The organism is Paenibacillus sp. FSL k6-2145, from assembly GCF_037976585.1.
Lineage (GTDB): Bacteria > Bacillota > Bacilli > Paenibacillales > Paenibacillaceae > Paenibacillus.
This window is the reverse complement of sequence record NZ_CP150267.1, coordinates 1,153,202-1,383,887: the sequence shown is the minus strand read 5'-3', so window position 1 is coordinate 1,383,887 and position 230,686 is coordinate 1,153,202. Positions and strand designations below refer to the sequence as shown.

The 230,686-nt window shown below is 47.9% G+C and carries 168 protein-coding genes, 14 tRNA genes, 7 rRNA genes, 2 pseudogenes, 1 riboswitch and 1 other annotated feature (2 of these 193 cut by a window edge); of the genes and pseudogenes, 164 read left to right on the top strand and 27 right to left on the bottom strand.

Translation table 11 applies throughout. The features are described from left to right. The 4 genes from fliD to NZ043_RS06170 form a co-directional block, all read left to right on the top strand. Positions 1 to 82 carry the 3' portion of a flagellar filament capping protein FliD gene (fliD, locus tag NZ043_RS06185; protein WP_339311030.1) on the top strand. 1,799 nt of this gene lie to the left of the window's left edge, so 82 of the gene's 1,881 nt are visible here — the last part of the coding sequence; its start codon lies beyond the left edge, outside the window; its stop codon occupies positions 80 to 82. Positions 83 to 99: 17 nt separating this feature from the next. After that, entirely contained in the window at positions 100 to 510 is a 411-nt protein-coding gene (gene fliS / locus NZ043_RS06180) for a flagellar export chaperone FliS (RefSeq protein WP_074096610.1), read from the top strand. After that, positions 503 to 844 (top strand): flagellar protein FliT, encoded by a 342-nt coding sequence (locus NZ043_RS06175; protein ID WP_339311028.1) that lies wholly within the window; start codon positions 503 to 505, stop codon positions 842 to 844. Before fliS ends, NZ043_RS06175 begins: the two co-directional genes overlap by 8 nt. A gap of 168 nt (positions 845 to 1,012) precedes the next feature. Further along, on the top strand, positions 1,013 to 2,134 hold the full coding sequence (locus NZ043_RS06170; RefSeq protein ID WP_339311024.1) for a hypothetical protein: 1,122 nt from the start codon (positions 1,013 to 1,015) through the stop codon (positions 2,132 to 2,134). Positions 2,135 to 2,359: 225 nt separating this feature from the next. On the opposite strand, the gene NZ043_RS06165 is transcribed toward NZ043_RS06170, so the two are convergent. Then, the gene (locus NZ043_RS06165; RefSeq protein ID WP_339311022.1) at positions 2,360 to 3,514 is read right to left on the bottom strand and encodes a hypothetical protein; all 1,155 of its coding nucleotides are present in this window, start codon (positions 3,512 to 3,514) and stop codon (positions 2,360 to 2,362) included. Between the two features lie 368 nt (positions 3,515 to 3,882). Between NZ043_RS06165 and NZ043_RS06160 the strand changes: the two genes are divergently transcribed. The 5 genes from NZ043_RS06160 (at position 3,883) to NZ043_RS06140 (ending at position 10,947) form a co-directional block, all read left to right on the top strand. After that, on the top strand, positions 3,883 to 4,080 hold the full coding sequence (locus tag NZ043_RS06160; protein ID WP_024631599.1) for a cold shock domain-containing protein: 198 nt from the start codon (positions 3,883 to 3,885) through the stop codon (positions 4,078 to 4,080). Positions 4,081 to 4,501: 421 nt separating this feature from the next. Continuing rightward, positions 4,502 to 5,065 (top strand): ribosome-associated translation inhibitor RaiA, encoded by a 564-nt coding sequence (gene raiA / locus NZ043_RS06155; protein WP_047840659.1) that lies wholly within the window; start codon positions 4,502 to 4,504, stop codon positions 5,063 to 5,065. A 785-nt stretch (positions 5,066 to 5,850) separates the two neighbouring features. Next, positions 5,851 to 8,355: a preprotein translocase subunit SecA gene (gene secA, locus NZ043_RS06150; protein ID WP_339312668.1), complete on the top strand. Its 2,505-nt coding sequence runs from the start codon at positions 5,851 to 5,853 to the stop codon at positions 8,353 to 8,355. Positions 8,356 to 8,790: 435 nt separating this feature from the next. Next, positions 8,791 to 9,904 (top strand): peptide chain release factor 2 gene (gene prfB / locus NZ043_RS06145; RefSeq protein WP_124116498.1). Its coding sequence is split into 2 segments (ribosomal slippage): positions 8,791 to 8,862 and positions 8,864 to 9,904, totalling 1,113 coding nucleotides; the frame shifts between segments, so codons are not numbered across the junction. Positions 9,905 to 10,038: 134 nt separating this feature from the next. Continuing rightward, complete coding sequence (locus NZ043_RS06140) at positions 10,039 to 10,947, top strand: YitT family protein (RefSeq protein WP_339312666.1); 909 nt, start codon at positions 10,039 to 10,041, stop codon at positions 10,945 to 10,947. A 245-nt stretch (positions 10,948 to 11,192) separates the two neighbouring features. On the opposite strand, the gene cls is transcribed toward NZ043_RS06140, so the two are convergent. Beyond that, positions 11,193 to 12,641, bottom strand: a complete 1,449-nt coding sequence (gene cls, locus NZ043_RS06135; RefSeq protein WP_289390479.1) for a cardiolipin synthase — start codon at positions 12,639 to 12,641, stop codon at positions 11,193 to 11,195. 331 nt (positions 12,642 to 12,972) lie between these two features. On the opposite strand from cls, the gene argC reads away from it, so the two are divergent. The 8 genes from argC (at position 12,973) to argH (ending at position 22,349) form a co-directional block, all read left to right on the top strand. Further along, the gene (gene argC / locus NZ043_RS06130) at positions 12,973 to 14,022 is read left to right on the top strand and encodes an N-acetyl-gamma-glutamyl-phosphate reductase (protein ID WP_339311019.1); all 1,050 of its coding nucleotides are present in this window, start codon (positions 12,973 to 12,975) and stop codon (positions 14,020 to 14,022) included. Positions 14,023 to 14,153: 131 nt separating this feature from the next. Further along, positions 14,154 to 15,392 carry a bifunctional glutamate N-acetyltransferase/amino-acid acetyltransferase ArgJ gene (gene argJ, locus NZ043_RS06125; RefSeq protein ID WP_339311017.1) on the top strand — a complete coding sequence of 413 codons (1,239 nt, stop codon included), beginning with the start codon at positions 14,154 to 14,156 and terminating at the stop codon, positions 15,390 to 15,392. Between the two features lie 93 nt (positions 15,393 to 15,485). Continuing rightward, on the top strand, positions 15,486 to 15,668 hold the full coding sequence (locus tag NZ043_RS06120; protein ID WP_339311015.1) for a hypothetical protein: 183 nt from the start codon (positions 15,486 to 15,488) through the stop codon (positions 15,666 to 15,668). Positions 15,669 to 15,712: 44 nt separating this feature from the next. Then, entirely contained in the window at positions 15,713 to 16,552 is an 840-nt protein-coding gene (argB, locus tag NZ043_RS06115; protein ID WP_289390477.1) for an acetylglutamate kinase, read from the top strand. A gap of 359 nt (positions 16,553 to 16,911) precedes the next feature. After that, on the top strand, positions 16,912 to 18,165 hold the full coding sequence (locus tag NZ043_RS06110; protein WP_339311012.1) for an aspartate aminotransferase family protein: 1,254 nt from the start codon (positions 16,912 to 16,914) through the stop codon (positions 18,163 to 18,165). 186 nt (positions 18,166 to 18,351) lie between these two features. After that, the gene (gene argF, locus NZ043_RS06105) at positions 18,352 to 19,317 is read left to right on the top strand and encodes an ornithine carbamoyltransferase (protein ID WP_339311010.1); all 966 of its coding nucleotides are present in this window, start codon (positions 18,352 to 18,354) and stop codon (positions 19,315 to 19,317) included. A gap of 286 nt (positions 19,318 to 19,603) precedes the next feature. Beyond that, on the top strand, positions 19,604 to 20,839 hold the full coding sequence (locus NZ043_RS06100) for an argininosuccinate synthase (RefSeq protein ID WP_017692004.1): 1,236 nt from the start codon (positions 19,604 to 19,606) through the stop codon (positions 20,837 to 20,839). Positions 20,840 to 20,945: 106 nt separating this feature from the next. Then, positions 20,946 to 22,349 (top strand): argininosuccinate lyase, encoded by a 1,404-nt coding sequence (gene argH, locus NZ043_RS06095; RefSeq protein ID WP_133386414.1) that lies wholly within the window; start codon positions 20,946 to 20,948, stop codon positions 22,347 to 22,349. Positions 22,350 to 22,546: 197 nt separating this feature from the next. Here the strand turns inward: argH and NZ043_RS06090 are convergent, their stop codons facing one another. Continuing rightward, the gene (locus NZ043_RS06090; protein WP_339311008.1) at positions 22,547 to 23,335 is read right to left on the bottom strand and encodes an alpha/beta hydrolase family protein; all 789 of its coding nucleotides are present in this window, start codon (positions 23,333 to 23,335) and stop codon (positions 22,547 to 22,549) included. A gap of 273 nt (positions 23,336 to 23,608) precedes the next feature. Between NZ043_RS06090 and NZ043_RS06085 the strand changes: the two genes are divergently transcribed. The 4 genes from NZ043_RS06085 (at position 23,609) to NZ043_RS06070 (ending at position 27,319) form a co-directional block, all read left to right on the top strand. After that, entirely contained in the window at positions 23,609 to 24,232 is a 624-nt protein-coding gene (locus NZ043_RS06085; protein WP_339311006.1) for a YhbD family protein, read from the top strand. A gap of 14 nt (positions 24,233 to 24,246) precedes the next feature. Further along, positions 24,247 to 24,975 carry a polymer-forming cytoskeletal protein gene (locus NZ043_RS06080; RefSeq protein ID WP_091036410.1) on the top strand — a complete coding sequence of 243 codons (729 nt, stop codon included), beginning with the start codon at positions 24,247 to 24,249 and terminating at the stop codon, positions 24,973 to 24,975. Between the two features lie 34 nt (positions 24,976 to 25,009). Beyond that, positions 25,010 to 25,693: a hypothetical protein gene (locus tag NZ043_RS06075; RefSeq protein WP_091036413.1), complete on the top strand. Its 684-nt coding sequence runs from the start codon at positions 25,010 to 25,012 to the stop codon at positions 25,691 to 25,693. 72 nt (positions 25,694 to 25,765) lie between these two features. Continuing rightward, the gene (locus NZ043_RS06070) at positions 25,766 to 27,319 is read left to right on the top strand and encodes an MDR family MFS transporter (protein WP_338588675.1); all 1,554 of its coding nucleotides are present in this window, start codon (positions 25,766 to 25,768) and stop codon (positions 27,317 to 27,319) included. Between the two features lie 149 nt (positions 27,320 to 27,468). Here the strand turns inward: NZ043_RS06070 and NZ043_RS06065 are convergent, their stop codons facing one another. Further along, positions 27,469 to 28,902: a VanW family protein gene (locus tag NZ043_RS06065; protein WP_339311003.1), complete on the bottom strand. Its 1,434-nt coding sequence runs from the start codon at positions 28,900 to 28,902 to the stop codon at positions 27,469 to 27,471. A gap of 253 nt (positions 28,903 to 29,155) precedes the next feature. Between NZ043_RS06065 and ftsE the strand changes: the two genes are divergently transcribed. The 5 genes from ftsE to NZ043_RS06040 all read left to right on the top strand — a co-directional run bounded on the left by ftsE (position 29,156) and on the right by NZ043_RS06040 (position 35,218). Next, positions 29,156 to 29,842 carry a cell division ATP-binding protein FtsE gene (ftsE, locus tag NZ043_RS06060; RefSeq protein WP_024631580.1) on the top strand — a complete coding sequence of 229 codons (687 nt, stop codon included), beginning with the start codon at positions 29,156 to 29,158 and terminating at the stop codon, positions 29,840 to 29,842. Then, the gene (ftsX, locus tag NZ043_RS06055; RefSeq protein WP_091036421.1) at positions 29,832 to 30,749 is read left to right on the top strand and encodes a permease-like cell division protein FtsX; all 918 of its coding nucleotides are present in this window, start codon (positions 29,832 to 29,834) and stop codon (positions 30,747 to 30,749) included. Before ftsE ends, ftsX begins: the two co-directional genes overlap by 11 nt. Before the next feature lie 187 nt (positions 30,750 to 30,936). Further along, on the top strand, positions 30,937 to 32,217 hold the full coding sequence (locus NZ043_RS06050) for a M23 family metallopeptidase (RefSeq protein ID WP_091036424.1): 1,281 nt from the start codon (positions 30,937 to 30,939) through the stop codon (positions 32,215 to 32,217). 135 nt (positions 32,218 to 32,352) lie between these two features. Beyond that, a complete protein-coding gene (locus tag NZ043_RS06045; RefSeq protein WP_074096593.1) occupies positions 32,353 to 33,825 on the top strand; it encodes a S41 family peptidase in 1,473 nt (490 codons plus the stop codon). A gap of 64 nt (positions 33,826 to 33,889) precedes the next feature. Continuing rightward, on the top strand, positions 33,890 to 35,218 hold the full coding sequence (locus NZ043_RS06040; protein ID WP_339311000.1) for a PDZ domain-containing protein: 1,329 nt from the start codon (positions 33,890 to 33,892) through the stop codon (positions 35,216 to 35,218). A 94-nt stretch (positions 35,219 to 35,312) separates the two neighbouring features. On the opposite strand, the gene NZ043_RS06035 is transcribed toward NZ043_RS06040, so the two are convergent. Then, entirely contained in the window at positions 35,313 to 36,002 is a 690-nt protein-coding gene (locus NZ043_RS06035) for a response regulator transcription factor (protein ID WP_339310999.1), read from the bottom strand. Positions 36,003 to 36,023: 21 nt separating this feature from the next. Next, the gene (locus NZ043_RS06030; RefSeq protein ID WP_339310997.1) at positions 36,024 to 37,235 is read right to left on the bottom strand and encodes a sensor histidine kinase; all 1,212 of its coding nucleotides are present in this window, start codon (positions 37,233 to 37,235) and stop codon (positions 36,024 to 36,026) included. A gap of 211 nt (positions 37,236 to 37,446) precedes the next feature. On the opposite strand from NZ043_RS06030, the gene NZ043_RS06025 reads away from it, so the two are divergent. From NZ043_RS06025 to NZ043_RS06015, 3 genes are read left to right on the top strand one after another with little or no spacing between them, the layout of a single operon-like run. Then, positions 37,447 to 38,382, top strand: coding sequence for an ABC transporter ATP-binding protein (locus NZ043_RS06025; RefSeq protein ID WP_339310995.1), 936 nt, complete (start codon positions 37,447 to 37,449; stop codon positions 38,380 to 38,382). A 12-nt stretch (positions 38,383 to 38,394) separates the two neighbouring features. After that, positions 38,395 to 39,591, top strand: a complete 1,197-nt coding sequence (locus NZ043_RS06020; protein WP_339310994.1) for an ABC transporter permease — start codon at positions 38,395 to 38,397, stop codon at positions 39,589 to 39,591. Then, a complete protein-coding gene (locus NZ043_RS06015) occupies positions 39,584 to 40,762 on the top strand; it encodes an ABC transporter permease (RefSeq protein ID WP_091036438.1) in 1,179 nt (392 codons plus the stop codon). Before NZ043_RS06020 ends, NZ043_RS06015 begins: the two co-directional genes overlap by 8 nt. Positions 40,763 to 40,862: 100 nt before the next feature. Here NZ043_RS06015 and NZ043_RS06010 read toward each other — a convergent pair whose 3' ends face one another. Together NZ043_RS06010 and NZ043_RS06005 are read right to left on the bottom strand one after the other, a co-directional pair. Beyond that, the gene (locus NZ043_RS06010) at positions 40,863 to 41,705 is read right to left on the bottom strand and encodes a flagellar motor protein MotB (RefSeq protein ID WP_339310992.1); all 843 of its coding nucleotides are present in this window, start codon (positions 41,703 to 41,705) and stop codon (positions 40,863 to 40,865) included. Continuing rightward, complete coding sequence (locus tag NZ043_RS06005; protein ID WP_339310990.1) at positions 41,689 to 42,486, bottom strand: flagellar motor protein; 798 nt, start codon at positions 42,484 to 42,486, stop codon at positions 41,689 to 41,691. The genes NZ043_RS06010 and NZ043_RS06005 overlap by 17 nt, the downstream gene beginning before the upstream one ends. 169 nt (positions 42,487 to 42,655) lie before the next feature. On the opposite strand from NZ043_RS06005, the gene uvrB reads away from it, so the two are divergent. The 15 genes from uvrB (at position 42,656) to ligA (ending at position 69,883) form a co-directional block, all read left to right on the top strand. Continuing rightward, positions 42,656 to 44,647, top strand: coding sequence for an excinuclease ABC subunit UvrB (gene uvrB / locus NZ043_RS06000; protein WP_091013102.1), 1,992 nt, complete (start codon positions 42,656 to 42,658; stop codon positions 44,645 to 44,647). An 884-nt stretch (positions 44,648 to 45,531) separates the two neighbouring features. Next, positions 45,532 to 48,390: an excinuclease ABC subunit UvrA gene (gene uvrA / locus NZ043_RS05995; RefSeq protein WP_091036448.1), complete on the top strand. Its 2,859-nt coding sequence runs from the start codon at positions 45,532 to 45,534 to the stop codon at positions 48,388 to 48,390. A 483-nt stretch (positions 48,391 to 48,873) separates the two neighbouring features. Continuing rightward, entirely contained in the window at positions 48,874 to 49,086 is a 213-nt protein-coding gene (locus NZ043_RS05990) for a hypothetical protein (RefSeq protein ID WP_017692026.1), read from the top strand. 276 nt (positions 49,087 to 49,362) lie between these two features. After that, entirely contained in the window at positions 49,363 to 50,532 is a 1,170-nt protein-coding gene (locus tag NZ043_RS05985; RefSeq protein ID WP_339310987.1) for a trypsin-like peptidase domain-containing protein, read from the top strand. A 43-nt stretch (positions 50,533 to 50,575) separates the two neighbouring features. Next, the gene (locus NZ043_RS05980; RefSeq protein WP_339310985.1) at positions 50,576 to 52,471 is read left to right on the top strand and encodes a stalk domain-containing protein; all 1,896 of its coding nucleotides are present in this window, start codon (positions 50,576 to 50,578) and stop codon (positions 52,469 to 52,471) included. Between the two features lie 389 nt (positions 52,472 to 52,860). Continuing rightward, positions 52,861 to 55,374, top strand: coding sequence for a U32 family peptidase (locus tag NZ043_RS05975; protein ID WP_017692029.1), 2,514 nt, complete (start codon positions 52,861 to 52,863; stop codon positions 55,372 to 55,374). Between the two features lie 107 nt (positions 55,375 to 55,481). Continuing rightward, positions 55,482 to 59,126 (top strand): DEAD/DEAH box helicase, encoded by a 3,645-nt coding sequence (locus NZ043_RS05970; RefSeq protein WP_133386051.1) that lies wholly within the window; start codon positions 55,482 to 55,484, stop codon positions 59,124 to 59,126. 295 nt (positions 59,127 to 59,421) lie between these two features. After that, positions 59,422 to 60,300: a UTP--glucose-1-phosphate uridylyltransferase GalU gene (gene galU, locus NZ043_RS05965; protein ID WP_133386050.1), complete on the top strand. Its 879-nt coding sequence runs from the start codon at positions 59,422 to 59,424 to the stop codon at positions 60,298 to 60,300. Positions 60,301 to 60,481: 181 nt separating this feature from the next. Next, complete coding sequence (rfbC, locus tag NZ043_RS05960) at positions 60,482 to 61,030, top strand: dTDP-4-dehydrorhamnose 3,5-epimerase (RefSeq protein WP_091036460.1); 549 nt, start codon at positions 60,482 to 60,484, stop codon at positions 61,028 to 61,030. A 54-nt stretch (positions 61,031 to 61,084) separates the two neighbouring features. After that, complete coding sequence (rfbB, locus tag NZ043_RS05955) at positions 61,085 to 62,110, top strand: dTDP-glucose 4,6-dehydratase (protein ID WP_091036462.1); 1,026 nt, start codon at positions 61,085 to 61,087, stop codon at positions 62,108 to 62,110. Further along, on the top strand, positions 62,107 to 62,988 hold the full coding sequence (rfbD, locus tag NZ043_RS05950) for a dTDP-4-dehydrorhamnose reductase (protein WP_133386049.1): 882 nt from the start codon (positions 62,107 to 62,109) through the stop codon (positions 62,986 to 62,988). The genes rfbB and rfbD overlap by 4 nt, the downstream gene beginning before the upstream one ends. A 134-nt stretch (positions 62,989 to 63,122) precedes the next feature. Continuing rightward, positions 63,123 to 63,998, top strand: a complete 876-nt coding sequence (locus tag NZ043_RS05945; RefSeq protein WP_249912618.1) for a phosphatidylinositol-specific phospholipase C/glycerophosphodiester phosphodiesterase family protein — start codon at positions 63,123 to 63,125, stop codon at positions 63,996 to 63,998. Between the two features lie 115 nt (positions 63,999 to 64,113). Next, entirely contained in the window at positions 64,114 to 64,809 is a 696-nt protein-coding gene (locus NZ043_RS05940) for a heptaprenylglyceryl phosphate synthase (RefSeq protein WP_339310981.1), read from the top strand. Positions 64,810 to 65,296: 487 nt separating this feature from the next. Then, on the top strand, positions 65,297 to 67,651 hold the full coding sequence (gene pcrA, locus NZ043_RS05935) for a DNA helicase PcrA (RefSeq protein ID WP_062837066.1): 2,355 nt from the start codon (positions 65,297 to 65,299) through the stop codon (positions 67,649 to 67,651). A 210-nt stretch (positions 67,652 to 67,861) separates the two neighbouring features. After that, the gene (gene ligA / locus NZ043_RS05930) at positions 67,862 to 69,883 is read left to right on the top strand and encodes an NAD-dependent DNA ligase LigA (protein ID WP_047840609.1); all 2,022 of its coding nucleotides are present in this window, start codon (positions 67,862 to 67,864) and stop codon (positions 69,881 to 69,883) included. 127 nt (positions 69,884 to 70,010) lie between these two features. Here ligA and NZ043_RS05925 read toward each other — a convergent pair whose 3' ends face one another. Further along, positions 70,011 to 71,384 (bottom strand): molybdopterin-dependent oxidoreductase, encoded by a 1,374-nt coding sequence (locus NZ043_RS05925; protein ID WP_339310978.1) that lies wholly within the window; start codon positions 71,382 to 71,384, stop codon positions 70,011 to 70,013. Positions 71,385 to 72,095: 711 nt separating this feature from the next. On the opposite strand from NZ043_RS05925, the gene NZ043_RS05920 reads away from it, so the two are divergent. From NZ043_RS05920 to pssA, 12 genes are all read left to right on the top strand, one after another. Further along, a 16S ribosomal RNA gene (locus NZ043_RS05920) occupies positions 72,096 to 73,648 on the top strand. A gap of 108 nt (positions 73,649 to 73,756) precedes the next feature. After that, positions 73,757 to 73,832, top strand: a tRNA-Ala gene (locus NZ043_RS05915). A gap of 213 nt (positions 73,833 to 74,045) precedes the next feature. Continuing rightward, a 23S ribosomal RNA gene (locus tag NZ043_RS05910) occupies positions 74,046 to 76,973 on the top strand. Positions 76,974 to 77,047: 74 nt separating this feature from the next. Further along, a 5S ribosomal RNA gene (gene rrf, locus NZ043_RS05905) occupies positions 77,048 to 77,164 on the top strand. Together the 16S, 23S and 5S rRNA genes with 1 tRNA gene alongside form the textbook arrangement of a ribosomal RNA operon. Positions 77,165 to 77,343: 179 nt before the next feature. After that, a complete protein-coding gene (locus NZ043_RS05900) occupies positions 77,344 to 78,519 on the top strand; it encodes a GNAT family N-acetyltransferase (RefSeq protein WP_339310976.1) in 1,176 nt (391 codons plus the stop codon). Positions 78,520 to 78,982: 463 nt separating this feature from the next. Further along, positions 78,983 to 79,444, top strand: coding sequence for a CtsR family transcriptional regulator (locus NZ043_RS05895; RefSeq protein WP_036607135.1), 462 nt, complete (start codon positions 78,983 to 78,985; stop codon positions 79,442 to 79,444). 31 nt (positions 79,445 to 79,475) lie between these two features. Beyond that, complete coding sequence (locus NZ043_RS05890; protein WP_091039155.1) at positions 79,476 to 80,000, top strand: UvrB/UvrC motif-containing protein; 525 nt, start codon at positions 79,476 to 79,478, stop codon at positions 79,998 to 80,000. Between the two features lie 28 nt (positions 80,001 to 80,028). Beyond that, positions 80,029 to 81,099 carry a protein arginine kinase gene (locus tag NZ043_RS05885; protein WP_036607140.1) on the top strand — a complete coding sequence of 357 codons (1,071 nt, stop codon included), beginning with the start codon at positions 80,029 to 80,031 and terminating at the stop codon, positions 81,097 to 81,099. Positions 81,100 to 81,284: 185 nt separating this feature from the next. Continuing rightward, positions 81,285 to 83,747: an ATP-dependent Clp protease ATP-binding subunit gene (locus tag NZ043_RS05880; protein WP_062836200.1), complete on the top strand. Its 2,463-nt coding sequence runs from the start codon at positions 81,285 to 81,287 to the stop codon at positions 83,745 to 83,747. 260 nt (positions 83,748 to 84,007) lie between these two features. Beyond that, positions 84,008 to 85,375 (top strand): DNA repair protein RadA, encoded by a 1,368-nt coding sequence (gene radA, locus NZ043_RS05875; RefSeq protein WP_036671578.1) that lies wholly within the window; start codon positions 84,008 to 84,010, stop codon positions 85,373 to 85,375. Positions 85,376 to 85,388: 13 nt separating this feature from the next. Continuing rightward, a complete protein-coding gene (disA, locus tag NZ043_RS05870; protein WP_062836168.1) occupies positions 85,389 to 86,465 on the top strand; it encodes a DNA integrity scanning diadenylate cyclase DisA in 1,077 nt (358 codons plus the stop codon). 45 nt (positions 86,466 to 86,510) lie between these two features. Further along, entirely contained in the window at positions 86,511 to 87,242 is a 732-nt protein-coding gene (pssA, locus tag NZ043_RS05865; protein ID WP_017692048.1) for a CDP-diacylglycerol--serine O-phosphatidyltransferase, read from the top strand. A gap of 126 nt (positions 87,243 to 87,368) precedes the next feature. Here the strand turns inward: pssA and NZ043_RS05860 are convergent, their stop codons facing one another. Continuing rightward, on the bottom strand, positions 87,369 to 87,764 hold the full coding sequence (locus NZ043_RS05860; protein WP_017692049.1) for a hypothetical protein: 396 nt from the start codon (positions 87,762 to 87,764) through the stop codon (positions 87,369 to 87,371). A 173-nt stretch (positions 87,765 to 87,937) separates the two neighbouring features. On the opposite strand from NZ043_RS05860, the gene NZ043_RS05855 reads away from it, so the two are divergent. From NZ043_RS05855 to NZ043_RS05545, 63 genes and pseudogenes are all read left to right on the top strand, one after another. Beyond that, positions 87,938 to 89,023: a PIN/TRAM domain-containing protein gene (locus NZ043_RS05855; protein ID WP_339310974.1), complete on the top strand. Its 1,086-nt coding sequence runs from the start codon at positions 87,938 to 87,940 to the stop codon at positions 89,021 to 89,023. Between the two features lie 82 nt (positions 89,024 to 89,105). Further along, positions 89,106 to 89,801, top strand: a complete 696-nt coding sequence (ispD, locus tag NZ043_RS05850; protein ID WP_091039159.1) for a 2-C-methyl-D-erythritol 4-phosphate cytidylyltransferase — start codon at positions 89,106 to 89,108, stop codon at positions 89,799 to 89,801. Next, a complete protein-coding gene (gene ispF, locus NZ043_RS05845; protein ID WP_017692052.1) occupies positions 89,798 to 90,274 on the top strand; it encodes a 2-C-methyl-D-erythritol 2,4-cyclodiphosphate synthase in 477 nt (158 codons plus the stop codon). The genes ispD and ispF overlap by 4 nt, the downstream gene beginning before the upstream one ends. Before the next feature lie 33 nt (positions 90,275 to 90,307). Continuing rightward, complete coding sequence (gene gltX / locus NZ043_RS05840; RefSeq protein ID WP_339310971.1) at positions 90,308 to 91,765, top strand: glutamate--tRNA ligase; 1,458 nt, start codon at positions 90,308 to 90,310, stop codon at positions 91,763 to 91,765. Positions 91,766 to 92,307: 542 nt separating this feature from the next. Further along, positions 92,308 to 92,967, top strand: a complete 660-nt coding sequence (gene cysE, locus NZ043_RS05835; RefSeq protein WP_091039161.1) for a serine O-acetyltransferase — start codon at positions 92,308 to 92,310, stop codon at positions 92,965 to 92,967. A 42-nt stretch (positions 92,968 to 93,009) separates the two neighbouring features. Further along, positions 93,010 to 94,410, top strand: coding sequence for a cysteine--tRNA ligase (cysS, locus tag NZ043_RS05830; RefSeq protein WP_091020524.1), 1,401 nt, complete (start codon positions 93,010 to 93,012; stop codon positions 94,408 to 94,410). Then, positions 94,407 to 94,886: a ribonuclease III domain-containing protein gene (locus tag NZ043_RS05825; protein WP_076334124.1), complete on the top strand. Its 480-nt coding sequence runs from the start codon at positions 94,407 to 94,409 to the stop codon at positions 94,884 to 94,886. The genes cysS and NZ043_RS05825 overlap by 4 nt, the downstream gene beginning before the upstream one ends. Positions 94,887 to 94,929: 43 nt before the next feature. Further along, positions 94,930 to 95,676 carry a 23S rRNA (guanosine(2251)-2'-O)-methyltransferase RlmB gene (gene rlmB / locus NZ043_RS05820; RefSeq protein WP_017692057.1) on the top strand — a complete coding sequence of 249 codons (747 nt, stop codon included), beginning with the start codon at positions 94,930 to 94,932 and terminating at the stop codon, positions 95,674 to 95,676. Positions 95,677 to 95,681: 5 nt separating this feature from the next. Then, complete coding sequence (locus NZ043_RS05815; RefSeq protein ID WP_036607162.1) at positions 95,682 to 96,203, top strand: NYN domain-containing protein; 522 nt, start codon at positions 95,682 to 95,684, stop codon at positions 96,201 to 96,203. Between the two features lie 171 nt (positions 96,204 to 96,374). Then, positions 96,375 to 97,019 (top strand): RNA polymerase sporulation sigma factor SigH, encoded by a 645-nt coding sequence (sigH, locus tag NZ043_RS05810; protein ID WP_017692059.1) that lies wholly within the window; start codon positions 96,375 to 96,377, stop codon positions 97,017 to 97,019. A gap of 304 nt (positions 97,020 to 97,323) precedes the next feature. Beyond that, positions 97,324 to 97,473, top strand: a complete 150-nt coding sequence (gene rpmG / locus NZ043_RS05805) for a 50S ribosomal protein L33 (RefSeq protein ID WP_072735843.1) — start codon at positions 97,324 to 97,326, stop codon at positions 97,471 to 97,473. A gap of 17 nt (positions 97,474 to 97,490) precedes the next feature. Continuing rightward, entirely contained in the window at positions 97,491 to 97,682 is a 192-nt protein-coding gene (gene secE, locus NZ043_RS05800) for a preprotein translocase subunit SecE (RefSeq protein WP_017692060.1), read from the top strand. Between the two features lie 21 nt (positions 97,683 to 97,703). Continuing rightward, positions 97,704 to 98,237: a transcription termination/antitermination protein NusG gene (gene nusG, locus NZ043_RS05795; protein WP_024633599.1), complete on the top strand. Its 534-nt coding sequence runs from the start codon at positions 97,704 to 97,706 to the stop codon at positions 98,235 to 98,237. 68 nt (positions 98,238 to 98,305) lie between these two features. Beyond that, on the top strand, positions 98,306 to 98,731 hold the full coding sequence (rplK, locus tag NZ043_RS05790; protein ID WP_017692062.1) for a 50S ribosomal protein L11: 426 nt from the start codon (positions 98,306 to 98,308) through the stop codon (positions 98,729 to 98,731). Between the two features lie 94 nt (positions 98,732 to 98,825). Beyond that, positions 98,826 to 99,518 carry a 50S ribosomal protein L1 gene (gene rplA / locus NZ043_RS05785; RefSeq protein WP_017692063.1) on the top strand — a complete coding sequence of 231 codons (693 nt, stop codon included), beginning with the start codon at positions 98,826 to 98,828 and terminating at the stop codon, positions 99,516 to 99,518. A 68-nt stretch (positions 99,519 to 99,586) separates the two neighbouring features. Further along, positions 99,587 to 99,734 (top strand) — a sequence feature (ribosomal protein L10 leader region). Positions 99,735 to 99,757: 23 nt separating this feature from the next. After that, positions 99,758 to 100,261, top strand: a complete 504-nt coding sequence (rplJ, locus tag NZ043_RS05780; RefSeq protein WP_062836175.1) for a 50S ribosomal protein L10 — start codon at positions 99,758 to 99,760, stop codon at positions 100,259 to 100,261. Between the two features lie 72 nt (positions 100,262 to 100,333). Then, entirely contained in the window at positions 100,334 to 100,693 is a 360-nt protein-coding gene (gene rplL / locus NZ043_RS05775) for a 50S ribosomal protein L7/L12 (protein WP_062836176.1), read from the top strand. 96 nt (positions 100,694 to 100,789) lie between these two features. After that, positions 100,790 to 101,410: a class I SAM-dependent methyltransferase gene (locus NZ043_RS05770; protein WP_036607169.1), complete on the top strand. Its 621-nt coding sequence runs from the start codon at positions 100,790 to 100,792 to the stop codon at positions 101,408 to 101,410. Between the two features lie 395 nt (positions 101,411 to 101,805). Further along, complete coding sequence (rpoB, locus tag NZ043_RS05765; protein ID WP_091039164.1) at positions 101,806 to 105,351, top strand: DNA-directed RNA polymerase subunit beta; 3,546 nt, start codon at positions 101,806 to 101,808, stop codon at positions 105,349 to 105,351. 113 nt (positions 105,352 to 105,464) lie between these two features. Further along, positions 105,465 to 109,079: a DNA-directed RNA polymerase subunit beta' gene (gene rpoC, locus NZ043_RS05760; protein WP_091039166.1), complete on the top strand. Its 3,615-nt coding sequence runs from the start codon at positions 105,465 to 105,467 to the stop codon at positions 109,077 to 109,079. A gap of 205 nt (positions 109,080 to 109,284) precedes the next feature. Then, positions 109,285 to 109,533: a ribosomal L7Ae/L30e/S12e/Gadd45 family protein gene (locus tag NZ043_RS05755; RefSeq protein ID WP_047841123.1), complete on the top strand. Its 249-nt coding sequence runs from the start codon at positions 109,285 to 109,287 to the stop codon at positions 109,531 to 109,533. A 153-nt stretch (positions 109,534 to 109,686) separates the two neighbouring features. Beyond that, positions 109,687 to 110,109, top strand: a complete 423-nt coding sequence (gene rpsL / locus NZ043_RS05750; protein ID WP_017692070.1) for a 30S ribosomal protein S12 — start codon at positions 109,687 to 109,689, stop codon at positions 110,107 to 110,109. Positions 110,110 to 110,196: 87 nt separating this feature from the next. Further along, a complete protein-coding gene (gene rpsG, locus NZ043_RS05745; protein ID WP_018753997.1) occupies positions 110,197 to 110,667 on the top strand; it encodes a 30S ribosomal protein S7 in 471 nt (156 codons plus the stop codon). Between the two features lie 49 nt (positions 110,668 to 110,716). Continuing rightward, complete coding sequence (fusA, locus tag NZ043_RS05740; protein ID WP_091039168.1) at positions 110,717 to 112,795, top strand: elongation factor G; 2,079 nt, start codon at positions 110,717 to 110,719, stop codon at positions 112,793 to 112,795. Between the two features lie 95 nt (positions 112,796 to 112,890). Beyond that, positions 112,891 to 114,081 carry an elongation factor Tu gene (tuf, locus tag NZ043_RS05735; protein WP_062836181.1) on the top strand — a complete coding sequence of 397 codons (1,191 nt, stop codon included), beginning with the start codon at positions 112,891 to 112,893 and terminating at the stop codon, positions 114,079 to 114,081. A 437-nt stretch (positions 114,082 to 114,518) separates the two neighbouring features. Further along, positions 114,519 to 114,827, top strand: a complete 309-nt coding sequence (gene rpsJ, locus NZ043_RS05730) for a 30S ribosomal protein S10 (protein ID WP_017692074.1) — start codon at positions 114,519 to 114,521, stop codon at positions 114,825 to 114,827. A gap of 45 nt (positions 114,828 to 114,872) precedes the next feature. After that, positions 114,873 to 115,496 carry a 50S ribosomal protein L3 gene (rplC, locus tag NZ043_RS05725; protein WP_053779208.1) on the top strand — a complete coding sequence of 208 codons (624 nt, stop codon included), beginning with the start codon at positions 114,873 to 114,875 and terminating at the stop codon, positions 115,494 to 115,496. Between the two features lie 25 nt (positions 115,497 to 115,521). Continuing rightward, on the top strand, positions 115,522 to 116,145 hold the full coding sequence (gene rplD, locus NZ043_RS05720; protein ID WP_017692076.1) for a 50S ribosomal protein L4: 624 nt from the start codon (positions 115,522 to 115,524) through the stop codon (positions 116,143 to 116,145). Next, the gene (rplW, locus tag NZ043_RS05715) at positions 116,145 to 116,435 is read left to right on the top strand and encodes a 50S ribosomal protein L23 (protein WP_017692077.1); all 291 of its coding nucleotides are present in this window, start codon (positions 116,145 to 116,147) and stop codon (positions 116,433 to 116,435) included. The genes rplD and rplW overlap by 1 nt, the downstream gene beginning before the upstream one ends. 30 nt (positions 116,436 to 116,465) lie before the next feature. After that, the gene (gene rplB / locus NZ043_RS05710) at positions 116,466 to 117,296 is read left to right on the top strand and encodes a 50S ribosomal protein L2 (protein WP_017692078.1); all 831 of its coding nucleotides are present in this window, start codon (positions 116,466 to 116,468) and stop codon (positions 117,294 to 117,296) included. Positions 117,297 to 117,367: 71 nt separating this feature from the next. Further along, positions 117,368 to 117,646 carry a 30S ribosomal protein S19 gene (rpsS, locus tag NZ043_RS05705; RefSeq protein WP_062836183.1) on the top strand — a complete coding sequence of 93 codons (279 nt, stop codon included), beginning with the start codon at positions 117,368 to 117,370 and terminating at the stop codon, positions 117,644 to 117,646. Positions 117,647 to 117,681: 35 nt separating this feature from the next. After that, complete coding sequence (gene rplV, locus NZ043_RS05700) at positions 117,682 to 118,014, top strand: 50S ribosomal protein L22 (protein ID WP_024633583.1); 333 nt, start codon at positions 117,682 to 117,684, stop codon at positions 118,012 to 118,014. A 15-nt stretch (positions 118,015 to 118,029) separates the two neighbouring features. Next, positions 118,030 to 118,695, top strand: a complete 666-nt coding sequence (gene rpsC / locus NZ043_RS05695; protein ID WP_076216858.1) for a 30S ribosomal protein S3 — start codon at positions 118,030 to 118,032, stop codon at positions 118,693 to 118,695. A 2-nt stretch (positions 118,696 to 118,697) separates the two neighbouring features. Beyond that, entirely contained in the window at positions 118,698 to 119,132 is a 435-nt protein-coding gene (rplP, locus tag NZ043_RS05690) for a 50S ribosomal protein L16 (RefSeq protein WP_017692082.1), read from the top strand. Beyond that, positions 119,122 to 119,319, top strand: coding sequence for a 50S ribosomal protein L29 (gene rpmC, locus NZ043_RS05685; RefSeq protein ID WP_017692083.1), 198 nt, complete (start codon positions 119,122 to 119,124; stop codon positions 119,317 to 119,319). Before rplP ends, rpmC begins: the two co-directional genes overlap by 11 nt. 48 nt (positions 119,320 to 119,367) lie before the next feature. Next, positions 119,368 to 119,634, top strand: a complete 267-nt coding sequence (gene rpsQ, locus NZ043_RS05680; protein ID WP_017692084.1) for a 30S ribosomal protein S17 — start codon at positions 119,368 to 119,370, stop codon at positions 119,632 to 119,634. Positions 119,635 to 119,668: 34 nt separating this feature from the next. After that, positions 119,669 to 120,037 (top strand): 50S ribosomal protein L14, encoded by a 369-nt coding sequence (gene rplN, locus NZ043_RS05675; protein ID WP_017692085.1) that lies wholly within the window; start codon positions 119,669 to 119,671, stop codon positions 120,035 to 120,037. A 39-nt stretch (positions 120,038 to 120,076) separates the two neighbouring features. Next, on the top strand, positions 120,077 to 120,430 hold the full coding sequence (rplX, locus tag NZ043_RS05670) for a 50S ribosomal protein L24 (protein ID WP_017692086.1): 354 nt from the start codon (positions 120,077 to 120,079) through the stop codon (positions 120,428 to 120,430). Between the two features lie 32 nt (positions 120,431 to 120,462). Then, the gene (rplE, locus tag NZ043_RS05665) at positions 120,463 to 121,005 is read left to right on the top strand and encodes a 50S ribosomal protein L5 (protein WP_062836185.1); all 543 of its coding nucleotides are present in this window, start codon (positions 120,463 to 120,465) and stop codon (positions 121,003 to 121,005) included. A 73-nt stretch (positions 121,006 to 121,078) separates the two neighbouring features. Further along, positions 121,079 to 121,264 (top strand): type Z 30S ribosomal protein S14, encoded by a 186-nt coding sequence (locus NZ043_RS05660; protein ID WP_013312154.1) that lies wholly within the window; start codon positions 121,079 to 121,081, stop codon positions 121,262 to 121,264. A 32-nt stretch (positions 121,265 to 121,296) separates the two neighbouring features. Continuing rightward, positions 121,297 to 121,695 carry a 30S ribosomal protein S8 gene (rpsH, locus tag NZ043_RS05655; protein ID WP_017692088.1) on the top strand — a complete coding sequence of 133 codons (399 nt, stop codon included), beginning with the start codon at positions 121,297 to 121,299 and terminating at the stop codon, positions 121,693 to 121,695. A 30-nt stretch (positions 121,696 to 121,725) separates the two neighbouring features. Beyond that, entirely contained in the window at positions 121,726 to 122,268 is a 543-nt protein-coding gene (gene rplF, locus NZ043_RS05650) for a 50S ribosomal protein L6 (RefSeq protein ID WP_017692089.1), read from the top strand. A gap of 117 nt (positions 122,269 to 122,385) precedes the next feature. Beyond that, complete coding sequence (rplR, locus tag NZ043_RS05645; protein WP_017692090.1) at positions 122,386 to 122,754, top strand: 50S ribosomal protein L18; 369 nt, start codon at positions 122,386 to 122,388, stop codon at positions 122,752 to 122,754. 27 nt (positions 122,755 to 122,781) lie between these two features. After that, positions 122,782 to 123,279 carry a 30S ribosomal protein S5 gene (rpsE, locus tag NZ043_RS05640; protein ID WP_017692091.1) on the top strand — a complete coding sequence of 166 codons (498 nt, stop codon included), beginning with the start codon at positions 122,782 to 122,784 and terminating at the stop codon, positions 123,277 to 123,279. Positions 123,280 to 123,292: 13 nt separating this feature from the next. Then, on the top strand, positions 123,293 to 123,478 hold the full coding sequence (rpmD, locus tag NZ043_RS05635; RefSeq protein ID WP_017692092.1) for a 50S ribosomal protein L30: 186 nt from the start codon (positions 123,293 to 123,295) through the stop codon (positions 123,476 to 123,478). Between the two features lie 43 nt (positions 123,479 to 123,521). After that, positions 123,522 to 123,962 (top strand): 50S ribosomal protein L15, encoded by a 441-nt coding sequence (gene rplO / locus NZ043_RS05630; RefSeq protein WP_017692093.1) that lies wholly within the window; start codon positions 123,522 to 123,524, stop codon positions 123,960 to 123,962. Next, on the top strand, positions 123,962 to 125,260 hold the full coding sequence (secY, locus tag NZ043_RS05625) for a preprotein translocase subunit SecY (protein ID WP_047841120.1): 1,299 nt from the start codon (positions 123,962 to 123,964) through the stop codon (positions 125,258 to 125,260). The genes rplO and secY overlap by 1 nt, the downstream gene beginning before the upstream one ends. 90 nt (positions 125,261 to 125,350) lie before the next feature. Further along, the gene (locus NZ043_RS05620) at positions 125,351 to 125,995 is read left to right on the top strand and encodes an adenylate kinase (protein ID WP_036607188.1); all 645 of its coding nucleotides are present in this window, start codon (positions 125,351 to 125,353) and stop codon (positions 125,993 to 125,995) included. A gap of 3 nt (positions 125,996 to 125,998) precedes the next feature. After that, entirely contained in the window at positions 125,999 to 126,751 is a 753-nt protein-coding gene (gene map / locus NZ043_RS05615) for a type I methionyl aminopeptidase (protein WP_036607191.1), read from the top strand. 10 nt (positions 126,752 to 126,761) lie between these two features. Beyond that, complete coding sequence (locus NZ043_RS05610) at positions 126,762 to 127,070, top strand: KOW domain-containing RNA-binding protein (RefSeq protein WP_091039171.1); 309 nt, start codon at positions 126,762 to 126,764, stop codon at positions 127,068 to 127,070. 3 nt (positions 127,071 to 127,073) lie between these two features. After that, a complete protein-coding gene (gene infA, locus NZ043_RS05605; RefSeq protein ID WP_017692098.1) occupies positions 127,074 to 127,289 on the top strand; it encodes a translation initiation factor IF-1 in 216 nt (71 codons plus the stop codon). A 152-nt stretch (positions 127,290 to 127,441) separates the two neighbouring features. After that, a complete protein-coding gene (gene rpmJ, locus NZ043_RS05600) occupies positions 127,442 to 127,555 on the top strand; it encodes a 50S ribosomal protein L36 (protein WP_003333770.1) in 114 nt (37 codons plus the stop codon). 20 nt (positions 127,556 to 127,575) lie between these two features. Next, positions 127,576 to 127,944, top strand: a complete 369-nt coding sequence (gene rpsM, locus NZ043_RS05595; RefSeq protein ID WP_062329455.1) for a 30S ribosomal protein S13 — start codon at positions 127,576 to 127,578, stop codon at positions 127,942 to 127,944. 19 nt (positions 127,945 to 127,963) lie between these two features. Continuing rightward, complete coding sequence (rpsK, locus tag NZ043_RS05590; RefSeq protein WP_017692100.1) at positions 127,964 to 128,359, top strand: 30S ribosomal protein S11; 396 nt, start codon at positions 127,964 to 127,966, stop codon at positions 128,357 to 128,359. A gap of 136 nt (positions 128,360 to 128,495) precedes the next feature. Further along, positions 128,496 to 129,440 (top strand): DNA-directed RNA polymerase subunit alpha, encoded by a 945-nt coding sequence (locus NZ043_RS05585; protein ID WP_017692101.1) that lies wholly within the window; start codon positions 128,496 to 128,498, stop codon positions 129,438 to 129,440. A 34-nt stretch (positions 129,441 to 129,474) separates the two neighbouring features. Continuing rightward, entirely contained in the window at positions 129,475 to 129,840 is a 366-nt protein-coding gene (gene rplQ, locus NZ043_RS05580) for a 50S ribosomal protein L17 (RefSeq protein ID WP_017692102.1), read from the top strand. A gap of 159 nt (positions 129,841 to 129,999) precedes the next feature. Next, positions 130,000 to 130,773, top strand: a complete 774-nt coding sequence (gene truA / locus NZ043_RS05575) for a tRNA pseudouridine(38-40) synthase TruA (protein ID WP_076216861.1) — start codon at positions 130,000 to 130,002, stop codon at positions 130,771 to 130,773. 205 nt (positions 130,774 to 130,978) lie between these two features. Continuing rightward, entirely contained in the window at positions 130,979 to 131,416 is a 438-nt protein-coding gene (gene rplM / locus NZ043_RS05570) for a 50S ribosomal protein L13 (protein ID WP_024633564.1), read from the top strand. A gap of 19 nt (positions 131,417 to 131,435) precedes the next feature. After that, on the top strand, positions 131,436 to 131,828 hold the full coding sequence (gene rpsI, locus NZ043_RS05565) for a 30S ribosomal protein S9 (protein WP_017692105.1): 393 nt from the start codon (positions 131,436 to 131,438) through the stop codon (positions 131,826 to 131,828). Positions 131,829 to 132,614: 786 nt separating this feature from the next. Continuing rightward, the gene (locus tag NZ043_RS05560) at positions 132,615 to 133,307 is read left to right on the top strand and encodes a phosphoadenylyl-sulfate reductase (RefSeq protein ID WP_091039173.1); all 693 of its coding nucleotides are present in this window, start codon (positions 132,615 to 132,617) and stop codon (positions 133,305 to 133,307) included. A 23-nt stretch (positions 133,308 to 133,330) separates the two neighbouring features. Beyond that, a pseudogene (gene sat, locus NZ043_RS05555) lies at positions 133,331 to 134,499 on the top strand (sulfate adenylyltransferase). 68 nt (positions 134,500 to 134,567) lie between these two features. Further along, on the top strand, positions 134,568 to 135,323 hold the full coding sequence (gene cwlD, locus NZ043_RS05550; protein ID WP_133387520.1) for an N-acetylmuramoyl-L-alanine amidase CwlD: 756 nt from the start codon (positions 134,568 to 134,570) through the stop codon (positions 135,321 to 135,323). A 79-nt stretch (positions 135,324 to 135,402) separates the two neighbouring features. Continuing rightward, positions 135,403 to 136,503, top strand: coding sequence for an Mrp/NBP35 family ATP-binding protein (locus NZ043_RS05545; RefSeq protein ID WP_091039175.1), 1,101 nt, complete (start codon positions 135,403 to 135,405; stop codon positions 136,501 to 136,503). A gap of 89 nt (positions 136,504 to 136,592) precedes the next feature. Here the strand turns inward: NZ043_RS05545 and gerD are convergent, their stop codons facing one another. Further along, a complete protein-coding gene (gene gerD / locus NZ043_RS05540) occupies positions 136,593 to 137,345 on the bottom strand; it encodes a spore germination lipoprotein GerD (protein ID WP_133387519.1) in 753 nt (250 codons plus the stop codon). A 125-nt stretch (positions 137,346 to 137,470) separates the two neighbouring features. On the opposite strand from gerD, the gene NZ043_RS05535 reads away from it, so the two are divergent. Next, positions 137,471 to 138,103 carry a KinB-signaling pathway activation protein gene (locus NZ043_RS05535; RefSeq protein ID WP_133387518.1) on the top strand — a complete coding sequence of 211 codons (633 nt, stop codon included), beginning with the start codon at positions 137,471 to 137,473 and terminating at the stop codon, positions 138,101 to 138,103. A 99-nt stretch (positions 138,104 to 138,202) separates the two neighbouring features. Here the strand turns inward: NZ043_RS05535 and pdaB are convergent, their stop codons facing one another. After that, a complete protein-coding gene (pdaB, locus tag NZ043_RS05530) occupies positions 138,203 to 138,979 on the bottom strand; it encodes a polysaccharide deacetylase family sporulation protein PdaB (RefSeq protein ID WP_124118831.1) in 777 nt (258 codons plus the stop codon). Between the two features lie 122 nt (positions 138,980 to 139,101). Here pdaB and NZ043_RS05525 point away from each other — a divergent pair, with 122 nt between their 5' ends. The 19 genes from NZ043_RS05525 (at position 139,102) to NZ043_RS05435 (ending at position 146,891) form a co-directional block, all read left to right on the top strand. Continuing rightward, positions 139,102 to 139,719, top strand: coding sequence for a stage II sporulation protein M (locus NZ043_RS05525; protein ID WP_133387517.1), 618 nt, complete (start codon positions 139,102 to 139,104; stop codon positions 139,717 to 139,719). A 153-nt stretch (positions 139,720 to 139,872) separates the two neighbouring features. After that, on the top strand, positions 139,873 to 140,103 hold the full coding sequence (locus NZ043_RS05520) for a hypothetical protein (protein WP_017692114.1): 231 nt from the start codon (positions 139,873 to 139,875) through the stop codon (positions 140,101 to 140,103). A 478-nt stretch (positions 140,104 to 140,581) separates the two neighbouring features. Then, positions 140,582 to 142,134, top strand: a 16S ribosomal RNA gene (locus tag NZ043_RS05515). Between the two features lie 106 nt (positions 142,135 to 142,240). Continuing rightward, positions 142,241 to 142,357: ribosomal RNA gene (rrf, locus tag NZ043_RS05510) — 5S ribosomal RNA — on the top strand. A 36-nt stretch (positions 142,358 to 142,393) separates the two neighbouring features. Next, positions 142,394 to 142,470 (top strand) — tRNA-Ile (locus NZ043_RS05505). Positions 142,471 to 142,492: 22 nt separating this feature from the next. After that, positions 142,493 to 142,568, top strand: a tRNA-Ala gene (locus NZ043_RS05500). Positions 142,569 to 142,771: 203 nt separating this feature from the next. Then, positions 142,772 to 145,699 (top strand): 23S ribosomal RNA (locus NZ043_RS05495). A 76-nt stretch (positions 145,700 to 145,775) separates the two neighbouring features. Further along, positions 145,776 to 145,892, top strand: a 5S ribosomal RNA gene (gene rrf / locus NZ043_RS05490). Between the two features lie 84 nt (positions 145,893 to 145,976). After that, positions 145,977 to 146,052: transfer RNA gene (locus NZ043_RS05485), tRNA-Asn, on the top strand. Positions 146,053 to 146,055: 3 nt separating this feature from the next. Then, a tRNA-Thr gene (locus tag NZ043_RS05480) sits at positions 146,056 to 146,128 on the top strand. 10 nt (positions 146,129 to 146,138) lie between these two features. Then, positions 146,139 to 146,210 (top strand) — tRNA-Glu (locus tag NZ043_RS05475). 7 nt (positions 146,211 to 146,217) lie between these two features. Then, positions 146,218 to 146,293, top strand: a tRNA-Val gene (locus NZ043_RS05470). 9 nt (positions 146,294 to 146,302) lie between these two features. Then, a tRNA-Gln gene (locus NZ043_RS05465) sits at positions 146,303 to 146,377 on the top strand. A 9-nt stretch (positions 146,378 to 146,386) separates the two neighbouring features. Beyond that, positions 146,387 to 146,462: transfer RNA gene (locus NZ043_RS05460), tRNA-Lys, on the top strand. Positions 146,463 to 146,468: 6 nt separating this feature from the next. Then, positions 146,469 to 146,549, top strand: a tRNA-Leu gene (locus tag NZ043_RS05455). Positions 146,550 to 146,559: 10 nt separating this feature from the next. Further along, positions 146,560 to 146,634, top strand: a tRNA-Gly gene (locus NZ043_RS05450). A 7-nt stretch (positions 146,635 to 146,641) separates the two neighbouring features. Further along, positions 146,642 to 146,718: transfer RNA gene (locus tag NZ043_RS05445), tRNA-Arg, on the top strand. A 15-nt stretch (positions 146,719 to 146,733) separates the two neighbouring features. Beyond that, a tRNA-Pro gene (locus NZ043_RS05440) sits at positions 146,734 to 146,807 on the top strand. A 13-nt stretch (positions 146,808 to 146,820) separates the two neighbouring features. Next, positions 146,821 to 146,891: transfer RNA gene (locus NZ043_RS05435), tRNA-Gly, on the top strand. A gap of 233 nt (positions 146,892 to 147,124) precedes the next feature. Here NZ043_RS05435 and NZ043_RS05430 read toward each other — a convergent pair. Continuing rightward, the gene (locus NZ043_RS05430; protein ID WP_091038383.1) at positions 147,125 to 147,466 is read right to left on the bottom strand and encodes a WGxxGxxG family protein; all 342 of its coding nucleotides are present in this window, start codon (positions 147,464 to 147,466) and stop codon (positions 147,125 to 147,127) included. A gap of 578 nt (positions 147,467 to 148,044) precedes the next feature. Between NZ043_RS05430 and ppc the strand changes: the two genes are divergently transcribed. From ppc to NZ043_RS05360, 14 genes are all read left to right on the top strand, one after another. Further along, complete coding sequence (gene ppc / locus NZ043_RS05425; RefSeq protein WP_339310960.1) at positions 148,045 to 150,837, top strand: phosphoenolpyruvate carboxylase; 2,793 nt, start codon at positions 148,045 to 148,047, stop codon at positions 150,835 to 150,837. A gap of 262 nt (positions 150,838 to 151,099) precedes the next feature. Beyond that, positions 151,100 to 151,666 (top strand): RNA polymerase sigma factor SigW, encoded by a 567-nt coding sequence (gene sigW / locus NZ043_RS05420; RefSeq protein ID WP_017692117.1) that lies wholly within the window; start codon positions 151,100 to 151,102, stop codon positions 151,664 to 151,666. Between the two features lie 136 nt (positions 151,667 to 151,802). Then, positions 151,803 to 152,417, top strand: a complete 615-nt coding sequence (locus tag NZ043_RS05415) for a zf-HC2 domain-containing protein (protein WP_036614042.1) — start codon at positions 151,803 to 151,805, stop codon at positions 152,415 to 152,417. A 314-nt stretch (positions 152,418 to 152,731) separates the two neighbouring features. Next, a complete protein-coding gene (gene cdaA, locus NZ043_RS05410) occupies positions 152,732 to 153,568 on the top strand; it encodes a diadenylate cyclase CdaA (RefSeq protein ID WP_047841664.1) in 837 nt (278 codons plus the stop codon). Then, a complete protein-coding gene (locus tag NZ043_RS05405; RefSeq protein ID WP_165980422.1) occupies positions 153,561 to 155,054 on the top strand; it encodes a CdaR family protein in 1,494 nt (497 codons plus the stop codon). The genes cdaA and NZ043_RS05405 overlap by 8 nt, the downstream gene beginning before the upstream one ends. Positions 155,055 to 155,126: 72 nt before the next feature. Further along, positions 155,127 to 156,467, top strand: coding sequence for a phosphoglucosamine mutase (gene glmM / locus NZ043_RS05400; protein WP_133387215.1), 1,341 nt, complete (start codon positions 155,127 to 155,129; stop codon positions 156,465 to 156,467). A 921-nt stretch (positions 156,468 to 157,388) separates the two neighbouring features. Next, complete coding sequence (gene glmS / locus NZ043_RS05395; RefSeq protein WP_339310957.1) at positions 157,389 to 159,221, top strand: glutamine--fructose-6-phosphate transaminase (isomerizing); 1,833 nt, start codon at positions 157,389 to 157,391, stop codon at positions 159,219 to 159,221. A 1,257-nt stretch (positions 159,222 to 160,478) separates the two neighbouring features. Continuing rightward, the gene (ectB, locus tag NZ043_RS05390; protein WP_339310955.1) at positions 160,479 to 161,762 is read left to right on the top strand and encodes a diaminobutyrate--2-oxoglutarate transaminase; all 1,284 of its coding nucleotides are present in this window, start codon (positions 160,479 to 160,481) and stop codon (positions 161,760 to 161,762) included. Between the two features lie 440 nt (positions 161,763 to 162,202). Then, on the top strand, positions 162,203 to 162,325 hold the full coding sequence (locus tag NZ043_RS05385; protein WP_256332438.1) for a hypothetical protein: 123 nt from the start codon (positions 162,203 to 162,205) through the stop codon (positions 162,323 to 162,325). Positions 162,326 to 162,454: 129 nt separating this feature from the next. After that, positions 162,455 to 177,502 carry an amino acid adenylation domain-containing protein gene (locus NZ043_RS05380; RefSeq protein ID WP_339310952.1) on the top strand — a complete coding sequence of 5,016 codons (15,048 nt, stop codon included), beginning with the start codon at positions 162,455 to 162,457 and terminating at the stop codon, positions 177,500 to 177,502. Positions 177,503 to 177,668: 166 nt separating this feature from the next. Further along, on the top strand, positions 177,669 to 180,977 hold the full coding sequence (locus NZ043_RS05375; protein ID WP_339310950.1) for an amino acid adenylation domain-containing protein: 3,309 nt from the start codon (positions 177,669 to 177,671) through the stop codon (positions 180,975 to 180,977). Next, positions 180,967 to 182,793: an ABC transporter ATP-binding protein gene (locus NZ043_RS05370; protein ID WP_339310948.1), complete on the top strand. Its 1,827-nt coding sequence runs from the start codon at positions 180,967 to 180,969 to the stop codon at positions 182,791 to 182,793. Before NZ043_RS05375 ends, NZ043_RS05370 begins: the two co-directional genes overlap by 11 nt. Continuing rightward, positions 182,790 to 184,523, top strand: coding sequence for an ABC transporter ATP-binding protein (locus NZ043_RS05365; protein WP_339310946.1), 1,734 nt, complete (start codon positions 182,790 to 182,792; stop codon positions 184,521 to 184,523). Before NZ043_RS05370 ends, NZ043_RS05365 begins: the two co-directional genes overlap by 4 nt. An 85-nt stretch (positions 184,524 to 184,608) precedes the next feature. Beyond that, the gene (locus tag NZ043_RS05360) at positions 184,609 to 203,625 is read left to right on the top strand and encodes a non-ribosomal peptide synthase/polyketide synthase (RefSeq protein ID WP_339310944.1); all 19,017 of its coding nucleotides are present in this window, start codon (positions 184,609 to 184,611) and stop codon (positions 203,623 to 203,625) included. Between the two features lie 366 nt (positions 203,626 to 203,991). Here the strand turns inward: NZ043_RS05360 and NZ043_RS05355 are convergent, their stop codons facing one another. Then, the gene (locus NZ043_RS05355; RefSeq protein WP_091038400.1) at positions 203,992 to 204,642 is read right to left on the bottom strand and encodes a nitroreductase family protein; all 651 of its coding nucleotides are present in this window, start codon (positions 204,640 to 204,642) and stop codon (positions 203,992 to 203,994) included. A gap of 129 nt (positions 204,643 to 204,771) precedes the next feature. Between NZ043_RS05355 and NZ043_RS05350 the strand changes: the two genes are divergently transcribed. After that, a complete protein-coding gene (locus tag NZ043_RS05350) occupies positions 204,772 to 205,137 on the top strand; it encodes a MerR family transcriptional regulator (protein WP_165980421.1) in 366 nt (121 codons plus the stop codon). A 43-nt stretch (positions 205,138 to 205,180) separates the two neighbouring features. Here NZ043_RS05350 and NZ043_RS05345 read toward each other — a convergent pair whose 3' ends face one another. Both NZ043_RS05345 and NZ043_RS05340 read right to left on the bottom strand, forming a co-directional pair. Continuing rightward, positions 205,181 to 205,855: a VOC family protein gene (locus tag NZ043_RS05345; protein WP_339310941.1), complete on the bottom strand. Its 675-nt coding sequence runs from the start codon at positions 205,853 to 205,855 to the stop codon at positions 205,181 to 205,183. Positions 205,856 to 205,876: 21 nt separating this feature from the next. Continuing rightward, positions 205,877 to 206,758: a LysR family transcriptional regulator gene (locus NZ043_RS05340; protein WP_339310939.1), complete on the bottom strand. Its 882-nt coding sequence runs from the start codon at positions 206,756 to 206,758 to the stop codon at positions 205,877 to 205,879. Positions 206,759 to 206,926: 168 nt separating this feature from the next. On the opposite strand from NZ043_RS05340, the gene NZ043_RS05335 reads away from it, so the two are divergent. Next, complete coding sequence (locus NZ043_RS05335; RefSeq protein ID WP_339310937.1) at positions 206,927 to 208,123, top strand: MFS transporter; 1,197 nt, start codon at positions 206,927 to 206,929, stop codon at positions 208,121 to 208,123. A 27-nt stretch (positions 208,124 to 208,150) separates the two neighbouring features. Here NZ043_RS05335 and NZ043_RS05330 read toward each other — a convergent pair whose 3' ends face one another. Further along, entirely contained in the window at positions 208,151 to 209,119 is a 969-nt protein-coding gene (locus tag NZ043_RS05330; protein ID WP_339310935.1) for a YafY family protein, read from the bottom strand. An 87-nt stretch (positions 209,120 to 209,206) separates the two neighbouring features. On the opposite strand from NZ043_RS05330, the gene NZ043_RS05325 reads away from it, so the two are divergent. After that, positions 209,207 to 209,650 carry a VOC family protein gene (locus tag NZ043_RS05325; RefSeq protein ID WP_091038410.1) on the top strand — a complete coding sequence of 148 codons (444 nt, stop codon included), beginning with the start codon at positions 209,207 to 209,209 and terminating at the stop codon, positions 209,648 to 209,650. A gap of 190 nt (positions 209,651 to 209,840) precedes the next feature. Here NZ043_RS05325 and NZ043_RS05320 read toward each other — a convergent pair whose 3' ends face one another. Both NZ043_RS05320 and NZ043_RS05315 read right to left on the bottom strand, forming a co-directional pair. Further along, positions 209,841 to 210,317: a DMT family transporter gene (locus NZ043_RS05320; protein WP_339310933.1), complete on the bottom strand. Its 477-nt coding sequence runs from the start codon at positions 210,315 to 210,317 to the stop codon at positions 209,841 to 209,843. Between the two features lie 12 nt (positions 210,318 to 210,329). After that, on the bottom strand, positions 210,330 to 210,743 hold the full coding sequence (locus tag NZ043_RS05315; RefSeq protein ID WP_339312664.1) for a DMT family transporter: 414 nt from the start codon (positions 210,741 to 210,743) through the stop codon (positions 210,330 to 210,332). 207 nt (positions 210,744 to 210,950) lie between these two features. On the opposite strand from NZ043_RS05315, the gene NZ043_RS05310 reads away from it, so the two are divergent. Next, the gene (locus NZ043_RS05310; protein WP_339310931.1) at positions 210,951 to 211,790 is read left to right on the top strand and encodes an AraC family transcriptional regulator; all 840 of its coding nucleotides are present in this window, start codon (positions 210,951 to 210,953) and stop codon (positions 211,788 to 211,790) included. 135 nt (positions 211,791 to 211,925) lie between these two features. Here the strand turns inward: NZ043_RS05310 and NZ043_RS05305 are convergent, their stop codons facing one another. Genes NZ043_RS05305 through NZ043_RS05290 form a run of 4 tightly spaced genes read right to left on the bottom strand, consistent with a single transcriptional unit; the run spans position 211,926 to position 216,357 of the window. Beyond that, the gene (locus NZ043_RS05305) at positions 211,926 to 212,705 is read right to left on the bottom strand and encodes a PHP-associated domain-containing protein (RefSeq protein WP_339310929.1); all 780 of its coding nucleotides are present in this window, start codon (positions 212,703 to 212,705) and stop codon (positions 211,926 to 211,928) included. Between the two features lie 41 nt (positions 212,706 to 212,746). Further along, positions 212,747 to 213,574, bottom strand: coding sequence for an energy-coupling factor transporter transmembrane component T (locus NZ043_RS05300; RefSeq protein WP_339310927.1), 828 nt, complete (start codon positions 213,572 to 213,574; stop codon positions 212,747 to 212,749). Continuing rightward, a complete protein-coding gene (locus tag NZ043_RS05295; protein ID WP_339310925.1) occupies positions 213,549 to 215,477 on the bottom strand; it encodes an ATP-binding cassette domain-containing protein in 1,929 nt (642 codons plus the stop codon). Before NZ043_RS05295 ends, NZ043_RS05300 begins: the two co-directional genes overlap by 26 nt. Next, a complete protein-coding gene (locus tag NZ043_RS05290; protein ID WP_339310923.1) occupies positions 215,470 to 216,357 on the bottom strand; it encodes a cell division protein FtsQ in 888 nt (295 codons plus the stop codon). The genes NZ043_RS05295 and NZ043_RS05290 overlap by 8 nt, the downstream gene beginning before the upstream one ends. Before the next feature lie 203 nt (positions 216,358 to 216,560). On the opposite strand from NZ043_RS05290, the gene NZ043_RS05285 reads away from it, so the two are divergent. From NZ043_RS05285 to mmuM, 7 genes and pseudogenes are all read left to right on the top strand, one after another. Then, entirely contained in the window at positions 216,561 to 217,394 is an 834-nt protein-coding gene (locus tag NZ043_RS05285; protein WP_339310921.1) for a MurR/RpiR family transcriptional regulator, read from the top strand. Positions 217,395 to 217,912: 518 nt separating this feature from the next. Next, a complete protein-coding gene (locus tag NZ043_RS05280) occupies positions 217,913 to 218,833 on the top strand; it encodes a PAS domain-containing methyl-accepting chemotaxis protein (RefSeq protein ID WP_240768315.1) in 921 nt (306 codons plus the stop codon). A gap of 149 nt (positions 218,834 to 218,982) precedes the next feature. Beyond that, positions 218,983 to 220,695 carry a spore germination protein gene (locus NZ043_RS05275; RefSeq protein ID WP_091038413.1) on the top strand — a complete coding sequence of 571 codons (1,713 nt, stop codon included), beginning with the start codon at positions 218,983 to 218,985 and terminating at the stop codon, positions 220,693 to 220,695. A 39-nt stretch (positions 220,696 to 220,734) separates the two neighbouring features. Beyond that, positions 220,735 to 221,835: a spore germination protein gene (locus NZ043_RS05270; RefSeq protein ID WP_133387205.1), complete on the top strand. Its 1,101-nt coding sequence runs from the start codon at positions 220,735 to 220,737 to the stop codon at positions 221,833 to 221,835. Then, on the top strand, positions 221,832 to 223,034 hold the full coding sequence (locus NZ043_RS05265; RefSeq protein WP_091038415.1) for a Ger(x)C family spore germination protein: 1,203 nt from the start codon (positions 221,832 to 221,834) through the stop codon (positions 223,032 to 223,034). Before NZ043_RS05270 ends, NZ043_RS05265 begins: the two co-directional genes overlap by 4 nt. Before the next feature lie 70 nt (positions 223,035 to 223,104). Then, a riboswitch (SAM riboswitch) is annotated at positions 223,105 to 223,206 on the top strand. Between the two features lie 92 nt (positions 223,207 to 223,298). Next, positions 223,299 to 224,711: an S-methylmethionine permease gene (mmuP, locus tag NZ043_RS05260; protein ID WP_091038417.1), complete on the top strand. Its 1,413-nt coding sequence runs from the start codon at positions 223,299 to 223,301 to the stop codon at positions 224,709 to 224,711. After that, positions 224,710 to 225,756, top strand: a pseudogene (mmuM, locus tag NZ043_RS05255) (homocysteine S-methyltransferase); the annotation flags it as partial. The gene mmuP and the pseudogene mmuM, both read left to right, overlap by 2 nt. An 83-nt stretch (positions 225,757 to 225,839) precedes the next feature. Here the strand turns inward: mmuM and NZ043_RS05250 are convergent. From NZ043_RS05250 to NZ043_RS05235, 4 genes are all read right to left on the bottom strand, one after another. After that, positions 225,840 to 228,242: an FtsX-like permease family protein gene (locus NZ043_RS05250; protein ID WP_339310916.1), complete on the bottom strand. Its 2,403-nt coding sequence runs from the start codon at positions 228,240 to 228,242 to the stop codon at positions 225,840 to 225,842. Between the two features lie 2 nt (positions 228,243 to 228,244). After that, positions 228,245 to 229,003, bottom strand: a complete 759-nt coding sequence (locus NZ043_RS05245) for an ABC transporter ATP-binding protein (RefSeq protein ID WP_249913235.1) — start codon at positions 229,001 to 229,003, stop codon at positions 228,245 to 228,247. Between the two features lie 101 nt (positions 229,004 to 229,104). Continuing rightward, a complete protein-coding gene (locus NZ043_RS05240) occupies positions 229,105 to 230,553 on the bottom strand; it encodes a HAMP domain-containing sensor histidine kinase (RefSeq protein ID WP_339310913.1) in 1,449 nt (482 codons plus the stop codon). Between the two features lie 20 nt (positions 230,554 to 230,573). Next, positions 230,574 to 230,686 carry the 3' portion of a response regulator transcription factor gene (locus NZ043_RS05235; protein WP_339310911.1) on the bottom strand. It continues 589 nt past the right edge of the window, so only the last 113 of its 702 coding nucleotides appear in the window; its start codon lies off the right edge, out of view; its stop codon occupies positions 230,574 to 230,576.

The following is a 230,686-nucleotide window of genomic DNA, read 5'->3' as shown; positions in this document are numbered from 1 at the left end:
ACAATTTGCTGCAATGGAAGCGGCAATGAACAAGATGCAAACACAGTCGTCCAGTCTCTTTTCCAGTTTAGGACAATCTTAATATAAAGGGTGAGACTTTTGATTACATCTCCTTATGATAAATACCGTCAATCCTCAGTTCAGACTTCGAATCCGGCGCAATTGGTCATTATGTTGTATGATGGAGCAATTCGTTTTGTTAAGACAGCTATTGATGGGTTGACCCAGAAGGATAATGAGAAGACAAGTCTGAATTTAGGGAAAGCTCAGACCATCATTAGTGAATTGATGAGCACCTTGGACCGTTCTTATGATATTTCCAAGAGTCTGCATTCATTATATGAATACACGAATTATCTTCTTGTGGAGGCAAACATTCGCAAAGATGTGACCAAAGCTGAAGAAGCAGTAGGATATTTAACGGATCTTCGTGAAACGTGGTTACAAGCTTCTAAGATTGCTGCAGGTCAGGAAGCGCCACCTGTCACTACTGAAAGTGCTCATGGATAAAACGTCATATCTGACTCAGTTACAGCAGCTGACTAGTAATATCATGGACGTGTTATATGAAGCTGAGTATGAGCAACTCGAAGCTTTTGTTGAAGAGCGCCAAGTGATTATTAATGGACTTGTGGAGCAGTTTTCTCTCCAGCCCGCAAGTGTAACTGAGAAGATAGAGATCGAACAGCTCTTGGGCAACGACAACGAAATTGTAGCACGTATGAATGTTCTGAGATTAGAAGCCCAGGATTGGTTGCATAAACGAGGACAAGCGAAAACACAACGAAATGCTTATGAGTCAGGTTATACGCCAGATAGTTTTTTGATGGACAAAAAGAAATGATTTTTTACTAAACCTGTATGCATCGCTTGACTTAATTAGTCAAGCGATGCATACAGGTTTTCTTTTATTTGTTTTTATTTGTAATAAAAAGAAGGGGATGTATCTGATTTTGTCGAATATATAGTCGAATATATAATTGTTATAAAAATACATAAAAGGAGAATTGCTATGAAAAAAGTATTATTAGTAGTTTCTAAATGTTTACTAGGCTTCACATTAATAAGCGGATCATGGAGTGGAACAGCATGGGCAGAATCTGCTGAAACCAATGAAGGGAGTCTCAAGCCTGTCCAGCTTGAACTGCCTAACAATGTCTCCAAGCTAGAACTTCCTGAGGGAAGTTTTTCAACTAAGGGGTTTGCTAGAGGTAAAAAGATTGAGGTTGATCGTCCTGAGATTTCTATTCTGTCCAATTTTAACGTGACGGGCGATCGAATAAGTTTTAGTGACAGTTTGACTGCAGCTGACCCAGCAGATTTTTGGTTTTTTAGTGTGCCAACTGATCGCACAATCCTGACACAGTTAAGATCTGCTAATGCTAATTACAGAGTTGATTTGTATTCAATTGATTGGAATACGGGAACTGCAACTCCAACACCATTTTGGGGCAAGGCAGGCGAGATCAGATTTGCAACGGATTTAGCTGCAGGTGACTGGGGCCTCCGAGTTACGTCTACAGGCAGTGTAGGGGACTCGTACAGCATCCATGCCAATATGGCGAATCCTTCTGTGGTTCCTGATCCGAGTAATCCTGCCAATACGGCGAAGCTTACTTCGTACTCTGAAAACCTAATCTCGGCAGTGATGGAGTATCCTAATGGGGATATTACTGTAAATGGTGAAAAGATTGGGAATACCTCGGCTGTGAGTAATATCAATGCTCATCTCGCATGGGCAAGAGAATATACCTTTACAAGCGGTGGAGCTCATTCGTCCATAAATCATGATATTGATGATGTACGGATTAAAGGTGTCACCATTCCACTTAAGTATACATCTCAATATGCGCAGTCTGATAATGCTGTTTTCATAACTCTAGATAAAGGAACTTTATTTACCTCATTCCGTTCTAATTTCGTTTCTGGGGTACCTACTTCCAGCTGGAGTACATTTGAAGATGTTCAAGGCAGAACAACACCTCGCAGACTTGATGAAATTGATATGCTTGGTGATCCCGACCTCTTGGTTTATGACTTGGATAAGAAAAAGGTTATTGATTTCGCGAGTAGCTTGAACTATTGGTATGCCAAGGGGATAGAGTCATTCCCCTCTGTAATGTATTATAAATAATTTAAGACGTTTCAAATTGGATTCGAATATTGGAAAAGTTGACTCAAATAATAAAAGCTCATCGTAAATTTTTACGATGAGCTTTTATTAATTTTTGCTGTAGTAAAGTTACATGTTATTAGCGTTAGATTTCACTGACTCTATGTCGGCATCTACAATCAGTTTCCTACAACTTCGAATTCGTGAAGTTTGATTGAGTTTGTAATCCAAAGCTGCCGGCTTTAACTAGTAGATGGAAATCAGATGAACTTGTTCATCTTCTTCGAGATAATGAAAGGATAGTGTGCGGGAACCATATTTATAGATCATGTCATATCCGCCTTCTGCTTCATTTAAATATTCTTTCTGAGGTTTACCTAACCATAACTTAACCATTTCGGGATAGAGATTACGTTGCTCTGAGAACAGGTTGAAGACTTTGACTTTTGAATCATTGTTCAGTTCATGTAAGTAAGAATTAAAACCGATCGCGTATTGCGAATAAACGTAATATGCTCCCCATTCGCCGTTCTCTCTGAGTTTAGCTTTTTTTAATGTATTAAGCAGAGATTTGTGGGTCATGCCCAGCTTGATATTGGGCTGATTCAGCAGAGTTCCTTTCATTGCAGATGTCTTCAGGTTTTCGAGATAGGCACGATCTCCGATTCCTGAATTAGGCCAGTTAGGTTGATTAAAATTAACATAGCGAGTGTCACTTAAACGCAACTCCAATTTACTAATATTTAGTTTGAAGGTTTCTATCTCATATTTAAATACAGTGTTATTATAGAATTTGAATTGCACTCGGGAACCAGATAACATACGTATGCCGTCATCTCTGCCAGCAGGGTAGAAATCAAAATCAGTTAACTTTTTACCTTTGTTATCTACGAATTTTAAGGATTGCAATATGCCTGAACGTATGATGAATGGTTTAGCCAGATTGAAGTTGGACGATCCCCACTCTGTGATGATTAGCATATCGGGTGTACCCGTATCCTTGCTCTTAATGGTGTAATGCCAGGTTTGAGGTAAGGTAATAGAATGAAGATCAAGGTCCGCGGATTGTACTGTACCGTAAGAGTCTCCTTTTTTCAACAAAGCTGCGCGATAAGTGCCTGTATATGTAATGTCACCGGGTTTGTTATTGGTCCAGAAATCTTCCTCCTTTAGAGTTGATTTTTTTTCATCTTGAGCAAAAATATAGACTGTATATTGCGTTTGGTATGCATCACGAAGTGTGAAGGATAAGCGACTGATTTTTTTTAGTTCTTCTGCAGATATTTTATTCTCCTGAGCATCTGCATGATCGGATGTGGCTATTACGAATAGGCCGGAAAAAAGAATAAATAGTAGGGTCATAGCCCCCCATTTTTGTTTCCGTAGTAGTAAGTGAATCATTAATTTGATCTCCCCTTGTTAAATGAATTATGATTGTTGATGAGTATATTCTAAATTTTAACATGCAATTTAATCCTTCACCATCAAATCCTACTTTTTGCAATTGGTAGCTAAGGAGTTGTGTTAATGAAATCTATTAATGATCAATAATAGATAGCTGGAAATAGACTTATCAACCCGCCAATTACCTGATATATTCAAGTTATCCCACCTTTCAACACAATCCCCAATTAATCTACAAAAAATTCCAAGAAAACATTTACTTTTCCAATTGACAATGGATAACTTTGGATGGTATTATCTGAATTGTGGGCAGAGGTTAAGGCCGAAAGCTTCACTTCATTTGATGACGAAGGGAATGTTAGTGCATGCAAGGTAAAGTAAAATGGTTCAACGCAGAAAAAGGTTACGGTTTCATTGAGACTGAAGATGGCGGCGACGTATTCGTACATTTCTCCGCAATTCAATCCGAAGGATTCAAAACTTTGGAAGAAGGTCAATCCGTAGAATTCGACATCGTCGAAGGCGCGCGTGGACCGCAAGCAGCTAACGTAATCAAATTATAATCATCCGGACAATCCGACCTACATATATGGTTAGATGGTTACCAAATTGAATTATCGCTAGCATCAGACTCCGGTACTTTCCGGGGTCTTTTTTTGATTAAATAGATTAGAGATTTGAGAATCATCCGAGGAACTTTATTCTAATGAATTTAATAGATTCAAGAGATAGATTGAAGTTCATTTTACATATTAGATTGAGCTGGCCCAAAAACGGTTAAATACATCATCAAGCGCCTAATAACTCATACCAAGTAAATATTCGATTATGGCTGAATATGATGAAATATCGCGAAATATGGCGTTATTCCTACGTTGGCAGATGTGACTTGAACAGATGTCATTATTCGGTCACCGGGAGTTTTTACATGGCGCTTACATTCGTGTTATAATGAAGTGGCAAAGGAAAAAGGAGGAGTGCCCTATGAATTTAAGTATTCGAGGTCAACAAATCGAGGTTACTGATGCTTTGAAGGATTATGTCGACAAAAAGTTGAGTAGACTCGAGAAGTATTTCGATGCACCCCTTAACTCTGACGGTGCTGTTACATTGAGCACGACGAGAGGTTTGCATACGGTAGAGGTGACGATCCCATTGAAAGGCATTGTGCTCCGCGCTGAGGATGAGAGCGATGATATGTATGCATCCATTGACTCCGTGGTGGACAAGCTGGAACGTCAGATCCGCAAACACAAAACAAAAATTAACCGTAAGTTCCGCCAGGAAGGTAGCCTGAAAACACTCTTCGTTGAAGATCCAACAGGTACTGTAGCTACAGCTGAACTGGATGCGGACACGGATGACGATGATCTGGAAGTTGTACGGACGAAACGCTTTATGTTGAAACCAATGGACGTGGAAGAGGCCATCCTCCAAATGAACATGGTTGGTCACAATTTCTTCGTATTCTCCAACATTGACAGTGAAGAAGTTAGCGTTGTGTACAAACGAAACGATGGTAAGTACGGATTGATCGAACAAGGTTAATTTAACTTACAGGATCATCGGATTGAACATGTATATGAATATTTAATAATAATGAACACAGGAACTGTAGTTTCCTGGATTAGATTTATCAAGAGCTTCCATCCCTTAGGGGATGGGGCTCTTTTGTGCGTAGAGGTGCTGGGAAATGACCTTTGGAAATAAAATGGTGAAACTATTCCCTATGCTGCTGCGTCTAATAGATAGTATGAAGAATCACAATCGGTACAACTTTACCACCAGATTCCGATGGTTACGAAAATATTCGTACACCTACATTCGAGAACTGGATATTGAGATTTCCATCCAAATTTACCATCAAAATTCGTTGACAGGGCTGTCTATCCTGCAAAACGAAACATGACAATCGAACGCTTCCGCTAACGACTATGATTTTTTGCACTTAAACTCCATTTGATATGTCTTAGAAGTTCAAAGAAGTGTGCCGTGGCGTGTTGCGGCGGCCCTTACAAACTGTTACAATTTATGCAAAGAGAATCATTGTCCTGATGAGGAATTGTCAACGAATGATCGCTAATCATAATCAATGACAGGCACAGCACCATGAACATGATTCGCAAGGCTCGGGCTTCGGCTAGTTTTTAATAACCGAATCCGTTTGAATACCGAATCAGCTTCATGAGGAACCCTTGGCAAGCCTGGAGTTGATTCATCATATTACTTTTATATTGTTTGTCACCCCCGGGCAAGTGGATGCAACATCCATCCGATGGTGTCGCGAGGCGGCAACAGGGGGTCTATTCTGTTTTGCACGAAAGGGGTATACCATGCTAGGACTTGTCAAAAAGATCTTCGGCGACATGAATGAACGTGATGTTAAACGTCTGATGAAGACGGTCGATGTGATCAATAAACTGGAACCACAATTTCAGGCGTTGTCTGATGAACAACTGAAAGGTAAAACGGACGAATACCGTGCTCGTATTGAAAAGGGAGAAACAACAGATGAGCTTCTTCCAGAGGCATTTGCAACCGTACGTGAGGCATCACGCCGTGTACTGGGCAAACGTCACTACGATGTACAGATGCTGGGCGGTATCGCTCTGCATGAAGGCCGTATTTCCGAGATGAAAACGGGTGAAGGTAAAACGCTGGTAGGAACACTTCCGGTATATCTGAACGCATTGATGTCCAAAGGTGTACACGTGGTCACGGTCAATGACTATTTGGCACAGCGGGATAGCCAGGAAATGGGACAAATCTATGAATTCATGGGCATGACGGTAGGGGTTAACCTGAGCGGTATGGACCATGCTTTGAAACAACATGCATATGCATGTGATATTACGTACGGAACGAACAACGAATTTGGTTTTGACTATCTGCGTGACAACATGGTGCTCTACAAGGAGCAAATGGTACAACGTCCATTGTTCTTCTGTATCATTGATGAAGTAGACTCCATCCTGGTCGATGAGGCGCGTACGCCACTCATTATCTCTGGACAAGCTCAGAAGTCGACGGATATGTACTATGCAGCAGATCGTTTTGTGAAACGTTTGGTGCCGGAAGAAGACTTTACGGTAGACATTAAGGTGAAATCCGTAGCGTTGACTGAGGCGGGCGTGGCAAAAGCAGAGAAAGCATTTGGTATCGAGAACTTGTATGATCATGCCAACGTTACTCTCAACCATCACATCGTACAGGGCCTGAAAGCCAACGTAATCATGCGTCGTGACGTGGATTATGTGGTCAGTGATGAAGAGGTTATGATCGTTGATGAATTCACAGGTCGTCTGATGTCTGGACGTCGTTACAGTGATGGATTGCATCAGGCTATTGAAGCCAAAGAAGGCATTGAAGTACAAAACGAGAGCATGACGCTTGCTACGATTACCTTCCAAAACTATTTCCGGATGTACCGTAAACTTGCGGGTATGACGGGTACAGCGAAAACCGAGGAAGAAGAGTTCAAAAAAATCTACGGTCTCGAAGTACTGCAGATTCCAACGAACCGTCCGAACAAACGGGATGACATGGCAGATGTCGTGTACAAGAGCATCGATGGCAAGTTCAAAGCGGTTGTGGAAGAGATCGTGGAACGCCACAGCAAGAATCAGCCGGTTCTGGTAGGTACAGTATCCATCGAGAACTCTGAACGCCTGTCTGATATGCTTAAGCGTCGTGGTGTGAAACACCAGGTACTGAACGCCAAGTACCATGCGGAAGAAGCAGAGATCATCTCAGGAGCTGGTCAAGCGGGTGCAGTAACGATTGCAACCAACATGGCTGGACGGGGTACGGATATTATCTTGGGTGAAGGTGTAGCTGAAGTAGGCGGCCTTCATATCATCGGTACAGAGCGTCACGAATCACGCCGGATTGATAATCAGCTGCGTGGTCGTGCGGGACGTCAAGGTGACCCGGGTTCAACACAATTCTACCTGTCACTGGGTGATGAATTGATGAGACGTTTCGGTGCAGACAATGTACTGAACATGATGGAGCGCCTTGGTTTTGAAGAAGACCAACCGATCGAGAGCCGGATGATTACCCGTGCAGTAGAATCGGCGCAGAAACGTGTTGAAGGTAACAACTTTGACGTGCGTAAAGTCGTTCTCCAATATGATGATGTTATGAACCAACAACGTGAAATTATATATAAACAGCGCCGCGAGGTACTGGAGTCCGAAAACATCAAACAGATCGTTATGGATATGATCAAACCTTCCATCGAACGTATCGTTGAAGCTCACTGTGGTGACGATATTCCAGAAAACTGGGAGCTGCAGGAAGTTGCCGATTACATGAACAGCAAACTGCTGGACGATGGTTCGGTAACAAAAGATGATCTGTGGGGCAAGGAAGCAGAGGAGATTATCGAGTACCTGTTTACGAAAGTTCAGAACAAGTACAATGCACGTGAAGAGCGAATTGGCGAAGATATGGTTCGTGAGTTCGAGAAAGTGGTTGTGCTTCGTGCAGTAGACAGCAAGTGGATGGATCATATTGATGCTATGGATCAATTGCGTCAAGGTATCCACCTTCGCGCTTACGGCGGTACAGATCCACTGCGTGAGTACCAGTTCGAAGGCTTCGAGATGTTCCATCAGATGATCGCTTCGATTCAGGAAGAAGTAGCGACTTATGTGATGAGAGCACAGATCGAGAGCAATCAGGAGCGTCAAGCGGTTGTTGAGGAAAGTCAGATCTCGACAAGCGGTGAACCTGCTGAGAAACGTCCTGTGAAGGTTTCTGACCAAATCGGACGTAACGATCCATGCCCATGCGGTAGTGGCAAGAAGTTCAAACACTGCCACGGTCAAGAGTAGTACAATGGTTTATACACTTTAGTGTAATAAGTTGAACCTTGATTTTACACCATAACGGAGAGTGCAGAAGCAATCTGAAGAAGCGGAGCGTTCGCCTTTATCCTCGGATTTTCCCCTTGTAAGAGGGGATCAAGAAAATCTGGGGATAAGAGCGATCGGAAGATGCTACTGTAATCGGAGTGCAGGTGTAACAGTTACTAGGGCAACTTATATAGCATGACATGAACGGCTCCTTGCAGCCGGGTATTCCATAGGATGAAGTGAAGGATGCAAAACCGGTTAATGGTGCATAGTTATAATAATATGACCATGATCATGGAGAAGAGATATACTGATACAACAGTTGTCTCAACAACAGGGTGACGCATCGCATACTTGATCTGGAGGAATACCCTGGATGCGGGGAGCTTATCTTAATGAAAAGAGGAATTGCACATGATCGATCCAAACGTGAAGCATGACCTGCGTGAAATAGGCAAGAAACTAACAAACCTTAGGGGGTCTCTTTGACTTAGATCTGAAGCAAGAGATGATCGGCAACTTCGAAGTGAAGATGTCCGCCCCGGATTTCTGGGATGATAGTGACAAGGCGCAATCCGTAATCGCTGAGCTAAACGCGGTGAAGGGATCTGTGGATCAATACACCAAACTCCAACAGGATTATGATGATGCAGTGATGATGATAGAGCTGGCGGATGAAGAAGGCGATGAAGACCTCGCTACCGAGATTGGTAACAGTATTACAGCGATTGTGAACAAAGTCGCAGAGTTCGAACTTCAGCTTCTGCTGAATCAACCATATGACAAGATGAATGCGATTCTGGAGCTTCACCCGGGTGCGGGTGGCACCGAGTCCCAAGATTGGGGACAGATGCTACTCCGGATGTACACACGTTGGTCCGAGAAGCGTGGCTTCAAGGTTGAGGTACTGGATTATCTGCCAGGTGATGAGGCTGGGATCAAGAGTGTTACGTTGTCGATCAAGGGACATAACGCTTATGGTTATCTGAAAGCCGAGAAGGGTGTACACCGACTGGTGCGGATCTCTCCTTTTGACTCATCGGGCCGTAGACATACGTCATTCGTATCCTGTGATGTGGTACCGGAGATTGATGATACGATTGAACTGGACATCCGTACAGAGGACCTCAAGATCGATACGTACCGGGCAAGTGGCGCGGGTGGACAACATATCAATACCACCGACTCGGCCGTACGGATTACTCACCTTCCAACAGGTGTAGTTGTAACGTGTCAGAATGAACGTTCACAGATCAAGAACCGTGAGCGAGCGATGACGATGCTCCGTTCGAAATTGTATGAGCGTAAAATTGAAGAGCAAAAACAACAGCTGGATGAAATCCGAGGGGATCAGTCGGATATTTCATGGGGTAGCCAGATTCGCTCCTATGTGTTCCATCCCTATAGTATGGTAAAGGATCACCGTACAAGCGTAGAGACTGGAAATACAGGGGCAGTAATGGACGGCGACCTCGATGCATTCATCGATGGTTATTTGCGTAGCCAGATTAAAGTAGAAACCGATTAATATAAGTTCCTGTATGGACCCATGCGTGTAGGCGTATGCTGGTGTATACAGGGGCTTTTTTTTGAATAATTTTATAGGATATAGAAAAAATGAGCGAACAATTGATCAGTCACAACAAAGGAGAGCACGAGAACATGCAACAACGATCACAATTTCATAATAACCGCAAAAAGAGGTTAACCAGCCTCATCCCCCTAAACGGGCCTTGGAGAAACGTCGTGGATACGTTATCCATCATTGTAGGTTCATTTTTAATCGCAGTGGCCTTTAATTTATTCCTATTACCGAATCAGATCGCTTCGGGTGGGGTGTCCGGGTTATCGATCTTGGGCAAAGAGTGGCTCAATCTGGAGCCTGCATACACCCAATGGGCAATTAACATTCCACTCCTGATCGCCGGTTTCCTGCTCATTGGCAAACAGTACGGGGTTCGCTCCGTATTGGGCAGTATTGTCCTGCCATTGTTAGTCTATCTGACGAAGGATTGGGCCATTCCAACAACGAATCCGCTTCTGGGTTCACTGTATGGTGGAATTGGAGTGGGTCTGGGGATTGGCATTGTATATCGAGGTAGAGGATCAACAGGTGGCATGAGCATTCTTGCCAGAATTGTACAGAAATACAGCGGACTCAGTTATTCTCTGTGTGTCGTAATTATGGATGCTACGGTTATTATTATGGCTGCATTTGTGTTGTCCTTGGAGCAATCCCTCTATGCGCTGATTGGGTTGTATGTTACCGGTAAAGTGATCGATGCGGTTGAGATGGGACTGGGCTTCTCCAAGGTGGCTTATATTATCTCCAACCAGACAGAAGCGATTAGCAAAGTGATTCTGGATGACCTGGATCGCGGATTAACAAAGCTGGAGGCCAAAGGCGGTTACACCGACGATCAGCGAACAGTACTGATGGTAGTCGTTGGGCAAAATGAGGTGCCAAGACTCAAAGCGTTGATCCGGTCTGTGGACCCGGGAGCTTTTGTCATTATCAGTAACGCGCACGAAGTGCTCGGCGAAGGTTTTAAGCGGGGAGAACATGTGTGAACGGGTGTGAAAAATAGCGAGTAAGCCGTGTAGGTTTAATAAGATATGACTGTATCAAAAAAAGCAGGTATATCCTTCTCTAAGATAACGGAGAGGGAGTACCTGCTTTTCTCTTATTAAAAGTTTAACTTAACATTTCACATAACGGAGAGGACAGAAATATCCTGAAGAAGTGGAACGTTCGCCTAAAAGCTTTCTGAAAGAAAGCTACTTCGGAAAGCGATTCTGTCATCGGAGTGCCACCACTACAGAATCGGAGATAACAGACGGGAAATGGCTTCTTTGAAGCGGATAATCAGACTGCGTTTCTGGTATTCATCGAGCGTCATCTCACGCGATACATGCAGGTCGTGCTCAAAGGTTTGTACAAGTGCTGTCGCAATCGTTTCATCATACATAAAGGCATTAACCTCAAAGTTTAACCGGAAACTGCGGTAGTCAATATTGGCAGTTCCCACGGATGCAACCAAACTGTCAATGATAAGTGTTTTGGCATGAATGAAGCCATTATCATATATAAATACTTTGGCGCCGACCTTCAACAACTCACCAATATAAGATAACGTAGCCCAATATACAAAGGCATGGTCGGGTTTATTTGGAATCATGATGCGAACATCTATGCCGGACAGACACGCGAGACGAATAGCTTCGAATACACTGGCATCCGGGATAAAATAAGGTGTTTGAATCAGAATCGAATGTTTGGCACCATTAATCATCTTGAGATAACTGTTCTTGATATGCTCGGTCTCTGCATCCGGTCCACTAGAGACAATCTGCATGGCAATCTTTCCTGTACCCTCGATATGTGGGAAATGCGCCGGAACGTAAGGCGTGTCGTGTTGCTTGGAAGCTTCATTCCAATCCAGGAGGAACCGGGTCTGCAGCGCATGAACGGCATTCCCCTGAATACGCAGATGTGTGTCACGCCAGTAACCGAATTTCGAGTTCAAGCCGAGATACTCATCTCCCACATTAAACCCGCCCGTGTACCCAAGGTTACCATCAATGATGACAATCTTCCGGTGGTTCCGGTAGTTCATACGCAAGTTGATCAGACTGAATTTGGAGGGGAAAAAGACTTCAACCAAACCGCCTGCTTCGCGCAATTCTTTGAAAAAGCGTTTCGAAACCCGCCGTGATCCGAGCGCGTCATACAGCAAACGAACTTTGATGCCTTCCCGCGCTTTGCGGATAAGTGCATCCCGAATTCTTTTGCCCAGACGGTCGCCTCTATAAATGTAGTATTGTACGTGCACGTGATCCTGAGCCGCTTCGATGTCGTCCAAGAGCCGTTGGAACTTGTCTGTTCCGTCCGTAATGATCTCAACCGCATTATCCTCCGTTAACAGAGCACCGTTCTGCTTCAGGTTCATATAAATCATGTCCTGGCTACTCTCGGTTGCTTGGTTGCGGAAAGGGGTGCGGTTATCGTGCAACTGCGTGAGCTGGGCTTCAATACGTTCCTCTAGCCCGAGCTTCTTACGTTCCTTCCACTGGAAAAGCCGGTATCGGGTCAGGTTCTGACCGGTTAAAAGATAAAGTACAAACCCAAACACCGGAATAAAGTTCAAGACGAGCAGCCAAGCCCAGGAAGCGCTGGCATCCTTCCGTTCGAAGAAAACGACTGCTGCCGCAAAAATAATATTCAGGCCCAGGAGCACAATAAGTAAAATGGATTCGATATGCACTATAGTCCCCCACGTCTCATAATGACCATCATGAATCTATTCATATGTCCTTGACTAGCAGGTTAGTTATGAATGAGACCCTGATTGTAATGTTTCCTACTAATACGTATTTTAACAGAAGTATACCTATTCGTCCCGGATGTTAAATAAAGATATGTTCGGATTGGATGGAAATCCATGTGAAATTGATGATAGAGTGTTGTATTTATATAACCAGAGTCGTATAATAATACACAAATATGCATATAAGCGACGGAATTGCTGTGTTCGGGCCTCATTCATGCAAGGGCATAGCACAAGTAGCGCATACATCGAGATTGGGGGAGCGAGAGTGAATAACAAATTAAAAGTAGCAATCGTCGGTTCCACCGGCTACGGCGGGGTGGAACTGATTCGTTTTTTCCAGAACCATCCGCAGGTTGAAATCACATCGGTGATCTCATCATCGAGCAGTGGTGAGTCCATCGCAGATGGATTTCCGCATTTGACGGACGTGATTCACAGGCCACTCGACGGTGTAGATCCGGCTGAGATTGCGAGTCGTGCGGATCTGGTATTCACAGCGACCCCGTCCGGCGTAAGTGCAAAGCTCGTACCAAGCCTGCTGGCAGCAGGGCTTAAGGTCATTGACCTTTCTGGGGATTTCAGACTCAAAGATGGAACGGTGTACGAAGAGTGGTACAAACATCCGGCTCCTCCAGCTGATTTGCTGGAACAAGCTGTTTACGGCATGGCTGAGGTGTACGGTGAAAAGGTGAAGGGACAGAATTTTATATCCAACCCAGGCTGTTATCCAACGGCTACACTTCTTGGACTGATCCCTGCAGTAGAGGCAGGCTGGATTGATCCTTCTACTATTATTATTGATGCCAAATCAGGCGTATCCGGAGCGGGACGCGGAACAAGTCTGACCAACCATTATGCAGAGATGAATGAAAATTTCAAAGCCTATAAACTGAACAAACACCAACATATTCCCGAGATTGAACAAGTGCTTGGTGATATAACAGGAACGGCTGTTACGGTTACCTTTACAACACAACTGGTGCCAATGACACGTGGAATCATGAGTACGATGTATGCAAAACTCATTGGGGAACACAGCGACCGGGAGATCGTAGATTTGTACCGCAAATATTATGAGAACAGACCTTTTGTACGTGTACGTGAACCGGGTATCTGGCCTTCGACCAAAGAAGTGTACGGATCCAACTATTGTGATATCGGATTTGCGGTGGATCCTCGCACAGGGCGTTTGACGATTATTTCGGTCATCGACAACCTGGTGAAGGGTGCTTCCGGGCAAGCGATTCAAAATATGAACCTGATGATGGGATGGGAGGAGAACCTCGGGCTGAACATGACACCGGTATATCCATAAGGGATTGGAATTCAAGAGGAGCACTAGAACATTCGGTGTAAAAGTGCTCTCTCAGAGTCTTCTAGGGAGAACGGATCAGGTTAAGCAGGCGGATCATCGGCATATAGCTGAACGCATACGGGGGATATGATATGGGAACGAATGTGGAGCAACAGACTTTTACCGTGGTTGAGAACGGAACAATTGTAACCCCTGGGGGATTCACTGCTGGTGGACTTCACTGTGGATTGAAAAAGACATCTCGCAATGACATCGGAGCGATCCGATGTGATGTACCTGCTACAGCTGCTGCTGTATACACAACGAACGTATTTCAGGCCGCACCACTCAAAGTAACGCGCGAAAGCTTGAGCAATGGACGCCTGCAAGCTGTTATCGTCAATAGTGGTAACGCCAATGCATGTACAGGGCAACAAGGTGAAGAAGATGCTTATGCGATGCGCTCGGCAGCTGCGCGGGAGCTGGGTGTGGCAGAAGAGGACGTGGCTGTGGCATCCACAGGTGTCATTGGGGAATTGCTCAAAATGGATGCTGTGCATTCAGGCATCACCGGCCTTCCAGCGCATATGGGCAAGGAGTCGAATGAGGCGGAACAATTTTCACAAGCGATTCTGACAACGGATTTGGTGAAAAAGGAAGCCTGCGTCTCCGTTATGGTTAACGGTAAGACGGTTACGATTGCGGGAGCCGCCAAAGGCTCGGGTATGATTCATCCGAATATGGCGACAATGCTCGCTTTTATGACCTCTGACGCGGTCATTGGTGCAGAAGCGTTGCAGCGCCTGCTGCGCCAGGCAACGAATCATACATTCAACATGATTACAGTCGATGGAGATACGAGTACAAACGACATGCTGGTAGCTATGTCCAGTGGATATGCAGGCAATGAAGAGCTGACCACAGAGCACCCGGATTGGGACGCTTTTGCAACAGGCTTCACCTATGTATGCCAAGTGCTGGCCAAAGCCATTGCTCGCGATGGTGAAGGAGCAACCAAACTGGTCGAGGTAGAAGTTACAGGTGCGGTAAGTGATGAATCCGCGCAAGCAATCGCGAAAACTGTCATCGGGTCCAGTCTGGTGAAATCCGCCATGTTCGGCGCAGATGCCAACTGGGGACGGATTATTGCAGCCGTAGGGCGTGCAGGACAGCCAGTAAACCCGAATAAAGTAGATATCCGTTTGGGAGATATCTCGGTACTCGCGCAGTCCCGCCCAGTCGTGTTTGACGAAGAATTGGCATTGGCTTATTTGCAGACCGATACAGTTCGCATTGTGGTAGATCTGCACCACGGCGAAGGTACTGCAACAGCATGGGGCTGCGACCTGACGTATGACTACGTCCGAATTAACGCCGCATACCGCACGTAATAAGACTTAGCATTTATTCTATTGAAGCTAACAGCTTCCCTATGAGAAGCTGTTTCGTAAATATATAGAAAATCTATAAGGATTGAACTTTATTTGGTCTTTGAGATAACTGGCGAAGGCAGTGGAGGAGACGGAATCGATTCTGTAGAAGCGAAGCGTTCGCCTTTGTCTCCGGGTTTCCCCTTTAAAAAGGGAATCAAAAAACCTGGAGACAACAGCGATCAAAAGAACGATCTGGATTCGGAACGGTCAGCCAACGAATATCGCATCAATTAAGTGTTAAGCCTTTTAGAATATTTGGACGAAAGGAGCTTGCCCTCATGAATTCAACAATGCCAAACAAGAGTACCGCAACGGAAGCGAGCACAGAGAAACAGATGTTTGTCATGAAATGTGGAGGCAGCACGCTGGCGGCATTGCCGGAGTCTTTCTTTGCGGATCTGCGTGATTTGCAGTCTCAGGGTACACAGCCAGTCATCGTGCATGGCGGAGGTCCTGCGATCTCGGATAACCTGGCGAAGCTTGGTATCGAAACCGAATTCGTTAATGGCCTGCGCAAAACGACTGAACCTGTGCTGGACGTAGTGGAGATGGTACTCGCTGGAAGTATCAACAAACAGATCGTGCGTTTGATTCAACGTGTTGGTGGTCGTGCACTAGGCTTGTCTGGCGTGGACGGTGGCCTGATTCAGGCTAAACCTGTTACAAACCACGCAGAGATCGGTTGGGTAGGCGATGTCACTGGTGTGAATGCAGAGATTATCCAAGGTATCGTGAACATGGGTTACATGCCGGTTATCGCGCCAGTTGGTGTGGATGCAACCGGACAACGCTACAACATTAACGCGGATACAGCTGCGGGAGCAGTGGCGTCTCATCTCGGCGTGAGTCGGATGATTGTCGTGACTGACGTTCCTGGCATCATGAAGAACGTAGGCGGCGAGAAAAAAGTATTGCCATCCGTATCTGTACAAGAGATTGAAGACATGATCCAGACCGGAGAAATCTATGGCGGCATGATTCCCAAAGTGCGTGCAGCAATCGCATGTATCCATGGTCAAGTGCGTGAGGTTATCATCGTTGACGGTAGCGAACCCCAGATCCTAAGCCGTGTGCTCGGCGGAGAAATTATCGGAACAAGAATCATCCGTATGCAATAATTTGCTCGATACGCTAGGGTCTTAATAGCCGTATATTATATAAAAAAATATGTGCACGATTTTTTTGTGAATCTGGGCATAACGCGATGACGGAAGAGTGCAGAGCCAATCTGAAGAAAAGACGCAAGAACGGAGAGGACAGAAATAACCTGAAGAAGCGAAGCGTGCGCCTTTATCCCCGGATTTCCCCCTGTGAACAAATAATCAAAGAAATCCGGGGATAACAGCGATCAGAAGGTTGTTCTGTCATCGAAGTGGAAGTATGCATACGTTCGGAAGATGGACTGCAATCGAAGTGGTGTCTAGTGTTATGTTTATTCACCTTAGGCGTGCACCAACCAATAAGGAGTGATATGGTCATGGCAAAAGGCAACGAACAGCCAGGTTCTGGCACAGCGGTAGCGGGCGCAACAGCAACAGGTGCAGCAGCACAGACGGAAAGCTCGCTTTTCCAAACGTATGCGCGTTATCCAATCAGTCTGGTTAAAGGTAAAGGCAGCTGGTTGTGGGACGACCAGGGCAACCGTTATCTTGATTTCATGTGTGGCCTCGCTGTAACTAGCCTGGGCCATGCACCGGAGAAAGTTGGAGCCAAGCTGAAAGCTCAGATTGATGAGCTGTGGCATGTGTCCAACCTGTTCCAGATTCCAGGCCAGGAGAAGGCAGCAGCATTGCTGACAGCCAATACATGCGCTGATGCAGTGTTCTTCTGTAACAGTGGTGCCGAAGCGAACGAAGCGGCTATTAAGGTAGCCCGTCGTTATCACCAGCAGGTGAAAGGCACAGATCGCTATGAAGTGATTACATTTGCCCAATCCTTCCATGGACGGACGCTTGCAACACTGACAGCAACCGGACAGGATAAGGTGAAAGAAGGATTTTTGCCATTGCCAGCCGGATTTGTAACCGTACCTTTGCATGATATTCCCGCACTGGAAGCGGCAATTGGACCCAATACTGCAGCTATTATGCTGGAAATGGTTCAAGCCGAGGGTGGTGTATATCCGGTCGAACCGGAATTCGTCAAACATGTACGGAGATTGTGTGACGAGCATGGGTTGCTTCTGATTGTCGATGAAGTACAAACAGGAATGGGACGTACGGGTAGACTGTTCGCGCACGAACATTATGGCATTGAGCCAGACGTGTTCACCGTTGCTAAAGGTATCGGTAGTGGTTTCCCTGTAGGCGCGATGCTGGGTAAAGGTTTCCTGCGGGATGCGTTCACACCAGGTAGCCATGCGACAACATTTGGTGGAACACCGCTTGCTTCATCCGTTGTGATTGCAACAATCGAAACGATGCTGGAAGATCGTTTGCCAGAGCGTGCAGCGGAGATGGGTGAATACCTGATGAGCTCCCTGCGGAATCGTTTGGCGGGCAATTCCTTTGTGAAGGAAGTACGTGGCTTGGGATTGTTGGTCGGTATTGAATGTGCTGAGCCGGTAGGTGATATTGTGCTTGCTGGGCAAAAACGTGGTATCTTGTTCGTCTCTGCAGGACCAAATGTGATTCGTTTGCTTCCGAACCTGTATGTGAGCAAAGAAGAGATCGACGAGGCGGTATCCCTGGTAGCCACATTGATCGAAGAGCACGTAGCGGCGAAAGCCTAATATAAAAATGAGAACCTTTCTGTCTCGGGGCCATTACCGGCCTCGAAGCAGAACGAGATGATGAATCCCTGTAGCCGCGCGGTGAACTTGCGGAAGATGAACTTGAGAAGCACCAAACACGATGTTAACGGTGCTCTCTTCTGCCCATGCGGGTGCAGGGAACCGGAAATAAGGAGGACATTATACATGACAGCACAACAGACGGAAAAGGTTCAGAAGATTGATCTGAGAGGCCGGGATTTTATCGAATTCACGGACTACACGGCAGAGGAGATTCGTTATCTGCTTGATCTCGCGATCGAGATTAAAGGCAAGCAAAAAAGCGGTGTACCTTTTCAACCGTTGAAAGGTAAAACGATCGGACTTATTTTTGAAAAATCATCTACACGTACGCGTGTATCCTTTGAAGTGGGCATGTTCCAATTGGGCGGACACGCACTCTTCCTGAGCAAAAATGATATCCAACTGGGGCGCGGGGAAACAACACATGATACAGCCAAAGTATTGTCCCGTTACCTGGACGGCATCATGATCCGTACCTTTGGACACCATAATGTAACTGAACTGGCAGAGCATGCGGATGTGCCGGTCATTAACGGACTGAGCGATGCAGCGCATCCTTGTCAGGTACTGGCAGACTTCCAAACGGTGCTGGAGCACAAAGGTAAGCTGGCAGGTCTGAAAATGGCTTACATCGGAGATGGCAACAACATGGCACACTCCCTGATGCTCGGAGCAGCGAAGATGGGTATGCATGTTGCTGTAGCAACGCCAGAAGGCTATGAGCCGGATAGCGCAGTTGTGGAGCAGGCACGTATTATCGCACAGGAGAGCGGTTCTGAAGTGATTGTAACCTACAGTGCACAGGAAGCTGCGAAAGATGCAGATATCGTGTACACGGATGTATGGGCAAGCATGGGCTTTGAAGAAGAACAGAAGATTCGGGAGCAGGCATTTGCGGCATATCAAGTGGACGAGGAACTGATGAAAGGCGCGAAGCCGGACTACATGTTCTTGCATTGTCTGCCAGCACACCGCGGCGAAGAAGTGAGTGCCGGTGTAATTGACGGACCGAACTCCCTGATCTTTGATCAGGCGGAGAATCGCTTGCATGCACAGAAAGCCTTAATGGCTGCGTTAATGAGCGAATAGCTGCTATTTCATTGAACGGGTTGATTTTAGGCGCAGATTTCGCGATGATAGATTCATCTATAATGTACTTTAAAAAGTTAATTAAACAAGAAGCATACACAAAAACGGAGAGACAGAAAAAGCCTGAAGAAGCGAAGCGGTCGCCTTTATCCCCGGATTTTACCCTTTATCATAAAGGAATGAAAAAATCTGGGGATAACAGTGATCGGAAGGGTTTTCTGGCTCGTAGGATTCAGTGTATGAAGGCTCTGTTTAACTTAACTGATCTTGGGGAGGACCATCGAACATGGCTAAGGAAAAAATTGTACTCGCGTATTCAGGCGGGTTGGACACATCTGTAATTTTGAAATGGTTGAAAGAAACGTATGATGCTGAGATTATTGCATTCACAGCGGATATTGGACAAAAGGATGAATTGGACGGTTTGGAGGAAAAAGCACTGGCAACAGGCGCTTCCAAAGTATACATCGACGATCTGCGTGATGAATTCGCAAAAGATTTCATCTATCCGATGTTCCAGGCGGGTGCCCTCTATGAAGGACAATACCTGCTTGGTACAAGTATCGCTCGTCCACTGATCGCTAAACGTATGGTGGACATCGCTCGTGCAGAAGGGGCTACGGCCATCGCTCACGGCGCTACAGGTAAAGGAAATGACCAAGTTCGCTTTGAGTTGAACGCGGCTGCGCTGACACCAGACATTAACGTAATTGCACCTTGGCGTCTGGAAGAATTCCGTAACCAGTTCCCGGGACGTGCCGAGATGATTGCTTACGCTGAGAAACATGGTATTCCGGTAACCGCATCTGCAGCTAAACCATACTCCACAGACCGTAACTTGCTGCATATCAGCTATGAGAGCGGTGTGCTCGAAGATCCTTGGTTCGATCCAAGCGCGGACGAGAACAAAGACATGTTCTTGCTGAGCAGTGCACCTGAAGATGCACCAGATCAAGCGGAATATGTTGAACTGGAATTCGAACAAGGTGACTGTGTTGCACTGAACGGTGAGCGCTTGAGCCCACTGCAAGTGATGGAGCAACTGAACGAGCTGGGTGGCAAACATGGGATTGGCCGTGTAGATATGGTTGAGAATCGTTTTGTTGGTATGAAGAGCCGTGGCGTGTACGAAACACCAGGTGGAACAATCTTGTTCACCGCACATCGCAAAATGGAATCCATCACGATGGACCGTGAAGTGATGAACCTGCGTGATAGCCTGATCACACGTTACAGCACGCTCGTTTACAACGGCTTCTGGTTTGCACCGGAACGTCTGGCGCTGCAAGCGCTGGTGACTGAAAGCCAGAAGAACGTAACAGGTACGGTTCGTGTGAAACTGTACAAAGGCAACATCATCGGCGCAGGTGTGAAAAGTCCTGTCAGCCTTTACAATCCGGACATCGCAACGATGGAAGCTGATCCAACACAAGCCTACGATCAAGGTGATGCAACGGGCTTTATCCGCCTGAATGCACTGCGTTTGAAAGTAAACTCCGGCGTGGAGCAAAACAAAAACTAATTTCAACCTGCATACTAGAGCTACATCAATATAAATGACAAGGCAGGCCGTTCTTGCACATCTGGCAGGAGCGGCTTTGTCCATGAGCGAAAGGGGAGTACTCACTGTGAGCAAGCTGTGGGGAGGACGTTTTACAAAACAAACCAATCATTTGGTTGAGGAATATACGGCATCGATCAATTTTGACAAAGCTTTGGCTGAGGAAGATATCCAGGGCAGTCTGGCCCATGTAACAATGCTGGGCAAATGTGGTATTCTTCCGGCAGAAGATGTGGAGACGATCAAAGAAGGTCTGATCACTGTTTTGCACAAAATCCGTGCAGGTGAAGTAGAATTCTCCGTATCGGACGAAGACATCCACATGAATATTGAGAAAAACCTGATCGACACGATTGGCCCTGTAGGCGGTAAACTACATACAGGCCGTAGCCGGAACGACCAGGTTGCAACGGATATGCACCTATACCTGCGCGAGCGGGTGGTTGGCTTTGTAGGTATGTTGCATTCCTTGCAGGAAGCACTGATTGGACAAGCGAAAGATAACCTCGATACCATCGTACCGGGTTATACGCATCTTCAACGGGCCCAGCCGATTCTGTTCGCCCATCACCTGATGGCGTATGTATCCATGTTCCAACGGGATGCTGAGCGTCTGATGGACAGCTACAAACGCATTAACATCCTGCCACTGGGCGCAGGTGCGCTCGCGGGTACAACATTCCCGATTGACCGTCATTTTGTGGCGGAACAACTGGGCTTCGACGGCGTGTACGAGAACAGTCTGGACGCAGTAAGCGACCGTGACTTCATCGTTGAGTTCCTGGCGGCAGCTTCGCTCATCATGACTCACTTGTCCCGTCTGAGTGAAGAGTTGGTACTGTGGAGCAGCACAGAGTTTGGGTTCGTTGAACTGGACGATGCGTTCTGCACAGGCAGCAGCATTATGCCTCAGAAGAAAAACCCGGACGTTCCTGAACTCGTTCGTGGTAAAACAGGACGTGTGTACGGCAACCTGATTGGTTTGCTGACAGTATTGAAATCTCTTCCACTGGCATACAACAAAGACATGCAGGAAGACAAAGAAGGCATGTTTGATACAGTAGCGACGCTGGAGGGGGCACTGCAACTGTTTGCTCCAATGATCGCAACAATGACAGTGAACAAGGATCGGATGCGTCAAGCGGTCAACCAGGATTTCTCCAACGCTACGGATATTGCCGACTTCCTCGTGGGTGAAGGCTTACCTTTCCGTCAGGCGCATGAAGTGATTGGTAAAACGGTGTTGTACTGCATCCAGAACAGCAAGTATTTGCTGGATCTGACGATTGATGAATTCCGTCAGTTCTCACCACTGTTTGATGACCGGATCTATGATGTGCTGCAACCGGAAGCGGTTGTGAACGCTCGTAATGTTTACGGCGGAACAGCTTCGGGTCAAGTTGCTGAAGCGATTGGACGCAGTGAGAAGGTACTTGAGATCACCGAGCAATGGATTACGAACCGCGATTAATGTCACGGTTACGATAGGTATCTCACAGATACGACAGTACAATAAAGAAGCAGGCCAGAGAACTTCGTTCTCAACGGCCTGCTTTTTTTATGTTTTACAGCAATGTGATGTAGATCATTCCAACTCCATAGCAACGGAAAGTTGTTTAGTCATCGGAGTACCAGCCTTCTTTATCCTCAGTAGCTCCCAATGCTCCACTAGTCCCGTTTGGGCAAAGGCAACCATTTCAATACATCCTGGATCTTGGCATCCCAGTAGCCCCACTCATGTTCACCAGGTCCTTCCTCGTATGTCAATGCGAAGTTCGTTTGTTCACAGGCATGCCGGAAGGTTTGATTATCCTCATACAGGAAATCTTCCGTTCCGCAACATTGGTAGAGCAAAGGTCGAGGACTTTCGCTAGATTGATTCTCTTTTAACAGATGGATCAGATCGTTCTCTGTACCTGTCACCTCTGGTCCGAAAATCCGTTGTAACTCCGTCTGTTGCAATGCTGAGGATGCATTTCTATCCATATGTGCAGACATATCGAGTGCTCCGGACAAACTGGCAGCTGCAGCGTATTGATCTGGTTTACGAAGGGCCAGCTTGAATGCACCATAACCACCCATGGATAAACCTGCAACGAAGTTATCCTCACGCTTTGGTGACAATGGGAAGAAAGAGCGAGCGAGTGCTGGCAGTTCTTCACTGATAAACGTCCAGTACTTTCCACCTTCCACCATATCCGTATAGAAGCTGCGATGTACCTGTGGCATAACAACGGCGATCCCGAGGTTGGCCACATAACGTTCGATGGAAGTCCGGCGCAACCAGATGGAATCATCATCAGACAGACCGTGCAGCAGGTATAGGGTTGGGTGCAGTCCTTTGCCGGTCACATTCTCCATACCGATCTGATTGTGGGTTTGTTGCGGCAGAATGACATGCATGCTGGTGCTAAGCCCGAGTGTATCCGAGTAAAAATCACATTTAATAAGTGCCATGAGTATAAGAAACCCCTTTCATAAGTTCGTTAACCACGTGTTCTGACATGAGACGATGGGATGGAAATCGGATGCCTAAGCCTCCAAAGTGTTTATATGTAACAGGTTATACGCATTACTCTTCCATTGCAATAACAAGATCTACAGTAGAAAACAAAGAATTTCACACCAGTGGTTAAAATGGAAGTATGTAATTGGATTATCGATTTTTAACGCACTTTACAACGTAACAATGTTATGTTACACTCGTTTCAATAAAAAGGGGGACCATATATGACGGATGATTTGATCTCCAAGAAAGAATTGTTGGACCTGACAGGAATCTCATACGGCCAGTTGTACCGCTGGAAGCGGAAAAATCTCATTCCGGAAGAATGGTTCATTCGGAAATCGTCCTACACCGGACAAGAGACCTTTTTTCCCAAACAACAGATTTTACTGCGCATTGACAAGATTCTCAATATGAAAGACGGATTATCGCTGGATGAGCTGGCAGACGTGTTCTCACCTACGTTGGGTGAAGTGGAGATGTCTGCACAGCTACTATTAGAGCGGAACATTGTTTCACAAATCTCGCTGGATCTGTTGAAAGAAGCAGATCGAGAACAATCGCTGTATGCTTTGGAGCAGATTATGATGCTCTACGTCCTTGATAAGCTGTTAATGAGCGGAGATATTACTCGGCAAGAGGGTGCGTTGCTGATCGAAGTGATGTCCGAACATTATTATCGTTTTACAGGCAAACCCAGCGAACTCGTGCTTATTCGTAAGATGGGTGTTCCTTCATTCATGCTGGTAACAGCAGGAACGGAGTTTTATTTTGACAATGGTGTGAAGGTGGTTCTTAGGAAGCCGATGGGAACATTTATGGAAGAATTAAAACTCAAATTGGGATAAGGAGAGGATCATCTATGGAAGAGCGGAATAAGCGGAATGATCTGAATGTGGCGGGCATAAGTCAAACGGCAGGCGGGAATTTTCACCGTGTATCTATTGATGGCATGGCTAAGGTGAACGGCAACCTGGACTGCACCTCTATGGAAGTGAATGGAACATTGAAGATGCACGGCGCTTTGAGCTCCGAGAGTGTAACGATTAACGGCATGTGTACGTTGAATGGCCCTTTGACCAGTTCTCGTGTTCGGGTGGATGGCTTAACTACGATTAACGGAGATCTCCATAGCCCTGAGCTTGAAGTGAACGGAAAGTGTACCGTACGTGGAAGAGTGGATGGGGAACGAATTGATATAGGCGGTGTGATCGATATTGAAGGGGATGTCCAATGTGAGTCCCTGAATGTACGGGGCAATATTAAGATCAGCGGCTTACTGAATGCGGGAACAGTGGAGATCAGGCTGCATACATCTTCTTCGGCTAAAGAGATTGGCGGAGAGCGTATCGATATTCGTCGCAAGGAACAACAGAATGGATTTTGGAAAAGTATTGGTCTGGGCGGGACCCCTTCATTTAAGACTTCCTTAATTGAGGGTGATGAGATTGTGCTGGAAGATACTGAAGCTGATATTGTTCGGGGGAGTAACATTTTTATCGGTCGCGGCTGTAACATCAGGCTGGTCGAGTATTCGGGTGAACTTGAGATAGATCAGGATGCCAAGGTGGGCAGCAGTCAGCAAATTTAAAGTTTGGATATGGAGAGAAAGGGATGGGATCGACATGAATAACAATCCTGGGCGTTCATTGGACAAAAAAATGGATATCAGCATCGTTGGTGATGGCAGTTCTTCTGGTGGCGTGTACGGCAAGATCAAGGTCGTAGGGGACGCGTCCTTTAACGACAATCTATCTTGTGATCGATTCAAATGTACGGGTACATCGGTCATATACGGATCGCTTGAATCCACAGATATTAAAATTACCGGCACCCTTACTCTGAAAGAGCGAGAGGCCAGCAACGATGTTGAGGATGGAATCCAGGTATCTGGCCTGCATGCCAAAGCTGAGCATATAAAAGTTGTCGGTGAACTTCATCTGTCAGGGGATTGTCAGGCAGAAAATATCAAGCTGAACGGACGGTTGACGATAGCGGGGATGCTCAGCGCTGAACACATGACACTCAAAATCATGGGTCCTTCAGAGGTCAAGGAAATGGGCGGTTCCATCATCTCGGTGAAGAGTGGCCGGCTGAATGACTTGTTTACGGGGAATAAATCAATTCTTAAAGCACAGATTATCGAAGGTGACGACATTGAATTAGAGAATACGGAGGCCGAGATTGTCCGTGGCGATAAAATAAAAATCGGTCCTGGCTGCCGGATTGGTACAGTGGAATACCGTTCATCTCTGCAAATTCATCCGCAATCGGAAGTTTTGCTGCAAAGCAATCGGTCCTTGGACTGATTAACGAAAACTTCTTTTCGGATATACTAATGCAGTCATATGAATAGAGCGTGAATGGAGAGATTGAGTACAATGGTTGCACGTAAAAACAGTATTGGATTGGTGCTGGCAGGGTTACTGCTCAGCATACTTATGGCTTCGATGGATAACACCATCGTGGCAACAGCTATGGGGGACATTGTCGGGAAACTGGGTGGGCTCGACAAGTTCGTCTGGGTTACCTCCGCGTACATGGTGGCTGAGATGGCAGGGATGCCGATCTTTGGTAAGCTATCCGATATGTATGGACGGAAGAAATTTTTTGTGTTTGGTATTATTGTGTTTATGCTTGGCTCAGCGCTGTGCGGAACGGCAACGTCTATTGTGGAATTGACGATGTACAGAGCGATTCAAGGTATTGGTGCGGGGGCCTTGGTGCCGATTGCCTTTACGATCATGTTTGATGTCGTTGCACCAGAATCTCGTGGTAAATTGGGTGGATTGTTTGGAGCGGTCTTTGGCCTGTCCAGCGTATTCGGACCTCTGCTCGGTGCTTACATTACCCAGTATGCGACATGGGAATGGGTATTCTACATCAACCTGCCACTAGGCTTGATTGCATTTGTGTTTATTGCCTTCTTCTACAAGGAGTCTCATCAGCATCAATCCCAACAGATCGACTGGCTGGGTGCTGTAACGCTGATCGGTGCTGTTGTGTGCCTGATCTTTGGTCTGGAACTGGGCGGCAAAACATTTGCATGGGGTTCCTGGCAGATTCTTGGCTTGTTTGCCGGATTTGTAGCATTAGCGCTGCTCTTCCTTTTTGCAGAAACCAAAGCCAAAGAACCAATTATCTCCTTCAGCATGTTCCGCAACCGGGTCTACTGGTCCAGTAACGTTATTGGTATGTTCAGTGGTGCGGCGTTCATTACAGCATCCGTGTACATTCCGATCTTCATACAGGGGGTACTTGGTGGTAAAGCGACCAACTCCGGTCTTGTGCTGCTGCCCATGATGCTTGGGTCTGTGGTGACGGCGTCCCTGGGCGGGGTGTTGATGACCAAAATCAAGTATCGCAATATCATGATCCCTACGTTGGCCTTGCTTGTCATTGGACTCGGATTGCTGACTACGTTGGATGAGAATTCATCCCTTTGGACGATACGTATCTACATGGTGATGGTTGGTCTTGGTGTCGGTGCCTCGTTCTCGGTACTCAGCAATGCAGCCATGAATGCGTTTGAACCGCAAAGACGAGGAGCAGCAAGCTCCACACTTAACTTTTTGCGGTCCCTCGGCATGACGATGGGCATTACGATCTTTGGTATCGTACAGAGCCAGGTATTTACGCGTAAAATGAACGACGCTCTCGCTGGTTCAGCTGCTGAAGCAGGCGGTGCTTCAGCGGGTGGCGTGCCTCAGGGAGTGGATCTGACCGATCCACATGCGTTGCTCTCACCAGAACTCAGACAGGCGATTCCGCCTCAGGTGCTGGATACCATCACACATGCCCTGTCTTCTTCCATCGTACAGTTATTTGCCTGGGCTGTAATTCCGGCTGCACTCGCGTTGGTCGCTTCCTTCTTCATGGGAAAAGAGAAGATGGTTGTAGGCGAAGAGCAAGGCGAATACACAGGCGGTCACTAAACCGTTATGCATACGATACAGCGGCTACTCGTAATTTATAAAAACGAATAACTTATCTTAGCTTAAAACATGAAAGACACACTTCTCGCGTACCTGCAAAAGGGACGGGATGTGTGTCTTTTTGTTTTTGTTGGCTTCAGAAAAGGAACCTAAGGCTGTTTTGTATCGCTAATCCCGTCCTCGACCACAGAAGGCCCTTGTGGATCAGGCAGGCTGCTATGACCGGAGCGGGCAATCAGGCGATTCTGAGCTTTGTACGTGTCCCGTGTAATCGTTTTGGATTCGACCACTTTGCCGTCCAGCCTTTTAGTTCTTACCGTCTCGACAATATATCCGGGCTGTCCGTCTTGCAGCACCTGCTGTGCACCATCAGGCAGTACAGTACTGGACACATATTTTACTGGAACACTTAATGTTTCAATGGTACGAGATTCAAGGGCATAGCTGACATTCTCCGGGAATGTGCCGAAAAATTTCACCATCAATTGGTGGTTCTTCACCTCTGCATGAATGAGTAAGGACTTTCCAGTATTATTCTTGAAGCGAAAATTGATGGCTCCCGAGGCAAAGGTGGCATCCAATCCTTTCGGCAAATATTTGACCGGCAGGGAATGGTTGCGACGCTCAATAATATCAAGACCCGTCAATAGCGCTGCGTTATACACCGTACTGGATACCTGGCAGATCCCCCCGCCAATTCCGGGGGTAAGTCTTCCATTGACAATGACCGGTGCCTCACGAAACCCATAATCCTTCTCCGCTTTACGGATGATCTTCTCATAATCGAATGTGGCATCCGGTGGCAAAATCATGCCGTTAATCGCTTCCGCCGCTGCGCTGACATTATGTATCCGGCCTTCACTACTATTGCCCAGACCCGTGGAGAACTGGATGATCTTTCGGTCAATGCCTTCCTGGCGTAGCGAATCAAGAGTTACTTCGGGTTTCAGCGTATACAGTGGTACCTGGATCAGCAGTGGGGCGGGTTTCTCATCCGGGTTCAGTACACTGAAATCTCGGTGCAACTTGGTCTGAATGAGACTTGCAAGTGTATCCCAATCAATCCGGCGGACGCCCTTTTCCGGGATATACTGGACTTTGTCACTTGTGGTAATGCGGCGAACAGCGTCCGCAGGTGTACCGAAGGTTTCTTTTTCCCAGGCAGGGCTGAGATGTTCTTGGAGTGGTCTTGAGTTGTAGGTCATATCGAGAGAGAACTCTTTCGGAAAATGATAACGTGCATAAGCGCGTTCCCACAAGTTACCTTCCTCCAGCTGCTGTATTGCGGACTCCAAGCTGTTAACGTTGTAACTCACCCCCACCTGAGCTGCGGTATACGACATCGTCTGGGGGTTGGGTTCAGTCACTTCAAAGGTGACAGGCCAGTCCTCCAGCTTTTGGATCTTTTCATCCAATTCATGCAATACGTTCTTGCGATTCTTCCCCTCCACCAGCATGCCGCCAACATGAACATCTTTGGGCAGGGCAGGTTGATTCACGTACATATACAGCAATCCATAAGACGCGGAGCCGATCAAGAGGATGGAGAATAGAACAATGACCGTCACATGTATTTTTTTCATAACCGTACGCTCCTTTATACTTCTGTTGTTCCGCACTTTGTAACACTTTCTATATATATGATCCAATGCAGGAAAACTTTCGGGTACTCAATAGGTAACAAATTTGTTACAATAAACTTCATATGAATCCATGCTTCACCAACGAAATAGGGACGAAGTGGATTTTTCCTGATGAAATTCAGGTCTTTTTAAAGGAAATGCCGGGATTGTGTCGAAATGATAATGGCTAACTATGCGAGCAGGAAGTGATGATGTGATAGAAATGCAGGACGTGTGGAAGACCTACGCCAATGGGACCCACGCATTACAAGGGGTGTCGGTGAAGATCGACCGCAATGAATTTGTCTATATCGTCGGTCCGTCCGGCGCAGGTAAATCGACATTTATGAAATTGATGTACAGAGAAGAAGTTCCGACCAAAGGACAAATATCCATTAACGGATTTAATATTGGTAAGTTGAAGCCAAGAAAGATTCCTTATGTGCGTCGTAACATCGGCGTTGTGTTCCAGGATTTTCGTCTGCTGCCACGGATGACAGCATTTGAGAATGTGGCATTTGCCATGGAAGTTATTGAAGCACCGAAGCGTCATATCAAGAAACGGGTGATGGAAGTGCTTGATCTGGTGGGACTGCGCAGCAAGGCGAATCGTGAACCTTCACAGCTCTCGGGTGGAGAACAGCAGCGAATTGCCATTGCACGGGCTATCGTCAATAACCCATCGGTTATTATCGCGGATGAGCCTACAGGTAACCTCGATCCGGAGACGTCGTGGGGCATTATGCAACTGCTGGATGAAATTAATTTCCGGGGAACAACCATTGTTATGGCAACCCACAACAAAGATATCGTGAATACGATGCGTAAGCGGGTAATCGCCATTGAACGTGGACAGATTGTACGGGATCAGATGAGAGGGGAATACGGTTATGAATTTTAGTACTCTCTTGCGCCATTTGCGGGAGGGATTCAAAAACGTATTCCGCAACGGCTGGATGTCTGTGGCCTCCATCATGTCCATCATTGTGTCCTTATTGATTCTTGGTGTGTTTATGTTGCTGGTGCTCAATGTGAACTCGATGGCGAATCAGGTTGATAGCCAGGTGGAGATCAGCACGTTCCTCGAACTGAATGTGGACGAGAACCTGCGTAACACACTGGAGCAAGAAATCAGCGCGATGCCTGAAGTAAGTGAGATTCGTTTTGTTTCCAAGGAAGAAGGACTCAAGGAGTTCCGTGAGCGTCTTGGAGAGAGTGCAGATAACGTGCTTAGCGGTTTCGATGTGGACAACAACCCACTGCCGGAGACCATTGAAGTTGAGGTCATTGAACCGGAAACCGTCACTTTTGTGGCGCAAAAAATTGAAGCTTTGAACGAAAAACACCCGGAGAAGCCGATCATGAAAGTGAACTACGGCAAGGAAACGGTGGAAGTGTTGTTCAAATTTACGAAACTTGTTCGTAACATCGGATTTATTTTTGTTGGGGGACTGGGTCTAATGTCCATGTTCCTGATCTCGAATACGATTCGCGTAACGATTCTGGCACGTCGCCGGGAGATCGGAATTATGAAGCTGGTTGGCGCAACCAATACCTTTATTCGCTGGCCTTTCTTTATTGAAGGTGCACTCATTGGATTTATTGGCTCGGTCATTACGGTTGGTGTGCTGTTTGTTGGATACAGCCAGTTGATGAACACGATTGGTCAGGATGTCTTCATGCAGATGCTTAACTTGATTCCGCTGGGCGAAATCTGGGGGCTGTTTGGAACACTGTTGATCGGACTCGGTGTGCTGGTAGGTATTTTGGGAAGTACGCTGTCCATTCGGAAATCACTCAACGTTTAAATTTTGTTTTCAACGATCGAATTGCAGAATATGTCGAAAAGAATGACAAAGCAGGTTCATTAATGGACGCTGTTTGACGATATGTAGGAAAGACGGAGTCTTTAAGATTGAAGAAAGCAAAGAACATGCTGTTCACCACCTGTGCAGGTTGCTTTCTTGTGAAATCATAGGATGGGGGATCATCATTTTGAAAAAAACTGCTTCGCTGCTGGCCTTTACGTTATTGGCCAGTTTGACGCTTCAACCTTCTGACGGATATGCCAAGAGTAGCATCAGCGATATTGACCAACAGATTCAGCAACTGGAGAGCAAGGCGGCTTCTGCCAAGCAGGAGCAAAAAAAAGCGGCTTCCAACAAAAAGGAAGCACAGCATTACAAGAACAAAACCAACGCTTATCTGAAGGTTGTCATGGAACAGATCAATGTCGTTAGTGATGAACTGGCCAGTGTATCCTTGCAGATCGAGAACACGGAAGAAGATCTCCGTACAACGAAGAAAGATCTGCAAGCGGCAGAAGAACGCATTGTTGCAAGGGAAAAATTGTTGGAGTCACGTGTACGCCTGATGTACACGGACGGTGCTGTATCCTATCTGGATGTACTGTTGTCCTCTACCAGCTTCACTGACTTTCTGACTCGTGCGGATTCACTCAAAACGATCGTGGATCAGGATCAACATCTGCTGGATGAACACAAAGCGGACAAGCAACTTGTTGTGGACAAAAAGGCAGAATTGGATGTGCAATATGCGGAAGCCAAGAGCCTGTATGCACAGAAGAAACAGCGCAAGTCCCAATTGAATGAAAAAGAAGCGGAAAAGCAAGTGCTTCTCGCTTCATATGATGCTAAAATTGAAGAGTCAGAAGAGCTGACACAAGAGCAGGAAGATGTATTAATGCAGATTGCCAGCAAACGTTCGGCACTTCTTCAAGAGAAAAATAAATTGCGTGAACAGCAGGCTGCAGCTGCAGCCAAAGCAAAAGCCGCGGCAGCAGCCCGGGCGAAAGCTGCAGCCAAGGCGCCAACCAGAGTGAGTTCGGATAGCAGCAGTGAGGTCACGTATTCATCCGGTAATGGTATCTTCTCAAGACCGGTATCTGGAGGACGTATTTCTTCTCCATTCGGTCCTCGTACCCATCCAATTACGGGCGTAGTGGGTAAGATGCATGCTGGTGTCGATTTTGCTGTTCCTCAGGGAACTTCGGTTCACGCTGCTTCTGGCGGAATCGTGATCATGGCTGAATGGTATAGCGGATATGGCTATACGGTTATTGTGGACCACGGCGGTGGACTATGGACGTTATATGGTCACTTGCGCGAAGGTGGATTCAAAGTCAGCAAGGGAGACACTGTAAGCAAAGGGGATACCATTGCTGAGTCAGGAAATACAGGGAACTCTACTGGACCTCACTTGCACTTTGAAGTGAGAGATAACGGTACCGCTGTAAATCCGATGAACTATTTGTAATTATTGCTCCATTGTTCGAATGGAAAAAACATATTCCGTACAAGCTAGACATATAATAAGCTGGCATGTTCAGGGAATGGATTCTCGCAACAATGGAATCGGACACGCTTCAAAACTAAAGGCGGTGACAAACGGATGATGAAGAAAAGATCGGCGCTACTGCTTGTCATTGTGGGTCTCCTGGGTGGTAGTTTGCTAACCCTGGTACTAATGACTTACCCGGGAATAGCAAACCAAACCACAGCGGGCGAAGGTTTGCTGGCTAGTGTAACCGGCAATACACAGCAGAAGAACGATTTGAAAAAGATTGAAACTGCGATGGATTTGATCTCAAGCAACTATTATAAAGACGTGGATCAGACCAAATTGATTGACGGTGCGATCAACGGCATGATGGAATCGCTTGGTGATCCGTACTCCAACTATATGGGGCAGGAAACGGCTGCTCAGTTTGAAGAGTCGATCGAAGGTTCATTTACCGGTATTGGCGCAGAGGTGTCCTCACAGGATGGAAACGTTGTTGTTGTTTCCCCGATCAAAGGATCACCTGCCGAGAAAGCGGGTATTCGTGCAAAAGACATGATTATGTCGGTCAACGGCGAATCCCTGCAAGGGTTGGAACTGAACAAGGCTGTCAACAAAATCAGAGGTCCCAAGGGCAGTGAAGCGAAGGTACAGGTCAAACGTGCCGGATCTTCCGAGCTGATTGAATTTGTCATTGTACGGGATGACATTGATCTGGAGACCGTATATGCTCACATGGAGGATGGCGGAATTGGCGTTATTGCCATTACTCAATTCTCTTTGAATACAGGCGATCGCTTCAAGGAAGAGTTGGCGAAGCTTGAGAAGCAGAACATGAAAGGTCTGGTCATCGACGTACGGAATGACCCAGGCGGTGTATTGCAAGTCGTTATTGATATTGCTGAACAGTTTGTTCCTAAAGGCAAGGTTATTGTGCAAGTTGAAGACAAGAACGGCAAAAAGGAACAAAGCAAGTCCAATGGATCAGCAAAGGCTTATCCAGTCACAGTCTTGATGAACAAGGGCAGTGCGAGTGCGTCGGAGATTTTGGCCGGTGCATTACAACAGTCAGCAGGTGCTAAGTTGATTGGTGAAAACTCCTTTGGTAAAGGAACCGTACAGACGAGTTATGACAAGCAAATGGGTGACGGCAGCTTGCTGAAGATCACCATTGCCAAGTGGCTCACTCCGAACGGAGACTGGATTCATGAAAAAGGAATCAAACCGGATATTGCGGTAGACCAGCCGGATTATTTCTCGGTGGCACCGATTAACAAAGAGAAGTTACCACTGAAATATGACAGCAATAGCACGGATGTGAAAAGTGCGCAGACGATGCTGAGAGGACTCGATTTCAAACCGGATCGTGTGGACGGATACTACGACCAGAAGACAGAAGAAGCGGTCAAAGCATTCCAGAAGCAAAAAGGCATTCAGGCTACAGGCCAGATTGACGAGAAAACCGCTGAATCACTGGAAGCGGCTCTGATTGAACGTATTGCCAATCCTCAATATGATGCACAGCTGAAACGCGCGATCGAAAATGTCTCAAAGGATATTTCGTCCGCTGTGTCGAAGCCATAAAGAAGGCTGATTTTCAGCCTTCTTTTTTTCTGAACCGGCTGAAAGAGAGGGGTGACCGACCACAATGGAATGGGTATGGCCGTGGTTAACTACATTAGGGGAAGCTTTGTTGCAGTTGTTTATTCAGCCGTTTTATTATATTGCGGTGATCCTGATTGCGCTGATCTATCATCGTCAGTTACTGCAGGAGCGTAAATTGTTTCATGTTCGTTTGCAAAGCTCGATAACACAGACGATTCGTGCGGTGCTCGGAGGCATACTCATCGGTACCATCGTCTCGATTGTGTCCCTATTCCTGGGTGCACATCTTACACTGGGAAGCCTGATATGCATATGGGCTGCAACATTAATTCTATCCTTGTTCCGTATCCGGTATCTGTGCTTTGCTTATGCGGCAGGGTTACTGGGTGTGCTGCAATTTGGTTTGAATCTGGCTTCAGGCTGGCAACCATCGGGTTGGATGGGTAGTGTAACGGAAACGCTACGTACCCTGGATATGCCTGCACTGCTTGTCCTGGCGGCGCTTCTACATATGGGTGAAGCCCTGTTGGTGCGCATGCAGGGGGTATCGATGGCATCACCGCTTCTCTTCGAGGGAAAACGCGGGAAACTGGTTGGTGGATATCAACTGCAACAGTTCTGGGCCATTCCTCTACTAATTCTTGTCCCGGTCACAGGCAGTGGCGCGGAGCTGGCTTGGAATCCACTGATGAATGCAGGACATAGTTACATGCTGGTTGCGTTACCGATTATGCTCGGATTTGGTGAGATCACGCAGAGTATGCTTCCGGGGCAAAAGGTGCAGATCTCATCCAAGCGGTTGATGATATATGGGGCAACTTTGCTTGTGTTCAGTTTGCTTGCTGCATGGTGGTCTCCACTCATGGTGGTTGCTGCGCTGATCGCTTTTATTGGACATGAATTTCTGGTATGGTACAGCGCGTTTGAAGAGCAAAACCGCAGTCCGGTATTTGTTCATCCGCAGCATGGGTTGAAAGTATTGGCTGTTATTCCGGAGAGTCCTGCAGCGGATTTGGGGATTGAAGCAGGAGAGACCTTGTACAAGGTGAATGGTAAGTTGGTTCATTCACCGGAAGAGTTGCATCGTGCTCTGCGGATGAACCCGGCTTTTTGCAAACTTGAGGTTCGCAATCATCAGGGAGAAAGCAAGTTCATGCAACGAGCGATCTATGAAGGGGAGCATCATCAGCTTGGGGTCATTATGGCACCGGACAATCACGAGGTCTGGGCGATTCGGTTACGTCCACTGACACTGTTCCATATCATCAACCTCAAATTGTTTGCTCGTCTGAAAAAACCACAAAGGGACGAAGCTCCCTTGGCGTTACCGCCAGCCCCTGTGGCCAGTGATAAAGGTTCCATAGAGATGTAACCACTAAGCATACGTGATGAAGTATGTTGCATAAATCAAGCAATGAAAAAGGTATTTCCTAACGCCGTCGCAGGCAAGGGAAATACCTTTTTTGTTATTGTTTTAACATAAAGATGGCGATTTGGGTTCGATCACGCAAGCTCAACTTGCCGAGAATATCCGTGACGTAGTTTTTGACTGTGCCTTCACTGAGGAACAGTTTGGCGGCAATTTCCTTATTGGATAACCCCTCCGATATGGCCTCGGCAACCGCCAGCTCCATACGTGTCAGTCCATAGGCTTCGATTGGGTTCTGTGTCAGGGGAATCGCAGCAGGACGAAGAAAGCCTGCCAATTTGCGGGCAATATCCGGATGAATTAACATATCACCGTTATGTACGGTCTTGATGCCTTGAATGATCCGCTCAGGTGGAACATTTTTGAGCAAATAACCGCTTGCGCCATTCTGTAATGCCTGAATAATATATTCATCGTCGTCAAAAGTAGTTAGCATGAGTACCTGGATTTCAGGAAAACGTGACTTGATGCGTTTGGAACCTTCAACTCCGTCACATTCCGGCATCCGAATATCCATCAACACCACGTCCGCAGGCGTTCCTGCTTCAAGCAATTCCAACGCTTCTTGTCCATTTGAGGCTGTGCCTGTAACGCGAATGCCGGAGTCCAGTCCGAGCAGCACTTTAAGGCTCTCGCGAATGAAGTAATCATCGTCTGCGAGAATCAGCCGAATAAGTGGGAGTTGGGCTGAATCATTGTTTTGGTTCACATCATTCCGTTCGGACATGAGAACATTCACTTCCTTTTTTCAGAGTATATCCAACTGGTTCGTTATTGGAATACGTGTAATCACTGTATATGGAAAAGCTGATTGGATCTCCAAGGTTCCTCCCACCATTTGTGTACGTAGACGCATACCTTCCTGTCCTATGCCACTTCCCTTAGACGAATGGGGATTGATTTTGCCATCATTACTTACGCTCATACAGACTTCCTGATACCCGAATTCCAACTCTACTGTGATCGAAGAAGCATTTCCGTGTCGCAGTGCATTGGTCAGGGCTTCTTTGGCATTTTTGAATAAAACGATTTGTATGCTGGGATACAGCGCATGAGATGGGCCATGAACTTCATAATTTGTCTTCACGCCGGTATCTCTACCCAATTCCTCTAGAAGACGATCCAGGGCGTAGGCTTCGGATGCATAGGAATTAGGTTGCAGTTTGTGCAGTGTGCTGCGCATATCATCCATACTGGTGGCCAATTGATCGCGAATCTGTCTCACCATTTCTGTTCCTTGTTCCATATTCAGGGGGAGGGTCAGCAGGGCGGCTTCCGACATCATTTTGGTGCGAATCAGTCGATGCCCGATATCGTCATGAAGCTGTCTGGAGATACGGGTACGTTCCTCTGCCTGAGCCACTCCTTCAAGTTGCTTTGTAAATAACAGCAGCTGCGCACGCGCTTCTTGTAGCTCGTAATGTTTGCTGCGGAGCTCGTCATAGACTTGTTCCAGTTGTCCGCGGCTGCTCGCCGTTCTTGATCCCTGCCAGGACAGAGCCGCTGTGATGAGCAGAAGCAGGTTGCCAAGAACCATCGCAATTGTCTCTGTGGAGAGTAATGCAGTGGCGGTTGTATTTAGTGTGGTTAACCCAGGCTGCGATGCCTGTGGGACAGAATAATGCCAATGCAAAGCGACATTGTTAGCAATGAGCTGAATCGCAAACATCAACCATCTCCTACTTCCCTCCAGTCTGTATATATATACGTAGAGCACGGATAGAGAGAGGAATAGCAGAAACGGTCCATACGAAACAATCAGCCAGCAGCTCCAGAGTATTTCGGCCAGAAGCAACAGCCATTGCTGTGTACTTGAACGGTTGAAATCTTTCCACACAGAGAGTCCAAGCGCGATGATGATATGCAGGGTGTAGACAGCTTCGTTTTCCAAGGGCAGCATCAAGAGGTACAGCACTGCTGGAACGATAATTAATCCGTATTGCAGAAACCGCATCGGCATATGTAAATGACATCCTTTATATAAAAAGTGGAGTAGAAAATCTCTTGGTAATGCGCCCTTGATTATACCATAAGCAGCATTCGAATCAGGAGATGACTTAAGTCACCTTCGATTCATGACTTTTCGTACCTTCGCTACAGATTGCGATCCGTTACAATAAAATTATGAAATCCAGCGGCGGAAGCCGAAACGGAAAAGGGGCGTATAAGGGATGGGCATACTTGAAGTAGATCATGTAGTAAAACGATACGGCAGCAAGCTGTCCGTGGATCATTTGAACCTCAGTGTTGGCAAAGGCGAGATTTTTGGATTGCTTGGTCCCAATGGAGCAGGAAAAAGTACCACCATCAGCATGATTGCAGGGCTCCTGAATATGGATCAGGGTGAGATCAGATTAGATGGGATCTCGGTCAAGGAGCGACCGCTTGAAGTAAAGCGCAAGATCGGACTCGTTCCGCAGGATCTGGCTTTATACGAAACCATGTCTGCTGCGGAGAATGTGACTTTCTTTGCCCGACTGTATGGACTGCGTGGAAAATTGCTTAAGGAAAGAGTGCTGGAGTCCCTTGAATTTGTAGGGTTGCAGGATAAAGCAAAGGATGCCCCCTCGACCTTCTCTGGCGGTATGAAACGCAGGTTAAACATCGCATGTGCGATTACACATCGCCCGGATCTAATTATCATGGATGAACCTACAGTTGGCATTGATCCGCAATCTCGGAATCATATTCTTGAATCGGTACGCACACTTAACAAGACGGGTTCAACGATCATATATACAAGTCATTACATGGAGGAAGTGGCGGCGATTAGTCACCGGGTTGCGATTATGGATCAGGGGCGAATTATTGCCTGTGGGACTGAAGCAGAGCTGAGAGAACGGGTAGCATCGGAGGAAAAAGTAGTGCTCTCCACTTCCGGTATCGGTGCCGACGTCGTAGAAGAACTGAAACTTCACCCTCGCGTGCGGATGGTAGACGTTTCAGAGAATACGCTGACTATTACGCTGCCCTCGGCACAGCAGGATCTCCAGGATCTGCTCTTCATTTGCAGCAAACATGAAATATCCATTCAGTCGCTCAAGGTCGAAGAGCCGGATCTGGAAACGTTGTTCCTCAATCTGACCGGGCGTACGCTTCGGGACTAGGGGGAACAAGAGATGAATATATGGCATATTTGCATCTTTGAATTGAGGCGTATTCTTAAGATTCGATCTGTAGTGTTAAACCTGTTCATTTTGCCGTTGTTACTGATTTTTATATTGGGTACGGCACTTTCCAGTACGATGGGTACGGCGGAGGATGTTATTCCGGATACTGTACGTGTGGGAATCATCCATTTGAATACTGAATCTGGTGGAGGATCAAGTGCGGTTAATCAAGCACTGGATACATTCGTGAATTCCCCGGCGGTAGCTGAGATGGTCCAAGTGCAGAACTTTACGACAGAAGAAGAGGCAGTCCATTCGCTGCGTACCGGCAAGCTAGACTTTGCTGTAATGATTCCTTCGGATTTTGAGCAAAACGTGATGACGGGGAAAGAGGCCAGGTTACAGTGGATACGAGGAAAGGACAACACACTTAATACCTTGGGTGAAACTTTGTTCACACGTTTTACGGATGAATGGAACCGACATATGGCGATTACCAAAGTGCTCGGTCGGGAAGTGACTACTGCCATGGCCTCTGCTTCGGAGTCTGGTACGGCGAATTCCACCTCTATTGCTGTCACTAATCCCGGTAAGACAGGTACGGCGTATAGTGCCTCCCAATACTATGCAGCTTCCATGCTGGCGATGTTCATGTTGTACTCAGGCATGACAACAAGTACCAGCCTTTTTGGAGAGCGTGATAACAAAACGTTAATTCGCCTTCAGGCTGCGCCTATAGGCAATGGAGTTATTTTCGCTGGCAAAATTGCAGGTAATAGTCTGCTCGCTTTCTTACAAGCAACAACGATCATACTTATGACGTATTGGTTCTATGGTGTAGATTGGGGAACGCATCCTTGGTATATTGTGCTCACTTGTGTATGTATCACATTGGCATCAATGACCCTTGGCGTGATCGTGGCATTGGTATGCAAAAGCTCGGCATCGGCCAGCGCAACCATCCAAGGTATCATCGTTGCAATGACATTTATTAGCGGTGGGTTCACGCCCATTCCGATTGATTTTGTACAACGGATTAGCGAATTTACGGTTAACCACTGGGCGCTCCAAAGTTTTCTGAGAATGATGCTGGATGCACCTGTACGAGAGATTGTATATAGCATTCTGATGTTAGGCGTGGTATGCGCTGTATTACTGTTCATCTCAGGATTGATCTATAGAAAGGCAGGATACCGATATGAATAGTCTACACATCGCCTGGTTGATGATTAGACGTACACTTGGCCGTAAAATGGGCTTCATTACGTTTCTACTTCTGCCTTGCCTGGTGATTACAGGAGCGGTTGCTCTTTTTGGAAGCGAGCAGAGTGCACGTACTGTTATTCCCTATGTCAATGAGGATGGAGGGGTGGCAGGGACATGGATGATTCATGAACTTGCTGGCAAAGAGGAGTATCTGCTCAAGCCGATGAACAACCAAGCAGAAGTGAAGGAAGCCATCGCTCAGCAAAAAGGAAGTTCTGGCATCATCATTCCGGTACATTATACGGAGGATCTGTTACAAGGGAAGCCAACCGAAATTCAATTGGTGGAACTGCGTATAAGTGAAAGTTCCTATACCCTACGAGCAGCAGTTGAAGGTTTGACAAGCGGATTGTTACAATCTGCTTCAGCTGTTAAGGTGGCCGCAGGTCCTGTTTCAAGTGAGACTGACATACTATCGAGTACACATAAGCCATTTGAACAGCTTTTACAGGAGATAGGAAAACATCAGGTTGCTGGTGAAGTCACCGATCTGCAGATCTATCCCAAGCCAGGCCTGAACAATGTGACTGGATTTACGATTATGTTTATGATGGGGCTGCTGACGAGTGCAGTGGCTGTGATAATGGAAGATCGCAGGAAACGTACGATGGCCAGAGTATATACGGCACCCGTCCGTGCATATGAGATTGCGCTTGGTAATTTCCTCGGCAGCTTTGTCATTGGTATGATTCAGATTGTTCTGGTTTTGGGAGTCAGCAGGTGGCTGCTGCATTATGATGCCGGTATTCCTTTTGGCATTCATTTCATCATCTTGGCCGCATTTATGCTGGTCTCCATGGGGATCGCAAGTACCGTGGCAGGATTAATCCGTAATCCCAAAAATGCCAATATGCTGAATTCACTTGTCATTATGCCAACCTGCATGATAGGTGGTTGTTTCTGGCCGATCTCGTTGATGCCAGATTATATGCAAAAGCTCGCCAACTTCGTACCACAGAAATGGGCGATTCAGGCGGTGGAAACGATCTCTGCTGGCGGTACATTGTCGGATATCACATTGCCACTATTGATTTTGTTTGGCATGGCTGCTATTTTACTGACCGTAGGCTCTGCGATTCTACGCCCTAGCCAGCCAGGAGTAGAGGCATAAGGTAATACGACATAAAAGAAAGCACGCTCTGCTGAATTGAATTCAGTTAGAGCGTGCTTTCTTTGCATAAGGAATGATGCAATATGTGAGATATTGATGATTAAGGTTGGAGTTGCCGCAGGACCGTTATTTCAACCCGACGGTTCTTTTGTCTTCCGGCCGCTGTGGTGTTGTCACCCGTTGGGCGTGTATCCGCATATCCGGCATACTGGAAGCCGTCCGGGTTAAGCTTCTCTGTATCCAGAAAAAATCGTAATACAGACAGTGCGCGTTCTCCGGAAAGTTGCCAGTTGTCTTTGTAACTGGAGTTGGCCCCTACCGGAATATTGTCCGTATGTCCTTCGATGCTGACAACGGTATTCAGATCCCGAAACAGGCTGGCAAGTTTACTGAGCGTTGGTGCTGCACCGTCCTTTAGAGCGGCCTGGCCCTGATCAAACAGGAAGCGGTCACTGAGGGTAATGGATAGGCCCTGTGGCTTGTCCGCAACAAAAATCTGATTTTCCAGTTTATTATCCTCGATATATTGGGTAATCACATTGAACAGATTTTGCAATTCCTGCTCCTGTGATCTGAACTGTTCTTCCCGTTCTGTGAGGGGCTTGTCGTCATCATCTGGTGTTGCAGTCCCGGTATCGGAAGGGTTTCCTTCACCTTTTGAAGGATCTTCACCCTGCACCTCGGATGGTGGAGTCTCTGTAATCGTTTGACCGGGTTTCTCCCCGAGTCCCTCACCAAGCTCAAGGATAGAGTCGGACGCATTAAATGTATTTTGTAATGATTGAGTAACGACGTCATATTTACCGGAATCCAGATTGCTCATGGCGTACATGATGACAAAAAAGATCAAAAGCAGAGTTATGAGATCGGCATAAGTAATCATCCAGCGATCCCGATGATCGATAGTTTCACGTTTTCCGCGCCGTTTACTGCGCCGACTCATCCAATCCCTCCTTTGCTAGGGGGCGTATATGCTGACGATGCGTAAGGGTGAAAGACTCCAGTCTTTTGCGTACAAGCTGGGGATTCTCACCGTTCTGAATGGCAAGTACACCTTCGAGAAGCATTTCCATGGTCTGCACTTCATCGGCACCTCTGGATTTGATCTTGGAGGCAATGGGCAAAAAGATAAGATTGGCACTGGCGACCCCATACAGGGTTGCGGTAAAGGCAACAGCAATGGCAGGTCCGAGTCCGGTTGGATCGGTCAAACTGCCAAGTACCTGAATAAGTCCCATCACGGTTCCGATGATCCCCATGGTTGGAGCGTACCCACCAGCGGATTCGAATATTTTGGCGTAGCCCTCATGTTTTTGTTCAATCGAGTCGATCTCCATCTCCAGGATCTGGCGAACCACATCCTGATCCGTACCATCAACAACCATCTGAATCCCGTCTTGCAAAAATGGATGCGGATGATCCATAACCTTGCGTTCCAATGCAAGTACACCTGAGCGGCGTGCGATTGAAGACATCTCCACCAGTTCTTCGACCCATAAGCCTGATTCATTGTTGTTACGTCCAAAAGCCATACGCAGGGCAGCTGGAATCGTACGAAGGCGATGCGCCGGGAAACTGGCAACCACAGCAGCAATCGTTCCACCGAATACAATTAAAGCAGCCGTTTTTTGCAGGAGACCGGACAATTGGCCGCCTTCCCACAAAAAACCGCTAATGACTGCGGCAATTCCGGCAATAATACCGACAAGTGTCGCAATATCCATAAATTAACCCACTCCTATCTTCATTTCACGTTTGCATCACTAAAACGAACGAGGTATAATTAAACGGGAACAAATATTCCTATTACTATAAGTTTTCCCATATGAAAATTCGGGGAACTTCGACAATATATAGTGACTATTATTTTAGACGATAGGGTGAGATACGGCAATGAGCGATATTATAATGAGCGACAAAACGTTCGAAATCGAGTCAGAGTTTTCTCCCCAAGGTGATCAGCCTGCAGCCATTAAAGAATTGGTGAAGGGTGTTCAGGAGGGGAAGAGGTACCAGACACTGCTGGGTGCGACGGGTACGGGTAAGACGTTTACGATAGCCCAGACGATAGCCCAACTGCAACGTCCAACGCTGATTATTGCACACAACAAAACGTTGGCAGCGCAGCTTGCAAGTGAGTTCAAAGATTTTTTCCCTAATAACATGGTTGAGTATTTCGTCAGTTATTACGATTATTTTCAGCCAGAAGCATATATCCCGTCCTCCGATACGTATATCGAGAAGGATTCAAGTATTAATGAAGAGATCGACAAACTGCGGCACGCAGCGACGAGTTCGTTGTTTGAGCGCAGGGACGTCATCATTGTAGCGAGTGTTTCCTGCATTTATGGTTTGGGTTCACCGCACTCGTATTCAAGCATGTTGCTGTCACTTCGGGTAGGCATGGAGAAACCGCGCAATCAGATTTTGTCTCGTCTGGTAGAGATCCAGTATCAGCGGAACGATATTAACTTTGTGCGGGGTACGTTCCGTGTTCGTGGGGATGTTGTTGAGATTTTCCCTGCCTCCAAGGGCGAACATGCAATTCGGGTTGAGTTGTTTGGTGATGAGATCGAGAAAATTACGGAGATTGATGTGTTAACCGGAGAGCTCATTGGCGAACGTGAACATATTGCCATCTTCCCGGCGTCTCACTTCGTAACGCAAGAAGAGACGATGAAGGTTGCGCTGGTGAACATTGAGCGTGAACTGGAGGAGCGTCTTGAAGTGTTGCGTGAACAGGGGAAACTGCTGGAGGCTCAGCGACTGGAGCAGCGCACACGGTACGATATCGAGATGATGAAGGAAGTTGGATTCTGTTCGGGGATTGAGAACTATTCTGGTCCGCTGACTTTCCGCGAACGCGGTGATACGCCGTATACACTGATGGATTACTTCCCGGATGACATGTTGATCGTGGTCGATGAGTCTCACGTGACTTTGCCACAGATCCGTGCGATGTACAATGGTGACCAAGCGCGGAAGACAGTATTGGTTGAACATGGTTTCCGCCTGCCGTCAGCGCTGGATAATCGTCCCCTCAAATTCGAAGAGTTCGAAGGCAAGATGGATCAGATTATATATGTATCGGCCACACCGGGCCCGTATGAGATTGAGCATACCGATACGATGGTGCAACAGATTATCCGTCCAACCGGACTGCTTGATCCAATCATTGAACTGCGTCCAACGAAGGGACAGATCGATGACTTGATTGGTGAGATTAACGACCGGATTGCCAAAGACGAGCGTGTGTTGATTACAACATTAACCAAGAAGATGTCCGAGGACCTAACGGATTATCTGAAGGAAGTTGGAATCAAGGTTCGTTATCTGCACTCCGAGATCAAGACACTGGAACGGATGGCGATTTTACGTGATCTAAGGTTAGGCGTGTTCCATGTCCTGATCGGAATCAACTTGCTCCGGGAAGGTCTCGATCTGCCCGAAGTATCCCTCGTAGCTATACTGGATGCCGATAAGGAAGGATTCCTGCGTTCCGAACGCTCACTGATTCAAACGATTGGTCGTGCAGCACGGAACAGCGAGGGTCGCGTTATTCTATACGGCGACAAAGTGACGGATTCGATGGATAAAGCGATAAAGGAAACAGAACGTCGTCGTGCAATCCAGATCGAGTACAACGAGAAACATGGAATTACACCACAGACGATTCGCAAAAAAGTGCGTGATGTGATTGAGGCAACCAAAGTTGCCGAATCCAAGAAAGACTATCTCACGGGCGCAGCCGAGAAGATGTCGAAGAAAGATCGCCAGGCGCTTATTCAGCGCCTAGAGGTAGAGATGAAAGATGCAGCCAAAAACCTGCAGTTTGAGCGTGCTGCCGAGCTTCGCGATGCGTTGCTGGAACTTCGCGCTGAATAAGATACTGCTTACTCATATGCTCCAGTTAAGATGGATCTGTAACAAGAGAACGGCCAATTGGCCGTTCTCTTGTTGAGTAAGGAAATCGTTGATATCTACCGATAATAAGAGATGTTGAAATTTTGAATTCGGGTCTATACTGATAGAAATGTTGAAATTGGTTAAAAGGTTTATAGGAAAGCAATCGGGAGTCGTGTCCCCCTGAGAGTCAAGAGCGCCCCGGTGTTGACCTCGGAGCCGAGCCAAAGGCAATGGCGACCCTGTCGCGACCAAGGCGAAGCCGAGAGCGTCCCGCTCTTGACCTTGGAGCCGAGCCAAAGGCAATGGCGACCCTGTCGCGACCAAGGCGAAGCCGAGAGCGTCCCGCTCTTGACCTTGGAGCCGAGCCAAAGGCAATGGCGACCTGCCGCGATCAAGGCAAAGCCGAGAGCGTCCCGCTCTTGACCTTGGAGCCGAGCCAAAGGCAATGGCGACCTGTCGCGATCAAGGCGAAGCTGAGAGCGTCACTCTCTTGACCTTGGAGCCGAGCCAAAGGCAATGGCGACCCTGTCGCGATCAAGGCGAAGCCGAGAGCGTCCCGCTCTTGACCTTGGAGCCGAGCCAAAGGCAATGGCGACCTTGTCGCGAACGTGGCGAAGCCAAGAGCGTCACCTCGCAGTAGAGCGGTCGCATAAGGTTTCGGCAATGAGCCGGAACCTTATGCGGAGCCGCGGGCACACGACAACCCTTCACATAGCAAGACCCGACCCCTCACCGTTGCACCGCTTGTTTCGGGTGTCCAGAGGGCTGCGCCCTCTGGGGCCCTCCCTTGGAAGGGAGGGTTTGGGAGGGATCGAAAAGCCTTTATAAAGGTTTGGATTAACACACTGAGAGGATGAATACTATTGGCGAGCGATAACATTGTCATTAAAGGCGCACGAGCGCATAACCTGAAAAATATCGACATTACCATCCCGCGTGACCGCTTTGTTGTATTGACCGGCCTGAGTGGCTCAGGCAAGTCCTCGCTGGCTTTTGACACGATCTATGCCGAAGGACAGCGGCGTTATGTAGAATCATTGTCAGCTTACGCAAGGCAGTTTCTGGGACAGATGGAGAAACCGGATGTGGATTCCATCGAAGGATTATCTCCTGCCATTTCAATAGATCAGAAAACAACAAGTCGTAACCCGCGTTCCACAGTAGGAACCGTGACCGAAATTTATGATTATCTGCGTCTGTTATTTGCACGTGTGGGCCATCCACATTGTCCGGACCATGGCGTGGAGATCAGTTCCCAGACCGTAGAGCAAATGGTTGACCGTATTATGCAATACCCAGAGCGTACCCGGTTGCAGATTTTGGCACCCATTATCTCGGGCCGTAAGGGCGAGCATAAAAGTGTATTTGCTGATGTGTCCAAGCAGGGCTTTGTCCGTGTGCGGGTGAACGGGGAACTGCGTGACCTGTCAGAAGATATTCAATTGGAGAAAAATAAAAAGCATACGATTGAAGTCGTTGTTGACCGAATTGTCGTTAAAGATGATGTGCAGGCACGTCTGGCCGACTCTATTGAAACAGCACTTAATTTGTCCGGTGGACAACTCCTGGTGGACATTATGGGTGAAGAAGAGCTGCGATTCAGTTCTAACTTTGCCTGCCCGGTGTGTGGATTCAGTATTGAAGAGCTTGCACCACGGATGTTCTCATTTAACAGTCCGTTCGGTGCTTGCCCGGATTGTGATGGGTTAGGTGTCAAAATGATTGTTGACCCTGATCTGCTCGTACCGGATCGGACTAAGACCATCGAAGATGGTGCTTTTGATGCTTGGACAGGTGGAACGTCCACCTATTATCCGCAGTTCCTGAAGTCAGTATGTGAGCACTTCAACATTCCCCAAAATGTACCTGTCGAAGATCTGCCAGCTGAGCAGATGAACAAGTTGTTGCAGGGTACAGGTACGGAGAAAATCCGTTTCCGCTATGAGAATGATTTTGGACAACGGAAGGAAGCACTGGTTACCTTTGAAGGTATCGTGAATAACCTGGAGCGTCGTTATCGTGATACAGCATCTGAAGGTATCCGTGAATTTATTGAGGGTTACATGAGTGCGAAGCCTTGTGGTACATGTAAAGGTCAACGTCTGAAACGCGAGAGTCTTGCGGTTACGATTAATGATCACAACATGGCCTATGTGACTAGTTTGTCCATTGGTGAAGCTGGCCGATTCTTTGATACATTGGAATTGACGGAGAAAGAGCAGACGATTGCCAAACTGATTTTGAAAGAAATCAACAGCCGTCTCGGCTTCCTGGTGAATGTTGGTCTGGATTACCTTACACTGAGTCGTGCTGCCGGAACATTGTCCGGTGGGGAAGCTCAGCGGATCAGACTGGCTACACAGATCGGTTCCAGCCTGATGGGTGTACTGTATATTCTGGATGAGCCAAGTATCGGTCTGCATCAACGGGATAATGACCGTCTGATCTCAACGCTTGCGCACATGCGCGACATTGGTAACACGTTGATCGTGGTTGAACATGATGAGGATACGATGATGGCTGCCGACTATATTATTGATATTGGCCCAGGTGCAGGTATCCACGGGGGTACCATCATGTCACAGGGTACACCGGAGGAGATCATGAATGATGAGAACTCCTTAACCGGTCAATATCTGAGTGGACGCAAATTCATTCCGATTCGTACAGAACGTAGAAGTGTAGGAGACCGTTGGTTGGAAGTACGTGGAGCCAAAGAAAATAACCTAAAGAATCTGAATGTGAAGATTCCTGTAGGTGTATTTACCGCGGTAACGGGTGTGTCAGGTTCTGGTAAATCCACATTAATCAATGAGATCCTGTACAAAACGCTGGCACGTGATTTGAACCGTGCTCGGGTACGTCCGGGTCAGCATAAAGAAATTCGCGGTCTGGAACATATCGATAAAGTCATCGATATTGACCAGTCACCAATCGGACGGACACCACGTTCCAACCCGGCTACGTATACAGGAGTCTTTGATGATATCCGGGATCTGTTTGCTCAGACGAACGAAGCCAAAGTACGTGGATACAAGAAAGGCCGATTCAGCTTCAATATCAAAGGTGGACGTTGTGAAGCCTGCCGTGGAGACGGTATTATCAAAATCGAGATGCACTTCTTGCCGGACGTTTATGTTCCTTGTGAAGTCTGCAAAGGCAAACGATACAACCGGGAAACGCTTGAAGTGAAATATAAAAACAGAAATATTTCCGATGTGCTGGAAATGACGGTTGAAGATGCAACCCAATTCTTTGAGAACATTCCGAAGATCCATCGTAAAATGCAGACACTGATGGATGTGGGCTTGGGTTATATCAACCTTGGACAACCTGCAACCACATTGTCTGGTGGTGAAGCCCAGCGGGTGAAGCTTGCTTCCGAGCTGTATCGCCGCAGTACAGGGAAAACCATCTACATCCTCGATGAACCGACTACCGGTTTGCATGTCGATGATATCGACCGTTTGCTGAACGTATTGCACCGACTGGTTGATTCCGGGGAATCGGTGTTGGTGATTGAGCATAACTTGGATGTGATCAAAACAGCAGACTATGTTGTTGATCTGGGGCCGGAAGGCGGTAGTGGTGGAGGAACCATTGTTGCAACCGGAACCCCTGAGGATATCATCAAAGTGGAAGCTTCCTACACAGGCAAGTACTTGAAGCCGGTTCTGGAGCGGGATACCGAGCGGAGCAAGGCACTGCAATTGGTGGACTAAGGTCCTCTAACCAGTAGTTATATCAATAGCAACCGGAACCCCTGAGGATATCATCAAAGTGGAAGCTTCCTACACAGGCAAGTACTTGAAGCCGGTTCTGGAGCGGGATACCGAGCGGAGCAAGGCACTGCAATTGGTGGACTAAGGTCCTCTAACCAGTAGTTATATCAATATGAAGTGGCATTATTGGCCCTTCTTTTCGAAAAGGTTGAGACGTTAGATTACGATCTGATGTGCTCTGCTTCCGAGAAGAAGGGCTTTTTAATTTTGAATTATGCACCGTTTTTCTTCGGACTAAAGTTATTTCGTGAAAGTGTTTACATATGCATGATGACGAGCAATACAGGAATATTCGGCCAAATTGGCTTTTTTTCATTTTTATGGATGATAGGGCTTGCATTACAAGCAGGGTACAGATAACATAGAGGAAGATATTAGGGTATGCGTTAGCTGTTCAACTATGGTAAGGAGGTCTGTCTATCCATGCTGTTTGCAGAAGCTGCCACGGCGAGTACATCGAATTTTAATGCATTTGATATTTTTGTCATCTTATTTACGATCCTGATTTTCATCGGAGTTGTTCGGCTTCTTCGGGCACCGAAGAAAAATCTGTTTGCGATCGGATTTGCAGTAGTCAGCCTACTGGTATTTCTGATGACAGACTATGCGATGATAACAGGTTGGTTTGCTCAGTAGGAACGCCGCAGAATTTAAATGGAATTTAAGCCAAAGAGGTAGAGACGAACACTTTCCAGAGAGACATGGAGGGTGTTTTTTTCGTTTATATCGAGCGATAGAACAAGATTCTACCTTCTCTACTAAAATAGGACTTAAAACAATTGTATATCCAGATTCTGTATGATACATTGAGGGATACCGGAATTGCAGATGAGAGAAAGAGAGAATAGATTCAGCTATGAATCCGATGTCGAGTCGCGCAAGAAGGATGTATAGAGAGGGTCAGGTGAGAATATGAGCGTGTTGGGTAAAAAGGGGATAGCCATACTGATGGCTGCTGTACTCTCGATTAGTGTAGCGGCAACGGCCGGTGCAGCTGAATCCAAAGCGGCGATGCAAGCGAAAGTGGTAGACGGTCAAGTCTATGTGAACACCAAGGATCTGCTCAAGGCAGTTGGTGGAAGTGGACAATATGATGCCAAATCAGGAACGTACACGTACAAGGGAAGTGAAGCCATTCCCAAAGTGATCGAAAAGGTATCTCCTTCGGTCGTAGGCATTATTGGGAAATCTACCGAAGTGCAGGACGGTGCAACATCAGACGACCGTTATAATCTTGCACATGGTACAGGTGTCATTATCCGGTCGAACGGATGGATTGTAACGAATGCTCACGTGGTCGACGGATTAACGAATCCGGTTGTCGTAACGACGGATGGCAATACATACAAAATTACGAAAACATACAGTGATGCACTAAGTGATCTGGCGCTAATCAAAATCAATGCTAAATCACTCAAACCGGCGAGCTTCGCCAAAGCTTCACAAACCACTGTTGGAGAAACGGTGATTGCCTTGGGTACGCCGATTTCCTTTTCTTTGCGCAACTCGGCAACGGTAGGGGTAATTAGCGGCTTGAATCGTGGTGTTGAGGCGACCTACCGGTTGATTCAGACCGACACGGCGATTAACCCAGGAAATAGCGGAGGACCGCTGGTCAACCTGAAGGGTGAAGTGGTTGGTATCAACTCGATGAAATTCTCTGCGGTAGGCGTAGAGAGTTTGGGATTTTCGATTCCAGTGGATACCGTTCAATATATCATCGATCAGTTTTTTAAATATGGAAAAATAAAACGTGCAAGTCTGGGGCTACAACTTGAAGAAAGCTGGTCTGCGATTGTGGGCCTGCCTACAGATGATCCCTTAACGATTACGGGTGTACTGTCTCCTGAAGCCAAGAAAGCCAAAATCAAAGAGGGCGATGTCCTTTACAGTGTCGCGGGCACACGTGTCTCTTCAGTAGTGGATATCAATGAGTTGCTCAAAAAGTATCTGCCTGGACAAAAGGTAAAGCTGTTGATGCAATCGGATGGCGATATCGTCACCCGCACGTTAATGCTTGCTGATCGCGCAGACATCGTAGACGAGGAAGATGAAGCGTTCCTTGCAGATGAAGAACAATAAAGCCCGGCGATCAGCCCGGATGGAGAGAGGACGAAAGAACGGAATGAAAAAGTCATGGGTACGTGTGCTAAGCACAGGTGTATTAACCGGGATGCTGACCATTGGCGCAGCATTGCCTGTATGGGCATCTGATTTGACGACAAGTGAACTACGTGTCAAAGCGGGTAGCACGAGCGCCTACATTAACGGCGATAAGCAGGCCATAGCCAAACCTTACAAGTTCAAGGGTGTAACGATGGTACCTGTCGGTGTATTCAAGAAAGCATTTGGCAGTGAAATCCGGCTGGAGAAAAATGATGTTGTCAAAATCAAGGAAGGCCCGCACACTGTGACTCTAACGATTGGCAGTTCAATTGCCTGGGTGGATGGTGTAAAACATGAGATGGGTGCCGTTCCCAAGATGGTGAATGGCGTACTTATGGTTCCACTTCGTCCGGTTGCTGCCGGTATCGGAGCGACGCTAGCTCCAACCAGTTCCGGAGAAATGGTCATTCGTCTGTTGCAAACCGATGATTCGGTGGATGACGAGGATGGCATTCATCCGGACGAAGGCAAAACCAGAATCGGCAACAGTTTTTACGGTTGGTCCATTAACTACCCGGCAGACCTTATGGTTTTCCAGACCGGTGAGCAGGAGCGCATGATAACTTTTGGCGCTGCGGACAACAGTTATTATCTTGAAGTGTATGTCAGCGATCAGGATGTGGCTCTGGATGCGGATGATTTGTTGCAGCAACTTGTTCAGGAGGCCAAACAATCGGGAGATACGGTGCTGGATCGTGAAGCGGTGTCGAAAGGCAAAACGCCTTATGCACGGATTATCGTGAAAGATGTAGACGGGATGTTATGGGAGATGCGACAGTATCTGAGCGAAGGTCGTCAATATGATGTGTACCTCGCGGATTACGAAGCCCTGAATTATAAAGATCTGGGCAAACGTGCAGCGCTGCTCAATTCATTCCAGCCAACCTATGCGGAATCGGATCGAACGATCAAGGATCTGTCCACCGTAGATGATGGCATGCGCTCCGCATGGAACGATGACTATGGTATTGAATTGAAGATTCCTGCCGGCTGGTCAATCGACAACAATCAGATGATCTATGAAGCCAAAGATGGTGCATATCTGCAATGGCGTGTCACATCGGCGAAGGCAGGTACAACAGTAAAAGACTGGAGCGGCCAACTGGATAAGTGGATGCGCGAGACATTTACACCAGATAGTTACGAGCCAATTGGTTCATATACGATGGATATCTCGGGAGAGACTGCCGAGGTGAATGAATTCCGTTATAACTTTGGCGGGGGCTGGCAGACCGAGTTCGATGTTCTTTTGCAGAAGAATGGGTATCGATATTATGCAGAGTATACGTTCCCTGAGGAGCAGGTTGCAGATCGGGCATGGTTTGAACGGATTATGAAAAGTGTGGAGATTGATTTTGATACGGTTGCCGATAATTTCGGTCAGCTGGATGAAGATCCTTATTTGACAGACAAAACGAAGACACTTACACGTACGTCCAAACGTTATAAATACAGTGTAGATATTCCGCGTTACTGGACGCCGTATAGTGATCGATTCGAATATTCACCTGTGGTGTACACCTTTACCGGCGGAGAATTCTCCATTGCGGCGAGCGAAGACAAGTCGATCGAGATGACGGTCAGCCAACTGAGAGAAGCTTATGCAGAAGCCACCAAAACCCGTAAGAACTTCAAGTTGCTTGGCAGTGAGGAGCTGACGTTTGCGGGTGTGCCTGCATTTTCCTTCACGTATCATGAAATGGACAAAGGCGTGCCATATGCGGGTCGCCAGATCGTATTTGAAAAGGACGGAACAACCTATACGATCACAAGTGGGCTGAATGATGCCAACAAGACAGAAGTTCAGGCGGCAGCCTTGGAAAAAGCAGTGAACTCATTTACTTTTATTAAATAATTGTAGTAGAGCCGGAGGGTCAAAAGACCTTTCGGCTTATTTGTTTTCTGTATAAGATAAATTAAAATATTTACACCGGTACTGCAATCGGAGTGTCTAGTGTAAATCTTAATGGAAATGAAAATGGTAAACGGTTTTTTCAGGAAAACGTAGAAGAGTCGGTGCAGAAGTGGTACACTATACTAGTTCAGGAGTTATGACTGCTGATCTGATGATTATGAATGACTGTAAGCTTGGAGTTCAGGCAATACAGACATAATAGATAGATATTGTAATACCGTGACAATGCAGGTGTACCCGATAAGGTGCAGTCTTAGGCTTAGTATGTTCAGGTGTTTAAGGATATAGGGACGAAATCCGGCGGATAGCCGGTTATGGGGAGGATCTACATGAAAACAGCAACAATACGAAGAGAAGACGTTGAACTTCTGGCACCTGCTGGTGACTGGGATTGTATGCGTTCGGCGGTAGCTAATGGCGCAGATGCAATTTTCTTCGGAGTCGAAAAGTTTAATGCACGGGCACGGGCGAACAATTTCCGCATGGACGAGCTGCCGGAGATTATGGCGTTTTTGCACAGTTATGGCGTAAAAGGTTTTCTGACCTTTAATATATTGATTTTTGAAAATGAATTGACGGATGCCAAAGAACTGATTGATGCATGTGTCGATGCAGGTGTGGACGCTGTAATTGTTCAGGATTTGGGTTTGGTGAAGATGATCCGCGAGATCTCGCCGGATTTCCCGATTCACGGTTCAACACAGATGACGATTACGTCACCGGAAGCGGTTGAGTTTACGAAGCCGTTTGATATGGAACGTGTCGTTCTGGGACGGGAGAACAACCTGAAGCAGATCCAGAAGATCGGGGAGCAGGCGAAGCTTCCAATGGAAGTATTTGTTCACGGTGCATTGTGTGTATCCTACTCGGGGCAATGTCTTACTTCCGAAATGTGGGGAGGACGTTCGGCGAACCGCGGGGAGTGCGCACAAGCTTGTCGTCTGCCATACGACCTGATGGTGGATGGGGTGCACAAACCGATGGGTGATGTAGCTTATCTGTTGTCTCCAAAGGATCTAGCAGCGATTGATCTGATGCCGGAACTGATCGAAGCAGGAGTAACCTCTTTCAAAATTGAAGGACGTCTCAAAACGCCGGAATACGTAGCAAACGTAGTAAGCAAATATCGTAAAGCGATTGACCGTTATTTTGATGGAGATAACACACCGCCAAGTAAGGAAGAAGTTCGCGAATTGCAGCAAAGCTTCTCCCGTGGATTCACGCATGGTTTCCTGAGCGGTACAAACAATAAAGAACTGGTGGATGGAACATTTCCGAAAAGCCGTGGTGTCTATCTTGGTCGTGTAGATCAAGTGTTGCGTGATGGTGTGGTCCTGAAGCTGGATGCACCTGTGAAACGTGGAGACGGGATTGTATTTGACGCTGGAGACCCGACTCAGAAGGAAGAAGGCGGACGGGTATACGATGTACGTCGCAAAGGCGTAAAACTCGAAGGCGAAGCCGAAGAGGGCTGGATCGTTGACGTTGTGCCAGGCCGCAGTGACGTGGATCTGCGCCGCGTGAAAGTTGGCGACAAAGTGTGGAAAACAAATGACCCGGCGTTGGACAAACGTCTGCGTCAAAGCTTCGAGACCGAGAAGCCATACCGCGTATTCCCGGTGAAGGTGAAAGTCATCGGCAGCCCGGGGCAGCCGCTTAGCACGTGGTGGACAGACGTGCAGAAAGGCACAACCGTCCGGATTGATTCCGAGATGGAACTGGACATCGCGCAGAAGCGTCCAATGACACATGAATTGCTCGAAGAGCAGTTCGGACGTCTGGGAGGCACCGTATTCCAGTTGGAAGGAATGGACGTCAATCTGCACGGTGACGTCATCATCCCGATGCGCGAGTTGAATAACATTCGCCGTCAGGCGGTTGAACAACTCGCGGGTGAACGTCCTAAACCACCCGTCTACGTGAAACGGGCGGTAGATGTGTACGGCGATTCGGTTAAACCAGCATCGCCAGTCGCTCGCGGTCAAGCAGAGCTGACCGCGCTCTGTCGCAGCCTGCCACAAGTGGAGGCAGCGATTGAAGCAGGAATCGGCATGATCTATGCCGACTTCGAGTTTATCAAGCAGTTCCCGGCAGCCGTGGAAGCTGTGCATGCCGCTGGTCGCAAGATCGCGCTGGCAACACCGCGTATTCATATGCCAGGGGAGAACGGATATCATAACAACATCCTGCGTCTGAAGCCGGATGCAGTATTGGTACGTAATACAGGAGCACTGTACTTCTACCTTCGTCACCGGATGGAAAACCCGGATGCGAAGCACCCGGAACTGATCGGTGACTTCTCATTGAACATCGCCAATCACAAAGCAGTAGAATTGTTCCTGGAAGCCGGATGTGACTGGATTACCCCATCCTATGATTTGAACATTCAACAAATGGTTGATTTGCTGGGCCACTCCCGTACAAGTCAGACCGAAGTGGTTATCCATCAGCATCTGCCGATGTTCCACACGGAGCACTGTGTATATTGTACGTTCATGAGTGAAGGAACGGACTTCACGAACTGTGGACGTCCTTGTGAGGAACAGCGTGCATCACTGCAAGACCGGATCGGTATGTCCCACCCGGTGCGTGTGGATGAAGGCTGCCGTAATACGGTATACAACGCAGTGGAGCAGTCAGGTGCCGAGTATCTGACCAACTTTATGGATCTGGGTGTATCCCGTTACCGTGTGGAGTTCTTGGAAGAGACACCAGAGCAGGTACGCGAAGTAATTGATCTGTACAACCGTGCACTGCGTGGTGAGATCAGTGGTACACAAGTGTGGAAAACACTCAAAGCAACGAACCAACTGGGCGTTACACGTGGTCAATTGGTGAAATAAACAGATTGTATGGTACAACAACAGTTACAAGCATGAAGGAACCCCAATCTCTGCTTCAAGGAGCTCTTGGGGTTTTTTTTACATCATGACACAGGAGGCGAAGAAGCGTGGCGCCATTCACAATTATGGATATCAAATTGCTGTGCGGGGTCACAGCATTCAAGCGCGGAGAAGATTATAACCAATCTGGCAGGGTGACCAATCTGGTGGTTAGTGAGGATCAGCTTCATTATGAAGCACAGGTACGTGGATCGGAGCGCTATCAGGTGACGGTGGATATAGATGGATCAGGTGAGGTTGTGGCAGGCTGCAGTTGTCCGGGGGATGGCAGGCATTATGACTATTGCAAACATGTCGCTGCTGTCCTGTTGGCTATTCACGAATGGGGTGAGCAGCAGGAGCGTAATGCCACGATTGCTTCTGGGAAGCCTCCTCAACCTGCTACAGGACAAGGAACTGGTTTCAGCTCAGGTTCCAAGTCCAGGGTCGGGACACTGGTCGAAGAGAGCATGTGGGAGCGCCCCCAGTCTGCTTCACAACGAGAGCAACTGAATGATGCTCCAAAGCGTCCTCCGGTTCATTTTGCCCAGGCAGGTCGTCCAAGCTCAGCTTCGGGGTGGGGGCGCTCGGCAGATAAACCTTCTTACCGTACGGCGGATCAGATTCTGTCCATGTTTGCCAAGGATCGGAGACCGCTGCATGAAAATGATCGTAAATACACGGCCCCTGTCAGCCGTTCCTCACTGCGGGAAGAATTGCAGGTTCAGTTTATATGCAAGCTGATACAGGTTCATAAGGGTGGAGGGAAACTTGCTCTTGAACTGAAAGTGGGTAACAAACGTCTGTATGTGGTGCAGAAAGTGAAACAATTCCTGAACTGCATCGAAAAGGGCGAGCCAATGTCATTCACCAAACTGTTCCACTATGATCCATTAATGCATGTGTTCACTCCGCAGGATCAGGCCATTCTCTCGATGCTTATTCGAATGAGACAGAGTGAGGAGGCCTATCGCCAATCCATCTCCGGTTATCTTGGAGCTTCGGACGGACGGGATATACTGATTGCTCCGCTCGTATGGAAGCCATTGCTGGAATTGCTGCTACAGGCCGACAGTCGGATGGAGGGTACAGGATTTGCCAATGGACCACTCACACTGGGTGAGGGGGTACTTCCTTTATTTTACCGGATCGCCCAGGGAGCGAATGAAGGATATCAGCTTGAAATTTCCGGACTGCGTGAGCTGATTCTTCTTCCTGCTTATGATGCCGCTGTGGTGGAAGGACAGTTACATATGTTGGAGCCGATGCAGATGCGAAGTCTGGAGGACTTGAGTGGAGCACTCACTTCATATGGAATCAAGGAAAGCATTGATATTTCGACTCAGCAGGTGGATGAGTTTGTACAGCATGTCGTGCCAGAACTGCGTACGCTTGGGCATTTGTCCATTGATTCGCAGGTGCGTGAACAGATAGCGGAACCAGAACTTTCACCAAAGCTGTACATCGACTTCTATCGTGAGCGTATTACAGCACGTCTGGAATTCGACTATGAGGTCATGGTTATTAATCCGCTTGCAGAGTATTTAATAGACGAAGAAGAAAAAAAGGTTATTTTGGTGCGTGACCGATACAAAGAGCGGAATCTGATTGAACGGCTTGATCGATCCTTTCTCGAAAGGGATGGTAGTGTCTGGGCTAGTGAACGGGAAGATGCCATCTATGATGTCATGTATCATCTGGTGCCTGAACTTGAGAAACAGGTAGACATCTACATGCCGAACGCCGTGAAGGCGATGGTGCAATCCTATCCAACACCGCCGAAAGTACGAGCAGATTTGGGAAGAGGATTGGACTGGCTGGAGATTTCATTCGAGATGGAAGGTGTGGACGAGCAGGAGCTTCAGGAACTCATGCGTCGCATTGTGGAAAAGAAACCATATTTCCGTCTCAAGAGCGGTGTCTTTCTCTCACTTGAAAATGAAGGTGCAGATAGCTTCGCTCATATGGCCGATTCACTCGGACTGGGAGCGGATGACATCAAGAGCAGCCATATCCGGCTACCAGCGGTTCGGGCGTTACAATTGCCGGGCAGGGATGAAGTTTCCGGTCATGTGAAGTGGGGAGGTTCTCTGAAACGTTTCCTCGATGACCTTCGAGATCCTGAGCGGATGGATTTTGCATTACCAAAAGCGTTGACCCCCATTTTGCGGGATTATCAGAATAGCGGATACCAGTGGCTACGTACCCTCGCTTATTATCGTTTTGGCGGCATTCTGGCGGATGATATGGGACTTGGCAAAACGTTGCAAAGCATCGCCTATATCACAGCGGTTCTTCAAGAGAAGCCTGAGTACAACATTGACCATACGGGCGGTGATAAATACCGGGAGAGCGGATCATTACGGGGTGGTGAAACGTTGGCGACTTTTGACATCGATCCCGAAACTGGGCTCCCATTGGACAAGATGGCTTCAGAGAATACGGATGGCTTATGGTCTACGATGCAGCAGGATGGACTGACAATCCGAACGAGGGTCATTCATCCCCCGGTACTTGTCGTTGCGCCTGCCTCGCTGACTTACAACTGGGCTAATGAGTTTGCGCGGTTCGCCCCGCATCTGAACGTACTGATTGCCGCAGGTCAGAAAGAAGAGCGAGCCAATATGCTTTCTGGCATGGATGAGGCAGATGTAATTGTGACGTCGTATCCTCTGTTGCGACGGGATTTGGACACCTACCTGGGCCGAACCTTCCATACGCTAATTCTGGATGAAGCTCAGGCGATCAAAAATGCTTCTTCCCAGACCGCGCAGGCAGTGAAACAAATTCAGGCGCCGCGTCGTTTTGCACTCACAGGAACGCCTGTAGAGAACTCGCTGGATGAATTGTGGTCTATTTTTGAAGCCGTATTCCCTGGGTTGTTTCCAAGTTACAGAAGATTCCGCGACCTTCCTCCGGAACGGATCTCGCGGATGGTGCGTCCATTTATTCTGCGTCGCCTGAAGAAGGATGTGCTGGAAGAATTGCCGGATCGCATTGAAACGGTACAGCGGTCAGAGCTCACGGTTGAACAGAAGAAACTGTACGCCGCATACCTCTCTCAACTTCAGGATGAAGCATCGAAGGACATGGAGGATAACGGATTCCAGAAGAATCGTATCAAAATTCTGGCTGGCATCACGCGTTTGCGTCAGTTGTGTTGTCATCCAGCACTCTTTGTTGAAGGGTATCAAGGCGATTCTGGGAAAATGGAACAGCTGCTCGAAACGGTCGAGGATTGTTTGGCGGCAGGCAAACGTATTCTTATCTTCTCCCAATTTGCGAGTATGTTGAACCTGATTCGGCAGACGCTCGCAGCACAGGGAAGAAATCTGTTCTACTTGGATGGTCAGACCCCTGCACAGAGCCGTGTTGAGATGTGCCGCAGATTTAACGAGGGCGAAGCTGAACTGTTCCTGATTTCCCTGAAGGCTGGAGGAACAGGGCTAAACTTAACGGGTGCAGATACCGTTATATTATATGATCTGTGGTGGAATCCCGCGGTGGAAGAACAAGCCATTGGCCGTGCCCATCGCATGGGACAGAAACAAGTGGTGCAAGTCATTCGTTTAGTTACCGAAGGTACAATCGAAGAGAAGATTTTGGAGCTCCAGCAGCGGAAGAAGGACTTGATTGCCGAAGTAATTGAACCGGGAGACGGGGGATCGACGACCTTATCCGAACAGGATATCCGCGAATTGTTAATGGTATAATGGAGTCCAAGCATCCTAGCAATAAGAATCATTAAATATATGAATCTATACAAGATGGACTAATCATTTACATGATAACGGAGAGGACAGAAATAACCTGAAAAAGCGAAGCGTTCGCCTAAAAGCTTTCTGAAAGAAAGCTGCATCGGAAGCATACGCTATCCCCGGATTTTCCCCTTTAAAAAAGGGAATGAAAAAATCTGGGGGTAACAGCGATTGGAAGGTTGTTCTGTCATCGTAGTGTCAGTGTAAATAATCTTTAGTTCAACTTATCTAGCAAAAGGAGTGGGTTCGTGTGCGTATTCGCAAAGCGATTATTCCAGCTGCAGGGCTGGGTACCCGGTTTCTGCCTGCCACCAAGGCGATGCCTAAGGAAATGCTGCCCATCGTGGACAAGCCAACGATCCAGTATATTATTGAAGAAGCCGTAGCTTCAGGCATTGAAGATATCATTATTGTGACAGGTAAAGGGAAGCGGGCTATTGAAGATCACTTCGACTATTCATTCGAGCTGGAGCAGAATCTCGCGGACAAACAGAAGTGGGACTTGCTTAACGAAGTACGCAAACCCTCCGAGATGGCAGATATCCATTATATCCGTCAAAAGGAACCGAAGGGACTTGGTCACGCCATCTGGTGCGCCCGCAAGTTTATCGGCAACGAGCCTTTTGCCGTCCTGTTAGGGGATGACATTGTGGAAGCCGACCATCCCTGCCTGAAGCAGATGATCGATGTCTACGATGAACTGCAATCTCCGATCGTTGGTGTACAGCCTGTTGATTGGAGCGAGGTATCCCGCTACGGGATTGTAGACGGAGAATTGCTGACTCCTTCCGATGATCGTGTCTTTCGCGCGCGCCGCTTAATTGAGAAACCAAAGACTGAAGAATCCCCTTCGAACCTTGCTATTATGGGACGTTATATTCTTACACCAGATATCTTCGAGATACTAGGTCAACAATCGGCTGGCGTTGGGGGGGAAATTCAGCTCACGGATGCCTTGTCCCGATTGAATGAACAGCGGCAGATTCTCGCATATCATTTTGACGGACTACGCCATGATGTTGGTGAGAAGTTGGGCTTTATTGAGACATCGATTCACTACGCGTTGCAGCGCCCGGATCTACGGACAGATCTCTTAAAGTATTTGGAACAGGTCGTAAAGGATCAATAAATGGTTTTCCGCATGCCCTTGAAGTCCAGCCGAAGAATGATATCGCGGCTGGACTTTAATTTATTTTATGGAAGAGTAAATATGAGGGTTATACAGGCCAATGAACAAACACTTACCCGACACTTTACATATACATAGTCAATATGAAGAAATGATGTTAACAGCAAAACGGAGGGATGTCATGAAGGTACTTCCGCTGTTTATGGATGGCGCTGCCATCTTGGAACCCAAGGTTTATGGTGATCACCGTGGATATTTTATGGAGAGTTATAATGAGCAGGTTCTGCATGAACAGGGAATACAGCACGTCTTTATTCAGGACAATCAATCCTTATCGGCTGAAGCGGGTGTTCTCCGTGGGCTTCATTACCAGCTCCAGCCCAAAGCACAGACTAAATTGGTGAGGGTTATATCAGGGGCTATATATGATGTGATTGTGGATGTCCGCACGTCATCCCCTACCTTTGGCCAATGGAAAAGTGTCATTCTAAGTGAGTACAACCAGCGGCAACTGCTTGTTCCTCAAGGATTTGCTCATGGTTTCTGCACCTTGGTGCCTCATTCCCAGGTAACTTATAAGGTAGACGCCTATTATTCGCCTGAACATGACCGTGGAATTCTGTGGAACGATCCTGCGCTCGCCATTGATTGGCCTGTGACGAAACCTATATTATCGGAGAAGGATCAGAAGCATCCTTTACTGAAAGATGCTGAACTGAACTTCGACTAATTAATCAGACTTTTCAGATACTTCTGTATCTGGAGGCAGAGGGAGAGAGACAGCATGAAACTACTGGTTACGGGTGGGGCCGGATTTATCGGCAGCAACTTTGTATTATATATGCTTCGTGAACATCCGAGTTATGAGATTATCAATGTGGATGCATTAACGTATGCGGGGAACTTGGAGAACTTGCATACAGTAGAGTCCAATCCCCAATATACCTTCATCAAAGCAGATATTGCAGATGTACAGCAGATGGAAGCTGTTTTTTCCCAAGGCATTGATGTGGTTGTGAATTTCGCTGCCGAGTCTCATGTGGATCGAAGTATTCTGTCCCCGGATATCTTTGTGCGTACCAATGTGATGGGTACTCAGGTTCTATTGGATGCGGCAAAGAAATATCAAGTCACCAAATTTGTTCAGGTATCGACAGATGAGGTATATGGATCACTAGGTGCAACAGGTTTATTTACTGAAGAAACCCCTCTGATGCCTAACAGTCCTTACTCTGCAAGTAAAGCTGGCGGGGATCTGCTCGTAAGAGCCTATCATGAAACGTTTGGACTTCCTGTAAATATTACACGTTGCTCTAATAACTACGGACCTTTTCAGTTCCCGGAGAAACTGATTCCGCTGATTATATCCCGTGCATTAAATGATGAAGCCATTCCAGTATATGGTGACGGGCTCAATATTCGCGACTGGCTTTATGTCGAGGATCACTGCAGCGCGATTGATTTGGTGATTCATAATGGACAATCTGGAGAGGTATACAACATTGGAGGTAGTAATGAACGTACTAATATATACATTGTGGAGAGCGTATTGGAGCAACTGGGTAAACCTGCGAGTTTGATTCAATATGTACAGGATCGGTTGGGTCATGACCGACGTTACGGTATAGATCCTACCAAGATACGTACAGAGCTCGGCTGGCAACCTGCACACAATTTTGAGACAGGGATCAAGGAGACGATCCAATGGTATCTGAAACATCAAGATTGGTGGACGAGAATTCAATCAGGCACGTATCAGGACTATGTTCAGCTTCAGTATGGTAAGCGGATGGGTGATTCGTCCAAATGAACTATAGAGTTATGGTGACTGGCGCGGCGGGACAGCTGGGTTATGATGTAGTGAAGACCTTCAAAGCAGAGGGTCATCAGGTATTGGCCTGTGACAAGAACCAGATGGATATTACCGATCAACAGCAGTGCACAGATATGATTAAGACCTTCCGACCCCACATCATAATTCACTGCGCTGCTTACACAGCGGTCGATCAGGCTGAGGTAGATGAGGATACAGCATACGAAATCAATGCATCAGGTACTAGAAATATTGCGGTTGCCGCCGAGAGTGTGAAAGCAAAGCTGGTATATATCAGTACGGATTATGTATTTGATGGGAGTGGTAGTACACCATACCGAGAATACGATGTAACGAATCCGCAGAGTGTTTATGGCAAGTCGAAGCTTGCTGGGGAACGGCTGGTTCAAAGTTTGTGCACGCAATGGTTTATCATCCGAACATCATGGGTGTTTGGCATGTATGGCAGTAATTTTGTCAAAACCATGCTGGAACTTATGGCGAAACGTCCACAATTGCAAGTTGTTCATGACCAACAAGGTTCGCCTACCTATACGGTGGATCTTGCCCGATTCATTCATACCCTTTCTACGAGTGAAAAGTATGGCATCTATCATGCCTCCAATTCAGGAACTTGCACATGGTACGAGTTTGCACAGGCAATAAGAGAGGAAGCCGGTAAACAGAGTGGGTTCGAGCCGACAGCCGAACTTACGCCATGCACAACCGATCAGTTTCCGCGGCCAGCCCCTCGTCCTGCATACTCGGTGATGGATCATCTGGCGATTCGAACGAACGGTTTGGAACCTCTGAGACCTTGGCGTGAGGCGCTGATTGCATTTTTGAAAGAGTTGAGTGTACTGCAAAAGGACTGAGCATGTCGATGGACCTTACTTTATTCCCACAGTCTATCCACCATTTAACAGCCGCCTCGGGCGGCTATTTTGTTTTATACCTCATCAATTCGGGTAGTTAGCTATCAAAAAGGTACTGAGGATGTGAATGCTATATGAAACGCATTGCCGCCGTGTTAATACTACTGATCGTTACCGTGGGCACACTCTTTTTCGCCTATGAAAGCGAGAGTGAGGAACAACGGGACGGATTTACCGCTTATAGATTAATCGCCCACGCCATGGGCAGCATTCGTGATCAACCATATACCAACGCCTATGAAGCGATGATTGCCAATTACGAGAAAGGCACACGTGTTTTTGAGATCGACTTTATGCTGACCTCGGATCGCAAAGCCGTAGCCAGACATGAGTGGACCGCTAATATGAGTAAAATGCTAGGACAGGACCAAGAGCTTCCCGAGGAAAAACAGGCCGGGGCGTTGACACATGATGAATTCATGGATACGCCAATCTTGGGCATGTACCAACCCATGGATGCCGATGGCATTATAGATGTACTGGCTCAGTACCCGGATATGTATATCGTAACCGACACCAAGGAACAGAAGGATGAGGATATACAGCAGGTGTTAAGATCCCTCGTGGATGCAGCCAAAGAACATGATCCATCCGTGCTGGATCGAGTGGTTGTACAGATCTATAACGAACCGATGCTTGAAACGGTGAAAGAAGTCTATGCATTCCCTTCCATTATCTATACGTTATATGCCACACAGGATACAGAAGATCAGGTTGTTGATTTTGTACAAAAAAATGATATTGATGCCGTGACTATGCCGGAATATAAAGTAAACCAGAATTTCGTCGCCAAGCTGAATAGTGCAGGCTCAGTCACCTACGTGCATACTATCAATGACACTGAACAGGTGGCTAACTATGAGAAATGGGGCGTGTACGGGGTGTACTCGGACGTGCTGACGGAGCAGGAGTTGGATGAGATGAATACACGTTTTGCCTGGAAACCGTAAAAATTCATGTTTTTCTGTTCCCCTTTTTATACGAACATTGACACTCACTGTCTGCTGACTTAGACTTAGTTTACAAGCTTTCTAGGATGCAGAAGAACCTCTGGAGGAATGTTCGTTGATAGACATGATTAAGCAGTGGAGACATGTATTTAAGCTTGACCCGGACAGGGAGATTACGGACGAAGAACTCGATCTGGTCTGCATGTCGGGGACCGATGCGATTATCGTCGGCGGATCTTCCGGAATTACTTATGATAATACGGTAGACCTGATGTCCCGTGTGCGTCGTTATGAGTTGCCATGTGTGCTTGAAGTATCTGATCTGGAGGCTGTTGTTCCCGGCTTTGATGGATATCTGATCCCAATGGTCCTGAATGCAACGGACAGCAAATGGATGATTGGGCACCACCAGCAAGCCATAGAGCGTTATGGTTATCTTATCCCTTGGGATCTGCTGATTGCCGAGGGTTATATTGTGCTTAATGCAAACTCCACGGTAGCGCGGTTGACTGGTGCAGATACGGATCTGACGACAGGAGCTGCCGTGGCATATGCCCAGGCAGCGGAGCGTCTGCTCAATCTTCCAATCGTATACATGGAGTACAGTGGAACGTTCGGAGATATGGAGCTTGTTGGTGAGACACACAGACAATTGGAGCGGGCACACCTTATCTACGGCGGTGGAATTGATGATCCGGAGAAAGCCACGCAAGCTGCCCAGGTGGCAGATACCATCGTGGTAGGTAACATTGTGTATAGCGATTTGACTAAGGCACTTGAGACGGTGTTGGCTGTAAAAGGTACCATTTAATCGGTTTAGTTTACCATTCCCCCATTTTCCCCTTATGATCTGTTAAAATAGAACTTTGCCCTTACTAATTAAAGCAGTTATATGAGCGTATGTCGTTTACACGAGAACGAAGAGGAGAGAAGTGAGCTGACGAAGCGATGCGTTCGCCTTTATTCCCGGATTTTCACCTCTTACCAACAATTCGTATAGAGGAACTATGTTTACACAGAAACGGAGAATGCAGAAGCAATCTGAAGAAACGAAGTGTTCTCTCTTGTGATTTCAACTACCCTTAATTATAAGTTAAACTATTTTTACACGAGAACGAAGAGGTCAGAAATAAGCTGGAGAAGCGGAGCGTGCGCCTTTATTCCCGGATTTTCACCTTTGAAAAGTAGATCGAAAAATCCGGGAATAACAGCGATCGGAAGATTATTCTGTCATCGTAGTGACGAGTGTAAACGATAGCTCACTTATACCGACCAACCAACGAAAGGAGCATGCATGCATGCAACCTGTAAATATACATGATGCCGTTGCACGGCTTAACACCCCTCAACGGCAAGCCGTCGAGGCGACGGATGGCCCGCTGCTGATCATGGCCGGAGCAGGCTCAGGCAAGACCCGGGTGCTGACACACCGGATTGCCTACCTTATTGCAACACGGAAAGCACCCCCGTGGGGCATTTTAGCGATTACATTTACGAACAAAGCCGCTCGTGAGATGCAAGACCGGGTATCCCAACTCGTAGGTGGATCTCAGGGCCGCGACATTTGGGTATCCACATTCCACTCCATGTGTGTGCGAATTCTGCGTCGTGATATTGAACGTATTGGCTTTACCTCCAACTTCAGTATTTTGGACTCATCGGACCAATTATCTGTAATTCGCAGTTGTATGAAAGATCAGAATATTGATACCAAGAAATTCGAGCCGAAAGCAGTTCAATCGATGATGAGCACGGCTAAGAATGAACTGATCAGTCCGGAGCAATATGAGAAGCAAGCAGGAGACTATTTCGAGGGTATTGTAGCGAAGATATATAAGATGTACCAGAAACGGTTAAGAGCCAACAACTCACTTGATTTTGATGATCTCATTATGCAGACTATTCAACTGTTCAAGGAAGTACCCGAAGTCCTCGACTTTTACCAAAAGAAATTCCAGTACATTCACGTGGACGAGTATCAGGATACGAACCGTGCACAGTACATGCTGTGCCGCATGCTCGCTGACAGTCACCATCGCATCTGCGTTGTAGGGGATAGTGACCAATCGATCTATCGTTGGCGTGGTGCGGATATCAGCAATATCCTGAACTTTGAGAAAGATTACCCTGAAGCAAACACGATTTTGCTGGAGCAGAACTATCGTTCAACTTCCAATATCCTAAATGCAGCGAATGAAGTGATTGGCCTGAATACAGGGCGTAAACCGAAGAAACTGTGGACGGATAAGGAGGGTGGTTCGAAGATCAAGGTGTACCGTGCGGATTCCGAACATGATGAGGGGTATTTTGTTACCTCCGAGATTAGTAAAAATGTGAAGAACGGCAAATCCTATCAGAACCATGCCATTTTGTACCGTACTAACGCCCAGTCCCGGGTTATAGAGGAAATTTTGATCAAGTCTGATATTCCGTATCAGATTGTCGGCGGCATCAAGTTCTATGATCGTAAAGAGATCAAGGACATTCTGGCGTATCTGCGCCTGTTATCCAACCCCGACGATGATATCAGCCTTACCCGGATCATTAATGTACCGAAGCGTAGCATTGGTGATACAACAGTAGCGAAGCTGGCGGCTGCGGCAGGAGAGCGTGGAATTTCCATTTTCCGAGTACTGCAGGTCGTGGATGATCTTGGTTTTGCTGGACGTACGCGTAATGCGCTCGTGGAGTTCTATGACATGATCGCTGCGTTGCATCAGATGGTAGAATATCTGTCTGTAACTGAATTAACCGAGAAGATACTTGAGATGAGCCAATACCGTCTTGAGATGCAAAATGAAAACACACTCGAATCCCGTGCACGGCTGGAGAACATTGAAGAGTTCCTGTCGGTAACGATGGAATTTGAGAAAAATAATGAAGACAAAACGCTCGTATCGTTCCTCACCGATCTTGCATTGATTGCTGACATCGACAGCATGAACGATGATGAAGAGGATCAGAGCGACGCTGTTACCCTGATGACCATGCACAGCGCCAAAGGTCTGGAGTTCCCGGTGGTCTTTATCGTGGGTATGGAGGAAGGCGTCTTCCCTCACAGCCGGGCCTTTATGGATAATGAAGAGCTGGAGGAAGAACGCCGACTTGCTTATGTGGGGATTACTCGTGCAGAAGAGCAACTTTTCCTGTCGTGTGCCCAGATGCGTACCTTGTTTGGACGTACCACAGCGAATCCGCCTTCCCGCTTCCTGGACGAAATTCCGGATGAGCTGAAGGAAGACACTTCCATGGCTCGTGATCGTTACCGCCGCGGAAGTAGCGGAGGCGGCTCATATGGTGGACGTGGGTTAGGTTCTAGTGGAGGAAGCAACTTTGGTGGTGGCACCAAGCTCTTTGATCACCAAAGCAAGAGTGGTTCATCTGCTACCTCATCCACGCCAACTTCGCGTGTGACCACGAGTACTTCTCGCCCAACATACTCTACGCCATCATCTGCTTCCAAGCCGGTGGCTTCTAATGGCGAAGCAGGATTCAAGGCAGGAGATAAAGTGCAGCATGGCAAATGGGGGACAGGCACGATTGTTGCAGTAAAAGGGACTGGTAATGATACCGAACTGCAGATTGCCTTCCCGGCTCCGGTTGGCGTGAAACGTCTGCTTGCCGGTTTTGCCCCGATTACGAAAGTGGAATAAGAACGAAACCTCCTTTTGCACGATAACGGAGAGTACAGAAATAACTTGAAGAAGCATGGCTTTCGCCTCCCCGGATTTCCACCTTTTAAAATGGATTAAAAGAAATCAGGGGATAACAGCGATCGGAAAGTTAATCTGTTATCGGAGTTCACGTGCAATAGGAGTGTTCGTTCTACATATATAGATCAATTAACGGAGGGATGGCCCTGTATGGACCCGATGCACCGGATGGAGCAACTCGTTACCGAGCTGAACCAGCATAATTATCAGTACTACACGATGGATCAGCCACAGATCAGCGATAAGGAGTATGATCTTCTGTACGATGAACTGGTTACGCTGGAACAGGAAAGCGGCATGGTTCTGCCTGATTCTCCAACACAGCGTGTGGGCGGCGAACTGCTCAAGGGGTTTACCCCACATCGCCATTTATCCTCATTATGGAGTCTGGACAAAGCGCAGAATATTGAGCAGTTGCGCAGCTGGAATACCCGTGTACTGAAACTGATTAACGACTATAACAGTAAAAATCCGGATACGCCTTTACCGGAACCAGGTTATGTCATTGAGTTGAAGTTTGACGGATTGACGCTGAACCTGACGTACACCAACGGTGAGTTGGTACAAGCCTCTACGCGTGGTAACGGTACTGTAGGTGAAGGTATTTTGGCACAGGTGAGAACGATCCGATCCGTTCCGCTCAAAATTCCTTATACAAGCGGTACGATTGAAGTACAGGGTGAAGGCATTATGAACCTGTCTGTCCTGGATCGATACAATGAGACGGCAGCAGAGCCACTCAAGAATGCGCGGAATGCAGCAGCAGGAGCGCTGCGTAACTTGAATCCGAAAGCGACGGCTGAGCGTCGGCTGAATGCTTACTTTTATAACGTGGGTTATTCGGATGACATTCAGTTTGCCAATCATCAGCAGATGATGGATTTCCTGCGTGAGAACCGCTTCAAAGTTAATCCATCGATTACTTATTTCCATGAGTTTGATGATGTAATGGAGCAACTGGCCGCCATTCAGGAGAACCGGGGTCAATTGGACTATCTGATCGATGGAGCGGTTATTAAAATTACGGACATGCGCACTCGCGAGGTGTTGGGTTATACCGATAAATTCCCTCGCTGGGCGGTGGCATATAAATTCGAGGCAGAAGAGACCACGACAGTTCTTAACGCTGTGGTATGGAATGTGGGCCGTACTGGCAAAGTAACTCCGCTGGCACGCGTAGAACCGGTTGAACTTGCCGGGGTAACGGTACAGAACTGTACGCTGAACAATGTCGGCGATATTGAGCGCAAAAATCTGAAGTTCGCTCTGGGTACACGGGTCTTTATCCGTCGGTCCAATGACGTCATTCCTGAAATTCTGGGCAAAGTGACGGAGGAGAGTGATGGCGAGGAGATCGTCTTCCCTGAGCAGTGTCCTGCATGTGGATTCCCACTGGAGCAACGCGGAGCGCATCTGTTCTGTAACAACAGACTTGCGTGTAAACCGCAAACGGTGGCACGTATTTCCCATTTTGCTTCCCGTGATGCCATGGACATCGAGACGTTCAGTGAGAAAACGGCGATTCAGTTGTATGATGAATTGAACGTACGTGAGCCTGCCGACCTGTATACGTTACAGTTTGATGATCTGGTGAAGCTGGAGCGGTTTGGGGAAAAGAAAGCGAACAACCTTATCGCTGCGCTTGAGCTTAGTAAAGATAGAGACTTGGCTTCCTTCTTATACTCACTGGGTATTCCGAACACAGGTAAATCTACAACGCGCATGCTGGCTGATCATTACCGAGATCTGCACGCCATTATGAATGCAACCGTGGAAGAACTGGTTGAACTACCCGATGTCGGTGGTATTGTGGCAGAGAGCATCGTAAACTTTTTTGCAGATCCGTTTACACAGGCTGCAATTGAGAAAATGCTCAACTTGGGTGTGAAAGCTCAGGCACCTGAGGCGCCAGCCGTTGCTGTTGTGGAAGATTCCTTTTTCAGTGGTAAAACGGTCGTCTTGACCGGAACGCTGCACCAATTGACGCGGGAAGAGGCGACGCAAAGACTGGAAGCGCTCGGAGCGAAGGTGACTGGCAGTGTGTCGAAAAAGACAGATCTGGTTATTGCCGGAGAGAAGGCAGGTAGTAAATTGACCAAAGCTCATGATCTCGGTATTCCAACGATCGAGGATGAGGACGAACTTGTACGTCTTTTGAACCCACAGGGTTAGAGGATAAATGAACAAAAGATTTCATATAAGAAAGCCCCCGAAGACACGAATATGTGATCGGGGGCTTTTGCTGTTTATTGAATTATTTGCTACAACGATGAACACTTACCGATCTTATTTTATCTGATCATGATCCACTTAAATTGTTAGGGATACGTTGAGATGCGCCTGTAAGCCATGCATCCTTATCATACCCTCGCTCTTCCCAGTAACCGATATGTTCGCTGTCGATGAGTTCAATGCGATTTAACCATTTTACTGATTTATAGGCATACATCTGAGGAATGACGAGCCGTACCGGACCGCCAAGATCAGCCGGGATGGGTTTGCCATCATGCATGACAGCGACCATAATATCCTCCATTTGTGCTTGATCCATCGTAATCGCATCTGTATATACACCATCACCGGAATAAAACTTCACACTATGAGCTTCCGGTTTGACCCCGGCTTGTTTCAAAAGCTGTGCAAGAGAAATGCCTTCCCAGGTATTCTTATATACAGACCAGCCCGTTACACAGTGGAAATCACTAACCTGTACGGTACGAGCGAGCTTCACGAATTGTTCCCAGTTCCATACCTGTGCCCGTTCAACCAACCCATCAATGCGAAAAGACCAGTTAGCATTGGAGAAGGACGGTATGGGCGTAACCGTATATACGCGGAAATGACCTTCAGCTCCGCCTCCAATGGGAGGTGAAGAGGCAGACAGCGGTTGTGGCAGAGGAACCATACGGTTAGGATCGTTCTCCAGCATGCTATCAATACTATTATCGATCTTGAGATTTCGTCCTACCCAGGATATAAAAGTAGGTCCAAGAGTCACGGCGAGACCAACCCCCACAGCAGAACGGATGAAAGCTCGTCGTGTATACAACGGTTGAGGTCGCTCCTCAGATTTGAGGGGATCTCTCTCGGAACTGCGATCAAACTGTGAAGAAGATATAGCAGCCGGAGTTTCTTTTTCATCCGATATTGAATCAGATGGATCAGCTGTATTTTGAGTTTTTGTTGAAGTTGTAGTAGTTTTAACCGCACGACGTGCAGGGTCCTTTAACCATTTGGTCCGAGTGATGGAGTGATAGATAATATAAGGTAAGCCCACCCAAGTCAGCAGGTCATGGATCAAAAGTGCAGCATTCGACCATCGAGGTCCAGCTAGCTTGAACTGCCATAACACAATACCCGAGAGTAGCCAGCCTACCAGCAGCGCAAGAACAAAGATGGTGTTCACCCTTTGCCAAGGTCTATTACGAAGCTGTTTCCAGTGCTTTCCGGCCAAAATCAAGTAATATACTACGGGTGCCAGCATAGCTAGCCCAACGATGATATGTAGCCATTTTAACCAGACACGACCGATCCCGAGTATCTCTCGCCAAAAGCCGCCTACCAGCATAAGACCTGATATAGCAAGGATCACAACAATCCAGGCATTCCAAGCATGGATGGAAACCAACTTTTTGCCATAACCTTTGCGCATGTTCTTCAACCATTGTTTCAAGTGCGATCACCCCATATAGGTTAGTAATGAGTTTATTCAGAACTTTAATATGTAATAGCCAACTGCAAATGGAGTGCGTTATCGGTGTAAAGGTACTTATACGAGACGATTAACGATTGTTCATAACTACGTATGAAGAAGTACACTTGATTGCTTAGCCTTATCTCTATATCTATATACCTTATTATAGAGTTTTTGGATCACTTTCTTCAAACCAACAGGAGGGCAGGGCTCATTATCCCAATCGGGCACTCTAGCTGTCTTTCATCTAGATCCTTATTACGTATGGTTTTAGAAATCAATATTATAGAAAGGACATGTTTCTTGGATATAAAGTAGCCTTTAATAGGGTTCCATTTTTGTTTCAGATATTGTGCTAATGTGCCGCATATAGGCTGAAGGCAAGATAGCGTTGTTGAAGATTTATATAATATCAAATGGTAGATTAAAAATGCTTGCTAAATAAATCGCTACATGATATATTATTTCTTGTCGCTTCAAACGAATGATTGTCATAATCATTTGAAAGGTGACGAAAACAAAGTGTTGACAGTAAGTTAGTTAACATGATATGATAAGATTCCTGTCTGGTTGACAAACATCAACATAAACGGACATACAAGTTCCTTGAAAACTGAACAAATGGATAGTAACTTTTGATTCACAATGAATCGTCAGATTCAAAATGAGCTTATCGCTCTTTTCAATACTTTATTGGAGAGTTTGATCCTGGCTCAGGACGAACGCTGGCGGCATGCCTAATACATGCAAGTCGAGCGGACTTGATGGGAAGCTTGCTTCTCTGATGGTTAGCGGCGGACGGGTGAGTAACACGTAGGCAACCTGCCCTCAAGTTTGGGACAACTACCGGAAACGGTAGCTAATACCGAATAGTTGTTTCCTTCGCCTGAAGGAAACTGGAAAGACGGAGCAATCTGTCACTTGGGGATGGGCCTGCGGCGCATTAGCTAGTTGGTGGGGTAACGGCTCACCAAGGCGACGATGCGTAGCCGACCTGAGAGGGTGATCGGCCACACTGGGACTGAGACACGGCCCAGACTCCTACGGGAGGCAGCAGTAGGGAATCTTCCGCAATGGGCGAAAGCCTGACGGAGCAATGCCGCGTGAGTGATGAAGGTTTTCGGATCGTAAAGCTCTGTTGCCAGGGAAGAACGCTTGGGAGAGTAACTGCTCTCAAGGTGACGGTACCTGAGAAGAAAGCCCCGGCTAACTACGTGCCAGCAGCCGCGGTAATACGTAGGGGGCAAGCGTTGTCCGGAATTATTGGGCGTAAAGCGCGCGCAGGCGGTCATTTAAGTCTGGTGTTTAATCCCGGGGCTCAACCCCGGATCGCACTGGAAACTGGGTGACTTGAGTGCAGAAGAGGAGAGTGGAATTCCACGTGTAGCGGTGAAATGCGTAGATATGTGGAGGAACACCAGTGGCGAAGGCGACTCTCTGGGCTGTAACTGACGCTGAGGCGCGAAAGCGTGGGGAGCAAACAGGATTAGATACCCTGGTAGTCCACGCCGTAAACGATGAGTGCTAGGTGTTAGGGGTTTCGATACCCTTGGTGCCGAAGTTAACACATTAAGCACTCCGCCTGGGGAGTACGGTCGCAAGACTGAAACTCAAAGGAATTGACGGGGACCCGCACAAGCAGTGGAGTATGTGGTTTAATTCGAAGCAACGCGAAGAACCTTACCAGGTCTTGACATCTGAATGACCGGTACAGAGATGTACCTTTTCTTCGGAACATTCAAGACAGGTGGTGCATGGTTGTCGTCAGCTCGTGTCGTGAGATGTTGGGTTAAGTCCCGCAACGAGCGCAACCCTTATATTTAGTTGCCAGCACTTCGGGTGGGCACTCTAGATAGACTGCCGGTGACAAACCGGAGGAAGGTGGGGATGACGTCAAATCATCATGCCCCTTATGACCTGGGCTACACACGTACTACAATGGCCGGTACAACGGGCTGCGAAATCGCGAGATGGAGCCAATCCCAACAAAGCCGGTCTCAGTTCGGATTGCAGGCTGCAACTCGCCTGCATGAAGTCGGAATTGCTAGTAATCGCGGATCAGCATGCCGCGGTGAATACGTTCCCGGGTCTTGTACACACCGCCCGTCACACCACGAGAGTTTATAACACCCGAAGTCGGTGGGGTAACCGCAAGGAGCCAGCCGCCGAAGGTGGGATAGATGATTGGGGTGAAGTCGTAACAAGGTAGCCGTATCGGAAGGTGCGGCTGGATCACCTCCTTTCTATGGAGAATCGTTTCCTGCAACGGAAACATTCAAATAAGCAGGTTCTTAGAACCTGCAACAGCAACACAGTTACTTATCCATTTGTTCAGTTTTGATGGAATTTGAGGGGCCATAGCTCAGCTGGGAGAGCGCCTGCCTTGCAAGCAGGAGGTCAGCGGTTCGATCCCGCTTGGCTCCACCAAACAATTTCATCTATTTGGCTTGTTCTTTGAAAACTAGATATCGAAACGAAACAAACGCGAATTAGAACATTCCTTTAAGCTGAACTTGTGCAAACAAGTCAAGTGTATAAAGGTAGTTAAATTGCTTTTGTGATGGTATCGGGTGAGAGCGACTTTTGGATTTGGACGCAGTCCAAACCAAGGGAAGCGAGCGACCGAAACCGGAACAAAATGGTTAAGCTACTAAGAGCACACGGAGGATGCCTAGGCGCTAGGAGCCGATGAAGGACGTGGCGAACAACGAAACTGCCTCGGGGAGCTGTAAGCAAGCTTTGATCCGGGGGTGTCCGAATGGGGAAACCCAGCTGGGGTAATTTCCAGTTACTCATAACTGAATACATAGGTTATGTAGAGGCATACCAGGGGAACTGAAACATCTAAGTACCCTGAGGAAGAGAAAACAATAGTGATTCCGTCAGTAGCGGCGAGCGAACGCGGAGAAGCCCAAACCAGAGAGCTTGCTCTTTGGGGTTGTGGGACGTCTCACATGGAGTTACAAAGGAACCGGTTAAGCGAAGAGGTCTGGAAAGGCCCGCCAAAGAAGGTAAAAGCCCTGTAGTTGAAAGTCTGTTCCCTCCGAGACGGATCCCGAGTAGTGCGGGGCACGTGAAACCCCGTATGAATCCGGCAGGACCATCTGCCAAGGCTAAATACTTCCTAGCGACCGATAGTGAAGCAGTACCGTGAGGGAAAGGTGAAAAGCACCCCGGAAGGGGAGTGAAATAGAACCTGAAACCGTGTGCTTACAAAAAGTCAGAGCCCGTTTTAGGGGTGATGGCGTGCCTTTTGTAGAATGAACCGGCGAGTTACGTTCCCGTGCAAGGTTAAGGTGAAGAGCCGGAGCCGCAGCGAAAGCGAGTCTGAATAGGGCGACTTAGTACGTGGACGTAGACCCGAAACCGGGTGATCTACCCCTGTCCAGGGTGAAGGTGCGGTAACACGCACTGGAGGCCCGAACCCACGCATGTTGAAAAATGCGGGGATGAGGTGGGGGTAGCGGAGAAATTCCAATCGAACTCGGAGATAGCTGGTTCTCCCCGAAATAGCTTTAGGGCTAGCCTCGGAAAACAGAGTCGTGGAGGTAGAGCACTGATTGGGTGCGGGGCCCGCAAGGGTTACCAAGCTCAGTCAAACTCCGAATGCCATAGACTTACTTCCGGGAGTCAGACAGTGAGTGCTAAGATCCATTGTCAAAAGGGAAACAGCCCAGACCATCAGCTAAGGTCCCCAAGTGTGTGTTAAGTGGGAAAGGATGTGGAGTTGCACAGACAACCAGGATGTTGGCTTAGAAGCAGCCACCATTGAAAGAGTGCGTAATAGCTCACTGGTCGAGTGACTCTGCGCCGAAAATGTAACGGGGCTAAACACACCACCGAAGCTATGGCTTGATGCTTTGCATCAGGGGTAGGGGAGCGTTGTATAAGGGTTGAAGGTGTACCGTAAGGAGCGCTGGACATTATACAAGTGAGAATGCCGGTATGAGTAACGAAAAGATCAGTGAGAATCTGATCCGCCGAAAGCCTAAGGGTTCCTGAGGAAGGCTCGTCCGCTCAGGGTAAGTCGGGACCTAAGGCGAGGCCGAAAGGCGTAGTCGAAGGACAACAGGTCGAAATTCCTGTACCACCGTAAGCCGTTATGAGCAATGGGGGGACGCAGTAGGGTAGTGACGCGGACTGATGGATGTCCGTCTAAGCAGTAAGGCTGATGTGTAGGCAAATCCGCACATTGTAAGGCTGAGCTGTGATGGGGAGCGAAAATTGTAGTAGCGAAGGTCATGATCTCACACTGCCAAGAAAAGCCTCTAGCCAGGTGAAGGTGCCCGTACCGCAAACCGACACAGGTAGGCGAGAAGAGTATTCTAAGGCGCGCGGAAGAACTCTCGTTAAGGAACTCGGCAAAATGACCCCGTAACTTCGGGAGAAGGGGTGCCCCGGTAGTGTGAATAGCACGAGGGGGCCGCAGTGAAAAGGCCCAAGCGACTGTTTAGCAAAAACACAGGTCTGTGCGAAGCCGTAAGGCGAAGTATACGGGCTGACGCCTGCCCGGTGCTGGAAGGTTAAGGGGAGTGGTTAGGGAGTAATCCCGAAGCTGTGAACCGAAGCCCCAGTAAACGGCGGCCGTAACTATAACGGTCCTAAGGTAGCGAAATTCCTTGTCAGGTAAATTCTGACCCGCACGAATGGCGTAACGACTTGGGCGCTGTCTCAACGAGAGATCCGGTGAAATTTTAATACCTGTGAAGATGCAGGTTACCCGCGACAAGACGGAAAGACCCCATGGAGCTTTACTGCAGCTTGATATTGAATTTGGGTACGATCTGTACAGGATAGGTGGGAGCCTTTGAAACGTGAGCGCCAGCTTGCGTGGAGGCAACGTTGGGATACCACCCTGATCGTATCTAGGTTCTAACCTGGTACCGTAATCCGGTGCGGGGACAGTGTCAGGTGGGCAGTTTGACTGGGGCGGTCGCCTCCTAAAGAGTAACGGAGGCGCCCAAAGGTTCCCTCAGAATGGTTGGAAATCATTCGAAGAGTGCAAAGGCATAAGGGAGCTTGACTGCGAGACCTACAAGTCGAGCAGGGACGAAAGTCGGGCTTAGTGATCCGGTGGTACCGCATGGAAGGGCCATCGCTCAACGGATAAAAGCTACCCTGGGGATAACAGGCTTATCTCCCCCAAGAGTCCACATCGACGGGGAGGTTTGGCACCTCGATGTCGGCTCATCGCATCCTGGGGCTGAAGTAGGTCCCAAGGGTTGGGCTGTTCGCCCATTAAAGCGGTACGCGAGCTGGGTTCAGAACGTCGTGAGACAGTTCGGTCCCTATCTGTCGTGGGCGTAGGAAATTTGAGAGGAGCTGTCCTTAGTACGAGAGGACCGGGATGGACGTACCGCTGGTGTACCAGTTGTTCCGCCAGGAGCACCGCTGGGTAGCTATGTACGGACGGGATAAACGCTGAAAGCATCTAAGCGTGAAGCCCCCCTCAAGATGAGATTTCCCAGTATGTAAGACCCCTTGAAGACGACGAGGTAGATAGGCTGGGGGTGGAAGTGCAGCAATGCATGGAGCTGACCAGTACTAATCGGTCGAGGGCTTATCCAATAGCAAGTGATAATTCGCATGTTTCGTTTCGAATCTAGTTTTCAGAGAACGATCTCTGAAATGTAAGCTATGCGTTTGGTGGCGATGGCGGAGGGGTTCCACACGTACCCATCCCGAACACGACCGTTAAGCCCTCTAGCGCCGATGGTACTTGGACCGCAGGGTCCTGGGAGAGTAGGACGCCGCCAAGCGAAGAACCACTGCCGATGTTATTCGGTGGTGGTTTTTATTTGTTTATTTTAGGGGATGCGAGAGCATCTCTTATTTGACTTTGTAGGAATCCTCTGACACACTCAAAGGGGTACATATATCATATATCAGGCCATGAATTGGATTGATAATAACTCTAGCGAATGGGGTGTAGGACGACATGGAAATTCAAAAATTGACGGTAAACGATTTTGAACCGGCGATGGCACTCTCCGAATATGCTTTTCAAGTAGTAATGAGTGATGAACAAAAAGAAAGTCGACGGAGTCAATTTTCGTCACAGGATATATGGGGTGTATATGAGGACGGGCAGCTAGGCGCCAAACTTCACATTATCCCTTTTCAAACCTATATTCATGGCAGATCGTTCGAAATGGGCGGTATTGCGGGTGTAGCCACCTGGCCAGAGTATAGACGCAAAGGCTGGGTAGCGGGTCTGCTGAAGCATGCGTTGGAAGAAATGAATCGTAACAAACAAAGTATATCGTTCTTGCATCCATTCTCTTTTGGTTTCTATCGGAAGTATGGATGGGAGACTTATGTTGAATTTAAACGTTATAAAGTACCTACAGCTCATTTGCCTCTGAAAAAAGCGACACCGGGAACAATTCGGCGTGGGGATCCGGGCCTCAGCATATTAAAGGAAGTATACAGTGCTTATGCTGAGCGTTATAACGGAACTCTGGTTCGGGATGATGCAAGGTGGGAAAATTCGGTTCTTGTTAATGGGAGCAGCCAGAAGGCTGTATATTACGATGAATCTGATGCAGCACAAGGTTATCTTTTATATGAGGTTAAGGAAAATAAGTTTACCATTAAAGAGATCATCTATCTGAATGAAGAGGCTAGACAAGGGCTGTGGACCTTCATTGCCAATCATGATTCCATGATCCAGGAAGTTACGTTGCAGGCACCTGCCAGTGATACGCTTGCTTTCCAATTGGATAACCCACGGATTCAGCAAGAGATCGTACCTTATTTTATGGCGCGTATCGTTAGTGTAGAGCAGTTTATATCCCAGTATCCATTTGCAAGCCAGGACTCACCGGTGCAGATTGTTCTACAGGTAGAGGATACCCACGCTCCGTGGAATGAAGGAGTATGGCAATTAAACGTAGCGATGAATGGAACAGCGTCCATATGGAAAACTTCGGAGCCAATTACTGATGATCAGACTATTAAGTTAGATATTCAGTCCCTTACTGCAGTGATGATGGGATATCGCAGACCAACGGAAATGGCACGAATGGGAAGAATTCACGGACCGAACACAGCAATCAAGGCTTTGGAACAGGCGATTCCTGAACGGGAAACCTATTTACTCGATTTCTTCTGATAACCTATTCACCATTGCTCCATTTAACTGGATGAGCTTATATAGAAATACGACGTAATTGAAAGACAAATGGACTTCTCCAGCAATTTTGGGGAGGTTTTTTTGTGTCTGGGGAATATTTCGTGTAAAATCGTAAAAAATGAATAGTGACCCCACTTGGCAAAACCACAAAATATGCTATAATGGTTATAAAGTCAAAGAAAGTCAAAGTCAACTAAAGGTTTAATACTTAAGTAGCTTTCTTTCAACAATCTGATGCATGATCGCCAATATACGGGATTCATCTCATCGGAGGATCAAGGGAATATTAAAGGACCTTCGTGCTTCCTTCGCTCTCCTGTTGATACCTGTGGAAGCAAGATTCGCTGTTTTCCTGATTGGTTAAATGGGTAGAGAAGGTGTACTCTGTGGGGGCGTGTGGGTCCTTATTGACTTAACGTTTCAGACAGTGGAGGATGATTGGATGCGTAATATCTCTGATATTATCGAACGATATCTGAAGAGTATTTTGCATGAAAGTCCCGAAGGAATGGTTGAAATTCAGCGTAATGATCTGGCAGATCAATTCTCATGTGTACCTTCCCAGATCAATTATGTCATCAGCACACGTTTTACACTCGAGAAGGGATACCTGGTAGAGAGTAAACGCGGCGGTGGTGGTTATGTTCGCATACAGCGCATTGAATTACCGGCCCAATCAGCTCTGCATAATCATTTGCACCATAGTATTGGTGAAGAGATCGGGCAGACAGCTGCCGAAGGTTTGATCTATCAATTGGAAGAAGCACGCTTCTTGAGCAAGCGGGAAGCCGGGTTGATGCGAGCTGCTGTATCTAGAGAGGTTATATTAGTCAAACTTCCTTACCGGGATCAAATTCGTGCCAGAATGTTGAAGGCGATGTTAATATCTTTGCTCGGTAAATGAAAACTATCGGGGTCAAAGGAGGTACATCAATATGCTGTGCCAAGAATGCAATAAACGTCCGGCGACACTTCATTTTACGAAAATCGTAAATGGAGAGAAGACGGAATTCCATATTTGTGAGTCATGTGCCCGTGAAAAAGGGGAAATGATCCCTGGAACAGCAGGCGGGTTTTCCATTCACAACTTGTTGTCCGGATTGCTTGATTTTGATCCAGCCAGCAAAAGTGGATCGGCAGGAACACCACCTGCAAAAGCACTTCAGTGTGAAGAGTGTGGTATGACGTACTCACAATTCAGCAAGATAGGCCGATTTGGCTGCAGTTCATGTTATAAATATTTTGACAGCCGTCTGGACCCTTTGTTCAAGCGGGTTCATGGTAGTACGTCCCATGTAGGCAAAGTGCCTGCACGAGCTGGTGGTCGCATCAAGGTGAAACGGCAAATCGCTGATCTGAAGCGTGAGCTCCAGGAGAGCATCGCGCAAGAGGAATTTGAAGAGGCGGCTCAGATCCGTGACCAGATCAGAGGACTTGAAAAAGGAATAGCTCAGGAGTAAAGTTTGTCATGAGTAGGAGGGATGCGTAATGCCTAATCTGCGCTTTACAGAGAAGGCGCTCAGCGACTGGATGCGCAGTGATGCGGCTGATTCCGAAATTGTCATTAGCAGCCGTGTCCGGATTGCACGCAACCTTCAGCATGTTCCGTTTCCGATGCTGGCTTCCAATGAGCAATCGGAAGAGGTGCTGAATAAGCTGAGCGAAGTACTTCAATACGATGACGTTCATGCCTTTGGGGATTTTCATACGTTGGATCTGATCGATATTGACGAACTCGACAAACGGGTGCTGGTGGAGAAACATCTCATCAGTCCAAGTCTTGCGAATGAATCCAGGAATGGTGCGGTTATTCTCAGTGAGGATGAGTCGGTCAGTATTATGATTAATGAAGAGGATCATCTTCGTATCCAGTGCCTCTATCCGGGGTTCCAGGTGAAAGAAGCCTGGGAGAAAGCTTCCGCAATAGATGATGCTTTTGAAGCGCACGTGGACTATGCTTTTGATGATCGCAGAGGATACTTAACCAGTTGTCCTACCAATGTAGGTACAGGTGTTAGAGCATCGGTTATGATGCACTTGCCTGCCCTAGTGATGACGCAACAGATAGGCCGTATTCTAACCGCAGTTTCCCAAGTGGGATTAACTGTAAGGGGGATATATGGTGAAGGCAGTGAGGCGATGGGTAACCTGTTCCAGATCTCGAACCAGATTACATTGGGACAGACCGAACAGGAAGTCATCGAGAACCTGCATGGTGTTGTATTACAGATGATAGGTCATGAGCGTACAGCCAGAGAACGGTTAATTACCGACTCCAGACTTCGGATTACGGATCGTGTCATGCGTTCTTACGGCATATTGTCTCATGCAGCTATTGTTGATTCCAAGGAAGCTGCACAGCGCTTATCGGATGTACGCCTTGGCGTGGATCTCGGCTTACTGGATGGATTGTCCATCACGGTAATGAATGAGTTGAATGTGATGACACAGCCGGGATTTTTGCAGAAAACATTCGGGGAAGATATGCGCACAGATGAGCGTGACATCTATCGTGCTCAGTTGATTCGTGATACGATCAATGCAGCGAAGCAGTCCTAGCTTAGCCTGATATTGTATTGAATTATGGTTTCATGCCGCATTGCGGCTTTTATATAATAAGGCATGTACGAATGCCAAATGACTTTATTCGCAGCACGGCTGCAAACAAAAATGATATGAAGAATACGACGGTTATTTTATTACATGACCCTCGTTTTATCCAAAACCATGGAGGTGCAGGAGATATGATGTTTGGAAGATTTACGGAACGGGCCCAAAAGGTGCTCGCACTCGCGCAGGAAGAAGCTGTCCGTCTCGGTCATAATAACATCGGTACTGAGCATATTTTGCTCGGCCTCATTCGTGAAGGCGAAGGCATCGCTGCCAAAGCACTGATCGGCCTGGGACTCGGATTGGAAAAAATTCAGGATGAAGTAGAAACGCTGATTGGCCGTGGCCAAGAGCAACCTACCAACATTGCATATACGCCACGTGCGAAAAAAGTAATTGAACTGTCTATGGATGAAGCTCGTAAATTGGGCCATACCTATGTAGGCACAGAGCATATCCTGCTCGGATTGATTCGTGAAGGCGAGGGTGTTGCAGCACGTGTGCTCAATAACCTGGGTATCAGCCTGAACAAAGCACGTCAACAAGTGTTACAGTTGCTTGGCAGCAGTGAAGCTGTATCCAGTCACAATGGAACACCTGCCAATGTCAGCACACCAACACTGGACAGTCTGGCACGTGACCTCACGGCTTACGCCAGAGAGAATAACCTTGACCCAGTCATTGGGCGTAGCAAAGAAATTGAGCGTGTCATCCAAGTGCTCAGCCGTCGTACCAAGAACAACCCGGTATTGATCGGTGAGCCAGGTGTAGGTAAAACAGCGATTGCTGAAGGTCTTGCACAAAAAATCATTGCAAATGAGATTCCGGAAACATTGCGCGACAAACGTGTAATGACCCTGGATATGGGTTCAGTAGTCGCTGGAACCAAATATCGTGGTGAGTTTGAAGATCGTCTGAAAAAAATCATGGATGAGATTCGCCAAGCAGGTAACATTGTCCTGTTTATCGACGAATTGCATACTTTGATTGGTGCAGGCGGAGCTGAAGGTGCCATCGATGCTTCTAACATTTTGAAACCGGCTCTGGCCCGTGGAGAACTGCAATGTATCGGTGCGACAACACTGGATGAATATCGTAAATACATCGAGAAGGATGCAGCGCTTGAGCGTCGTTTCCAACCGATTACTGTAGATCAGCCTTCTCCGGAAGAAGCGATTCAAATTTTGCATGGCTTGCGTGACCGTTATGAAGCGCATCACCGCGTGAAAATTACGGACGAAGCGATTGTACAGGCGGTTAAACTGTCTGACCGTTACATCACAGACCGTTTCCTGCCAGACAAAGCGATTGACCTGATTGATGAGGCGGGTTCCAAAGTAAGATTGAACTCTTACACGATCCCACCAAACCTGAAACAACTGGAAAGCCGTCTGGAAGATATCCGTAAAGAAAAAGACGCTGCAGTTCAAAGCCAGGAGTTCGAAAAAGCCGCAGCGCTTCGTGATACGGAACAAAAAATCCGTGAAGAGCTGGATGTAACGAAGAATCAGTGGAAAGAAAAACAAGGTCGCACGGATTCTGAAGTAACACCTGAGGATATCGCACAAGTGGTAGCCAACTGGACAGGAATTCCGGTGAACAAGCTAAAAGAAGAAGAGACACAACGTCTGATGAATCTGGAATCCATTCTGCATGAACGGGTCATTGGCCAAGATGAGGCTGTGAAATCGGTCAGCCGTGCGGTTCGTCGTGCTCGTGCGGGACTTAAAGATCCAAAACGTCCGATGGGTTCATTCATCTTCCTCGGTCCTACTGGGGTAGGTAAAACAGAACTTGCTCGTGCTCTGGCTGAAGCAATGTTCGGTGATGAAAATGCAGTAATCCGGATTGATATGTCTGAGTATGGTGAGAAACATTCAACTTCCCGACTCGTCGGAGCGCCTCCAGGATATGTTGGATACGAAGAAGGTGGCCAGCTGACAGAGAAAGTTCGTCGCAAACCATACTCTGTAGTCCTGCTTGATGAGATCGAGAAAGCACACCCAGAAGTATTTAATATCTTGCTGCAAGTGCTTGAAGATGGTCGTCTGACGGATTCCAAAGGTCGCGTTGTTGACTTCCGGAATACGCTGATTATCCTGACATCCAACGTGGGTGCCGAAGCGATCAAACGTAACTCTACACTTGGTTTCACAGCGGTTGTGGATGCAGGTGCGGATTACGATAACATGAAGGGTAAAGTTATGGATGAGCTGAAGAAAAGCTTCCGTCCAGAGTTCCTTAACCGGATTGATGAAATTATCGTATTCCACTCTCTGGAACAAAAACACATTGCAGAGATTGTTACCCTCATGAGTGAGGAACTTCGCAAACGGCTGCGTGAATACGAAGTTGACTTCGAACTCACCGACAATGCGAAGGACTTCCTTGCCAAAGCCGGCTTTGATCCAGCTTACGGTGCACGTCCGCTTCGTCGGGCAATTCAGAAGCATATCGAGGACAAATTGTCTGAAGAGTTGCTCACAGGTAACGTAACCAAAGGGGATTCATTGCTCATCGACGAAGAGAACGGTGCACTGTCTGTTACGAAAAAAGACGTGGTTGTTCCTTCGAATGAGGAAATCGAAACCAAATAATATACAGCAAGCACTGGAGTTAAACTTCAGCTTGTATTAATCCTTAATCCTTCTCGGCTTCGGCCGGGGAGGATTTTTTGCACTTTGGACAGAAGACGGACATGATTATGTCAGGAACATGTGTAAAGTTTGCGATAATCCTTTACGAAAAATCTCAAACAATGGTAAACTTTTAGTAACCCTGCACGTCAGGGAGTTTGGGTGAAATTCGTCGAATAATGCAAAATGCTGTTATAAAACTAAATTATAGGAGTGCTGAAGTGGCCAAAGTTAAAACCAAGTTTCAATGTACGGAATGCGGCTATGAAGCCCCCAAGTGGTACGGTAAGTGTCCGGGTTGTCAGTCATGGAATTCAATGGTGGAAGAAACAGAGACGGTGGTCAAAACACAAGGGAGAAATTCTCCTCTGTTTGACAGTAAAGATAAACCGCTTCCTATCATAGATATAGATAGCGGTCAGGAACCGCGTGTACAGACTGGAATCGGAGAGTTGAACCGGGTATTGGGTGGCGGAATCGTTCCAGGTTCACTCGTTCTGGTGGGCGGAGATCCGGGTATCGGTAAATCAACGTTGATGTTGCAGACGTCTCATGCTTTAACGCACTCGGGTTTGCGTGTGTTATATGTTTCCGGTGAGGAATCAGTCAAGCAAACCAAATTGCGGGCAGACCGTCTCGGGGCACTCTCTGCCGAGTTGTATGTGCTGTGTGAAACCAATATGGAACGTGTGGAGGAAGCGGTGGATCAGATCCAGCCGCATTTTCTTGTCATCGACTCCATTCAGACGGTATATCTTCCCGAAGTTACCAGTGCGCCGGGTAGTGTAGCACAGGTAAGGGAATGTACGTCAAGGTTCATGCGGATTGCCAAAGGCAGAGGCATTGCAACGGTTCTTGTGGGGCATGTTACCAAAGAAGGTGCCATTGCCGGTCCGCGTATGTTAGAACATATGGTGGATTGCGTGCTTTATTTTGAAGGAGAACGGCATCATACGTATCGCCTGCTGCGTGCGGTGAAGAACCGTTTTGGTTCAACCAATGAGATTGGCATTTTTGAAATGGGCGAGGATGGACTTCGTGAGGTGGGCAATCCGTCCGAACTCTTTTTGTCAGAACGCCCACTGGGTGTAGCGGGTTCAACGGTAGTTGCCAGTATGGAGGGGACACGTCCTCTGCTCGTGGAATTACAGGCGTTGATCTCGACTACCCATTTCCCTTCTCCCCGCCGTATGGCAACAGGGGTAGATCTGCATCGATTAAATCTGATTATTGCAGTGCTGGAGAAACGGATGGGCATGTTTTTACAGACCCAGGATGCGTATCTGAACGTGGCTGGTGGAGTACGGTTGGATGAGCCCGCTGTAGATTTGGCGGTTGCTGTCAGCATTGCATCCAGTTTGAGAGATGTACCGACCAAGCCGGATGACGTCATCTTTGGCGAGATTGGTCTGACAGGTGAGGTTCGAGCCGTATCACGGGCCGAACAACGAGTGAAGGAAGCCGCGAAGCTGGGCTTCAAACGAGTCATTTTACCGGAAAAAAGCTTAAAGGGCTGGAAACATCCTCGCGGGATACAACTGATCGGTGTGAATACCGTGGCAGATGCACTAGCGGTTGCTTTAGATTAGGGGGCATAACAAGATGAAAGATTCGAGCCAACTGGATAATATGAATGAATTGTTAAGGCTGATCGCACCAGGTACACCTTTCCGCGAAGGTCTGGAAAATGTGCTGCGCGCCAAGACGGGCGCACTGCTTGTTGTAGGATACAGCCCTGAAGTAATGGAAGTGGTGGATGGGGGATTCTCGATTAACTGTGATTTCTCCCCGAACTACCTGTACGAACTCGCCAAGATGGATGGAGCCATTATTCTTAGCGAGGATTTGAAGCGTATTCTTTACGCCAATACCCAGTTAATCCCGGACTCTTCGATCTCTTCATCAGAGACGGGGATTCGTCACCGGACGGCAGAGCGTGTAGCAAAGCAAACGGGTAAATTGGTCGTATCCATATCACAGCGCCGGAATATCATTACCTTGTATCAGGGAACACTTCGTTATTCCCTCAAGGAAATCGGGGTTATTTTGACCAAAGCAAATCAAGCGATTCAAACCCTGGAGAAATACAAAGCGGTATTAACACAGTCCCTTACAAATCTGAGTGCCTCTGAATTTGAGGAACTGGTGACGATTCCTGAAGTGGTCAATGTAATTCAGCGTACCGAAATGGTCATGCGGATCAAAACGGAAATCAAACGATATATTCATGAACTCGGGAATGAGGGACGACTCATTTCCATGCAAATGGAAGAACTCGTGGGTACAACGGAAGAAGAAGCCTGGTTATTGTATAAGGACTATGCTCGTGACGACAGTGATGACAAAATCCGTGAAATTATCGTGGGACTGAAAAGATTGTCGGACGATGAGTTGCTGGATGCACATCATATTGTCCGTCTTCTCGGCTATCCTTCATCAGCCGCTACTTCTGAGGATTCGGTTGCACCTCGTGGATTCCGGGTATTAAATAAGATCCCCCGCCTGCCCAATGTCATTATCCATAACCTGGTGGATCAATTCGAACAATTGCCTCATGTTATTATGGCTACAATTGAAGAACTGGACGAAGTGGATGGTATTGGTGAAGTTCGTGCCCGGACCATTAAGGAAGGCCTCAAACGTTTGCAGGAGCAGATGTTTATCGACAGACAGATGTAAGGGTTTGCCTATATAAAGGCTTGAAATGGATGAGGTGAAACAACGATGCTAACCAGATTCATTCCGAATCTCTTTACCCTGGGTAATCTGTTTCTTGGAATGATGGCAATTTTGCTTGCGATTGATGGGAATTACAGTTTGGCTGCCATTATGGTCATTGTAGCGATGCTGCTGGATGGTCTGGATGGCCGAGTGGCACGTGCACTCAATGCCCAAAGCGAATTCGGCAAGGAACTTGATTCCTTGTCTGACATGGTTTCTTTTGGTGCAGCACCAGCCCTGATCATATTTATGGTGTCGTTTCAAGATTCGATGCCGATCCTCGCCTGGATCGCAACAGCGGCTTTTCCGATCTGTGGAGCCATTCGTCTTGCTCGGTTTAATGTTCGTCCGGGAATCCCCGGTTACTTCACAGGTCTGCCGATTCCCGCAGCCGGTGGGGTGCTGGCTACACTGTCCTTGTTCAATAAGGATATTGGCCCGGTTAGCATGATGATTGCTACATTGCTGTTATCGTATCTGATGGTGAGTTCGCTTAAATATCCCAATTTCAAAAAGGTCGGTTTGCCACGCAAGGCAATCTGGATTGCACCGTGGGTTGTGTTATTTGCCATAGCCGTAGCCGTTATTTTTCCGGAGCAGTTATCCAAATTGATCTTTATTCCGCTGGTGTTATACGCCCTGTATGGAATGAAGCATAATGTGCGAACAGCGGCCTCGCGTAGTCGGGCGAAAAAGCGCAAGGATGAGAAATCTTCCCGTCCTTCCGATCGTTAAGTCGCCTTGGGGACAGACACTATACAAAGAAAGCACGTACTCTCCTGAACTGGAGAATGCGTGCTTTTTGTTTATTCAGATCTATTTACAGTAAAAGAAACCCTTGCGGACGACATGCATATCTTCTTACGACAGATTAAACATCCCTAACGTTGAACACTTCTGTGATTCGTGATTTACGACCTCTTCCATGTTAATGTCCAGTAGATTACAGAGAGCCGACATGTAGAACAGGTTCCGCCCTAGCTCAGAGCTGATGACCTCTCTGCAGTTCTCACACAACTCACCTTCCACATGCGTTTCCAGCAGGCCCTTGGTTTGAGCGATATCGCTCTCCGGGGCATATTTCTGCTTGGTGGCGTGCAGCTCGATGCAGCCGCATTCGGTAATGGCTTTGGACACGGCACGGTTAACAGACGCTCCGGCTTGTCCCGTTTTGGACAGTACATCAATCAGGCTGCGATGACGCAGCAACAGTTCAGAAACTTGATCCTGGAAAGCCTGTAAACTTAGCGTACTCATTTTGCCACTCACCTCGGGATATGAATTGAATTCATTATATGCCAATAATTTACCTACTTTCAACTGACGATTGCAACATTTCCAAAAAGTTCTTCCAGATGGGATTAGCAATTCAGGAATTGGATCATACTGGATATAAAGATCGAGATACATTGAAGGAGGTGCAGGGACTAATGTGGAAAAAAGGCATTTTAACTTTTACAGGATTGTGCGGTGCATGGTTCGGCTACACGGCATATCATCTGGCAGGAAAATCGGTCCCATGGATAACTGAGTGGATTCAGTCAGCAGGATTACTGGGAGCTGGTATATCAACGCTGCTGGGAGCTGTAATGTTTATGGCTGTATGTAATATTGGTGGAACATTGATGGCAGACAGGCTGCATAGTGGGATCAATTCATTGGCGAAAGTACCTATGAACGAATTGGCTGCAGGTGCCGCAGGTACCGTTGCTGGGTTGCTGGTGGCTTTGTTGCTCTACCCTGTTGTGAGATGGATGGGGACGGCAGGAGAAGTGCTGCAAGTGGCGCTGACGGTGATTAGTGCTTATTCCGGTTATGCCCTTGCCATGGCAAAGAAAGACGATCTGGGGGCCTTCTGGATGTCTGGACGATGGGGTCATCCCGAGGTGGACGAGGATAGACGGATGGAAGAACATAAAATTCTGGATACCAGTGTTATTATTGATGGGCGTATCGCTGATATATGCAAAACCGGATTTATTGAAGGCACGATCGTAATTCCGGAATTTGTTCTGGAGGAGTTACAGCACATTGCCGATTCATCGGATCTGCTCAAGCGGAACAGAGGACGGCGTGGACTGGACATTTTGAACAAAATCCAGAAGGAACTTGATGTAAAAGTCCTGATCTACGAGGGGGATTTCGAGGAAATCTCCGAGGTGGACAGCAAACTGGTTAAATTGGCTAAAGTGCTTCAGGGTAAAGTGGTCACCAATGACTTTAACCTGAACAAAGTGTGCGAACTTCAGGGCGTATCTGTGTTGAACATTAATGATCTCGCCAATGCGGTTAAGCCAGTTGTTCTGCCAGGTGAGGAGATCATGGTGCAGATCATCAAGGATGGTAAGGAGCATGGTCAAGGTGTAGCCTATCTGGATGATGGCACAATGATCGTTGTGGAGGGCGGACGCGAGTATATCGGCATGATGATGGAAGTGCTGGTGACCAGTGTGCTGCAGACTTCAGCGGGGCGAATGATTTTTGCCAAGCCGAAACTGTTGGAAAAAGCCCAATAAAGCGGTATGATGGGTAGTGTATCGTTGAATGATATTGTATATCTTTGGACGATAAACTGACAGACAAGGCAGGGATTGCGGCATGGATAAAGGGTGGGGCGTTGTCATTGTGGCAGCAGGTCGCGGAACCCGGATGGGGACGACCGAAAGTAAACAGTTTCTGTTGCTGCAGGACAAGCCCGTTTTCATACATACGCTTGAGGTATTTGCTGCGCTGGACGAGATCCGCGAGATGGTGCTGGTCACAGGAGCCGCAGATGTTGAACGCTGCCAGGATTGGGTAAAAGAATACCAACTGGATTCACGTGTCCGTGTTATCCCCGGAGGGAAAGAGAGACAACATTCTGTCCATAAAGGCCTTGAGGCACTTGGGACGGATTGGGTTCTCGTTCACGACGGGGTACGTCCTTTTGTGAACCATGAGCAGATCAAGGGATGCATGGCGGCCGCCATATCCGGTGGTGGAGCAGCTGTACTGGCGGTTCCCGTGAAGGATACGATCAAACAAGTGAATGCGGAAGGAGTCGTTACGGCGACGCCAGACCGCAGCAGTCTGTGGAGCATTCAAACCCCGCAGGCTTTTCGTCTTTCCTCCCTGCTCTCCGCCTACGAATCAGCCGAGCAGGACGGATTTCTGGGGACAGATGACGCCATGCTGGCTGAACGTCAGGGAATGTCGGTCAAGGTTGTGGAAGGCAATTATACTAATATCAAATTAACAACGCCGGAAGATTTGCAATACGCTGCGTTTTTGCTGGGGGGAGAGAAGAAGCGATGATACGTGTAGGACAGGGATTTGATGTACATCAGCTGGTAGAGGGACGCCCGTGTATTATTGGCGGAGTAACGATTCCTTATGAAAAAGGACTGCTGGGTCACTCGGACGCAGACGTGCTGTTACACGCGATTAGTGATGCCATTTTGGGTGCGCTGGCACTTGGAGATATTGGCAAGCACTTCCCGGATACCGATCCGGAATTCAAAGATGCCGACAGCCTGAAATTGCTGGAGCATGTATGGCAGCTTGTGAAGGATCGCGGGTATAAGCTAGGGAATATCGACTCAACGATTATTGCCCAAAAGCCGAAGATGGCTCCTTACATTCCACAGATGGCTGAGGTTATTGCCAAAGCACTCGAAGCGGATGTAACACAGGTGAACGTGAAAGCAACAACGACAGAGCAACTGGGATTCCCGGGACGGGGAGAGGGCATTGCCGCTCAATCCGTTGTTTGCCTTGTACGTGTGTGATATCATCAATCAATTAGTGACGGAGGGGATCATATGAGCACGGAAATTCGTGTGCGTTACGCGCCGAGCCCAACGGGACACCTGCATATCGGGAATGCCCGTACGGCGTTGTTTAACTATTTATATGCCAAACATAATAACGGTAAATTCATTATTCGTATTGAAGATACAGACGTGAAACGGAATATTGCTGGTGGTGAAGAAAGCCAACTGAAATACCTGAAATGGCTCGGAATCGAGTGGGACGAAAGTATTGACGTGGGCGGAGAATACGGACCATACCGTCAAACGGAACGTCTGGACCTCTATCGTAAATATACGCAGGAATTGCTGGATAAAGGTCTGGCTTACCGTTGTTTCTGCACGGAAGAAGAATTGGAGCAAGAGCGCGAGGAACAGTCAGCACGTGGAGAAACACCGCGTTATTCTGGCAAACACCGTGACCTGACTCCAGAGCAAATTAGTGCGTTTGAAGCGGAAGGCCGCGTAGCGAGTATTCGTTTCCGTGTGCCGGAAGAGCGCACATATACGTTTGATGACATGGTTAAAGGTACAATCTCGTTCAACAGCAAGGAATCCGGTGACTTCGTCATTGTGAAAAAAGACGGCATTCCCACATACAACTATGCCGTTGCTGTGGATGATCACTTGATGAAGATCTCCCACGTCCTGCGTGGGGAAGATCACATCTCAAACACGCCGCGTCAAATGATGATCTATGAAGCGCTTGGCTGGGAGCCACCGCAATTCGGTCATATGACGCTGATCGTGAATGAAAATCACAAGAAGCTGAGTAAACGGGATGAATCCGTCATTCAGTTTATTGAGCAGTATGATCAGCTCGGCTATTTGCCTGAAGCGATGTTTAACTTCATTTCCCTGCTTGGCTGGTCGCCGGAAGGGGAGGAAGAAATCTTCTCGCAAGAGCAGCTGATCTCCATTTTTGATACGAAACGTCTGTCCAAGAGCCCGGCGGTATTTGATACCCACAAGCTGGCTCACTTGAACAACCACTATATCAAACATGCTGACCCGGAACGTATTGCCGAAATGGCTATTCCGCATCTGCAAAAGGCTGGACGTATTTCTTCCGAGCTGTCTGCTGAACAAAAAGAATGGGCGTATACTTTGGTACACCTGTACCAGGAGCAAATGAATTCTGCCTCCGATATTGTCGAATTGTCGGAAGTATTCTTCCGTTCCAATCTGGAGCTTGAAAGTGAAGGAGAAGCAGTGCTTGCGGAGGAGCAGGTGCCAACCGTACTGAAGGCATTTGCGGATAAAGTACAGGCGAGCGAAGAGTTTACTCCAAGCAAAATGGCTGCATTGATCAAGGAAGTACAGAAAGAAACCGGCTTTAAAGGCAAACAGCTCTTTATGCCAATTCGTGTAGCCTTGACTGGACAGACGCATGGACGGGATCTGAACCAAACGATCGTGCTTCTGGGTCGTGATACGGTGATCGAACGTTTGCTTGCGCAAGTAAAATAAGCTTATTCGAGGACATTCCGTTTATTTATTTGGAATCTGAACACAGTCCTATGATGTATGGATTACGTAGGAGGCTGTTGTCAGTCTGAGGCCTTTTCGCTATAATAACAACACAACGAATAATTGATATGATTTATCTAATAGAACAGCAAAGATCGGGAGGAGTAGACTGACCCGGACAGATTCAGAGAGGATGGTCCCGCAGCAAAGAAAGATTTCTTTGGTTGCGGTGGCTGTGAACCATCCACTGTCCATCAGTCGAAATGCGCCCGTGAGCTGCACAGCCGAATCCAGCCCCGCCTTTGTCGATCATGACATAGGAAAACGTTAGGATAGGTTGTGACGATTGGTTTCCGTTACCAAACCGCTTGAGGGCTTATTCTATTTAAGAATGAACCGAGCAGAGTGGGACCGCGATAAACGCCTCTGCAGCTAAATGCTGCAGGGGCGTTTTTTTGTTTAGGCGAGTGTGCAGTACACTACCAAGGAACGCGCCGTCCGGTAAGCCGGAGGACGGGAACCTGAACAAGAGGGGAACGAGCATGTTCAAGAAGATCAGATCAGATATCCAGGTGGTGTTTGAAAACGATCCGGCGGCCCGAGGTTGGTTTGAGGTGGTATTTACCTACTCAGGGCTGCATGCGATATGGGCACACCGGATCGCTCATTTTTTATACAAGCGAAGATGGTTCTCGGTTGCCAGGTTCATTTCGCAGGTTAGTCGATTTATGACAGGAATCGAGATACATCCTGGAGCTACGATCGGAAATCGGTTGTTTATTGACCATGGAATGGGCGTCGTTATTGGAGAAACATGTGAGATTGGCGACGATGTTGTTATCTACCAGGGGGTTACTCTTGGCGGAACAGGGAAAGAAAAAGGAAAGAGACATCCGACCATTGGTAATAATGTGGTTATCTCATCCGGAGCAAAGGTGCTGGGTTCATTTAGCGTGGGGGATCAATGCAACATTGGTGCGAACTCCGTTGTGCTTAAGGAGGTCCCTTCCAATAGTACCGTGGTAGGTATACCGGGCAGAATTGTAAAACAGGATGGCCGACGGGTAGATCGCCTCAGTCAGCAATTGCCCGATCCGGTCGTTGACTCCTTGCGCAGTATGCAAAAAGAACTCGAACGATTGCAGGAAGAAGTACGTACACTGCAGAATGCCCGTGAAAATGAGACTGTGCGTGATACGTGATACAATAAATAAAGGCAGTATAGGATGAAAGGATAAGTGACCATGACGCTTCAGATTTATAATACGATGAGTCGTACCAAAGAGGAATTTGTTCCCCAAGAGCCAGGGAAAGTAAAAATGTATGTCTGCGGACCAACGGTATATGACTACATTCATATCGGGAATGCACGCCCGGTTATCTTTTTCGACACGGTTCGTGGATACCTGGAACAGACAGGACATGATGTGAACTATGTGGTGAACTTCACGGATGTGGACGATAAGCTGATTCGCAAAGCAGAACAACTTGGAACAGACGTTCCTCACGTGGCTGAGAAATTTATTGCTGCCTATTATGAAGACCTTGAGGGATTGGGTATTCCCAAGGCGAGCAGTAATCCGAGAGTAACGGAAAACATGCCGCTGATCATTGATTTTATCCGTGAGCTCGTTGAAAAAGGATTTGCGTATGAAAATGGCGGTGACGTCTATTATCGTACAGGCAAATTCAGCGAATATGGCAAACTTTCGAAACAAAACCTGCAGGAGCTGCAGTTCGGAATCCGTGTGGGTGTAGACGAGCGCAAAGAGCATCCCGAAGATTTTGTGCTCTGGAAGGCTGCCAAACCAGGTGAGATCTATTGGTCCAGTCCTTGGGGCGATGGTCGACCAGGCTGGCATATTGAATGCTCCGCCATGGCTCGGGAGTACCTTGGGGATACACTGGACATTCACGGGGGTGGACAGGATTTGCAGTTCCCGCACCATGAGTGCGAATGCGCCCAATCCGAGGTATTAACAGGTAAACCACTTGCGAACTACTGGATGCATAATGGATTCATCCGGATTGATAACGAGAAGATGTCAAAATCACTCGGTAATGGTGTTCTTGTTAAAGACTTGCGGAATCAATATAAACGCGAAGCGATTCGTTATTTCATGTTGTCTACCCACTATCGCAACCCATTGAACTTCACGGATGATACGATGGAGCAGGCACAGAACAGTGTGGACCGGATTGCGAATGCGGTAGGTAACCTGAACCATCGTCTGAATGCAGTAACTGTTGATCAGGATATCACAGCAGAGTTTGCGGCAAGACTCGACCAAATTCGTCAACAATATCACGAGAAGATGCAGGATGATTTCAATACTCCTGATGCAATTACTGCGATGTTTGAGTGGGCAGGGGAAGCCAACCAACTGTTGCAGCAAGAAGTAGTTAATGCGGCAGACATTCGCGCGCTCCTCGAATTGTTCAGTGAATTGAATGCTGTACTGCGCATTTATACTGACGCAGAGCCAGAACTTCTGGATGAGGAAGTAGAACGTCTGATTGAAGAGCGTGTAGAAGCACGCAAGTCCAAAAACTGGGCAAGAGCGGATGAAATTCGCGATGAATTGTCTGCACGTGGCATTCTGCTTGAAGATACGGCGCAGGGCATGAGATGGCGGCGCAAATGAGCGAAGGACATCCAAATACACCAAAACAACAGGAGCAGGTCACAGAGGGAGGATGGTTCCCATATCCTCCTTCCAGACCTGCGAGGTTGATTCCACCTATTGCACTGGCCTATATTGGTGATGCGGTTTATGAGGTAGCTGTTCGTCAATATCTGTTGTCGAAAGCCAACATGCGTCCCAATCATTTGCACCGTAGTGCAACAGGGCTGGTATCAGCGAAGGCACAGAGCCGCATACTTACAACGATTGAGGCTGAACTGACAGAGGAAGAACGGGATATCGTCCGGCAAGGGCGGAATGCCAAGTCGGGTAGTGTACCCAAAAATGCAGATGTGTTGGAGTACAGACATGCCACGGCTTTTGAATGTCTCATTGGTTACCTCTACAGTAGTGGTCATCATGATCGCATGATTGAACTGATCGGGCATGGCATTGAGCACGCGGAACAACAATCGCCATCACCGACAAAAAAATAGAAATTTCAACAAAACAACGCATTACAGAGAGGATCGAACAACGATGGAAGAAGAATGGATCGCCGGTAAACACTCCGTGACGGAGGCGCTGCGTTCAGGCCGGACCATTAATAAAATATGGATTGCCGATACAGCACAGAAACATCTGACTCAACCTATTATCTCAGAAGCTAAAAAACTAGGTATTGTCATTCAACACGTGGACAAGCGTAAGCTGGATCAAACGGTACCAGGCATTCAGCATCAGGGGGTAGTTGCACAAGCTGCACCTTACGCTTATGTTGAGGTAGAAGACATTCTTGCCGCAGCAAAAGCGAAGAATGAGCATCCTTTCCTGATTCTGCTGGATGAGATTGAAGATCCTCATAACCTGGGGTCAATTTTGCGGACAGCAGATTGCACGGGTGCACATGGCGTTATTGTACCCAAACGTCGTTCGGCAGCAGTAACCGTGACGGTATCCAAAACGTCAGCAGGCGCCGTGGAGTACGTGCCAGTGGCTCGTGTAAGTAATCTTGGTCAGACCATCGATCGCCTCAAAGAGGAAGGTGTATGGGTTGTAGGGACAGATGTCACGGCTCATGAAGGTGTCTTTGGTAATGGAGTCTTTACTGGTCCTGTGGCATTGGTAATCGGAAATGAGAACAAGGGAATGGGACGACTTATTCGCGAGAAATGCGACGTGCTGATCAAATTACCGATGCAAGGTCAGATTAATTCCCTGAATGCTTCCGTGGCAGCGGGTGTTGTCATGTATGAAGTGCTCCGCTCGCGTCAAGCGCAGGAATAGAAGGTATGGCTGATTCCCGTGATGTGCTTCTTGTAGACGGGTACAACATGATTGGTGACTGGCCGGAATTAACCAAACTGGCGGAAAGTGGGCTCGAAGAGGCGCGTAACAGGCTGCTCTTTCGTCTTGCAGACTACCAGGCTTTCTCCGGCCGTCGGGTCATTGTTGTGTTTGACGCCTACCTCGTGCCTGGACTCGGTAAATCCTTTACTCAGAGCAAAGTGCAGATCTATTTTACAAAGGAAAAAGAGACGGCAGACGAATGCATTGAGAGACTCGTTCGGGAACTAAGCATGCGAAGACGCCAAATCTATGTAGCTACGAGCGATATGGTAGAGCAACATGTCATTTTTGGACAAGGAGCGCTGCGTGTATCTGCAAGGGAATTGCTAATTGAAGTTGAGCAGAACGAAAAAGAATTAAAAAAACGACTGGAAGAAGATCAGGCGAAGACCACGCGTAACACACTTGGGGGCAAGTTGAGTCCGGATGTATTAAAAGAGTTTGAGCGATGGCGCCGGGAATAACAGTGCGTTTTTACAAAATTTAGAATATTGAAACTCTTGACATTTATGTTATTGATGTTCTTTTTTAGGCAGAGCGTGGTTGACGGTGTGAGGTACCATCATATATACTGATCCTATATTTCATAGAGTAGAGTAACGGGGTACCTTGCGTTGCAGCCGGAGGGATTGTCTGTGAGTGTCGACCTCAAAGATATCATGTTATCCAAGTATGATTACCAAAGTGACGAAGACATTGTCGAAGCTTTCCGTGAAGGCGAAAGCGAAGCGTTAGAGTTTCTAATTAACAAATATCGTAACTTTGTACGCGCCAAGGCAAGATCTTATTTTCTGATTGGGGCAGACCGGGAAGATATTATTCAAGAAGGAATGATTGGCCTCTACAAATCCATTCGAGATTTCAAAGGGGACAAGCTGGCTTCGTTCAAGGCTTTTGCCGAACTGTGTATCACAAGACAGATCATCACGGCGATTAAGACAGCAACACGTCAGAAGCATATTCCGCTTAATTCTTATGTATCTCTGGACAAGCCTATTTATGACGAAGAGTCTGATCGTACGTTACTCGATGTGATTTGTGGAACCCAGGTCAGTGATCCGGAAGAACTTATCATCAATCAGGAAGAGTTTGTGGGCCTGGAAGATAAAATGTCCGAGATTCTGAGTGATCTGGAACGTAAAGTATTGATGTTGTATCTGGACGGGAGATCTTATCAAGAGATTGCAGTAGATTTGGACAGACATGTGAAGTCCATTGATAATGCACTTCAGCGCGTCAAGCGCAAACTTGAAAAGTACCTGGAAGTTCGAGATAATTAAACACATGTTGTCGTTGACGGAAAAGGCTCGGTGTTTGAGTCTTTTTTTAGTGTCTCAAGTTTATAAAATCTAAGAATGTTCATACTAGTAATCGCTCGGTCCATGCAGGAGAAGAGAAAAACAGAGATGAGAAACGAATGTACGTTGTACGGAAGTAATACCCAATGAATGAAAGGCTATTCTTTCATTGACACGGTTATACCCTTGTGATAAAGTGTTTTAGGTAGGCCTAAATTTATGGCTTTTTTTCAGGATCAATTTAGAGACTCTGCTTGAATGTGGAAGTCTTCGGGAGGTGTACATCATGCGGGTAATTATTACTTTGGCTTGTACTAACTGCAAACAAAGAAATTACACTACGACAAAAAACAAGCGTAATCACCCCGACCGCATGGAGATGAAGAAATTTTGCAAGTTTTGTAACGAGCAGACTTCTCATCGCGAAACCAGATAGTTTTTGGAGGTGTCGGCGTGAAACGAAGTTTCAAATCTCTGATTTCCTTTTTCTCAGAAAGCTGGGCTGAACTTAAAAAAGTTCGCTGGCCTAATCGTAAAGAGCTGACCAACTACACATTGATCGTACTTGGTACTGTTGTGGTTATGACGCTGTTTTTTTGGGTCATTGACATTGGCATCTCCTTTGTGATCGAAGCGATTATTTAAGAAGGGTTCCGGTGGCTTGATATGGAAAAAAGATGGTACGTCGTTCATACCTATTCAGGGTATGAGAACAAGGTCAAAGCCAATTTGGAAAAACGCGTAGAGTCTATGGGCATGGAAGACAAGATATTCCGCGTTCTTGTTCCTATGGAAGAAGAAGTGGTAAACAAGGACGGTAAGAAAAAAACCGTTATGCGTAAAGTTTACCCTGGTTATGTCTTGGTGGAAATGGTACAGACGGATGATTCTTGGTATGTTGTTCGCAACACACCAGGTGTTACAGGATTTGTCGGTTCGACAGGTTCTGGGTCCAAACCAACTGCATTGTTGCCTGAAGAAGTGGAACAAATTCTGAAGCACATGGGTATGGTTGAACCTAAGCCGAAAATTGAGTTCGATATTAAGGAATCCGTACGTATTAAAGTCGGCCCTTTTGCGAATTTCGTAGGCTCCGTGGAAGAAATTTTGGTAGACAAAAGCAAGTTGAAAGTGCACGTGAACATGTTTGGACGGGAAACACCGCTTGAGTTGGAATACACGCAAGTGGAGAAGATATAGTCTCTTCAAGTTTCTTGTGGGAGGGTTGAAAAACCCGTTAACCACTATTTTGCAAGGAGGTGTCAATCATGGCGAAAAAAGTTATTAAAATGGTAAAACTGCAGATTCCAGCAGGTAAAGCAAACCCAGCACCACCAGTAGGTCCAGCTTTGGGTCAAGCAGGTGTCAACATCATGGCATTCTGTAAAGAATTCAACGCTCGTACAGCTGATCAAGCGGGATTGATTATTCCAGTTGAAATTTCTGTATTCGAGGACCGTTCCTTTACTTTCATCACTAAAACTCCACCAGCAGCAGTTCTGTTGAAAGTGGCAGCTAAAGTTGAAAAAGGATCCGGCGAACCGAACAAGAAAAAAGTTGCTACTGTTAAACGTGATGCGGTACGTCAAATCGCAGAAACAAAAATGCCTGACCTGAATGCAGCAGACGTTGAGTCCGCTATGCGTATGGTCGAAGGTACTGCCCGCAGCATGGGTATCACCATCGAAGACTAATTTTCATAAGAAACATGGCTTCGTAAAACCGGTCGATTCGCGACCGGTTGATGTGGGAGGTATATCCGCTAACACCACAAAGGAGGAATAAAACATGGCTAAACACGGTAAAAAATACCTGGAAGCTGCTAAGCTGATTGACAGCGAAGCAACTTACGAGCCTTCAGAAGCTGTAGAGCTTGTGAAAAAGGCAGCTACTGCAAAATTTGATGAAACAATCGAAGCAGCAGTTCGTTTGGGCGTAGACCCTCGTAAGCAAGACCAGGCTGTACGTGGTGTTGTTGTCTTGCCACACGGCACAGGTAAAACACAACGCGTATTGGTATTTGCAAAAGGTGACAAAGCGAAAGAAGCGGAAGCGGCTGGCGCGGACTATGTTGGTGATGCAGACATGATCAACAAAATCCAACAAGGCTGGTTCGAATTCGACGTCTGCGTAGCGACACCAGATATGATGAGTGAAGTAGGTAAATTGGGCCGACTGCTCGGCGGTAAAGGTCTGATGCCTAACCCTAAAGCCGGAACGGTAACTTTCGATGTAACTAAGGCTGTTCAAGAAATTAAAGCCGGTAAAATCGAATATCGTCTGGATCGTGCAGGTCAAATTCATGCACCGATTGGTAAAGCTTCTTTCTCTTCTGAGCAACTTAATGAGAACTTCAAAGCTCTCATGGAAGCTCTGAATCGTGCTAAACCAGCGGCAGCAAAAGGTGTTTATCTGAAGAATGTTAGTCTTTCTTCCACGATGGGCCCTGGCGCACGCGTGAACGCAGCAGCTTTTAGATAATATCTCTTGACAGGCTTGTCCTGTTTTTGATAAGATATAAAAGTTGTGAGTCCGAGTGACTGACCGTTGACATTTGAATATGCTTGCCGTAGACAGTAGGTGCCATTTGGCTTAATTTCCTGCCGAGGTGTGATTATAGAACTTAGAACGATGCAAATCGATGATGAGTATATATCAAGCCTTCGTGATTCTACGGAGGCTTTTCTTAATGGGATAAATTTGATCAGGAGGTGTACAGATTGGCAAACGCAAAAGTGATTCAAGCAAAACAAGAGTCCGTTGATGCAGTAACAGCAAAATTGCGCGAGAGCGTTACAACTGTTGTTGTTGACTATCGCGGATTGAACGTTGCCCAAGTAACTGAGTTGCGTAAGCAACTTCGTGAAGCAGGGATCGAATTCCAAGTGCTGAAAAACTCGTTGCTTCGCCGTGCAGCTGCAGCAGCAGAACTGACAGAACTCGATAGTGTTCTTACAGGTCCTACTGCAATTGCATTCAGCGTAGATGACGTTGTGGCTCCAGCTAAAATTCTGAACGACTTCGCGAAAAAGAACGATGCACTGGAATTGAAAGGTGCAGTTGTAGAAGGTCGCGTAATCGGAGTACAAGAAGTTAAAGCATTGGCAGAACTGCCATCCCGCGATGGTCTCCTCTCCATGCTCCTCAGCGTGCTTCAAGCGCCAGTGCGCAACTTCGCGCTTGCGGTTAAAGCAGTTGCGGAAAAAGAAGAACAAGGCGCGTAAGCAACTTGATCTGAATGCTGCTTAAGTGGCAAATGAATTAAAAAAAATAATATTATATATGGAGGTTCACTCATGAGTAAAGAGCAAATCTTGGAAGCAATCAAAGGCATGACTGTACTGGAATTGAACGATCTTGTTAAAGCAATCGAAGAAGAATTCGGCGTAACTGCTGCAGCTCCAGTAGCTGCTGCAGGTGCAGTAGCTTCTGCTGAAGCTGAGCAATCCGAGTTCGACGTAATCTTGACTAACGCTGGTGCTTCCAAAATCAACGTTATCAAAGCAGTTCGCGAAATCACAGGTCTTGGCCTGAAAGAAGCAAAAGAACTGGTTGACAACGCTCCAAAAGCACTGAAAGAAAAAGTTGCTAAAGAAGAAGCAGAAGCGGTTAAAGCTAAGCTTGAAGAAGCTGGCGCTACAATCGAAGTTAAATAATTTAGCTTTTATAAGCTAGATGAACAAAACAACAAACCCCTTGACTTATATCAAGGGGTTTGTTGCTGTAATTGTAAATGGAAAGTGAGTGAGGGCATGTCCAATCATTATTATTCGGACAAACCGCAAGTAGCGCATGATCGCAGAGCAACTGAAGCGGTTCTTCGCGGATTCAGTCTGCGATTCGTGACGGACGCCGGTGTATTTTCCAAAAACGGAATCGATTATGGCAGCAGAGTATTGATTGATGCGATAGAGTTGCCATCAGGGGCTCATGTTCTCGATGTGGGCTGTGGATACGGGCCAATGGGTCTTACAGCAGCCAAACTTGTACCGGATGGGCATGTCACCATGATCGATATCAACGAGAGAGCCGTTGAACTTTCCAGGGAAAATGCAAAAGCGAACGGAATTAACAATGTTACGGTATTACAAAGTAATCTACTGGCTGAAGTAAAAAAGCAAGATTTTGACGTTATACTAACCAATCCGCCTATACGGGCTGGGAAAGAGACGGTTCATACTATTTTCGAACAGGCACATCGCCATCTGAAGGTAGGCGGTTCGTTGTGGATTGTCATTCAGAAGAAACAAGGAGCCCCATCAGCGAAAGCGAAATTGGAATCTTTGTTTGGAAGAGTAGAAGAAGTGACGAAGGATAAAGGCTATCGGATTTTCAAAGCGGTGAAATCGGAAGAGGTATCTACTAAAAGCTGAATCCGAGTTTGTAAAGTAAGCAGGGGATCATTTTTTTTGCAATAGGACTATTGACTTGAAATTCAGGTCGTGGTATAGTTGTAAAATGTCAGTATTAAGATGCCCTACTTGGCTTTAGCTAACTAAAAATGTCAACCTTTTTTTTACGCCGAACGGGCTTATTATGCCTACGTTTGGCGTATAATATGTACATTTTGGGCAAACTGGGGATAAGAATGATTTGGAAAGACATCCGCCGATCAAAGTTGCTCTTTTTTCGAACGACATTTCGAGTAAGGGCTTTTCTTTATTTGTGGATGCATTGCTTTGCTCTGTATGTGTACCATTATAAGGTTACAAACAGAGGTTCGCAACGAAATTTTTAAAGTGAGTAGACATTGAGGGGTGAGTTTAAGTTGGCAGGACATCTTGTTCAATATGGTCGACGCACTCGGCGCAGTTATGCACGAATTAACGAGATACTCGAAGTTCCGAACCTGATTGAAATCCAGCAAAAATCCTATGATTGGTTTTTGGAGGAAGGGTTGCGCGAAATGTTCCAGGATATCTCGCCGATCCAGGATTTTACAGGTAACTTGATTTTGGAATTTATCGATTACAGTCTCGGTGAACCGAAGTATACAGTAGACGACGCGAAAGAGCGTGACGTTACTTATGCAGCACCGCTTCGGGTCAAAGTCCGGCTCATTAATAAGGAAACCGGCGAAGTCAAAGAGCAGGAAGTATTCATGGGAGATTTCCCGCTGATGACCAACACGGGCACATTTATTATTAATGGTGCGGAACGGGTTATTGTCAGCCAGTTGGTTCGCTCTCCTAGCGTTTACTTCAGTACCAAAGTAGATAAAAACGCCAAAAAAACGTATACCGCTACAGTTATTCCTAACCGCGGCGCTTGGTTGGAACTGGAGATGGACGCGAAGGATGTTGTTTACGTCCGGATCGACCGTACACGTAAAATACCGGTTACGGTTCTCTTGCGTTCACTTGGTTTTGGCACAGATGCTGAGATTCTGGATCTGCTCGGTAATGACGAATATATCCGCAACACACTGGACAAAGACAACACGGATTCCACGGAGAAAGCACTCATTGAGATCTATGAGCGTCTTCGTCCGGGCGAGCCTCCAACGCTGGATAATGCGAAAAGCTTGCTCGTAGCACGTTTCTTTGATCCAAAACGTTATGACCTGGCTAATGTAGGTCGTTACAAAATGAATAAAAAACTTCACATCAAAAACCGTTTGTTTAACCAACGCTTGGCTGAGTCACTTGTAGACGCTGAGACAGGTGAAATCATTGCTGAAGCAGGTCAAATGGTTGATCGTCGTTTGTTGGATGAAATCATGCCGTATCTGGAGAAGAGCGTTGGATTCCGCACGTATCACGTGGGTAACGGCGTTTTGGATGCCAATGATATCCCTATGCAAACGATTGATGTGTTCTCACCAACTGAAGATGGTAAAGTGGTCAAACTGATTGCCAATGCAAACATTGACAAGTCCGTTAAAAACGTGACACCGGCGGATATCATTTCGTCCATCAGTTATTTCCTTAACCTTCTGCAGGGAATTGGTAGCACGGATGATATCGATCATCTGGGTAACCGTCGTTTGCGTTCGGTGGGTGAACTTCTGCAGAACCAGTTCCGTATTGGTTTGTCCCGTATGGAGCGTGTGGTTCGTGAGAGAATGTCCATTCAGGATGCTAACGTAATTACACCACAGGCTTTGATTAACATACGTCCTGTTATTGCATCGATTAAAGAGTTCTTTGGTAGCTCTCAGTTGTCACAGTTTATGGATCAAACGAACCCTCTGGGTGAGTTGACACATAAACGTCGTTTGTCCGCACTCGGACCCGGTGGTTTGACGCGTGAGCGCGCAGGTATGGAAGTGCGTGACGTCCATCCATCCCACTATGGCCGTATGTGTCCAATCGAGACTCCAGAGGGACCAAACATCGGTTTGATCAACTCCTTGTCTACGTTCGCCCGTGTGAATGAATATGGCTTCATTGAAGCTCCATATCGTTGGGTTGATCCGAAGACAGGTATTGTAACAGAACAAATTGATTACCTGACAGCGGACGAAGAGGACAACTATGTTATCGCGCAAGCGAATGCGAAGTTGAACGAAGACGGTACATTTGAAGAAGAAGCGATCATTGTACGTTACAACAAACAGTCGGATAACATCCTTACGATGCCGAGTGAGCGAGTTGACTACATGGACGTATCTCCTAAACAGGTTGTATCCGTCGCTACAGCGCTGATCCCGTTCCTTGAGAACGATGACTCCAACCGTGCACTCATGGGATCAAACATGCAGCGGCAGGCGGTTCCACTCTTGATTCCTAAAGCACCACTTGTAGGAACAGGTATGGAGCACAAAGCTGCAAAAGATTCTGGTGTATGTATTGTCTCCGATTATGACGGAATTATTGAACGTTCTTCTGCGAACGAAATTTGGCTCCGTCGTGTTGAAGAAGTGGACGGTCAGGAAGTTAAAGGCGATATCGTTAAATATAAATTACACAAATTTATGCGTTCGAACCAAGGAACATGCATTAACCAGCGTCCGATTGTCAAAAGAGGTGCTGCTGTCAAAGCTGGCGATATCCTCGCTGATGGTCCTTCAACGGAAATGGGTGAATTGGCTCTGGGACGTAACGTTGTTGTTGCCTTCATGACTTGGGAAGGTTACAACTACGAGGATGCGATCTTGCTCAGTGAAAAACTCGTTAAGGAAGATGTATACACATCCATCCACATTGAGGAATATGAGTCAGAAGCACGTGATACCAAGCTTGGACCTGAAGAGATCACACGTGACATCCCTAACGTTGGGGAAGAAGCGTTGCGTAACTTGGATGAGCGCGGTATTATCCGCATCGGTGCTGAGATTAGTGCTGGCGACATTCTGGTTGGTAAAGTAACACCTAAGGGTGTAACAGAGCTGACAGCAGAAGAACGTCTCTTGCATGCGATCTTTGGTGAGAAAGCACGTGAAGTACGTGATACTTCCTTGCGTGTACCACATGGTACTGACGGTATCGTAGTAGACGTGAAAGTATTTACCCGTGAAAACGGTGATGAACTGCCTCCAGGTGTTAACCAACTCGTTCGTGTCTATATCGCTCAAAAACGGAAAATTTCCGAGGGTGATAAAATGGCCGGACGTCACGGTAACAAAGGGGTCGTGGCCCGCATCTTGCCGGAAGAAGATATGCCTTTCCTGCCAGACGGTACACCGGTTCAGATCGTTCTTAACCCACTGGGCGTACCTTCCCGGATGAATATCGGTCAAGTACTTGAGGTTCACTTGGGTATGGCGGCGATGCAACTGGGTATTCACGTAGCAACTCCTGTATTCGACGGAGCGAAGGAGTATGACGTCTTCGATACGATGGAAGAAGCAGGTATGCAACGTAATGGTAAAACTGTCCTGTATGATGGTCGTACAGGGGAAGAGTTTGAACGTGAAGTTACCGTAGGTGTCATGCACATGATCAAATTGGCACACATGGTTGATGATAAAATCCATGCCCGTTCCACGGGTCCTTACTCACTTGTTACGCAACAGCCATTGGGTGGTAAAGCCCAATTCGGTGGACAGCGTTTCGGGGAGATGGAAGTATGGGCGCTTGAGGCATACGGTGCAGCTTATACACTGCAAGAAATCTTGACTGTTAAATCCGATGATGTTGTTGGTCGGGTTAAAACGTATGAATCCATTGTCAAAGGTGAGAATGTTCCGGAACCAGGCGTTCCTGAATCATTCAAAGTATTGATCAAAGAGCTGCAAAGCTTGGGTATGGACGTTAAGATTTTGAGCGAAGATGAGCAAGAGATTGAAATGAGAGAAATGGACGATGAAGATGACGCTGCGAGCGATAAGCTCAGCCTCAACCTTGAGGGTACAGAGGTCGGAGCGGAATAAACCGCTTCGAGCGCATGATGACCGGCGTTTTTCATCAGGCTCGCGTCTTGCTCCGGCTTCGGCCGGAGTGGGCGTAACCTAGAATACAGGAATTGGTTAAGGAGGGTTGCTCCTTGTTGGACGTCAACAATTTCGAATACATGAAGATCGGGCTTGCTTCCCCAGAGAAAATTCGTTCTTGGTCCCGCGGAGAAGTGAAAAAACCGGAAACGATCAACTATCGTACGTTGAAACCGGAAAAAGAAGGGCTGTTCTGCGAAAAGATTTTTGGCCCTACAAAAGACTGGGAATGTCATTGCGGTAAATACAAACGCGTCCGTTATAAAGGCGTTGTCTGTGATCGTTGTGGCGTTGAAGTAACACGTGCGAAAGTACGCCGCGAACGGATGGGCCATATTGAGCTCGCTGCTCCGGTATCGCATATCTGGTACTTCAAAGGTATTCCGAGCCGTATGGGTCTTGCTCTGGATATGTCTCCAAGATCTCTTGAAGAGATTATTTATTTTGCATCATATGTTGTAACTGATCCAGGAGAAACTCCACTGGAGAAAAAACAGCTGTTGTCCGAGAAAGAATACCGCAGCTACCGTGAAAAATACGGCTATGGTTTCCAGGCTGGCATGGGCGCAGAAGCGGTTAAAAAATTGCTTCAAGACCTTGACATAGACAAAGAGCTCGAGTTCCTGAAAGAAGAGCTCCGGACTGCGCAAGGACAACGTCGTAATCGTGCAATCAAACGTCTGGAAGTTATCGAAGCATTCCGTAACTCCGGCAACAAGCCAGAGTGGATGATCATGGATGTACTTCCTGTTATCCCACCGGAACTTCGTCCAATGGTACAGTTGGATGGCGGACGTTTTGCAACGTCTGACCTGAATGACTTGTATCGCCGTGTAATCAACCGGAACAACCGTCTGAAACGTCTGCTTGATCTGGGCGCGCCAGATATTATCGTGCAAAATGAAAAACGGATGTTGCAGGAAGCTGTTGACGCATTGATCGATAATGGTCGTCGTGGACGCCCGGTAACGGGTCCTGGTAACCGTCCATTGAAATCTCTCAGCCACATGCTGAAAGGTAAACAAGGACGTTTCCGTCAGAACTTGCTCGGTAAACGGGTTGACTATTCTGGTCGTTCCGTTATCGTTGTTGGACCTTACCTGAAAATGTATCAGTGTGGTCTGCCAAAAGATATGGCACTTGAATTGTTCAAGCCTTTTGTTATGAAAGAGCTTGTTAATAAAGGGCTTGCCCACAACATCAAGAGCGCGAAACGTAAAGTTGAGCGTGTAAGTCCTGAAGTATGGGATGTTCTTGAAGAAGTAATCAAGGAGCATCCGGTTCTGTTGAACCGTGCCCCTACGCTTCACAGACTCGGTATTCAAGCATTTGAACCGATTCTCGTTGAAGGTAAAGCAATTCGTCTTCACCCGCTCGTATGTACGGCATACAATGCCGACTTTGACGGTGACCAAATGGCCGTGCACGTTCCGTTGTCCGCTGAAGCTCAAGCGGAAGCACGTATCCTGATGCTTGCATCTGGTAACATTTTGAACCCGAAAGACGGTAAACCGGTTGTTACTCCTTCCCAGGATATGGTGCTTGGTTCTTATTACCTCACTATGGACAACAAGGAAGAAAAGGGCACAGGTATGATCTTGCGTACAGTTAACGAAGCTGTATCGGCATACCAACGTGGTACTGCTGGTCTGCATGCGCGTGTAGCTATTCCGGTTAAGGCGCTTGGTAAAACAAGCTTCACGGAAGAACAGCAAGAAGGAATGTTGCTGACAACTATCGGTAAAATTATCTTTAATGAAATTTTCCCGGCAAGCTTCCCGTATATCAATGATGCGACTCGTGCTAACCTATACCAAGGTACTGCAGATCACTCATTTGTATATGAAAAAGGTGCTGATCTCAGAGAAGCTATTATGAATGCTCCTCTGGCTGGCGGTGTCGGTAAAGAATACCTCGGCTCCATCATTGCACGTTGTTTTGAAATTTATCACACAACGGAAACAGCCGTTATTTTGGATAAAATCAAACAACTTGGATTCACATACTCTACACGTGCCGGTATTACGGTTGCGGTATCTGATGTTATCGTTCCGCCTGAGAAGTTTGAAATTCTTAGACAGTCTGAGGAAAAAGCACAAATCGTTACGAATCAGTACCGTCGTGGTCTGATTACGAATGAAGAGCGCTATGACCGTATCATTGATATCTGGTCAAAATCCAAAGATGACATCACTGAGATTCTGATGAAGTCCATGGATCGTTACAACTCGATCATGATGATGGTAGACTCCAAAGCACGGGGTAACAAATCGCAAATCACCCAATTGGGCGGTATGCGTGGTCTGATGGCCAACCCATCCGGTCGTATTATCGAACTCCCAATCAAATCGAACTTCCGTGAAGGTCTGACGGTACTCGAGTACTTTATCTCCACTCACGGAGCGCGTAAAGGTTTGGCGGATACAGCCCTGCGTACAGCCGATTCAGGTTACCTGACTCGTCGTCTCGTAGACGTAGCCCAAGACGTAATCGTGCGTGACGATGATTGTGGTACAGATAAAGGCTTTACGGTAAGTCGTATCCAGGATGGTAAAGAGGTTATTGAAGATCTCTACGACCGTATTGAAGGCAGATACTGCTTCGAGACAGTTCGTCATCCGGAAACGAAAGAAATCATTGCAGGTCGCAATGAATTGATTGACTCCGATAAAGCAGAAGCGATCATCAAAGCGGGAATCACCAAATTGCAAATCCGCTCCGTACTCAGCTGCCGTGCAAGTCATGGTGTCTGCAAGAAGTGTTATGGTCGTAACCTTGCGACAGGTAAACACGTGGAGATTGGTGAAGCAGTTGGTATTATTGCAGCACAATCCATTGGTGAGCCAGGAACACAGCTTACAATGCGTACGTTCCACACCGGCGGTGTAGCCGGAGACGATATTACGCAAGGTTTGCCGCGTATCCAAGAGTTGTTTGAAGCTCGTAATCCTAAGGGTCAAGCAACGATCAGTGAGATTGATGGTGTGGTTAAAGAGATTCGCGAAGCGAAAGATCGTCGTGAAATCGAAATTCAAGGTGAAGCGGAGTCCAAAGTATACTCTGTTACCTACGGTTCCCGTGTGCGCGTAAGCGAAGGCATGGAAATTGAAGCGGGTGACGAGTTGACAGACGGTTCCATCGATCCAAAAGAAATGCTGCGCATTAAAGGCGTACGTGGCGTACAAAACTACATTTTGCAGGAAGTACAGCGCGTATACCGTAACCAAGGCGTAGAAATCAATGACAAGCACGTTGAAGTTATGATCCGTCAAATGCTGCGTAAAATCCGCATCGTAGATGCAGGTGATACAACGCTGTTGCCAGGATCGTTCGTAGATACGCATGAGTACGAAAGAGCTAACAAAATTGCGATTCTTAGTGATAAAGAGCCAGCGGTTGCTAAACCAATCCTGCTCGGTATTACGAAAGCATCCCTGGAAACAGACTCCTTCCTCTCGGCGGCTTCGTTCCAAGAAACTACACGTGTACTGACAGATGCAGCGATCAAAGGTAAAGTCGATCAGTTGCTCGGTCTGAAGGAAAATGTAATCATCGGTAAATTGATTCCTGCAGGTACAGGTATGCATCGTTACCGCAGCATCAAATTTGCTGAGCCAGAAGATGGCCAATCTTCAGTAGAAGAACTCGAGCCAGTTTCGGTTGATTAAATAGATTCCTCCTCATTTAGAGGGGAATGAAAGTTTTGTACGTCAGGAGGCGGACGCTTGTATAATGCAGGCGGACGAATCCTGATGTGCGTAAACTTTTAAAAAATGTTTTAGGATTAGCATTGACAATGCTTGCGCTAGATGCTAATATATCAAAGGTGCGTGGGCAGCTGATTGTACATGGTTCTATTCGGAGGAATGCACAATGTCTAATGAAAAAGCCTTGCAAGATGCTCATGTCAAAATAGGTACCAAACAGACCATGCGGATGGTGCAGACAGGTATGGCTTCTGAAGTCTATGTCGCAGAAGATAGTGATCCGCAGCTCACTTCCAAAATCATTGCTTTGTGTGAACAACACAATGTGAAGTACACGAAAGTGGATACAATGAAAAATCTCGGCAAAGCTTGCGGGATTGGAGTGGGGGCAGCTATGGCTGCTGTCGTAAAATGATAGTGTAAGGAACGTTTTTGTCCGAGAACTTTTAGGGATTCTCTAAGGCAAAAACTTTTCATTTGTCTTTTTATGAACCGCCTGGGTCTGTGGACTTAGCGAAAAGAGGTTTATAAAGAAACATGAATATTTGAGGAAGGGGGTGGCAATCACATGCCAACTATTAATCAACTGGTTCGTAAAGGACGTCAAGCAAAAGTTGAGAAGTCAAAATCTCCAGCTTTGCAAAAAGGATTCAACGCTTTGAAACGTGAATCTACTAACATCAGTGCCCCACAAAAACGTGGTGTCTGCACTCGTGTAGGTACAATGACTCCACGTAAACCAAACTCTGCACTTCGTAAGTATGCTCGTGTTCGTTTGACGAACCGTCTCGAGGTAACTGCTTATATCCCGGGAATCGGACATAACCTTCAAGAGCACAGTGTGGTATTGATCCGCGGAGGTAAAGTTAAAGACCTTGCAGGAGTTCGTTATCACATCGTTCGTGGAGCTCTCGATACTGCAGGCGTAAACAACCGTATGCAAGCTCGTTCGAAATACGGTGCAAAACGTCCAAAAGCTAAAAAAGCCTAAACCATTATAAGCAGAGAACCTGAAAGCCTTCTGGCTTAGGTCTGGAAGGTACAGGGTCTGCTGAACAAGAAAGAAAGGGGGATATCCATGCCACGCAAAGGTCCAGTTACGAAAAGAGACGTGTTGCCAGATCCGGTATACAACAGCAAGTTGGTTACTCGTTTGATCAATCGCATCATGCTCGACGGAAAACGCGGTGTTGCTCAAAGCATTCTGTATAATGCGTTCAAGTTGATTCAAGAACGTACGGGTAATGACCCGATGGAAGTATTTGAAGCAGCAATCAAGAATATCATGCCAGTCCTGGAAGTTAAAGCTCGCCGTGTCGGCGGTGCCAACTACCAAGTACCAATCGAGGTAAAACCAGAGAGACGTACTGCTCTGGGACTACGTTGGCTCGTGAACTACTCCCGCAACCGCGGTGAGAAAACAATGGAAGAGCGTTTGGCGGCTGAGATCATCGACGCTTCCAACAACACAGGCGCTTCCGTTAAAAAACGTGAAGATACGCACAAAATGGCTGAAGCGAACAAAGCGTTTGCTCACTACCGTTGGTAGGATTCAGTTCACAATAAAAAAACTTCAATTTTGAAGGGAGACCCATTTCATGGCTAGAGAGTTCTCCTTGAAAAATACACGTAATATCGGGATCATGGCTCATATTGATGCGGGTAAAACCACGACAACTGAGCGGATCTTGTTCTACACAGGACGTACGCACAAAATCGGTGAAGTACACGAAGGCGCTGCGACAATGGACTGGATGGAACAGGAACAGGAGCGCGGAATTACGATTACTTCCGCTGCAACTACCGCTGCTTGGAAAGGCCACCGCGTTAATATTATTGATACCCCGGGACACGTTGACTTCACTGTTGAAGTTGAACGTTCCCTTCGTGTATTGGACGGAGCAGTTGGTGTATTCAGTGCGAAAGAAGGCGTTGAGCCTCAGTCCGAAACCGTATGGAGACAGGCTGACAAGTACGGCGTACCTCGTATCGCATATGTAAACAAAATGGATATCATCGGTGCTGACTTCCTGAACGTTGTATCTGACATGCGTGATCGCCTTCAAGCGAACGCTGTTGCGATTCAACTTCCAATCGGCGCTGAAAATGATTTCAAAGGTATCATTGATATCGTTGCACAAAGAGCTCATATGTACAAAGATGATCTCGGACAAGATATCGAAGAAACCGACATTCCTGCAGAATTTGCAGATCAAGTTGAAGAACTTCGCAACGAGTTGATTGAGCGCGTTGCTGAACTGGATGAAGACTTGACAATGAAATACCTGGAAGGCGAAGAAATCACAATTGATGAGATCAAAGCCGTACTCCGTAAAGGTGTTGTAGATGTTAAGATCTTCCCAGTTATCTGTGGATCCTCATACCGTAACAAAGGTGTTCAACTGATGTTGGATGCTGTTATCGACTACTTGCCAGCTCCAACAGATGTACCATCAATCACTGGTCATCTTGAAGATGGAACTGAAGCAGTTCGTAAGTCCTCTGATGAAGAGCCATTCTCCGCATTGGCATTCAAAATCATGACTGACCCTTACGTTGGTAAATTGACATTCTTCCGCGTATACTCCGGTGTTCTTCAATCTGGATCATATGTATTGAATGCCACTAAAAACAAACGTGAGCGTATCGGTCGTATCCTTCAAATGCACGCGAACAGCCGTCAAGAGATTACTGAAGTTTACTCCGGTGATATTGCAGCTGCCGTAGGTTTGAAAGATACGGGTACAGGTGATACACTATGTGATGAGAAAAATCCGGTTATCCTGGAGTCAATGAACTTCCCTGATCCGGTTATCGAAATCGCCGTTGAACCTAAAACCAAAGCTGACCAAGATAAAATGGGTGTTGCTCTCGGTAAGTTGACTGAAGAGGATCCAACTCTTCGTGCTCATACTGACGAAGAAACAGGTCAAACAATCTTGGCAGGTATGGGTGAGCTTCACCTTGATATCATCATCGACCGTATGCGTCGTGAGTTCAAGGTTGAAACTACTGTGGGTAAACCACAAGTAGCTTACCGTGAAACATTCCGTGCTCCAGCGCGCGTTGAAGGTAAATTCGTACGTCAATCCGGTGGTCGTGGTCAATACGGTCACGTATGGGTTGAATTCGAACCTCTCGAGCCGGGTACAGGCAGCCAGTTCGAAAGTAAGGTTGTCGGTGGTTCCGTTCCAAGAGAATACATTCAACCTGCACTGTCAGGGATTGAAGAGCAAATGAAAAACGGCGTTATTGCAGGCTTCCCGCTTGTTGACGTTAAGGCTACAATCGTAGACGGATCTTACCATGATGTCGATTCCAACGAGATGGCATTTAAAATTGCCGGATCTATGGCGCTTAAAGCGGCTAAAGACAAGTGTAAACCAGTTCTGCTTGAGCCTATCATGAAAGTAGAAGTAACTGTTCCAGAAGAGTACATGGGTGACGTAATGGGTATGTTGAACTCCCGTCGTGGCCGCATCGAAGGTATGGATTCCCGTAGTGGAGCTCAAATCATCCGTGCTAAGGTACCTTTGTCTGAAATGTTTGGTTACTCTACAACTCTTCGTTCCGGTACTCAAGGACGCGGCGTATTCTCCATGGAACTCTCTCATTATGAAGAAGTTCCTAAGAGCATCGCTGAAGAAATCGTTGCTAAAACAAAAGGCACCGAGTAGTTTTCTCACACTGGATGCAAGTGCATAAGAATTCATTTCGGAGCACTTCATTCAGTGAAAACATAAAATTATAATTTTAAGGAGGCCACGTTCAAATGGCAAAGGCTAAATACGAACGTAATAAACCCCACGTTAACATCGGTACTATTGGTCACGTCGATCACGGTAAAACAACTCTGACTGCTGCAATCACAACTGTATTGTCCAAAACTTACGGTGGTGCTGCTGTAGCATTCGACCAAATCGACAAAGCTCCAGAAGAGCGCGAGCGCGGTATCACTATCTCCACAGCACACGTTGAGTACGAAACTGACACTCGTCACTACGCTCACGTAGACTGCCCAGGTCACGCCGACTATGTTAAAAACATGATCACTGGCGCGGCACAAATGGACGGAGCTATCTTGGTAGTATCCGCAGCTGACGGCCCAATGCCACAAACTCGTGAGCACATCTTGCTCTCCCGTCAAGTAGGCGTACCTTACATTGTTGTATTCTTGAACAAATGTGACATGGTTGAAGACGAAGAGTTGTTGGAATTGGTTGAGATGGAAGTTCGCGACCTTCTTAACGAATATGAGTTCCCAGGTGACGATACTCCAATCACTCGTGGATCCGCTCGTGAAGCACTGGCAAACCCAGATGGCGAATGGGCTCAAAAAATCGTTGAGATGTTCAAAGAGATCGACACTTACATCCCACTGCCTGAGCGTCAAACTGACAAGCCTTTCTTGATGCCTGTCGAGGACGTATTCTCCATCACTGGTCGTGGTACTGTTGCTACTGGCCGTGTAGAGCGTGGTACTGTTAAAGTCGGCGAAGAGATCGAAATCGTTGGTATCACTGAAGAAACTAAAAAATCTGTTGTAACAGGCGTTGAGATGTTCCGCAAATTGCTGGATTCCGCTCAAGCTGGTGACAACATCGGAGCACTTCTTCGTGGTGTTGACCGTAACAACATCGAGCGTGGCCAAGTTTTGGCTAAACCGGGTTCTGTTAAGCCTCACACAGAATTCACAGCTCAAATCTACGTTCTGACTAAAGAAGAGGGCGGACGTCACAAACCATTCTTCACTGGTTACCGTCCACAGTTCTACTTCCGTACAACTGACGTAACAGGCATCATCAACTTGCCTGAAGGTACTGAAATGGTAATGCCTGGTGATAACATCACTGTTACTGTTTCCCTGATCTCCCCAATCGCGATTGAAGAAGGAACTAAGTTCTCCATTCGTGAAGGCGGACGTACAGTAGGTGCCGGTTCCGTAGCATCTATCCAAAAATAATTCGGCTTAACGCTGAATAAAGCATATGCAACAGTGTACTGGAACGAGTAACATTGTATTGTAACGAAGCTTCGGAAGAGTTCTTTATCCGACATCGGATAGAGAACTCTTTTATTATGTTTAAAGTTTCGGAACCTGCGTCATACGAAATGAACATCATTTACGAGTTTAGAAGGATTGGCAAGGCAGCCTGGATATTGAAGAATAACACTGCAATAAACGAAGTCATTTCATCAGAAAAGATAAGTTTAAATGTTTTTCTTAAATATGCTTGCAATACGCCTATCTTTTCTATATAATAATGAATGTTGTTCTGTGACGTTGCGATGATGTGAGAGGTTACTGGCACACCCGGCCCCTTTGCCATGGGAGAGTGGCTAGAAAATTTTCACGGAGTATGTCCGATAAAAAATTGGGCGATAGAAGGAGGGACTAAAATGGCAAAGCAAAAAATTCGTATTCGTTTGAAAGCTTACGACCACAGAATTCTTGATCAATCCGCGGAGAAAATTGTTGAAACAGCAAAACGTTCGGGTGCTGGTGTATCCGGTCCGATTCCGCTTCCTACTGAAAAACAAATCATTACTATTCTTCGTGCGGTGCACAAGTACAAGGATTCTCGGGAACAATTCGAACAACGTACACATAAACGTTTGATCGACATCGTTAACCCGACTCCACAAACTGTGGATGCCTTGATGCGCTTGGATCTGCCGTCCGGTGTAGATATCGAAATTAAATTGTAATATAGCTACAACAAAGACCATGTATAGAGGAAAAGAGGTGTCAACATGAAAGCAATCTTAGGAAAAAAACTCGGAATGACTCAAGTATTTACTCCTGAAGGTAACGTAGTTCCAGTAACGGTTATCGAAGCAGGCCCTTGTGTTGTTTTGCAAAAGAAAGACATTGAGAACGATGGCTACGAAGCAATTCAAATCGGTTACTCCGATAAGAAAGAGAAAAATGCTAACAAGCCAGAAGCAGGTCACGCTAAAAAAGCGAACACTGCCCCTAAGCGCTACGTTCGTGAAGTTCGCGGTATCAACATCGCAGAATATGAAGTTGGCCAAGAACTGAAAGCTGACATTTTCGCTGAAGGCGAATTCGTTGACGTAACGGGTGTATCTAAAGGTAAAGGTTTTGCCGGCGTTATCAAACGTTGGGGACAAAGCACTGGACCTATGTCACACGGTTCGCGTTACCACCGTGGCCCTGGTTCAATGGGTTCGATCCAAGCTAACCGCGTTCCTAAAGGCAAACGCCTGCCAGGACACATGGGACATGATACTGTTACAATCCAACGTCTTGAAGTAGTTAAAGTAGACGCTGAGCGTAACGTGTTGCTCGTGAAAGGTTCCATTCCTGGACCGAAAAACAGTCTCATTAAAGTTAAAGAAACGGTGAAAAAATAACCACTGAAGAAAGGAGGAACACAAAATGCCAAAAGTATCAGTTTACAATGTAGATGGTAGCCAAGTAGGCGAAGTTGAATTGAACGATGCGGTTTTCGGAATTGAGCCGAACCAACACGTTCTGTACGATGCAGTTCTTATGCAACGCGCTTCCCTTCGTCAAGGTACCCACAAAGTAAAAGGACGTTCTGAAGTACGTGGCGGTGGACGTAAGCCTTGGAAACAAAAAGGTACAGGTCGCGCTCGTCAAGGTTCAATTCGTTCACCACAATGGAAAGGCGGCGGTATCGTATTTGGTCCAACACCACGGAGCTATGCGTACAAACTGCCTAAGAAAGTTCGCCGCTTGGCGATCAAATCAGCCCTTTCATCCAAAGTGCTTGACAATGACATTATCGTTTTGGACGCTCTCACGTTGAGCACACCTAAAACTAAAGAATTCGCAGCCATCTTGAGTAACCTCAAAGTGGGACGTAAAGCTTTGATTGTAGCTCCTAGCTATGATGATAATGTAGCTCTTTCCGCACGGAATATTCCAGGCGTGAAATTCGTAGCTGCTGACGGCATTAATGTTCTTGACGTGCTTTCGCACGACAAATTGATCATTACGAAAGAAGCAGTTCAGAAGGTAGAGGAGGTGCTCGCGTAATGAAGGATCCTCGTGATATTGTAAAACGTCCGATTATTACGGAACGTACTGCTGACATGATGAACGACTTGAAATATGTATTTGAAGTCGATATCCGTGCAAACAAAACCGAGATCAAAAAGGCAGTAGAAGCTATTTTCAATGTAAAAGTGAAAAACGTGAACACGCTTCGTGTTCCAGCTAAGCCGAAACGGTACGGACGTTATTCCGGATATACTAGCGAATGGAAAAAAGCGTTTGTAACGCTGACAAAAGACAGCAAAACGCTTGAGTTCTTTGAAACTGTATAATTGAATTTTTGAAGTAAGGAGGGAAACCCAGTGCCAATCAAAAAGTATAAACCAACTTCCCCGGCAAGACGGAACATGTCCGTTTCTACATTTGAGGAAATCACCACAAATCAGCCGGAGAAATCGTTGTTGGCCCCGTTGAGCAAACAAGCAGGCCGCAACAACCAAGGTAAAATTACAGTTCGTCACCATGGTGGTGGACACAAACGTAAATACCGTATCATTGACTTCAAACGTACTAAAGATGGAATACCGGGCCGCGTTGCTACGATTGAGTATGACCCGAACCGTACATCCAACATCGCTCTGATTCACTATGCTGATGGTGAGAAACGTTATATCATCGCTCCTAAAGGTTTGAAAGTTGGAGATCAAGTATTCTCCGGACCTGAATCAGACATCAAAATCGGTAACGCACTGCCACTCGAAAACATTCCAGTAGGTACCGTTATCCACAACATCGAGTTGAAACCAGGTAAAGGCGGACAATTGGTTCGTGCTGCTGGTACAGAAGCTCAATTGCTTGGTAAAGAAGAAAAATACGTTTCCGTTCGTCTCTCTTCCGGAGAAGTTCGTCGTATTTTGAAAGTTTGCCGTGCGACAATCGGATCTGTTGGTAACCAAGACCACGAGCTCATCAAAATCGGTAAAGCCGGTCGTAGCCGTTGGTTGGGTAAACGTCCTGAGGTTCGTGGTGTAGTAATGAACCCTAACGATCACCCACACGGTGGTGGTGAAGGTCGTGCTCCAATCGGACGTAAATCGCCAATGTCACCATGGGGTAAACCTACTCTTGGTTACAAAACGCGTAAGAAAAATAAAGCTTCTGATAAATACATCATTCGCCGCCGCACGAAGTAATACACACTGTGCATAACTTCGTGAGGCATCTGCGGATGCATAATAGCTACGTTTGAAGGGAGGATCTCCACATGGGTCGCAGTTTGAAAAAAGGGCCATTCATTGATGGCTACATGCTCAAAAAGGTAGAAGAGATGGAAGCTTCAGGTAAGAAGAACGTAATCAAAACCTGGTCCCGTCGTTCTACAATTTTCCCACAATTCATCGGACACACATTTGGCGTTTACGATGGTCGTAAACACGTGCCAGTATATGTAACTGAGGACATGGTCGGACACAAACTGGGTGAGTTCGCTCCAACCCGTACGTACAAAGGCCATACTGATGATGATAAGAAAACAAGAAGATAAATGAACATCTTTAATGTTTGAGAGGAGGTTACACAATGGAAGCAAAAGCACATGCTAAGTTTATCCGGATTGCTCCTCGTAAAGTTCAACTCGTTGTTGACTTGATTCGCGGCAAGCAAGTAGGTGAGGCGGTTGCCATTCTCCGTCACACTCCGAAATCCGCTTCTCCAATCGTTGAGAAGTTGCTTAACTCCGCTATTGCGAATGCGGAACATAACTATTCTTTGGATGTTAACAACTTGGTTATCTCGCAAGCTTACGTGAACCAAGGACCGACAATGAAACGTTTCCGCCCTCGTGCAATGGGACGTGCAAGTCGTATTAACAAACGTACTAGCCACATTACTTTGGTGGTATCTGAGAAGTAGAAGGAGGGGAAATGTGTGGGCCAAAAGGTAAATCCAGTCGGACTCCGTGTCGGAATTATCCGTGACTGGGAATCTAAGTGGTATGCAGGCAAAGACTTCGGTGATCTTTTGATGGAAGACGTGAGAATTCGTGAATTCCTGAAAAATAAATTGAAAGACTCCGCTTTATCTCGTGTAGAAATTGAGAGAGCGGCTAACCGCGTAAACGTAACGATTCACACTGCTAAACCAGGTATGGTTATTGGTAAGGGTGGTTCGGAAGTTGAAAATCTTCGTAACCAAATTACGAAAATTGCTGGCGGTAAAAAAGTACACATCAACATTTCTGAAATTAAGAACCAAGACTTGGACGCTGTTCTTGTAGCTGAAAGCATTGCACAACAATTGGAACGTCGTGTTTCTTTCCGTCGTGCTCTGAAACAAGCAATTCAAAGAACTATGCGCTCCGGTGCTAAAGGTATCAAAACTCAAGTAGGCGGACGTCTTGGCGGTGCTGAGATCGCACGTTCTGAAGGCTACAGCGAAGGAACTGTTCCACTGCACACACTGCGTGCTGACATTGACTATGGTACAGCAGAGGCTCATACTACTTACGGACGTATCGGCGTAAAAGTATGGATCTATCGTGGAGAGGTTCTTCCTACGGCTAAGAAACAAGCTGCTAAGGAAGGAGGCAACTAATCATGTTGGTACCAAAACGTGTAAAACACCGTAAGCAACAACGTGGACATATGAAAGGCCAAGCTAAAGGCGGAACGACTCTGAACTTTGGCGAATACGGTCTGCAAGCTACGGAACCGGCTTGGATTACGAACCGTCAGATCGAAGCGGCTCGTATTGCGATGACTCGTTACATCAAACGTGGTGGTAAAGTTTGGATCAAAATTTTCCCAGACAAACCAATCACTCAAAAGCCTCTCGAGGTTCGGATGGGTAGCGGTAAAGGTAACGTAGAAAAATGGGTTGCAGTAGTGAAACCAGGTAAGATCATGTTTGAACTTGCTGGTGTACCGGAGGAAATTGCACGCGAAGCAATGCGTCTTGCCGCTCACAAACTGCCAATCAAAACGAAGTTCGTGAAACGTGAAGAATTGGGTGGTGAAGCAAATGAAAGCTAGTGAATTTCGCAACCTAACCTCTGCTGAAATCGAGCAAAAGATTGCCGGATTTAAAGAAGAACTCTTTAACCTCCGCTTTCAATTAGCTACCGGTCAGCTGGATAACCCGACTCGCATCCGTGATGTGCGGAAAGAAATAGCTCGTGCTAAAACCATTATCCGTGAGAGAGAATTGGGAATCGGTTAATTAGGGATAGGATGGACAATCCGTCCGTAATCAGGAAGGAGGCCAACAATGAGCGAAGAACGTAACGCACGTAAAGTGCAAACTGGTAAAGTGGTCAGCGATAAAATGGACAAAACAATTGTTGTTGCTGTAGAAACTTACAAAAAACACAACTTGTACCATAAACGCATTAAGGTTACTAAAAAATTCAAAGCACATGACGAAGAAAACACTGCGAAAATCGGTGACACGGTGAAAATCATGGAGACTCGTCCGCTTTCGAAAGATAAACGCTGGAGACTTACTGAAATCGTAGAAAAAGCGGTTATCATCTAATGCTCAGCAGCACTGCTGAAAGGAGGAATACTAAATGATTCAACCATTTACACGTTTGACTGTGGCTGACAACTCCGGTGCGAAGGAACTGATGTGTATCCGCGTACTCGGCGGTACGGGACGTCGTACAGCTCAAATCGGTGATCTGATCGTTTGTTCTGTTAAACAAGCAACACCAGGCGGCGTTGTCAAAAAAGGTGATGTAGTTAGAGCGGTTGTCGTTCGTACGAAACGTTCTGTACGTCGTAAAGACGGTTCCTACATCGGTTTTGATGAAAATGCAGCGGTTGTTGTAAAAGACGACAGAAGCCCACGTGGAACACGTATTTTCGGACCAGTTGCTCGCGAACTTCGCGATAAAGACTTCATGAAAATCGTTTCCTTGGCTCCAGAAGTAATCTAAAGCTTAATCTCGTGATGTTAGAAACAGGAGGTGTACGAAATGCCAAGAGTGAAAAAAGTTCTGGAATCCCATAACAACAAACTTCACGTTAAGAAGGAAGATACGGTTATGGTGATCAGCGGTAAAGACAAAGGTAAAAAAGGCCGTGTCATCGCTGCTTATCCTCGTGAGAACCGCGTCCTTGTGGAAGGTGTTAACATGGTGAAAAAACACCAGAAGCCTAACCAGCAAAATCCGCAAGGCGGCATTATCGAGAAGGAAGCTCCGATTCACGTTTCCAACGTAATGCACATCGATCCGAAGAGCGGAAAAGTAACCCGTGTAGGTTACAAAGTTTTGGATAACGGAAAGAAAGTGCGCGTTGCTAAACGTTCCGGAGAAATTATCGACTAATTGAACCGAATGAGAAAGGAGGGCTATGATTCATGGCATCAAGAATGAAAGAACGTTACCTGCAAGAAATCGCTCCTGCTTTGATGCAGAAGTTTAACTATACAACGGTAATGCAAGTGCCGAAAATCGAGAAAATCGTTATCAACATGGGTGTGGGCGACGCTGTCCAAAACTCCAAAGTGTTGGATTCCGCAGTAAGCGATTTGCAACTGATCGCAGGTCAAAAACCTGTAATCACTCGTGCTAAAAAATCTATCGCAGGATTCAAACTGCGTGAGAATATGCCTATCGGTGTTAAAGTAACATTGCGCGGCGAGCGTATGTACTTCTTCCTCGATAAACTGTTCAACGTTACGCTTCCTCGTGTCCGCGACTTCCGTGGTGTATCGAGCAAAGCTTTCGACGGACGTGGTAACTACACACTGGGTCTGAAAGAACAATTGATCTTCCCAGAGATCGAGTATGATAAAGTTGATAAAGTCCGCGGTATGGATATTGTCATCGTAACAACGGCGAAAACAGACGAAGAGTCCCGCGAATTGCTCACGCAAATGGGAATGCCTTTCGTTAAGTAATGTTGGCATAACGTTTCCGGGTGTCTGGAAAGACTCCCTTTTCTCCGAAATTATTTAGGAGGTGTCAGGCTAAGTGGCAAAAACTTCGATGAAAGTTAAACAACAACGTACACCTAAGTTTAAAGTACGTGCATATACACGCTGTGAGCGTTGCGGACGTCCACATTCGGTCCTGCAAAAGTTCAAAATTTGCAGAATTTGTTTCCGTGAATTAGCTTATAAAGGCCAGATCCCTGGCGTGAAAAAAGCAAGCTGGTAAAAAGTCCTGAACGGGAAGGAGGTTAACTCACAATGACTATGTCTGATCCAATTGCAGATATGCTTACTCGTATTCGTAACGCGAACACTGTTCGTCACGAAACGGTAGAAATGCCTGCTTCGACAATGAAAAAACAAATCGCCGATATCCTGAAGCGTGAAGGTTTCATCCGTGACGCTGAAGTTATCGATGATAACAAACAAGGGATTATCCGTGTTTTCCTGAAATACGGTCAAAATAACGAGCGCGTTATCACTGGTCTGAAAAGAATCAGTAAACCTGGTCTTCGTGTTTACACGAAAAGCAACGAAGTACCTCGTGTACTTGGTGGCCTGGGAATCGCGATCATCTCGACATCTAAAGGTATCATGACGGACAAAGAAGCTCGTCAATCGAAATCCGGCGGAGAAGTCGTTTGCTACGTTTGGTAATATAACGTCACAAGATAGGAGGTGCAACATATGTCTCGTATTGGTCGCAAACCAATCACAGTACCAAGTGGTGTAGACATCACCCTGGACAACACCGTTATTACGGTAAAAGGACCAAAAGGAACTTTGACTCGTGAGCTTCATAAAGACATGAAGGTTACAGTTGAAAATAACGAAATCACAGTTGTGCGTCCTTCCGATAACAAAACTCACCGTTCTTTGCACGGCACAACGCGTAGCGTTGTAAACAATATGGTGAGCGGCGTTACTGAAGGATTCGCGAAATCTCTGGAATTGGTTGGGGTCGGATATCGTGCAAGCAAATCCGGAGATAAAATCGTTCTAAACGTTGGTTACTCTCACCCGGTTGAAATTACACCGGAAGCGGGAATTGAATTCGAAGTACCTTCGAATACAAAAATCATCGTTCGCGGAATTGACAAAGAGCGTGTAGGTGCTTACGCTGCTAAAATCCGTTCCGTACGTGAGCCTGAGCCATACAAAGGTAAAGGTATTAAATATGAAGGCGAGCGTATCATCCGTAAGGAAGGTAAAGCCGGTAAGAAGAAATAAGATTTCTCTTACCGCCTTTGCGCGGCTTTCGGCTTGCTTGCTTCGTGTGTCTCTAATATACCCCGTGGCTTCTGCTTTGAAGCCAGCGAGGTAACCTGAAAGGAGTGAATCTTTGAGATGATTACGAAACCAGATAAAAATAAGGCTCGTCTGAAAAGACACCTTCGTGTTCGTAAGAAAATCCAAGGAACGGCAGCACGTCCTCGTTTGAACGTATTCCGTTCTGGTAAACATATGTATGCTCAAATCATCGATGATGTTGCTGGTGTAACAATCGCTTCTGCGTCTACTGTAGACAAAGAATTGAGCACTGACATCAAAAATGGTGCATCTGTTGAATCAGCTCGTAAAGTTGGCGAACTCGTTGCTAAACGTGCTAAAGATAAAGGTGTTTCCAACATCGTATTTGACCGTAGCGGTTATCTGTACCATGGTCGTATCGCAGCATTGGCTGAAGCGGCTCGTGAAGCAGGACTTGAGTTTTAAGATATTTTTCAAAAGGAGGTTAACGACTTGCGTGTAGATCCGAATACTTTGGAACTGACTGAAAGAGTTGTAAATATTAATCGCGTAGCTAAAGTAGTAAAAGGCGGACGCCGTTTCAGCTTTAGCGCACTGGTTGTAGTCGGCGACGGCAACGGCTGGGTTGGAGCTGGTATCGGTAAAGCGGGCGAAGTACCTGATGCAATTCGCAAAGGTATTGAAGACGCTAAGAAAAACCTTGTACACGTTCCACTCGTAGGAACATCGATTCCTCACTTGGTAACAGGTAAGTTCGGCGCAGGACGCGTGCTGTTGAAACCAGCATCTGAAGGTACTGGTGTTATCGCTGGTGGTCCTGTACGTGCGGTTCTCGAACTTGCTGGTGTAGGTGACATTTTGACAAAATCTCTGGGTTCTTCGAATTCCATGAACATGGTCAATGCGACTTTGGAAGGTTTGTCCCGTTTGAAGCGTGCTGAAGACGTGGCTAAACTGCGCGGAAAATCCGTCGAAGAGCTTCTGGGTTAAGGAGGGAATTCTCATGGCTAAATTAGAAATTACCCTCGTCCGCAGCTTGATCGGACGTCCGGAGACGCAAAGAACAACTGTGAAAACATTGGGTTTGCGCAAAATCAATAGCAAAGTGGTACAAAACGATAATCCTGCCATCCGTGGTATGATTAACAAAGTAAGCCACTTGGTTGCTGTTAAAGAAGTAGAAGCTTAAAAACGGGTTAATCCCACAAATCTTTAAGGAGGTGCAACGAACGATGAAGTTACATGAGCTTTCACCATCTCCTGGATCCCGCAAAGAACGTAAACGTCTTGGTCGCGGTCCAAGTAGTGGTACAGGTAAAACATCAGGTCGCGGTCACAAAGGACAAAATTCTCGTTCTGGCGGTGGAGTTCGTCCAGGCTTCGAAGGTGGACAAAATCCATTGTATCGTCGCTTGCCAAAACGTGGTTTTGTAAACCCAACTCGCAAAGAATATGCAGTTGTGAATACTGAAGACCTGAACAGTTTTGCTGCGGGTACTGAAGTAACTCCAGAATTCTTGATGACGAACGGCGTAGTTAAAAACGCTAAATCCGGAATCAAAATCCTGGGTAACGGTGATGTCACTGTGAAGCTGACTGTTAAAGCTAACAAGTTTTCTCAATCTGCTATTGAGAAAATTGAAGCTGCTGGCGGTACAACTGAGGTGATTTAATGTTCAAGACCCTAAAGAATATCTGGCGGGTTGAAGATCTGCGCAAAAGGGTATTATTTACCCTTTTTGTACTGATCATTTACCGCATCGGCTCCTTTGTCCCCGTGCCGGGAGTTAACAAAGATGTGTTCGAAGCGACAAATTCTGCGGGTAAAGAAGTTTTTGGACTTCTCAATACGTTCTCGGGTGGAGCGCTCTTCCAGTTCTCGATATTTGCGCTCGGGATCGTGCCTTACATCACTGCGTCTATCATAGTACAGTTGCTTTCCATGGACGTTATTCCTAAATTAGCGGAGTGGGCAAAGCAAGGTGAACAAGGTAAGAAGAAATCTGCACAGTTAACCCGTTATTTAACCATCGGGCTGGCATTGATTCAAGCGTTTGGTACGTCAATCGGATTCAACCGCTTGTACAATACAGAGATGGTGCCTAACGCTACATTTGCAGATTATATCTTGATCGCGATTGTACTTACGGCCGGTACTTCATTCCTGATGTGGCTTGGTGAGCAGATCACCGAGAAGGGCATAGGAAACGGGATTTCGATCTTGATCTTTGCGGGTATCCTATCTACGGTGCCTAACATTATCAAACAAACGATCGAATCTGACTTCATTCAACCTGACCAACTGTTTATGAATATTCTTAAAGGTGTTATCATCGCAATTGTTATTGTGTTGATCATCATAGGAGTCATTTACATTCAGCAGGCGATTCGGAAAATTCCTGTACAGTACGCTAAACGTGTCGTAGGTAACAAAATGTACGGTGGACAGAATACACATATCCCGCTGAAAATTAATGCAGCAGGTGTTATCCCTGTCATCTTTGCTTCATCGCTGTTGATGTTCCCAACGATCATCGCCAACTTCTGGGCAGATCGCCTCTGGGCACAGTGGATCGGACAGAACCTGACTACACACAAACCTCTGGGTATGTTGCTGTATGTCGTGATGATCTTCGGTTTCACATTCTTCTATACTTTTGTACAGATGAATCCACAGCAGATGGCTGATAATATGAAAAAGAACGGCGGTTACATCCCAGGCATTCGCCCGGGTAAAGCAACCGAGAAATATCTGACCCGTGTCATGACTCGTTTGACAATGGCCGGAGCCATCTTCTTGGCAGTCATTTCCGTTCTGCCTGTATTCTTAGGGGCACTTTCTGGTTTGCCTCAATCTGCGCAAATTGGAGGAACATCCCTCCTGATCGTTATCGGTGTTGCGCTGGATACGATGAAGCAAATCGAAAGCCAATTGATCAAACGCCACTACAAAGGTTTTATCAATAAATAGGCAATAGGTACCGGTCGAGTGAAGATTTACTTGCCGGCACCTATTGTGCTGTTTGTTGATGTAGGGTAGTCTTGGAGGGAGTGACATAACGTGAACATCCTATTCATGGGCCCTCCGGGGGCAGGAAAAGGAACGCAAGCAGACGTCATCGTGAAAGAGTTCGGTATTCCCCATATTTCAACAGGCGATGCATTTCGTCTCGCGATCAAACAGGGAACTCCCATTGGCATGAAAGCCAAGGAATATATGGATCAAGGATTGCTTGTACCAGATGATGTAACCATTGGCATCGTTGAAGAACGTTTGCAGCAGCCTGACTGCAGAGAAGGTTTCCTCTTGGACGGATTTCCAAGAACCCTTTCGCAAGCAGAAGCGCTCGATGGCATTCTGGATCGATTGAACTCAGGTCTCGATCATGTAATCAACCTGAAAGTGGATCGCAACAAATTGCTGGCTCGTTTGACGGGTCGTCGAATTTGTAAAAACTGTGGTTCCACTTATCATGTGGTATTCAATCCGCCTAAGCAGGAAGGTATTTGTGATAAATGCGCTGGTGAGTTGTATCAACGCTCTGATGATAATGAAGAGAGTGTAGGTACACGACTGGACGAGTATATCAACAAAACAGCACCACTCCTCACGTTCTATGAGACTAAAGGTCTTCTTCGTCAAATGAACGGAGAACAGGATATCGATCAAGTTTCTCAAGAAATCGTGTCCTTACTGAGAGGTTAATTGATGATCATTGGTAAGTCCGAAACGGAACTGGGCTTGATGAGGGAAGCAGGGAGAATTGTTGCGGAAACGCACCGTCTCTTGGCAGAGCATATCGCTCCCGGTATTACGACTGGAGAACTTGACCATATGGCCGATCAATATATCCGCAGTCAAGGAGCTGTGCCGTCTTTCAAAGGTTATAACGGTTTCCCTGCCAGTGTGTGCGCTTCAGTAAATGAAGAGTTGGTACATGGATTTCCCGGCAAACGCAAGTTGAACGAGGGCGATATCGTTACGTTTGACATTGGCGCGCAGTACCAGGGGTATCATGGAGATTCCGCCTGGACTTATCCGGTCGGCCGTATTTCCGAAGAAGCCCGTCGTCTTCTGGACGTTACCGAGGCTTCGTTATACGCAGGTCTGGCGCTGGTAAAACCGGACGTTCGCTTGTTTACAATATCTCATGCGATTCAGAAATATATTGAAGATGAAGGGTTCTCCGTAGTTCGTGAATATGTCGGTCACGGCATAGGCGCAGATCTGCACGAAGAACCACAGATTCCGAACTATGGTCTTCCCGATCGGGGACCACGGCTTAAAGCGGGCATGGTGCTGGCCATAGAGCCGATGGTTAACGTAGGTAGACGGTATGTGAAAACGTTGGAAGATAACTGGACTGTCGTCACGGTTGATGGTAAGTTATGTGCCCACTTTGAACACACCGTAGCAGTTACACCAGATGGTATGGAAATTTTCACGAAACTGAATGCGTAGGTGATGAGGCATGAACAGTCAGTCTAATCCGCAGCTCGGTCAACTTGTGAAGATCCGTAAAGGCCGCAATGCGGACCAAGCCGCAGTAATTGTTGCTATAGCGGACAGTAAGTTCGTATATATTGCGGATGGAGACAAACGTAAGTTTGATCAACCTAAGAAGAAGAATCTTCTTCATCTTGAACTCCAGCCCATGATTAGCAGCGAGGTTGTGAACAGTTTAAACGAGAGTGGTCGGGTGACAAATGGAAAGCTCCGTTACGCGGTTCATTCATTTCTGGAATCCACCAACATTCAAGCTGAAGAGAAAGGAGACTGACTAATGGCCAAGGAAGATGTCATTGAAGTGGAAGGTACGGTTCTCGAACCGCTACCGAATGCAACATTCAAGGTTGAGCTTGAGAACGGTCATCAAATTCTCGCTCACGTTTCCGGAAAACTGCGGATGCACTTTATCCGTATCCTGACTGGAGACAAAGTAGTTGTTCAGTTGTCGCCTTATGATTTAACAAAAGGTCGCATAACTTACCGTAAATAGTAGTAGACAGTTGCAATGAACTGTGAAGCTTATGTAGCGGGTTTTGCCCGGCAAAACTTGCGAAAGCTTCGAAGCCGGTTTTACAATAGTAGAACAAGGTCAATGCTTACGAAGAGGGTTTTGCTTAGCAAAACTTTGAGGAGGTAATTCACATGAAGGTAAGACCTTCGGTCAAGCCGATTTGCGAAAAATGCAAAGTCATTCGCCGCAAAGGGAATGTTATGGTTATCTGTGAAAATCCGAAACACAAACAAAAACAAGGTTAAAGAAGGGGGGGTAGCGTAAAATGGCACGTATAGCTGGTGTGGATTTGCCACGTGATAAGCGCGTTGAGATCGCCTTGACTTATATTTTCGGAATCGGTAAAACGACTTCCCAGAAAATTCTGAGCACAACAGGCATCAATCCGGACACTCGTGTTCGTGATTTGACGGAAGATGAAGTCAGCAAATTGCGTGAAAGTATCGATAAAGAGGTCAAAGTAGAAGGTGACCTGCGTCGAGAAATCTCTTTGAATATTAAACGTTTGACGGAGATCGGTTGTTACCGTGGAGTTCGTCATCGTCGTGGTCTGCCTGTTCGTGGACAACGTACGAAAACGAATGCTCGTACTCGTAAAGGTCCTCGTCGTACAGTAGCGAACAAGAAGAAATAATAAGGGGGGATAAGAGAAAATGGCTAAACCGAAAAAAGTCGTACGTACTAAACGTCGTGACCGTAAGAATATTGAATCTGGCGTGGCGCATATCCGTTCCACTTTCAATAACACTATCGTTACTATTACGGATCCTCACGGAAATGCAATTTCGTGGGCAAGCTCCGGCGGCCTCGGATTCAGAGGTTCCCGTAAATCGACTCCGTTTGCTGCACAAATGGCTGCTGAGACTGCTGCCAAAGCTGCAATGGAACATGGGATGAAAGCCGTTGAGGTTATGGTTAAAGGACCAGGCGCAGGCCGTGAAGCAGCGATCCGCTCTTTGCAAGCTGCTGGTCTTGAAGTTAACCTGATCAAAGACGTAACTCCAGTCCCGCATAACGGATGCCGTCCTCCAAAACGTCGTCGTGTCTAATGAGATTTGCCCCTGCGTGTGGTATATTTCCGGCACAATCTGCTAATAATGGTTGTTTAGGCATACTACTACATGTTTTCGCAAGAGAAGGTAAATGTTTCATAGAGGACCGACGTTTTGAAGGAGGGGTATTGCAGTGATTGAAATCGAAAAGCCGAAAATTGAGACGGTAGACGTCAACGATGATGGCACCTATGGGAAATTCGTAGTAGAACCGCTTGAGCGCGGATACGGTACGACGCTTGGAAACTCGCTTCGCCGAATCTTGCTCTCGTCACTGCCGGGTGCGGCAGTGTCTTCGGTTCAAATCGATGGCGTTCTGCATGAATTTGCTACAGTTCCTGGCGTAATGGAAGATGTAACGGAGGTTATTCTTAACCTGAAAGCTTTGTCGCTTAAGATTCATTCGGACGAGGAGAAAGTGCTCGAGATTGATGCTGAAGGCGAAGGAGCAATTACGGCTGGAGATATCCGTGCTGACTCCGATGTGGAAATCCTTAACCCGGATTTGCACATTGCTACGCTCGGACCAGGTTCGAGACTTCACATGCGTATTTTTGCCAATCGCGGTCGCGGCTACGTCCAGGCAGATCGGAATAAACGCGATGACCAGCCGATCGGCGTCATCCCAGTCGATTCCATCTTCACCCCGATCAGTCGCGTTAACTACGCTGTGGAAAATACGCGTGTCGGTCAAGTGACCAACTATGACAAGCTCACGTTGGAAGTTTGGACTGATGGAAGTATTCGTCCTGAAGAGGCTGTAAGCCTCGGCGCTAAAATTTTGACTGAGCATCTGATGCTCTTCGTGGGTCTTACAGACGAAGCGAAAGATGCAGAGATCATGGTCGAAAAAGAAGAAGACAAAAAAGAAAAAGTACTCGAAATGACGATCGAAGAGCTGGATCTCTCTGTTCGTTCCTACAACTGCCTCAAACGTGCCGGTATTAATACCGTGCAAGAGCTGACTACGAAAACGGAAGAAGACATGATGAAAGTCCGTAACCTCGGACGCAAGTCTTTGGAAGAAGTTCAAGAGAAGCTTGAGGAACTTGGTTTGGGACTCCGTACAGAAGAATAGACAGCCGAGTGCTTGAAGTGAAGGAGGGAAAACAATGGCATACCAAAAGTTGGGCCGTAATTCCAGCGCACGTAAAGCTTTGTTCCGTGACCTGGTAACCGACCTGTTCTTATACGAACGCATTCAGACAACTGAAGCGAAAGCAAAAGAGGTTCGCTCTATTGCTGAAAAACTGATCACTAAAGCGAAAAAGGGAGATCTTCATGCCCGTCGCCAAGTGGCAGCTTATGTTCGCCGCGAAACTATCGATGGTGAGCAAGATGCAATCCAAAAACTGTTTAGCGAATTGTCCGGTCGTTACGCTGAGCGTCCAGGTGGATACACTCGTATCTTGAAACTGGGACCTCGTCGTGGTGACGCAGCGCCAATGGTTTACTTGGAACTGGTAGACCGCGCGTAAAACAGATGAGATGAGGAAAGGGGACAGAATCAACGATTCTGGATTAACCCTTTTTTTCTCTTCATTTCGGAATTCGTGCTGTAATAGAAGCTCCGTAAGGGGCTTCTTTTGCTGTTCGGGATAGGGATATGTATAGTATGGAACAAAGGTGTGGTAATAATGCGGAACTTATGTATGACGTTAACTTATGATGGCACTGCCTATTACGGCTTCCAAGTACAGCCGGGTGGGAATACCATTCAGGATCATCTTGAAGATGCGATTCGTGCTTTAACCGGTGAGAAGGTTAAAATTACAGGTTCAGGCCGAACAGATGCAGGTGTTCACGCCCGCAGACAAATCTTCAATTTTCCTACGGAGTCCCAGATCCCGATTGAACGTTGGTGTATTGCACTCAACTCCAGATTACCCTCCGATATTGTCGTTATTGATGCGATTGAAGTTTCGGCTGATTTTCATTCTCGCTATGCAGCGAAAAAGAAAACGTATCGTTATACAGTCAATGCGAATCAATTCCCGGATGTATTCAACAGAAGATTGCAATATCATCATCATGCGAAGCTTGATATTATGGCAATGCAGGAGGGCTTACGACATTTCATAGGGACGTATGATTTCACCTCTTTTGCTTCACGCAAGTCTCAAAAAGAGAATCATGTCCGTTCGGTATACGAAGCATGGATGGAAGTGGACCGATCAATGTGCAGAGACCATCCACGCGATCAGGGTGTCATTCACATTTATGTGAGTGGTAACGGCTTTTTGCAGCATATGGTTCGTATTATTGTTGGGACACTGCTGGAGATCGGAGAGGGCAAACGGAAAGCCTCTGATGTACCAAATATGATTGCTGCATGCAATCGATCTGCTGCAGGACCTACTGCAGTTAGCTGCGGTTTAATGCTCTGGGATCTTGAATACAAAAAAGATTAAATTTGGTGAGTGAAAAGCTTAATTAACACTTGCGATTTAATCGCCTATCATGTAATATAAAAGTTGTGTTTTCTTAATGGCTTTCCCACAGCCCCAATTAAGAGGTTCACATCAAATTTACAATCCATCAACACCTAAAGTTATAACTTAACGAACGAAGATAAATGAAAATGATGATTTTGAACATTTTAAGGAGGAACTTTTCATGCGTACTACGTACATGGCGAAGCCTAACGAAGTTGAGCGCCAATGGCACATCATTGATGCTGAAGGCAAAACCCTCGGACGTTTGGCGAGCGAAGCAGCTGCTTTGATTCGCGGCAAACATAAGCCACAATTCACTCCACATGTGGACACTGGCGATTTCGTTGTTATCATCAATGCTGAGAAAATCGTATTGACTGGTAAGAAAATGCAAGGTAAAAAATACTACCGTCACTCTATGCACCCAGGTGGTTTGAAAGTAACTACTGCTGAAGAGATGGTTAAAAACAAACCTGAGCGTATGTTGGAATTGGCTGTTCGCGGTATGCTTCCTAAAACTCGCATGGGCGAGAAAATGAAGTTGAGACTTAAAGCGTACAGAGGCACTGAGCATCCACATGCAGCACAAAAACCAGAAGTTTACGAACTTCGCGGTTAATTAAAAGGAGGACAGTTTCATGGCACAAGTACAATACTATGGGACAGGTCGTCGTAAACATTCGGTAGCACGTGTTCGCCTTGTACCGGGTGAAGGACGCATTGTCATCAATAAACGTGATATTAATGAATACTTCGGTTTGGAAACACTCAAACTGATCGTAAAACAACCACTGAACTTGACAGAAACGCTCAACAACTATGACGTTCTTGTTATTGCTCATGGTGGCGGAATCTCCGGTCAAGCCGGCGCAATCCGTCATGGTATCTCCCGCGCTCTGTTGAAAGCAGATCCGGAATACCGTGCATCCCTGAAAAAAGCAGGATTCCTGACTCGTGACCCACGTATGAAAGAGCGTAAAAAATACGGTCTTAAAGCGGCTCGTCGCGCACCTCAGTTCTCCAAACGTTAATATTAAAAGCCTTTGGCCTCGGTCAAAGGCTTTTTTATATATTCATGACGATTCAGCCTTATACAGTATCTGTTTTTGTAATATCTCTGATATCCCTCCACATGCTTGTGCATTTTTCCTTCATTGCCTTTTCAATCTTCTTTTAATGTCCCTCAATACAGCCCTATAATATGTACGTTAATACATCTACATCTTACTGAACCTCTTTAATCTTTTTAGATCATTCTTTTTTCGCTTACCCATCACTCACTACACGATCAACACCTTCTTATAAAATCATCAATTGGCGCTCACGCTGGATTTCTTAAAGCATTTGGTTTACTGGTTTTGCACTTAATGCTTTACTGCAGCAAGCCTCATCAGTATTTCTTATAGAAACGATAAAAGTCCCTTACATATCAATCGCTATATGTCGTCACTCACCTCCCTTTAAAACTTCATCTTCTTTTTCTTTATTTTTAATCGACTAGTCATTTTTTGATGCTGCTTTTGCCTGCAAGAACTGTCCAAACCTAGCGGCAGCAAAACTTTCCAAGCCGAAGAGATGTATTATCATCTGACCAATGACTTGGACCAACATCATTGTTTTTGTCTCATGAACTGAGAAATGGATAAATTGAACCAGAATATTGTGTTAGAGCGACAATCAAAAATGGGCAAAAACTGATTTATTTTACCATATGGCAGGCATTGACATCCGCATTGAAAGATTTATACTAAACATAATTCATATTAGATTAGTCGGCTTTAAGATGTATTGAAATGCAGAATGGGGGAAATTCACAGATGAACTTGTTGGAGAAAGAAGAATTGGCACGGACGAAGGCAGAGGAACTGGAACATGCTAGTCCAGAGGATATTATTCGTTATGCTATTGAAACATTTCCTAATATCACTTTTGCATGTAGCTTTGGTGCGGAAGATGTTGTACTTGTAGATATGTTGCAGAAGATCAGCCCATCCACAGATATTTTTTATCTGGATACTGATTTCCACTTCAAAGAAACATATGAAACACGTGATAAGATGCAAGAGAACTACAACCTTGAATTTGTACGCGTGTCACCTAAGATTACTCCGGAAGAGCAGGCAGCTCAACACGGTGAAGAGTTGTGGAAGTCTGATCCCAATGCGTGCTGTAACATTCGCAAAGTCGAACCGTTAACACGAATTCTTTCTCAGTATGATGCATGGATTACAGGTATTCGTAGAGATCAAGCACCAACTCGTGCAAACTCCAAGAAGGTTGAGTATGATTCAAAATTTGGCCTGATGAAGTTTAATCCGATTGCACATTGGACGACGGAGGATGTATGGCAATATATTCGTGACAATAACGTTGTATATAATCCTCTACATGATCAGAACTACCCGAGTATTGGCTGTGAGCATTGCACACGTCAGGTTATGCCTGGCGAGGACCCTCGTGCTGGACGCTGGTCTGGTAATGATAAAACGGAATGTGGCCTTCATAAATAATAGATACACAAGGAACTGACAAGATGACATCGATTCTGCCACATGGAGGTACGCTGGTTCAGCGTATCGTACAAGGAGAAGAACGGGAGCAATTGTTGCAAGACAGTAAACACTTATCCTCTTTGCGTATTAATACCTGGACGATATCAGATTTGGATCTGATTGGTGTGGGTGCGTTCTCACCACTTGAAGGTTTCTTGAATGAGGAAGATTACCTTTCGGTGGTGTCTCGCATGCGTCTCGCCGATGGAACAGCCTGGAGTATACCAATCACACTTGCTGTTGACGATAAACAAGCCGCATCCATCCAGATTGGTGAACGTGTGAAACTTGTTGGTGATCAAGATGGAGTCACTTATGGATTGCTTGAAGTCCAAAGTATATACCAGGTGGATCAGGGTGAAGAAGCCCGGCGTGTATTCAAAACAGATGATCCCGAGCGTCCTGGTGTTGAAAAACTGTTGGAGCGCCCTGCAACATACGTAGGAGGTCCAATCCAAGTGTTGAACCGTCCAAAACCTTCGAAATTTGAAGAATTCTATTATGATCCTGCAGATACCCGGAAGATTTTTCAGGAGAAGGGTTGGAAGACGGTAGTTGGTTTTCACACACTTAATCCGGTCCATCGGGCTCATGAGTACATCCAGAAGAGCGCTATGGAATTTGCAGACGCACTCTTCCTGAATCCGCTTGTGGGAGAGACGAAGTCCGACGATGTTCCCGCAGATGTTCGGATGAAGAGTTATCTGGTATTACTGGAGAACTATTACCCGGCTGATCGTGCGTTTCTTGGTGTGTTCCCCGCAGCCATGCGGTATGCCGGTCCACGTGAAGCTATTTCCATGCGATGGTTCGCAAAAATTACGGGTGTACCCACTTTATTGTTGGTCGTGACCATGCGGGTGTGGGTGAATATTATGGAACATATGAAGCACAGGAGATCTTTACTAACTTTACAGCAGAGGAACTGGGGATCACACCGCTGTTCTTCGAACATACTTTCTTCTGTACCAAATGTGGAAACATGGCATCCAGCAAAACTTGTCCACATGATAAAGAACATCATATGGCGCTTTCCGGCACCAAAGTACGCGGGTTGCTCCGTGACGGCCAGTGCCCTCCACCTGAATTTACACGTCCTGAGGTAGCTGAGGTGCTGATTGAAGGAATGGCGGAGCAAGTCCGGTCCTAGCGGTATATTTGTCCATCTTGTCCCATATAGATGATTAGAGTCATTTATAGGGACGAGGTGGTTTTTTTATGCGTAAAAATATGGGGAAACACTTTGTAGTCTGGATTAGGCTAAAAACACTCAAAAGGGTCATGCTGAGTCTCTGTCTGCTGGCCATGTTAGTGGCGGTAATGTCCTATGAGCTGCCTTCCGCCAAGACGTCAGGTTATTGGAGTTTGCCGATGGCGGGTAAAGTCATTGCCATTGATGCAGGACACGGAGGTCCAGATGGAGGAGCGGTAAGTAAACAGGGGGTTATTGAAAAAGATATCAACCTGTCTATCGCCCTGTATGTGAGAGATTATTTGCAACAGGCAGGGGCCTTAGTGGTGATGACACGAGAAATAGACACTGATTTGGCGGAATCGGACACCAAGGGGTACTCCAAACGCAAGACGGAAGATCTGAAACAAAGAGTACGGCGGATAGAGGATAAGCAAGCAGATCTCTTTATTAGCATTCACATGAACAGTGTCCCTTCCAACCGATGGAGTGGAGCGCAGGTTTTCTATACAACTAACCATCCGGATAACGAAGGTTTGGCTAATCTGCTTCAACAAGAGATGGTTCGTAATCTGGAGAATACAGATCGAATCGCAAAAACGGTGAATACGGTTTATCTGTTACAGGCTCTGAAGATCCCTTCAGCGTTGGTAGAAGTGGGTTTCCTTTCTCATCCGGAAGAGGCACGTATGCTTGCCGACGAAGCTTATCAACGCAAGGTAGCTGCTTCAATCTATAATGGAATTCTTAGATATTCCTCAGGAGAACGGCCTAAAAGTTAGTCAGAACAAGAAAGGTAATGATATAATTGGATCAGCATACCTAATTACATGCCAATAGATAAAGCTGAGGTGCTGTCTGATGTTATCAAAAGAACAGATACTTGAACTATTACAGCCATTACAAGAACCGCAATTGGGAGTAAGTCTGACCGAACTGGAATGGGTTCGAGATATTATGGTGAAAGAAAATCATGTGGCTCTGACCATAGTGACACTGGAAAATCGACCTGAGGATACAACAGCCTTGAGTGATGCAGCGCGTAATCTGTTGTCCCAGCACGGACTGAAGGATGTACATATTCGTGTGCGTGCAGCTTCTGAGCATGATCGTGAGAGCCTGAATATGGGACAACCCGATGATGAGCCAGATCGGGAAGAAGTGCTCGTAAAAGGTCACGCAGCGGGTCTAGATGGACATGAGTTGTTAAGTCCTGAATCAGGTGTTCGTTTTATTGCTGTGGCCAGTGGTAAAGGTGGCGTTGGTAAATCAACGGTAACCGTTAATCTCGCTGCAGCATTGGCACGACAAGGCAAGAAAGTGGGCTTGATTGATGCGGATATCTATGGCTTCAGTGTACCCGACATGATGGGGATTGAAGAATATCCGGTCGTTGAAGATGGCGTTATTCAACCGGTTGAACGTTTCGGCGTTAAAGTCATGTCGATGGGCTTCTTTATTCGGGAGAATAATCCGGTAATCTGGCGTGGACCCATGTTAGGTAGGATGTTGCGTCAATTCTTTACGGATGTCCAGTGGGGCGAATTGGATTATATATTACTGGATTTGCCACCAGGAACGGGAGATGTTGCTTTGGATGTGCATCAGATGTTGCCACAGAGCAAGGAAATAATCGTTACCACGCCGCATGCAACAGCAGCTTTTGTCGCAGCGCGTGCGGGTGCGATGGCCATTCAGACCGACCATGAGTTACTTGGTGTGGTTGAGAATATGGCTTACTATGAGTGTGGCAGTTGCGGAGAGAAGGATTATGTCTTTGGTCGTGGAGGCGGGGGAAGACTTGCGGAAAGTCTGCATACAAGCTTGCTTGCCCAGATTCCATTAGGCACACCGGATAATCATCCTTCCGAGCCTGATTTTTCACCTTCTGTATACAAAGCAGGTTCCCGTATAGGGGCTATCTACGATGAAGTTGCCCGGTCCATTGAATCCAAATTCTAATGGTATGAGTGTTATAAATACAAATAAAGCCTGCGTCCACCATTCGGATGCAGGCTTTTCAGTTTCTGTAATATACCAACATCTACTGTTTATGAACCTCCACCGCTGCCAGAATCTCCACTTCCACCATCTCCGCCATCACTACCACCTTCGCCCTGACCCTCTTGCTGTCCGCCTTGCTCTTGCCCCTGTTGTCCGCCACTTTCCACTTTAGGTTGCAATTCGTCCTGTACTACCTTCTTGAGCAAAGTGAGTACTTCCATGCGGAACAACGGGTTTTGCATCACTTCCTGCATGACAGTCATCGTCTGTTTACGATAATCCGGAGTCTTCGTCATATCCATGAACATCTTGGATACCTCAGGTGACTTCATGATGGCTTCAACAGACTTTTGATATGTGGGATCTTTAATCAATTGCATATGAAGCTGTTTACTTTGTGCGTTGATCACTTTGGCAAATTCACCCGCAAACTGCGGATCAGTCATGATCTTTTCGAACTCCTTCTTATATTCGGGAGCTGTGATGGTATCTTTTACTGCAATACGTATTTGTTCCGAAGATTGCACAGGCATTAACATTTTCATACCAATGGATCCTGAAGCGCCACCCGAACCGCCGCCTTCTTCAGAACCGCTGCTTCCGCTAGATGAGCTTTGACCTGTAAGAGCTTCCTCCACCGCTTTCTTGCCTTCGTCACTTTTCAAAATATCTACAACCATTGTTTTCATCTCTTTATAACTGCCCTGAGGAGGCGAAGAACTCTGATCTGAACCGCAGCCGGCAAGCATGACGGATAGCCCCAGTACGACACAGCATAGCTGCCACAAAGGCCGTTTCATGTGTACAATCCCTCCTTGATTAGATACTGGATGTAGTATGTGATGGGAAAGGGGGAAATATGTTGAGCAATGATGGTTTTTTGCTGAGAAGGTTGGTAAAATAAACACTCGGGGGTGGAAAACTTTTGAATTTACGTAGATGGTTTTTCCTGTTTTGGACAGCCTTGCTTATCGGGGCCGCGGGAGCATTGGGTACAGGATTGATTATGATGCTGGTGAACGGGGAGAAAACAAATGGATTAAATGATTTTCTTCTGTATCTTTTGATCCTATTTGGATCAGGGGTTATGATCAGCGTGTATTCACAAATGGGTTTCTTTGCATATCTGATATTGAATTATATGGGTAAAGGTGTATTTCCAAAGCGCGGTTGGCAGATCGTGCAGATTGTACTAACGGTGTTAGCCCTGCTTGACGTGATGTTCTTACGCCTGTTTGTTGGGGGAGACCGGGAGCGCATATCGGATATTGTGTTAGGTATCATTATTTTGGCAGCCGCAATTGTTACCGCTTACGTTAAAGTAAAGCTCACTCATATCTCCGCGCTTGTACCTACACTCTTTTTCATGATTGCCGTCACCATAGTGGAGACGATTGGCGTATTACGTATTGATGTGAATGCTGCAACCATATTTATTGTGGTTCCCTTGCTCTTATGTAATGCATACCAAATGCTGATATTGCACAGGCTGGTGGATGTATCTACGAACCGGAGTGCAAGTGGAAAGGCAGAACAGTTGAAAGAAAGCCGAGCATAGTATTCGTTTTGCATAAAAACATACCAAAAAGAGCTAACCTGGTTAGCTCTTTTCAACTTTTACACTCTTATTTGAGCTGTAGCTCAAGCAATCTACCAATTATTGACCGCTGGCTTGGTCACGAACTTCTTTGCCCTCGACACTGGAATGGTTCAGCAATTCCGAGACAGTAACGAATTCATATCCTTGATTTTTCAATTTGTCGATAATGACAGGCAGTGCTTCATGAGTTTGTTTAGAAGAATCGCTTGCATGCAACAGTACGATGTCCCCTGGATGTGCTTTGCTTACTACGCGATCAACAATCGTCTGTACACCCGGGTTTTTCCAATCCAAGGAGTCGGTATCCCACTGCACAACCTGATAATTCAGACTATTGGCTACCTGAAGCACTCGCTTGTCAAAGTCCCCGTTGGGCAGACGTATTAATTTCGGTTCTTTTCCCGTTAAATCGGTTAAAATGCTATGAGCTGTCGAAATTTCTTTGCGAATTTCTTCCTCGGTCAGGCTGCTGTAGTTCTCATGTCTGTGACCATGGCTGCCAATTTCATATCCAGCCTCTTTGATCGCAGTAACAATTTCGGGGTGTGTCTTGCTCCAGGGGGAGGAAAGGAAAAAGGTTGCCTTCTGCACTTTATTCTCCTGAAGAACTTTCAGAATCGGCTCCGTCCGTTTATCTCCCCAGCTAATGTCAAAGGTAAGTGCAATTACCTTCTTCTCGGTTGGAACGCTGTAGACGGCTGATGGTGCTTCCTCCGAGAATACGGAGACATTGCCACTCTCCAGATAAATAATACCGATCGCAAAGATGGCAGCAACGAGGACAATCAGGTACCGTTTAATCTTTTTGCCGCTAAATACATAGAACGAGTTCATTTCAATAAGCGCCCCTCTCCCATAAGAAATGCTTGTTTACTCTCCAATGTATGCTCGTACTCCCCAGTTATTCGTAACGGAACCTTGTTTGTCCATCATTTTAGATTCTACAGGAGGTTATTATGTTAAAATTCAGTACATTTCTTAGAGATCTTGGTTCCATCCGCAGTGCATTAATCTGGTCCGTAGTTTTATTTGCTGTTGGTATAGGGGCAGGATGGGTGAGTACAGGGCCACTGGAAGAACTATTGTTGAACCAAATCGGAGGATTACGTGAAGTCAGTGAACGGCTGGAGCAGGGGGGCAATGTGCAGTGGAACTTCTTCCTGTTCATCTTTTTCAATAATGCCATCAAAAGTGTACTTGTCATCTATGCCGGCATATTTTTCGGTATTCTGCCTGTTATCTTCCTGCTGATCAATGGGATGGTCCTTGGATTTGTGGTGCACACCACGATGAATTATGGGGCAAGCTTCTATGATATTGTGGTTAAAGGTTTACTTCCGCATGGCATTATTGAGATTCCGGTCATTATTATTGCTTGCGCCTTCGGACTGAAGTTTGGTGGTCTGGTTATCAAAAGCCTTGTACAACTTGGAAGTGACAAGCGAAATACGATGGGTACCCGGTGGAGAGCATTCATGAATAGGACGTTAACGGCATCTTTCTGGGTTGTCATCTTGCTTCTGGTTGCAGCAATCATCGAAAGCACACTTACGTATACTCTGGTGAGAGGATAAAATTTTGTGATGGTTGGCATTCATAAATTTTCAGAAAGTTGACCATAACAATAAAACGGGTTCCAGTAGCACTACAAAAAGCGAATGCACGAGGTGCTGCATGGAACTTCTGTAAGTGTGATAAAGAGGCTATGCACAAAAAGGAGAACTCTAATGCTGGGTATGTTGTTTAACGAGAAGGAATGCAAGGAACTAGACTATGTGCTGCGTAAAGAATTAGATGAAATGCTGTTCGATCTGAGTGATAATCGTCTTGACCAAGAGATCAAATATGCTATCGCGAGCCGATATAAGACTGTGTTCCGCATGTATGCACGCTTTGCCCCGCCAAAAGAGTTGTCCAAGTATGCAAGAGGTGGGAAGCTAAAAAAGTCGAAGCCGTAATGCTGAAGTTGGTCATATATTCGATTTACAATAGTGGAAGTGAGGTGCGGCTCTTAATAGTGGGTGCTGTACCTCTGAACCATGAGAATGTGAAATTGTTAAGGGGTTCATACTTTTTGTCGAAAAAGGGTTGACCTATCTGATTTCATATGGTAAATTAATTTTCGTTCCTTTTTTAGGAGCGGTTCACTGAAACAAGCACGAAAATAAAGCGATTGAAAATAATCGAAAAAATAATGCTTGCAAAGAGAACTTCAACATGATATATTATAAAAGTCGCCGCTGAAACGACAACAACATGAAAAACAGCACTAAATTGAATGTTTGATCTTTGAAAACTGAACAACGAGTGAGTAAACATTCTGCTTGCAGAATGAACGCGAAAGTTTGAGACAAGCCTTGGCTTGAATCAGCTGGAGCACAAATGAGATTTTTAATCTCGTCAGATTCAAATGAGCTTATCGCTCTTTTCAATACTTTATTGGAGAGTTTGATCCTGGCTCAGGACGAACGCTGGCGGCATGCCTAATACATGCAAGTCGAGCGGAGTTGATAGGAAGCTTGCTTCCTTGATACTTAGCGGCGGACGGGTGAGTAACACGTAGGCAACCTGCCCTCAAGTTTGGGACAACTACCGGAAACGGTAGCTAATACCGAATAATTGTTTTCTTCGCCTGAAGGAAACTGGAAAGACGGAGCAATCTGTCACTTGGGGATGGGCCTGCGGCGCATTAGCTAGTTGGTGGGGTAACGGCTCACCAAGGCGACGATGCGTAGCCGACCTGAGAGGGTGATCGGCCACACTGGGACTGAGACACGGCCCAGACTCCTACGGGAGGCAGCAGTAGGGAATCTTCCGCAATGGGCGAAAGCCTGACGGAGCAATGCCGCGTGAGTGATGAAGGTTTTCGGATCGTAAAGCTCTGTTGCCAGGGAAGAACGCTTGGGAGAGTAACTGCTCTCAAGGTGACGGTACCTGAGAAGAAAGCCCCGGCTAACTACGTGCCAGCAGCCGCGGTAATACGTAGGGGGCAAGCGTTGTCCGGAATTATTGGGCGTAAAGCGCGCGCAGGCGGTCATTTAAGTCTGGTGTTTAATCCCGGGGCTCAACCCCGGATCGCACTGGAAACTGGGTGACTTGAGTGCAGAAGAGGAGAGTGGAATTCCACGTGTAGCGGTGAAATGCGTAGATATGTGGAGGAACACCAGTGGCGAAGGCGACTCTCTGGGCTGTAACTGACGCTGAGGCGCGAAAGCGTGGGGAGCAAACAGGATTAGATACCCTGGTAGTCCACGCCGTAAACGATGAGTGCTAGGTGTTAGGGGTTTCGATACCCTTGGTGCCGAAGTTAACACATTAAGCACTCCGCCTGGGGAGTACGGTCGCAAGACTGAAACTCAAAGGAATTGACGGGGACCCGCACAAGCAGTGGAGTATGTGGTTTAATTCGAAGCAACGCGAAGAACCTTACCAGGTCTTGACATCCCTCTGACCGGTACAGAGATGTACCTTTCCTTCGGGACAGAGAAGACAGGTGGTGCATGGTTGTCGTCAGCTCGTGTCGTGAGATGTTGGGTTAAGTCCCGCAACGAGCGCAACCCTTATATTTAGTTGCCAGCACTTCGGGTGGGCACTCTAGATAGACTGCCGGTGACAAACCGGAGGAAGGTGGGGATGACGTCAAATCATCATGCCCCTTATGACCTGGGCTACACACGTACTACAATGGCCGGTACAACGGGCTGCGAAATCGCGAGATGGAGCCAATCCCAACAAAGCCGGTCTCAGTTCGGATTGCAGGCTGCAACTCGCCTGCATGAAGTCGGAATTGCTAGTAATCGCGGATCAGCATGCCGCGGTGAATACGTTCCCGGGTCTTGTACACACCGCCCGTCACACCACGAGAGTTTATAACACCCGAAGTCGGTGGGGTAACCGCAAGGAGCCAGCCGCCGAAGGTGGGATAGATGATTGGGGTGAAGTCGTAACAAGGTAGCCGTATCGGAAGGTGCGGCTGGATCACCTCCTTTCTATGGAGAATCGTTTCCTGCAACGGAAACATTCAAATATAAAATCTAGCCAGGTCGGCTAGTTACTCACTCGTTGCTCAGTTTTGAGAGCTCAAACTCTCAAACGTTTGGTGGCGATAGCGAAGGGGTTCCACACGTTCCCATCCCGAACACGACCGTTAAGCCCTTCAGCGTCAATGGTACTTGGACCGCAGGGTCCTGGGAGAGTAGAACGCCGCCAAGTGTAACCCATTTTGGGTTCAAATAGTATATATAATGTGGGCCCTTAGCTCAGTTGGTTAGAGCGCACCTCTGATAAGGGTGAGGCCGGTGGTTCGAGTCCACCAGGGCCCACCATCTATACCTTTAAACTTTATATGGGGCCATAGCTCAGCTGGGAGAGCGCCTGCCTTGCAAGCAGGAGGTCAGCGGTTCGATCCCGCTTGGCTCCACCAAATATGTTTTACAAGTTTGTTCTTTGAAAACTAGATATCGAAACGAAACAAACGCGAATTAGAACATTCCTTTAAGCTGATCTTGTGTAAACAAGTGAAGTGTTTTTATAAGGTAGATTGCATGAGCGAGTGATCGAAATGGAACGACTTTTGGATTTGCGCAAGCAAACCAAGCGGAGTGACAGCTCGAACACGAGCGATATGGTTAAGCTACTAAGAGCACACGGAGGATGCCTAGGCGCTAGGAGCCGATGAAGGACGTGGCGAACAACGAAACTGCCTCGGGGAGCTGTAAGCAAGCTTTGATCCGGGGGTGTCCGAATGGGGAAACCCAGCTGGGGTAATTTCCAGTTACTCACAACTGAATACATAGGTTGTGTAGAGGCATACCAGGGGAACTGAAACATCTAAGTACCCTGAGGAAGAGAAAACAATAGTGATTCCGTCAGTAGCGGCGAGCGAACGCGGAGAAGCCCAAACCAGAGAGCTTGCTCTTTGGGGTTGTGGGACGTCTCACATGGAGTTACAAAGGAACCGGTTAAGCGAAGAGGTCTGGAAAGGCCCGCCAAAGAAGGTAAAAGCCCTGTAGTTGAAAGTCTGTTCCCTCCGAGACGGATCCCGAGTAGTGCGGGGCACGTGAAACCCCGTATGAATCCGGCAGGACCATCTGCCAAGGCTAAATACTTCCTAGCGACCGATAGTGAAGCAGTACCGTGAGGGAAAGGTGAAAAGCACCCCGGAAGGGGAGTGAAATAGAACCTGAAACCGTGTGCTTACAAAAAGTCAGAGCCCGTTTTAGGGGTGATGGCGTGCCTTTTGTAGAATGAACCGGCGAGTTACGTTCCCGTGCAAGGTTAAGGTGAAGAGCCGGAGCCGCAGCGAAAGCGAGTCTGAATAGGGCGAATTAGTACGTGGACGTAGACCCGAAACCGGGTGATCTACCCCTGTCCAGGGTGAAGGTGCGGTAACACGCACTGGAGGCCCGAACCCACGCATGTTGAAAAATGCGGGGATGAGGTGGGGGTAGCGGAGAAATTCCAATCGAACTCGGAGATAGCTGGTTCTCCCCGAAATAGCTTTAGGGCTAGCCTCGGAAAACAGAGTCGTGGAGGTAGAGCACTGATTGGGTGCGGGGCCCGCAAGGGTTACCAAGCTCAGTCAAACTCCGAATGCCATAGACTTACTTCCGGGAGTCAGACAGTGAGTGCTAAGATCCATTGTCAAAAGGGAAACAGCCCAGACCATCAGCTAAGGTCCCCAAGTGTGTGTTAAGTGGGAAAGGATGTGGAGTTGCACAGACAACCAGGATGTTGGCTTAGAAGCAGCCACCATTGAAAGAGTGCGTAATAGCTCACTGGTCGAGTGACTCTGCGCCGAAAATGTAACGGGGCTAAACACACCACCGAAGCTATGGCTTGATGCTTTGCATCAGGGGTAGGGGAGCGTTGTATAAGGGTTGAAGGTGTACCGTAAGGAGCGCTGGACATTATACAAGTGAGAATGCCGGTATGAGTAACGAAAAGATCAGTGAGAATCTGATCCGCCGAAAGCCTAAGGGTTCCTGAGGAAGGCTCGTCCGCTCAGGGTAAGTCGGGACCTAAGGCGAGGCCGAAAGGCGTAGTCGAAGGACAACAGGTCGAAATTCCTGTACCACCGTAAGCCGTTATGAGCAATGGGGGGACGCAGTAGGGTAGTGACGCGGACTGATGGATGTCCGTCTAAGCAGTGAGGCTGATGTGTAGGCAAATCCGCACATTGTAAGGCTGAGCTGTGATGGGGAGCGAAAATTATAGTAGCGAAGGTCATGATCTCACACTGCCAAGAAAAGCCTCTAGCCAGGTGAAGGTGCCCGTACCGCAAACCGACACAGGTAGGCGAGAAGAGTATTCTAAGGCGCGCGGAAGAACTCTCGTTAAGGAACTCGGCAAAATGACCCCGTAACTTCGGGAGAAGGGGTGCCCCGGTAGTGTGAATAGCACGAGGGGGCCGCAGTGAAAAGGCCCAAGCGACTGTTTAGCAAAAACACAGGTCTGTGCGAAGCCGTAAGGCGAAGTATACGGGCTGACGCCTGCCCGGTGCTGGAAGGTTAAGGGGAGTGGTTAGGGAGTAATCCCGAAGCTGTGAACCGAAGCCCCAGTAAACGGCGGCCGTAACTATAACGGTCCTAAGGTAGCGAAATTCCTTGTCAGGTAAATTCTGACCCGCACGAATGGCGTAACGACTTGGGCGCTGTCTCAACGAGAGATCCGGTGAAATTTTAATACCTGTGAAGATGCAGGTTACCCGCGACAAGACGGAAAGACCCCATGGAGCTTTACTGCAGCTTGATATTGAATTTGGGTACGATCTGTACAGGATAGGTGGGAGCCTTTGAAGTGGGAGCGCAAGCTTCCATGGAGGCAACGTTGGGATACCACCCTGATCGTATCTAGGTTCTAACCTGGTACCGTAATCCGGTGCGGGGACAGTGTCAGGTGGGCAGTTTGACTGGGGCGGTCGCCTCCTAAAGAGTAACGGAGGCGCCCAAAGGTTCCCTCAGAATGGTTGGAAATCATTCGAAGAGTGCAAAGGCATAAGGGAGCTTGACTGCGAGACCTACAAGTCGAGCAGGGACGAAAGTCGGGCTTAGTGATCCGGTGGTACCGCATGGAAGGGCCATCGCTCAACGGATAAAAGCTACCCTGGGGATAACAGGCTTATCTCCCCCAAGAGTCCACATCGACGGGGAGGTTTGGCACCTCGATGTCGGCTCATCGCATCCTGGGGCTGAAGTAGGTCCCAAGGGTTGGGCTGTTCGCCCATTAAAGCGGTACGCGAGCTGGGTTCAGAACGTCGTGAGACAGTTCGGTCCCTATCTGTCGTGGGCGTAGGAAATTTGAGAGGAGCTGTCCTTAGTACGAGAGGACCGGGATGGACGTACCGCTGGTGTACCAGTTGTTCCGCCAGGAGCACCGCTGGGTAGCTATGTACGGACGGGATAAACGCTGAAAGCATCTAAGCGTGAAGCCCCCCTCAAGATGAGATTTCCCAGTATGTAAGACCCCTTGAAGACGACGAGGTAGATAGGCTGGGGGTGGAAGTGCAGCAATGCATGGAGCTGACCAGTACTAATCGGTCGAGGGCTTATCCAAATATGCAAGTGATAATTCGCGTGTTTCGTTTCGAATCTAGTTTTCAGAGAACGATCTCTGAAATGTAAGCTATGCGTTTGGTGGCGATGGCGGAGGGGTTCCACACGTACCCATCCCGAACACGACCGTTAAGCCCTCTAGCGCCGATGGTACTTGGACCGCAGGGTCCTGGGAGAGTAGGACGCCGCCAAGCGAACTCTTTCATCATACATAGAAAACAGGCTCTGCATGTGGACGTTGTACGATGAATTGCATTTGCCCTGCAAATGCATATTATTCCCTGATAGCTCAGTTGGTAGAGCACTCGACTGTTAATCGAGTTGTCACAGGTTCGAGCCCTGTTCGGGGAGCCATTTGCTCTCATAGCTCAGTAGGTAGAGTGCATCCATGGTAAGGATGAGGTCACCGGTTCGATCCCGGTTGAGAGCTTTGGAAATGGGGCCCGTTGGTCAAGGGGTTAAGACACCTCCCTTTCACGGAGGTAACAGGGGTTCGAATCCCCTACGGGTCATATAGTTGGAGGCTTAGCTCAGCTGGGAGAGCATCTGCCTTACAAGCAGAGGGTCGGGGGTTCGATCCCCTCAGCCTCCACCATATTTTTATTGGGGATTAGCCAAGCGGTAAGGCAACGGACTTTGACTCCGTCATGCATAGGTTCAAATCCTATATCCCCAGCCATTTTAGTATGAGTCATTAGCTCAGTTGGTAGAGCACCTGACTTTTAATCAGGGTGTCGAAGGTTCGAGCCCTTCATGACTCACCATTATATGCGCGTGTGGCGGAATTGGCAGACGCACTAGACTTAGGATCTAGCGTCTTTGACGTGGGGGTTCAAGTCCCTCCACGCGCATCCTTTATTTGCGGAAGTGGCTCAGCGGTAGAGCATCGCCTTGCCAAGGCGAGGGTCGCGGGTTCGATTCCCGTCTTCCGCTCCAATATTTTGCGCCCTTAGCTCAGCTGGATAGAGCGTTTGACTACGAATCAAAAGGCCGGGAGTTCGAATCTCTCAGGGCGCGCCATTATTTTTTTAGTATCGGGATGTAGCTCAGCTTGGTAGAGCACCTGGTTTGGGACCAGGGGGTCGCATGTTCAAATCGTGTCATCCCGATTTTTTTGTTTATGCGGGTGTAGTTCAATGGTAGAACTTTAGCCTTCCAAGCTAATAGCGTGGGTTCGATTCCCATCACCCGCTTACAGGATATAATGAAAGAGCCTTTGCAGATGCAGAGGTTTTTTTATTTTTATTAACGTAATAATTAGTAGTTATTTTATATAATATTTTATGTAAGGTACAGTGCAGGTTTATTCAAAAAGAGCCAAGACCCCTTTGCAATCCAAATAGGGAGGTCTTGGCTCTTCTGTTTATCTCTGTGGATGAGCTGCTTCTAAGACGTAGCAGCTATTGTAACGTGACGTGCGTACAATTTAACGTTCGTTGTGATCCGTCACTCTTCTACGCATGCCCGCTAATCCAAGCAGTCCCAGCAAACCGAGCCAGCCCCAATCCATGCCGTTATCACGGTCGGTTGTTGTGGCGTTTGCACGAACACTGTTGGTACGATAGTCACCATTGTTGCGGTAGTTTCCATCCATATTCAGGTTGGTGTTTGTGCGATCCATGTAGTTGGTGTCCTGATAAGACCGGACACGTGATCCATTGGTGTTGGTATCCATTCCTTTGGACATTTGACCATCAGCTGCAGCAGGGCCAGCCATCGCGGCCACCAGAAGCACGGAAGCAATAATTGTTGTACCTTTCTTCATCATTTAAATTCCTCCTTTTTGGTTAGAGCTATAGATTAATCTGCCCAAAAAGCTAAGAACATTATGTAGAAATGGTCTGTTAAGATATCCCTACAATTACAGTAGGTTAGGAACACACATAAGAACCTCCCCTAATAAGCAGACTTGTAGTGAAAAGAAATTTATAATTACATCTTTAATTTATTGCGTCACTGTGGTAAAGTATACAAAAGCTTGCTTTGCCGGTCATGTTTCTTTGTATATCATCTGTTCTCAAACAATGAAATTATGCGGTTTAACCTTACAATCAGGTACATGGGATCATATCTAAAAGAACTGTATATTTATGAGTTTTTAAGAATAGGTATGAGACTTTTGATTTATCTAAAGTACGTGAAAAAGGTATCATGCGACAGTATATGACCATTAATTGAAGCAGAACAAGAAAATGAATAAAAAAGCGTGTTTTTGTGCTGTAAATCGGGGATAATCCCCATTTTTTCTAGTAGAAAAATAAAGATTTTCGTACCATTTTATTGTATGATGTTATGAAGGTGTCAAATTTACGTGTACGAATGGAACGATCAGATGGGAGGATAAGCATGACTGAAACTATGGTAACCGCCAGCAAAAGCCAATCCAACAACCTGCTTCGGCGAGACGTGCGGTTCCTGGGCAATATACTCGGAGAAGTTCTTGTCCATCAAGGCGGCACGGAGCTTCTAGATATCGTTGAGAAGATTCGGGAAACGAGCAAATCGTTGCGTGCAGAATTTCTGCCAGAACTCTATGCAGAGTTCAAAACGATGATCCAGGAATTAGACTCGGACAATCGTCATCAGGTTATTCGGGCTTTCGCTATTTATTTTCAATTAGTTAATATTGCTGAACAAAACCATCGGATCCGGCGTAAACGGGATTATGAACGTTCTGCAGGGGACGCTGTGCAGCCAGGATCGATTGAGAAAGCAGTACAGGATCTTAAGGAACGTGGACTGTCTCATACAGAGGTGGAAGAGATTCTTGATGATTTGTCATTGGAACTCGTCATGACAGCTCACCCAACCGAAGCCATGCGCCGGGTTATTCTGGACATCCACAAGCGGATATCCGAAGATGTCATGTCACTTGATAATCCTACGCTGACGTTGCGTGAACGTGAACAGTTGCGTGAGAAACTGCTGAATGAGGTTATTACACTCTGGCAGACAGATGAACTTCGCGACCGTAAACCGACTGTACTCGATGAAGTGCGGAACGGGATGTATTACTTTCATGAAACGTTGTTCCACGTACTTCCGGATGTATATCAGGAGCTGGAACGCTGCCTGAACAAATTTTATCCTGACCATGACTGGCATGTGCCGACGTATTTGCGGTTCGGTTCCTGGATCGGTGGAGACCGGGATGGAAATCCTTCGGTAACTTCAGATGTAACATGGCAGACGCTGTTGATGCAACGCAAGCTCGCTTTGCGTGAATACCAACGGATTATGATTGAACTTATGGGCCATCTCAGCTTCAGCACAAACATCATCCATGTATCGGATGAGCTGGTGCAGTCGATTGAGCAGGACCGTAATTCTGTTACATTGAAAAAAGTGGATATCTGGCGGAATGAAAAAGAGCCATACCGCATCAAATTGGCCTATATGATTGCCAAGCTGAACAATGTACTGGATGAGAACAAATTAGGTCGGCCTGACCGTTATCATAGCGCACAGGATTTGATTGATGAACTGATGATTATTGATCGAAGTCTGCGCCATCATTTTGCCGATTACGTAGCAGATACGACCATTCGCAAAATGATTCGTCAAGTCGAGTTGTTTGGTTTCCATACCGCAGCATTGGATGTGCGTCAGCACAGTAAGGAACATGAAAATGCGATGTCGGAGATTTTGGCGAAAATGAACATTGTAGAGGATTATGCGCGTCTGACTGAAGACGGTAAAATCGATCTGCTTGCTCGTTTGCTGGATGATCCACGTCCGCTTACTTCTCCTTATCACCAATACACGGAGGGAACCAAAGAGTGTCTGGATGTCTTCCGTACCATTAAACGTGCCCAGAACGAATTTGGGGACGGCTGTATCACAAGTTACCTGATCAGTATGACGCAGGGCGCAAGTGATTTGCTTGAGGTTATGGTATTTGCCAAGGAAGTGGGCTTATTCACCAAAGGTCACAACGGTGACGTTGTATCTACACTTCAAGCGGTACCGCTGTTTGAAACGATTGATGATCTACATGCGGCTTCGGACATTATGGAGAAGCTGTTCAACCTTCCTGTATACCGCGCAAGCGTAAAAGGACGGAATGAACTGCATGAAATCATGCTTGGTTATTCAGACAGTAACAAGGATGGCGGAGTGGTTACAGCCAACTGGGAACTGCGCGTAGCAATGAATGCCATCACGGCTGTAGGTAATGAACACGGCGTTAAGCTGAAGTTCTTCCATGGACGTGGCGGGGCTCTTGGACGTGGCGGCATGCCACTCAACCGCAGTATTCTTGCTCAACCACCGCATACCATTGGTGGAGGCATCAAGATTACGGAGCAGGGAGAGGTTATTTCTTCCCGTTATTCCCTTCAGGGGATTGCATACCGCAGTCTGGAGCAAGCAACTTCGGCTTTGATTACAGCAGCACTTAATGGGCTAGAGCCTCAGGAGTCAGCATCCGAGCGCCATTGGGACAGCATCATCAAAGAGATTTCGGAAGTATCTCTGACGAAATATCAGGACCTGATTTTCCGTGATCCAGACTTCTTTACCTTCTTCAAAGAATCAACGCCGCTTCCGGAGGTTGGTGAACTGAATATTGGTTCCCGTCCATCCAAGCGTAAAAATAGCGATAAGTTTGAAGATCTGAGAGCGATCCCTTGGGTATTCGCATGGACTCAAAGTCGATATCTGCTTCCGGCATGGTACGCGGCAGGAACAGGATTGCAAAGTTACTATCAGGATAAAGAGGAAAATCTAATTGTCCTGAAAGAAATGTATGCAAGCTTCCCATTCTTCCGTACATTAATTGATACGGTACAGATGGCCGTAGCCAAGGCAGATCTGGTGATTGCCAAAGAATATTCAGCAATGACTTCGAACAAGGAAGCCCGTGATCGCATATACGGTCAGATCGAAGCCGAGTTCAAGCTCACAAAAGAGCTGATTCTGAAAATTACCGGAGAAGCTGAAATTCTGGATGATGTACCGGTTATTCAAGAATCCATTCGCCTTCGTAACCCTTATGTAGATCCGTTGTCCTACATGCAGGTTCAACTTCTGAGCGAGCTCAGAGATATGCGTGAACGTGGTGAGGACGATACGGAGCTGCTTAGAGAAGTGTTGTTGACTATAAACGGTATTGCTGCAGGGCTGCGTAATACAGGTTGATGCCTGAACTGATGCATATGAATAATTCATATGTAACAAAGTACTCATTACTTTGTTAACTAAAAAGCTCCATTCTCTGCTCTACGGAGTGAGAGATGAAACGGGACTCCTGCGGGAGTTCCCGTTTTTACTGTTTTTGGCGGATATTTGTCATACAGTCTTGATTTTTGACCAAAGTTGATTTACGATTTGATTGGTGAATTACAAGTGTGGACGGGTATCAGAAGACGGAAGACCCATCAGCATGTCTGGGGGAATAAGGGTGGACAATTTGGAGAACAGGCTTGTGAAACTGGTGCTCAAGGGCGACCAGAGAGCCTTCGCAGAAATCGTTGAACTATATAAGGACAAGCTATTTCATTTGGCATACCGGATGCTGAACAATCGTCATGAAGCTGAAGACGTTGTGCAGGAGACGTTTTTGCGTGTGTTTCGTAATATGGAGAAGTACGATCCGAACCAGAAGTTCTCAACCTGGATCTACCGGATCGCGACAAATCTGTGTATTGACCGACTGCGCAGAAAGAAACCTTCATACTCTTTGGATGCTGAACTGAATGACCAGGAAGGATCTGATGGTTATGCGATGCTCCCGAGTGATGATCGTACACCGGAGAGTGAAGCGCTCCTGTCAGAAACGCAGACACTCATTCGTGAGGCCATTGACAGTTTGCCAGCCAAGTATAAGTCCGTTATGATTCTGAGATATTTACAGGACTTGTCGCTACAGGAAATCAGTGACGTGACAGGTATGCCCGTAACAACGATCAAGACACGCGTTCATCGGGGCCGTGATTTTCTACGTAAAAAATTGGAGTATAAGTTATAAATGTTAAACGCCTTTAAATATGGGCGAAATTATTTGAAACATATCCGAAACGGATGCGTATGTAATGTATGCAAGTCTTATGCGTGCTTTTTAATGGCACATGGACTAAGTGATTTAAGAAAGGATTGGCTCTCATATGGATTGCAACTCGGCCGTCTCTTTAATGCATGAATGTTTGGATGAGTCGTTGTCCCCGGCCCAGAAGGTTGAACTGAAAAGTCACCTTGTGATCTGTCCGGATTGTCGCATGCGCTTTAAAGAGTTGGAACAGACGGAAATGTTACTCTTTGCCATGAAACACTATTCACCGTCTGCCTCTGATGAGCTGACCAATCGAATTATGAATGCTCTGCCCCAGCCCAAGAGACAGCAAGCATGGCTCAAATGGGTCAAAGGACATCCCGCGCTGACGGCGGCAGCCTTCTTTTTGGTCGTGATGCTCTTTAGCGCCTTGAATTTCTGGAATCAGAATAACGAAATGGTTGTTAAGGGAAATAATCTGGACCAGATCGTGATTCAGGGTAACACGGTTATTGTTCCTGAAGGTAAGTCAATTGCTGGCGATCTTACGATAGAAAATGGAACCGCACAAGTATATGGTGATGTGAACGGCAATCTGACGGTTATCGACGGACAACTGTTTCAGGCTTCAACGGCGCATATTTCAGGTCAGGTGAAAAGTATTGATCAGGCGCTGGACTGGTTCTGGTACAAAATAACCAATATGGTAAATGAAGTGGCTTATCGCTAGAACAGGGTAAAATCTTCAATGGTATATACCAAGCAGGGTACCTCCAGATTGCATGGGGTACTCTTTTTTTATACGCAAACTTTGTAATTCATGGTAAATGTGATGTTTATGTGCAGTTTGAGACTGCCGTAACTTGCAACCTGAACGTTAACGTTATAACCTAGATACTAAAGAGAACATACTACTACATATAGATACGCATTTTGCACAAATTGAATGATGCAGAAATGCGGAGACAAAGGATTATATAAAATCCTAATGGGTTAATATGAGATCAGGGTTTACTCATCAATGGGGATAGCGGGGGCTGGCTTATGAATTATTTTGCTGACTTAACGTGGACAGAGTCCATTAAGGACGTTATCGATATATTGATCGTTACCTATATTATGTACAAACTGATTTTGCTTGTGCGAGGGACACGTGCGGTTCAGCTCCTGAAAGGAATTCTGTTCCTTGTGCTGATCTGGGCATTAAGTACGTGGCTAAACCTGTATACGCTCAAATGGTTAATGAACCAGATGTTTACGTTTGGTGTTGTTGCGGTGTTCATTATCTTTCAGCCGGAACTGCGTCGTGGTCTGGAGCAATTGGGACGCGGTAAGCTGTTTGGACGTTCAGCGGCAGCGAGTGATGAAGAATTAACGGTGTTAATTGGTGAGATTATTAAGTCAGTTAATTATTTGTCACGGCGTAAAATTGGCGCATTGGTCGTATTTGAACGTGAAACGGGTCTGAACGATTACACGGAATCGGGCATTAAGATGCAATCTCTGGTCAGCTCGGAGCTGATGATTAACATCTTTATTCCAAATACACCGCTCCATGATGGAGCCGTTATTATACAGGGAAAACAGATTTCGGCGGCAGCTTGTTATTTGCCATTATCGGAGAATCCTTTTATCAGTAAGGAACTGGGAACACGTCACCGTGCAGCAATCGGGATTACCGAAGTTGCAGATGCGATCTGTTTGGTTGTCTCCGAGGAGACAGGACAAGTGTCACTTGCAATGAATGGACAGGTCGTTCGTGATATTAAGGAAGAATCGCTGATTGCCAAACTGTATGAGGAGTTGCGCCCTACATCCAATCTGAAAAAGAATGGCTGGACAACCTTCTGGAAACGGAAGGGAGGACGTAACAATGGATAAGTGGTTTAACAATAATAACTTTGCCAAAATACTTGCGCTTGCGGTGAGCCTGCTGCTCTGGTTCATGATTCATCTGGATGAAGTACCAACCACACCTACGATTACAACAGGGACAACCAACAAGGTTGTGGAACGTACGGTGCCTGTTCAACCTTATGGATTAGACAGCAACAGTTATGTGCTTACTTCATTAAGTACGGATGAGGTCCGGCTGGAGATCAAAGGACAGCGCTCGATGCTAACATCGATTTTTACGAATGACGATTACAAAGTACTGGTCGATCTGAGTCAGGTGAAAGATGGGTCCAATACACTGCCACTTGTACCTGATTTGCCTTCCGGGGTAGAAGTGGTCAGCATGGAACCTTCCATGGTTACGGTGAATGTAGAAAAATTGGGCACCAAATCCTTCAATGTGAATATTGTACCCGAAGGGGAACCATCCGCCGGATACAGCGCTGGAACGCCCGTAATTGAACCTTCGACGCCGGTTAAGGTAACTCTGCCCGAAGGACAACTCGAGGCTGTAGCGAAGGTCCAGGGCAGTGTGAGCGTGAAAGATGCCAAGGAAGATGTCATACAGAAAAAAGTGAAACTTCAAGCATACGATGCTGAAGGCAAGGTCCTTGAAAATGCGATTATAACGCCTCAAACGGTTGAAGTCCGAGTTCCGGTCAATCAGCCCTATACATCTGTACCCTTAAGAATCAAATATTCGGGACAGCTTCCGGAAGGCCTGGTACTCTCCACGGTAGAGCCAAGCGTGAAAGAAGTCTCGGTTTATGGATCAGAGGATGCGCTTGCGGGTATACAGGCCTACGACCAAGTAACCCTTGATCTTACACAGTTTGATCAGTCGGGTACATCGACAGTTAACGTGGACTTGACGCCGCCTTCCGGTTTTGAGAAAATCGAGCCTAGTTCGATTCAGATCAAGGTAACCATATCACCATTTGACGAGGCAGAGGAGACAACCAAAGTCTTTCCGAACGTCCCCATCACACTTACCGGTGCGGGGAATGGACTGGAAGGGACGCTGGTTACGCCTAGAAGCGGCGGTCTGAACCTTACACTCACAGGCTCAGCTAGTATGCTTGAGGGTCTAAGTAGTGATGATCTCACGTTGACCGGGGATCTCACTGGACTTGCGGTCGGAACGCATGAGATCAAGCTTGAAGCCGACCTGCCCCGTTATGCCAAACTGGATGAATCATCCAATGCTCTGAGTGCAACGGTCAAAATTAGCGAAAAGGCTGAAGACACCACAACTACTCCTAGCGAAGATCCGACTGACGAGGGAACGGTAGCACCTGACCCTTCACCAGCCGAGGTCGAAAATGGGGAAACGGAGCCTGTTCCTGATGAAGAAGAAACGGAATCGAATACGGATACTCAGGATCAGGGTCAACAGGGGAGCACAAGCAGTCGAGGTAATTTAAATAATAATAACAGCGGTACTGGCAGTAAAAGTGGCGCGAATCCGTAAACGTTCTAATTTTAAAATTCTCAAAAAATAATAATAGTGCTCGTATATGATGCGAATAGAAGGAGTTAAATCATGGGGAAATATTTTGGTACAGACGGTGTAAGAGGGGTTGCCAATAAAGAGTTAACGGCAGAGCTGGCTTACAGCATTGGACGTTGTGGTGGTTACGTGCTTGCAGGTGGTGTGGAAAGACCAAAAGTGGTTATCGGCATGGATACTCGTATCTCGGGATTGATGTTGGAATCCGCACTGGTTGCAGGCCTGTTGTCCATTGGCGCTGATGTGATCCGTCTGGGCGTTGTATCCACTCCGGGAGTGGCGTATATTGCACGTTTGTTGAAAGCTGACGCGGGCGTGATGATCTCGGCTTCCCACAATCCGGTTGAGGATAACGGAATCAAGTTCTTTGGTGGAGATGGCTTCAAGCTGTCTGATGAAACAGAGAACCGGATTGAAGAACTGATGGATGCGGAGACAGATCAATTGCCACGGCCAGTTGGTGGCGGGCTGGGTACTGTAACGACAGATGAAGAATCCCGTTATCGTTACCTTGATTTCCTGAAAACGACTGTAAATGAATCGTTCTCTGGACTTAAAATTGTTTTGGACTGTGCAAACGGAGCAGCTTATGAACTGGCACCAAAATTGTTCAGTGAACTAGGTGCAGAAGTCATTGCCATTGGCGCTGAGCCTAACGGCCTGAATATTAATGAGCAATGTGGATCAACTCATCCAGAGAACCTGAAACAAGAAGTGCTCAAACATAAGGCAGATCTGGGTCTTGCTTTTGACGGGGATGCGGATCGTCTTATTGCTATTGATGAGACAGGCGCTGAGGTGGATGGAGACTTCATTCTGTGTATCTGCGGTGATGCGATGAATCGTGCAGGCAAGTTGAAGGACAGTACCGTTGTATCGACCGTTATGAGTAACATCGGATTCTACAAAGCAACGGAGAAACTTGCACTGAAAACAGCTAAAACGGCAGTAGGTGACCGTTATGTGATGGAGGAAATGCGTCGCGGCGGTTACAACTTGGGTGGAGAACAATCTGGCCATGTTATTTTCCTGGATTACAATACAACTGGAGACGGTATGCTGACTGCGATTCAACTCGTGGATACGCTCAAGGCTTCCGGTAAAAAACTGAGTGAACTAAAAGCGCTAATGACCCAGTACCCACAAGTATTGGTGAATGTGCGTGTTGAAGATAAGAGCAAATACGAGGGCAATGCTGCAATCGAGCAAGCTATTGCTACAGTAGAACAACAACTCGGTGATAATGGACGTGTACTCGTTCGTGCTTCAGGTACTGAATCTCTTATCCGTGTTATGGCGGAAGGACCAGATAAAAACGAACTTGAACAATTTGTGTCTCAAATCGCAGATGTAGTGCAAAAAGAACTGGTATAAGACTGGAAGAAATCCCTTGTGCATACGGTTTTCTTAAGGGAATTGTTGTGTATAAAGGGTATGATATAACAGGATTTAGGACATATAGTGCGTGTTCAAAAAGTCTGGTTTTCAGTACCAAGAAGATGGAATGAAGATAGAAATGGAGTAGCGGAGCGTAGGGAAACTACGTGAGCAACGGACATTTCGGCTGAATTTCATATTCGATGCTGATGATGCCGTTAGGCATGATTCGTAATCAAAAGCGGAATTTTTGAATTACCTCTAATGATGGATATTCCTGCGTCCCGGCCTGATGAGACCATAGGTCCGTTTATCCGGTCGGGATTGTAGGTAAATATGCTAAAATTGTCACAGGTACTTTGCTCCATTGCAAAATGGACCTGACGTGCATATAATGAGTGGAGTCGTCATTCAGACACAGAAAGTGAGGAACGTAAGGTTACAGTTACACAAGCGCCAGAGCTTGGAGTTGCGCGGGATGATGTTGATCAGGATTTCTTCGGGTTGAAGAACGGCTGATTAAGATCAACGGCAATCAAGCTGACGAGGTGGAGGTGTTCGGATTGTTCGGCGGGGACCTCCCGGTGAAGCACCAGAGCCGTAAACCGGATTGCGGAAAATGGATAGGTGACTGTCCACACAACGCGCCGGTGCAGGTGCAAGAGTTAAATTAAAATTCAAATGAATGTGCGTGAAGAGCGTAAACAGTACGCGGACGGGAAAATGATGTACATTCATGATTGCATTCATAACAGCTTATGATGACTGCGGGGCGACACGAGGTCGCTCTGATCATTGATAATTGAATAAGTACCAAGTATTCATGAAACGCTAGGCAATCACTCATTTTTCCGATATGCCGCCTCTGCCTGTTTCTCTTCGTGACACAGTATCATATACAAACGGAGGAAATAAACTATGTGCGGTATTGTTGGATATATTGGTAATAAGAACACTCAAGCGGTATTGGTCGAAGGATTGAAGAAACTCGAGTATCGTGGTTATGATTCTGCAGGTATCGCGGTATTTACACCAGAAGGTCTGCAAATCACGAAAGCTCTTGGTCGTCTTGCGAACCTTGAAGCCAAGCTGGATGGTGCACCACTGGTAGGTAATGCCGGAATCGGACACACACGTTGGGCAACTCATGGTAAACCATCGGATGAGAACTCTCATCCACACACGGATGGAAGCCAGAAGTTCTCTGTTGTGCATAACGGTATTATTGAGAACTACCTGGATCTGAAGGACGAATTGATGGCTCAAGGTCACACGTTCACTTCCGAGACAGATACTGAGGTTATCTCTCACCTGATCGCACGTGAATACAATGGTGATATCGTCAAAACAGTACAAAAAGTGATCACGTTGTTGCGTGGCGCATTTGCACTGGGTGTATTGACAGAGCATGAGCCTGAGAAACTCGTAGCTGTGCGTCAAGCAAGCCCATTGATTATTGGTATTGGTGAAGGCGAGAACTTCATTGGTTCCGACATCCCTGCAATTCTGGAACATACACGTAACGTGTACATTCTGAATGATGGTGAAATGGCTGTATTGACACATGATGCTGTCGAATTGATGACGATTGAAGGCAACTTTATTTCTCGGGAAATGATTCGTGTCGATTGGGATGCTGTAACCGCAGAAAAAGGCGGATTTGAGCACTTCATGCTGAAAGAAATTCATGAGCAACCAAAAGCATATCGTGATACTATGCTGGGTCGCATCGATAATGAAGGCAAAAAAGTTCAACTTCCTGAGTTGAAAATGACTGAAGAACAAATTAAAAATATCCGTAACGTTCAAATCATTGCATGTGGTACAGCGTACCATGCAGGTCTGGTTGGACGTACAGTGATTGAGCAATTGGTACGTATTCCGGTTGAAACAGATGTGGCTTCCGAGTACCGTTACCGTTCCCCAATCGTGCACAAAGATACACTTGTAATCGTAGTGAGCCAATCCGGTGAAACTGCCGATACGCTTGCTGCATTGCGTGAAGCACAATCCAATGGTGCACATGTACTGGCAATCACAAACGTAGTGGGTAGCTCCATTGCACGTGATGCAGATGATGTTATCGCAACATTGGCAGGTCCTGAGATTGCAGTAGCTTCTACCAAAGCGTATACTTCGCAGTTGATTGCTTTCAACTTGCTTGGTCTGTACCTTGCACAAGTTCGTGGTACTCAATCTGCAGAAGAGATTGCACACACGCTGGCAGCAATGCAAGCATTGCCTGAGCAAGTGGAATCCATGTTGGAGCAAGCGGAGGCAATCAAAGGGTATGCAGAGCAAATCTCCAAACATGAACATCTCTTCTTCATTGGTCGTGGTCTTGACTATGCAGTAGCTCAAGAAGGATCTTTGAAGCTGAAAGAGATTTCTTATATTCACTCCGAAGCGTATGCTGCGGGTGAGTTGAAACACGGTACGCTTGCATTGATCGAAGACGGTATCCCTGTTATTGCCCTGGCAACGCAGGAGAACGTACTTGAGAAAACAGTGAGCAACATTAAGGAAGTAAAAGCACGTGGCGCAGATGTATTGGCAATTACGTACGAAGAGCACGTAGCACCATTGCTGAAATCCGTAGACCAAGCATTTGCGATTCCTAAGACGTTGCCACTGCTTAGCCCTGCTTTGTCTGTAGTTGCTCTGCAATTGCTGGCATACTATGCTTCCCTGGCACTGGGTCATGATGTGGATAAACCACGTAACCTGGCGAAAAGTGTAACGGTTGAGTAAGGTATTCTGTACAAATTAGTTTATTGTCCAATGATAAATAAGTGTAGAACCATTAACAAAAGTATGGAACTACACGAACTATTGTCCAATGACATGGATAAATGCGTTAATCAATAGATTCAGTAAACTAATAAAGTATGAACAAAATTATGGTCCTGATGACTCTAAGTCGTCAGGACTTTTTTGATGTTTCAGGAGGGTGGTTCTGAATATTAGAACCATCTTATTTGTGTTTTTGCATTGTAAATTGCGGTCATTCATTGAACGAAAATTCACCAAATTATAGAGTACCTTAGGAAGAGTATCTTTTTGTAATTCTCACATTTGAAATATTTTTCGTGCACGAATGGAATCAACTTCTTAAAGAGAGTCATCAACATTCGCAACTCGTAAGTGCCAATATATCTTCAAGCAGGATGCAGATCGGGCATATGAGATCATTTGAATAATAAAGAAAGGTGATTAAACGTGACTGGTACATCCTTCAGCGACTCACAAAATGTTATGCCAAGAAGCAACAATGCGCACGATGAAGGAGCCTATGCGCGAAGTGAAATCATTGTCCGTTCAACTTGGATTCAGAACGCTATTGTAATCTGTATGTAAATGAGTGAAGGACATCGGATAGCGTATAAGGGAAAACCTCACGCACGGTTTGATGAGAAGGCGTGATACACAACTATGTCGGCTGCCATCCGTGCGGACGCTGTGGCCAGTTTCCAACCAGGCTTTCAGAAATTGGTCAGGTAATCATGTTAAGTTATTACAAAGTGCAAGGAATCGGAACACCGGCAAAGAATATTTTAAGGTAATATATACCAAATTTACCTGTTCAATGGCTAAATGTCAACACTCGTCTAATTCCTCGATTGATGTCAAATCATTCCTAACGTTTCTTCTCCATTCACTTTTTTTAACGAAAAATGTTAACACATTATGTTTTACGAACCAAATTTAACAATATAATGACTATATTTAACAAAAAATCACTATACATTCTTGTAAATTTTGATATAATTCAACCTAGGTCTTATTCCCTATTATTCTAATAAATGGAATTGTAGGGTTTTTTATACCCATCCAAGCTGTGTGCGAGAGACCAGTATACTGGCTAACCAACAAGCCGGCATGCGGGGACCAACAATTGTGGAAAATGACAGCCTAGAATATGTTGCTCCATGACGTCAGAAGGTTCAGAAAGGAAGGTTCAGAAAGATGGAGCCAACCTTATCCCAATTCCGATGGAGGATGAAGTGAGTGAGCATTTTTGAAAAGCTGGAATCCAACGTAAGATCTTACTGCAGAAGCTTTCCGGTGGTATTCGACCGGGCCAAGGGAGACCTTTTATATTCTGAGGACGGAAGAGCATATATTGATTTCTTTGCAGGTGCCGGGGCACTCAATTACGGCCATAACAACGATTATATTAAAGACCGGGTTCTCGATTACTTGACCTCCGACCGGATTATGCACGGTCTGGATATGTATACAATGGCCAAGCGTGAATTCATCCAGAGCTTCTCGGAGCGGATCTTGGAGCCGAAGAAGCTGAATTACAAGCTTCAATTCTGCGGTCCAACAGGGACGAATGCGGTGGAAGCGGCCCTGAAGCTCGCACGCAAGGCGAAGAAGAGAAGTGGAATATTCGCATTCATGGGTGGCTTCCACGGCATGTCGCTCGGCAGTCTATCGGCGACAAGCTCCAAGTCTATGAGAGAAGGGGCGGGGCTTCCTCTGGACGGAGTTACGTTCATGCCGCACCCGAGCGGGGCTTTCGCAGAAATGGATACGCTCGGCTATATCGAGAATATCCTGACTGATTCGCACTCCGGAATCGACAAGCCGGCCGCGATCCTGCTTGAAACGGTACAAGCCGAAGGCGGAATTCACGTTGTCGACGCGCAGTGGCTACGCGAGCTGCAGCAGCTTTGCCGCAGACACGATATTCTGCTCATTACAGACGAGATTCAAGTAGGATGCGGCCGGACAGGCGAATTCTTCTCCTTCGAACGTGCGGGGATCGAGCCGGATCTCATTACCCTGTCGAAGTCGATCAGCGGGTACGGCCTGCCAATGTCCCTGCTGCTGCTGAAGCCCGAACTGGATATCTGGACGCCGGGCGAGCACAACGGCACCTTCCGCGGCAACCAGCTGGCTTTTGTGGCCGCGAAGGCTGCTCTCGAGTTCCGGGACAGAACCGAATTGGAAGCTCAGGTGAAACAGAAAGAAGAGTTTGTACGCTCGTTCCTTGATCAAGAAATCAAGCCTCTGCATCCGTCCATCGTCATCCGCGGACTCGGCCTGATCTGGGGCATTGACGTCTCGGGGTTCATGGATGAAGCCGGGGCGAAGCGGGTGACGGATATCAGCTTCGACAACGGGCTCATCATTGAAAGAGCCGGCAGAGGAGACTGTGTGCTGAAGATCATGCCTCCGCTGACCGTCTCGATGGAGCATCTGGCCGCCGGCTGCGACATTATCAAGTCCAGTATGCAGCAGGTGATCTCTCAGGAGACCAAGGATTTGCTAGTAACAACCTAAGCTTGGCCAAGCCGATGGCCGCGCCCCCGGCAATAGGCACGAAAGTGCCTTCCAGAGGGCGTGCGGACTTGATGTTAAGGTAGCGCTTTCACCTAAGTGGAAGACTTTCTCCTCATGCTAGCTGCGGTAACGTCAATCAGCATGGAATTCTCCGCCAATCCAAGGGCAGTCCCGTTCATGTCATACGGAGCATTCCTTGAGTCTCATGCAGTACCCTCGTTAAATTTAATCGTCAGGAAAAGCTCACTACCCCGCAGCCGAATCTTTACTTATCCACACCAGGGCTGTGGGGGAATAAGCAAATCGTACATAGAGTGTATCAATACCCCTTAAACATAGGCTTCGTCAAAGGTCGGGTGCCAAATTAGGAATTACGGTCGACTTCCTGCTGGACGGCCGGAACCCTGCGGCAAGCCTTACATCGACAGGAGGAACATTCCTTGTCGTTTATCCCCAAATCCAGTTCCGAACCCCATGTTAAACCAAATCCCGTCTTCGGGTGGCTCGTCCGCAGCAATCATATTGAAGCAGAGGAGTCCGAAGCAGCCGCATCTCTTGCGTAGCACGATGCTTGTTGTTGTCCTTTACGCACGGGAGCCGAGGGGGACAGCTGCTAGGCAGAGGATTGCCGCATGCGATCAACTGGGCAATCCAAGCAGTGACATGGCGCAAGCCATTGATATTGTTGTCAGATGTTTGAAAAGGAGATGAGCGAGGCTGGAGCGTTGCTTTGGCATATGCTCCGCCGGATTGCTTTTACCGATGAAGAGAGGGGAACGATCCAGATGGCTTTTGAAAAAGAAACGTTGTTTTGGAACGAAAAATTCGGTAGTGACGATTATACCTTGACGCGGTTGCCTTACAGCAAAGCTCCAAACTCCCTGGTGCCCAATGTGAAAACCGTTGGCGGTTCGCTTTCGGAGGAAGCGGCGCAGCGTGTCCTTCAAATGAGCAAGGGTGCTCCGCTGGCTGCTTTTATGATTTTGCTCGCTGGTGTTCAGGCACTCTTGCATAAATATACAGGAGCTTCAGAAATTCTGGTCGGCATGCCGGTTGTGCCGAAAAAGGGGGAGACGCGTCGATCCGTTAATCATACGGTCATTTTGAAAAACTCGCTTTCGGTGGGGGCAACTTTTAAGACGCTGCTGAGCGAACTGAGGACTTCCTTGCCGGAAGCCATTCAGCATCAACATATTCCGTTCTTGAAAATGACGGAGAAGCTGGATCTGCAATATGCAGAAGGGATACCCTTCGTCCATACGCTAGTATCCCTTAAGGAGCTGCATCTGGACGAAATTGGGCAAAACGTGGTCACGGACTGTTCCTTTGAATTCAGTTTAACCGGCGGGACGATACAGCTAGCGCTGTCATATAACGAGCACTTATATGACTCCGAGTTCATGAATCGGGTCGTTGGCCATCTGAATCGCCTGCTGTCCGTGGGGCTTCATGAGTTGGAGCTGGACATCGTGCGAGCGGACATGCTGTCGGAGGACGAAAAATTTAAATTACTGCAAAGCTTTAACGATACCGAGAAGGACTATCCTCGTGATCGGACGATTCATCAGCTTGTGGAGGAGCAAGCGAAGCGTGTGCCCGAGGCGACGGCGGTTGTTTTTGAGGGGCAGCGTCTTTCATACGCAGAGTTGAACGAACGGGCGAACCAGCTGGCGCGTACGCTACGATCGGTCGGCGTGCTGCCTAATCAGTTGGTAGGCTTGATGGTCAGGAGATCGCTCGAGACGGTCATTGGAATTCTGGCGGTTCTGAAAGCTGGTGGTGCCTACGTGCCGATCGACCCGGAGTACCCGGAAGAACGTATTCGCTACATTCTGGAGAACTCGAACGCGCAGCTGCTGCTGACTCAAAGAGAGCTGTTACAGCAAGTCCCGTTCGAAGGGACCGTATTGGCGCTAGATGACAAGCAGGCCTATAGCGACGATGGCTCGAACCTGGAGGCGGCCAGCGGTCCAAACGATCTTGCTTATGTCATTTATACGTCAGGTACAACGGGCAAACCCAAAGGGGTCATGCTGGAGCATCGTGGTTTGGTCAGCTTGAAGCTGATGTTCGCAGACAGGCTGGGCATCACGGAGCAAGACCGGATCGTTCAATTTGCGAGCTTGTCCTTCGACGCATCCTGCTGGGAAGTTTTCAAAGCACTCTATTTTGGCGCGGCTTTGTACATCCCGACGGCCGAAACAATTCTCGACACTCGTCTGTTCGAGAGTTATATGAACGAGCATGCGATTACGGCGGCGATTTTGCCTCCGACATACAGCGCTCATTTGAACCCGGACCGTCTTCCCAGCTTAACAAAGCTTGTAACGGGAGGTTCGGCGGTATCGGCCGAATTCGTGCAGCAGTGGAAAGCAAAGGTTCACTATTTCAATGCTTACGGCCCTACCGAAGCTTCGATTGTTACGACGCTTTGGGATGCGGATGAGCAGCAGCCGGAGCGCAGAGTTATTCCGATTGGGCGCCCGCTGGCTAATCATCAGATTTTTATTTTGGATGCCCACCTGCAACTTGTGCCTCCGGGAGTGGACGGCGAGCTGTGCGTGGCAGGCGTGGGGCTTGCGAGAGGTTACCTGAACCAACCGGAGCTGACGGCAGAGAAGTTCGTGGAACATCCGTTTGCGCCGGGAGAACGCCTTTACCGGACAGGAGATCTCGCCCGCTGGCTGCCGGACGGTAATATGGAGTACTTGGGCCGGATCGACCATCAGGTGAAAATCCGTGGATTCCGAATCGAGGTCGGTGAGATTGAAGAGCAACTTCTGAAGATCGACTCGGTGAAGGAGACGATTGTGATCGCGCGGGAAGGCAAAAGTGGGCAAGAACTGTGCGCTTACCTGGTCGCGAGCCTCCCTCTTACGCTCGGCGAGCTGAGAAGCGCGCTGGCGCAAAAATTGCCGAATTACATGATTCCTGCGCATTTTGTTCAGCTACCGCGGATGCCGCTCACGCCGAACGACAAAATCGATCGTAAGGCTTTGCCTGCCCCGGAAGGCAACGCACTGACCGGTGGCGCGTACATAGCTCCCCGCAATGAAACTGAGCGAACGCTTGCTGATGTGTGGCAGGCGGTATTGAATGCCGATCGTGTTGGGGTAACGGATCATTTCTTTGAGCTCGGCGGAGACTCGATCAAGTCCATTCAAGTATCTTCGCGGCTTCATCAAGCCGGGTACAAGCTGGAAATCCGGGATTTATTCAAATATCCGACGATTTCACAGCTCAGCCTGCATGTGAAACCGATCAGACGTACCATTGATCAAGGCGAAATAACGGGTGAAACGGCTTTGACACCGATTCAGCATTGGTTTTTCGAGAGTTCCTTTGCGGACCCGCATCATTTCAACCAGTCGGTGATGTTTTATCGGAAGGAACGCTTCAACGAAGAGACAGTGTATCAGGTGCTGCAAAAGCTGGCCGAGCATCATGATGCCTTGCGCATGGTGTTCTGCAAGACGGAACAAGGGTTTAGTGCGTTAACCCGGGCGATTCAGGATGGTAGGCTGTTCACGCTGGACGTGTTCGACTTTAAGGATGCGGAGAATCCCACGCAGGTTGTGGAAGCGAAGGCAACGGGCATTCAAGCAGGCATCGATCTGGAGAACGGGCCCCTCATGAAGGCGGGACTGTTCCAGTGCGAGGACGGAGATCATTTGCTGCTCGCGGTTCATCATGCTGTGGTAGACGGCGTGTCTTGGCGCATTTTGATGGAGGATTTCGCTCTAGGTTACGAAAAGACTGGAAAAAGCGAGGAAATTCGTTTCCCGGCGAAAACAGATGCGTACCGCACTTGGTCCGAGCAGCTGGCTGCTTACGCGCAAAGTCCGGAGATAGCGAAGGAACGGGCCTATTGGCAGGCCGTGGAACAAATGGAGGTTCTGGCCGTGCCGAAGGATATGGAGGCGGACGTTACGACGCAGCATGACAGCGAATCGCTGTTTGTCCGTTTATCTCCTGAAGAAACGGAGCTGCTACTGAAGCGGGTTCACCGTGCCTACAACACCGAAATGAATGATATTTTGGTAACGGCGCTCGGCATAGCCTTACACAAATGGACGGGGCACGAACGGGTGCGGATCAATCTCGAAGGACACGGACGTGAATCGATCGGAACGGATATCGACATCACGCGTACAGTTGGCTGGTTTACGACCAAGTTTCCGGTCGTACTGGAGCCGGAAACCGACCGAGATTTGGCATATCAGATTAAACAGGTCAAGGAAAACTTGCGTCGCATTCCGAACAAGGGGCTTGGGTACGGTATATGTCGCTATCTCTCGAAATCGGAGGATGGATTGGTTTGGGGCGCAGAGCCGGAAATTAATTTTAACTACCTCGGTCAGTTCGACGATGATGTCAACCAAGACGAGATCGGCATATCTTCTTATTCCAGCGGCAGCCCGGCTAGCGACCGGCAGGCCCGCAGCTTTGTGCTGGATATCAACGGTATGGTGCTGGACGGCGCTTTATCGCTCGATCTCAGCTACAGCCAGAAACAGTATCGCAAGGAAACGATGGAAGCCTTCGCTCAGCAACTTGAGCACAGTCTCCGAGACCTCATTATCCACTGTGCAGGCAAAGAAAACACTGAATTGACGCCGAGCGACGTTCAATTTAAAGGCTTGACCATTGCAGAATTGGAGCAAATCGCCCAGCGCTCGGGCCATCTCTCGGAAATCGAAAATATTTACTCACTTACGCCGATGCAGAAGGGAATGTGGTTCCACAGCGCGCTTGACCGGCAAACGTCAGCTTACTTTGAGCAGACGCGGTTTACGATGCGGGGAGCGCTCGACGTCAAGCTTTTTGAGAGGAGTTGGATGGAGCTTGCGAAACGTCATCTGGTGCTGCGGGCGAATTTTGTGAAAGGACCGGCGGGCGAGCCGTTGCAAATCATATACCGCGACAAGCCGGTGGGTTTTGAATATGAAGAGCTGCTTCATTTGCAGGTGGACGAGAAACAAGCTTACTTGGATAAAAAGGCCGAGGAGGACAAGCTTCGCGGCTTCGACATGGAACATGACGCGCTCGTTCGGTTCACGATCCTGCGCACCGAAGAGCAAAGCTATCATGTACTGTGGAGTTTCCAACATATTTTGATGGATGGCTGGTGCCTGGCTCAGCTGACACAGGAGCTGTTTGAGGCATACTCGGCCTTGACATCCGGCGAGCAGTCAGCGGGAGATAAGGGATCGGATTATGGGGCCTATATCGAATGGTTGGAGAAACAGGACGATCAGACGGCATCAGCCTATTGGAAGGGATTCCTGGCAGGTTATGAAGGGCAAACCGTACTCCCGGGACAAAAGGAACTGGCGCCCAACGGCAGATTTACGGCTGATCACGTCACCGCCGAGCTGGGCAAGGACTTGAGCGAGCGGATGGACCGGGTGGCGAAACAGCGCCTGGTTACGGTCAATACACTGTTGCAAGCTATCTGGGGCGTGATGCTGCAAAAATATAATGGAACAAACGATGCCGTATTTGGCAGCGTCGTGGCCGGAAGACCGGCGGAAATCCCGGGCATTGAGTCCATGATCGGGTTGTTCATCAATACGGTGCCGGTCCGGGTCACGAGCGAAGCGGACACCGTGTTCGCCGACCTGATGGCGAAGCTTCAAGAGCGGGCGCTGGAGTCCGGGCGTTATGATTACTATCCGCTGTATGAAATTCAGGCCCGCAGCGTGCAAAAGCAGAACCTGATCAACCATATCATCGCTTTTGAGAACTATCCGGTGGACGAGCAGATGGAGCAGGCGGGGGACCAGCAGCACGGCGACCTGACGATTGCTGATGTTCAGATGGAGGAGCAGACAAATTATAACTTTAACGTCACCGTCGTGCCGGGAGACGAGATTGAAATTCGGTTCGACTTTAACGCCGAAGTGTTTGATAAAGATAGCATTGAGCGGCTCAAGGGGCATCTCGTTCATTTGCTGGAGCAGGTGGCGGATAACCCGGAAATTACCGTGGGAGAGCTGGAACTTGTGACGGAGGAGGAAAAGGCTGACCTTCTTGGACGTTTTAACGACACCACCACGGAATTTCCACGCGGGAAAACGCTTATTCAATTGTTCGAAGAGCAGGCGGCGCGCATCCCGGATGCAGTTGCCATCTCCTTGAATGGGCAAGAGCTGACCTACCGCGAGCTGAACGAACGCGTTAACCGTCTTGCTCATACCTTGCGTAGCCACGGGATATCCAAAGACCGTCTGGTAGCTATTATGGCTGAGCGTTCCATCGAAATGGTGGTGGGTATGCTGGCGGCACACAAAGCCGGTTCGGCTTACGTACCGATTGACCCGGAATATCCCGAGGAGCGTATCCGTTTCTTGATCGAGGATTCGGGTGCGCAGGTCATGCTGACGCAAAGCCGATTGCGCGAGCGTCTGGCGGGTTCGGACTCCGTGATTTTCCTGGATAACGAGTCCTTCTATCACGAGGACCGCACAAATCTAAATCCGGGCAACGAAGCGACAGATCTGGCTTGCATCATCTATACGTCAGGCACGACGGGCAAGCCAAAAGGCAACCTTGTTTCGCACCGCAATATCGTGCGGATCGTGCGAAATACGAATTATATCGAAATCACTGAGCGGGATCATGTACTCCAGCTTTCAAGCTATTCGTTCGACGGAGCGATTTTTGATATTTTCGGCGCTTTGACCAACGGTGCACGGTTGGTGCTGGTTCCCCACGAGACTTTGCTGGAAGTCGGCCAGCTGGCGGATCTTATCCAGCGCGAGCGAATCTCGGTCATGCTGATTACGACGGCTTTCTTCAACGTCCTTGTGGATGTGAACGTCGACTGCCTGCGGGATGTCCGGGCGATTTTGTTCGGAGGAGAACGCGTGTCGGTCGGCCATGTGCGTAAAGCGCTTGCTCATATCGGACCGGGCAGGCTCAACCACCTGTACGGCCCATCGGAAAGCACGGTTTATACCACGTACCTTCCAGTCGACTTTGTCGATGAGTCCGCGGTTACCGTACCCATCGGACGGCCGATCAGCAATACGACGGTGTATATCGTCGATAGCCAGAATAAACTTCTGCCGATCGGCGTGGCCGGGGAGCTGTGCGTCGGCGGAGAAGGCTTGGTACGGGGCTATAATAACCGGCCGGAGCTGACGGCGGAGAAATTTGTGGACCATCCGTTTGTGCCGGGAGAGCGCATGTACCGGACAGGGGATTTGGCGAAATGGCTACAGGACGGCACGATTGAATACGTGGGGCGGACAGATGACCAAGTGAAAGTCCGCGGCTTCCGTATTGAGCTGGGCGAGATTGAAGCTCAGCTTCAGAAAGTGGAGGGAATTCGGAAAACGACGGTATTTGCGCGGGAAAACACCTCCGGCGAGAAGCAGCTTTGCGCCTATTATGAAGCGGATCGTGATCTTCCGGCGGCCGAGCTGAAGAGCGTGCTTTCCCAGGAACTGCCTGCCTATATGATCCCGGCTTACCTGATCCAGTTGGAGCGGCTCCCGCTGACAACGAACGGCAAAGTTGACCGCCGCTCCCTCCCGGCACCTGAGGATAGCTTGCAGCCGGGCGAAGGACGTACTCCGCCTCGGACTCCATTGGAAGTGAGCTTGGCTGAAATATGGAAAAGCGTGCTCGGATTGGAACACATCGGAGTTCATGACAACTTCTTTGACTTGGGCGGCCATTCCCTGCGGGCAACGACACTGGTGAGTAAGGTGCATCAGGAGTTGAACGTCGAGCTGCCTCTGCGCGACGTATTCCGTTACTCAACGATCGAAGAGATGGCTCTCGCCCTCTCCCGGATTGAAGAGCAGTTGTTCTCGTCGATTCCACTGGCAGACGAAAGAGCGTATTATCCACTTTCCTCAGCTCAGAAGCGGCTGTTTATCCTGAATCAGCTGGAAGGAGCCGATCAGAGCTATAACATGCCGGGAGTGCTGTTGCTCGAAGGATCGATTGACCATAGCCTGCTGGAGAAAGCTTTCCGCGGATTGATCAAACGTCATGAAACGTTGCGAACCGGATTTGAGATCGTACAAGGCGAAGCGGTACAGCGTATTTACGAAGGCGTTGATTTTGCCGTCGAGTGCCGTCATGCGAACGAGGAAGAAGCGTCTGCAGTCGTGCAGGCTTTTATCCGACCTTTCGACTTGGCGAAGCCACCGTTGCTGCGTGCCGAGCTCGTAGAACTGGCAGCCGATCGTTATTTACTGATGTTTGACATGCACCATATCATCTCCGACGGGGTTTCGATGGACGTGTTCGTTGAGGAACTCGTTCGTCTGTATGGCGGTGAGTCATTAGAACCTTTGCACATTCAGTACAAGGACTATGCGGTATGGCAGCAATCGGACGAGCAAAAAGTGCAATTGAAACGCGAGGAAGCTTACTGGCTGGACCGTTACCGGGGCGAGCTGCCGGTTCTGGAAATGCCAACGGACTATCCGCGTCCTGCTGTACAGAGCTATGAGGGACATACGCTGACGTCCTTCGTGGATGAGGCAACGAACGAAGGCTTGAAGCAGCTGGCCGCTCAAAGAGGAGCGACGCTATATATGGTGCTGCTTGCCGCATATACCGTGCTTTTGCATAAATACACAGGTCAGGATGATTTGATCGTTGGCACGTCAATTGCGGGCAGAACGCACGGCGACATGCAGCCTTTGATCGGAATGTTCGTCAACACGCTGGCGATCCGCAATTATCCAGCTTCGGAGAAGACCTTCCTGTCGTATTTGGAAGAAGTGAAAGAAACGACCTTAGGCGCTTACGAGCATCAGAATTATCCGTTCGAAGAACTCGTCGATAAAGTGCAGGTTAGCCGGGATTTGAGCCGCAACCCGCTGTTTGACACGATGTTCTCCCTGCAAAACCTGGAGGAGTCAGAGTTTGAGCTGGAAGGGCTGAAATTGTCCCCGTACCCTAGCGAATATGGTATGGCCAAGTTCGACCTGAGTGTGGATGTTACGGAAGAAAATGGCGGGCTGGAGTGCAACTTTGAATTTGCAACGGCTCTTTATAAAGAAAGCACGATCCGGCGGCTATCGATTCATTTTGGACATTTGCTTGCGGCGATCGTAAGCCGTCCGAATGCAAAGATCGCTGAGCTGAACTTGTTGACGGCAGATGAAAAAGAGCAAGTTCTCAGTGCGTTTAATCCAGCGCAGCTAGAAGCGGCTCCTGAGGCTACGTTCCACCGGCTGTTTGAGAAACAGGCGGAGAGCACTCCGGAAGCTGAAGCTGTCGTGTACGAAAACGATCGGCTGACCTACACGGAGCTGAATGAGCGGGCGAACCGCCTGTCGGCAACGCTGCGCGCAAGTGGAATCGGCCGTGAGGAGATTGTTGGCATTCTCGCCGAGCGTTCGGTGGACCTGCTGGTGGCCGTGCTGGCCGTCTGGAAAGCGGGAGGGGCGTATGTACCGCTCGATCCTGATTATCCTGCAGACCGCGTGCGGTTCATGCTTGAAGACAGCGGAGCGAAGGTGCTATTGACGCAAACGCCGCTGCGAGAGCGTGCTGAAGCCTGGCTCAGCGAAGAGGAACTGGCACTGGCGACGGTGCTATATCTCGACGACGAAACGTCATACAGCGAAGACCGGGAGAATGCACCGCTTGACTCCAGCATGGTTTCCGGTAAAGTCTCCGGCGAGCTGACGGGTGCTGTGAACGGTGGTGGCGAAAGTCATCCAACTGATGTTGATGTTGTCGGTATGGACAGTTTCCATGAAGCCCGTCCTGAGGATTTGGCGTATGTCATCTACACATCGGGCACGACGGGCAAGCCGAAGGGTGTAATGATTGAGCACCGCAGCCTGGTGAACACGGCGGCGGGCTACCGGCGGGAATACCGGTTGGATCAGTTCCCAGTTCGGCTACTGCAACTCGCCAGCTTCTCGTTTGACGTGTTCGTGGGCGATATCGCACGGACGTTGTACAACGGCGGTACCATGGTCATTGTACCGAAGGACGACCGGATCGATCCGTCTCGTCTGCATCACTGGATAGAGCGGGAGCAAGTGACGATCTTTGAATCAACACCAGCACTGATCGTACCGTTTATGGAATATGTGCACGAACAGGGGCTGGATATAAGCGGGATGGAGCTGTTGATCACAAGCTCGGATAGTTGCAGCGTGGCGGATTACCGGACCTTGCAGGAACGTTTCGGCTCGTTGTTCCGCATCATTAACGCCTACGGCGTGACGGAAGCAGCAATCGACTCCAGCTTTTATGACGAGCAGTTGGCGAAACTGCCGCAGACAGGCCATGTGCCGATTGGCAAAGCGTGGCTGAATGCGAAACTCTACATTGTGGATGCGCATCTGAACCCTGTGCCAGTCGGCGTGCTGGGCGAGCTGGTCATCGGCGGCGTTGGGGTAGCACGTGGGTACTTGAACCGTCCAGAGCTGACGGAAGAGAAGTTTGTAGACAGCCCGTTTGTCGCGGGCGAACGGCTGTACCGCACGGGAGACTTGGCGCGGTGGATGGAGGACGGCAACGTGGACTTCATCGGGCGGATCGATAACCAGGCAAAAATCCGGGGTTACCGGATCGAGACAGGTGAGATCGAGTCGCAGCTGTTGCGGGTGGAAGATGTGCGCGAAGCGGTGGTGCTGGTTCGAAGTGATGCGAACGGGCAGAAGGCGCTGTGTGCGTATTACACACCAGATACCGGTGCGGAGCTGTTAGTGAACGATCTGCGCAGTGCGCTGGCGCAGGAGCTGCCGGGTTACATGATTCCGTCGTACTTCGTGGAGTTGGAGAGTCTGCCTCTGACACCGAACGGGAAAATAGACCGGAAGGCGCTGCCAGCGCCGGAAGGAGAAGCGGGAAGTGGAACGGAGTATGTCGCACCGCGGAATGAGCTGGAAATGAAGCTGGCGGTAATTTGGCAGGAAGTGCTGGGGCTTGCGAAGGAGATTGGTGTTCACGATAACTTCTTCGACATCGGCGGCCATTCCTTGCGGGCGACAACGTTGGTCAGCAAGATTCATAAAGAAATGAACGTGGATTTGCCGCTGCGCGACGTGTTCCGCCATTCCACGATCGAGAGCATGGCGGCCGTCATTTACCGGCTGGATGAGCAGACATTCGTTGCTATTCCGGTGGCGGATGACCGAGAGGTATACCCGCAATCTTTTGCTCAAAAACGTCTCTTTATCCTGAACCAGCTGGAAGGTGCGGAGCTTAGCTACAACATGCCGGAAGCGATGCTGCTGAAGGGTGCTTTGGACCGGGCAAGGTTTGAAGAAACGTTCCGTAAGCTCGTGGCGCGGCATGAAATGTTGCGCACAGGGTTTGAAATGGTGGATGGAGAAGCATCACAGCGGGTTTACCAGGACGTGAATTTTGCGGTGGAGTTCTATCAAGCGGATGAGCAAGAGGTCGAAGCGGTAATTCACGGTTTCGTCCGTCCGTTTGACTTGGCTAAGCCACCGCTGTTGAGGGTAGGCCTTGTTGAGCTGGCTCCGGAACGCCATATTCTGATGTACGACATGCATCATATTATTTCTGACGGCGTTTCGATGGAAATCCTTGTTGAAGAATTCGTGCGCTTGTATGGTGGAGAGCAATTGGAGCCGCTGCGCATTCAGTACAAAGACTACACCGTTTGGCAGCATTCGCAGGAGCAGCAGGAACGGCTTCAGCATCAGGGGGCGTATTGGCTGGACATGTTCCAGGGCGAGCTTCCAGTGCTGGAAATGCCGACCGACTATCCACGTCCGGCTGTACAGAGCTATGAGGGCCAAACGATAGAGTTTTTCTTCGACGCTTCAAAAACCGACGGCCTGAAACGGTTGGCTTCGGAAACGGGCACGACGCTGTTTATGGTGCTGCTTGCGGCGTATAACGTGCTTTTGCACAAATATTCAGGTCAGGAAGACGTGATCGTTGGTACGCCAATTGCCGGAAGGAATCATGGAGATGTGCAGCCGTTGATCGGGATTTTCCTAAACACGCTGGCGATTCGCAGTTATCCGTCTTCGGAAAAAACATTCCTGTCATATCTGAACGAAGTCAAAGAAACAACTCTGCATGCCTTTGAGCATCAGAACTATCCGTTTGAACAATTGGTGGACAAGGTGCAAGTCACCCGTGATTTAAGCCGTAATCCGCTCTTTGATACGATGTTTACGATGCAAAATACGGAGAACGAACAATTTGAGCTGGAAGGGCTTCGCCTGATTCCTTATCCGAGCGTACTGGATACTGCGAAGTTTGATATCAGCTTGGATGTGGGCGAGGAGAACGGCGGGTTGGATTACAGCTTTGAATATGCGACGGCTCTTTACAAAAGGGAGACGATTGAACGGCTGGCAAAACATTATGAGCAGCTGCTCGTGACAATTGTAAACCGTCCAGATGCGAAGATTGCCGAGCTGAACTTGCTGACTGCAAAGGAAAAAGAACAAGTTCTCGGTGCGTTTAATCCAGCGCAGCTAGAACCGGCTCCTGTGGCGGCGTTCCACCAGCTGTTCGAGGAACAGGCGGAAAGCACACCGGAAGCGGAAGCTGTCGTGTACGAGAATAACCGCCTAACGTATGTGGAGCTGAACGAGCGAGCGAACCGCTTGGCGGCTATGCTACGCACAAGCGGCATCGGCCGGGAGTCAATCGTTGGCATTCTCGCCGAGCGTTCGGTGGAGTTGCTGGTAGCCGTACTGGCCGTCTGGAAAGCGGGCGGGGCCTATGTACCGCTCGACCCGGATTATCCGGCGGACCGGGTGCGGTTTATGCTCGAAGACAGCGGAGCGAAGGTACTGCTGACACAAACGCCGCTGCGAGAGCGTGCCGAATCCTGGCTCGGCGAAGAGGAACTGGCACTGGCGGCGGTATTGTATCTCGATGACGAAACGTCATACAGCGAAGACCGAGCGAATGCACCAATGGACTTCGGACAAGGCTCCAACAGTGCTTCCGATCGAGTCTCCGGCGAGCTGACGGGTGCTGTGAACAGCGATGATCCGAGTCATCTGAAGGTTGCTGGCTTGGACAGCTTCCATGAAGCTCGTCCAGAGGATTTGGCCTACGTGATCTACACGTCAGGTACGACGGGTAAGCCGAAGGGTGTAATGATCGAGCATCGTAGTCTGGTGAACACGGCAGCGGGTTACCGACGGGAATACCGATTGGATCAGTTCCCGGTAAGGCTGTTGCAACTCGCTAGCTTCTCGTTTGACGTGTTCGTGGGTGATATCGCGCGGACGCTGTATAACGGAGGCACGATGGTGATTGTGCCTAAGGAAGACCGGATTGATCCGTCTCGTCTGCACCACTGGATGGAGCGGGAGCGGATCACCATCTTTGAATCGACGCCGGCACTGATCGTACCGTTTATGGAATATGTGCACGAACAGGGGCTGGATATAAGCGGGATGGAGCTGTTGATCACAAGCTCGGATAGTTGCAGCGTGGCGGATTACCGGACCTTGCAGGAACGTTTCGGCTCGTTGTTCCGCATCATTAACGCCTACGGCGTGACGGAAGCAGCAATCGACTCCAGCTTTTATGACGAGTTGTTGGCGAAACTGCCGCAGACAGGTCATGTGCCGATTGGCAAAGCGTGGCTGAATGCGAAATTCTACATCGTGGATGCACATCTGAACCCTGTGCCAGTCGGCGTGCTGGGCGAACTGGTTATCGGCGGAGTAGGCGTGGCGCGCGGGTACTTGAACCGTCCAGAGCTGACGGAAGAGAAGTTTGTAGACAGTCCTTTCACCGCTGGTGAGCGGATGTATCGCACGGGAGATTTGGCGCGGTGGATGGAAGACGGCAACGTGGACTTCATTGGCCGGATCGACAACCAGGCAAAAATCCGGGGTTACCGGATCGAGACGGGTGAGATTGAGTCGCAGCTGCTGCGGGTGGAAGGCGTGCGTGAAGCGGTAGTGCTGGTTCGAAGTGATGCGAACGGTCAGAAGGCGCTGTGTGCGTATTACACACCGGATACCAGTGCGGAGCTGTTGGTGAACGATCTGCGCAGTGCGCTGGCACAGGATCTGCCGGGTTACATGATCCCGTCGTACTTCGTGGAGCTGGAGCGCTTGCCTCTGACGCCGAACGGAAAGATGGACCGGAAGGCGCTGCCAGCGCCGGAAGGGGATGCGGGAAGTGGAACGGAGTATGTCGCACCGCGCAATGAGCTGGAAATGAAGCTGGCGGTGATTTGGCAGGAGGTGCTGGGACTTGTGAAGGAGATTGGCGTTTACGACAACTTCTTCGACATCGGAGGCCACTCCCTGCGAGCGACGACACTAGCGGGCAAGGTATTTAAGGAACTAAACGTCAACCTCCCGCTGCGCGACGTATTCCGTCACTCCACGATTGCGGCGATGGCCGATGCGATTGCCCGGATGGAACGGCGGGAGCATGAGGCCATTCCTCAAGCGGAAGAGAGAGAGTACTACCCTCTGTCCTCCGCGCAGAAACGGCTGTTTATTCAGCACACGCTGGATGGAGCGGATCAACTTTACAACATGCCGGAACTGGTGCAGGTGGAAGGCAAGTTTGATTTAGACCGGTTGGAAGCCGCATTGCGGAAACTGATAACACGGCATGAATCGCTGCGCACCGGTTTTGAAATGGTGAAGGGCGAAGCGGTTCAGCGGATTTACCCGCAGGTCGATTTTGCTATTGAGCATCATCAAGCGGATACAGAGGATGCAGCTCAAGTTGAGCAGATCGTCCGCAACTTCGTTCGTCCGTTTGATCTCGGCAAGCCGCCGCTGCTGCGCGCCGGAGTCGTCGAACTGGAGCCGAAACGGTATATTCTCCTTTTCGATATGCACCATATTGTGTCGGACGGCGTATCGATGGCGATTGTGATGGATGAGTTCTCGAGTTTATACGCCGGGGAAGAACTGCCGCCACTACGCATTCAATATAAGGATTATGCCGTTTGGCAGCAGTCGGAGGACCACCGAGAGCGGATCGGAAGGCAGGAAGCGTACTGGCTGCAAACCTTTGAAGGCGAGCTGCCGACGGGGGATCTGCCGATGGACTACGAACGTTCTACAGTTCGCAACTATGAAGGCGCGCATCTGGAGTTCGATGTCGATGCTTCTCTCTCTGCGCGACTGCGTGAATTGGCGGCCGAGCGTGAAAGCACGCTGTACATGATACTGCTTGCGGCATATACCGTGATGCTGTCCAAGTACAGCGGGCAGGAAGACTTAATCGTGGGCACCCCGGTGGCGGGAAGAACTAACGCCGATTTGGAGCCGGTCATCGGCATGTTTGTTAATACACTGGCGCTCCGCAATCGTCCGTCAGGCGAAAAAACTTTCCTGTCCTACCTTGATGAAGTGAAGGAAACGGCGTTGGGAGCTTTTGAGAATCAGGATTATCCATTCGAGGAGCTCGTGGAGCGTTTGAATGTTAAGCGGGAGCCTGGCCGCTTCCCACTGTTTGATGCCGTTTTCGACTTGCAAAATATCGAAGAACGAGACGCCGAACTGGAAGGGGTCAGCCTGAAGAATTACGAGCTTGACCAACTGGAAGAAGCGAAGTTTGATCTGACGTTGTTTATGTATGAAAACGAAGGGGCGCTGAGCGGGGGCTTTTTCTACGCCACCAAACTGTTCAAAGAAACGATGATCCGCACCTTAACCGAGGATTACCTGCGGGTACTTTCTCAAATTGCGGAAAATCCACAACTTGAGCTAAGCCGGATTGAATGTCATAAACCGGCGGCAGGCGCAAAGAGTGCCGTCGATACGATCGAATTCGCGTTTTAATATTACAAGCGCGCTCCGCCGTCAAGCGAAAGTGGTGCGCATCCCAGGGAAGACGTCGAACAACTTGCAAGTCCGTAAATCAAGCCCGTAAACGCGCAGGCCGAAAGCAAGCTTTATCGGACCTGCGCCGGGGCATGCGGTCACTTCATTTTTAGGGGAGGTACGAATGAAATCTTTATTTGAAAAGGAAGAACGGTACTGGAGCAGCAAGTTTGACGACGAAGACAGCCTGAGCTTCCTTCCCTATAGTCAATCCTCCAAATTATCTGCGGGCGGCGAAGCTGCGGCAGAGCCGGCTTTGCTTCACCGTACCCTGCCGAGTGAGCTCTCGGAGAGAATTATTCGCCTCGCCAATGGTTCGGATCTGGCTTTGTACATGATTGTTTTGGCAGGAGTAAAAAGCCTGCTGTTCAAATATACAGGGCAGGATCAAGTACTGGTCGGCATGCCTTCTTGTAGCGCGGACCCGGACGTGACTCAGCCGTCGCATGACATCCTGGTGATCAAAACGTCCGTAAGCAGCCAGACTACGCTGAAAACGCTGCTCGGGGGCATCAAAGCCTCCATCGGCGAGGCGCTGGAGCATCAGCATCTGCCTTTTCGGAAAATGGTGGAGCCGCTCCATCTGGACTATACAGGGGAAGGAGTCCCAGTCGTCAACACCGTCGCATCCTTCGCCCCGATTCATCCTGAACCGCTGGGTAACCGGGTGGCGGCCGATACGGTTTTTCGATTCGACCGCCAAAACGACTCTATCGAGCTAGAAATAAGCTTTGACGGGAATCGATACGAGCAGGCATTTGTGGAACAGGCGGCCGACCACCTTGTTCGGCTTCTGTCCGTGCTTGTATTTCAGCCGGATCTGGAGCTTGGACAAGCCGATGTGCTTTCCCCGGACGAGAGGGAGACGTTGCTGAATCGATTTAATGATACCGAAACCGGGTTCGAGCAGGGGAAAACGATTCACGGTTTGTTTGAAGAACAGGCGGAGCTTTACCCGGACAACGTGGCCGTTGTCATGAACGAACGGCAGCTGACCTACCGCGAGCTGAACGAGCGATCCAACCGTCTTGCGCGCAGGCTGAGGGAGACGGGAGTCGCAGCCGACCAGCTGGTAGCGATTCTGGCCGAACGCTCACTCGATATGGTTGTCGGCATACTGGGGATTCTCAAAGCGGGCGGAGCCTACGTGCCTGTCGATCCCGACTACCCGGAGGAGCGCATCTGCTTCATGATCGAAGATTCGGGTGCACCGTTATTGCTGATTCAAAAGCATTTGCATGAGAAGATCGACTTCGCAGGAACGCGCCTTGAAATAGATGATTTCGTTTGGGGGGACAGCGGGGCGGACTCGGAAGGTGCGTTGGACGCTTCAAATCTGGAGCCAATTTCCGGGTCGGGCAACCTGGCATATGTCATCTACACATCGGGAACGACTGGCAAACCCAAAGGCACGTTGATCGAACATAAAAACGTCGTGCGCCTTTTGTTCAACGACAAGAACCTGTTCGACTTTGGGCCGTCCGACACGTGGACGTTATTCCATTCGTTCTGCTTCGATTTTTCCGTCTGGGAGATGTACGGAGCGCTTCTGAATGGAGGAAAGCTGGTCATTGTACCGCCGCTTACGGCGAAAAATCCGACCGATTTCATGGCGCTACTAGGCCGCGAACAGGTCACGATTTTGAACCAGACGCCAACGTACTTCTATCAGCTGCTGCGTAAGGTCTTGGCGGATCATCCATATGATCTGCGGATTCGCAACGTCATTTTCGGCGGCGAAGCGCTCAGTCCGCTTTTGCTCAAGGGCTTCAAGACGAAGTACCCGGAGACAAAGCTGATCAATATGTACGGTATTACCGAGACGACGGTTCACGTGACGTATAAGGAAATTACGTGGGTCGAAATGGAGGCGGCGAAGAGTAATATCGGCAAGCCAATCCCAACGCTGAGGGTGTATGTCCTGGATGAAAACCGCCGCCCAGTGCCGATTGGCGTAGCGGGCGAAATGTACGTGGCCGGGGAAGGGCTCGCGAGAGGATACCTGAACCGTCCGGATCTGACAGCGGAGAAGTTCGTTGATTCCCCGTTTGCGGAGGGGGAGAAAATGTACCGTTCGGGTGACTTGGCGACTTGGCTGCCGGACGGCAACATCGAATACCTCGGCCGAATTGACCACCAGGTCAAAATCCGCGGATACCGGATCGAGCTGGACGAAATTGAGACGCAGCTTTTGAACGTGGAGGGCGTGGAAGAAGCGGTGGTACTCGCCCGGTACGACGCGAACGGCCATAAGCAACTTGTTGCTTATTACGTCGCGGAAACAAAGCTGGCGGCGAATGAACTCAAGGAGCAGCTCGCCCAGCAGCTTCCGGGGTATATGATTCCTGCGCATCTTGTGCAGCTTTCGCAGATGCCGCTGACTGCTAACGGAAAAATCGACCGCAAAGCTCTGCCGGTGCCGGAGGAAGCTGCGGCTGTAGGAGCGGAATATGTTGCGCCGAGAACACTGCTCGAGATGAAGATCGCCCGTGTCTGGCAGGATACACTTGGCATTCCACAGGTCGGCGTAAAGGATAACTTTTTTGAGCTGGGCGGCAATTCCTTAAGTCTGATGAGGCTCGTTCAAGCCGTTTACGATGAAACGGGCATCGAGATACCGCTGAATCGCCAATTCCATCATGTAACCGTTGAAGCCATGGCTTTTGGAGAGGAGGATCTGGGCCTGGATAAAGGGGGAGATTCCTTCATTAAGCTGAATAAAACAGGGGATCTGAACGTGTTCTGCTTCCCTCCAGGCAGCGGCTTCGGCATCGGTTACCGAGAGCTTGCAAGCAGGCTAGACGGCCGATTCGTGCTTTACGGCATTGATTTTATAGACGATGTCATCGATTACGAGGCCATGCTGAACCGTTATGTGGATGAGATTGTTCGCATCCAGCCGGAAGGACCTTACGTGCTGCTCGGTTACTGCTTCGGAGGCAACCTGACGTTCGAAGTAGCCAAAATGATGGAAAGAAGAGGGTATTCCGTAACGGACTTGCTCATGGTGGACTCGTGGATTAAGGACACACTCACACCTTATGAAACGTCTGAGAAAGAGCTTGAAGAAATGCTTGCGGATTTCGACGAAGAAGAAAAGGAATTAATGAGCAATCCACTCGTGCGGGAGCGTGTTCATCGGAAAATCAAAGCCACCTTGACGTACGAAGCGCAGCTTATTAATTCAGGCACAATAACTGCCCGTATTTACGAACTGATTGCGAAGGACAGCGAAGCGTTCCGCCTGGAGCACCAGTTGCCGTCCTGGCAGAGGGCAACGACGCAAGCTTATTCTGATTACCGGCTGGAGGGCGCACACGAGGAATTACTGGAACTCGCGCGTGTGGAAGAAACGGCCATTGTCATCCGTGACATCTTAGTGCAAATCAAGCGGCAGATCGAAGCGGAGGCCGGGGTCCTGCATGGGAGCTGATCGGCAGATGTCTGTTCAAGAACAAGGCACAGCGGCGCCTTCCAAGCGCCGAACCGCTTATGCCACCTGGAAAGCGTTCCGCTGGCTGATGTCCTATGTAAGCCGTCACAAAGGCTGGATGATCGTCGGTATCCTGTCCGCAATTGCCGCCGCGGTTATTGAGATATGGACGGGACGTTTGGTCGAGCAGCTGACCACACAGGCCGAGAATGGGGCGGGGCCGATCGTTCTGCAGATCGTGTACACGGTCTTTGTGGTCATCTTGATCGGTGTGCCGGCGAAGTTTTTCATGAGCTTTGGTGTGGAGCGAAGCAGTGCCTCTGCGGTGCAGGATATCCGCAACCATGTCATGCGTCATATCGGCAAACTCCCGGTCCCCTATTTGGAAAAGCAGCACTCCGGCGACGTGTTGTCGCGGATCAACAACGATCTGCAGCTCATCCAGCAATTTATGATTCGGGACCTCGCCCAGTGGTTTTATCATCCGTTATTATTTATCGGCTGTTTCGCTTATTTGATGTATCTCCAATGGGAGCTGATGCTGTACAGCCTGTTGTTATTTCCCGTAGCACTGCTGGTTTCCCAATGGATCGGCAAGCAGTTGGAACAGTTGACGGAGGAAGCCCAGGCAAACATGGGCCGAATGAACATCAACCTCCAGGATACGCTTGGGGGGATGCCTATTGTAAAAAGCTATCTGCTATCTGGTATGTTATCTCGCTCCTACCAAGTGTTGCTGCAACTGACGGCTCAAAAAAAGCTGGCCGTGAAAAAGCGGGAAGCCTGGGTTAACCCGCTGCTTTCTACGCTAATGATCAGCCCGATCATTTTCGCCGTCAGTTACGGTAGCTATTTGATCTACAACGGGCAGCTAGGCGCGGGAGAACTAATCGCCTTCCTGTACTTGCTTAATCTGTGTCTGGAGCCGCTGGAGCATATTCCCGAGCTCATCACGCGTACGTTCGAAATGACCGGTGCCCTGAGAAGGGTCTCCGAAATCGTCGAGCAGCCGACCGAAACGGAGAATGGCCGTTTGCTTCCAAAAGCGAGCGCCGCTCCCATCCATTTTCAGAACGTAACCTTCGGGTATGAAGAGAGTTCTCCGATTCTGCGGAATGTTAGTTTCTCGGTGCCGGAAGGCAAGACGATTGCACTTGTCGGAGCGAGCGGCGGAGGGAAGAGCACGGTGTTTAAGCTGGTATGCGGCTTTTATCCACTTCCGGAGGATCAGGGCGAGATCCGCGTGTTCGGAAGCCTGATCCACGGCGCTAATCCAGAGCAGCTTCGGTCGCATTTTTCCGTGGTAACCCAAGATTCATATTTGTTTAGCGGTACGATCGCCGAAAATATCGGCTACGGGCGTGAAGAAGCGTCGATGGACGAGATTATCGAAGCCGCCAAAGCCGCTCAGGCTCATTCTTTCATTATGCAGCTTGAGGGTGGCTACCAGACGTATGTCGGAGAGCGCGGCGGCTTTTTGTCCGGTGGGCAACGCCAGCGCATTGCAATGGCCCGGGCTTTTCTGAAGGATGCTCCCGTTCTGCTGTTGGACGAGCCCACATCGGCACTTGATCCGGAGTCGGAAAGCGCGGTTCAGGAAGCGCTGGGCGTATTGATGAAGCAGAGAACAACCATGGTTATTGCCCACCGGCTTTCTACGGTACAAAACGCCGATGAAATCTGGGTTATGGAACAAGGAAATATTATCGAAAAGGGCACTCATGAACAATTGCTCGAGAGGAAGGGACTGTACGCCCAGTCGTACTACCAGGAGTTTACCGAGTCTGCCGAACGCAGGGAGGTGTCGTACACATGAAAAAGGGCGGATGGCTCTCGCAAGTGAAAGAACTCGGCTACTTGCTGACGTTTATGAACCGCAAGCGCAAAACCCAGTACGCGATTGGCCTTGCTGTAACGGCGCTCACCCAGACATTGTTTCTGATCGCCTTCAGCTTGGTCGTACATAACTTGGTTGATTTCGCCGTTTCCCGAGATACGTCCTTGATGGTGGAAGCCTTTATTATTTTGGGCGCGGCCCTGTTCCTGGAAAATATAATTTCTCCCTGGTTCATTTACTTATACCAGCGCAGTGTCGAGCTGACTGTGCTGAATATCCGCAAACGTCTTTATGACAAGCTGTGCCGGGTGCGGCCGAGATTCCTGGAGCAGACGCACCATGGGGACTTGCTGTCGCGGGTGAACAACGACGTAACGACCGTTGAGTTTACATTCTCGCAGGTTTACTTCGTTTTGCTGCTTCAAGTTGTCTTCTGCATCGGCTCTATTGTCTCCATGGTGGTGATCGATTGGCGGTTTGCCGGCGTATCCTTCGTCATTCTGCTGCTGTCCTCTCTGGTCAGTCTGAAATTTGCACGGGATATTCGTGCCTTGTCCGAACAAGGCTTGCAAACGCTCGGTAAAATGACCGAAAAATTCAAAGATTTTATGGGCGGCATTCAAATTGTGAAGCTGTTCCGCATCCGCACGATTTACGGCCAGTACGAGGCGTTGAACGAACAAATGACGCAAACGCTTCGGCAAACGGCGAAAAAGAACGGTATGCAGGCTGCAGTGAACCATTTTATCAGCTACGTCACGTTCTGCGGCATCATCGTCATCGGCAGTCTTCTTTATGCCTACGGATTGATGGGAATGGGAAGTGTCGCCGCTCTGGCAGTTTTGCAAGTGAACCTGACGCACGCCTTGTTGAACTTGGGGATGGTTCTGTCGATGACCCAAAATTCACTCGCGGGCGCTCACCGGATTCAAGAGGTACTAAGCGAGGAAGAGGAACCGGAGCGTCTGGGATCTTCTCGTAGCGAGCTTGTATCGGAGGCTGCGGTGGAGTTTCGCGATGTGGAATTTTCCTATCAGGCGGATAAAAAGGTACTTGTCGACATGTCCATGCAAGTGTTTCCTGGTCAGGTCGCTGCGATCGTAGGAGCCAGCGGCAGCGGCAAAAGTACACTGATCAAGCTGCTGCTCGGCTTTTATCCTGTGGACAGCGGAGATATCCTGCTCCAGGGCAAACCGTTCGGACATTACACGCTGGACGAAATCCGCAGGCAGATTGCATACGTTCCGCAGGAGCCGTTTTTGTTTACCGGCACGATTGAGGAAAATATCCGGTATGGCAATCCGGATGCAACGGATGAAGAAGTGGTTGAAGCGGCCAAAGCGGCGTACGCTCACCATTTCATTCAGGAACTTCCTGAACAGTATAAAACGCCGGTGGGAGAGAGAGGAGCATCGTTGTCAGGTGGACAAAGGCAGCGAATTGCGATCGCCCGGGCGATTCTCAAAAACGCCCCGATTCTGCTGCTGGACGAAGCAACTTCTGCATTGGATAACGAATCCCAGCATTGGGTACAGCAAGCTCTGAACGTATTGATGAAGGGGCGCACCACCATTCTGATTGCGCATCGTCTCAGCACGGTGGAACATGCGGATTTGATTACGGTCATGAATCAAGGAACGGTCGTCGAACGGGGCCGCCATCAGGACCTGTTGGCGCTCGGAGGTTATTACGCGCGGCTGTACGGATAGACCCGCTTTACGGTGGGCGGCTTCCTGCTGATATCCAGGTACAAAGCCTAACTACAAACAATCTCTAATACGGGAGTGTGTCGATGTGAGAGAGAATACGAACAAGCAATATGGATTAACGCAAGCCCAGCGCCGGATATGGTTCATGGAAATTATGAATCCGGGCACATCCATCACGATGCTTTCCGCGACCTACCAGATTACGGGCGAGATCGACACCAAGCTGCTGGAGCAAGCGGCGGCAGAGATTGTCAAAACCTACGACGCTTTCCGAATCCGCATTGGCGGGGATTTGCAAAATCCAACGCAGTGGTTCGAAGTGACGGAGAATGTCCAAACCAGGATAAGCCACCTCGAAATAGGCACAACCGAACAATTCTATGCTTGGGTGAAAGAAGTAACCGAAAAACCGGCCAGCGTGTTCGACGAACACCTCTACCAATTTACGATGATACATTTTGCGAACGGCCAAGTATGGCTTAATTTGACTGTAAATCATATCATTGCTGATGGTTTGTCCGTCACTGCTTTGCTGCATGCGGTGATGGAAAAATACCTGGAACTGCGCAAAGGCATCTTCACCAGTTACCAGGCCCCTTCCTATCTGGATTATATTTCAACTGAGCATGAATATGAGCAATCGCAGCGTTATCAAAAAGGCAAGGAATACTGGCTGACCAAGTACAACACTTTGCCTGAAACGAGCGGCATTAAATCGGTTCCGCCATTCTCGATTGGCAGCGAATCGAATAAACGTTCAATCACTTTGGATGCTTCCCGCTACGACCGCATTCTGGCTTTTAGCGAACAATATCAGGTCAGTTTATATACGTTATTTTTGTCCGCCATGTACGTTTTATTGTATAAGCTGACTGACAGCACCGATGTGCCGGTCGGCACGGTTTTTGCCAATCGCACCAGCAAGAAGGAAAAAGAAACGATCGGTATGTTCGTCAGCACCGTGGCTACGCGGATTAGTCTGAATCCAGATGGGTCCGTGCTTTCCTTGATCCAAACGGTTTCCAAGGAAAATACGGCGGATCTGCGGCATCAGAAATATCCTTATAACCAATTGATCCAGGATTTACGTGAACAACACGGCCGCAACGATCTTTCGGAGCTGTTCCGCACGTCTCTGGAATATCTGCCTTTGAAAATCGTGGAGTACGAAGAAATCAAGGTACGTCTGGAGGCTCACTTTGCTAGGCACGAGATGGACGATTTACTGCTGCGCTTCGACCATATGCTGAATGAAGGCCATGTTATTCTCCATGCTTCCTATCGTACCGGCCTGTTCGAGACGACCGAGATTGATCGCATTATAGAACAGTATGTAACCGTTTTGGACCAGTTTCTTGAGACTCCCGAACTGCGAGTACGCGAGATTTCTCTACTGAGCGATGAGGAGAGACGCCGAATTCTGGACGTGTTTAACCCGCCGGTGGCAGCACTGAACGAGGGAATAGCGTTTCATCGGTATGTCGAAAAGTTTGCCCGAGACATTCCGGATCACCCGGCAGTTGTTTACATGGACAAAAAGCTGACTTACGGCGAATTGAACAAACGCGCCGAGCTTCTGGCTTCGCTCCTTCGTGAACAGGGCGTGGGAAGGGAGACGATTACGGGGATCTGGGCGGAGCGTTCCGTGGAACTGCTGGTCGGTGTGCTCGCTGTATGGAAAGCTGGCGGAGCTTATGTACCGCTGGACCCCGATTATCCGGCGGAACGTATTGAGTACATGCTCAGCGATAGCGAAGCATCGGTGCTGCTTACGCAGCGTCATCTGTTGGAGGGGGCCGGAGGTTGGTTGGCCGATGACCGGCTGAAGCTTCAAGCTGTCTATGCGATGGACGATGAACAGATATATAACGGGGATACCTCAGCAGCCGTGGCATTTGAATCTGCTGATAGTGCCCCGCAAGACTTGGCTTATGTGATTTACACCTCGGGTACGACGGGACGCCCAAAAGGCGTCATGATTGAGCATGGTAGTCTCATGAATACGGCGGATGCGTACCGCCGTGAGTACCGGTTGGATCAGTTCCCGGTGAGGCTGCTGCAACTGGCAAGCTTTTCGTTTGACGTGTTCGTTGGAGACATCGCGCGGACGCTGTATAACGGAGGCACGATGGTAATTGTGCCAAAGGATGACCGGATTGATCCGAACCGCTTATACGGCTGGATTCGGGACCAAAACATTACGGTATTTGAATCGACACCTGCGCTCATCCTACCGTTCATGCAGCATATTTATGAAGAAGGGCTAGACGTTAGCTCCATGCAGCTGCTGATTACCAGCTCCGATGCTTGCAGTGTCACCGATTACCGATTGCTGCAGGAAAGATTCGGCGGACAATTCCGCATCATCAACAGCTACGGCGTTACCGAAGCGGCCATTGACAGCAGTTTTTACGATGAGCCGCTGGACAAGCTGCCATCGTTGGGTCATGTGCCGATCGGCAAAGCCTGGCTGAACGCCCGGTTTTACATTGTCGATGCCGGGTTAAAGCCGGTTCCTGTAGGGGTTCTGGGTGAGCTTGTCATCGGCGGCGCCGGGGTGGCGCGCGGGTATTGGAACCGTCCGGACCTAACCGCCGAGAAGTTTGCAGACAGCCCGTTTGTGTCCGGCGAACGTCTGTATCGGACAGGAGATTTGGCCCGCTGGCTGGAAGACGGCAACGTTGACTTCATCGGCCGGATCGACTATCAGGTGAAAATTCGCGGGTTCCGGATCGAACTCGGCGAAATTGAAACGGCCCTGTTGCGTTTCCCGGGGATCAAGCAGGCTGTGGTGACTGACCGTACGGATGAGCAGGGGCAAAAGTATTTGTGCGGTTACGTGGCGGGGGATGTTTCCTTACAGCTGAGCGATCTGCTGTCCCAATTGAAGCAAGAGCTGCCTGCGCATATGGTTCCGGCCCGGCTGGTGTCTCTTGATCAGCTTCCGCTCACACCAAATGGCAAGATTGACCGTAAAGCGCTGCCTGAACCGACCGGAGAGGTAGAAGCGGGCCGTGAGTATGTGGCTCCTCTCACAACGCTGGAAACAAGACTTGCTCTTATTTGGCAGCAGGTGCTGGGTGTTGCGCGAGTTGGAGTCCAAGACGATTTCTTTGACCTGGGTGGTCATTCCTTGCGGGCCTCCGCGCTTGTTTCCAAGATTCGAAAAGAGCTGCAAGTCGAGGTTCCGCTGCGGGACGTTTTCCGCTACACCACGATCGAACAGCTGGCCCAAAGAATCGGCGGTTTAAAGCAGCAGGAGACGTATGAGATTACAAAGGCGGCAGAGGCCGAGTATTATCCGGTTTCATCCGAGCAAAAGCGTCTGTACGTCCTGCGCCAGCTTGACACGGCCGAGCGTAGCTACAATATGTCGGCGGCGCTTCTTCTCGAAGGCAAGCTGGACCGCACGCGCGTAGAGTACGCGTTCCGGGCGCTGATTCAGCGCCATGAGACGCTGCGTACCGGGATCGAGCAGGTTCAAGGCGAGCTTGTGCAGCGCATCTATGACGAGGTGGAGTTTTCTGTAGACTATTTCCAGGCGAGCGAGCGAGAAGTGGACCAAGTGGTGGAAGCATACTATCACCCGTTTGATCTGACCAAGCCGCCACTTCTACGCATCGGCCTGATCGAAGTCGCCGAGGATCGCCACATTCTGCTGTTTGATATGCACCATATCGTCTCGGATGGCATCTCGACAGCGCTGCTTTTCGATGAGTTCAGCCGCCTGTATCGGGGTGAGGAGCTGGCTCCGTTGCGTATTCAATACAAAGATTATGCCGTTTGGCAGCATTCCGAAGCCTACGGGCAGTTGATCCAGCCGCAGAAGGAGTACTGGCTGGAACAGCTGTCGGGCGAGCTGCCTGTATTGGAACTGCCGACGGACTTCCCGCGGCCTGCGGTGCAAAGTTTTGACGGCCGGACCGTGAAGTTTGATATTGGGAAAGAACGGACGGAGAAGCTGAAAGAACTGGCCGCACGGACGGGCACGACCCTGTACATGGTGCTGTTGTCTGCTTACTCGATCCTTATGCATAAATATTCGGGTCAGGAAGATCTGATCGTGGGAACGCCGATTGCCGGAAGAACGCAAGAAGAAGTGCAGCCAATCGTAGGTATGTTTATCAACACGCTTGCCATTCGCTGCCATCCGGAGCGTTCCAAGCCGTACCTTAAGTACCTGGAAGAAATGAAGGAAATCGCACTCGGGGCTTTTGAACACCAAAATTATTTGTTCGAAGATTTGGTGGAAAGTCTTCACATTCCGCGCGCGACCGGCCGGAATCCGCTCTTTGATACGTTCTTCTCCCTGCAAAATACGGAGAATGAGCAAATTGTCATCGAGGGGCTGGAGCAATCGTTTTATCCGTTGGAAAACCGAACGTCCAAGTTCGAGCTGCTTCTGGATATTTCGGAGCTGGATGGTCAGCTCGAATGCCGGTTGGAGTACGCTACGGCTTTATATAAACAGGAGACTGCGGAGCGGTTCGCCAGACATTATGACAAGCTACTCGAAACTATCGCAACAGCACCCGAAGGGGATATTGCTTCACTGGAAATGCTAACGGAGCAGGAAATCCGTGAACTGGTGCGCGGTTTCAACGATTCGGAGGCAGATTACCCACGGCAGCAGACGATTCATGGCTTGTTCGAAGAGCAGGCGAAGCTTTACCCGGATAACGTGGCCGCCGTCATGAATGAGTGGCAGTTGACCTACCGCGAACTGAACGAACGATCCAATCGGCTTGCACGTAAGCTGCGGGAGACGGGAGTCGAAGCGGATCAGTTGGTAGCAATTCTGGCCGAACGTTCGCTTGATATGGTCGTCGGCATTCTGGCGATTCTCAAAGCGGGCGGAGCCTACGTGCCTGTTGATCCCGACTACCCGGAGGAACGCATCCGCTTCATGATTGAGGATTCAGGCGCACCGTTATTGCTGATTCAAAAGCATTTGCATGAGAAGACCGACTTTGCAGGAACGCGCCTTGAATTGGACGATTTCGTTTGGGTCGACAAAGGGGCGGACTCCGCTGGTGCGCTGGACGCTTCGAATCTGGAGCCGATTTCCGGGCCGGGCAACTTGGCTTATGTCATCTACACATCGGGAACGACCGGCAAACCCAAAGGCACGTTGATCGAGCATAAAAACGTCGTGCGCCTTTTGTTCAACGACAAGAACCTGTTCGACTTTGGGTCGTCCGACACGTGGACGTTATTCCACTCGTTCTGCTTCGATTTCTCCGTCTGGGAGATGTACGGAGCGCTGCTAAATGGAGGAAAGCTGGTTATCGTACCGCCGCTTACGGCGAAAAATCCGGCCGAGTTCCTGGCACTGCTGAGCCGAGAACGGGTCACGATTTTGAATCAGACGCCAACATATTTCTACCAACTGCTGCGTGAGGTTTTAGCGGACCATCCGTACGATCTGTGGATTCGCAACGTCATCTTCGGCGGCGAAGCGCTCAGCCCGCTGTTGCTCAAGGGTTTTAAGACGAAGTACCCGGAGACAAAGCTGATCAATATGTACGGTATTACCGAAACGACGGTTCACGTGACGTATAAGGAGATCACATGGATCGAGATGGAGGCGGCAAAGAGTAATATCGGCAAGCCAATCCCAACGCTGAGCGTGTACGTTCTGGATGAAAACAATCGTCCTGTTCCGATCGGCGTAGCAGGCGAAATGTACGTGGCCGGGGAAGGCCTGGCGAGAGGATACCTGAATCGCCCGGATTTGACGGCGGAAAAGTTCGTTGATTCTCCGTTTGCGGAGGGGGAGAAACTGTACCGTTCGGGTGACTTGGCGGCCTGGCTGCCGGACGGCAACATTGAATACCTCGGCCGAATCGACCATCAGGTCAAAATCCGCGGGTACCGAATCGAGTTGGACGAAATTGAGACCCAACTGCTGAACGTGGAGGGCGTGGAAGAAGCGGTGGTGCTCGCCCGTCAGGACAGCGGGGGCGAAAAGGCGCTTGTTGCCTACTTTGTGGCGGACCGGACGCTGACGGTTAGCGAAATGAGAACCTCGCTGGCCCAGGGAATGCCGGGATACATGATCCCGTCGTACTTCGTGCAGCTGGAACGCATGCCGCTGACGTCCAACGGCAAAGTGGACCGCAAAGCACTGCCGGCGCCTCAAGGCGCCTTGCAAACGGGCGTCGAATACGTAGCGCCGCGTAACCTTACGGAGTCCCAGCTTGTGAAAATTTGGGAGGAAGTGCTGGGTTACTCCGGCATTGGAGTCCTGGACAATTTCTTCGAGCTCGGAGGGCATTCCTTACGGGCGACAAACCTTGTCAGCAAAATTCGGAAGGAAATGAACGTTGAACTTCCGCTGCGCGATGTGTTCCGCTATATGACGGTAGAGTCGATGGCTGGGGCTATTGCCAACTTGGAAGAATCGCAGCACAGCTCGATTCCAAAAGCGGAAGAGAAAGCATACTATCCGGTTTCCTCTGCACAAAAAAGGCTATACGTCCTGCACCAGCTGGATAGCTTGGAGCTGAATTATAACCTTCCAAGCGCCTTACAATTGGAAGGGGTTTTGAACGAGGCCAAAGTAGAAGATGTGCTGACTACTTTGATGGCCCGGCACGATATGCTTCGCACCGGTTTTGAAATCATGAATGGGGAGCCGGTTCAGCGTATTCATCCGCTCGTCGCTTTCAAGGTCGAGAAGCTTCAAGCAAGCGAAGATCAGGTTGTAGCCATTCTAGAAGGCTTCATTCAGCCTTTTGACTTGACCCAGCCGCCTTTGCTGCGCGCCCTGTTGATTGAATTGGAGAAAGAAAAATTCCTGCTCGCGCTGGATATGCATCACATTGCTTCCGACGGCCTTTCCATGGATGTGCTGCTACGCGAATTCGTGCGGCTGTACAATGGGGAAGAATTGCCGGAGCTGCGGATTCAATACAAGGATTACGCCGTTTGGCAGCAATCCGAGGAACAGCGTCAACGCATCAAACGACAGGAGGAATACTGGCGCGGGGTATTCAGCTCCGAGCTTCCGGTTCTTGAGCTGCCTCTTGATTACTCCCGTCCAGCCGTTCAGCAGTTTGACGGTCAAACGCTCACGTTTAGTCTAGATGCGGAGAAAGGTGAAGCTCTCAAACAGCTTGCCAGCGATTCGGGGGCGACGTTGTACATGCTTCTGCTGGCTGCGTACTCCGTATTGCTTCATAAATATGCGGGACAGGAAGATATCGTGGTCGGTACTCCGATTGCCGCTCGTTCTCACGCCGACTTGCCGCCGATTATCGGCATGTTTGTCAATACGCTGGCCCTTCGCTTGGGTCCGACGGCAGAGCTGACGTTCATGGATTACTTGCAGGAAGTGAAGGAAACGACGCTTGGAGCCTACGAACACCAGGACTATCCGTTTGAGGAGCTGGTAGAAGCTCTTCAGGTGAGCCGGGATTTAAGCCGGAATCCGCTGTTTGATACCATGTTTTCTTTGCAAAAGCACGAAAGCCTGGATTTAACCCTGGAAGGCCTGGAATGGTCGCTGTTTGACATCGAGGAAAAGACGGCGAAGTTTGATCTTAGCTTGGATATCGTGGAAGAGGGTAACGAGTTGGTTTGCAAGATCGAGTACGCTACCTCGTTGTTTAAACAGGAAACGATGGTACGGCTGGCGGGTCATTACGAGCAACTTTTGGCGTCGATCCTGGCTCAGCCGGGTGCGCAGATTTCAGATTTGGACATGTTAACAGACAGCGAAAAGGATAATTTATTGGTTGGGTTTGACGTGTCTTCTTCGGCTCTTGCAAAGCAATCCGCCACAGAGGATACAGGTTTGGAAGCAGAGGAGTCTTGGAGAGAGAGTACGTTCCACGAGCTGTTCGAGGAGCAGGCGGAGCGCACTCCGGGAGCGCTGGCGGTTGTCTACGAAGACAACAAGCTGACGTATGCGGAGCTGAACGCCAAAGCGAATCGTTTGGCGTATGTACTGCGGGCACGCGGGGTGAAGCCGGAACAGGTGGTCGGCATTCTGGCCGGCCGTTCAGCGGAGCTGTTGATTGGGGTACTCGCCGTATGGAAAGCTGGCGGCGCTTATGTACCGCTTGACCCCGACTATCCAGCGGAGCGGATCGAATATATGCTCGCGGATAGCGGTGCATCGGTGCTGCTTACGCAGACCTGCCTGTTGGAGCAGGCGGAAGCTTGGCGCAGCGACGGAGCTCTAACGCTGCAAACGGTGCTTGCACTTGATGACGTCGCGGCGTACAGCCTCGGAGCGGCAGAAACGGCTGTGGGCCTACAAGCTTTGGGCGAAGCAGGCGCGGAGGCGGAGGCTTTGGTGCAAGTGGCAATGGCTGCTGTCGAAACATCTGCCACGGCAGAAGCTGAGCAGAACGTACAAGCGGCGGATCTCGCATCAAATCCGGTAAATGTAAACAAGCCGGGCGATCTGGCTTATGTCATCTACACCTCCGGTACGACGGGCCGTCCGAAGGGCGTGGCAGTGGAACACCGCAGCTTGGTGAACACGGCGGCGGGCTACCGGCGGGACTACCGTCTGGATCAGTTCCCGATCCGGCTGCTGCAACTTGCCAGTTTCTCCTTTGATGTGTTCGTTGGTGACATTGCACGGGCGCTGTACAACGGTGGCACGATGGTCATCGTGCCGAAGGAAGACCGGATTGATCCAAACCGCCTCTATGGCTGGATTCGCGACTACGCCGTGACGGTGTTTGAATCAACTCCTGCGCTGGTCGTACCGTTCATGGAGCATGTGTATGCCGAGGATCTGGATCTTAGCTCGATGCAGCTGCTGATCACAAGCTCGGATGCGTGCAGTGTAGCGGATTACCGCACCTTGCAGGAGCGCTTTGGCTCGCAGTTCCGTATTATTAACAGCTACGGCGTAACAGAAGCGGCGATTGACTCCAGCTTCTATGACGAGCCGCTTGAGAAGTTGCCGAAAACGGGCAGCGTGCCAATCGGGAAAGCATGGCTTAACGCCAGATTCTACATCGTGGATACAAATCTGAAGCCGGTGCCGATCGGGGTGCTCGGCGAGCTGGTTATCGGCGGAGTGGGTGTGGCCCGCGGTTACTTGAACCGCCCGGATTTAACGGCGGAGAAATTCGTAGATAGCCCGTTCACCGCTGGGGAGCGGTTGTACCGGACGGGTGATCTGGCACGCTGGATGCCGGACGGCAACGTAGATTTCATCGGCCGAATCGACAATCAGGTGAAAATTCGCGGTTACCGGATCGAGCTTGGTGAGATTGAAGCGGCCATGAAAAATGTTGCCGAGGTGCGTCAAGCGCTTGTCATCGACCGGACGGACGAGCGGGGGCAGAAATATTTGTGCGGGTATATCGTAGTGGATTCCAGCTTTGATCTGGAAGGGCTTGTGGCCCATCTGGACGCAGTACTGCCTTCTCATATGGTGCCTTCACGAATCATGCGTCTGGATCAACTACCGCTTACACCGAACGGCAAGATCGACCGTAAAGCGTTGCCTGTGCCGGAAGGAAGCATTCGTGCCGAGGCTGCATACACGGCGCCGCGTACTCCTGCCGAGAAAGCACTCGCGTTGGTCTGGCAGTCAGTGTTAGGCGTGGATCAGGTTGGCACCATGGATAATTTCTTTGCGCTTGGTGGGGATTCAATTAAAGCTTTACAGGTATCTTCTCGTCTTTTGCAAACGGGGTACAAGCTGGTCATGAAAGATTTGTTCCATTACCCGACGATTTCCGCCCTTAGTTTGCGGTTGCAAACGGCGGAGAGAACGGCAAGCCAGGCCGAAGTGACGGGAGAGGTTATCCTGACTCCAATTCAGCGCTGGTTCTTTGAACAGAATCCGGCCGATGTGCATCATAACAATCAGGCATTCATGCAGTTCTCCAAGCAAGGCTTTGATGAAAAAGCTTTACGCCAAGCGGTGCATCAGCTTATCGTGCATCACGATGCTCTTCGTACGGTTTATCGTCAAACCGAGAATGGTTGTTATACCGCCTGGAACCGAGGCGCCGGGGAGAACGAAGTGCTGTTCGATCTGGAGGTTGTCGATTTCAAGGGAGCCAGCGACGTGAAAGAAGCGGTAGAGGCTAAGGCAAATGACATTCAAGCAAGCATTGATCTGGAAAACGGTCCGCTGGTGAAGCTTGGCTTGTTCCGCTGTGACGACGGCGACCACCTGCTCATCGCAATCCATCACTTGGTCGTAGACGGCGTATCCTGGCGGATTCTGCTTGAGGATTTTGCTGCCGCCTATGAGCAGGCGTTGCAAGGGCAACCGATTCGCCTGCCGCTCAAAACCGATTCATTCCAAACGTGGGCGAAACAGCTCGCTGATCATGCGAACGGGCCAGCGATGGAAAGCGAAAGAGAGTACTGGCAGCATATTGAGCAAATGACCTATGAGCCGCTTCCAAAAGATTTTGAACAAGGCAGATCCAAACTGAAGGACAGCGGGCTCGTAACCGTTCGATGGACAGCGGACGAAACTGAACAGCTGCTGAAGCAGGCTCACCGTGCTTACCATACGGAAATGAATGATTTGCTGCTTACTGCGCTGGGCCTCTCCGTACAAGCTTGGAGCAGTCAGGAACGCGTGCTGGTGAATCTCGAAGGCCACGGCCGGGAAGAACTTTTGCCAGATGTGGACATTACGCGCACGGTAGGTTGGTTTACAAGCCAATTCCCTGTTGTTCTGAAGCTGGGTCACGCTCAGGCACTCGGTCATCAGGTGAAACAGGTGAAAGAAAACTTGCGCCGCATTCCGAACAAAGGAATCGGCTACGGCATCCAGCGTTATTTGTCGGCGCCGCGTGACGGAGAGAGCTTCGTTTTGGAGCCGGAGATCAGTTTTAACTATTTGGGTCAGTTCGATCAGGATTACGAAAGCAGCGGCTCGCAGCCGTCTCCGTTCAGTCCGGGCTCCGATTCAAGCCCAAATGCTGTGATGGATTATGTCCTCGATATCAACGGTATGGTGTCGGAAGGCGTGTTGGAACTCACGATCCGTTATGGGGAAACCCAGTATCAACGGGAGACGGTTGAGCGCCTGGGCACCCTGCTTCAATCGAGTTTGCGTGAAGTCATCAGCCATTGCGTATCCAAAGAGCGGTCGGAGCTTACGCCTAGTGACGTACTACTTCAAGATATGACGGTGGAGGAACTGGAGCAGCTGTCCGAACATACGGCGGCACTGGGCGAACTGGAGAATGTATATACCCTGACTCCGCTGCAAAAAGGGATGTTGTTCCACAGCTTGCTGGATGCCGATTCGGAAGCTTACTTCGAACAGGTGACCTTTGATCTGTACGGAAGCCTGAATGTGGAAGCCTTCACTCGCGGATTGGATACGCTGGTACAGCGAAATGAGGCGCTGCGGACCAATTTTATTACTGGCTGGAGAGACGAGCCGATTCAAGTGGTATTCCGCGAGCGGAAGTGTGAAGTGTATTTTGAAGATATTTGCTCGGCAAGAGATGAACACCCGGAGAAGACAATAGCCGATTTTGTCAGCGCGGATAAAGCGAACAAGTTTGATTTGGCCCAAGACTCTCTTATGCGTGTGACCGTTTTGCGCACAGGCGACGAGTCTTACCATGTGATTTGGAGTCATCATCACATTTTGATGGATGGCTGGTGCATGTCCTTCATGATCAAGGAAGTGTTCAACACTTACTTTGCGTTTCAGGAGAAGCGAGCGCCAGAGCTTCCTCCGGTTACCCCGTACTCCCGGTATATCGAATGGCTGGAAGCTCAAGATGTAGTGAAAGCTTCGGATTACTGGTCGGAGTATTTGGCGGGTTACGATCAGCAGACCAAGCTGCCGCAGGAGAGAACGCAGCTGAAACAGCATGCTTTTGAAATGGCTGAAATCGATGTGGAACTCAGCCAAGGACTGACTGGGCAAATTGAGCGTGTGGCGCGCCAGCAGCAGGTGACACTCAACACGTTTATGCAGACTGTATGGGGAATGGTTCTACAGATATACAACAACAGCGAGGATGTTGTATTCGGCTCCGTTGTATCCGGGCGTCCGGCGGAAATTCCGGGCATCGAAAGCATGATTGGCCTGTTTATTAATACGATCCCGGTCCGTATTCAAGGTAAAGCCGAGGAAACGGTAGCCGATATTTTGAGAAAAACCCAGGATCAAGCGCTGGCATCGGGAGTTTACGAAACGTTCCCACTGTTCGAAATTCAGTCGCTGAGCGAGCAAAAGCGCGACTTGATCAACCATATTATGGTCTTTGAAAATTATCCGATGGAAGAACAGATTGAGCAGGTTGTCGGCGGAGGACAAGAAGCGCTGAAAATCGCTAATATTCAATCGCCGGAACAAACGAACTACGATCTGGACATTACCGTCATTCCGGAAGAGCATATTTTGCTGCGGTTTACGTACAATGCACTGACGTTCAGAGAGCATGACATCAGGCAGATCCACGGTCATTTTACCCGTGCATTGGAGCAGGTTGCGGCTAATCCGAATGTTCGTGTAAATGAGTTAGAGCTTATGACGGCGGCGGAAAAAGAAGAAATTGTCGGCGCGTTTAATCCGGTACAGCCGGAAATGGCTCCTGTGGCAGCGTTCCATCGACTGTTCGAGCAACAGGCGGAGCGCACACCGGAAGAGGAAGCCGTCGTGTACGAGAACGATCGGCTGACGTATGCGGAGCTGAACGAGCGGGCGAACCGCCTGTCGGCAACGCTGCGTGCAAGCGGCATCGGCCGGGAGGAGATTGTTGGCATTCTCGCCGAGCGTTCGGTGGATTTGCTGGTGGCCGTGCTGGCCGTCTGGAAAGCGGGAGGGGCGTATGTACCGCTTGATCCGGATTATCCGGCGGACCGCGTGCGGTTCATGCTGGAAGACAGCGGTGCGAAGGTGCTGCTGACACAAACGCTGCTGCGAGAGCGTGCCGAATCCTGGCTTGGCGAAGAGGAACTAGCACTGGAGACGGTGCTGTATCTCGATGACGAAACATCATACAGCGAAGACCGAGCGAATGCACCAATGGACTTCGTCCAAGGCTCCAGCATGGTTTCAGGTCTGGTCTCCGGCGAGCTGACGGGTGCTGTGAACGACCGTAATGAGAGTCACCCAAATGATGTTGATGTTGTCGGTATGGACAACTTCCATGAAGCCCGTCCAGAGGATCTGGCGTACGTCATCTACACGTCGGGAACAACGGGTAAACCAAAGGGTGTAATGATCGAGCACCGCAGCCTGGTGAACACGGCAGCGGGTTACCGACGGGAATATCGGTTGGATCAGTTCCCGGTGCGGCTGCTGCAGCTCGCCAGCTTCTCGTTTGACGTATTCGTGGGCGATATCGCGCGGACGTTGTACAACGGAGGCACGATGGTGATTGTACCGAAAGACGACCGGATTGATCCGTCTCGTCTGCACTACTGGATAGAGCGGGAGCAAGTGACGATCTTTGAATCAACGCCGGCGCTGATTGTACCGTTTATGGAATACGTGCACGAGCAAGGGCTAAAGTTGAGCGGGATGGAGCTATTGATCACAAGCTCGGACAGCTGCAGTGTGGCAGATTACCGTACCTTGCAGGAACGGTTCGGCCCGTCATTCCGCATCATTAACGCCTACGGCGTGACGGAAGCGGCAATTGACTCCAGTTTTTATGACGAGGAGTTGGCGAAATTGCCGCAGACAGGCCATGTGCCGATTGGCAAAGCGTGGTTGAATGCGAAGTTTTACATCGTGGATGCACATCTGAATCCCGTACCGGTCGGGGTGCTGGGCGAGCTAGTTATCGGCGGCGTTGGGGTAGCACGCGGTTACTTGAACCGTCCAGAGCTGACGGAAGAGAAGTTTGTAGACAGCCCTTTCACCGCTGGTGAGCGGTTGTATCGCACGGGAGACTTGGCGCGGTGGATGGAAGACGGCAACGTGGACTTCATCGGCCGGATCGATAACCAGGCAAAAATCCGGGGTTACCGGATCGAGACGGGCGAAGTCGAAGCAAAGCTGCTGAGTGTAGGTGGCGTGAAGGAAGCAGTCGTTGTTGTCAGGGAAGATCAAGAGGGGCAGAAAGCGTTGTGCGCTTATTATACAGTGGAAAAAGACTTGACGGCGGCAGATTTGAAACGTGCGATCTCCAGCGAACTGCCGGGATACATGATTCCGTCGTATTTCGTCGAACTGGAGCAATTGCCTCTAACGCCGAATGGGAAAATTGACCGGAAGGCGCTGCCAGCGCCGGAAGGGGGAGCAGGCGGAGGCCGCGAATACGTGGCGCCGCGCACCGAACTGGAGGTAAAACTGGCCGCCATTTGGCAGGAAGTGCTTGCTCGGGAGAAGAAGGTAGGCGTAACGGACAACTTCTTCGACCTCGGTGGACATTCCCTGCGGGCGACAACACTTGTCAGCAAAATGCATAAGGAGCTGGGCGCCCAATTCCCGCTTCGCGACGTATTCCGCTACTCGACAGTTGAGGAAATGGCTGTGGCTATGGAGCGTTTGGAGATCGGCTCGTTTACGGCTATTCCGGTTGCAGAACCTAGCGAGTATTATCCTCTCTCTTCCGCGCAGAAACGTCTCTATATCTTGAACCAGCTGGAAGGAGGCGAGCTGAGCTACAACATACCAGGAGCTATGCTGCTCGAAGGGCAGCTCAACCGGCAGCGGTTTGAAGAAGCGTTCCGCGGGCTTGTAGCTCGTCATGAAACGCTACGTACTGGCTTTGAGATGGTTGAAGGCGAAGCAGTTCAGCGGATCTACGAAGAAGTCACCTTCCAGGTGGAATATGTGCAGATCAGCGAGGAGCAGGCGGAAGAAACGGTGCGCCAATTCGTTCGTGCGTTTGATCTAGCGAAGCCGCCACTTCTGCGGGTGGGCATTGCTGAACTCGCGCCGGACCGGCACATCCTGATGTTCGATACACATCATATCGTATCTGACGGCGTTTCAATGGACGTACTGATCGAAGAGTTCGTGCACTTGTACAGCGGGGAGCCGCTCAAGCCACTCCGCATTCAGTACAAAGATTATGCAGTATGGCAGCAATCGGACGAGCAGAAAACGCAGCTTGCCAAGCAGGAAGCCTACTGGATTGACATGTTCCGCGGAGAACTGCCAGTTCTGGAAATGCCGACGGACTATCCGCGCCCGGCTATGCAGAGCTACGAGGGCCGCACGCTGCAATTGTTTATGAATATTGAGAAAAGCGAAGGTCTGAAACGGCTTGCAGCTGAGAACGGCGCAACGCTTTACATGGTTCTGCTTGCGGCGTATAAAGTACTTCTGCATAAATATTCAGGTCAGGAAGACGTGGTGGTTGGGACGCCGATTGCGGGCAGAAATCATAGCGACGTTCAGCCGCTGATCGGGATGTTCGTTAATACCTTGGCCATCCGCAGTTACCCGGCTGCCAGTAAGACGTTCCTTGACTACTTGAAGGAAATCAGGGAGACAACGCTGAGTGCTTTTGAACATCAGAATTATCCGTTTGAGGAACTGGTGGATAAGGTAAACGTGGCTCGTGATTTACGCCGTCATCCACTGTTTGATACGATGTTTGCTTTGCAGAATACAGAAAATGTGGAAATCCAGCTTCCGGGCCTTCATTTGTCGACGTATGCCAGCGAAGAAATTGTTTCTAAATTCGATCTCAGCTTGGACGTTACGGAGATTGAGGACGGCTTGGAATATCTGTTTGAATACGCCACGGCTCTATATAAAACCGAAACGATGGAGAAGTTGGCTGCCCACTACTTGCAATTGCTTGAATCCATTCTCCGCAACCCGTCGGCGACTATTGCCGAGCTGAACTTGTTAACGGCAGAGGAAAAAGAGCAGATTGTCGGCGCGTTTAATCCTGCGCAGCCGGAAGAGGGTCCAGTGGTAGCGTTCCATCGACTGTTCGAGGAACAGGCGGAACACACGCCGGAAGCGGAAGCCGTCGTATACGAGAACGATCGGCTAACGTACGCGGAGCTGAACGAGCGGGCGAATCGCTTGGCGGCTACGCTACGCGGAAGCGGCATTGGCCGTGAGGAGATTGTTGGCATTCTCGCCGAGCGCTCGGTGGACCTGCTGGTGGCCGTGATGGCCGTCTGGAAAGCGGGAGGGGCGTATGTACCGCTCGACCCGGATTATCCGGCAGACCGCGTGCGGTTTATGCTCGAAGACAGCGGAGCGAAGGTGCTACTGACGCAAACGCCGCTGCGAGAGCGTGCCGAATCCTGGCTCGGTGAAGAGGAACTGGCACTGGCGACGGTGCTGTATCTCGACGATGAAGCGTCGTACAACGAGGAACGAAGCAATGCGCCAATGGACTTCGGCCAAGGCTCCAGCAGTGCTCCCGATCCAGTCAACGGCAAGCTAACGGGGGCTGTGAACGGTGGTGGCGAGAGTTATCCAAATGATGTTGATGTTGTCGGTATGGACAGCTTCCATGAAGCCCGTCCGGAGGATTTGGCGTATGTCATCTACACGTCCGGAACGACGGGCAAGCCGAAGGGCGTGATGATTGAGCACCGCAGCCTGGTGAACACGGCGGCGGGCTACCGAAGGGAATATCGGTTGGATCAGTTTCCGGTAAGGCTGTTGCAGCTCGCCAGCTTCTCGTTTGACGTGTTCGTGGGTGACATTGCGCGGACGTTATACAACGGCGGTACTATGGTCATTGTACCGAAGGACGACAGGATCGATCCGTCTCGACTGCACTACTGGATAGAGCGGGAGCAAGTGACGATTTTTGAATCAACACCGGCACTGATCGTGCCGTTCATGGAGTACGTGCATGAGCAGGGGTTGGAATTAAGCGATATGGAGCTATTGATCACAAGCTCGGACAGCTGCAGTGTGGCAGATTACCGTACCTTGCAGGAACGGTTCGGCCCGTCATTCCGCATCATTAACGCCTACGGCGTGACGGAAGCAGCAATCGACTCCAGTTTCTATGACGAGGAGTTGGAGAAACTGCCGCAGACAGGCCATGTGCCGATTGGCAAAGCGTGGTTAAATGCGAAGTTTTACATCGTGGATGCACATCTGAATCCTGTTCCAGTCGGCGTGCTGGGCGAATTGGTTATCGGCGGAGTCGGTGTGGCACGCGGGTACTTGAACCGTCCAGAGCTGACGGAAGAGAAGTTTGTAAATTGTCCGTTTGTCGTAGGTGAGCGACTTTATCGCACGGGAGATTTGGCGCGGTGGATGGAGGACGGAAACGTGGATTTCATCGGCCGGATCGACAATCAAGCGAAAATCCGGGGCTACCGGATCGAGACGGGTGAGATCGAATCGCAGCTGCTGCGGGTGGTAGGTATACGCGAAGCGGTTGTGCTGGTTCGAAGTGATGCGAACGGGCAAAAGGCGCTGTGCGCGTACTACACAACGGATATCGAACTGACGGCGGCCGACCTGAAACGAGCGATCTCCAGCGAGCTGCCAGGTTACATGATTCCGTCGTACTTTGTAGAGCTGGAGCATTTACCTCTGACACCAAACGGGAAAATCGACCGGAAAGCGCTGCCGGCGCCGGAAGAGGGAGCAAGTGCAGGGCGCGAATACGTGGCGCCGCGCAACGATCTGGAGACGAAATTGGTCTCCATCTGGCAGGACGTGCTTGGGTCAGTTACGATTGGTGTGACGGACAACTTTTTCGACCTCGGCGGTCACTCGCTGCGGGCGACGACGCTGGTCAGCAAGGTGCACAAGGAGCTGCACGTGGACCTGCCACTGCGCGATGTATTCCGGTACTCGACTATTGAAGCGATGGCTGAAGTGATTAGCCGATTGGAGCAGCAGGAATTCCTCTCCATTCCGGTTCTGGATAAAAGGGAGTATTATCCGCTTTCCTCTGTGCAAAAACGGCTGTACATCCAGCAGCAGATGGAAGGTGCCGAGCTTAGCTACAACATGTCCGGCATGACGGTTCTCGTCGGGCGCTTGGAGCAGAATCAATTCGAGGCGGCGCTCAAAGGATCAATCGCTCGTCACGAAGTTTTGCGAACTGGCTTCGAAATGGTCGACGGTGAACCGGTACAACGGGTTTATTCGGACTTGGAGTTTGCCGTCGAGTATACCAAAGCGACGGAAAGTGAAACTAAAAGCATTGCGGATGCCTTTGTACGTGTCTTTGATTTGGAGCGGCCGCCGCTGCTGCGTGTGGGCTTAGTTGAATGGGAAGCGGAACGTCATCTGCTTATGCTGGACATTCATCATATCGTCACGGATGGCATGTCTATGGGTATCTTCATCGAAGAGCTGCTGCGCCTGTATAACGGTGAGACACTGGAACCGCTTCGGATTCAATACAAGGAATTCGCCGCTTGGCAGCAGTCCGAACCTGTAAAAGAACGGCTGAAACGCCAGGAAGCCTACTGGCTGGACATGTTGGAAGGTGAACTGCCAACGCTTGAGTTGCCTACGGACTTTGTCAGACCTGCCGCTCGCAGCTTTGAGGGAGATGTGCTGCCTTTCAGTATCGACAAGCAGATGACTGAAAGCTTACAGCGCATTGCCGATGAGAACGGTGCTACCCTATATATGGTGTTATCGGCTGCCTATTCCATCCTGCTCAGCAAGTACTCGGGACAAGAAGATTTCATTGTAGGCACACCGGTTTCGGGCCGCACACATGCTGACCTGGAGCCGCTCATCGGAATGTTTGTCAACACGTTGGCGATTCGCCATTATCCATCCGGGGAGAAGACGTTCCTCGCTTACTTGAACGAAGTCAAAGAAACGATGCTGGGGGCCTACGACCATCAGGATTATCCGTTTGAAGAACTTGTGAAAAAGCTGCAGGTGCCGCGCGATCAAAGCCGCAATCCTGTATTCGATGTCATGTTTGCGCTGGAAACGAAGGAAGATAACGTTCAAAGCTTCGGGGATATCCAGATCGAATCTTATCCGGAAACGCATGCGGTTTCCCAATTTGACCTTACCTTGGTCATTTCGTTGCTGGATGAGGGAATGAACGGGCAGTTTGAATATGCAACCAAGTTGTTTACGCGCAATCTGATCGACAATTTCGCTCAGGACCTGCTCGTGATCATCACCCAAATTTGCGAACAGCCTTCGGTGCTGCTCAAGGATATTTCTCTGAACGGCCAATCCGAACAGGAGCAAGATGAGCTAGAGGCTATTGATATTATTTTCTAATCCTTTATCCGGCTTGGGTGAAGATGGATCATTTAAGCACGTTATATGCGACATTCGGTATATTGAGAAAAAGTGGTAATGGAAATTTGTGGTGGTTTCACGACTTTTTTATCACCTGACAAAAGTATTTAAGTTATGTAACAAAGGGTCCTGATGACAGTTGTCATCAGGACCCTTTGTTTATGAACGTATAATTAATGTTCCTATGTCCAAATCAGTATGAGGCTATTATAATGAGGGCCTTTAACTGATATAGGATGAGTACTCTGGTATTATGGGATGCACAGTGATTTTCATCTGTTTTTCAGACTTAGTATTTACTATAGCATCATCCATAGTCATTTTAGTCTTGAGAGTAGCTGTTGGTTACGCCCAAGTTGTAATCGTTTCAACCGGGAGACGATAGGAAGGATAGCCATCTTTGGCTGCTTTACCTATGGAGATCAACATCACGGGCTGGAACCGTTCTTTATCCAGGCCGAACGCTTCGGCGATCTGACCTTTGTCATAACCAGCCATAGGGTTCGTATCATAGCCATGAGCACGGGCAACGAGCATGAGTTGCATGGATATGAGGCCTGAGTCAATGAGGTTCATGTCACGCAGTTCGGATGCGTTTATGTTCGCATAATAAGGTTGTACCTGCTGCATCTGCATATCCATGATGTCTTGTGGCATGTATCCAAGTTCCACTGATTTGCTGAAAATCTCTTCCATGTATTCAACGTTGTAGGCATCGTAAAACACGGCAATGACAGCGGAAGACGTTAGTGCCTGTGTCTGGTTAAAAGAGGCCAGTGGTGCAAGCTTCTCTTTGCCTTCAGCACTGTCGATAACAAGAAAACGCCAAGGTTGCATGTTAATGGCCGAAGGGGCACGGGAAGCTTTCGCCAGTATTTCGGTCATCTCCTCGCGACTGATTTTCACTTCAGGGTCGTAGACTTTAACGGAATGGCGCTCCAAGACGATGTTATCAAAATCATTTGTTTTGTTGAATTGACCGGTAATTGTGTTCATATTGAAATCTCTCCTCATATCTATATTGGTGAGAGTAGGGTATAAATTATATCTCCATCTGTCTCACTATGAGGATTGTAAACTATGAAGTATACTTTATAGCAAGAAGAAGAAACGGGGGAAATCCATATGAAGATTAGTGAAGTAGCGAACCATGTAAACCTTCCGATATCCACGATTCGTTACTACGAGAAAATAGGTATTATCCCGGATGAACATATGCTGAGAGATCATAATAACTATCGAATATATGCGCAGAGCATTATTCAGCATCTGGACGTGGTCAAACAATGTTTAGCTGTTGGTTTTACGATCCATGAGATCCAATCTATGATCTCTAAACATGGGTTTTCAAGTAATGATCAAGCAAGCATTATCCAAGCGAAAATATCAGAAATTGAAGAAACACAAAAACAATTAGAGAATTCCAAACAAAATCTGTACGAAATTCTTAAATCGGATATCACGTGTGAGGAAGGTTTTGGTAAGTATTAAGCCGGAAGTCCCTCTTGAGGTTTTCATTCAGTACGTTCTTACATCATATCGATTCAATCGAGTACATATCGTCCTGTATACGCAGATTACCGGGCTGCCCAGTTTCCACCTTCACCTCTGTAGCAAATACACCAGGCATACGCCCGTCTGGGAACCAGGGCATCTGTTTATCAATGACAATAAACATGCCTTCTGCATCACCGGTGGGGGAGAATTGTTTTCCGTCCCCGGCAAATGGTTCAAGTTGATAATGCTCATTCAATGTGTTCATTGTCTCAGGAACATCATCGACAGGTAGACCGATTTCACTAATACATAACAGATGCTTCGCTTCGAAAGCTTCATCAACTGCATTATCGAGTGAATGGTGAGCGATAAATTCCATCAAGTTGCCGCTTGGATCATAAAAATAAAAGGCTGTTGCATCCCAGTAGGGGAAATAATATTCATCCTGTCCATCTTTGGAGAGCAACGGAATGTTACGGTCTTGAGCCCACCTTTTCGCATCAGCAAGTTTATTCGTTGGAATAGTAAATGCTACATGATAGTAGGGCTTCTCTTGTTCTGCCGCCTTCTTGAAAGATAGTACCGAGTTCCCCGCACGAAATGAAACGCATGTTGCATTATCCTCCACAAGCTCCAATTCCAGTAGTGTACCGTAAAACTCCTTTATGGCATCAATTTGATGTGTCAACAAACCAACTTCTCTTATTATCATTTCAATATCCTCCTTTTAATCTCACCTTTGATTGAAATACTCGATTGTGTTCTCAATAAATGCCTTGGCCGATTGCGTCAGGTAACGGTCGGAGCGATGGATAATCTCAAAGTGTCGGTATGGCGGATCGTCTGTAATTCGGATGCAACGTAGCGTGGGCTCATTCATGGCTTTGATCAGAGGATAAGGCAGCAGTGTTCCTCCGACGTTGGCTTTGACCAAGCTAATGATGGAGGTTGCCGAACTGGTCTCCATGATGGTATTTAGGGTGAATCCATATTTACGGCAATAGCCATCGACCAATTCTCTGCCCGTAAATCCTTCGGGGAACATCACCGTTTGGATATCACGTAGCTCCTGAATTTCAATTGTGCTTCGTTCAGCCCAATCATGATTCTCGGAAACGACGAGTACATATTCTTCACTGCACAAAGGAATGCGTACAAGCCGCCTATCAGGGGCAGACGTGATCTCGATGCCGATGTCGACTTCATTTTCCAACACTTGATTTACGACATAGATCGAAGAGATAACCTTCAATTGCACCTTGGGGAATCGAGCATGAAAATCAACGAGCAGCGGAGTGATACGGTAATCCAAATCGGATGGAAGAACACCAATAACCAATCGTCCCCGCTGATCATTCCGAAATTCAGCCAACGCATCTTGGGTATTCTGTAAATGCCGGATCATCTGTACACAGTGCTCCAAAAACAGAGTGCCTGCCTGGGTCATCACAATTTTTTTGCCGACACGGTCAAACAAAGGAACACCAAGTTCATCCTCTAACCCACGTATTTGTTGACTCAACGTAGGTTGAGATATGCCAAGTTTCTCAGCTGCCCGTGTAAAATGAAGCTCCTCACACACTGTAATAAAGTTTTCCATTTGACGAATCTCCATAAATTCACCTCTAATCATTGGTTTTAGTAATCATTTTAATAGAAACAATAGTATTGTTCAATCATTCTAATGATCCTATACTTAATCGTGCACCACCCGAAGATCTTGTCATTAACAATTGGGATCTTTGGTGAAGGCAACAATTCTACTACCATGAGGTGATCCATAATGAAACTTTTTTATATTATATTGGCGCTTATTCTTGCTTCACTGAACTTAAGACCACCGATTACTTCCATTTCTCCTCTGATGAGTACCATACAGAATGATCTGGGTTTGAGTGGCATGACCGCCAGTCTGTTAACTACACTACCGGTATTATGTATGGGCATATTCGCTCCATTCTCTGTAAGACTAAGTAGAAGGTGGGGGAACGAAGGTGCCATTGTGCTGGCTTTAATCCTTATTGGGATAGGTACGGGATTACGATTGTTCGTAGGCGCAACTCCGTTGATGATGTTCACTTCTTTTCTGTCAGGTGTAGGGATTGCATTGGCAGGGCCGCTGTTGTCAAGCTTCATTAAGCAGTATTTCCCTAACCGAGTGGCAGCCATGGTCGGCATCTACTCTACAGCGATGGTGATGGGGGCCAGCATTAGTGTGGGATTATCGGTTCCGCTCCAGCATACGCTAGGTGGATCTTGGAAAGGTTCTTTGGCTACATGGGCATTACTTGCAGCCATTGCATTGCCGATCTGGTTAAAATTAGCTTGGTCTGCGCGTACAGAGCGACAATCCGGACAAACTTCGTCTGTCATTCATGCAACACTTCCGGTGAAGAACAGGCGTGCATGGGTGCTGACACTGTTCTTCGGACTGATGGCCGCGATCTTCTATTCATTAACCGCCTGGCTTGCGCCAGCCATTCAAAGCCATGGATATAGCCAAGAGACTGCTGGCAACATCCAAACGTTATTTACATTGATATCACTGCCCTCAACGTTATTCATTCCCATGCTTGTACACCGATACCAAAGACGTGTCTTCTGGCTTGTTGGATGTGCGATGTTGGAGTTAACAGGTGTCCTGATGCTGAATCTCTCTGTCAGTCCGTGGCTCGCGGCGATCCCGCTCGGTATTGGTGCAGGTGGACTGTTCCCGATTGCACTCATGTTGCCAATTGATGAGACAAACAATGCTCAGGAAGCTAGCAGCTGGTCGGCTATGACTCAATCTGGTGGCTACATTCTTGGAGCACTTGGGCCGCTGGCGATTGGTTGGCTCCGCGATCTAACAGGCAGCTTTGTGCAAGCATTTTATGGTTTGGCTATCATCATTGTGTTGCAGATTATCGTTCAATTGGCTATTGGCAATAAAAAAAGCTCAAAAGTTATTGATCTTGAGCAGGAGCTAAAAGGCATTTAAAGTTAAATGGATATAGAAATATGACTTTTATACATGATCCAACAAGTCCAGATAGTACTGCCTTAAAGCTTTCTGTAAGATGACGGGCTCTATAATCTTAATCAATTTACCATAGCCCGCAAGGTATCTCACTATGAAATCAAGCTCGTGAGGTTCATACGAACCGACAAGATACATGTATCCCATCTTCTCGATGATCTGCATAGATGGGAAATGTTCTTGCTGGAATAGCTCCATCCCGGCTTCATCAATCAGGCATTTGAATGGAATTGCTTGTTCCGATGGTTTCCATAGAGATTGGGCATCCTGTGAATAGAGTTCCTTTACATGAGTTAAAGGTTCAATCTCTGTTGTTTCGGCTGAAATGATGCGGTCGCAGCGGAATACACGATAAGCTTGTTTATGCAGATCATAGGCCTGACAATACCAATAGCCTTTCCTGGCATAGAGTGTGATGGGTTGAATGGTGCGGATATTGGTGTTTGCAGAAGATGGCCTTTGATCAGAGGATCTACGCTGATTAGCGTACGTAATCTGGATCACTATATTCTGAACAGCAGCCATCAACAGAAACTCCAAATGTGCACTGTCGCGGATCTGCTCGGTATGTTGGAAGTAAACCCGGTGTTGGATGTTTTCAATATCCTGTCGTTGCTTGTCGGATAACGCGCTCATAAATTTCTCATGAATGGTACGGAAAGAGACTTGAAAGGGTAAGCTGGAGAAGCTGCGGAGAGCCTGCATCGCAAAATAAAGGGCATGAAGCTCACCCGTATTAAACGAAATGGGAGGCAGCTGCATCTGTTGCAGCAGTCGATATCCGCCGTAGCGTCCATATTCGACATAGATGGGCGCACCTAACTCTTCCAATGAAGTGATATCTCTTAACGCGGTTCGTTTGGAGATCTGGAACTCCTGCATGAGATCTTGCAGAGTGAACTGTTGTTTTTGATTAATGAAGCGCAGCATCTGGTTCATACGTTCTGATTTTTTCATATCAAACCCTCTTAATGGTGCCATGGATTGGCACCTTTTGTTGTTATAGTGATAAGTGTAATCCAATAGGAACAAGGAGGCAATATAATGAATTTTGAAGTGATACCATTTTTGTCGATGAACGGGGATGCGGCGGCAGCCATTGCTTTTTATGAGGAGTTTCTGGGCGCTAAGGTGATATTCAAGAAAAGTTATAAAGAGATGAAGGAGATGAACCCAGGTTTCGAGTACCCTGCCGGTCAAGATGAGTATATTACACATTCGGTGCTGGAGATTGGGGTCAACAAAGTCATGATTGCGGAAGAAGCAATGGACACGGAGAGAGCATGGCAGCTGGGGAACAGCACTTCACTATGTATTCAATCCAAGGATAAAAATACAATCGATCAACTGTATCATTCTCTGATGCATCATGAGGGCGTGAAGGTACTGGTACCTTACGAGCAAAATGAATTCAGCCCAGGTTATGGCATTGTACGGGACCCATTTGGCATTGCGATTCAGCTGTGTGTAACTGTGCACGATTTTTAAAATGAGTTCAGGCCCCCGGTTAAGCACTCGGTATGTAAACCTGTAACTAACTTAAAAACATCAAAAAAAGAAGAGCCATGGATATCATGCGCTCTTCTTTCTTCGGTTTCTATGCAAGGTCGTTTGAACAGCCAGAAAGTTTCATAATCTAAACGTTACTTGATATCAAGTATCAGGCACTACCGTTCATTTATTTGCTAAGCGTTACCGCTTGAGCTTGGTCATTTTTTTCACTGAAAATTAGAGCTAATGCAGCCAACATCAGGACAAGTGAGACAGCTCGCTGCCAAGAGAATGCAATGAATTCACCACCGAAAAGTCCCATGGCATCGATGATAAAACCGGCAACAATCTGACCTACAATCGCCGTAAGGTTGGCAGGTGTCACTCCAAGTTTATTTACGGCCAATGTGGACAGGAATAAATATCCGAAACCAAGGAAAACCGCAGAAAGCTGTAATTTGGGCGCATGAAGCAAGTCGAGTAGATGTCCACTGCCAAAAAAATTAATGAGTACAGCCAGAATCAGTGTACCTGACGCAAACGTAAAAAAAACGGTTTCCAACAGCCCGATATTTCGGCTAATCGTACCATTGATCGAGGACTGCGCACTAAGTACAGCTCCACCAATTAAGGTGACAACAACAATCAATAAACCTATCCCCATCGTAATCCTCCTTTAGAATAAAGTAAGAGCCAGCGCGCCCAGCATAAGTACCAAGGCGGCAATTCGTTTGCTTCCTACCGCTTTGCGATTGCTCCCCAGCCATCCGTAATGATCGATCAGAATACTGGTCACCATCTGCCCAACAACAATGGCAATCATGGAGATCCCTACACCCACAATGGGAACACCAATGACTAATGTAAGCAGGTAGGTAACCCCAAGCAGACCACCAAGCAGGTTCCACTTTGGAAATTTGGTGATAGCAGAGAGATTTCCTCTACCGAAGAAAATCAACAGAATCAGTGAAATAATCGCACCCATGAAGAAGTTATAGAAATCAGCTTCCAGTGTGCCAACTTGTTCTCCAAGTTTGCCATACAGTGCACCTTCAAAGCTTAGAAGAGCTCCTGTTGCAATGGCGATCATATAAAAAATCAACTTTTTCAATCTATCCTCAACTCCTTGAAATGGGTTGGATTTAAAGGTGCATGACTCATCATAAGAAAATGGAGAGGGGAAGACAATGAAAGATATTGCTTTATTTTTCTGAAAAATTATAGATCTTGCTGTGGCAAAAGGGGTATATTAATACATCTAGAAAATAATCAGACACTGATGCAGGAGGAGACAGGAATGATCGATACAAGCAAACAAGAATCCTCCAGATTGTTATATATAGGAAAAGTGAACGGCAATCCCAATTGGAATTTTCCAAGTCACATGCATGAGGATATCAGTGAAATGGTGTATGTGTCTGATGGAGAAGGTGTTATTAAGATTAATGAACATCCATATACGGTCAAAAAAGGCGATCTGTTAATCTACAACCAAGGTGTAATTCATGAACAATGTACCTCACCCGAATGCCCACTCAGTCTTTATTATTGTGGAATAGCCAATATCTATTCGGATGGAACGCAAACAGAGCACATCATTCCTGAAAATGCGTCTCCGTATATCGAAACGAAAGAATACGCTAGCAGGATTGGCGAGCTGTTCGAGTTCATGTATGAGGAATCCTCCAATCACAAGACGGGTTACGAGAAGATCTGTGAGGGACTGCTTGGCGTGCTGCTTGCCATTGTTCAGCGGTTAGCTCAACCAAATGCCTCACAAAAACAAGATTCGGATCATCTCGCCGTACGGATCAAGGATTTTCTCGATGAAAACTACCTTCAGCACCTGAAGCTTCAGGATATGGCTGCGTACTTTCATATGAACCCTTATTACTTATCTCATGTGTTCAAGGACAAGTATGATGATTCCCCGATTCGTTATATTGTTTATCGAAGAATGGGAGAAGCGAAGCGGTTGCTAACCACAACGGACATGAAGGTAAGTGAAATTGCACATATATTGGGCTACCAGAACGCAAATTATTTCACTATTTTGTTCACGAAGACGATGGGCGAGTCGCCTACTCAGTATAAGAAGAACGAACGAGCGGAACGTGTAGATCTTCTGGAAACCTGAATCTGGCGGTGTCTCCTTGGATGACCCGAATTGGATTTTGTCTGAATATAAAAGAGACATGCTCTTGGTGAGCATGCCTTTGTGCATGATGACTTTCATTCAGTCATTTGGTGAGCCTAACTGTGGCTCCACTTTCTAAACCTCTTGCAGATTGGTGGCCTCCAGCTTGGCGAGACGTTTCATTACTTTCTTGAGCATTACAGAGGCTTTGACGCGTAAGGGAAGATCGGCAGAGATTTCGATGGTATACGCTCCGGTGAGAATCTGCTCTTTGAGTTCATCCACCGATGCACAAGGACGATCCAACACGTTGGTTACACTGCCGTATTGCAAACATTGGTGTGTATCACTTCCGGCTGTAACCGGCTTGCCAAGGGATTGGGCAAATGGTTCGACCTGACTGCGACAGGTCTGGATACCGACTTTGTACATATCCTTGGCATTCAGGTCAAATGCATCCAGACGCCCAAGCAGGTTGCGGTCCAATTGATGTAGCGGAGTGGATTCGCGGAACGGGTGTGCGCCAATTTTAAGTAAAGGCCATGCTTCGGCCAGATCCAGCAGGTCGGCAAAGGGGATGAAAGACCCCTTGGCTGTATAATTTTCCAGGCCGGCACGGACGGCGAGGATATGTTCTTTTTGACCAATCAGCAAAATATGTCCTGTCTCCTGAATATCCACTTCCATCCCAGGGAAAATGCGAAGTCCCCCTGCATCGTAGTACTCTCCGTTATAGGGGTAAAGACGATCCAGCGTCTCATAGACATCGTAGAAGTGACGGGTGTTAAAATGCTCTGTAAGCGCGAGGGCATTCAGCCCGCTGGCTTTCGCTTCCGTGACCATTTCGGTGAAGTAATCGATTGAGAAATCAGAGTTTTTGGATAATTTGCCGTGAGTATGAAGATCAATGCGCATAATGACACTCCTTTTATTCCATGAATGGTTAAGTATATGAATTACAAAATTTCAAAATGTGCGCCGAACCAGAACAGTAGAGCCACATAAAGCGCCGATCCAGCGAGAAACCCGATGTCACGTGGGGTGATTGTTAGATGGGCCAGCTTCAGACGTTTGGATTCTGGATGCTTCATGCCGTAAGAGAAGCCACGTGTCTCCAGTGCTTCAACGGTTGTGCGTGAGCGTTTGGCTGTAGCCAGCATGAGCGGGAAGAAGGACACGACGAACAGTTTCATATAATAAACGACAAGCCGCCAGTAGAGCCATCCATGCCGGGAAGGAACAAGACCCCGCAGTCGGTAGGACAACATGATATTCCGGAACTCACCGAACAGCACTGGCAAGATACGATAAGCGTAAGAAAGGCTGAACGAGAATGTTGCAGGCATGCCGAGAGCTAGTAATCCATCGCCAATCCGTTCCGGGTCCATACCCGAGAATACGGTGATACTCGCCAGCGAGACGATGGACAGCTTGAGGGTGAGCAGCAACAGGGGGAATGCAGATTCCCAATTGCCTCCGAAGAACAGCGAGATGATAAACATCCAGCCCACCTGACCAATTAACCCCAGGCAGAGAATGATGATAATAAAGGGAGCAGCCCGAGATAAAATCGTGGTGGTGACCATGAGTAGGAACATGCCGAGCAGCACGGTGCCGTTATGAATAAACCAGGGTACAATGGCAAAAAAGAGATACCAAATCAGCATGGCACGCGGGTCAATCCGTGACAGGCTGGCATGACCACTGCCATATACGGTATTCATTAGCTCCAGCTGTATGCGTTCAATGGATAGTTTGTCAAACCAGTTGCGGACAAGCTGCATGACGGGCATCCTCCTTGGTGAATGATTGCTTCAACAGACCTGCAACAAAGGCATCGGTTGTAGGGCAAAGTGCAGGCAATCCGATACGATGCGAGAGCTCCATGATCTGCGTAAGGGCAAGCCCTGATCGGCGCAGAAGGGGTTCGTCGGCGAATACCTCGGCAGGGGTGCCGTCAGCTTCTACCCGGCCATTGTGGAGTACGATGACCCGACTGGCCCACTGGGTAACCAGTTGCATGTCATGCGTGGCAATGACGGTTGTACGCACATACTGATCGAGTTCATTCAGTACACCAATCAACTCTTCCCTTGTAGCAAGATCCAGATTGGCAGTAGGTTCATCGAGCAACATGAGAGAAGGTTTCATGGCTGCACCGATGGCGAGGGTAACCCGCCGTTGTTGTCCGCCGCTCAGGAGTCGGGCATCCCGCTCTTGTAGTGGCGTCAGCCGGAAGCGATCCAGCACATGAGCGATCTGCTTGTCAGCTTCCTGAATGCGACGGGTTTTCAGGAAATACGCCACTTCTTTGCGCACACTATCTTCGATGAACATCTCGGAGGAGTTCTGAAAAATATACGCGACTCTGCCTGCAAGCTGTTCCAAAGAAGATCGATGGGTAACCTCGCCCAAAACGCTGACACTGCCTTCCTGAGGCAAGCTGATTCCAGCCATGAGTCTGAGCAGTGAAGATTTGCCGGCTCCGTTGTTGCCAACCAAGGCAATCCGTTCTCCTTCATGCAGTGAAAAGTTAATGCCACGAATAACCTCATGCTCTTTTTTTCCCAGTCCTCTGTACCGTAGCCGCGTATTTTGAAATTCGACAATGGGAACAGGCGCCGCAGTAGAATCTGTCAGTGTGCCCCCCGATATCCGCGAAACGGCTGCATCGTTCTGCTCCATGGCAGACTGGATCGTGTTCATAGTTTGCATCTGCAACGCATGTTCTGCGGAATCTCTCCGTTTGCCTGAAGCATGTAAGTCCTGCGGGTATTGTCGTTGTGCAAAGTAAACCACGGCTTCATCCACCGTAATGGGGAACCAATATTGAGTTGCAGAATCCTGTGTACCGCTGGATAATTCACCTTCCTTAAAATGCTCATCCGCTTGAATAGCTGCACGAGTCACCTCGGGTGGCTGAATGCCAAGCCGCTCCAGATCGGCGATTTGATTCAAGCCCTCCTTGACAGGAAGATTCCACAACACACGGCCTTTATCCATCAGGACCACATCTTCGCAGAAGTCGGCGATAAATTCGGTATGATGCTCAATCACGATAATCGTCTTGCCATATTCCTTATTTAATCGGGACAGACATTTGTAGATCAGTTTCGCATGCTGCGGATCAAGCTGGGAAACCGGCTCGTCTACAATTAGAATATCCGGGTTGAGTGACAGCGCACCAGCGAGAGCGAGCAGATGTTTCTGCCCACCACTCAATTCCCAGATGTATCGGTTGTGAATGGTATCCAGTCCGCACATGGCGAGCGCCTGTTCACCCATCTCCCGATAGTTGGGTAACCCATAGTTCAGAGGTGCAAAACAGGCTTCATCCAGAACAGTTGGGCGGACCAGTTGATTATCGAAGTCCTGGTATACGTAACCGATTTTTCTGGACAGGTCTGCAACACTTCGGCCTTCGGCAGGTACACCAAGTACATGGACTTCACCAGAGAAGTCACCCGTGTAGAATTGGGGGATGAGGCCGTTAAACAATTTGCACATCGTTGATTTGCCACAACCGTTGCTCCCGATGATTGCAGTGAAACTGCCTTGTTGGAGTTCAAGTGAAGCCCCGTTCAGAACAGGCTCCTCCGAGCCGGGATAGGTAAAAGTCACATTTTGAATGGAGATAGCGGACTTCGGTGCGGAAATAGAAACAGATTGGGACATTACATTATGCATAAGGACGGTTCTCCTTATCTGAAATGGAGTTGTTCTTGTTGCGTCTGATCCGCATGAAGATGAGTGTCACCACGGCAATTAATGCCGCAGTACCAATACTGATCCAGATGGAGGCAGAACCGTATTGATCTGCATAGTCCGTCTCCCACACCGCGAAATTAATGTCCATCTCGGAGAGGGATTCAGCGCCGAAAGCCAACGCGAGCAGTAACACACCGATCAGGATGAGCTTTGGACTGAAGAAGCCAATGCCTTCATATTTCATGCCAGGATTGCGAGGTTTGATTCCGAGCAGCGGTTCAATTTTGCCATAGAGCAGGGGAACCAGATACAGCGTTGGCAGTAGAGCGAAGAGGATGCCCGAGAACAGTACGTCATTAAGGAAACCGACCCCTTCGATCAGAACTACACTTTCAGCGAGTCCCGGAACCGCTTCAAGCTGTTCCACACCGATCCATACTTTGCCGATATCGACCAGCGAACTGAGAAATTGATGAATGATGACTCCGGTCATGGCTGCAATACCAACCTGCCTGCGATTACGGGGATCACTTACCATACGCCCTGCGACGTACATAGCGAAGGAAAAAGTAATGAATTTCTCGAGCTCACCAAGTCCACCAAATTGCCCCAGCATCAACTCACCAAAAATGACTTCGCCAAGGGCAGCACCAAGCGCAGCAATCATGGGATGAAACAGAATACAGAGGGTCAGCGGAATAAAAGCAAAGTATTCAACGGACAATTCAATGGGTCCAAGCTGTAGCTTGGGAATAAGCTCTGTGAACATGTTGGATAAGCCGTACAGTGACATGGAAAGCACAAAAACCATCATTTTCTGTGAAGACGTCAGCGTGTAACGCTCAGTTATCTTCTTCATGGATAGATTCCCCCTGAAAGTTGGTATTCTTCATAGCCAAAGTCTAGGGGGAGAGTATTAACGGGAAAGAAGATATTTGTAAATCAATTGTAATTTTTATTACAACTTTTTATTTTTATGAAAAATTTATTACATAGATAAACCACTTTGTCCCCAGTCCACTGATATACTAAATGGAGAGCGAGAAAGGGAGTGTATCCTGAATGAATTTGTTTACGCAAAAAGAACAGCTATCGCCAGGCCATTTGAAAATTGCCGACTTTGTTGAACGTAATCCCGAAGAGATTTTATTCATGACGGAACAGGAGATCGCCGACAGGCTGGGGGTCAGCATTGCGACGGTATCCCGTTTCTGGCGTGCAGTCGGATATGACAATGCCAAAGCATTCAAAATCCGGCTCCGCACGTCCGAAGACACCACACCTGCGTTGAAGTTAAACAAAACCATGTCCCGCATGGACACAGAAAGCTTGCCTATTCAATTATTGGAAGCATCCGTCAGCCATTTGCAGGAGACATTATCCCATATGAAGCAAGGGGATCTGGAGCAGGCAGCTGCCATCCTCGCTGAAGCACGAAGAGTATACATCTATGCACCTGGACCATCTGCTGGTCTGGCGGAGCTGTTGTCATTCCGCTTGTCCAGATTTGGATTGACCGTTATTCACCTTGCTGGAGGTGGACATGAGTTATTGGAATCGTTGATGCATATGCAGCAAGAGGATATGGTGATGCTTATGTGTTTCACCCGCCTGTTGCCTGAAGCAGAGGTCATTCTGGATTATGCCCTTGATTCGGGAAGCAAGGCCATACTTGTGACAGATCGGGAAGACTTGTTATATGGATTGGCGACGGAGTTGTCTTTTTACGTTAGCAGAGGAGAACTGGGAGAATTTCATTCCATGGTGACTCCACTGCTGTTAATGGAACAGATGGTGCTGGCTGTGGGATTAATACAGAAGGAGCGTGCGCTGTCCAAGTTGGAACGGCTTGCTGAACTGCGCAGTCGGTATGGAGATAAGCTGCCGCGAGGTTGATGAATAGAAGGGAGTCATGTTGGTATGGAGTGGTGGTTATATCGACCCTCTTTTCTTGTAAATGCTGATCGAGCTGATCTCCTACCCTGCGGGCATACAGTATCCAAAATCACAGTAAAGCGAAGCGCTGGACACCACGAAAAAAGTAATATGAGAATGGATAAGAGACAGGGCGATGCGCGAAGAATCGTCCTGTTTTTCTTGTATATAGGGGTTAAACGGTTACTAAAAAACAGAAAAAATGTTAGAAATACAGAAGTGTATGCTTCTTTGCTTTGTGTTACGATACGTAAAAGTAGATACAGAGGCATTTTTACGGATGGGATAAGCCATTACCAGTGGATGAGGTGGAGCAGATTTTCTTTTGAAAAAATAAATAACAACAGGTGATCCAAAATGCTGCAAATCGGGTATCAATAGTAGAGCCCACTAGAACCTGATGGATACATATTTTATTGTGATCGTTGTTTGCTAGTTAAAAGGCTGTCTATTATGGAATGAACTGTGGGGGTTATCAAGTGCCTATATTAGCTATGGAAAAGAAAGATGTTGTCACCGATGCACTGGTCATCAAGGCGATGGAGAAAAGTCTGGCTATTATTCGTTTCGATATGGATCGACGGGTAACTTATGTGAATGAAGTTTTTGCCCAGACCATGGGATATACGGTAGATGAGATGTATGGAATGAAGCATCAGCAACTATGCTTCGGTAATTTTGCGAATACCCCGGAATATGATGCTTTTTGGGATAGCATATTTAATGGTGTCAGCTTCCAGGACAAGGTTGAACGCAAGGATGCAAAGGGGAATTCCGTATGGCTTGAGGCGACATATATGCCGGTGTACGATGAGACGAATCAGAAGATACTGGGTGTCTCCAAAATCGCCACCAACATTACCAACCGTCAGAACAACATTTCGGTCGTAGTGAATGAGCTGAAAACGATGTCTCATGAACTAAATGGGCAGGCAGATGTAGGCATTGAACGCAGTCAGGAGTTAATGTCCAGTATCTCCTATATCTCAGAGGTGTCGGCTACTAACCGTGCAACGCTGACTCATTTGCAGGAACAGGCCGGATCGATTCAGGGTGTGGTACGAACGATACGCGAGATTTCGTCTCAGACGCAACTGCTCGCGTTGAATGCTGCCATTGAGGCTGCACATGCAGGAGAATTTGGACGAGGATTCGATATCGTGGCCAAGGAAGTTAAGAAACTATCCGCAATGGTGGAGAGTTCGATTAATGAGATTCGTGATAGCGTTACGGGAATAACGAAGGAGATTGGTAATATCACAGGCGGTACCAAAAAAGTAGAAGAATATGTGGAGCAGAGCCAGAAGCAGATTGAGATCGCATTGAATGATTTTACAGCAATTGCTGCTTCAGCTCACTTGTTGGATGCCAAAGCGGAGCATGTGACCAGAATCGTATAATTATAGAGCAAATAGTGGTTCCTAATACAGGAACCGCTTTTTTTTGTCGTTTAGTACACAAAAAAACGGGAATTATTGTGATCAAACGGGGACACAATACTTGGGAATACCTGCAGCTTCATCATGCAGAGAAATGTTGGGGTGGGAACATGTGGTCAACAATTGTATCCTACGTGCCGGATTGGTCCATATGGATTCAGGCATTCTTGGTCTTCATCATTCCAATTGGTATTACATTGAGCACACGCTGGATCAATGCTGCCATTAAGCGCGGAAGCTTCTCTCGCTCGAAGCAATCATCCGTATCCTCGAAGGATATCTCGCCAGCAGCCAAAGGGCAGGGTGAAGGGACCGAAACAGGCCACTATGCCAATATTAAATTAACCGAAAAGTACAGCATAAATCTGACGAGTGTGAAAGAAAGCTTTGGTCTCAATGCAGACGTGCATATTCGGGAATTTATTATTAGGGGAACGAATACACGGGCTGCGGTGATCTATACCGAAGGCCTGGTAGATCAGGACTTAGTTGATGATCACTTGATTACACCGTTGATGTTCGAAGGTGTTCCTCTACTTAAGCAGGAGGGTTTCCTTCATCCAGACAACGCACACTTACTGTCGGCATATCTGCAAGATCAATTACTTCCTGTCAGTCTGGTTGAGGAGACGAAGTCCCTCCAAGAACTCGCAGTTGGTGTGTTGTTTGGGAAAAATGCACTGCTGGTTGATGGTTTGCCGGGTGCTTTATTAATTGGAGCTCATAAGATCAAAACACGTGGTGTAAATGAACCCCTGTCAGAGGGGCTGCTTCGTGGGCCACGTATTGGTTTTACAGAGCAATTAAGCGATAATACAGGCATTTTGCGTCGTTATGGAAGTGATCAGAGCCTGTTTATTAAGAAGTATGAAGTGGGTTCACGGATCAAAAAAGATTTGGCGATAGCCTATATTCAGGATATTGCCGATCCCAATCTCGTGGCTGAAGTATGCAAGCGAATTGAAGAGATGGATATGGATTCGATGTTGGAATCAGGTTATGTGGAACAACTCATCGAAGACAGTACCCTGAGTCCTTTTCAACAGGTACTGAATACGGAAAGACCTGACCGGGTGATGGGTGCCCTTCTGGAAGGTCGAGTGGCAATTTTGTTGGATGGAACGCCGTTTGTATTAATCGTACCAGTGACCTTTAGCATGTTGCTTCAGTCTCCCGAGGACTATTATGAACGCTGGATTCCCGGAACATTTTTGCGAGTGCTACGTTTTATGGCCGCGATGCTGGCATTGCTTGCTCCTGCGCTCTATATCTCGTTTATTTCGTTCCATCCGGGTCTTATTCCAACGAAGCTGGTATTGACGATTATTGAAACGCGGACAGGCGTGCCGTTTCCTTCGATCATTGAAGTACTGATCATGGAACTTTCGATTGAGATTCTGAGGGAGGCAGGGATACGGCTGCCTAAACCAATTGCGCCAGCGATGGGTATCGTAGGAGGTCTGATTATTGGCCAAGCAGCGGTGCAAGCGGGAATAATAAGCCAATTCCTGGTCATTGTCGTTGCGGTAACAGCCATCTCTTCCTTTACGATTCCGGTCTATAGTGCGGGATTAACGCTAAGAATTCTGCGATTTGCCGCTATGTTCAGCGCAGCCGTACTTGGATTGTTTGGCGTGGTTATGTTCTTTCTGCTTGTGTGTACACATCTGGCACGACTCTCAAGCTTTGGCGTACCTTATGTTGCACCAGCGGTACCTTATCACATGAATGAATGGAAGGATTTTGTTATCCGTGCACCGCTAAATATGATGAGAATGCGTCCCAAGATGACTAATCCGATAGATGATGATCGGAAAAAATAAATGGAATTCCATCTACTGAAGGTCTGGAGGTGAACTAAAGTGAATGGCTCCCAAGGAAAGCTAACCACGACACAGGCCGTTGTAATTATTGTCAATTACATGCTTGGTGCCGGGATATTGACGTTGCCTCGAACGACTAGCAAAGCTGTCGGAACACCGGATGTCTGGATTTCCATTATCCTATCTGGATTCATTATCATAGGTGTCGGAATAATTCTGGTTACACTGTGTCGCAGATTTCCGGAGAAAACCGTCTTCCAGTTCACTCGTGAGATTACGGGCAGCTGGATTGCTTACATACTGGGATTGTCTATGATTATGTATTTCATAGTGATTGCCGCATTCGAAATCAGAGTTATGGCTGAAGTAACCGGGATGTATCTACTCGAACGCACCCCCACCTGGGCAATTGTGATGGTCTTCATGTGGATCGGTGTATATATGATCTCAGGCGGGCTTGGCGTTATCGTACGCGTGTTTGAGATCATCCTTCCGATTACGATTATTATATTTGTGATTGAAATTTTGCTTAGTAATCAGCTATTCGAGATAGGCAATTTGAGACCCGTGCTCGGTGATGGGCTTATGCCCGTTTTCCATGGGTTGAAGCCTTCACTATTATCTTATACAGGCTATGAGGTGATGTTAATCATGACTGCCTATATGAAAAATCCGAAAAAGAGCAATAAAGCGATGACCTGGGGGATACTCATATCCACTATTATCTACTTGATCACGGTCGTGATGGTTATAGGCAGTTTATCGCTCGATGGCATCAAAACTCGAACCTGGCCAACGTTGGATTTGGTAAGGAGCTTCGAAATTCAGGGTCTGATATTCGAGCGTTTTGAATCCTTATTGCTGGTCATCTGGATTATGCAAATCTTTTCGACTACAGCTATTACACATTACTGCGCTTCGGTGGGTATTCGTGACTTGTTTCGTTCCAAAAAAATCAAAGGCATCATGTACGGCCTGCTTCCGTTCATTTATCTGACAGCAATGATGCCCAAAACCGTGGATGATACCTTCAAACTAGGAGATATGCTGGGCAATGTGTCCGTATTTTTGTTTGGCATTTTACCTCTGGTACTACTGTTGTTAAGTCTGATTCGCAAAAAAGGAGGCAAGCATGCATGATTACATTCCGTATGTTGTTACGCTTAGCCACTGTATTATGCATTCTCTTAACGATATCCGGATGTTGGAGCAGTCGGGAGATAGAGGATCTAAGTGTCTACGTCGGTCTTGGGATCGATATCGGCAAAGAGACGGAATTTGAGAAAGACATTGCTAATCAGGGAGGAGCGTATTCCAAGCAGAACAATTTGACGGCCACGGTACAGATTGCTCCCGGTAATTCCAGCAGTCAAAAGAGCCAACAATCCGGTTCGCCTTCTTCTGGTAAAACGTCCTATTCCAATGAACAGCTTACCGGAGATTCCTTGCTGCAAATCTTTCGTCAGTTTGCACTGAGGCGAGATCACCCGCTCATCGGACATCATCTGAAGGTCATCGTTGTGTCCAAGGATATTGCCAAAAAGTATGGTCTGGATCAGTTGCTGGATTTTGTACTTCGGGATAACGATATTCGCCCTAACTGTCTGGTGTTGATTAGCCATCATCGCGCTGTTGATGTACTGACTTCAGATGATCCTTCCCGGATTCCAGCATTTTATCTTACAGGCATTACCGGTAATTCGTACTTGTCCAATAAAATCCTGGACCCCGTTCTACTCTCCAAATTAGATGCACAAATGCAATCTGGTTCCAGCTTCTTGCTCCAAAATGTACTGAACTCCAATGGAGAGGACAAATTCTCCGGTGCCAGTATCTTTGATGGGAAAACGACCAAATTCATCGGGGAACTCAGCCAAACGGATCTAGAAGGGCTATCGTGGATCAGACCTAAAGAAAAAGGAGGCATCTTGAAGACATACAATAAAGCGGGATTCACCGTGGTATATGAAATGAAAAAGAAAAAAACAAAAATAATTCCAAAAGTGGTTGGCGATGATATTTCATTCCATGTGAAGACTGAATCCGAAGGTTGGTTGATGGAGGATTGGCGTGCTCCCGAGGAAGAGGAAAAAGGTGCTTATCTCAGAGAATTGGAAAAAGAATTTGCTGAACTGGCCGAACAACAGATTCGACAGGTGTTATACAAACTTCAGCATACCTATAAAGTAGATGTTGCGGATTTTCGGGATAGCTTGCGTATCAAAGAACCCAAAACATGGAAAAAAGTCAAAGACGATTGGGATAAAATTTTTAGCACCGTGCCGATCACGTATGAGGTAAAGACCACCATCACCAATCCGGGGTCTTCCACCGAATAGCGAGGTGTGCCATTTATTATTTAAATGTTGACACATTCATGATAGATCGCTATATTTATAAAAAATCATTTTCTTATCCAGAGAGGTGGAGGGACTGGCCCTTAGAAACCTCAGCAACAGATCTGAAGGATACTGTGCTAATTCCAGCGGGTGAAAGCCTGATAGATAGGAGCGTTTGTTTTTATTTGTCAGTAACGGCGCACTCTTTAGGCAGAGTGGGTCTTTTTTGTTTTTTCTGGATGAAGAAGTAGGGGAGCAGCAGGTATGGAGAACAACAACGACAAAGGGCATTTTCAGCGGAAAATGCAGGCACGGCATGTGGTCATGCTCTCTCTAGGAGGAGTCATTGGAACGGGATTATTCCTCAGCTCAGGTTACACCATTCAGCAAGCGGGACCACTGGGAACCATTCTGTCCTATCTGATCGGAGCCATTGTTGTATATCTGGTGATGCTCTGTCTTGGTGAACTGTCTGTTCATATGCCAGAGACGGGAGCATTTCATAGTTATGCAGCCAAATATATCGGACCGGCAACAGGCTACACGGTGGCTTGGTTATACTGGTTAACCTGGACTGTTGCGCTTGGCTCCGAATTCACAGCCGCCGGATTGCTGATGCAGCGCTGGTTCCCATCGGTCAACGTATGGATATGGAGTGCGCTCTTTGCACTGATGATCTTTCTGTTCAACGCTTTAACAGTGAAATTATTTGCGGAATCCGAGTTCTGGTTCTCATCTGTAAAAGTAGTGACTATCGTAATCTTCATTATTATCGGTGGCGCAGCCATGTTTGGTATCATTCCCATGGCGGATTCTGAACCGGCTCCATTTCTATCAAATATTACCGCATCCGGGTGGTTCCCTCATGGGGCTACAGCGATATTGATGACTATGCTTGCTGTAAACTTTGCCTTCTCAGGCACCGAGTTAATCGGCATTGCCGCCGGTGAGACGGAGAATCCGGAAAAGACGATACCAAAGGCTATTCATACAACGCTGTGGCGTTTGGTTATTTTCTTCATCGGAACGATTGTTATCTTGTCGGCCTTGCTGCCCATGTCGGATGCCAGTGTACTGGAAAGTCCGTTTGTAGCGGTAATGGAGCGGGTGGGAGTACCCTATGCAGCAGACATTATGAACTTTGTTATTCTAACGGCGATTCTCTCTGCTGCCAATTCGGGCCTATATGCATCTTCACGGATGCTCTGGTCTCTGGCTGATAAAAAAACAATCTCTCCGTGGTTTGCCAAACTGACCAAACGCGGGGTACCGCTGAATGCACTTCTGATCAGTATGGTGGGTGGTGCACTAGCTTTGCTGTCCAGCATCATTGCACCAGGTACCGTGTATATTACTCTGGTCTCCATCTCAGGTCTGGCTGTCGTTGCGGTATGGATGAGCATCAGTGCCTCCCAATACATGTTCCGCAGACAATATATCCGGGAAGGACATGCGGTCAAAGATCTGGTCTACCGCACACCACTGTATCCGGTGGTACCAATTGTTTCATTTATATTATGCCTGGCTTCATGCATAGGTATTGCCTTTGACCCGACACAGCGAATTGCGCTGTATTGTGGGGTTCCGTTTATCGCAGTATGTTACGCTGCTTATTATCTGACAGAACGTGTGAATAAGAAAAGAGGACAAGTACATGACGCAAGCACAACAGACTAACCCCATAGAACAGATCCTGCGTGAACATCCGGTCATGATTCTGGATGGAGCGCTGGCAACGGAACTTGAACAGCATGGATGTGATCTCGATGATCCACTATGGTCTGCTCGTGTGTTGCTTGAGAATCCGGATGTTATTGTTCAGGTCCATGCAGATTATTTTCGAGCAGGAGCCGACTGTGCGATTACATCCAGTTATCAGGCGACGGTGGATGGTTTCCGCAAGAGAGGGATTGATGAACAGGCAGCACTGGAGCTGATCCGCAAGACGGTGGAACTGGCTGCACAGGCGAGAGATGACGTGTGGGCAGAAGTGCAGGACGGTTTAGTAGGGAGAGAAAGCTCGACAGGTCGGCTTATAGGAGTTCCTTCGGTACGTTCCGAGACCGTGGAGAATGAGGAGCATATAACAGATCGTACAGGGGATCGCGAAGAAGACAGTCTTCGTCCACGTCCAATTATTGCCGGGTCCGTTGGACCGTACGGCGCCTATCTGGCGGATGGTTCAGAGTATGTGGGACATTACGGCGTGTCGGATGAGACGCTTGCCGCATTTCACCGTCCACGTATGGCGGCGCTGATTGAAGCGGGTGCTGATATTCTGGCGTTTGAGACGATTCCTTCCCTGCAGGAAGCACAGGTGCTGGTTGATGTACTGAAGGAGTTCCCTCATGCGTATGCTTGGTTATCTTTTTCTTTAAAAGACGGGACAAGCATCAGTGAGGGCACACTGCTTGAGGTATGTGCACAGACGTTTGGCTCCGAGCCGCAGATTGCAGCGATTGGCCTGAATTGTGCTCCCATGGAAGTGGTGACGGAAGCAGTGGGTATTTTGAGCCGTACCAGCGATAAACCTGTTATTGTGTATCCGAACTCGGGAGAAGTATATGATGCAGCAACGAAGACGTGGAGCGGACAGGGTACATGTGGCAGTATGAGTGATGCTTCGGAGCAGTGGGTTGCTGCGGGCGCAAAAATTATTGGTGGCTGTTGCCGTACTACGCCACATCAGATTTGTGCACTTGCGAAGAAGTGGCGGAAATAGTTCATATCAATAAAACAAGCCCTTCCACCTCCTATAGAGGTATGGAAGGGCTTGTTTTATTGTGTTAAGGCATCCTTATTACATTATTCGATAACCAGCATACGTGGGGATGCTTCCCGAATGATTTGCGAAGAGAACCATGAGCCAAGACTGGCTGCAATGATGCTTAGACAGGTGAACAGTACCATTCCACCCCAATGCAGGATCAGTGGAAGTTGTACGATACCATAACCGGAAAGGACCATTTCGAGTAGAAGAGGCAGCAGATATACGCCGACGAAAATACCCAGTATGGCTCCCACGGAGGACAGTATGAACATTCCCATGGTGAGCGACAACCGGATTTGGCGAGATGTCATTCCCAGCGATTTGTATATCCCGTACGTTCTGCTTTCTTTACGGATATTGATTCTACAGGTACTGAAAATAATGATGAATGTCACAATGATAAACAGCAATCCAATCAGGCTCATCGGGTAGATCAGGATGTTAGCAGCTTCCGCGTAAACCGAATCAAGCAATGTCTTCTGAGTAACTACCGAAGCAAAATCTTTAAATTGCTCATTTAATTCCGAGGCAACCTTATCCGCTTGTGCCGTATCGTTCACATTGATGAAGATAACATCGAATTCACTATAACCCGGGTTCACACTTCTCATGGCATCAATGGTGATTCTGCCTGAGACAGACATGTTGGCGATCGCCTGATAGATGCCTGTAATGAGGAAGGTACGCTTTTCTCCTTCAATATAGATATCGATAAGATCACCGAGATCTTTATTTGATGTTTTGGCTACACTTACACCAATGGCAATTTCATTCGCATGTTGTGGGTTAACCCCTTTTAACGTTTCGAACCCAAGTTCCTGATAACTCCCGTCCAGTACACTCAAGTTGAGACTGATGGATTGGCCCTTCAATGTTGCCGAAGACTCCAGGCTAATTACACCCGTTGTGTTCCCTTGCCAGCCTGCATTGTTAATCCTTGAATCCTCTTCTAACGTTTGTTTCAATTCAATCTTTGGAAAGTTACCTTTGTTCACGACTACTGCTGCGATATTGGCATTGTCATACCCCCATTTAGCTGCTGTCTGTTCAATTCCGGTTATACTGGTCAGCAGAACATAACCCAGAACAAGTACGGAGGAAGCCATGGTGGTTAGCAGGAGTGTTAGAACAGAGCTTTTGGTGTTTTTGAACACATGTCGGAATCCAAGCACGGCGGTCACAGGCAGTCGTGTGAACCCGATCCAGTGCGCCAATGGCGAATTCATTTTGCCAGCCATCCGGCTGTGATCTATCTCCGACATACCATAACGAATAGCCTGCACGGGCTGTATGTTGCGTGCCTTTTTGGCATATAACACAGTGAACAGAATCACTAGAGCAAATAGTAGTACGCCGGCCAGTATGGCCGCATCCAATCCTTGGACTGGAATGTCCTGATTCCCCACTCGAAGAGAGGATACAGAAATATTAATGATCCATTTGGATATCCATATACTGAGTGCAAGTCCTGGGATAATGGCTATGATGGATAACAATGCATATTGAATAACATAGGTGCCTATCGTTTTTCGGGAAGTCAGACCTAGTGATTTGAGGATTCCTATCGTTCTGTAATTGGCCAGGATGGCATCCGCAATCGTAAACCCGATGGTCATCAGGGCGATAGAGAGCATGACAACACCCATGAATATCATGATAAATCCAATAACCTGATTGATGATCAGATAGAAAGAGGCAATGGCCTCGAACTCCATTTTGGATTCCAGAAACGGAATACCTGTCTCACGATTGTATCGTTCCCAATACACCGAATTCATGCTGTAATCGTCAAAATGGATGCCCATCATACGATTCTCATTGCCAGCAAGTGTCGCGAGATCATGTTGATAATCGGTAGGATTCATCCAGACCCGTGCTGTATTGGAGAATGGCGCCCCGTATGGTACATCGATGACAATGCCCGATACATTCAATTCGAGTGTGCTTGATCCGGTTTTGAAGCCAATGGTATCACCTACCGAAATATGATAAGCATTCGCCATGGACGTTGGAATCCAGACGGAGCCTTGTTCGGGAACTGTGTCGGGCGTCCCGCTTGAGAAAATTAGTTCATCCACACCCCAAGGCGGCGGAGGCGTATTAAACATGTACAGGTAGATGTTAGGGATGTGAGTTTCATTCAAAATGATGCCTGACAATGTACGATACGTTAACAAAGGAGACACCTGAGCTCCATCCTGAGAAGCCCACCAGTCGTGCACCGCGTCCGGGTCATTCAGTCCTTTTTCAAACGTCAGGATCTGATGAGATCCATGGGTTCGGGTATGCATTTCATAAAACTGATTGCCTGTATTCGCCAGAATGACAATAGCTGTAGATACAAGAAGTGTCGAGAGAAGCAGGAGCAGCGCAATCAACGCATTTTGTATTTTGTTCCTACTCAGATACGACAAGCTAAGTTTAAACATGACTGCCATCGTTATTCCTTCCCCGTAACCAAAGCGAAGATAATCGCTTCACGATCCTGAATTTGATGTTCGTCATAGGTGTCAAACTCAAGGATTCCGCCAATCTTGCCGTCCAAAATGTAGATCAGGCGATCTGCCCGACAGGCGGCCTTGATATCATGCGTCACCATAACAACGGACTGTCCTTTCCGGTTGAGGTCTGTAAGGATATCGAGAACAGCTGTGCCGTGTTCCATATTCAAGCTTCCGGTCGGTTCATCCGCAAAAATGATATCCGGTGAATTGATCAAAGCCCGTGCAATCGCAGCTCGCTGCTGCTGTCCTCCGGAAGTTTGGGAGGGGAGGCGGTTACGCTGTCCATCAATATCCATGGCATTCATCAGCTCAGCAGCGCGGGATTGGATGTCCTTCTTTTTGTTTCCTGCGATATATCCCGGTAAAGCAATGTTCTCTTTGATGGAAAGGTCCGGGACCAGATTGATACTCTGATAGATATAACCGATCCGGCGGGTGCGAAAGTCGGACATTTGGCGTTCACTGTAAGCGTCAATCCGCTGGTCGCGAAAATAGACCTCACCTGCTGTAATCTGATCCAGTCCGCTTAGCAGATATAAGAGGGTTGATTTGCCAGAGCCAGAGTTACCCATGATGACTGTGAATTCCCCTTCATAGATGTCAAGATCAACATTACGGATGGCATGATGTTGTTCACTTCCGCTGTTGTATGTTTTGCACAGATTCTGTGCACGGATAATCACTTTTTTGGACAAGTCGAATCACTCCCGAGTGCAGTATAGGATTCATTCTAGAGGAGGGATGTTGAGGAAGCCTTATCAAATTATGAATAAAGTATTACAGCTGTGGAGGGTGCTCAGCAGATCGGCAGATAGAACCGGAAGGTTGTACCTTGGCCTTCTTTACTAGTAAAGGAAATATGGCCTCCATGTGCTTCAATAATGCTTTGGCAGATGGAAAGACCCAGCCCTGTACCTTCCTGCACATGTTGGTCTGCATGACTCGCCTGGCCTTTGAAATAACGTTGGAAAACAAACGGCATGTCCTGTACACGTATGCCCTGACCCGAGTCGGTGATGGTCACTTTCAAATGCCCAGATTCCAGTTCCGTGTCTATACGTATCGTATCTCCCTGAGCTGTATGTTTGAGGGCATTGGCGACAAGATTGGAGATGACTTGTTCAATTCGAGTGGGGTCGATAGCGATTAACACATTGGGGATGTAGTTGGGTCCTTTATAGATAAGCCCCTTTGTTAGGACAACATGTTCAATAGGTTTCAACATCGTCTCCAGTATAGGCCCACTGTACATTTCACGGGTTTCCACCGAAATCTGCCCCAATTCCCGAAGTGCATGAACCAGCAGATCCTCCACAAGGCGTGCCGTTTTATCCGTATGGGTCCGCATGACTCCCATATATTCCATCAGCGTCTCCTGATCGTTGCATAGTCCTTCCTCAATAGCTTCTATGTATGCTTTTATCGTGGTAATTGGTGTTTTAATGTCATGAGATATATTGGTGATGAGTTCTTTTTGTGCTTGTTCCTGCTGAATACGCTGCTCGCTCATATGTTTAATCTCCGTGCGCATGAGATCAAACATGGCATATACTTCGAGCAATTCATCGTTCCGGTTGTACTGGATTTTTTCTTCATAATTGCCTTTAAGCATGGATTCCGCATGTTGCTTCAATTGATGGATGGGAGAGAGCAGGTGTTTGTCCAGTTTTCGTTTCATCCAGAATAGAAATAAGCTCAGAATAAGTGACAGGAGCATGAGTGCGCTAATCAATATAACTGGAAAAGTCATCGATTGTTGAACCGTAACCATGGCATGTGGGATAGAAAAGATGGCATTGCCGATCTGACTTCCCATCGGTCCGTCCATCACGGGAAACGCAATATCAAGCGTATCGTTACCGTCCGCGGCCTGCGTGGCATGATGCAGATCATAATGAAGAGCTGAACGCAGATTAACTTGAGTCCCTTCAGAGGTGGGGGCGGGGTCGGAGGACAGAATGACTTTTCCATCCAAGTTTAGATAGGTAAGCAGAACCCCGGTCTCTCTGGCGGTGGAACGTATGACTTCACGAATATTTTGTTCATTAAGATGCTGATGATTTTGCTCCAAAGCGAGTAAGATCGGATTGACCTTGAGTCGAACCTGATTCAGGGACAGATTGGATTCGCCTGAATTTCGATCTTGTAACAGCATCATCGATAGTGCAAGGATACTTGAAACGATAATAATGAGAAGCCCAAGTGTTGTTAACAACCAGCGTTTGGACCAGCTGTTCAATGACATGTGGGTGCCTCCAATCTCACTTATTCGTAATTGAATTTGTAACCCACACCCCATACCGTCTTCAGAACGGTCGGATGCGAGGCATCTGCCTCGATTTTTTCACGCAGTCTGCGAATGTATACGGTTACGGTAT

Excerpts from the sequence above, each read along its gene's own strand:
- NZ043_RS06175 (WP_339311028.1), top strand. The coding sequence starts at position 503 with ATGGATAAAACGTCATATCTGACTCAGTTACAGCAGCTGACTAGTAAT.
- NZ043_RS06170 (WP_339311024.1), top strand. The coding sequence starts at position 1,013 with ATGAAAAAAGTATTATTAGTAGTTTCTAAATGTTTACTAGGCTTCACA.
- NZ043_RS06165 (WP_339311022.1), bottom strand. The coding sequence starts at position 3,514 with ATGATTCACTTACTACTACGGAAACAAAAATGGGGGGCTATGACCCTA.
- NZ043_RS06160 (WP_024631599.1), top strand. The coding sequence starts at position 3,883 with ATGCAAGGTAAAGTAAAATGGTTCAACGCAGAAAAAGGTTACGGTTTC.
- raiA (WP_047840659.1), top strand. The coding sequence starts at position 4,502 with ATGAATTTAAGTATTCGAGGTCAACAAATCGAGGTTACTGATGCTTTG.
- secA (WP_339312668.1), top strand. The coding sequence starts at position 5,851 with ATGCTAGGACTTGTCAAAAAGATCTTCGGCGACATGAATGAACGTGAT.
- NZ043_RS06140 (WP_339312666.1), top strand. The coding sequence starts at position 10,039 with ATGCAACAACGATCACAATTTCATAATAACCGCAAAAAGAGGTTAACC.
- argJ (WP_339311017.1), top strand. The coding sequence starts at position 14,154 with ATGGGAACGAATGTGGAGCAACAGACTTTTACCGTGGTTGAGAACGGA.
- argB (WP_289390477.1), top strand. The coding sequence starts at position 15,713 with ATGAATTCAACAATGCCAAACAAGAGTACCGCAACGGAAGCGAGCACA.
- NZ043_RS06110 (WP_339311012.1), top strand. The coding sequence starts at position 16,912 with ATGGCAAAAGGCAACGAACAGCCAGGTTCTGGCACAGCGGTAGCGGGC.
- argF (WP_339311010.1), top strand. The coding sequence starts at position 18,352 with ATGACAGCACAACAGACGGAAAAGGTTCAGAAGATTGATCTGAGAGGC.
- NZ043_RS06100 (WP_017692004.1), top strand. The coding sequence starts at position 19,604 with ATGGCTAAGGAAAAAATTGTACTCGCGTATTCAGGCGGGTTGGACACA.
- NZ043_RS06090 (WP_339311008.1), bottom strand. The coding sequence starts at position 23,335 with ATGGCACTTATTAAATGTGATTTTTACTCGGATACACTCGGGCTTAGC.
- NZ043_RS06085 (WP_339311006.1), top strand. The coding sequence starts at position 23,609 with ATGACGGATGATTTGATCTCCAAGAAAGAATTGTTGGACCTGACAGGA.
- NZ043_RS06080 (WP_091036410.1), top strand. The coding sequence starts at position 24,247 with ATGGAAGAGCGGAATAAGCGGAATGATCTGAATGTGGCGGGCATAAGT.
- NZ043_RS06075 (WP_091036413.1), top strand. The coding sequence starts at position 25,010 with ATGAATAACAATCCTGGGCGTTCATTGGACAAAAAAATGGATATCAGC.
- NZ043_RS06070 (WP_338588675.1), top strand. The coding sequence starts at position 25,766 with ATGGTTGCACGTAAAAACAGTATTGGATTGGTGCTGGCAGGGTTACTG.
- NZ043_RS06065 (WP_339311003.1), bottom strand. The coding sequence starts at position 28,902 with ATGAAAAAAATACATGTGACGGTCATTGTTCTATTCTCCATCCTCTTG.
- ftsX (WP_091036421.1), top strand. The coding sequence starts at position 29,832 with ATGAATTTTAGTACTCTCTTGCGCCATTTGCGGGAGGGATTCAAAAAC.
- NZ043_RS06045 (WP_074096593.1), top strand. The coding sequence starts at position 32,353 with ATGATGAAGAAAAGATCGGCGCTACTGCTTGTCATTGTGGGTCTCCTG.
- NZ043_RS06040 (WP_339311000.1), top strand. The coding sequence starts at position 33,890 with ATGGAATGGGTATGGCCGTGGTTAACTACATTAGGGGAAGCTTTGTTG.
- NZ043_RS06035 (WP_339310999.1), bottom strand. The coding sequence starts at position 36,002 with ATGTCCGAACGGAATGATGTGAACCAAAACAATGATTCAGCCCAACTC.
- NZ043_RS06030 (WP_339310997.1), bottom strand. The coding sequence starts at position 37,235 with ATGCCGATGCGGTTTCTGCAATACGGATTAATTATCGTTCCAGCAGTG.
- NZ043_RS06025 (WP_339310995.1), top strand. The coding sequence starts at position 37,447 with ATGGGCATACTTGAAGTAGATCATGTAGTAAAACGATACGGCAGCAAG.
- NZ043_RS06020 (WP_339310994.1), top strand. The coding sequence starts at position 38,395 with ATGAATATATGGCATATTTGCATCTTTGAATTGAGGCGTATTCTTAAG.
- NZ043_RS06015 (WP_091036438.1), top strand. The coding sequence starts at position 39,584 with ATGAATAGTCTACACATCGCCTGGTTGATGATTAGACGTACACTTGGC.
- NZ043_RS06010 (WP_339310992.1), bottom strand. The coding sequence starts at position 41,705 with ATGAGTCGGCGCAGTAAACGGCGCGGAAAACGTGAAACTATCGATCAT.
- NZ043_RS06005 (WP_339310990.1), bottom strand. The coding sequence starts at position 42,486 with ATGGATATTGCGACACTTGTCGGTATTATTGCCGGAATTGCCGCAGTC.
- uvrB (WP_091013102.1), top strand. The coding sequence starts at position 42,656 with ATGAGCGATATTATAATGAGCGACAAAACGTTCGAAATCGAGTCAGAG.
- NZ043_RS05990 (WP_017692026.1), top strand. The coding sequence starts at position 48,874 with ATGCTGTTTGCAGAAGCTGCCACGGCGAGTACATCGAATTTTAATGCA.
- NZ043_RS05985 (WP_339310987.1), top strand. The coding sequence starts at position 49,363 with ATGAGCGTGTTGGGTAAAAAGGGGATAGCCATACTGATGGCTGCTGTA.
- NZ043_RS05980 (WP_339310985.1), top strand. The coding sequence starts at position 50,576 with ATGAAAAAGTCATGGGTACGTGTGCTAAGCACAGGTGTATTAACCGGG.
- NZ043_RS05975 (WP_017692029.1), top strand. The coding sequence starts at position 52,861 with ATGAAAACAGCAACAATACGAAGAGAAGACGTTGAACTTCTGGCACCT.
- rfbC (WP_091036460.1), top strand. The coding sequence starts at position 60,482 with ATGAAGGTACTTCCGCTGTTTATGGATGGCGCTGCCATCTTGGAACCC.
- rfbB (WP_091036462.1), top strand. The coding sequence starts at position 61,085 with ATGAAACTACTGGTTACGGGTGGGGCCGGATTTATCGGCAGCAACTTT.
- rfbD (WP_133386049.1), top strand. The coding sequence starts at position 62,107 with ATGAACTATAGAGTTATGGTGACTGGCGCGGCGGGACAGCTGGGTTAT.
- NZ043_RS05945 (WP_249912618.1), top strand. The coding sequence starts at position 63,123 with ATGAAACGCATTGCCGCCGTGTTAATACTACTGATCGTTACCGTGGGC.
- pcrA (WP_062837066.1), top strand. The coding sequence starts at position 65,297 with ATGCAACCTGTAAATATACATGATGCCGTTGCACGGCTTAACACCCCT.
- ligA (WP_047840609.1), top strand. The coding sequence starts at position 67,862 with ATGGACCCGATGCACCGGATGGAGCAACTCGTTACCGAGCTGAACCAG.
- NZ043_RS05900 (WP_339310976.1), top strand. The coding sequence starts at position 77,344 with ATGGAAATTCAAAAATTGACGGTAAACGATTTTGAACCGGCGATGGCA.
- NZ043_RS05895 (WP_036607135.1), top strand. The coding sequence starts at position 78,983 with ATGCGTAATATCTCTGATATTATCGAACGATATCTGAAGAGTATTTTG.
- NZ043_RS05890 (WP_091039155.1), top strand. The coding sequence starts at position 79,476 with ATGCTGTGCCAAGAATGCAATAAACGTCCGGCGACACTTCATTTTACG.
- NZ043_RS05885 (WP_036607140.1), top strand. The coding sequence starts at position 80,029 with ATGCCTAATCTGCGCTTTACAGAGAAGGCGCTCAGCGACTGGATGCGC.
- NZ043_RS05880 (WP_062836200.1), top strand. The coding sequence starts at position 81,285 with ATGATGTTTGGAAGATTTACGGAACGGGCCCAAAAGGTGCTCGCACTC.
- disA (WP_062836168.1), top strand. The coding sequence starts at position 85,389 with ATGAAAGATTCGAGCCAACTGGATAATATGAATGAATTGTTAAGGCTG.
- pssA (WP_017692048.1), top strand. The coding sequence starts at position 86,511 with ATGCTAACCAGATTCATTCCGAATCTCTTTACCCTGGGTAATCTGTTT.
- NZ043_RS05860 (WP_017692049.1), bottom strand. The coding sequence starts at position 87,764 with ATGAGTACGCTAAGTTTACAGGCTTTCCAGGATCAAGTTTCTGAACTG.
- NZ043_RS05855 (WP_339310974.1), top strand. The coding sequence starts at position 87,938 with ATGTGGAAAAAAGGCATTTTAACTTTTACAGGATTGTGCGGTGCATGG.
- ispD (WP_091039159.1), top strand. The coding sequence starts at position 89,106 with ATGGATAAAGGGTGGGGCGTTGTCATTGTGGCAGCAGGTCGCGGAACC.
- ispF (WP_017692052.1), top strand. The coding sequence starts at position 89,798 with ATGATACGTGTAGGACAGGGATTTGATGTACATCAGCTGGTAGAGGGA.
- gltX (WP_339310971.1), top strand. The coding sequence starts at position 90,308 with ATGAGCACGGAAATTCGTGTGCGTTACGCGCCGAGCCCAACGGGACAC.
- cysE (WP_091039161.1), top strand. The coding sequence starts at position 92,308 with ATGTTCAAGAAGATCAGATCAGATATCCAGGTGGTGTTTGAAAACGAT.
- cysS (WP_091020524.1), top strand. The coding sequence starts at position 93,010 with ATGACGCTTCAGATTTATAATACGATGAGTCGTACCAAAGAGGAATTT.
- NZ043_RS05825 (WP_076334124.1), top strand. The coding sequence starts at position 94,407 with ATGAGCGAAGGACATCCAAATACACCAAAACAACAGGAGCAGGTCACA.
- rlmB (WP_017692057.1), top strand. The coding sequence starts at position 94,930 with ATGGAAGAAGAATGGATCGCCGGTAAACACTCCGTGACGGAGGCGCTG.
- NZ043_RS05815 (WP_036607162.1), top strand. The coding sequence starts at position 95,682 with ATGGCTGATTCCCGTGATGTGCTTCTTGTAGACGGGTACAACATGATT.
- rpmG (WP_072735843.1), top strand. The coding sequence starts at position 97,324 with ATGCGGGTAATTATTACTTTGGCTTGTACTAACTGCAAACAAAGAAAT.
- nusG (WP_024633599.1), top strand. The coding sequence starts at position 97,704 with ATGGAAAAAAGATGGTACGTCGTTCATACCTATTCAGGGTATGAGAAC.
- rplK (WP_017692062.1), top strand. The coding sequence starts at position 98,306 with ATGGCGAAAAAAGTTATTAAAATGGTAAAACTGCAGATTCCAGCAGGT.
- rplA (WP_017692063.1), top strand. The coding sequence starts at position 98,826 with ATGGCTAAACACGGTAAAAAATACCTGGAAGCTGCTAAGCTGATTGAC.
- rplL (WP_062836176.1), top strand. The coding sequence starts at position 100,334 with ATGAGTAAAGAGCAAATCTTGGAAGCAATCAAAGGCATGACTGTACTG.
- NZ043_RS05770 (WP_036607169.1), top strand. The coding sequence starts at position 100,790 with ATGTCCAATCATTATTATTCGGACAAACCGCAAGTAGCGCATGATCGC.
- NZ043_RS05755 (WP_047841123.1), top strand. The coding sequence starts at position 109,285 with ATGTCTAATGAAAAAGCCTTGCAAGATGCTCATGTCAAAATAGGTACC.
- rpsL (WP_017692070.1), top strand. The coding sequence starts at position 109,687 with ATGCCAACTATTAATCAACTGGTTCGTAAAGGACGTCAAGCAAAAGTT.
- rpsG (WP_018753997.1), top strand. The coding sequence starts at position 110,197 with ATGCCACGCAAAGGTCCAGTTACGAAAAGAGACGTGTTGCCAGATCCG.
- fusA (WP_091039168.1), top strand. The coding sequence starts at position 110,717 with ATGGCTAGAGAGTTCTCCTTGAAAAATACACGTAATATCGGGATCATG.
- tuf (WP_062836181.1), top strand. The coding sequence starts at position 112,891 with ATGGCAAAGGCTAAATACGAACGTAATAAACCCCACGTTAACATCGGT.
- rpsJ (WP_017692074.1), top strand. The coding sequence starts at position 114,519 with ATGGCAAAGCAAAAAATTCGTATTCGTTTGAAAGCTTACGACCACAGA.
- rplC (WP_053779208.1), top strand. The coding sequence starts at position 114,873 with ATGAAAGCAATCTTAGGAAAAAAACTCGGAATGACTCAAGTATTTACT.
- rplD (WP_017692076.1), top strand. The coding sequence starts at position 115,522 with ATGCCAAAAGTATCAGTTTACAATGTAGATGGTAGCCAAGTAGGCGAA.
- rplW (WP_017692077.1), top strand. The coding sequence starts at position 116,145 with ATGAAGGATCCTCGTGATATTGTAAAACGTCCGATTATTACGGAACGT.
- rpsS (WP_062836183.1), top strand. The coding sequence starts at position 117,368 with ATGGGTCGCAGTTTGAAAAAAGGGCCATTCATTGATGGCTACATGCTC.
- rplV (WP_024633583.1), top strand. The coding sequence starts at position 117,682 with ATGGAAGCAAAAGCACATGCTAAGTTTATCCGGATTGCTCCTCGTAAA.
- rplP (WP_017692082.1), top strand. The coding sequence starts at position 118,698 with ATGTTGGTACCAAAACGTGTAAAACACCGTAAGCAACAACGTGGACAT.
- rpmC (WP_017692083.1), top strand. The coding sequence starts at position 119,122 with ATGAAAGCTAGTGAATTTCGCAACCTAACCTCTGCTGAAATCGAGCAA.
- rpsQ (WP_017692084.1), top strand. The coding sequence starts at position 119,368 with ATGAGCGAAGAACGTAACGCACGTAAAGTGCAAACTGGTAAAGTGGTC.
- rplN (WP_017692085.1), top strand. The coding sequence starts at position 119,669 with ATGATTCAACCATTTACACGTTTGACTGTGGCTGACAACTCCGGTGCG.
- rplX (WP_017692086.1), top strand. The coding sequence starts at position 120,077 with ATGCCAAGAGTGAAAAAAGTTCTGGAATCCCATAACAACAAACTTCAC.
- rplE (WP_062836185.1), top strand. The coding sequence starts at position 120,463 with ATGGCATCAAGAATGAAAGAACGTTACCTGCAAGAAATCGCTCCTGCT.
- rpsH (WP_017692088.1), top strand. The coding sequence starts at position 121,297 with ATGACTATGTCTGATCCAATTGCAGATATGCTTACTCGTATTCGTAAC.
- rplF (WP_017692089.1), top strand. The coding sequence starts at position 121,726 with ATGTCTCGTATTGGTCGCAAACCAATCACAGTACCAAGTGGTGTAGAC.
- rplR (WP_017692090.1), top strand. The coding sequence starts at position 122,386 with ATGATTACGAAACCAGATAAAAATAAGGCTCGTCTGAAAAGACACCTT.
- rpmD (WP_017692092.1), top strand. The coding sequence starts at position 123,293 with ATGGCTAAATTAGAAATTACCCTCGTCCGCAGCTTGATCGGACGTCCG.
- rplO (WP_017692093.1), top strand. The coding sequence starts at position 123,522 with ATGAAGTTACATGAGCTTTCACCATCTCCTGGATCCCGCAAAGAACGT.
- secY (WP_047841120.1), top strand. The coding sequence starts at position 123,962 with ATGTTCAAGACCCTAAAGAATATCTGGCGGGTTGAAGATCTGCGCAAA.
- map (WP_036607191.1), top strand. The coding sequence starts at position 125,999 with ATGATCATTGGTAAGTCCGAAACGGAACTGGGCTTGATGAGGGAAGCA.
- NZ043_RS05610 (WP_091039171.1), top strand. The coding sequence starts at position 126,762 with ATGAACAGTCAGTCTAATCCGCAGCTCGGTCAACTTGTGAAGATCCGT.
- infA (WP_017692098.1), top strand. The coding sequence starts at position 127,074 with ATGGCCAAGGAAGATGTCATTGAAGTGGAAGGTACGGTTCTCGAACCG.
- rpmJ (WP_003333770.1), top strand. The coding sequence starts at position 127,442 with ATGAAGGTAAGACCTTCGGTCAAGCCGATTTGCGAAAAATGCAAAGTC.
- rpsM (WP_062329455.1), top strand. The coding sequence starts at position 127,576 with ATGGCACGTATAGCTGGTGTGGATTTGCCACGTGATAAGCGCGTTGAG.
- rpsK (WP_017692100.1), top strand. The coding sequence starts at position 127,964 with ATGGCTAAACCGAAAAAAGTCGTACGTACTAAACGTCGTGACCGTAAG.
- rplQ (WP_017692102.1), top strand. The coding sequence starts at position 129,475 with ATGGCATACCAAAAGTTGGGCCGTAATTCCAGCGCACGTAAAGCTTTG.
- truA (WP_076216861.1), top strand. The coding sequence starts at position 130,000 with ATGCGGAACTTATGTATGACGTTAACTTATGATGGCACTGCCTATTAC.
- rplM (WP_024633564.1), top strand. The coding sequence starts at position 130,979 with ATGCGTACTACGTACATGGCGAAGCCTAACGAAGTTGAGCGCCAATGG.
- rpsI (WP_017692105.1), top strand. The coding sequence starts at position 131,436 with ATGGCACAAGTACAATACTATGGGACAGGTCGTCGTAAACATTCGGTA.
- NZ043_RS05560 (WP_091039173.1), top strand. The coding sequence starts at position 132,615 with ATGAACTTGTTGGAGAAAGAAGAATTGGCACGGACGAAGGCAGAGGAA.
- cwlD (WP_133387520.1), top strand. The coding sequence starts at position 134,568 with ATGCGTAAAAATATGGGGAAACACTTTGTAGTCTGGATTAGGCTAAAA.
- NZ043_RS05545 (WP_091039175.1), top strand. The coding sequence starts at position 135,403 with ATGTTATCAAAAGAACAGATACTTGAACTATTACAGCCATTACAAGAA.
- gerD (WP_133387519.1), bottom strand. The coding sequence starts at position 137,345 with ATGAAACGGCCTTTGTGGCAGCTATGCTGTGTCGTACTGGGGCTATCC.
- pdaB (WP_124118831.1), bottom strand. The coding sequence starts at position 138,979 with ATGAACTCGTTCTATGTATTTAGCGGCAAAAAGATTAAACGGTACCTG.
- NZ043_RS05525 (WP_133387517.1), top strand. The coding sequence starts at position 139,102 with ATGTTAAAATTCAGTACATTTCTTAGAGATCTTGGTTCCATCCGCAGT.
- NZ043_RS05520 (WP_017692114.1), top strand. The coding sequence starts at position 139,873 with ATGCTGGGTATGTTGTTTAACGAGAAGGAATGCAAGGAACTAGACTAT.
- NZ043_RS05430 (WP_091038383.1), bottom strand. The coding sequence starts at position 147,466 with ATGATGAAGAAAGGTACAACAATTATTGCTTCCGTGCTTCTGGTGGCC.
- ppc (WP_339310960.1), top strand. The coding sequence starts at position 148,045 with ATGACTGAAACTATGGTAACCGCCAGCAAAAGCCAATCCAACAACCTG.
- NZ043_RS05415 (WP_036614042.1), top strand. The coding sequence starts at position 151,803 with ATGGATTGCAACTCGGCCGTCTCTTTAATGCATGAATGTTTGGATGAG.
- cdaA (WP_047841664.1), top strand. The coding sequence starts at position 152,732 with ATGAATTATTTTGCTGACTTAACGTGGACAGAGTCCATTAAGGACGTT.
- NZ043_RS05405 (WP_165980422.1), top strand. The coding sequence starts at position 153,561 with ATGGATAAGTGGTTTAACAATAATAACTTTGCCAAAATACTTGCGCTT.
- glmM (WP_133387215.1), top strand. The coding sequence starts at position 155,127 with ATGGGGAAATATTTTGGTACAGACGGTGTAAGAGGGGTTGCCAATAAA.
- glmS (WP_339310957.1), top strand. The coding sequence starts at position 157,389 with ATGTGCGGTATTGTTGGATATATTGGTAATAAGAACACTCAAGCGGTA.
- NZ043_RS05380 (WP_339310952.1), top strand. The coding sequence starts at position 162,455 with ATGTTTGAAAAGGAGATGAGCGAGGCTGGAGCGTTGCTTTGGCATATG.
- NZ043_RS05375 (WP_339310950.1), top strand. The coding sequence starts at position 177,669 with ATGAAATCTTTATTTGAAAAGGAAGAACGGTACTGGAGCAGCAAGTTT.
- NZ043_RS05370 (WP_339310948.1), top strand. The coding sequence starts at position 180,967 with ATGGGAGCTGATCGGCAGATGTCTGTTCAAGAACAAGGCACAGCGGCG.
- NZ043_RS05365 (WP_339310946.1), top strand. The coding sequence starts at position 182,790 with ATGAAAAAGGGCGGATGGCTCTCGCAAGTGAAAGAACTCGGCTACTTG.
- NZ043_RS05355 (WP_091038400.1), bottom strand. The coding sequence starts at position 204,642 with ATGAACACAATTACCGGTCAATTCAACAAAACAAATGATTTTGATAAC.
- NZ043_RS05350 (WP_165980421.1), top strand. The coding sequence starts at position 204,772 with ATGAAGATTAGTGAAGTAGCGAACCATGTAAACCTTCCGATATCCACG.
- NZ043_RS05345 (WP_339310941.1), bottom strand. The coding sequence starts at position 205,855 with ATGATAATAAGAGAAGTTGGTTTGTTGACACATCAAATTGATGCCATA.
- NZ043_RS05340 (WP_339310939.1), bottom strand. The coding sequence starts at position 206,758 with ATGGAGATTCGTCAAATGGAAAACTTTATTACAGTGTGTGAGGAGCTT.
- NZ043_RS05335 (WP_339310937.1), top strand. The coding sequence starts at position 206,927 with ATGAAACTTTTTTATATTATATTGGCGCTTATTCTTGCTTCACTGAAC.
- NZ043_RS05330 (WP_339310935.1), bottom strand. The coding sequence starts at position 209,119 with ATGAAAAAATCAGAACGTATGAACCAGATGCTGCGCTTCATTAATCAA.
- NZ043_RS05325 (WP_091038410.1), top strand. The coding sequence starts at position 209,207 with ATGAATTTTGAAGTGATACCATTTTTGTCGATGAACGGGGATGCGGCG.
- NZ043_RS05320 (WP_339310933.1), bottom strand. The coding sequence starts at position 210,317 with ATGGGGATAGGTTTATTGATTGTTGTTGTCACCTTAATTGGTGGAGCT.
- NZ043_RS05315 (WP_339312664.1), bottom strand. The coding sequence starts at position 210,743 with ATGATCGCCATTGCAACAGGAGCTCTTCTAAGCTTTGAAGGTGCACTG.
- NZ043_RS05310 (WP_339310931.1), top strand. The coding sequence starts at position 210,951 with ATGATCGATACAAGCAAACAAGAATCCTCCAGATTGTTATATATAGGA.
- NZ043_RS05305 (WP_339310929.1), bottom strand. The coding sequence starts at position 212,705 with ATGCGCATTGATCTTCATACTCACGGCAAATTATCCAAAAACTCTGAT.
- NZ043_RS05300 (WP_339310927.1), bottom strand. The coding sequence starts at position 213,574 with ATGCAGCTTGTCCGCAACTGGTTTGACAAACTATCCATTGAACGCATA.
- NZ043_RS05295 (WP_339310925.1), bottom strand. The coding sequence starts at position 215,477 with ATGCATAATGTAATGTCCCAATCTGTTTCTATTTCCGCACCGAAGTCC.
- NZ043_RS05290 (WP_339310923.1), bottom strand. The coding sequence starts at position 216,357 with ATGAAGAAGATAACTGAGCGTTACACGCTGACGTCTTCACAGAAAATG.
- NZ043_RS05285 (WP_339310921.1), top strand. The coding sequence starts at position 216,561 with ATGAATTTGTTTACGCAAAAAGAACAGCTATCGCCAGGCCATTTGAAA.
- NZ043_RS05275 (WP_091038413.1), top strand. The coding sequence starts at position 218,983 with ATGTGGTCAACAATTGTATCCTACGTGCCGGATTGGTCCATATGGATT.
- NZ043_RS05265 (WP_091038415.1), top strand. The coding sequence starts at position 221,832 with ATGATTACATTCCGTATGTTGTTACGCTTAGCCACTGTATTATGCATT.
- mmuP (WP_091038417.1), top strand. The coding sequence starts at position 223,299 with ATGGAGAACAACAACGACAAAGGGCATTTTCAGCGGAAAATGCAGGCA.
- NZ043_RS05250 (WP_339310916.1), bottom strand. The coding sequence starts at position 228,242 with ATGGCAGTCATGTTTAAACTTAGCTTGTCGTATCTGAGTAGGAACAAA.
- NZ043_RS05240 (WP_339310913.1), bottom strand. The coding sequence starts at position 230,553 with ATGTCATTGAACAGCTGGTCCAAACGCTGGTTGTTAACAACACTTGGG.